Origin of the sequence: Bacteroides sp. MSK.18.37 (assembly GCF_019129155.2) — a bacterium.
Lineage (GTDB): Bacteria > Bacteroidota > Bacteroidia > Bacteroidales > Bacteroidaceae > Bacteroides > Bacteroides ovatus.
The window spans coordinates 5,940,163-6,170,848 of sequence record NZ_JAHOIB020000001.1 but is presented as its reverse complement, the minus strand read 5'-3'; the positions used below and the strand labels follow the sequence as shown (position 1 = coordinate 6,170,848).

Below are 230,686 nucleotides of genomic sequence, written 5' to 3'. Positions count from 1 at the left end.
CTGGCGTACAAATCGAACACAAGGTGGAAGAAGCTCCGGTAGCTACTACCAAAAGAGCTATCAGAAGAAAAACTGCTGAATAAGAAGAGCTGTGAAGTAAGTAAAGTTACTTTTTTGATATATAATAAGCCCTGCAGCAATGCAGGGCTTTTTTTGTTTTAACAAGTGCTCGTATAAAAAAGAATCGATAAACAAACTTACCCTTTAGTTGTTATCTTTTCATTTCATAAAAACCTGAACTGATATGAATATACGAGTGTGGGGCACATCGCTCCTTATGTTTCTTTCAACTGTGACCGCGGTTGGACAGACCGCAAACCGTTATTTGAAAGCTCCGCTTCCTCAAGATTGGGAAGAGAGCGGGGAAGTATTTCAACAGATACTTCCAGTGGATGACCATTGGTGGAAGTCATTCCAAGACACCAAACTGGACTCTTTGATAGCTCTGGCAGTAGATCGTAATTACTCCGTTGCCATGGCAATCAACCGTATAGCTGCCGCTCGTGCCAATCTTTGGATAGAACGCAGTAACTTTTTTCCTTCCATCGGATTGAATGCAGGATGGACCCGTCAGGAAACCAGTGGAAATACAAGTTCACTGCCCCAAACAACCGATCATTATTATGATGCTTCGCTAAGCATGAGCTGGGAGCTTGATATTTTTGGCAGTATCCGGAAACGGGTAAAAGCGCAGAAAGAGAATTTTGCCGCCAGCAAGGAAGAATACACAGGAGTCATGGTCTCATTAGCTGCAGAAGTAGCCTCGGCTTATATCAATCTAAGGGAGTTGCAACAAGAGCTTGAAGTGGTGAAGAAAAACAGTGCTTCGCAGGAAGAAGTCCTGAAAATCACGGAAGTACGCTATAATACCGGGCTGGTTGCTAAACTCGATGTGGCACAGGCCAAGTCTGTATTATATAGCACAAAAGCCTCCATTCCCCAGTTGGAAGCGGGTATCAATCAGTATATCACAACATTGGCTGTCTTATTGGGAATGTATCCCCAGGACATTCGTCCTGTTCTTGAATCCAGTGGCACATTGCCCGATTATATGGAACCTATCGGAGTGGGAATGCCTGTCGATTTATTACTGCGACGGCCTGATGTACGAAGTGCGGAATTGAGCGTAAATGCGCAGGCAGCATTGCTCGGAGCTTCGAAAGCGGATTGGTTGCCGAAAGTTTTCTTGAAAGGTTCATTTGGATATGCCGCCCGTGACCTGAAGGATCTCACCAAAAGTAAAAGTATGACTTATGAAATTGCTCCGTCATTGAACTGGACTATTTTCAATGGAGGACAGCTGGTGAATGCAACCCGGCTGGCAAAAGCGCAACTAGATGAAGCGATCAACCAGTTTAATCAAACGGTTTTAACTGCCGTACAGGAAACGGACAATGCTATGAATTCCTACCGGAATTCAATCAAACAGATTGTAGCCCTGCGGGAAGTACGCAATCAAGGAATTGAGACATTGAAACTTTCACTGGAACTTTATAAACAGGGACTTTCGCCTTTCCAAAACGTACTTGATGCACAACGTTCTCTGTTATCTTATGAGAATCAGCTGGTACAGGCACAAGGAAGTTCGCTTTTGCAACTGATAGCCCTCTACAAGGCTTTAGGGGGTGGTTGGAGAGAATAAAAATCAATCTATAAAATATATAACCTAACAGATATGAAAAAACTGATGTATATCTTTCTTGCACTGCCTATATTGACGGGTTGCAAGGAGAAGAAAAGTACAGGAGCAATGGGAGGTGTGCCAACTCCGGAAATTAGTGTGACCAAACCCATAGTGGAGAATATTACTTTGACGAAAGATTATCCGGGTTATCTGACAACAGAAAAGACGGTGAATCTTGTAGCCAGGGTGAACGGAACCTTGCAGTCTACCTCTTATGTCGCAGGTGGACGGGTGAAACAGGGGCAACTGTTGTTTGTCATCGAACCAACCTTATATAAAGATCAGGTGGAGCAAGCAGAAGCAGAACTGAAAACTGCCCAGGCGCAATTGGAATATGCTCGTAATAATTATAGCCGTATGAAAGAGGCTGTAAAGAGTGATGCGGTCAGTCAGATACAGGTACTTCAGGCTGAATCTTCTGTGAAAGAGGGTATTGCTGCTGTCAGCAACGCGGAAGCTGCTTTGAGCACCGCCTGTACAAACTTGGGATATTGTTATGTCCGTGCACCGTTTGACGGCACCATCAGTAAGGCGACTGTAGATATAGGAAGTTATGTAGGCGGTTCGTTGCAACCAGTCACATTGGCTACTATTTATAAGGATAATCAGATGTATGCTTACTTTAATGTTGCTGATAATCAATGGTTGGCAATGACGATGGATACCCAGCAGTTACCGACTGATCTTCCTAAAAAAATAATGGTTCAACTGGGAAAGGGGGGAACTGAAAGTTATCCGGCTACGCTCGATTATCTTTCACCAAATGTAGATGTGAATACAGGAACACTGATGGTTCGTGCCAATTTTGATAATCCGAAAGGGATATTGAAGAGCGGATTATATGTAAGCATAACTTTACCTTATGGAGAAGCTAAAAATGCCGTGTTGGTGAAAGAGGGTTCTATCGGAACTGACCAGTTAGGCAAATACTTATATGTTGTAAATGATTCAAATATAGTTCATTACCGGCATATTGAAATAGGGCAGTTGGTCGACGGCACTTTACGGCAGGTATTGGGTGGACTTTCCCCGCAGGAACAGTATGTCACAGAGGCTTTGATGAAAGTCAGAGACGGAATGAAAGTAAAGCCGCTTCCTGATTCCCTTCCCAAAAGAGGGAAATAAGGTCTTTTGGATAACTGATTGATTAACAAACGAAATCAATAAAGGTGATGTACTTAAAACCGATTAATTAACAAAAGTAACTTTCTGCTCCCTCTCCTTGGGAGAAGGTTGTGGAGAGACTGCTTTTAAACCTATACATTATGTTTTCTAAGTTTTTTATCAACCGACCGATATTTGCTACTGTCCTTGCCCTGCTTATTGTAGTAGCCGGTCTGGTCACACTCAATATATTACCTGTGGCGCAATTTCCGGAGATCACACCGCCAACGGTGCAGGTCTCTGCGGTTTATCCCGGGGCAAATGCTGAAACTGTTGCTCAAACAGTGGGTATTCCTATCGAACAGCAGGTGAATGGTGTAGACGGCATGCTTTATATGTCTTCCAATTCTTCATCTTCGGGAGCATATTCTCTGACTATTACATTCGCTGTTGGTACGAACATCGATATGGCAACTGTGCAGGTACAAAATAGGGTAAGTATCGCACAATCATCGCTGCCGGAACCGGTGGTGGTGCAAGGGGTCACTGTGCAGAAACAATCTTCAAACATTGTGATGTTTTTGACAATGACTTCGCAGGACTCTGTGTACAACAGCCTGTATCTGACTAATTATGCCAAATTGAATTTAGTGGACCAGCTGACACGTGTGCCCGGAGTGGGTGCTGTGAATGTGATGGGAGCAGGGGACTATTCGATGCGCATCTGGCTCGATCCGGAGGCTATGCGTATACGGAATATTTCACCGCAGCAAGTCTATCAATCGATCCAGTCGCAGAATGTGGAAGTATCTGCCGGATATATCGGTCAGCCTATCGGACAGGATAATAATAATGCTTTTCAGTATACGTTGAATGTTCAGGGACGATTGAAATCTCCGGAACAGTTCGGGAATATTATTATCCGCCGTGAGCAGGACGGGGCGATGCTTCGTCTGAAAGATATTGCACGCATTGATTTGGGGTCTGCTTCATACAGTGTAGTGTCGCGATTGAATGGAAAACCTACGGCTGCTATTGCTATTTACCAGCAACCGGGGTCCAATTCGCTGGATGTTTCAAAAGGAGTGAAAGCTAAGATGGAAGAACTTGCAGAAAGTTTCCCGTCAGGAGTGGCCTATAATGTCACTTTGGATACGACTGATGTTATCCATGCTTCCATTGATGAAGTGATGGTTACTTTCTTTGAAACAACTTTGTTGGTGATACTCGTTATTTTCTTGTTCCTGCAGAATTGGCGGGCAGTGATTATTCCTTGTATTACTATCCCGGTATCGTTGATCGGTACATTTGCCGTAATGGCGGTATTTGGTTTCTCTATCAACACATTAACATTGTTCGGACTGATTTTAGCAGTTGCTATTGTGGTGGATGATGCGATAGTGGTGGTGGAGAACGCTTCGAGATTATTGGAAACTGGGCAGTACTCACCTCGTGAAGCCGTGACAAAAGCGATGGGAGAGATCACGGGCCCGATTGTCGGGGTGGTTCTCGTATTGCTTGCCGTGTTTATTCCGACGATGATGATTAGTGGAATTTCCGGTCAGCTGTATAAGCAGTTTGCACTGACTATTGCCGCTTCTACCGTATTGAGCGGTTTTAATTCGTTGACATTGACTCCTGCACTTTGCGCACTGTTTCTTGAAAAGAGTAAGCCTTCTAACTTCTTTATATATAAAGGTTTCAATAAGGCTTATGACAAGACGCAAGGGGTATATGACAAAATTGTCAAATGGTTGCTTCAACGTCCGGGAATGGCTCTCGCTTCTTATGGCGCTTTGACTGTTATTGCTCTATTGCTTTTTATGCATTGGCCGTCAACTTTTATCCCGGACGAGGATGACGGATATTTTATTGCTGTTGTTCAACTTCCGCCTGCCGCCAGCCTTGAGCGTACGCAAGCAGTGGGAGAAAAGATAAACGGTATTCTGGATTCTTATCCGGAAGTAAAGAATTATATTGGTATTTCCGGCTTTTCTATCATGGGTGGTGGCGAACAGAGTAACTCGGCAACTTATTTTGTGGTACTGAAAAACTGGAGTGAGAGGAAAGGGAAAGAGCATACGGCTGCTGCCATAGTCAACCGTTTTAATGGTGAAGCGTATATGACTATTCAGGCTGCGGAAGTGTTTGCCATGGTTCCTCCGGCTATTCCGGGGTTGGGTGCATCCGGTGGTTTACAGCTTCAGTTGGAAGACCGGCGTAATCTGGGGCCGACGGAAATGCAGCAGGCCATCAATGCCTTGCTTGCTTCTTATCACTCGAAACCGGCTTTAGCATCTGTATCCAGTCAGTATCAGGCAAATGTTCCTCAATATTTCTTGAATATCGACCGTGACAAAGTCCAGTTCATGGGAATTGCCTTGAACGATGTTTTCTCTACATTGGGCTATTATATGGGAGCGGCTTATGTGAATGATTTTGTTGAATTCGGCCGTATTTACCAGGTGAAGATTGAGGCACGCGATCAAGCACAGCGGGTAATTGATGATGTCTTGAAGCTAAGCGTGCCGAATTCGGCAGGAGAGATGGTGCCTTTTTCTTCTTTCACCAAAGTGGAGGAACAGTTAGGCCAAGACCAGATTAACCGCTATAATATGTACTCGACTGCTTCTCTGACTTGTAATGTTGCTCCGGGAAGTAGTACCGGGCAGGCTATTCAAGAAGTGGAAGCATTGTTTAAGGAACAGCTGGGAGATGAGTTTGGGTATGAATGGACTTCCGTTGCCTATCAGGAAACCCAGGCTGGGAATACGACTACCATTGTTCTGATTATGGCGTTAATTGTTGCTTTTCTGGTACTTGCTGCACAGTATGAAAGTTGGACCAGCCCGGTAGCAGCCGTCATCGGATTGCCGGTAGCCTTATTAGGTGCCATGATTGGCTGTCTGATTATGGGAACTCCAGTCAGTATTTATACGCAAATCGGTATAATCCTGTTGGTTGCGCTTTCTGCAAAGAACGGAATTTTGATTGTGGAATTTGCCCGTGATTTCCGTGCCGAGGGTAATTCAATTAGGGAAGCTGCCTTTGAAGCGGGGCATGTCCGCTTGCGTCCGATCCTGATGACTTCTTTTGCTTTTGTATTAGGAGTGATGCCCTTGTTATTCGCCACCGGTGCAGGTGCACAAAGTCGTATAGCATTGGGTGCCGCTGTGGTATTTGGTATGGCCATGAACACTTTATTGGCTACCATTTATATTCCTAATTTCTACGAATTCATGCAGAAATTGCAAGAGCGATTCAGCAAAAAGAAAGGAAATGAGGATAGTGAGAAAGATGTTGCCGTATAGAAGTAAAAGGCTGTTTGAAGACTACCTGAAAGGGGAGTTGGTATAGTGACGCCATCTGTTTGGGATGGTGTCACCATAGTAAGCAAATAGCGTCACTATCTTGAACGGATAGTGACGCTATTTTATTCTTGCAGATAAGTATGTTTTTTAAGGCGAATGAAGCGGATCATTTTTATAAAGATTTGTAATCTGGAATATCCTGGAGGAACGTATAACTCTGGTTTTCATAATCCATCCGGCAGCAATAATGTTGCATTCCGTTGCTGACAATCAGATAATCTACTTTCAGTACCATATTATACCGGGTGATTTGGTCGAAAACAGCCTGTGTAATTTCGATATGTGGTGCTTTATATTCCACAATCATCCGGGCTGATAAATCCCTCCGATAAAGTACGGTGTCGCATCGTTTGGTAGTACCGTTTAACTTTACCATTACTTCATTGGCCAGAAGGGCAGTCGGATATCCTTTGTGTGCAATAAGAAAGTGAACAAAGTGTTGCCGTACCCATTCTTCAGGGGTAAGGGCGACATATCGTTTACGAATTACGTCGAAAATTACATTTTTTCCGTTTCGTACGTTTATTTTAGTGTCGAATACTGGTAGGTTTAACGATAACATTTATTATTTTTGTAAGTTAAATAATGGTTCCCATTATTGGGAGCACAAATTTAATAGATAATTATGAAAACAAAAGAAGAAATCGTAGCTAATTGGCTGCCCCGTTACACAAAACGTAACCTGGAGGATTTTGGAGAGTATATTCTGTTGACTAACTTCAACAAGTACGTCGAGATTTTCGCAAATCAGTTTAATGTTCCCATCTTAGGAAGGGATGCAAATATGATTTCTGCTTCTGCCGAAGGCATCACTATGATTAACTTTGGTATGGGAAGTCCTAACGCTGCCATCATCATGGACTTGCTGGGAGCTATTCAACCCAAGGCTTGTTTGTTTTTGGGAAAATGTGGTGGCATCGACAAGAAAAATCAGCTTGGCGATTTGATTCTCCCTATTGCAGCTATCCGTGGAGAGGGAACTTCTAACGATTATTTTCCTCCCGAAGTTCCTGCATTACCTGCATTTATGTTGCAGCGTGCCGTTTCTTCATCCATCCGTGACAAAGGCCGTGACTATTGGACTGGTACCGTATATACCACCAACCGCCGTATCTGGGAACATGATGATGTATTCAAAGAATATCTGAAAAAGACCCGGGCTATGGCAGTTGATATGGAAACTGCAACTTTGTTCAGTTGTGGCTTTGCCAATCATATTCCTACCGGCGCATTATTATTAGTGTCCGATCAGCCAATGACCCCCGACGGAGTAAAAACAGATAGAAGTGATAATTTGGTTACCAGAAATTATGTAGAAGAGCATGTTGAAATTGGTATTGCTTCTTTGCGCATGATTATTGATGAAAAGAAAACTGTTAAACACTTGAAATTCGACTGGTAATCCGGTCTTTCTGAAAATTATATATGGCAAGACAAGAACTGACCTGTGATGACATCCTCAAGGAATTGAGAGCAAAGCAGTATCGCCCTATCTATTACCTGATGGGAGAAGAGTCGTATTATATCGACTTGATTGCAGATTACATAACGGATAATGTGTTGAGTGAGACGGAAAAAGAATTCAACCTGACTGTTGTGTATGGGGCTGATGTGGATGTGGCAACGATTATAAATGCTGCAAAGCGTTATCCCATGATGTCGGAACACCAAGTAGTAGTAGTTAAGGAAGCACAGGCGGTACGTAATATGGAAGAGTTGTCGTATTATCTTCAAAAGCCTTTGCTTTCCACCATTTTAGTGATATGCCATAAGCATGGAACGTTGGATCGTAGAAAGAAGCTGGCTGCCGAGGTGGACAAAGTTGGTGTACTGTTTGAATCTAAAAAAATAAAGGATGCACAACTTCCCGGTTTTATAGCTTCATATATGAAACGGAAAGGAGTTGATATGGAACCTAAAGCAACTGTTATGCTTGCTGATTTTGTAGGTTCAGATTTGAGTCGTCTGACCGGAGAACTTGAAAAGTTGATTATCACTTTACCTGCCGGGCAAAAACGCGTAACTCCTGAACAGATAGAAAAAAACATAGGCATAAGCAAAGATTATAATAACTTTGAATTGCGCAGTGCTTTAGTGGAAAAGGATATATTGAAAGCAAATAAGATAATAAAATATTTTGAGGAAAATCCGAAAACTAACCCAATCCAAATGACGCTGTCTTTATTATTCAGCTTTTACTCCAATCTAATGTTGGCTTATTATGCACCGGATAAATCAGAGCAAGGGATCGCAAATATGCTAGGACTAAGAACTCCCTGGCAGGCCCGGGATTATATGGCAGCAATGCGAAAATATAGCGGAGTAAAGACGATGCAGATTGTTGGAGAAATACGATATGCTGATGCAAAATCCAAAGGAGTCCAAAATAGTTCTATGACAGATGGAGATATTCTTCGTGAATTAGTGTTCAAAATTTTGCATTAAGTAGGATTAAGAATTACCTATATAATCAGACATATACTTTTACCGTAGATAGAAACGGGAAGTATATGTCTTTTTTTGTATTCCCGCAATTACTTCCATTATAAAAAAGACTTTCACAATGCCAGTGATTATTTTACAAATAGATTTACTCCTTTTGTAGTTTTATAGAGTTACCCATTTAACGAACTACACAAAGTATATTTTTAGAATTTTGTATTGATCTATCTTCAAGGAAACTTTTTCTTTTAAATAGGAGCTTTAATTTTTAAACGAGAAAAGTTTACTTATTCTTGAGTTTATCAAAAAAGCATTTTGGATTTTAAAGGTATCGTTTTATAGTGAGAATGGAGATTTTTTCTTTTCTCTAAAATCATCCATTAGTGTCATTTTGATAATCCAGAGTATTTTTGATTACTATAAGCCTATTTTTTCTAGTTTAATAGAAAAATAGAATCTGAATTATAGGGGTAAGTATTTGTATTTCATTTGTTTATGCTAAAAATGAGCTTCCTAGAATTGAAAAAAAATAAATAAGTGGAATCGGTACGGAAATATTGCAAGGATTCTCTTTTTAGAGAAGATTGTAAAGGATGATTAGAAAAAAATAGCAATATACATTGGTAAAGTATGAGTTGATCCCTTCCTTTTATTGCTTTTGCAACTATCAATATTTACTTTTGTGTATTTATGTGGTTACAAATGTGTCGTATATTTATGTGAATGAATTCCAAATGTAATCAAAAGATGGTGTTTACAATAATATATTTATGCATTTACAAAAATAATACCCTATATACAAATGTAGTTTTTCAGGCATTAACAAATACTTTTATCTCTATTATCTTATTATAAATCAAGATTATACAGTTTATTATATCAATCAGTGCTATAAGAGCCTTCTATATGTGGTATGTATATTTGTGAATGTCTCTATTTGAGTTTCATTTGTGTTATATATATGGTTGTATATCTGTGTTTTATGATATATACTTAAACTAAATCTATATGCTTATAATAACTCGTTTTATTCTATATACAAGCGTAATATTCGATTTGTATAATATAATACACTTTTGTAATATTAATATTTTTATATTTGTAATTTGCTTTTGTGAATCTAATTATTTACCTTTGTATAATCAATGAGATAGTGCGTATTTTTGTGAAATAGGTACATAACACATACAATTGTAATAAAAAGAAGGTAGTATGGAAATAAAAGACAGAATCAGAATGATAATGGAAAGAGAAAAAGTTCCTCCTAGAGTTTTTGCTGAAACAATTGGAGTGCAACAATCTACTCTCTCTCATATTTTAAATGATCGGAATAAACCCAGCTTAGAGGTCGTTATGAAGGTTCATCAAAAGTATGACTATGTAAATCTTGAATGGTTGCTTTATGGTAAGGGCGAAATGATGGTGTCTGAAGAAGGAACTTCCTTTTCTTCTTCTAATCACGATTATCTGCCTTCTTTATTCGACGAGAATCCCGTAAATCCGTCCAAAGAACCGACTCTTCCGGAAAATCGCAAGGAAACGCCGTTAAGAAACGCCGAAAATGCCCCCAAAGAGATTGTAAAACAGGAGATTAGGTATATAGAAAAGCCTGCCAGGAAAATCACGGAAATAAGAATATTTTTCGATGATAATACCTATGAGACGTTTCGACCTGAAAAATGAAGAGTAAAATCGGTGGTTTGAGCAATTTCCTGTATCTTTGCACCCGGAATACGAATTTATACTTTTATATCCATACATGAAGAAATTTATTTTAGATCTGACAGTGACCGAGAATATCAGATTGAATGCAAACTATGTATTGCTAAAATTGACCTCTCAGTCATTACTGCCCGAAATGTTACCTGGGCAGTTTGCCGAACTCCGGGTGGACGGTTCGCCTACTACATTCTTACGGCGTCCCATTTCTATTAATTTTGTAGATAAACAGCGAAATGAGGTCTGGTTTCTGATCCAGCTGGTTGGTGATGGAACAAGACGTTTGGCAGAGGTTAATCCCGGTGAAACAATAAATGTAGTGCTTCCACTGGGAAATGCATATACAATGCCTCTGGAGGCTTCTGATAAGCTCTTATTAGTTGGTGGAGGTGTCGGAACAGCCCCTATGCTTTATTTAGGTGAGCAGTTGGCTAAAAAAGGCCATAAACCTACGTTCCTGTTAGGTGCCCGTAGCGACAAAGATCTGTTGCAGCTGGAAGAGTTTGCCAAATATGGAGAGGTATATACCACCACGGAAGATGGTAGCCATGGAGAAAAAGGATATGTTACCCAACATTCTATATTAAATAAGGTACGATTTGAGCAGATTTACACTTGTGGTCCCAAACCGATGATGGTGGCTGTGGCAAAATATGCCAAAAGTAATCAGATAGAATGTGAAGTATCTTTGGAAAATACAATGGCTTGTGGTATCGGAGCATGCTTATGTTGTGTGGAAAATACGACAGAAGGTCATTTGTGTGTATGTAAAGAAGGTCCTGTTTTTAATATAAATAAACTACTATGGCAGATTTAAGTGTAAACATTGGTGAATTACAAATGAAAAACCCGGTGATGACAGCATCTGGTACATTTGGATATGGTGAAGAGTTCTCCGACTTCATTGATATAGCGCGAATAGGTGGTATTATTGTAAAAGGAACTACTCTTCACAAACGTGAAGGAAACCCTTATCCGCGTATGGCAGAGACTCCTTCTGGGATGTTAAACGCTGTAGGACTGCAAAATAAGGGTGTTGATTACTTTGTGGAGCATATATATCTCCGTATAAAAGACATCCAAACGAATATGATTGTAAACGTTTCGGGATCTGCCATCGAAGATTATGTAAAAACAGCTGAAATCATTAATGAACTTGACAAAATTCCTGCTATAGAGCTAAACATCTCTTGCCCTAATGTAAAGCAAGGTGGTATGGCTTTTGGTGTGTCAGCAAAAGGGGCGTCAGAAGTAGTAAAAGCAGTGCGTTCAGCTTACAAAAAGACACTTATCGTAAAACTCTCCCCGAACGTTACGGACATCACTGAAATAGCTCGTGCAGCAGAAGAAAGTGGTGCGGATAGCGTGTCATTAATCAATACATTGCTGGGTATGGCGATTGATGCGGAACGTAAACGCCCTATTTTGTCAACTATAACAGGCGGAATGTCGGGAGCAGCCGTAAAACCTATCGCATTACGTATGGTATGGCAAGTTGCCAAGGCGGTAAATATTCCTGTCATTGGATTGGGAGGTATTATGGACTGGAAAGATGCTGTTGAATTCATGCTTGCAGGTGCGACGGCCATCCAAATTGGTACGGCAAATTTCATAGATCCTGCTGTGACTATTAAAGTGGAAGATGGTATAAATAATTACCTGGAAAGACACGGATGTAAGTCTGTAAAGGAAATAATTGGTGCGCTTGAGGTATAATTGAAAACATACAATAACCCTTCGCGTTAAGTCTGCAAGAAAAATGCTATTTCTCTTTTAAATAAAGAAAGGATAAACAGGCAGGTAGTGGCAGATGAAAAAGAAGTTCGTGTTTAGAGGAATTGTCTACGGACAGAATCTTTAGATTGAAGATAAAATAAAAACGACGGTGAGGATTTACGTAATCTTCATCGTCGTTTTTATTTACACTTTATTTTACTCCCCTAATAGGTCGGGACGAAGTTTTCTGGTGCGTTCCAGGGACTGTTGCAGTTCCCATTCTTTGATCTTTGCTTCATGCCCGGATAATAGAATATCGGGAACTTTCCAGCCTTTATAATCAGCAGGTCGTGTATATACAGGTGCTGCCAGCAAATTATCCTGGAAAGAATCGGAAAGTGCGGATTGTTCATCGGAGATGACTCCGGGAATGATACGTACGATAGCATCTGCCATCACTGCTGCTGCTAGTTCTCCTCCTGTTAATACATAATCGCCGATACTGATTTCTTTAGTAATCAGATGTTCGCGAATACGGTAATCGATGCCTTTAAAGTGTCCGCAAAGAATAATGAGATTCTGTGCCAGAGAGAGAGTGTTGGCCATCGGTTGGTTGAATTGTTCTCCGTCAGGGGTCGTGAAGATAACTTCATCGTAGTCACGTTCTGCCTTTAGAGCATTGATGCAGCGTTCGATAGGTTCTATTTTCATCACCATTCCGGCAAATCCTCCAAAAGGATAATCATCGACACGACGATATTTATCTTCGGTGTAATCACGTAAATTGTGAATGTGTATTTCTGCAAGTCCTTTATCTTGAGCTCGTTTCATGATAGAACAATTGAAGAAACCTTCAATCATTTCGGGTAAAACTGTTATAATATCAATGCGCATAATCTTTTAATTTTTCGCAAAAGTACAAATATTCAAAGATAAACATGTATTTTTGCCTTAAACAATCGAAGAAATATGGATATAAAAGAAAAAATAGAGGAATTGCGTGCCGAACTTCATCGGCATAATTATAATTATTATGTGTTGAATGCTCCTGAAATCTCGGATAAAGAGTTTGACGATAAGATGCGTGAACTTCAGGATTTGGAACAAGCACATCCGGAATATAAAGATGAAAATTCACCCACTATGCGCGTGGGGAGCGACTTGAACAAGAATTTTACGCAAGTGGCTCATAAATATCCTATGCTGTCATTGGCAAATACATATTCGGAGGCGGAAGTGACGGACTTCTACGATCGTGTCCGTAAAGCGCTAAATGAGGATTTCGAGATTTGTTGTGAAATGAAATATGACGGTACTTCTATTTCGTTGACCTATGAAAATGGGAAGTTGGTTCGTGCCGTCACCCGTGGAGATGGAGAAAAAGGCGATGATGTGACGGATAATGTGAAAACAATCCGTTCTATTCCGCTTGTATTACATGGTGATAATTATCCCGCTTCTTTTGAGATACGTGGGGAAATTCTTATGCCATGGGAAGTGTTTGAAGAGTTGAACCGGGAAAAAAAGGCGCGTGAAGAACCGCTTTTTGCCAATCCAAGAAATGCGGCGTCCGGTACATTGAAGTTGCAAAATTCTTCTATTGTAGCTTCTCGCAAGCTGGATGCTTATTTATATTATTTATTGGGAGATAATCTGCCTTGTGACGGACATTATGAAAATCTTCAGGAAGCGGCAAAATGGGGCTTTAAAATCTCTGATTTGACGCGTAAGTGCCAGACATTGGAGGAGGTCTTTGAATTTATCAACTATTGGGATGTAGAACGTAAAAATCTACCGGTTGCCACTGATGGGATTGTTTTGAAGGTGAACAGTTTGAGACAACAGAAAAATTTGGGTTTTACGGCTAAGTCTCCTCGATGGGCTATTGCCTATAAATTCCAGGCAGAACGTGCATTGACCCGATTGAATAAGGTGACCTATCAGGTAGGAAGAACCGGAGCAGTCACTCCGGTAGCTAATCTGGACCCTGTACAGCTTTCGGGAACTGTCGTAAAACGTGCATCCTTACATAATGCAGATATCATCGAAGGACTTGATTTGCATATCGGAGACATGGTTTATGTGGAAAAAGGTGGTGAAATTATTCCTAAGATTACGGGAGTAGATAAAGATGCACGTAGTTTTATGCTTGGGGAGAAGGTTCGATTCATCGTCAATTGTCCCGAATGTGGTAGTAAATTAGTCAGGTATGAAGGGGAAGCCGCTCATTATTGCCCCAATGAAACAGCGTGTCCTCCTCAAATCAAAGGCAAAATCGAGCATTTTATTAGTCGAAAGGCTATGAATATTGATGGATTGGGACCGGAAACCGTGGATATGTTCTATCGTTTGGGATTAATTAAAAATACGGCCGACTTATATAAACTCACAGCTGATGATATCAAAGGTTTGGATCGTATGGGAGAAAAATCGGCGGAGAACATTATAACGGGGATTGCACAAAGCAAAACCGTTCCTTTCGAGCGTGTTATTTTTGCTTTGGGAATTCGTTTTGTTGGTGAGACTGTGGCCAAAAAGATAGCAAAATCGTTTGAGAATATAGATGATCTGCAACAGGCAGATCTTGAAAAATTGGTAAGTATCGATGAAATCGGAGAAAAAATAGCCCAGAGTATACTTGCATATTTTGCGAATGAGTCTAATCGTGAGTTAGTTGCCAAGCTAAAAGAGGCCGGACTGCAGCTTTATCGCACCGAAGAAGATTTAAGCGGATATACGGATAAGTTAGCGGGCCAGTCTATCGTTATCAGCGGTGTGTTTGTTCATCATTCACGTGACGAATATAAAGAGCTTATCGAGAAAAACGGAGGGAAAAATGTAGGAAGCATTTCTGCGAAAACAAGTTTTATACTGGCTGGGGACAATATGGGACCTGCAAAGCTTGAAAAAGCAAAAAAACTTGGAATAACCATATTAAGCGAAGACGAATTTCTGAAACTTATATCGTAAGATAAGAAAAATATTCGTACTTTTGCGGCTAAATAAATTAGAGATTATAATTAAAACTCATGATACAGACTAAATTGAAAGGAATGGGGGTAGCACTGATTACTCCTTTCAAAGAGGATGAGAGCGTTGACTATGACGCGTTGATGCGTATGGTGGACTATCTATTACAGAATAATGCGGATTTCTTGTGTGTGCTGGGGACTACAGCTGAAACACCGACTCTGACCGAGGAAGAAAAGAAAACTATAAAAAAGATGGTAATTGACCGCGTTAACGGAAGAATTCCTATTCTGTTGGGTGTAGGTGGTAATAATACTCGTGCTATTGTAGAAACATTGAAAAATGATGATTTCACAGGAGTTGATGCCATATTGTCTGTTGTGCCGTATTATAATAAACCTTCTCAAGAAGGTATTTATCAGCATTATAAAGCGATTGCGGAAGCTACGGAGCTCCCCATCGTATTGTATAATGTTCCGGGACGTACGGGGGTAAATATGACTGCTGAAACTACTTTGCGGATTGCCCGCGATTTTAAGAATGTAGTTGCTATTAAAGAAGCATCCGGCAATATTACGCAAATGGATGATATTATTAAAAATAAACCGGAAAATTTCAATGTAATCTCCGGAGATGATGGTATAACCTTTCCGCTTATTACATTGGGAGCCGTTGGTGTGATTTCAGTAATCGGTAATGCTTTTCCTCGTGAATTTAGCCGTATGACGCGCCTGGCGCTTCAAGGAGACTTTGCCAATGCATTAACCATTCACCATCGATTCACGGAATTATTCAATTTATTGTTTGTTGATGGAAATCCGGCAGGAGTAAAATCAATGTTGAATGCCATGGGTATGATCGAGAATAAACTTCGGTTGCCACTAGTTCCTACTCGCATTACCACATTTGAGGCAATACGCAAGGTTTTGAATGAGTTGAATATTAAATGTTGATGCCTTCTTCAGCGAGGAATTCATAATAAACATCTAAGTGTTTAAAATAAATATCCCAATGATTGAATTCAGTCATTGGGATATTTATTTTAAACCAGCCAATGATTTATTTTAAGACAGCCGCTGTCTATTGTGAAAGGGTTATATTTCTTATTAATTACGTTTTTCGATACAGGTTTTTCACCTTCCTAAAGCATAGCTTTAGGGAACGGATAGCTATGCTTTAGCCTATCTAAAGCATAGCTATTTGAGGGCTTGATAAGAAATTCTAATAGCCATTGTGACATATTTCATTTCCAAACAGGTGAAAAAGGCTGTGTAAGAGTTGCCCTTCACCCGTAAACGACTTATTTATAGGGAGCCCGGAAGAAAGGTGAAGGTGAAGAGGGAATTGAAAATAAAAGATATGAGGGGATGTATCGCTTGTTTATAATGACTGACTTTTGAATCTTTTTAGTTTAGTTATAGCTAATTTCTTCGATGAAATGGGAGAAAATAAAAATCCTCCGCATCAAATGCAGAGGATTTCGTGATCGCGACAGGATTCAAACCTGTAACCGGCTGATCCGTAGTCAGCTACTCTATTCAGTTGAGCTACGCGACCTCAAATAATATAACTTGTAAATTTTTCAGTGACCGCGACAGGATTCAAACCTGTAACCGGCTGATCCGTAGTCAGCTACTCTATTCAGTTGAGCTACGCGGCCATTCTGTTAATTCAAAAAAGTGATCGCGACAGGATTCAAACCTGTAACCGGCTGATCCGTAGTCAGCTACTCTATTCAGTTGAGCTACGCGACCGTTATTTTGTTTTAACGGGTGCAAAGATACGGACTTTTCCCGAATTAGCAAGCTTTTCACCGACTTTTTTTGTAGAAAATTATTCTATGAACCGATAATTGAATAGTTGTAAACCTATACTTAGTCCGACATTCCACTCCCTTTTCGGTGAGCTATAATGATTTATATATGCAGAGATATCTCCAAAAGGCAATTGACATACAACAGAAATTTCTCCTAAATATTCAAACTTGGAGAAAGCTTTTCCGTAATATGCTTTATTCAACGAGTTTTTTTCGATTGGATAAATAGGCATAAAACCATAAAATTCTCCCCGAAGATGGAACATCTGGCTTAAACGGTAAATAGGCCGAATGCCGGCTCCGACAAATTGATTGGCACGAAAGGCTTCGTTGTAAGTCAATTTGCTATGTAATGTAGGAGAAAACTCTCCAGCTTGCATCATTGTGGCCGTATAGTTCTCGGAGAAGTTTTTGGAGGCATACAGGGCTTTCAAATACCATCCTAAAACCCAATGTTCACTCATATTATGATATTTCTCTTTCATATAAGATAATTGCAGCCAGGAGTGATGATCTTTGTTGTTACTGGTCGTACTTCCTTCGCCCGGATAGAATCGTTCTTTTCCAACGAAAATCTGGGCTACAAGGGCTTCTCTGTATCCACGTGTAGGATATTGTTTGGAATTAAGAGTACTTCCATTAAAACTAATTGATCCACCAAATAAATCATAGCGGCTTTTATCAAATTTGTCATTTCCGAAGTCAATGACACTTTTTTGAAAATATTTATCCTCTATTCTTGCAATTCCTACTCCAAACTCTGCTCGCTTGCTCGAAAGGAAAGGTAATCCAACCTGTAATTTCAAGAAACGTTCGTCTTTCTGGTTAAAGGCCGGTTTGTTATTTCGCGAAAAAAGTTTGTCCTTCTTAAAATAGTCGAAAGTACTGATCGAACCTATAAGACGATACGAGGTAGGAATGGCAGTGGCAAAGTCTATTTTTGCCATAAATTGCACGTTGTTATATACCTTTCCAAGTTGCCCGTCAAGAATAAACTCTTTGGCATAGTAGTTTAAGTCCTGATAACTAAGTCCCAGGTAGATCTGATTCGAATTGGAGGTGGATATGTTACCTCCCAGCCGTACAGCAAAGTTGTTTTCCAGTTTGACTTTTAAATGCAGATCATAGGTGTCATCTTCCGGATTATAAATTGCATGCGGTATGATTTCTGAAATCATTTTATCTGATAGCAATCGAAAATAACCTTGCTTTAAATCTTCATAGGTGAATTCTTTGTTATCCGACTTATGAAATTCTTTCTTCATATATGCCTGTTGTTGTGGATTAGCTCCATCAATGATGATATTTTTAAAACGTAGTTCCGGGAAATTACTACGGTATACCATTCTCCTTAAACGAATATTGTCCAGATTCACACGCCGATGGATACGGCTTTTGATAGAATCCATCATGCTGATGGTTCGATTATATCCTATATCATGTAATTCGTCGATGCGTTGAAAATCCATCAGATTGACGTTGTCATATTTGAACGTCATTAAAATCCCCATAGAGTCCGGAATAGAATAGTCGGTTTTCTGCATCACCATATTCTCAATTTGACTCATGAGGTCATTTTCCTTGGGTTTAGTGGGATTGGTGGATACAACGCTTCCTATAATGACATCCGGATGAAAATCATCTCTCATGACGTCCGTGGGAAAGTTATTATAGATACCTCCATCGTAGGCCAGTACATTGTCTATTTCAATGGGTTTAAACATGAAAGGGAAGCTCATGGAAGCTCTGACGGCATCTCCTAAATCTCCTTCCTTCATGACTAACTGTTTTTTATTGTACACATCGGACGCAATGCAACGGAAAGGAACAAAAAGTTTATCAAAATCTCCCTTACAAGCGGCCGTAGCACGTGCATATAGGTCAACAAACACGAGATTCATTTGAATCGGGTTGACAACACTGGTAGGCAGGAATTGAGGTTTTAAACTCTTCAGTGAATCTTTGAATGAAAAACGAATATTGAAAAATTCGGGAGTGGGAAGATTCTTTTTGAAATGATATACGTATTTCTCTTCCACTTCTCCGGAATACCATCGTTTAAAGTCCTCCGATTTGAGCAGTTCTACCATGTCGTCAGGAGAGTATCCCATGGCATACAAGGAGCCGATAATGGCTCCCATGGAAGTACCAGCAATGTAGTCAATAGGGATGTTGTTTTCTTCCAATGCGCGAATGATGCCGATGTGCGTCATTCCTTTGGCGCCACCACCGCTTAATACAAGTCCTACTTTTTGGGCATGGATAGCCGGGATAATCAGCCATAAAGTAATGAACACTAAAAAAATCTTTCTCATAACCCAAATCAAACAATTGAATTTTTTGTCTATTAAGTGTTCAAATATATACAATACTTTTCAATTAATCGATATTTTGCCGATCGTTTTAAATTGAAAAAGAGCATTACAACGTGTATTTAACGTTGAATGCTCTTTCTTGAAGTATGTGTAATGTTTAAAGGGGCGATATTAAATCAGCTCAATGCTACGTTTTACGAAGTTATTCAAAGCTTCACCTCTTAACATATTGTTTTGAAGTAAGGCCAGATCGATAAGCTGGCGGATAACTTTGTTATTGCTTGCATAGCCGATAAAGATAGCTTCTTTCTTGCTTTTCAGATCATCCCACTTCTTGTCGAGATCGTTTAATTCATCTTTTTCAGCTGTTGGGATGTCTTCTTCCTTTTTATCCTTCTGTTTGTCTTTCAACTCATTACGTTGTTTGTTGACGTTATCCATTTCGGAGAGTATCGGAGCTACTTCTGCTTGACAGGCATTCTCTTCTTCATTCAATACTTGTTTTATCAACTTGTGGTCTGAATTCAGGATCAGATTGAACATGTCAGGCATTTCGCCGTAGAAGCTCATTCCGGCTTGAATATTTGCCATTTCTTTCATACGACGCATATATTCGCTTTGAGTAATCATGACCGGAGCCGAATTTTCTCCCAACGCTTGCGTCATCACATTGAATTCAACCTTATCCATTTTAGGCAATTGGCTCTTGAAGGCTGTTGTGATTGCATCTTGTTTGCTGGCTTCCAGAGTTTCACCTTTCTTGTCTTCTTTTACAATCAGATTGTCAACAACATCACTGTCTACACGGGTGAAACGGGATTTCTCAAGCTTTTGCTCCAACATACTTACCATAGCTACATCTAACTGGCCATCCATGAGCAAGACATTATAGCCTTTATTGGTTGCAGCCTCAATATAGCTGTATTGTTCGTCCTTGTTATTTGCATACAGATAGATTAGATTTCCATCTTTGTCTGTCTGGTTATCTTTAATAAGGGTCTGATATTCCTCGAATGTGTAATGTTTGTCATTTATATCGGTGAAAAGGGCGAATTTTTGCGCTTTATCATAGAAATCCTCTTGTGTGAGCATTCCATAATTGATAAATATTTTCAAGTCGTTCCACTTTTCTTCAAACTGCTTACGATCATTCTTGAATATAGACTGTAAACGGTCGGAAACTTTCTTGGTGATATAAGTTGAAATCTTCTTCACGTTTGAGTCGCTTTGCAAGTATGAACGGGAAACGTTCAACGGAATATCCGGAGAATCTATTACTCCATGTAACAAAGTCAGGAAGTCCGGCACAATGCCTTCAACAGAGTCTGTTACATATACTTGATTGCAATATAACTGAATCTTGTTCTTATTTAATTCAATATTGCTCTTTACCTTCGGGAAGTAGAGGATACCAGTCAGATGGAATGGATAATCCACATTCAGGTGAATCCAGAAGAGTGGTTCATCAGACATCGGATATAGCTTGCTATAGAATGATTTGTAATCTTCATCCGAAAGTTCGCTAGGTTTGCGTGTCCACAAAGGAGTGGTGTCATTGATTATATTATCTTCAGCCGTTTCTACCTGTTTGCCGTCTTTCCATTCTTTCTTTTTTCCAAATGCAATAGGAACAGGAAGGAAGCTGCAATATTTCTTCAGAAGTTCGGAGATACGTGCTTCTTCGAGGAATTCTTTGCAGTCGTCATCAATGTATAAGATGATATCTGATCCACGGTCGGCTTTTTCTATTTCTTCAATAGTGAATTCAGGGCTGCCATCACAAGTCCATTTTACGGCTTTTGCATCGTCTCTGTATGATTTAGTGATAATCTCCACTTTCTTTGCAACCATAAAGGCAGAGTAGAAGCCAAGTCCGAAATGTCCGATAATGGCATTTGCATCGTTCTTATACTTCTCCAGGAAGTCATTAGCTCCAGAGAAAGCTATTTGATTGATGTACTTCTCTATTTCTTCTGCAGTCAAACCGATACCACGGTCAGAAATGGTAATAGTATCTTTGCCTAATTCAACGTGAACAGTTAAGTCACCCAGTTCACCTTTGAATTCGCCAATAGAAGCAAGCGTATTCAGCTTCTGAGTGGCATCTACCGCATTGGATACTAACTCGCGCAGAAAAATCTCATGGTCACTGTACAAAAACTTTTTAATGATAGGGAAAATGTTTTCTGTTGTAACCCCAATATTACCTTTTTGCATAATACGTATATTTTTTTAGTTTATCTATTGATTAATTTTAATTGATATTTGTCCATACAGAGACAAAAAAAATGCCAGACCCGAAGGTCTGACATTATGGCATATTAAATTATTTTCTTATTCAGGAAATAACTCTATTCCGGAGAAACAACTTTCATCTCCAATTCGCCTTTTTCTTCATTAAGGGTTACTTGAATAGTATCTCCCTCTTTTAAAGACGAGGAAATGATGAGCTCGGATAAACCATCCTCCAGATAGGTTTGAATTGCGCGCTTCAAAGGACGGGCGCCATATTGTATGTCATATCCCTTGCTAGCGATGAATTCTTTCGCCTTATCTTCAATAACAAGCTTGTAACCAATAGATTCTATTCTATCGTACAATCCTTTTAGCTCTATGTCTATAATCTTTGTTATCGCTTCCAGAGAAAGTTGATCAAACGTGATAATCTCATCTACACGATTGATGAATTCAGGCGCGAATGATTTATTTAGAGCTTTTTGTATAACACTTCGCGAGAATTCTTTATCATCCAGGCGGCTTTGTGTCGCAAAACCAACACCACGTCCAAATTCTTTCAGCTGGCGGGTTCCGATATTGGAAGTCATGATAATAACGGTATTTTTGAAATCTACCATTCTGCCATAACTGTCAGTCAGACGACCCTCATCCATTACCTGAAGCAGGATATTGAATACATCCGGATGTGCTTTTTCTATTTCATCAAGCAATACAATAGAGTATGGTTTACGGCGCACTTTTTCTGTCAGCTGGCCACCTTCTTCATATCCTACGTATCCCGGAGGTGCCCCAACCAAGCGTGAAACAGTGAACTTTTCCATATATTCACTCATATCGATACGAATCAGTGCATCGGCAGAACCGAACATATACTTGGCCAACTCTTTTGCTAGGTGAGTTTTACCAACTCCTGTCGGACCTAAGAACATAAACGTGCCAATGGGCTTATTAGGATCTTTGAGTCCTACACGGCTTCGCAAAATGGCTTTGACCAGCTTTTCTATCGCTGTGTCTTGTGCGATGACTTTAGCTTGCAAATCTTCTTTCATACCTGCTAGCTTGATGCCTTCGGCCTGTGCCATTCGTTGTACTGGAATGCCTGACATCATTGAGATAACATTGGCAATTTCTTCTGCATCAACAGTTTGCCTGTTTTCTTTTAGATTGGCTTCCCATTCTTTTTTCATCTCATCCAATTGGATAGAAAGTTCTTTCTCCTTATCACGGAAGCTGGCTGCAAGTTCAAAATTCTGCGATTTTACGGCTTCATTTTTCTTGTTTTTAGCTTCTTCGATCAGCTTTTCCTGTTCTTCTATCTCTTTGGGTACATTGACATTAGTAAGATGTACACGTGAGCCGGCTTCATCTAAAGCATCAATGGCTTTATCAGGGAAATTACGATCTGTGATATAGCGGTCTGTCAGCTTGACACATGCTTCCAATGCTTCATCTGTATAATACACATTGTGATGATCTTCATACTTATCCTTGATATTACGCAAAATCTGCAGAGTTTCGGCAGCAGTAGTCGGTTCTACGATTACTTTTTGGAAACGACGTTCCAATGCGCCATCTTTCTCAATATTCTTACGATATTCATCAAGAGTGGTGGCACCGATACATTGTATTTCTCCTCTTGCCAATGCTGGCTTTAGCATATTGGCGGCATCCATAGAGCCTGCTGCAGAGCCTGCGCCTACAATCGTGTGAATTTCATCAATGAATAATATAACATTCGGATTCTTCTGCAATTCATTGAGAATGGAACGGATACGTTCTTCAAATTGTCCACGGTACTTTGTTCCTGCCACAACAGCAGTCATGTCAAGAGCAACGACTCGTTTATCAAACAGGATACGCGAAACCTTTTTCTGAATGATTCTCAATGCAAGACCTTCAACAATCGCTGATTTTCCTACACCGGGTTCACCAATCAGAATTGGGTTATTCTTTTTGCGTCGACTTAATATCTGCGCTAAACGTTCGATTTCTCTTTCTCTGCCCACAACAGGATCCAACCGTCCTTCTTCTGCCGCTTTTGTCATGTCAGTACCGAAATTGTCAAGTACCGGCGTATCATTAGACGGCTTCTTGGAAGCGGTTTGTGCCTGTTGGCGTTCATCCGAACCACCTCTGCCGGAACGAGGAGAAGACATTTCTTCGTCATCCTCATCGTCTTCCGAAAAGCCCATGCCGGAATTGACATCCGGCTGCAATGTAGCTTGCTCCAGTACTTTCACGTAGTTTATATCGTTTGCTTCAAGTACGGAAGCCGCCATATTGTTTTTTTCTCTTAAAATAGCCAATAATACATGTTCTGTATCAGCGATGTTACTTTTCATTCCACGAGCTTCTAAAATACACATTTTTAATATCTTTGCCGCATCATTAGATAACGGCACCTCTGCATCAGGCAATAACATTTCATCAGCTTCTGCCTTCAGCTGAGCTTCAATCTGTTGCTTTATAGCAGCCAGATTGGTGTTGAGTTTAGACAATATCTCGATAGCTTTTCCTTCACCGTCACGGAGTATTCCCAGAAGCAGGTGTTCGGGACCTATATACCTACTTCTCAACCGGTTCGCTTCTTCCTTACTATAGACGATAATGTCGGAAACTCTTTGTGAGAATTGATTATTCATACTTTTTTCCTTTTCTTCTAAGGGTTATTCACTGGCAAATATACGCATTTAATCAAGTTTGTATTGCAATATTTGCTTTATTTCTTATATCTACAAATGGCGTGCCATAAAAACAGTGTATTTGTATTATATATATAAGGTATAACAAATAATAGGCTCTTTTTTACCGATGTTATTTATCTTTCCATATTATATTTATCGTTTTTATCTTTTTATTTTTGTATTTTAAAGTTTGGCGGGTTATCGTCTCGGTCATGATAAAACTTTCTTTCTAAAAACTTTCGTATATCGGGGAAAAGTAGTACTTTAGCGTGGTTTTTCACAAACCGTAGAATGTATAATTAATAATCATTTTAAATGCTTGAACAAGACAGAATTATAAAGATTAACATCGAGGAGGAAATGAAGTCATCGTACATTGACTACTCCATGTCGGTCATCGTTTCGCGTGCCCTTCCGGATGTTAGAGATGGATTTAAGCCTGTTCACCGTAGAATTTTATACGGAATGATGGAATTAGGCAATACTTCAGACAAACCTTATAAAAAGTCAGCGAGAATCGTGGGTGAGGTACTTGGTAAGTATCATCCTCATGGGGATTCTTCTGTTTATTTTGCAATGGTACGTATGGCGCAGGAATGGGCAATGCGTTATCCTTTGGTAGATGGACAGGGAAACTTTGGTTCTGTGGATGGTGATAGCCCTGCTGCTATGCGTTATACAGAAGCTCGTCTCAATAAGTTGGGTGAAGCAATGATGGATGACCTGTATAAGGAAACCGTTGATTTTGAGCCAAACTTTGATAATACGCTGGTGGAACCTAAGGTGATGCCGACGCGTATCCCGAACCTTCTGGTGAACGGAGCATCCGGTATTGCTGTTGGTATGGCTACCAATATGCCTCCTCATAATCTTTCGGAAGTGATTGAAGCATGTGATGCATATATTGATAATCCGGAAATTACGGTAGAGGAACTGATGGAATTTGTTAAAGCACCGGATTTCCCTACTGGCGGATATATATATGGTGTGAGTGGTGTACGCGAAGCATATTTGACAGGTCGCGGACGTGTAATTATGCGTGCGAAAGCTGAAATTGAAAGCGGACAAACACATGACAAGATCGTAATAACAGAGATTCCTTATAATGTAAATAAGGCCGAACTGATTAAATATATTGCTGATCTTGTAAATGATAAGAAGATAGAAGGTATCTCAAATGCCAACGATGAGTCTGACCGTGATGGTATGCGTATTGTTATTGACATAAAACGTGATGCAAATGCAAGTGTAGTGTTGAATAAACTCTATAAAATGACAGCTTTGCAGACCTCTTTTGGTGTTAACAATGTGGCTTTGGTTCATGGACGTCCAAAAACGTTGAATCTAAGAGATTTAATTAAATATTTCATAGAGCATAGACACGAAGTTGTTATTCGTCGTACTCAGTTCGATCTTCGTAAGGCGAAAGAGCGTGCGCACATTCTTGAAGGTTTGATTATTGCTTCAGATAATATTGATGAAGTAATTCGTATCATTCGTGCTGCAAAAACTCCGAATGACGCAATAACAGGCTTGATTGAGCGATTTAACCTGACAGAAATTCAGGCTCGTGCAATTGTAGAAATGCGTTTGCGTCAGTTAACCGGTCTGATGCAGGATCAGCTTCATGCGGAATACGAAGAAATAATGAAGCAGATAGCTTATTTGGAAAGTATTCTGGCTGATGATGAAGTATGTCGTCGGGTAATGAAAGAGGAATTGTTAGAAGTCAAAGCGAAATATGGAGATGTACGTCGCTCTGAAATTGTTTATTCTTCAGAAGAATTTAATCCGGAAGACTTCTATGCAGATGATCAGATGATTATTACAATTTCTCATATGGGTTATATTAAACGTACACCGTTGACCGAATTCCGTGCACAAAATCGTGGTGGAGTAGGTTCGAAAGGTACGGAAACCCGTGATGAAGACTTTGTAGAGCATATTTATCCTGCTACCATGCACAATACCATGATGTTCTTTACACAAAAGGGTAAGTGTTATTGGCTGAAAGTATATGAAATACCTGAAGGAACGAAGAATTCTAAGGGCCGTGCTATTCAGAACTTGTTGAATATTGATTCGGATGATAATGTAACTGCATACTTGCGTGTGAAGAGTTTAGAGGATTCCGAGTTTATCAATAGCCACTATGTATTATTCTGTACTAAGAAAGGTGTAATAAAGAAGACATTGCTTGAACAGTATTCTCGTCCTCGTCAGAATGGTGTAAATGCTATAACTATCCGCGAAGATGATAGCGTAATTGAAGTTCGTATGACGAATGGAAATAATGAAATCATCATTGCAAACCGCAATGGTCGTGCAATTCGTTTCCATGAGGCAGCAGTTCGTGTAATGGGACGTACAGCAACAGGTGTACGTGGTATTACGTTGGATAATGATGGTCAGGATGAAGTAGTAGGAATGATTTGTATCAAAGATTTGGAAACAGAATCTGTAATGGTAGTTTCCGAACAAGGATATGGTAAACGTTCTGAAATTGAAGACTATCGTAAAACGAACCGTGGAGGTAAGGGTGTGAAGACCATGAATATTACCGAAAAGACAGGTAAGTTGGTAACAATCAAGTCGGTAACCGATGAAAATGACTTGATGATTATCAATAAGTCTGGTATCACTATTCGTTTGAAGGTAGCGGATGTTCGTATAATGGGCCGTGCTACTCAAGGCGTTCGTCTGATAAATCTTGAAAAACGTAACGACCAGATTGGTTCGGTATGTAAGGTTATGACAGAAAGTCTTGAAGATGAAATTCCGGCAGAAGAGGCAGAGGGTACAATCGTGAGTGATCCGAATGCTGATGTTCCTGATATTGATGATGCAGCGGACGTAAATGAAAACGAAAGCAATAACGAAATTGAGGAATAGACATAATATTAATAATTAATCAAACAACAATCATGAAAAGAGTATTATTTTCTATGGTTTTATTGATGGCTGTTAGCTTCTCATTCGCTCAGATGAAGAATGTGAAAGAAGCAAAGAGTATGGCTAATGACGTAAAACCTAATTTTAAGCAGGCTGAACAGCTTATTAAGGAGGCTATGAAGAATCCTGAAACGAAGGATCTTGCTGACACATGGGACGTTGCTGGATTTATTCAGAGACGTATCAACGAGGAGCAAATGAAAAATGCTTTTTTGAAGAAACCGTATGATACATTGAAAGTATACAATAGTATTCTGAAAATGTATGAGTACTATAATAAGTGTGATGAATTAGCGGAAATACCTAATGAAAAGGGAAAAGTTAAAAACAAATATCGGAAGGCTAATGCTTCCAGTATGTTGGCTGAACGTCCTAATTTGATTAATGGTGGTATTCAGTATTTCAACCTGGACAAGAATAAAGAGGCTTTGAAGTTCTTTGCAACCTATGTAGAGTCAGCTTCTTATCCGATGTTAGCTGATAAAGAATTGGCTAAAAACGATACTCTTCTTCCGCAAATTGCTTATTATGCAACATTAGCTGCTGATAGAGTAGGCGATAAAGATGCGATCATTAAATATGCTCCTATGGCTTTATCCGATAAAGATGGAGGTAAATTTGCAATGCAATTGATGGCTGATGCTTATAAAGCTAAAGGTGATACTGCTGCATGGATTAAGTCTTTGGAAGAGGGTATCCTTAAGTTCCCTGGAAATGATTATTTCTTCGCTAATTTGGTTGATTATTATAATAGCTCTAATCAAGCTTCTAAAGCTATGGAGTTTGCTGATAGAATGTTAGCTAATGATCCGAATAACAAGTTGTATTTGTATGTAAAAGCATATCTTTATCATAATATGAAAGAATATGATAATGCAATCGAATACTACAAAAAAGCTATTGCTGCTGATCCGGAATATGCAGAAGCATACTCTAATGTAGGTTTGGTATATTTGATGAAAGCACAGGATTATGCTGATAAAGCAACAACAGATATCAATGATCCTAAGTACGCTGAAGCACAAGCTGTGGTTAAGAAATTCTACGAAGAAGCTAAACCATTCTATGAAAAAGCCAGAGCTTTAAAACCCGATCAACAAGATTTATGGTTGCAAGGTCTTTACAGAGTTTACTATAACTTGAATATGGGACCTGAATTCGAAGAAATCGATAAGATGATGAAGTAAGATCGTTTTCTGAAAAAATATAAGAAGGCTATTAGAAATAGTAGTCTTCTTTTTTTTATTCAATAGTTTAAAGTAGTAATTGAAAAATCTTATATTTGATATGGACTTGAGTGGAACAGGTAAATTTCTTCATTTAAATAAAAATAGAAAAAGGAGTAAGGTCATTATATTACTCCTTTTTCTATTAAACATAATACTTATTATTCCCTAATCTTGGATGCTCATTTTTTGCCTGATTTGATCAGCTGTTAATAACAAGCAATGGTGTATCTGAATGGAAAATCATTTTTCTGGCAATACTTGGATTAAATAATCGAGCAAATATATTCCTTTTGTAAGAAGTCAAAGTGATTATATCTATATGATTATCTTTGATATACTGATCAAGTCCTTTTAATAAATTATCATTCATCACTACGTCATAATGAATTTCAAGCCCCGGATATTGCTTGTGAAAATATTCTTTTATACCTGCTAGTTTTATTTCATTCCAGGTATCTTTAGAATCTGTAAGGTGTATCAAAGATACAGAAAAATGGAATGATTTCCAAGTATTAAAGAATGCCTCGAAAGCAATTAGATCTCTTTGATCAAAATTGGTAATAAAGGCAATCCGTTTTGCTTCACTAAACTGTTTAAATGGTGTATTTTCCGGAATAGCCAATACAGCCGTGCGACTCCTGTCAATAACTTCAGCGGTTACACTGCCAATTAAATCAATGTCTTTCTGATTTTTGCCTCGGGTACCCATAATGATGACCATAGGACGCTGTTCTTTAGCATATCTTAAGATTTCCTCCTCTGGAATACCTTCACGTAAGATGCAGCTATATTTAACGTTGGGAAATTCGCCTGATGTAACTTTTTCTTTTATCTTCTCTGATAAAGCATTGAGATCAGAATGGACTTTTTGGATAATCGTTTTTACAGATTCTTCATCTCCAATCTGGTAATTGAAAACATCCCCATAAGGCAACGACGATGCATAAATAGGCGTGAAATAGACATGCAACAGGATGACTTCTGCATTTTCTGTTTTTGCCAGGTTGAATGCAAATTCACATGCTTTCATCGAATAATTAGAGAAGTCGACGGGAATTAAAATCTTATTTGATTTATCTTTTACTTTGGGCTCCTTCTCTCCCACTATACTTTCAGACAGCCATGTAGAACTTTCTGTTATTTTCAAAGCACGTGGCAGATCGCTTTCTTTAATTCGTAAACGCACTCCTGATGAAACAACCGGTTGTATTTGATTAACGTTATGAATGTAGGTTTCTATACCTTCATTTTCCAAGACATTCTTTAAGATCTGCGCTTTGGTGTATGTCAGAATGGCCAGGGTTACTAATTTGTCTTCCATAAATGTACATTTTATAAGGTGAAAACAAATAAGAAATCCCAATTGTTTGATTCAATTGGGATTCAGTTTGTTATATTTTAAACTTTCACAGATTCGGTAGCCTGTTCTTTTTGCATACTCATATTCAATTCATCTAGGATTTTTAAAGCCCGATCAAGAACGGTCGTGTCATCCAACATTACAAGCCCACCATCTGGACCGGGCTCGAGATGTATTCCGACGCTTTTTCCCTCCTTGAAATTGTGTCCTCCGAAGAAGTTTCGCACTGTATCTACGTGCAAACCAAGTTCGTCTGCTATTCTATGCATGCTACCGCTAGGCAATGAATCTTTAATTTTACGAAGTTCATTAAACGTTATTGTTCTCATGTCTCATAAATTTAATGGTTAATACTATGTGATTTTTTTATCACGCTATAAACTTAAGCAAAAAAAAAGATAAAACAAATTATTTGCTTATCTTTTTTTCTTGAATATATAAAATCTATTAATGACCTTTATATCACCTCGATAGCAGAAGCAGGTACCCACCCGACTTTTCCATCTTCCAGTCGAATTTCTTTCCATTCTTTCATAGAGTTGTCTTTGACACTTACCTTTCTCCCTTCATGGAGAATAAACAAGCTAGTCCCACTCTCACTTGGAGTACTTCGTACTGTTACACTCGGATTCATTACTATCGCCTCACTTCGATTAACCAAATGCTCTTTTTGTTGCGAAGCAAAAAGATTAGAGCAAACAGTGACAATCAGCAAAATGATTCCTGATATGAATCCTATTTTCTTTAACATAATCTGTTTGGAGAATATAAAGAAATAGAAAGCGATAATCAATAGAATAAAGGAGACAATACCCCATGTGGCCCATGCATCTACACTCATACTATTTGTCAGAGATTTGATCCATGAAACAAAGAATACTTCAGGAACAGGTTCAACCTTGTCTATTGTTTTTGCACGTGCCACTTCAAGATTAGCACGGATGTCACCATTTCCTGGTTGTAATAGCAGAGCACGCTCATAATTTAAAACAGCTTTCGCTATCTCCCCTATTTTATAATAACTATTTCCCAGATTGTAATAGACGTCGGCAGCTTCTCCATTTTTCAGTAATGCTTCATATATCTGAATAGCTGCTGCATAATCTTCTTTTATATATGCGGAATCTCCTTCAGCTTTTGTTGCATCTTCCAGTGTATTACTGGAAAATGTGGTATGCGAAGCGTGGATAGAATCAACTCCATTCGTTTGTCTAGTATCAATGCTTAACGAATCTTGTCCGAAACAAGTAAGCGACATTGATAATAATATAAAAAATAATATCTTTTTCATGACATAATCTCTTCTGGGTTAATGTTTTATTGAATTCTCCATTTTGCTTATTACTTCTATTGAAGAAGAATAAACTTTATCCATAGCTTGATTCTCATCACCTGGAGCAAACCGTGCAAATTCACAATCATTCAATGCATTCAGGAATTCTTTGATTAGTTCCTCATTTACTCCGTGATTTCTTAGTTTCTCTTCAATATTATCTTTAGATAAACGAGATACCGGAATATTCAGTTTGTCACTTATATATCCCCACAATGCCTTTAATACCTCATCGTAGAAAGCATCTTTTTTATTTTCGGAGAGTAATTTTCCTGCAAGCTTCATACGCTTCGTTGCCACTTTATTTGCTTTCTTCGTACGCATTTTAGCAACATTTGCATTTTCAGCAGCTTGCTTACGATAAATAATAAAGAAAATAATAAAGGCAAGAGCCGGAATGATATAGAATAACCAATATGTCATTGAACCATAGAAGAAACTTCCTTTAGGTTGGAGAGTAACTTCATTCTGTTTGATATAACGGATGTCTTCACCTAATACTTTCAAGTCCTCTTTATTCGTGAAGTTAGCAATTACTTGATCCGCATTACCTGCACCTTTCTCAACATTTACTACATAATCTTCTGTTTTCAGTGTTTTGTAAGACTTGGAGCGAATATCAAAATAGCTGAAAGATACTCCCGGAATCTTATATGTTCCGGCATGTCTCGGAATTGCCAAATATTCAATAACTTTATTGCCTGTGAGTCCTTCCCGGGTTAATCTGACTTGATTGTCTACTTTGGGATCATATACTTCAAAATCATCCGGGAATTTAATTTCCGGATTAGAAATCAATTTCAGGTTACCTGTACCGGATATTACCAGTTTAATAGTAATAGCATCATTGGTTTTCAGTTCCTTACTGTTGATAGAAGAAGATATATTGAACTCTCCCACTCCACCTGAAAAATCTGCAGGTTTACCCGTAGGAAGCGGATTGACATTTATTGCTATCTTAGGAGTGGAAATATTTTTTTTAATTTCAATGACATTACTTCCTCCATTGAAGAAGGCATCAAAAGGATCATCTGATTGCACAGGTTTTCCGATAGTCATCTGGAACTGTGCCGGATCAATATATAGCTTTCCTGATTGTTGCGGGAAGAGAACAAACTGGCGATAAACCGTTGTATAGTAATTACGTCCCTGATAATGTTCGGGAGTCCATCTTGCATTGGTTGTCATTTCTATTTCTTGAGAATGGAAACCTTTAAAGTCGGGCAATTTCGCATTATTAAGTTGTAAGTTGGATTCTCTGGTGTATATTTTATAGGTCAGGACAAAAGCCTCCTGTTCATACACATTTGTTTTACTGGCACTTGCCATAATAAAAAGGTCCTGATTAGAGACACTTGTACCAGATGAGGAATGTATAGAACCACTACTACTATTATTTTGTCCGCTATTGCCACCTTGATCTTGTGGCAATACTTTAATCTTTACTGAGTTTGACACCATTTGGTCACCATCGGCAATAATGGAGGCACCGGGTATTGTGTATTCTCCGGCATTATTAGCCATTAATATGTATGTAAATGTAATACTGCTAGTAGATGTAACATTACCATTCACTATTTGAGTACTACTTTGTTGTGAACGGCTTGGACCCATCAATACATCAAAACCTTTGATTGATGGTGCCCGAAAATCTTTCACTTTTTGTGTAGTTACAATATACGACAGCCTGAATTGTTCGCCTACTACCACTGCATCAGGAGCAGAAGCAGTAAAAGACACCTTATCAGCAAACACATGAGTGCTATATGCTATCAATGCCATCAATATAATAATCAGTTTTTTCATTGCTTATGAAATTTATATCATCAACTTTATATTACCAATCTTTTTCCAAGCGACCGCCTTGCATAACTTTTTGTTGCTTCTTCACTTTATCCTGCACATCTTTTTCGTCCTGCATGACAGAGTTCAGTAATTGTTCAGCATTCTCCTTTGACATCTGATTGTCTTGTTTCTTTTCAGATTTCGGTGGTTGCTGCTGATCTTTCTTTTCATCTTGTTTCTGATCCTTCTGTTTGTCTTTATTCTGGTCCTGTTTCTGATCTTGCTTTTGCTGATCTTTGTTTTGGTCCTGATTTTGATCTTGATTCTGCTGATTTTGTTGGTCTTTCAGCATTTTCTGTGCGAGAGCCAAATTGTACCGGGTTTCATGATCGGTAGGATTATTACGCAGTGACATTTTATATGCATCTACAGCTTTGGCATAGTCTTTACCAGCCTGGAAAATTACTCCCATATTGTGATAAATATGGGCGAGTTTCATTTTATCTTTTTCTATTTTGCTGGCCGATACATATTGTTCCATGGCATCCTGAAACTTTTGCTGTTGCGAAAGGGTATTTCCCAGATTATACATGGATACCGTAGACTTGGGATTAGCTTCCAAGGCCTTCCGATAGTTCACCTCTGCATCAACAAATACGCTATCATTAAACAGACGGTTTCCCTTACGGATATAGTCGCGTTCTGCTTTCTGAGCCGATACACCAGCTGCCGCTAACAGAAATACAGCGAATAGAATATATTTACTTTTTAACATACGTATAACTATTTCTTATTAGAAAACAGGTGAATGTTCTTAAATAAAGGATTTTTGCGATCCAGAATTAAGATTTCTGCCAATAACAATAGTAGAATAACCCATGCAATAGCCTGGAATTGTTCGTTAAACTCCGTATATACTTTCGACTCTACATCAGATTTCGCCATTTTATTCACTTCTTGATTGATGGCCTTTTGGGCTGAATTAGAATTATCTACTCGTACATATATACCTTTTCCTTCTTTTGCAATTTCCTGACACATAGCTTCATTCAAACGGGTAACAATCACATTACCTTCCCGGTCGCGGCGGTAATCATTCGTTCCTTCCACCGGTATTGGAGCGCCATCAGGCATACCTACTCCCAATACACTTACCTGAATACCCTTTTCTGCCGCAGCTTTGGCAGCTTCCACTGCACCACCTTCATGATTTTCACCATCAGTAATAACAATAATGGCGCGTCCTACCCCTTCTTGCGGAGTGAAACTACGAGCTGCCAGATTGATTGCTTCCCCAATAGCTGTACCCTGTTTAGAAATCAACGAAGGACTAATGGATTCTAAGAACATCTTAGCGGAAATATAGTCACTTGTAATTGGCAGCTGTGTAAAAGCGTCACCGGCAAATACAATCATACCTACCTTATCATTATCAAGCTCATCTACTAATCTGGATATTAATCTTTTTGCTTTTTCTAAACGGCTAGGCTGTACATCCTGCGCTAACATAGAGTTTGAAATGTCCAAAGCAATAATTACCTCTACTCCCTTGCGTTTAACCGTTTCCAGTTTTGAACCGAATTGAGGGCGTGCCAGTAATACGGAGAACAAACCAATAGCAACAAAAATAATCCAGAATTTTACATCCGGACGATATTTGGATACGTCAGGCATTAACTGAGCCAACAAAGTCGGATCTCCGAAACGTCGGATATTCTTTCTCCTCTTGTAATTGGAATACAAGTAGAAAGCTGCTAAAAAAGGTAATAGCAACAATAAATATAAATATGTAGGTTCTCCAAATCGAAACATCTTCTTACTATTTTATGATTGGCAAATAACGATTGACAAACATCCTTATGGAATTTTCTTGAGTACCGAATTACGTAATAGTACTTCCAACAAGACACAGAGGAAAGCTGCTAAAGCAAACCAATGATATTCTTCGTCCCGCTTACTATACTCTTTTACATTCAGTTTCGTCTTTTCCAGTTTATCAATTTCTTCATATACTTCTTTAAGCTTCGAGTTGCTCGTAGCCCGGAAATAGTTACCATCTGTCGTTCCGGCAATCTCTGTCAATGTCTTTTCATCAATTTCTACCGGCATACTTACATATTGCACCGTATTTCCGACTGGATAAGGATAAGGAGCCATTCCATTGGTACCTACTCCGATGGTATATACACGAATACCAAAGCTTTTTGCTATTTCTGCCGCTGTCATAGGCGAAATATCTCCCTTGTTATTTGTACCATCCGTCAATAGGATAATAACTTTGGATTTCGCTTTGCTATCTTTTAAGCGGGTTACAGCATTTGCAATACCCATACCGACAGCAGTACCGTCAGTGATAAGACCACATTTGATATTATGTATCATATCCAATAATACAGCATGGTCTACAGTCAACGGACATTGGGTGAAAGTTTCTCCTGCAAATAATGTAATACCGATATTATCATTGGGACGTCCATTGATAAACTCTGCAGCTACGTCTTTAGCAGCTTCCAGTCTGTTCGGCTTCAAGTCTTCAGCCAGCATACTGGTAGAAACGTCGATAGCCAGCATAATATCAATTCCTTCTATCTCACTGTTCTGCCACTTATTAGTAGTTTGCGGGCGTGCAAGAACCAAAATAACCAGTACTAAAGCAAGGCAGCGTAATAGAAATGGAACATGCAACAAATAATTCTTATAACTTTTAGGTGTATGCGCATATACCCGGGCATCTGAAATTTGAAGAGTTGCTTCACTTTTCTTTTGCTTCAGGATATACCATACAATATACGGTATAAGCAATAATAGCAAAAACAGATATTCAATATTGGCAAAAACCATTTTATTTATGATTTAACAGTTTACTATTTAGTATTAAGCTATACATCCTTTATACAAAAAGATTGTATAACTGTAGACCTATATATATAAAGGTACCGATCAATGCTGCTGATAACAATGCAATTCCACAAATCAGCATAGCTTTAACACGTAAAGAACGTTTCTCAATAATAGTGATTTCCGTTGGTTGCGGTTTCTGATTTTCCTCTTCCAGTTGTTTGGTCTCATTGATAAAATCAATGGCGTTAATCAAATTGGCATCGTTTTCATTCATCTGAGGATTATGCTTGGCGAACTTCACTAAATCAGCAGTCTGGAACAATAGTTTTAGGTCTGATATGGCCTCTTTATCATTCATTTCCAGTAACTGATCAATTATTTCAGAAGAAGTCATTTCCAATGCATTAAATCCGAAACGATCCTTAATATATGTACGAATAGCATCGGTAAGTTCGGTATAGTACTCCTTCGATTGCCCTTTCTGCCACACCTTCTCTGTCTTGATACGTTCTATCTCTTTCATTGCAGCCTGATGTGGCGGCAATTTAGGTTCAACTTTAATTTTACGGATAATCGGTTTATTATCACGTATGCGAACAATCAGATAGATCAGCAAACCAAGCAAAGGTAAAGCCAAGAATGAACAAGCGATCAATCCATACCAGTCTTCCCATGCAAAAGGAGCTTTCATCACAGATTTTTGTCCGAAGAACTGGTCCGGATGTAAGGTGTCAACCGGCATTGAATATACTTTTAATGCGAGAGCTTTGGAGTTGTACACTTTCCCATCTACGGTAACTGGCATTGGCGGGAGATAATATAGAGCAGAGTCAAAAGAAGTGATAATGTACTCCTGCGTAATCACCATCCGCTGACGATCATTCAGGAATTGGGTATCTGGTTTGACTGTTTCTATAATTTCCACACCTCTTACCAGTGTATCAGTGTAAGCAGGAAAAATAGCACGCTGTTTGGCATCCATGGCTACTTGCAGTTGCACTTTCGCCTGTTCGCCGATCAGTATCTGCAGTGAATCAATTTTTGCTTCTACTGTAACAGACTGTGCTACTGCTTTACTGACAAACAATAGACCTAATAATGCTATCAGAATAATATTTCTATTCATCTTTGATTCCATTAATTTCGTTTGGCAAATAAATTCAACAATGCCTTTACGTAATCCTGATCGGTTCTGACGGATACAGCATCTACGTTACTTTTGGTAAAAGTATCGTTCAGTTCAGTCTGCTTTTGTATCCACCAGTCGCGATGTGCCCGGCGTACAGCTTTGGAAGAAGTGTCAATCCATTGTTCATGCCCAGTTTCTGCATCTTTGATTCGCATCAGTCCTACTGGAGGAAGATCACTGACTCTCCTGTCGTATACTTGCAATGCTACTACATCATGTTTCCTGTTAGCAATGGTCAGCGCATTCTTAAAGCTTTCCTGGTCAATAAAATCTGATAAGATAAATGCAGTGCAACGCCTTTTCATTACGTTTGTCAAATATTCCAAGGCAAGACGAATATTTGTGCGACGGCTTTCCGGTTGGAAATCAATTAATTCACGGATAATATACAAGATATGTTTACGTCCTTTCTTGGGAGGAATAAACTTCTCTATCCGGTCTGAAAAGAAAATCACACCTATTTTATCATTATTCTGGATGGCAGAGAAAGCAAGAGTAGCAGCGATTTCCGTCACCATATCTTTCTTTAACTGCTTGATCGTACCAAATTCCAAACTTCCGGAAACATCAACCATTAACATAACTGTCAGTTCACGTTCTTCTTCAAACACTTTCACATAAGGTTTATTGAAGCGCGCAGTCACATTCCAATCTATGTCACGTATATCATCACCGAATTGATATTCACGGACTTCCGAAAATGACATACCCCTACCTTTGAAAGCCGAATGATACTGGCCTGCAAAGATATTGTTAGACAATCCTCGTGTCTTTATTTCAATTTGGCGAACTTTTTTTAGTATTTCACTTGTTTCCATTTATACAGTAGTTAATTAGTAGGTAGTTAAGTAGTCATGCATAGATATTTATGACTACTTATTGACTGTATTATAACTACAAATTAGGGTACTTCAACCTTATTCAGAATCTTACTGATGATTTCGTCCGAAGTCATGTTGTTAGCTTCAGCTTCGTATGTCAATCCGATACGGTGACGAAGAACATCATGTGCTACAGCACGTACATCTTCCGGAATAACGTAGCCGCGACGTTTGATGAATGCATACGTACGAGCAGCTAAAGCCAGATTGATAGACGCACGAGGTGAACCTCCGAATCCGATCATATCTTTCAGTTCCTTGAGGTCATATTTTTCTGGGAAACGAGTTGCAAATACGATATCTACAATATAACGCTCGATCTTCTCATCCAGATAGACTTGACGAACAACCTTACGTGCTTCAATAATTTCATCCGCTCTTAGAATAGGTTTCACATTGAACTTCTCACCATTGATATTCTGACGAATAATCAATTTTTCTTCTTCCAACTTCGGATAATCAATGACTACTTTCAGCATGAAACGGTCAACCTGTGCTTCAGGAAGCGGATAAGTACCTTCCTGTTCGATAGGGTTCTGAGTTGCCAATACAAGGAAAGGTTCCGGTAACATGAATGTTTCTTTACCAATAGTAACCTGACGTTCTTGCATTGCTTCCAGCAAAGCACTTTGTACTTTTGCAGGAGCACGGTTAATTTCATCAGCTAATACAAAGTTTGCGAAAATAGGTCCGCGCTGCACTTTAAAAGATTCATCTTTCTGACTGTAAACCATTGTACCGATAACGTCTGCAGGCAATAAGTCCGGCGTAAACTGGATACGGCTATATTTCGCATCAATCAGAGAAGCGAGTGTCTTAATAGCCAAAGTTTTCGCCAAACCAGGCACACCTTCCAAGAGGACGTGTCCATCGGAAAGTAATCCGATAAGCAGTGATTCAACCAAATGTTTCTGACCAACAATGATTTGGTCCATACCTGTCGTAAGATTGGTAACGAAAGCACTTTGTCTTTCAATCCGCTCATTTAGCTCGCGGATATCAATTGATTCAGCCATAAATACTTAATATTTTATTATTTAAATCCCATTAATTTTATGTAAGCCTTGCCTGTGTCATAAGGCTTTTTATTTTGCCCCAAAAGTACGCCATATAATTAACGATTGCAACTAATTTTTATTAAAAAACAATGCGAAATCTTTAGATTAAGGTACTTTCATACGCTTTTGTATATCCATAACACTTCACCCGACCAATACAGGATTTGCATGGTCGGGTGAATGGATTATAACTACTTATTCTTTTGTAAGTTCTGGTATTTCAATAGTTGTGCCATACGGTACATTGTTGGGGTTCTTAATAACCTTCGGATTGTGTTTCACAATGTATGGCCACATTGCCTTTGTACCATAAAAACGCAAGGAAACCCTAGTCAAAGTTTCTCCTTCTTTGATTGTATATTTTGTCTTGGTTCCCGTAATCTTATAAGATGCTGAATCCAGATAGGCAGAAGTAGCAGGTTGTTGTGTAACCGTTTGAGGTTCTGCTTTGACAGGAATAGCTTCTTCTTTTTTGGCAACCGGTTGTGTCGTGGTAGCGACTTTGGATACATCAGGCGTTATTACCTTTGTAGTATCCTTATGTGCAATCGTATCAGAAAGCTGCGCTTCCGGTTGAACGGGTTGAGTGGTCACAGGCGGCATATCCAGTGCATTCTTGTCAGATGAAGAAGAGAATAAATCCGGATAATAAATAAAAAGAATGACACCTCCGCATAATAACAAAACGACTACAATAACAGCTATTAAATAAGGTACAGGAGATTTTTCCTTCACCGGGGCTGTCTTTTTAGAAACCGGTTGGGATACTTGTTCCGGTTGGACCGGCTTTATCGTTTCTTTTTCAGCAGGAGGCACTATAGGAGTCACAGGTTGCAGATTTGCTTTTAGAAGCTCTTGCTCTATAATCTTTTCGGCAGTGATCTTTTCTTTTTCTTCTTCTATAGATGCTGGTTGCTGCTCATCGATCGTCACTTCCTCCTCCGGAACCTCTTCATCTTCCAACTGTTCTACCTTTTCTTCGATATTAGTCTCTGTAATGATCTCTTCAGACTCTTTAGGAGATGTCTGTTCTGTCAATTCCTGTGCTATTGCAGATTCCTCAGTAATAGCAGGTTCTTCAATGGACTCTTCCACAAGTGGCTGACTGGCTATTTGCTCTTCCTGAATCGGCTCTTCTTCCGAAAGACCATCATCAGTACCTTCATTTTCTTCTATCACAGTAGTTTCAGAGTCATCCCCCATCTCATTCAAGACTGCCTGTGCTGATGCTTCCTCTCCTGTTTCTTCTTCCTCAGTCTCTTCTATCGGAGTATCTTCCAGAATTGTATTTTCATTCAATACAACAGTCTCAAAGTGTGCAAAAGGTTTATTTATCGTATCCCTTAGATTTGCATCCGGAGAAAATGAGACTTTTGTATGTCCTTTTATCTGGAAACGCTCGCCTGTGTTGACATTGACACTTTCCCGGCTATCTACATCAATAAGTTTGAAAGTTCCCAATCCTTTGATTTTTACAGTCTTTTCGTTCTCCAAGGCTTGTTCTATCAAGAGGAAAAACTCTTTAACAAACGCTTCGGCGTCTTTCTTGGTCATGCTATGTTTGGCTGCCAATAAGTCAGTAAGGTCTTGAATTGTTAGTCTTTCATTCATAACGGGAAATATTTATTTAAACTTATCTTTCAATGTATTGCTAGGTCTATACGATAATACCAATTTAGGTGGAACCAGCATGCGTTGTTTGCTTGCCGGGTTGATTGAAATCCGTTCCGCTTTCTTTTTCACTTCAAAAGAACCGAATCCTTGAATTGCAATCACATTACCTTCTTCCAATTCTTGTGTCATACTGGACAACAAAGAATTCATCAATTCGGAAGTATCCTTGATTGTGTATCCCAATCTTTCCGCTAGTTCGGATGTAAATTCCTTATTATTCATAGTCATTTATAATCTTTGCATATAAATCAAAATCGTCCGCATTCACCACTTCTACCTGATAAAACTGTCCGATCTTAAGTTCTCTCTCTGAACGATCAATCAATACTTCCGGATCTACTTCCGGTGAATCAAATTCTGTCCGTCCGATATAATAATCTCCTTCCAGACGATCGATGATCACTTTCATCTGTTTACCGATCTTTTCTGCACTTAACTCTGCCGAAATACCTTGCTGGATATCCATCAATTCATCAAGTCGGGCTTGTTTAACCTCTTGTGGAATAGAATCTTCGTATGTTTCTGCAGCATAAGTCCCTTCTTCTTCGGAATATGCGAAAGCACCCATTCGATCAAAACGTACTTTACGTACAAATTCTTTGAGATCCTCGAAGTCTTCCTCGGTTTCTCCGGGATGTCCTACCATTAAAGTCGTCCTCAGGTGAATGCCCGGCACTTCTCTGCGGAATTGTTCGATCAATTGGTAAGTATCCTCTTTGCTCACTTGTCGGCGCATTAACTTCAACATATTGTCACTGATGTGCTGAAGGGCAATGTCCATGTATTTACATACATTGTCACGTTCGCGCATAACCCGGAATAAATCTGTTGGGAAATGTGCTGGATAGGCATAATGCAAGCGAATCCATTCCACCCCGGGTATATCAGAAATACGCTCAATCAATTCCGGAAGCATTTGTTTCTTATACCGGTCTATGCCGTAATAAGTCAATTCCTGTGCGATCACCTGAAATTCTTTCACGCCTTGCGATACCAGGTATCGTACTTCGTCCAGAATTTCTTCTATTGGTTTGGAAATATGGTGTCCTGTAATAATAGGGATAGCACAATAAGAACATTTACGATCACATCCTTCTGAAATTTTCAGGTAAGCATAATGCTGGGGAGTTGTCAATGTCCGTTCGATATATAATTCATCGTGATAGACCTTTCCCAAGTCCTGTAAAAGCTCCTTCCAATTAAACTTCCCATAAAACTTATCTACCTGTGGTATCTCAACAGCTAATTCCTTGAGATAGCGTTCGGAAAGACAACCCATCACGAAAAGTTTCTTTAAATCCCCTTCTTCCTTTCTTTCAGCGAACTCCAGAATCATATTTATGGATTCTTCTTTGGCATCACCAATGAAACCACATGTATTGATTACCGCAATTTCTCCTTGCGGATTTTCAGTGTCATGAGTTACGCTGTATCCGACTTCCTCCAATTGGCGCATTAGCTGCTCGGAGTCAACCAGATTTTTAGAACATCCTAAAGTAATAATATCTATTGTTTTTCTTTTCATGCATTTTCTCCAAACAAGGAATCAACGAATTCATTTTTACGGAATACCTGCAGGTCTTCCATGCCTTCGCCTAGTCCGATATACTTAACAGGAATCTTGAATTGATCGGAAATACCAATCACAACACCACCTTTAGCGGTTCCATCAAGCTTAGTGATGGCCATAGCGGTAACTTCCGTCGCCAAAGTAAATTGTTTGGCTTGCTCAAATGCATTTTGTCCGGTGGAACCGTCCAGTACCAATAAAACTTCATCCGGTGCATCAGGCACTACCTTTTTCATCACATTCTTAATTTTGGTCAACTCGTTCATTAAGCCTACCTTATTGTGCAGACGACCGGCTGTATCAATAATAACCACATCTGCGTTATTGGCAACGGCCGAACTAAGAGTGTCATAAGCCACAGATGCGGGATCTGCTCCCATTTTCTGTTTAACTACGGGAACTCCTACCCGTTCTCCCCAAATCATTAGCTGTTCCACAGCTGCAGCGCGGAAAGTGTCAGCGGCTCCCAAGTAAACGGATTTACCTGCTTTCTTGAATTGATAAGCCAGTTTACCAATGGTTGTAGTTTTACCTACCCCATTTACTCCCACAACCATAATGACATAAGGTTTTCTTGCGATGGGTACGTCGAAATCAGCTACATCACCCGAATTATTTTCAGTAAGCAGAGCTGCTATTTCGTCACGTAATATAAGATTCAGTTCCTGAGTATTTACATACTTATCTGCAGCAGCACGTTTTTCGATGCGCTTGATAATATTTAAAGTTGTTTCTACGCCGACGTCAGATGTAATCAGCACTTCTTCCAGATTATCTAATACTTCATCGTCTACTTTTGACTTGCCAGCCACAGCACGAGCTATTTTACTGAATACGCTCTCTTTGGTTTTAGATAATCCTTTATCTAAAGTTTCCTTCTTCTCCTTTGAAAAAAAACTAAAAAATCCCATATTTACACTTGTTTGTATAATACATTTGCTACAAAGATATAACAAAGGATTGGAAAAGTAAAAAAAGAAGCAATAAAAAATCCCCTCATTGTTCGCCAATGAGAGGATTTTGCAGTTATAGCGTATATGCTATTTCGATTATTTTTTGAAAAAGTCTTGTACTTTTTCGTTCGGAACCATTTGTTCATCAAAAACGTATGCTCCAGTTTTCGGAGATTTTACCATTTTGATAACCTTGGTATAAGCACGACCTTCTTTAGAACCTTCGTGCAAACTTGCTACTGTTTTCTTTGCCATGGGTTATACTACTTTATTATTTAATTTCCTTGTGTACTGTTACTCTCTTCAGAATCGGGTTGTATTTTTTCAACTCAAGTCTTTCTGTAGTATTCTTTCTGTTCTTAGTTGTGATATAACGAGATGTTCCCGGCATTCCACTGTCTTTGTGTTCTGTACATTCCAGAATCACTTGTACTCTGTTACCTTTTGCTTTCTTTGCCATTGTAAGTTTTCTCCTCTACGTTTAGCCGATTACTTTAATGCTTTTCCAATCACAATAACCTTTAGCCACTGCTTCAGTCAGCGCAGCATCCAGTCCTTTTTTGTTGATAATACGCAACCCGTTAGCACAAATGCTAAGGCTGATCCAACAATCTTGTTCTACATAATAGAACTTTTTGTTAAACAAGTTCAAATCAAAGGTTCTTTTAGTTCTTCTCTTTGAGTGTGAAACATTGTTGCCAATCATGGCTTTCTTTCCGGTAATTTGACAAATCTTCGACATTTCTATCTTATTTTTATAGTTTTATATCTATACTTCTTTCAAACAGGACGCAAAGTAAGCACTTTTATCCGTATAAAACAAGAATTTCCTAAAATAATTCACTTCCAGGCACCTATTTTTCTTTATTTGAGTAAATCACGGAGCATTAATAGTGCATTATTGCCTGCTCTTTCGATATTCATGCTTCTTCCGCGGTTCGTTTCCTGTTTGTAAGTACGAATTTCGTTTTTATAACCAGCGGCTATCCAAACAGTTCCCACCGGCTTCTCGGGAGTACCCCCTCCAGGACCTGCTATCCCTGAAGTAGCAACGGCGCAATCGGTTTTTAGTGCTTTCATCGCACCTTTTACCATTTCAATCACAGTTTCTTCGCTGACGGCCCCATGTTGCTCCAATGTTTCGGAGGAAACGTGTAAAAGTCCCATTTTTACTTCATTAGAATAGGCTACTACGCTTCCGTTAAAATATTCAGAACTACCGGCAATGGAGGTCAAACGTGCGGCAATACTGCCTCCGGTACAACTTTCTGCGGTGGAAACGGTCAATTTCTTCTTTTTTAAAAGTTCACCGACTATAACTTCCAATGGCGTATCTTCTTCACCGAAAATGTCTTCACCAAGTATTTTCTCTAATTTTACCTTTTCACGTTCAAGAAGAACTTTTACTTCTTCCCTGTTTTGTCCGCGTCCTGTCAGTCTAAGACGAATAATCCCCAGCTTAGGCAAATATGCCAATTTGATACATTCTGGCAGAGCACTCTCCCACGGTTCCAGTTTTTCTGCCAATACGGATTCCGGATAGTGTTGTACAAGAAATGTTTGATGCATAATCACATCCGTTTGAAACCTCTCGTGCAGTTTAGGTAATACACTTTCTGTCATTACGGCAGTCATCTCTTGCGGAACGCCCGGCATGGAAACAAGTACCTTTCCATCTCTTTCGAACCAGCTGACAGAAGCACTTCCTACAGGATTATTTATCACTGTACAATCTTTCGGAACCATTGCCTGGCTTTTGTTGAGTGCATTCATTGGTATTTTCCCTGCCAGTACCCGTTTTACATTTTCGAATACTTCTTCGCTGAAAACCAGTTCTGTATGAAAGTATTTGCATAAAGTTTGTTTGGTGATATCGTCTTTGGTAGGTCCGAGTCCTCCGGTTACTAAAACAATATTCACCCTTTCCATCGCATTATCAATCGCTTCCAAGATTTCCTTTTCCCGGTCACGGATTGAAACAATACGAAGAACCTCAATGCCTATTTTATTTAATTCCTGCCCCATCCAGGCTGAATTAGTGTCGACAATCTGTCCTATCAACAGTTCGTCGCCAATAGTTATTATTTCGGCAAACATACTTCTTAGTTTTTATCTTATATATAATTAAGGTATACCTTATTATAACGTCACACGAGAATAAGCCGGAAGATCAATAGAACAAAAGTCCTTATCCAGATATTTGAAATATCCGGTAATGGCGATCATGGCTGCATTATCAGTCGTATAACTGAATTTAGGGATAAAAATGTTCCAGCCATATTTCTCGGCATGTTCCCGGAAAGCATTACGCAATCCATTATTTGCAGAAACTCCTCCGGCCACAGCTATTTCATTAATCTTATATTCTTTGGCGGCTTTTCGTAATTTATCCATCAGAATATCCACTACAGTAGCCTCCAATGATGCTGCAAGATCTACTTTATGGTGTTCTATGAAATCAGGATCTTCCTTTAACCAGTCGCGTAATGAATATAAAAAGGAAGTTTTCAATCCGCTGAAGCTGTAATCTAAACCAGGAATATGCGGTTTGCTGAATGTAAAAGCTTTCGGATTTCCCTGACGAGCCAGTTTATCAATGATCGGTCCGCCGGGATAACCAAGTCCCATCACTTTAGAGCATTTATCAATAGCTTCACCTGCGGCATCGTCAATAGTCTGTCCAAGAATCTCCATATCATTATAGGCTTTGACCAGTATGATTTGTGAATTTCCTCCAGATACCAGCAAACAGAGAAATGGGTAAACAGGTTGTCTCTCTTCTTCTCCTTCCGCTTTAATAAAATGAGCTAAAACATGTCCGGTCAAATGATTAACATCAATCATTGGGATGTTTAAAGAACGAGCGAATCCTTTTGCAAAGGAGGCTCCAACAAGCAAAGACCCCATCAATCCCGGTCCGCGAGTGAAAGCTACCGCGCTCAACTCTTCTTTGGTGACGCCGGCACGTTTTAATGCTTCATGTACTACCGGTACGATGTTTTGTTGGTGTGCCCGTGAAGCCAACTCGGGTACTACTCCACCGTATGCTTCATGTACGGCTTGACTTGATACCACATTTGACAGCAAATAACCATCCTTGATTACGGCTGCCGACGTATCGTCACAGGAGGATTCAATTCCTAAAATTATTGCACTCATAAGTATTTAAACTATTAAACGGTGCAAAAGTAATCATAAAACTACGATTCGTAACGAACTATTTTATATTTTTGTTCGCAAAATAAAAGTTATCGCATATCAGAACGCTGAAAAAGACTGTACGCTGGGTAGTAGGTATTGTACTGGGAGTATATATCGGGACTATTGTTTTGCTGAATATACCAAACATTCAGCAAGCAATGAGTGTATTTGTAGCTGAAGAACTTTCTGAAGTTTTAAATACAAAGGTAGTGATTGGTAGAATTAATATGGGTCTATTGAACCGTATTATTATTGATGATGTATTGCTTGACGATCAGAGTGGTCAGGAAATGCTCAAAGTCACACGTTTGTCTGCCAAGTTCGATATTATGCCCTTTTTTAAAGGAAAGATATCCATTAGCAGTGTCCAGCTTTTCGGATTTAATATCAATCTCCGGAAAGAGACTCCGGATTCCCCTCCTAATTTTAAGTTTGTTTTGGATGCTTTTGCTTCCAAAGATACCGTGAAGAAAGAAAACTCCCTTGATTTGCGTATTAATTCCATCCTGATTCGTCGTGGAAGGATGTCTTATCATGTGTTGTCGGAAGAAGAAACACCGGGGAAATTTAACGCTAAGCATATTCAGCTTCAAAATATCATCGCTAATATATCGCTGAAGGCATTAAGTAAGGACTCTTTGAATTTAGGGATCAAGCGATTGAGCCTTGATGAAAAAGCATCCGGCTTCTCTTTGAAAAAAATGAGTTTGAAACTGGTTGCCAATAACAAGCAGACAAACATTGATAATTTTACAATAGAATTGCCCGAAACCTCTCTCAAGCTTGATACCATTCATTTGGAGTATGATAGTTTGAAAGCTTTTGACCGTTTTACAGAACAGGTGCATTTCTCTTTCCGTACTTTGCCATCGCAAGTTACTTTAAAAGATATTTCTCCTTTTGTCCCTATCCTCTCGCATTTCAAGGAACCGGTGACGTTGGATATGGAGGTGAAGGGAACTGTGGATCAGTTGACTTGTTCGCATCTGGAGATTACAGCCGATGACCGTCAGTTCCGTCTGCGAGGAGATGTATCGCTTCAGGACTTATCGCGTCCACAAGATGCGTATGTATATGGAACCCTTTCCGAACTTTCGGCCAATACGCGCGGAGTCGGTTTTTTAGTGCGTAATTTGAGTCCTAATTATAATGGAGTTCCTCCTCTTCTCGAACGTTTGGGCAACGTGAGTTTCCAGGGAGAAATTTCGGGATACTTCACGGACTTAGTTACTTATGGACAATTACAAACGAGTCTTGGAAATGTAAAGACCGACTTAAAATTGAGTTCTGATAAGACAAAAGGATTGTTTGCGTATTCCGGAGCTGTCAAAACAGAGGATTTTCAACTAGGTAAATTATTGGATAATGAGGAATTGGGAGAAATTACTTTCAATCTGGATGTACATGGCCGGCATATTGCTGACCACTTGCCTGCCGTAGAATTGAAAGGACTGATTGCTTCGATAGATTATAGCAGATATAGATATGAAAATATCACACTGGACGGAGAATACAAACAAGGCGGATTTAATGGAAAGATTGCGTTGGATGATCCTAATGGCTCTATTTATCTGAATGGAGACGTAAATGTTGCATCCAAAGTTCCTACTTTTAATTTTCTTGCAGTAGTCAATAAAGTACGCCCACATGATTTGAATCTTACGACCAAATATCCTGATGCAGAGTTCTCTTTAAAACTGAAAGCCAATTTTACAGGTGGATCAGTGGATGAGATGATTGGAGAAATCAATGTGGATAGCTTGGAATTTACAGCTCCGGATAAAGCATATTTCATGCAGAATATGAATATCCGGGCAACCAAACAAAATGGAGAAAATCAGCTTAGATTGACTTCCGAATTCCTGAAAGCAAGCATAGAGGGAAAATTCCAATATCACACATTGCCTGCCAGTATTCTGAATATTATGCGGAAATATGTGCCGTCTTTGATATTACCTCCCAAGAAGCCGATTGAAACCCATAATAACTTTTTGTTTGATATACATATATATAATACGGACATTTTATCTACGATATTTGATATACCGTTAACGGTATATACTCATTCTACGTTGAAGGGATATTTTAATGATGCTTTACAACGCTTGCGTATAGAGGGATATTTTCCCCGTCTGCAATATAAGAACAACTATATTGAGTCAGGTATGATTCTGTGCGAGAATCCGGCAGATCATATTCGTGCACGGGTTCGTCTGACTAATTTGAAAAAGAAAGGGGCAGTCAATCTATCTCTGGATGCACAAGCTAAAGATGACAATGTCAGTACGACTTTGGATTGGGGAAATAATGCTGCAGCAACATATAGCGGGAAATTAGCAGCTGTTGCCAAATTTCTACGTACAAGCGGAGAAAAGTCATTGTTGAAAGCGATGGTGGATGTGAATCCTACTGATGTTATTTTAAATGATACTCTCTGGAAGATACATCCTTCGCAGGTGGTGGTCGATTCCGGACGAGTGGATGTGAATAATTTCTATTTTAGTCATCAGGATAGGTATGTACGTATTAACGGCCGGCTTTCCGAGAATCCTAAAGATACTGTAAAGGTTGATCTAAAGGATATAAATATGGGATATGTATTTGATATTGCAAGTATATCCGACGATGTAAATTTTGAGGGCGATGCAACAGGAACGGCTTATGCAAGCGGAGTGTTTAAAAAGCCTATCATGAATACCCGTTTATTTATAAAGAATTTCTCACTCAATCACGGTCGTTTGGGTGAACTGGATATATATGGTGAGTGGGATAATGAAAACAGAGGTATCCGGTTGGATGCATCCATTCAGGATATATCTCCTTCTCCGTCGCGTGTCACGGGTATTATTTATCCATTAAAACCCGAGAGCGGACTTGATTTAAATATTGAAGCAAATGAATTGAATCTGAAATTCCTCGAACATTATATGAAGTCTATTGCCAATGATATTAAAGGGCGAGGAACAGGAAAAGTACATTTCTATGGAAAATTTAAAGGATTGAACCTGGATGGTGCGGTTATGACAGATGCATCCATGAATTTTGATATTTTAAACACACATTTTGCGGTAAAAGATACTATTCATTTGGCTCCTACCGGATTGACATTCAATAATATACATATCTCTGATATGGAAGGGCATTCGGGGAGAATGAATGGATATTTGCATTTCCAGCATTTTAAGAACCTAAACTATCGTTTCGAGATACAGGCAAATAATATGCTTGTGATGAACACAAAAGAATCGACAGATATGCCTTTCTATGGTACGGTATATGGTACCGGGAATGTATTGCTCTCTGGAAACGCCATACAGGGGCTCGACGTAAATGTGGCTATGACTACAAATCGAAATACTACCTTTACATATATTAATGGTAGTGTAGCATCGGCTACTAGCAATCAGTTTATCAAATTCGTGGATAAAACACCTCGTCGTACTATCCGGGATTCTGTTCAAGTAATCTCATATTACGAACAAATACAGCAAAAACGTCAGGAGGAGGAAGAGCAGAAAACAGATATCCGTTTGAATATTCTCGTGGATGCAACTCCCGATGCCACCATGCGAATCATTATGGACCCTATTGCCGGAGATTATATCAGCGGAAAAGGTACGGGAAATATCCGGACGGAATTTTATAATAAGGGCGATGTGAAAATGTTTGGTAATTACCGGATCAATCAAGGAGTATATAAATTTAGTTTGCAGGAAGTGATTCGTAAAGACTTTATTATCAAAGATGGAAGTACAATAACGTTCAATGGTGCACCTTTGGATGCTAACATGGACATACAAGCTTCATATACAGTGAACTCTGCCTCTTTGAATGATTTGATACCGGATGCTTCGGCTATTATACAACAACCCAATGTGCGTGTAAATTGTATCATGAATCTAAGTGGTATGCTGGTACGACCGACTATCAAACTGGGTATTGAGCTTCCGAATGAAAGAGATGAAATACAAACATTGGTACGTAATTATATCAGTACGGAAGAGCAAATGAATATGCAGATTCTTTATTTGCTGGGTATTGGCAAGTTCTATACGGAAGATGCCCGTAATAATAATCAGAATTCGAATGTGATGTCATCGGTGCTCTCATCTACTCTCTCCGGCCAGTTGAACAATGCACTTTCACAGGTCTTTGAAACGAATAACTGGAATATCGGTACGAATTTGAGTACGGGTGATAAGGGTTGGACAGACATGGAAGTAGAAGGTATTTTGTCGGGACAATTATTGAATAACCGTTTATTGATAAACGGAAACTTCGGTTATCGGGATAATCCGATGGCTAATACTAACTTTGTAGGAGACTTTGAAGCAGAATGGCTGATTACCCGTTCGGGAGATATTCGTTTGAAGGCTTATAATGAGACAAATGACCGTTATTACACAAAAACAAACTTGACTACACAAGGTGTAGGTATCATGTATAAAAAGGATTTCAATAAATGGAGTGATCTATATTTCTGGAATAAATGGCGGTTACGCAATAAGCGGAAACGGGAAGAAGCTGAAAAGGTGAAACCGCAACAAACGGACAGCATCACTGATAAAACTGATAAATCGGCAGTGAAAAGAAAACGTGTACAGGAGCAGTAAAAAATAATAAACGATGACATATCCACCAGGAATTATGTCATCGTTTGTTGTTTGTGAGAATTATGTTTCAGAATTATGCACTTTGACCTATGAAAGGACAGTACCGTTCTCGCCTATGTTTACTACTTTATCTACATCCCCCTTCTCAAGTTCAATTCGATAATATATGCTACCATCTGCTTTTTCAATATACTCCGCTTCGTCAAAACGATATTCTCCATATTGATTATTGAGAGTATTGTTTACTGCTTCAGGCAATTCATTCTGACGTATTTCCCATGAAGTAGAATACCAATTTCCAGTCTGGTTGAACAATACATCTTTTGAGATTCCATTATGAATGATATCTACCTCTGTAAATCCAAAATCCCAATCATTTCTATCATCTTCAACGTCTACTTCCATGATTCTTGCATTCGGATACTTTTCATTGATGAAGTTTTTCATAGCTTCAGTCAATTGTACAGGAAGATGTTCGCTGTTATCATCATCAGTGTCTACAATGCTTTTAATCAGAGTTCCATCAGCAGAATAATACAAATCGACCTCCTGATTCTGCTTTTCGACTTCAATTACGAAAACAGTTTCAACGCCTGTCCGTTCCAGTTTGTCTATATCATCCCGCTTCCATGAGGCATATTCGCTGTTCTCAAAAGACATTTTTACTGCTTGTGGTAATGCATTGTAAGGAATGTCCGTTTCTGTCATTTGCCATTTACCATCTTGGGTGAACCATGCAGATGCTTCATATCCGTCATAGAAATCTGCTACATAATATCCAGACTTAGTTTCCCACTTCACATTTGCAGCATTAGGGAATTTGGATGAAAATGCACTTTGAAGTTCGGCAGGAACAGCTATTGAACCATCGTCATCGTTGTCACAACTTTGCAGACTCCATGTGACGCTTAGTGCCAGTAAAAGTGTATAAATCTTTAGTTTCATCTTTGTTCAATTTAAATAGGTTTAGAAATCAATATCAATCAAATTAAATTTCAGGTCAAACTTCAGTTCCGTACGGTTGGACAGTTTTACTTCATAATCTTTCTTATCTCTCTCAATTTTTAGAATTTTAGCATCAGGGTAATTGGTCGTTACGTATTTCTGAATAGCTGCCGGAATAATTGCTGTAGGTACAGAACTATATTTGCAGTTCACTTCTTCCCAGTTGCCTTTGTTGTCAAACTCCACTTTATCGCCATTCGTGAAAATCACTTCATAACTTTTATAAAAGAAATCACTCTCCATTTTGGCTAATGCTACTTTGCTGTCGGCAAAATGCTGTTTGATAAACTGCTGTGCCGGTTGTGGCATTTGAGTTACCTGGATTGGTTTGTCGTCATCTGCACGAGCTACTGTTTGCAAAGTGAAAAGACACACTAATAAGAATACTAACTTTTTCATAATCGTTGTTTTTTAATATTGGTTTTTACTATTATTATTAATTTGATAATGCAAAGATGAGAGGAGAATCTGAAAAGATTTGGGAATTTTGAGAATTTCCGAAAAAAAATCGAAAAAATATAGTGACGCTATCCGGTTAACATAGCGTCACTATATATAAAGGATACCGTCACCATCCTATAGGGATAGTGTCACTATAATTTCTTCCTGAAATTAGATTCTTTAGGATTCTTTTAAAACTACTAATAGATACATCGTTTATTTTTGCACACACAAATTTGACAATATTCATATTAAACAACCATAAGAACTTTTGTATGACTATGAGAACAAATTATTTTTTATTATTAGCTATTCTATTGGGGATTATCCCTATGAGTTACACGCACGCCAATGATTCAATACCTAAGAGCGTGATTCTGTACACACCTTACACAAAAATCTCCGTATCTCCCGGAGCGTCAATTGACTACAGTATTGATCTTATCAACAACACGGACCAGTTGATGAATGCGAATCTTTCTGTCAGCGGATTGTCCGCCAGTTGGAAACACGAAATGAAATCCGGTGGCTGGAGCCTTAGCCAACTATCGGTACTTCCCAAAGAGAAAAAGACTTTCAATTTAAAAGTCGAAGTCCCATTAAAAGTGAATAAAGGTAATTATCACTTTGTAGTATATGCCGGAAACGCCAAACTTCCATTGGATGTGGTGGTTGCTCAAAAAGGAACATACCAGACTGAATTTACTACCGACCAACCCAACATGCAGGGAAATTCTAAATCAACCTTCACTTTCAGCGCCACTTTAAAGAATCAGACTGCCGACCAGCAGCTATATGCTTTGATGGCTAATGCACCCAGAGGTTGGAATGTAGTTTTTAAACCTAATTATAAGCAAGCCACTTCTGCACAAGTGGAAGCCAACAGTACCCAAAATGTAAGTATAGATATTACTCCTCCTGCCAATGTAGAAGCCGGCAGTTACAAAATTCCGGTACGCGCTGCTACAGGTACCACTTCCGCTGAATTGGAACTGGAAGTGGTTGTTACCGGCTCTTATCAAATGGAACTGACTACTCCCCGTGGGTTATTGAGCACAGATGTCACAGCAGGTGATATAAAGAAAATAGAACTGGAAGTCAGAAATACAGGTTCTTCATTACTGAAAGATATTCAGCTGTCTGCTAATAAACCAGCTGACTGGGAAGTAACTTTCGAACCTTCAAAAATCGATGCACTAAAAGCCGGAGAGACATCAACGGTTATGGCTACTTTGAAAGCTTCTAAAAAAGCATTGCCAGGCGACTATGTGACTACCATCATGGCAAAAACTCCTGAAGTAAATGCCGATGCGCAGTTCAGAGTTGCAGTAAAAACTCCGATGATATGGGGATGGGTAGGCGTTCTTATCATTATTGCCACCATCGGCGTGGTTTACTATCTGTTCCGTAAATATGGAAGGAGGTAAATTATGGGCGAACAAGTGATCGTACTTACCGATTTGACCAAACAATACGGTAATTTCACTGCTGTAGATCATATTCGCCTGAATATCCGGAAAGGAGAAATCTTCGGATTACTGGGACCGAATGGTGCTGGAAAATCAACTACTATCTTAATGATGTTGGGATTGACAGAGCCTACTTCGGGAACAGTTGAAATTTGTGGAATCAATTCTACTACACACCCCATTGAAGTAAAAAGGAAAATTGGGTATTTGCCAGAAGATGTAGGATTCTATGATGATATGACAGGACCGGAGAATTTGATCTATACAGCGCGATTAAATGGTATTTCTGATAAAGAGGCAAAAACCAAGGCTATGGAACTGATGAAGCGGGTAGGCCTTGAAGATCAGTTAGCCAAAAAGACAGGGAAATACTCTCGTGGTATGAGACAGCGGTTGGGATTGGCTGATGTACTTATTAAAAATCCGGAGATTATTATTCTCGATGAGCCGACTTCAGGGATTGACCCTGCAGGTGTTCAGGAATTTATCGAACTGATTCGCTGGTTGAGTAAAGAAGAAGGACTGACAGTGCTTTTCTCTTCCCATCATCTGGATCAGGTACAGAAAGTGTGCGACCGGGTAGGTTTGTTCAGTAATGGCCAATTACTTGCTTTGATCGATATGGCAGAATTGAAAGATAAGAAGCAGGAATTGTCTGATATTTATAACCATTATTTTGAGGAAGGAGGAGAAAGACATGAATAAAGTCAATCATCCTTTTTGGGTTATCGTCAACAAGGAAATTTCCGATCATGTCAAAAGTTGGCGTTTTATTATACTAATAGGTATTATAGCACTTACCTGTATGGGGTCGCTATATACAGCACTCACCAATATTAGTGAAGCCATCAAACCTAATGATCCGGACGGTTCGTTTCTTTTCTTGAAGTTGTTTACGGTTTCAGATGGGACTCTCCCCTCTTTTGTGCTGTTTATTAACTTCTTAGGTCCCCTATTGGGAATCGCTTTGGGATTTGATGCAGTCAATTCCGAACAAAATAAAGGAACATTGAGCCGTATGCTGTCCCAGCCTATTCATCGCGATTGCATTATCAATGCGAAGTTTGTGGCTGCTTTGATTGTGATAGGTATCATGTTGTTTGTATTGGGCTTTCTGGTGATGGGATGTGGGCTGATTGCTATTGGTATTCCTCCTACGGCAGAAGAGTTTTGGAGAATTGTTTTCTTCATCATTACCAGTATCTTTTATGTAGCATTCTGGTTGAATCTGGCTATTCTGTTCTCACTCCGTTTCCGTCAGGCAGCGACTTCTGCCTTAGCATCTGTGGCTGTTTGGCTGTTTTTTAGTGTATTCTATACCATGATTGTTAATTTGGTGGCAAAAGGGTTGAGTCCGTCACAGATGGCATCACCTTATCAGATTATCAGTTATCAGAAGTTTATTCTAGGGTTGATGCGTTTGGCACCGAGTGAACTGTTTAATGAAGCTACCACCACACTATTGATGCCTTCTGTCAGAAGTTTGGGGCCATTGACTATGGAACAGGTACAGGGAGCTATCCCTAGTCCGCTCCCATTGGGACAAAGTCTTTTAGTTGTATGGCCACAGTTGACCGGATTGATTGCGGCAACGGTTATTTGCTTCGCTATTTCTTATATCATGTTTATGAGGAGAGAAATACGATCCCGATAACCTGCTCACTATAAAAGACGCAGAGGACACGGAGAAACAGGTGGATGGATATACCTGACAAATTGGTTTTATGATAACCGACAGGTCGTTCACTTAAAATCCGTGTCCTCTGTGTTTTTCAGATGAATCTTATGATTGGGAAATCTCGAAGCAATGTTCATTCTGCTCGAAGTAATATTTTATATTCAGATGTTGCAAACGACAGATGGAATCGGCTATAGCTAATCCCAGCCCTGTAGATCCTTCTTTTTTGCTACCCTGATAGAAACGTTCGAAGATATGTTCCTTGTTCAGCGGATGTTCCACTCCCGAATTTCGGAAAGTAATACCGTTCTTAGTAACGGTGATTCGGATATGTCCTCCATCAATATTATGTACAAATGCATTTTTCAGGAGGTTAGTGAGCAAAGCAACAGCCAGGGATTCGTTCATTGTCACCTTGAAAACGCCTTGTTCATCTATCGTGACTTCTATGTTGCGATAATCATAAACTTCTTCGTAATCTTGCAGATATTGTTTGAGAAGTACATTGAGTTCCAATTCTTTGGTATCCGTAAACTGACCATTATCAATCTTGGAAAGCAATAATAGGGATTTGTTTAATTTAGTAATGTATTCTAAAGTCTGATGCGTTTTCATCAGTTCTTCCAGTTGTTTTTCTGATAGCGAATCATCTTCCATCAACATTTCCAATCGATTACGGCAGATAGCAAGTGGAGTTTGTATCTCGTGTGAAGCATTTCCGATAAACTGTTTTTGTTGTTCGAACATCTGCTCCGTACGTTCCACATAACGAATGGCAGCCTCATTTAATTTCCGGAATTCCGTGATTTGAGTATCGTTACTCAAAGGTTTATTTCTTTTTCCTGTTTGATAACCGTCCAGCCAGTGTAGAAGTACATAGAGCGGTCGCATATTCCGGTAAAATACCCATACGGAAATGATAATAATGCAGAATAATAAAGCTACATATAAAAATATAATCCACACCTGGATGGCATCTCTCAAATCGTCTTTTTCAATGCTGGGAGTTGATACTGTCAGCTCGTGGTATCGTCCTTCATCATCTTTAAAGATAGTAGTAAGAATACGTGCCGGCTCGGTCTCTCCTTTTTCTTCAATGTATACCATAGAGTCTTTATACTGAATATCCTCCCGGCTTTCCGCATACTCTTTGCTTACTTCCATCATATAATATTGATTGTTGGAGCCATTGGTTTTAGAAGGTAGCTCCTCTCCTGCCAATGCCCGGATAATGATGGTTTCCGAATAATCTTCCAAAGCATCATCCACTTCATCGTTGACTTCATCGATCATCGTAACATAAAAGAAGATAGCCCAGACCGTCAGTATAAGGGTCAGAGCAAGAGTAATACGAAGAATGATGTAATATATTAATTTCATGGACAATAATTTCTTTCTTTTTTATTCTACTATCATTTTATACCCAAATCCATAGACTGCTTTAATTTCAATAGTTGCACCGGAATCTTTGAGCTTTTTGCGAAGATTCTTGATTTGTGCATATATGAAGTCAAAATTATCGACCTGATCGATATGGTCTCCCCACACTGATTCGGCCAAAGTGTTTTTATTGATTAATCTCCCAGGGCGATTGATAAAATATAACAGGATATCATATTCTTTTCTATTTAGTTCCACTTCCTGCTCGTTGACAAATACACGATATTTATCCGGTTCTATCCGTACGTTGCCTTGGCGGATATCAATCTCTCCATCATGCTGATGGCGACGAATCACGCTTTTAATTCGTGCATTTAGTTCAACCAAATGAAATGGCTTTGGCAAATAATCGTCCGCTCCCAGTTCTAATCCCAAAACTTTGTCTTCCAGAGAGTCTTTCGCGGAAATAATAATCACGTTCTCCCGCTTATGGAGAGCTTTCAGTCGTTCAAGAAGATCAAGTCCGCTTCCGTCCGGTAGCATGATGTCCAATAAGATACAATCATAGTCGTAATCTTCAATTTTGCGTAGAGCAGAATTGAAGTCACTGGCTGTTTCTACAACGTAACGTTCTTTTTCAAGTGAACATTGAATCAGTTCTCTCAAAGAGGGTTCGTCTTCTACAATCAATATCTTCATAATTTTGTCTCCTTTCTTTTTTACATACTACAAAGAAAAGGGATATTTCTGAAATAAAACTGAAATGGATTGAAAAAAGAGTTTGAAATAACTATTGAATGTCTAATGAACTGTTAGGATAGGCCATAAATAATATAATATGGAAGGAAAAAAAGAAAAGGATGAAAGCGATTGAGCCGTTTCCATCCTTTTTATAATTATGTGCGAATTTTGTTTAATAAGAACGTGCAAATATCACGCGGCAAGCAGATGGTTTACCTGTTACCATACATTTACCAGGTTCTTTGTCTCCCGGAACAAATGACTCGAACGGAATACAACGAATGGTTGCTTTAGTTTCTTCCTTAATTTTTTCTTCGGTTTCAGTAGTTCCATCCCAATGAGCCAGAATAAATCCGCCTTCTTCGATTTTTTCTTTAAATTCGTCATAGGTGTCTACTGTTGTAATCTTGGAGTTACGGTAGTCCAATGCTTTTTTGTAGATATTAGCCTGCATTTCTTCAAGCAGGTTCTGAACGTATGTTTCAATGCCTTCACAGGTAACTGTTTCTTTTTCCAGTGTATCACGGCGCATCACTTCCATCGTGTTGTTTTCAAGATCGCGACCACCCATAACCAAACGAACAGGTACACCCTTCAATTCATAATCAGCGAATTTGAAGCCCGGCCGTTTGTTATCTGCATTATCATATTTCACAGAGATACCCAATGCTTTCAACTTAGCTACAATGCCTTCTACTTTAGCGTCAATTTGTTTCAGTTGTTCGTCATTCTTATAGATAGGAACGATTACTACCTGAATCGGAGCCAAATGTGGAGGTAATACCAATCCGTTGTCATCCGAGTGAGTCATAATCAATGCACCCATCAAACGAGTAGAAACACCCCATGAAGTAGCCCAAACATACTCCATCTTGTTTTCCTTGTTAACGAACTGAACATCGAATGCCTTTGCAAAGTTTTGTCCCAGAAAGTGGGAAGTACCACTTTGCAATGCTTTTCCGTCCTGCATCATGGCTTCTATTGTGTAAGTGTCAAGTGCACCTGCAAAACGTTCATTGGCTGATTTCACTCCCTTTACAACGGGAACAGCCATATATTTTTCTGCAAATTCACCATATACATTCAACATTCTGATTGCTTCTTCCTCTGCTTCTTCACGGGTAGCATGAGCGGTATGTCCCTCTTGCCACAGGAATTCGGCAGTACGCAGGAAAAGACGGGTACGCATTTCCCAACGGAAAACATTCGCCCATTGGTTACAGAGAATAGGCAGGTCACGGTATGACTGAATCCAGTTCTTATAAGTATTCCAGATGATTGTTTCTGATGTCGGACGGATAATTAATTCCTCTTCCAATTTAGCTGCAGGATCTACTACGACTCCTGAACCGTCTTCTGCATTCTTCAAGCGATAATGTGTTACTACGGCACACTCTTTCGCAAACCCTTCTACGTGTTCTGCTTCGCGGCTTAAGAATGATTTCGGGATTAATAGCGGGAAATATGCATTTACGTGTCCTGTTTCCTTGAACATGTCGTCCAATTGACGTTGCATTTTCTCCCAGATAGCGTATCCGTAAGGCTTAATCACCATACATCCGCGCACGGCAGATTGTTCTGCCAAATCAGCTTTTACCACCAAATCGTTATACCACTGTGAGTAGTTTTCACTACGTTTGGTAAGGTCTTTCAGTTCTTTTGCCATTATATTTTTCTATTTAAAGTTTTCTTGAGTGTTAAAACAGGGTGCAAAAATACGAAAAATGCATGAACTGCCCTATTCTTCATGCATTAATTTTCTAAAGTCATTTGCTTCTATATTACATATCTCATTTTTCATATTCGTTATATCGTTGCATCCGCGACTATGCTTGTTCAGCATAGCGCCTTTTTGAGAACTAAAGGCACTATGACCCGATGAAAAGGTTTTATACAAAAGAAATAAGCCTTTCCTACCCAATTATGGTATTTTACTAATGTGGTAACCTCAATCATTTGTTTTCCTGTTTCCAATGGTGTAATGAAAATATCGACATAAAACAATAAATGTTTATCGTCTTTTCTCATAATTGCTTCTTGCTTGTCTTCCTCTATAATAAGTTCTTCACTTTCAATAGCTTTAGTTTCTATACCGAAAGGTTTGACTAAACAGGCCCTTATTGCATACAACATTCGGAGCCAAGCGGGGTTATGAGCAAAGACTTTTAAAATAATATCTTTAGGAGACAAACGATTTTCTGTAACTTCTATGGAAAAACTGTCACTGTAATCTACGGGGAGATATTTCTCTATTTTCTTAGCCATATTGGTTATTCAATTAGGGTTATTCTACAATAGTTTAGTTTAGGTTTCCTCCGATAATAGATAAAACCATAGAAAAGGGGGCTTGAAAAATAAAAAATCAGGCAGTTTATTTAAGATAACCACCTGATTTTCAAAAGAGCGGTAAACGAGGCTCGAACTCGCGACCTGCGGCTTGGGAAGCCGCCGCTCTACCAACTGAGCTATTACCGCATATTTACTGCATTTCTCGACTCAAAAGCCTTATGAAATGGTGATGCAAAGGTAAACATAATTTTTATATCTCAAATAAAATCGCAGAAATTTTAATGCAAGAAAAAAGAGAAATCAAAGCATCTTCAATTCTTTTGTTTTGATGAAAAACAACCGGATATAAAAAAACGCATATTAGTAGCCCGTATAATTAAAAATATACAGATTGACGATAGTCGCTATAGAAAAAACTCCAGGATTTCCGGTTAATAAGATTCAGATATAAACTATTTTAGTGAATAATCTATCACTAGGTTCTAAATAGAGAATGAATATTGAATATGTGAGAATAAAGTTGCTTATATTATTTCAAATTGACAGATTTAGTTTCTAGCAAAATAAATAAGATTTAGAAACAAACAGGTACTTTATGGGCTATTTGGTAGCTTCCTTTTAAAGGGAGAACACGCTTCTCACCGACCAACGGTTGGTTCCATTTAAAGGAACAGAGCTTTTCCTTTAAAGAAACAACTCCAATATGCATTTATATTTTGTATAATCAAGTAGTTTATATCCATTAATAACACGCTTATTGCATATACTTGCATTATTTTATGCATCATTTTTTCTATCTGATAGAAATGATACAAACGTGATTCAAAGAGAAGATGAAAAATAGAACATCTTATAAAAAAGCGTTGAAACCTTCTTTTGTTGTATTGCTATATTCTTTCTGATGAACAAACCTCTCTTTTCATCTGTTAGAATATCTCAAATTCAGATATAACCTAACCAGTATGAAAAAAAATAAGCGACTTTTTATACTATTGACTTTGTATTTTTCCATCGGTCAGATAGATGCACAGATACCATTAAGTTTCGAAGAATCACTGCATCTGTTGAATCAAGGAAATCAGAGTCTGAAAATAGCAGATAAGAGTATTGAGATTGCGAAGGCTGAACGTGATAAGTTGAATGCTTTTTGGTATCCTAGTCTTCAATCTACAGGTGCGTTTGTACACATGTCGGAGAAGATCGAAGTCAAACAGCCTTTATCGCAGTTTACCGATCCGGCTAAAGACTTTGTACATTCCATTATTCCGGATGACCAAATCATTTCGTCTATACTGGATCAAATTGGGGCAAATACCCTTATATTTCCTTTGACTCCAAGAAATCTGACAACTGTTGATTTATCAGCCGAGTGGGTACTCTTTTCCGGTGGTAAACGCTTCCGTGCCACCAACATCGGAAGAACGATGGTCGACTTGGCACGGGAAAGTCGGGCACAGGTATCGGCCAATCAGCAAAATCTATTAGTTGAAAGTTATTATGGGCTTCGACTGGCACAACAAATTGTGACGGTTCGTGAAGAAACCTACAACGGATTAAAGAAACATTATGAAAATGCCTTGAAGTTAGAGGCAGCAGGAATGATTGACAAAGCAGGAAGGCTTTTTGCCCAGGTAAATATGGATGAAGCCAAACGTGCATTGGAAGCTGCGCGAAAAGAAGAAACAGTAGTGCAAAGTGCCTTAAAGGTTTTGCTGAATAAAAAGGATGCAGATGCCAATATCATTCCTACCTCTCCCCTTTTTATGAATGATTCATTGCCACCTAAAATGCTATTTGATCTTTCAGTAAACAGTGGGAACTATACACTCAACCAATTACAGCTGCAGCAGCATATTGCCAAACAAGAAGTGCGGATTGCCCAAAGCGGCTATTTGCCGAATATAGCCCTTTTCGGAAAACAGACCTTGTATTCGCATGGCATTCAGAGTAATTTATTACCGCGTACCATGGTAGGCATTGGTTTTACATGGAACCTCTTTGACGGACTGGATCGTGAAAAAAGAGTGCGGCAATCGAAATTAACGGAACAAACTCTGGCTTTAGGCCAGATGAAGGCTCGTGATGATCTGGCTGTTGGGGTAGATAAGCTTTACACGCAGCTGGAAAAGGCACAGGATAATGTAAAAGCTTTAAATGCAACGATTGCCTTAAGTGAAGAATTGGTACGCATCCGAAAGAAATCATTTACAGAAGGGATGGCAACTTCTACCGAAGTTATTGATGCTGAAACCATGCTTGCCAGTGTAAAAGTGGCTCGCCTGGCAGCATATTATGAATATGATGTGGCACTAATGAATCTACTCTCGCTTTGTGGCACACCGGAACAATTTGCAAACTATCAACCTAAACCGTAACAAACAATGAAACCAACTAGTAAAACCCTATCATGGGCTTTTGTCATCATTCTTCTGGCTGTCGGTATTTTCACCGGCTTGGGAGTTATATTAATGCATAAACAGCCGCTGGTCTTGCAAGGACAAGCTGAAGCAACAGAAATCCGTATCAGTGGGAAACTTCCCGGCCGTATCGACACTTTCTTCGTTCAGGAGGGAGACTGGGTACACCGGGGAGATACTCTTGTCGTCATTAATAGCCCTGAAGTACATGCCAAGTATCAACAAGTGAATGCCTTGGAACAGGTGGCAGTACAACAGAACAAGAAAATAGATGCCGGAACCCGTCGTCAGATCGTGGCTACTGCACTGCAATTATGGAATAAAACGAAGAGCGATCTTACTCTCGCCCAGACAACTTACAACCGTATTCTTACTTTATATAAGGACAGTGTCATTACTTCTCAAAGAAAGGATGAAGTAGAAGCTATGTATAAAGCGGCTGTAGCAGCCGAACGTGCTGCCTATGAACAGTATCAGATGGCTGTAGATGGTGCACAAAAAGAAGATAAAGCGTCTGCTGCCAGCATGGTGGATGCTGCTCGAAGCACAGTGGATGAAGTCTCGGCTTTGCTGGTCGATGCTCGGTTGACCGCTCCGGAAAACGGTCAGATAGCAACAATCTTCCCTAAACGTGGAGAGTTGGTTGCACCGGGAACTCCCATTATGAATTTGGTGGTGATGGATGATATACATGTTGTTCTTAACGTGCGGGAAGATCTGATGCCGCAATTTAAAATGGACGAAACATTTGTTGCGGATGTGCCCGCTATCGGTAAAAAAAATATTGAATTCAAAATCTATTATATTAGTCCGCTAGGCAGTTTTGCTACCTGGAAATCAACCAAGCAAACCGGAAGTTATGACTTACGTACCTTTGAGATTCATGCCCGTCCAACCCAAAAGGTGGATGACTTGCGTCCCGGCATGTCCGTGTTATTGACTTTAGATTAATCGACATCAAATAAACCAGAGAATGGATGAATCACAAACATATTCCCCTTTTCGTTCCGTACTGCTCAGAGAGTGGCGGCGAATGACTTCACGGCGCCTTTATTTTGGTGTCTGCATTGTCTTGCCATTGTTCACCCTTTTCTTTATGGCTACGATCTTTGGTAACGGACAGATGGAAAACATTCCTATTGGTATTGTCGATCAGGATAATACTGCTACTTCCCGGACGATAGTCAGGAATATTTCTGCCGTACCAACTTTTAAAGTGACAAAGCATTTTGTAAATGAAGCAGCTGCCCGTGAATCTGTGCAAAAGAAAGAGATTTATGGATATCTTTCCATACCTCCCCAATTTGAACAGAATGCGATTACCGGAAAGAATGCAACACTCTCCTACTATTATCATTATGCATTAATGTCGGTAGGTGGTGAGTTGATGGCGGCATTCGAAACTTCCTTAGCTCCGGTGGCTCTTTCTCCTGTGGTGATGCAAGCGATGGCACTCGGAGTAGAACAGGATCAGATTACCACCTTTTTATTACCCGTACAGGCTAATAACCATCCGATATATAACCCTAGTCTGGATTATTCGGTATATTTAAGTCAGCCCTTTTTCTTTGTGCTGTTTCAGGTTTTGATTCTGTTGATTACCGTGTATGCGGTTGGCATTGAAATCAAGTTCCGCACAGCAGATGATTGGCTGGCGACTGCAAAAGGCAATATAGTGACAGCTGTTTTAGGTAAATTATTACCTTATACCATTATATATATACTGATAGGATGGTTGGCTAATTACGTCATGTTTGGTATTTTGCATATTCCTTTTCAGGGGAGTTGGTGGTTAATGAATATCATGACTGTGCTTTTCATCATTGCAACACAGGCTTTAGGGCTGTTTTTATTCTCGCTGTTTCCGGCAATATCGTTGGTTATAAGTGTAGTTTCTATGGTAGGTTCTCTGGGGGCTACTTTGTCCGGAGTAACCTTTCCGGTTCCCAATATGTATCCGTTGGTGAGGGATGCTTCCAATTTGTTCCCTGTCCGTCATTTTACGGAAATGATGCAAACCATGCTCTATGGAGGCGGTGGGTTTATCCATCTTTGGCCGTCGGCTGTGATACTCTGTATCTTCCCGTTGCTGGCCCTGTCGCTGCTTCCTCATTTAAAACGAGCTATAGAAAGTCATAAGTATGAAAACATTAAGTAAGTTACAACAGTTGTCATTCATCATTCGTCGTGAATTTCTAGCTATCAGTACCAGTTATGCGGTTTTACTGGTGTTGATGGGAGGAATCTTCGTTTACGGGTTGCTCTACAATTATATGTATGCACCGAATATTGTAACCGATGTACCTGTTGCCGTAGTCGACAATTCGCACAGTGAATTGAGCCGTGATTTTATCCGTTGGCTGGATGCTACTCCCCAAGCAGAGATTTTTAGTCAGGCTATGGACTATCACGAAGCAAAAGAATGGATGAAAGAAGGCAAAGTACAGGGAATACTCTACCTGCCTCATGATTTTGAGGAACGGGTGTTCCGGGGAGATGAAGCCGTATTTTCCCTTTATGCAACTACTGATGCCTTCTTGTATTTCGAAGCTTTGCAAGGTGCTTCTTCACGTGTCATGCTGGCTATTAATGATAAATACCGGCCAGATGAAGCAGTGTTTCTTCCACCACAAGGATTGCTCGCCGTAGCTATGGCGAAACCGATCAATGTGGAAGGCACTGCACTCTACAATTATACCGAAGGATATGGTTCCTATCTTATTCCGGCAGTCATGATGATTATAATTTTCCAGACCTTGCTGATGGTTATTGGTATGGTGACCGGAGAAGAATACAGTAGTAAAGGAATCCGTGCATATACTCCTTTGGGGTATGGCTGGGGAGTTGCTATTCGTATAGTGGCAGGAAAAACGTCCGTGTACTGTACTCTTTATGCCATCTTTGCCTTTTTTCTATTAGGCTTGCTCCCTCACTTTTTCAGCATCCCCAATATTGGAAACGGATTGTACATCGTACTATTATTGATTCCATATTTGATGGCAACTTCTTTCTTGGGATTGGCTGCATCCAGGTATTTTACGGATTCTGAAGCTCCCCTACTCATGATCGCCTTCTTCTCCGTAGGATTAATCTTTCTTTCCGGCGTTTCCTATCCAATGGAACTAATGCCCTGGTATTGGAAAGTAGTCCATTACATTTTCCCAGCTGCACCAGGCACACTCGCTTTTGTGAAACTGAATTCTATGGGAGCCAGTATGGCTGATATCAGACCGGAATATATAACTCTCTGGATACAGGCACTTATTTATTTTACAATAAGTATATGGGTCTATAAGAAGAAACTGGAATCAAATCTGATTAGTTAAATTAACAAAAACAAAACATGCGCTAATTATAACATATAGCAAAAGAACACTTTCAGATAAATCAACTTCGCAAAGTAAATAATCAACTTTGGAAATAAAAATGTTTCTAAATAGATGTTTTCTTGTAGAATCTCTCCTATTTCTTTGCATTTGTCATTGTTTTTGTCTAGTTTCGTTAACTGTTATGTTTATATGATCGTTAGAAGTAGTTTAAAAAACAACTATTTATATGAAATACATTGTATATATTCTTCTCTTTTTTCCTGTTTGGGTTACAGCACAAACATACAAATATATAGGAATAGAAGATGGCTTGAGCAATCGCCGGATATTCAATATTCAGAAAGATGCTCAGGGCTATATGTGGTTTCTTACAAATGAAGGGATGGACCGATACAACGGTAAAGATATAAAACACTATAAATTAAATAAAGAAGGCACTATTTTGGATGCTCCCATACGTTTGGGATGGTTATATACAGAACCACATATCGGTATATGGGTGGTTGGCAAACAAGGACGAGTCTTTCAATACGAAGCCGACAGAGACGATTTCAAAATGGTATATAAATTACCGGATACCTCTGAAGCAATAAGTTGTGGTTATCTGGATCGCAATGATAATATCTGGATATGTCGTAAAGATACTGTATTGCTGTATAATATTAAAGATGCTCATATAGTTCGATTTCCCAATGTATTGCATAGTAGTATTACGGCAATAGAACAAGTAGATGAGCACCATTTCTTTATAGCAACGGAGACGGGCGTACGATATGTCAAACTGGAGAATGGTATTTTAGAGACCATGCCTGTTGAAACACTGGACTATTTTCATGCACAGGTGAGTGAACTGTATTTTCATCGGCAATTAAAAAGATTGTTCATTGGTTCATTTGAAAGAGGAGTTTTTGTGTACGATATGAATACACAGGAAATTATACGTCCGGACGCTGATCTTAGTGATGTAAACATAGCTCGTATCAGCCCATTGAATGAAACAGAGTTACTGATTGCAACGGAAGGAATAGGGGTGTATAAAGTTAACGTAAATACCTGTGAACTGGAAGATTACATTATTGCTAATTATCAGAGTTATAATGAAATGAATGGAAATAATATCAATGATGTTTTTGTAGATGAAGAAAAGCGGATATGGCTTGCTAATTATCCAACAGGAATTACAGTGATTGATAATCGCTATGAAAATTATCATTGGATGAAACATGCTATGGGTAATGCACAGTCATTAATCAATGATCAGGTACAAGCGGTTATCGAAGATCATGAAGGTGATCTGTGGTTTGGAACTAGTAATGGTATTAGTCTTTATAATTCAAAAACAGGTCAGTGGCATTCATTTCTAAGCTCTTTTAATCATCAACTAAAGGACAAGAATCATATATTTATTACTTTATGTGAAGTGGCTCCTGGCATTATATGGGCAGGAGGATATACTTCCGGCATTTATAAAATAAATAAAGAAACGCTATCAGTTGAATACTTCTCTCCTTACCTTCTTTCTCACGTCAATATGCGTCCGGATAAATATATTCGTGATATAGTTAAAGATTCAAGAGGACATATCTGGTCGGGAGGCTATTATAATCTAAAATGTTTTGATTTGGAGACTAACAGTGCACGTCTATATCCGGGACTGAATTCCATAACATCAATTGTTGAAAAAGACAAACTGAATATGTGGATCGGAACTGCTGCTGGCTTGTATTTATTGAATCGAAATACTGGTGAATATCAGTATATTGAAATGGAGATAGGAATCACTTATATTAATACGCTTTATCAGGCAGATAATGGGTTGTTATATATCGGGACAAATGGTATGGGAGTATTTATCTATAATCCTCAAGATAAGACTTTCGAACATTATTTTTCTGATAATTCTGCTTTAGTTTCAAATAGAATATTTACAATATTGCCGGAAGTAGATGGACGTATAATGATGAGTACAGAGAACGGAATAACCTGTTTTCATACTAAAGAAAAGATATTTCGTAATTGGACTAGAGGAGAAGGCTTGTTGCCTGCATACTTTAACGCAGCGGCAGGAACGGTGCGTAAAAATAAAAACTTTGTATTCGGTAGTACGGATGGAGCAATTGAACTTCCGATGAATGTGAAATTCCCGGATTATAAGTTCTCCAGATTGGTATTTAGCGACTTTCATCTGTCTTATCAACCTGTTTATCCGGGTGTCAAGGATTCTCCTTTACAGAAAAGTATCGATGAGACAGATGTATTAGAGCTGGCTTATGATGAGAATACGTTTTCATTTGAAGTTTCTACAATCAATTATGATTCTCCCGGAAATGCACTATATTCGTGGAAATTAGAAGGCTTTTATGAGAAATGGACTCAACCGGGAGCAAATAATTTGATTCGTTTTACCAATTTGCCTCCAGGTAGATATATTCTTCATGTACGTGCTATATCCAGAGAAGAACATGACATTGTTTTTCAGGAACGTGCTATGAAAATTATCATCACGCAACCTTTTTGGTCGAGTTGGTGGGCTATCTTGTGTTATATTCTGTTGGTAATAGGGGGATTTTATTTTGTTCTACGTGTGATAAATCTAAGAAAACAAAAGAATATATCTGATGAAAAAACGCAGTTCTTCATCAATACGGCCCATGATATACGTACTCCATTAACTTTAATAAAAGCACCTTTGGAGGAATTATTGGAAGAAGAGACGCTTACCGACAATGGAATAACTCGTACGAACATTGCATTGAGGAATGTGGAAGTTCTTTTACGACTGGTCAGCAATCTGATTAATTTTGAGCGAACGGATGTATATTCCTCTAAAATGAGTGTTTCCGAGTATGAGTTGAATACCTATATGAATGAAATATATAATTCATTCTCTTCTTATGCTGCCATTAGGCGTATTGAATATACATACGAGAGTACTTTCAGCTATATGAATGTATCGTTTGATAAGGAGAAGATGGATTCTATTTTGAAGAATATAATATCGAACTCGCTAAAATATACTCCGGAAAATGGAAAGGTCAGCATTTCCGTGTCCGATACGAATGATTCATGGAAAGTGATAATCAAGGATACAGGTATAGGTATTCCTGCCAGTGAACAAAGTAAGTTGTTCAAGCTTCATTTCCGTGCCAGCAATGCTATTAACTCTAAAGTGACGGGTAGTGGTATCGGATTAATGTTGGTAGGAAAACTGGTGAGCCTTCATGGAGGTAAAATTAGTGTAGATAGTGTCGAACATCAAGGTACGACAATCAAAATTGTTTTTCCGAAAAAGAATAAGACTTCTCAAAGTATCAGTGACGAAGCATCTTCTAAATTTGAGGCGTTGGCTCCTGTACTGCCCGCTCCGAATGTACCGGCAAAGACAACCGCTACGATAGATGATCCAAATTTACGACGGATTCTTGTTGTAGAAGACAATGATGAGCTACGCTCCTATCTGGTCAGTTCATTGTCTTCTATATATAATGTACAAGCTTGCGCTAACGGAAAGGAAGCATTGATTATTATCAAAGAATATTGGCCGGAACTGGTTCTTTCTGATATCATGATGCCAGAGATGCGGGGAGATGAATTGTGTGTGGCTATCAAAAGTGATATTGAAATTTCACATATTCCTGTGTTGTTGCTCACTGCTTTGGGAGAAGAAAATAATATTCTGGATGGACTGTCGATTGGTGCGGACGAATATCTCATCAAACCTTTCAGCGTGAAAATATTACGGGCGAATATCGCTAATCTGTTGGCAAACCGGGAACTGTTGCGCATGAGATATGCCAATCTGGATATAGAAGCGAAATCAATGGTTCCATCTGCAAACGGTACTAACAGCCTCGATTGGAAGTTTATATCAAATGTAAAGAAAATCGTGGATGAGAATATAAACAACCCTGAATTTTCCGTTAATGTGCTCTGTGAATCAAGTGGCATGAGCCGTACCAGTTTCTATTGTAAATTGAAAGCATTGACGGGACAGTCTCCGACAGAGTTTATTCGGGGGATGCGTTTGAAACGTGCTACCGAGTTATTGAAAGAGGGTGAATATGCTATTAATGAGATTTCAGACATGGTTGGATTCTCTGAAACTAAATATTTTCGGGAAGTATTCAAAAAATACTATAAGATGAGTCCGAGCAGGTATGCTAAAGAAGGAGGCAATCCCTCTGCTGAACTGGAAGATGACGAAGAAGATTGATAAATAAAAAGCGAATAGATACGTTGTATTTAAAAAAGTTCTCCTCTGTTATGGGTATCTATAACAGAGGAGAACTTTCTTTTTCAAGGCTTATAACTCTTTTCAGGGAAAAGCGGTTATTGATAAGGAAGTTATTTGCGAATCAAATATCTAATGAATAAATAACCTCCGAATACTTGCAGGCACATTCCGGGAATTCCAATGCGGAAATCCTGAATGGCATTGTAGAAATTTCCTATATACATCCACTCTCCCAATGTCCCTACAACTTGATAGGTAAGTACTACGCCAACCAATACCGGGATGGAGATACGTCCGAAACGTTGTGCGGCCCAACCGGCAGCAATGGCGAGCAATACGGACTTTAATAAAATAGCAGGCAGCACCACCGGCATCGGCATACCAAAAAGTGAGGAGTTGATAATAGGGGAAAGAACAGCAGTCAGCAGACCGACTTTCCATCCGTACTTATAAGCTCCGATCAGTGTGAAGAAATAGATAGGCAGCCAGGTTATTCCTCCTTGCGGTATGAGATGAAAAAATTGGGGAAAAAGGATGTTGCCAACGATGAATAACGAGGCTGCCAGATAAGTTCTCACATTGCCGTAATTCAGCGAATAGAGTTTTACAGTAGTTGATTCCATATCATTTTATTATTTAAAAGTTCAAATTAATACCACCCATAAACGTAGCTTTGGGCATGGGATAACCTGCATTTATTTCATAACGCTGTGCCAGCAGGTTCTCTCCTTTTATGAAGAGGTTAGCGAAACGGCAGACACGATAATTCCCACGAAGATTCCATAAAACAAAATGATCCTGTTGCTCGCTACCCTTTACAACAGAAGTATAAAGTCCTTTCACATATTGTACTCCAGTCGATATACTCCAACGTCCGGAAGTATAGTCCGCCCCTGCATACAATTTATGTTCGGGGGCAGCAAGAACGGGATTCTCCATGTGCAACCAGCTATAATTGGCGTTCACATTCCAGTGTGAATTGATGTGGTAGCCTATATTCGTTTCAACTCCCCAATTCTCTATCTCTCCGGAATTGATATTCAATGGAGGAAAGAGTCCGTTTGACATAATCAGATTGTCGCCATTGATATAGTAAAGGCTGATTCCATAGGACAATACCCCTTCCAGCAGACGTTGTGAATAGGAAAGTTCATAGTTGATTAGTTTTTCCGGTTTCAATTCCGGGTTGGCAGGAGGAAACATATACATCTCACGAATGGTTGGATTACGGTATCCTTTGCTGACCATTGCTTTAAGTTCTGCATTCTTGGGTAAATGAAAAGCCAGTCCGCCTTGTGGAATCCATTCTGTACCTACGTGTGAATGGTGGTCTACACGAATACCTGCGTCCAGTGAGAACCAACTGCTGATATCCTGACGGAAATCAACGTATCCGGCAAACTCATCCATTTGCTTGTCTACTCCCGGAGTATGTTCACCCGTAGCCAGTACTTTGTTCCATGATTCACCTCCGAAGTGTTGATAATCAAATCCTACGGTCAAACGATTACCGGTAAAGAAAGTGGCACTCTGATACCATGATACACCCAGCATTTTGTCTTTAGAGTTGAAATGTGATTTTTGCGGTTCTTTTCCTATCTGATAGCCATCATTGATTTTATGCCGTCCCCAGTTATAGAAAAAGCTCAAACCTCCTGAAGTCTTTTCATAATGATTTTCCAAAGCGAACGATGTCATTCCACGAGTGATACGAGAATCGTTGTCAATCAGTGGTACTTGGATAGTCCCCGGATTGGAAGCATTAAAATGGGTTACATTCACATCTCCCCATACTTTCCAGAAAGAACTGATATCATAACCTAACTTTGCGTATCCACCATATTGCTCGAATCCCATATCGGGACGATGTCCATCTGTACGATTATATGATCCGGTTACGACGCTACTGAAACGTCCCTTCTTGACACGGTTGGAAAATTCAGTCTGCAACGTGTTATATGAACCGTACCCAACTTGCATATTCGTCTTCACACCTTCTTCCTGTTGCCGACGGGTAACAATATTAATCACACCACCCATGGCATTCGAACCATAAAGTACAGATGCAGGACCACGTAAAACTTCCACTTTCTCTGCCATCATAGATTGATAAGCATCCGCTATCGGATGTCCCATCAACCCCATGTACTGGGGATGACCGTCAATCAGTACCAATAATCCCGCTGTCGGACTACCACCGATACCACGCAAGCTCATGCCACCTGCAGCTCCGGTAGATACGCCATATCCCATGATGCCACGACTGGTAGTGAATAATCCCGGTACCTGCTCCGTTAACAACGGCAAAAGAGAAGGCTCATATCTTTTCTCAATTTGTTGCCTGCCGACTACGGAAATGGTCATCGGAAGATGACGCACATCGGTTTCATTACGTGTTCCGGTGACTACGACTTCATCAATCATATAATTTCTTCCGGCCTGTATGCTATCCTTTTTAGTCTGTGCCATTCCCGAGATGGAAAGCAAGCTACCGAACAGGAATAAACAGGCTGTATTTCTTTTCATACTTTATTTCGTGTTTCAAGTTTCTTCTTTTTACTTCTTATTTCTGATCTTTTCCAGAAAATCGCGGATCAGTGGTAATATTTCTTCTGCTGATTCCACTTCGCTACACATGGTTTCTACTGGACATCCTCCTGTACGGTCGCGGTTCCAGATAAAAGCAACTTCCTGCGCAAAATCGACTTTCACATCTGATTTCCGGAATAGCTCCAAAGCCTTGGTACTGATAATATCCGTATATAATTCTTTTATACCACCCAGAATCATCAGGGCGGCAGCTCCCTTGCCAACCACTTTATCAGCAATCAAAGCTCCTTTAAGAAACTCCGGTTCCTGTGTTAGCAAATCATAGAGATCGGCTACGCCACGTTGAGTGAAAGTGCGGATTTTTCCTCCGTTGGCAATGGTACAGGAGTATCCTCCCGTATGTAATAGATTGATTAATTTTTCCATCGTTTCTTTTATAAAGTACCTTGTTTCAATTGTTCTACAAACTGGTCGATCCGGTGCAGTTCTTTCGGAATATCAATATTTTGCGGGCAATGAGCCACACACTGATTACAACCGATGCAATGGCTTGCCTGTCGAAGTTTGGGCACGCTACGGTCATATCCGACAAGAAAAGCGCGCCGGGCTTTCGCATAATTTTCATCCTGTCCGCTTCTGGCGACATTACCTTCATTGACACAACGGTTGTAATGTAACAATACAGCAGGTATATCCAGTCCATACGGACATGGCATACAGTATTTGCAGTCGTTGCAAGGGATGGTAGGATATTTCAGCATTAATTGTGCCGTTTCTTCGAGGAATTCTTTTTCTTCATCTGTCAATGGCTCCAAAGGAGAATAAGTGCGAAGATTATCCTGCAGATGCTCCATATAAGTCATGCCGCTTAATACAGTCAGAATATCCGGGAATGAACCGGCAAAACGGAAAGCCCAGGAAGCGACACTGCTTTCCGGACGACGTTGTTTGAGCCGTGCCACCAGATTATCGTTCAATTTGGATAGACGTCCTCCCAAAAGTGGTTCCATAATGATGGCAGGAATCCCCCGTTTGGCCAGTTCGCCATAGAGATATTCCGCATCCGTATTTCGAGTATTGGTCTCTTTGGCATGTTTCCAGTCTACATAATTGAGCTGTATTTGTACAAAATCCCATTTAAATTCATCGTGTCGTGAGAGCAGATAATCATATACTTCAATGTCACCATGGTAAGAAAATCCGAGATTCCGGATGCGTCCGGCTTCACGCTCTTTAACCAGAAAATCAAGTATTCCGTTATCCAGGTAGCGTCCTTTAAGGGCTTCCATTCCTCCCATGCCGATGCCGTGGAGCAACATATAATCAATGTAGTCGACTTGTAGCTCCGTGAATGATTTGTGGTACATTTTGAGTGAGGCTTCGCGAGACCACGTATCAGGAGAGAAATTAGACAATTTGGTAGCGATGTAATATTTATCACGGGGATGGCGACTCAATGCAATACCTGTTGCCTTTTCGGAAAAGCCTTGTACATATGCCGGAGATGTATCGAAATAGTTCACTCCATGAGCGATTGCATAATCTACCAATCCGTTTACGGCATCCTGGTCGATAACTTCACCATTACCATCGGGAGCAGGTTTGAGCGGCCAACGCATACAACCATATCCCAAAAGTGAAACACGGTCACCGGTGGTTGGAGATGTGCGGTAAGTCATTTTATCGGTGGGCACCTCTCCTTCTCCTGTTGCGCTACTTGCAGAAGTAGTCCCCTTTGAAGAGCATCCGTATAACAGACCTGTCGATGTGGCTGCACTGATACCTACAATCTTAATAAAATCTCTTCTATTTATATCTTTCTTATTTTTATCTTCCATAATCTTATACTGATTTAGATCAAATAATTCTATGCATCTGATGTCCTGTCACATAAATGGCGCTGAAAGGACGGGACGGACAAAGGTTCTCACACGCCCCACAACCGATACATTTTTCTACATTTACTACCGGAATCTTTGGAGAATCTGTTTTTTCAGGATCGGAAGCTACCATCTGTATGGCACCTGTCGGACAATGGCGGGCACAGTTGCCACATTCCATTCCATCTGTCAAAGGTACACAGTTCTCTTTAATCCATACGGCATGTCCGATCTGAATAGCTGATTTCTCGGCAAGACTGGTGAGATGAATAGCACCGGCAGGACAAACTTCCGAACATTTAGTACATTCGGGACGGCAATATCCACGTTCGTATGATATTTCCGGTTGCATCAATGTCAATAGGTTGTCCGATGGGCGCAATACCTGGTTGGGACAAACAGAGACACATAATTGGCAGGCTGTGCAATGTTGAGTGAAATTGCGTGCGCTTAAAGCACCGGGAGGATAGATAGGGTTTTCTCTTTGGGGAATCTTTTTATCTTCGATAGTAGCCAATCCTCCGTCTACTTTTTTCTCTTGTGCTTTCAGTACAGAAGTTGTTGCAAAAATGGCCGATGCTGAAAGGAAGCTACGACGGGCATTGTCTACCTGTTCAGTAGTGACAGACTTTGCTTTCGTATCTTCGCTCGTAGCTATTTCGTTCTTAGGTTTCCGTCTTGTGTATGTAATGGCTCCATGCTTACACTTTCCGATGCAATCCATACAAGTCACACAACGGCTATAATCTATTTCATGAGCTTTCGGATTAATACACGATGCTTTGCAATTGCGGGCACACAAACCGCAACTATTGCATTTGGAAGTATCAATTACCGGTTTGAATATCGCATATTTGGATATAAACCCTAATACAGTACCTACGGGGCAGATCGTATTACAATAGGTTCGTCCGTTGCGCCACGCCAGAATGAAAAGAACAACAAGGGTAACAATGGCAATCAGCATCGTCGAAAGACTCTTTATCCATACATCTACCTCATAAAAAGCATAACTATCCATTCGTTCGGCGAAGTACGCCAACAGGTTGTTTCCCCATTGCCAGACCGGTGCAAAAAGACTGGAAGCTATCCGGCCATAAGCACTATACGGTGCCAGCAAGATAGCCAAAGAGTTCAATCCTGCAACCATCATAATAATGAATACTCCTAAAACGCCATACCGCAACCATTTCATTGCTGGTGAATAACGGAACCGGTTTTTCTTTTGTTTGCCGGATACCCACGAAACAATGTCCTGAAACACTCCCAACGGACAAATAACAGAGCAGTAGATACGTCCGAACAGGAATGTAAGTACAACTAAAAACAATACGACACCTATGTTCAAGGCTAATAAAGCCGGCAGAAATTGAATTTTCGCCAACCATCCGAACCATGTGTGCAATGTACCCGTGAAGTCGAGAAAGAGCAGGGTAATAAGTGTAAAGCACACAATGGCGGTTGTAAGTCTGATAGTACGTAGCATAAACTAATTAATTTTCAATTTATAGTAGTTATATCTAAATGTCTAAAACTGTCAGGATTGAACCATCTATATTTCAACTTTGCAAAGTTAATCAGGGAAATTTGTTTTTCAACTATACAAATTACAGAATGTTTTACCAATTTCACTGATAACAGACGGGAAAACCTTTAGCCGATTGGGTAAAGCACTATTTTTCTAATGCCACGACCTCTCCAATCTCCGGAATCAATACATTCAGAGAATCTTTATTCTTCATCTCTTCTGCATTTTTGAGAGGTTCATCCCAACGATGTTTGGCCAACGCATATTTAGAATGATGTACGGTCAGAACTCTTTTCGCTTTTAAATCTCTGGCCGTCTGTGCCATATATTGGGGCATCAGATGAATTAAGCTCCACTCTTCGTTGTATTGCCCGTTTTCAAGAATTGCGAGGTCGATGCCGGGGAACCGATTGCCTATTTCTGCATAATGCGTATCATATCCTCCGTCTCCGCCAATGTATATCTTTTGTGAAGGAGCTTCTAGCAGGAAAGAAGCCCAAAGTGACTGGTTGGCAGTAAGTCTGCGACCGGAGAAATGACGGGCAGGCAAACAATGTATCATAAAGCCCGGAGCGAGGTTTGCGTCTTCATTCCAGTCAAGTTCTATCAGACGCTCTTTATCAAATCCCCAATATTCGAAATGTTCGCCAACACCCAACGGACAAATCACTGCTCCAATCCGGTCTTTTAATTTTTTGACTGTGTTGTAATCCAAATGATCCCAATGATCGTGACTAATCACGAGATAATCAATGTCCGGCATATCATCCGGTGTATAAAGTTCCGTACCTTTGAATGGCTTGTTGACAAAAGATACGGGAGAAGCCATACAAAATACCGGGTCAACCAATATTCGCTTTCCTCCCGTTTGAATCAGGTAAGATGAATGTCCGAACCATACCAATATTTCTTCATTACGGCCAATCTTGCGTAAATCCGTTTTTATTGCTTTGACAGCCTGTTCGGGGCGCAAACCGTCTATCTTTCTGAAAATGAACTCCCAGATTCCGCTAAAACGTCCCCTGTCGGAAGTCATCAATAGAGTTTCATGCTGATTTTTAAATTCTCCGTTTCTGTAATTAGGAGATTTCATGACTCTTTCCAGCCGTTCCCCACGGGGAGTTCTGCCGAAACTGGCTTGATTGATAAAAACAATGACTGACACCGCCAGCAATGCTATTACAGCTAATATACATCCTACAATCATACGTGCTTTGAATTTCTTGAATATGATACGCATATAATTCATAACTAAATTATTTCACGCAGCAAATATACAGGTATTCAGAGAGCTTGTTAGTATATATATTACAGATTGTTATACCATAATTACTGAAAGCAGTTGCCTGTTGGGTGTCAGTCTATTGTGTGAACAAACCCTTTTCTTGTTCAGTTATTTAGAAATAAATTTTGTAGCTGATGTTCGGAATCAGACCCGCTCCGTCTTTTTCTTCTACTACACTCGTTCTTTCATTGTATTGATAGAAATGCATTCCGGTGCGCATACCCACATTCAGTATTTTCAGAGAAAACTCGTGGGATACTCTTTTCTTATTGATCCGGAAGCTGATCGAAACATCACCGTTTATAGATGGATTGAATCGTTTAGTATATGCTTTGCTCTCGTCAAAAACGATGTCTTTTTCTTCCTGACTTTTTTCTTCATCCACAGGTGTATAGCGTCCTCCTCCCTGAAAGAACAGACGGCCGTTTACACTTAATACATTCTGTTTGAGTCTGCCAACCATCCATTCTTTTCCGGCGAGCAGGTTCACTAAAAAACTTTTATCCAGTCTCGTATTTCGCCAGATACGGTCTCCTCCCCTATATTTCGATTTGAATAATGAAGCTGTAATCATATAGTAGAAGCCGTTTTTCATGTATTGTTCCAGTGTTATATCTATTCCATAGTTTTTGGCTATTCCGGTGTTTGTCAATATGCGGTCTAAATAGAATTCTTCATAATTGATAATCGAAAAGGAGGAGTTTTCCTCAACCGGTATGTGGAACAAGTATTGATAATAGGGTTCTATTTTCAGATGTAGGCTCTGATTGATATTCCAGTCATAAGTGAATCCGAAATGATGTGCCTTTGAGAAGTCCAGGTACCGGTTTGATTCCTTTTTACCATTGATTATCTGTTCAACAAAGTAATAGTCGAGCCTTTCCCGGCGGCTATGCAAGCCGTAAGCTGCTGCTAAAGAATGTGCAGGATTTATTTTCCATTTAAGGGCAACTCTCGGTTCTATCGACCAGTTCTTGTTTAAAGTAAAATATTGTCCGGTAACCCCTAAACTGGTTGTCAGATTGTTGCTCAAGTTTATTACGGAACTACTATATGCCGAGAAGACTGTACTTTCTCCACTGCCTTTCGATATTTGTTCCATAGGTTTGTTTAATCCCAAATAAGGGCTGACTTTGTAATCAAGATCATATTTAAGTTCCGTAATGGTAATCCCTGTTCTGTTGGTATGCCTCGGACTGAATTTCTTATTCAGATATGAATTGAATACTAAATTCCATCTGCTATTCTGAATATCTGCTACATTAATAATAGCGTCATCGGTATGTAAGTCCGCCAATGAACGGTCTTTGGAATAGGTAGCGGATAGAGAAGAACGGATATAAGTATTTTCATCCAGTACATATTTGTGCGCTAAGCCACCTGCCAGTTTATCCAGTTTATTATATCCCGACGACCGGTCTCCCATCGTTTCCCATTCGGAACGTTCCAAAGCATCCACTTTATTCCTGTCGGCCAATCCTAATCCCCAAATTGAAAAGGTACCGGCTTTACGTGTGGGAAAGTTCAGTTTAAAAGCTAGATCCTGATATTTCAGGTTGATGTCATTGCCCGATGCCAGTGAAGTAGTGGGAAAGCGATAATTCACCAGATAAGAGCTTCCCCTTTTTTTGCTGATAGGACCTTCCGAAGCTAAATCTACTCCCATGAGTCCGACCTGAAAAGCATGTTCGTACTTCTGATTATTACCATTTCGTAGATGCATATCGAAAACACCTGATAGGGCATTACTGTATTCCGCCGGGAAAGCTCCGTTGTAGAAATCGGAGTTGCCGATAACCTGCGTACTCAAAGCAGACAGGAATCCTCCTCCCAAGCCTGATAGATCGGCAAAGTGGGTAGGATTAGGTATTTCAATCCCCTCCAATCTCCATTGTGTAAATTATGGGGTATTTCCCCGGATAGCAACCGCATTGGTGCCGACATCTCCCGCTACTCCTGCGAATGCAGAACTTAACCGTGCAGGATCGTCAAAGCCATTGGCAAATCGTGACGCTTCTTCGATACTAATCATACGTCCTCCTGTGATGGCCATCGGGTTGACGGTCCGGTCTTTCTTTATTTCCGGTTTGACAAGTACTTCAGCCAAATCCTGCACATTTTCATCCATAGGAATTTCTACAAACACTTCTTTAGATGAAGTGACAGATACTTCGCTGATGATACTTGGACGATATCCCATAAAAGATGCCTGAATATTATAACGACCTACCGGGACATTATTAATCCGAAAGTTTCCCCGTCCATCCGTCGAACCTCCCCGTGAGGGATCTTCTGCTATACAGACGGAGGCATATTCTATGGGCGTATTGGTTTTGGAGTCAACAACGATTCCTCTTATGGTTTGAGTCAGTTTTTGTGTATCATTGTTGGCGGGCTTTTGCTTGTTATCTTGCGAAGAAATAATAATATGATATCCTTTTATCTTATATACATATCCGGTTTCCTTCAATAGTTGAGTCATAGCTTTGTCGATGGCTACATTTTTAAGAGATAAAGATTGTTTCTTTTCTATATCCAGATTTGACTGTTCATAAGCAATGCTATATCCCGTTTGTACTTCTATTTGTGCAAAAGCCTCTTTTAGTGAGATACTTTTATTTTGTATGGTAATTTTTTTTTCTTTATTCTGTGCAACAGTTGTGAGAGAGAGAAAAGTAAAAAATAAAAAAATGGCAAGCTTAGCCGCCTGTTTATTCGTATTTATTCGATTCATTATTCTATATTTGTATGTTGATACTTCATTTTACGTCACTTGTTGAATGAGGGTAGACATTTCAGAACTGGGAAGAGGGTCTCAAGCTGCTTCCCGGTTCTTTTTATTCATAGGCTGTTTCTTTTTATTATTGGGTTAATACTATTTTCTTTTCATATTGCTGATAATCAAAGCCGATGATATCTTTCAATATATTCAGTATTTCATTCAGACTTTCATCTTTCAGAAACTTAACCGTATATCGTTTGGATGCGGGGATAATTGCTGTATTATCAATAGTGGTGTTATAGTGCCTTTCCAAGGTTCGGAATATTTCTCCGGCGCTGGCATTGGTAAATACTAGTTTTCCCGCCATCCAACAATTTGTATCATTCGTATCTATCACTGATATGTGAATATCTGATGATTTTTTGTCGTATGTAAGCTGCTCATCGGGCTTTAGTATATGGGGAGGTTGAGACCGGACACTCACTTCCACCTTACCGCTAGTCAATGTAGTCGTTATTTTCTCATCATTAGGATAGGCTTTCACATTGAACCTGGTTCCAAGAACTTTCACAGAGAGTTGGGAGGTTTCTACAATAAAAGGACTTACAGTATCTTTTTTGACAGAGAAATAAGCTTCACCGTCAAGCATGACCAAGCGTTTATCTTTGGCAAAAGTTTCCGGGTATAAAATGCTACTTCCCGCGTTCAACCATACTTCCGAACTATCCGGCAAGATTAAGCGCTTCTGTTCTCCGTAGGCAACGGATATTTCTATCATTTCGTTGTGAGGAGAAAGATAGTAGAACATCCCTCCCGCAAATAGAAATAAAGGAACAATAACGGCGGCGACACGGGCAAACTTCTGGTAAGAAGCTATGTTGGTCAGATGCTCCTTATTATATCCTGTTCTTAAATTCACCCGTTCCAATGAAGCATAAGTGCTTGAATCGGCTTCTATGTCCAATTCATTCCAATAATCCAATGAGGCTTTAGCTTTCGCCTGCTGATTTTCATCTTTGATGATCCATTTCTGCACTTTCTCTTCCGTTTCAGATGGAAAGCGGGCGGAGAGGAACATTTTGATGATTTTACTGATATTACTTTTCTTCATTTTTGCTGCACTTTACTATATATACAGTTTAGTGGCAAAAAGCTCAATAAGAAAGTGGAAGTTTTTTTTATAAAGCAGAATGAAAAAAAATATAATGCTATAATAGTGATACCAGGAAACATGAAATAACCTTCCGTATTTCTTTCAAAGCAAGACTTAGCTGGCTTTCAACATTTCTTTTGGTAGTATTCAGGCGTTCGGCAATTTCGGCATTGGATAATCCTTCGTTACGACTCAATGTATAAATCATTCTCCGTTGTTCGGGCATTCCTCCGACAAGTTCGTCAATCAGCATTTCCAATTCCTTGGCAATAAGGTCTTCTTCGGAAGTAGAGCTATATCCTGTTTCTTGATTATTGTTCAGATAGGCATCACACACATATTTATGTTTCAGAAAGTTGATTGCTGCATTTCTTGCAATGGTGTGCAAATAAGAATTGAATGATCTGGACGTATCAATCGAATGACGGTTGATCCAAAGATTGACAAATAAATCCTCTGTCAGCTCTTCCGCATCAGGTTCTGATTTTATATATCCGTCAATGAATGTTTTGGTTTTGTTGTAGTATGCTATAAAAATAGTCTCAAAGGCCTTGTGATTCCCATCCTGAAAGGCCTCCAGCGTTTTTATATCAATGTTGTTATTCATACTATCTCCCAATTTTCATTTCATTAGGACAAAAGAAGCAATAATTTATTTTAGATAGATGGTCTTTTTTGAAATATTAATGATATTAGAAAGATTTATTCTATTTTCAAGATTCTCTTCATCTCCGGACGAAAGCTATCACCCCAGATTTCCAGTTGCTCAATCAGAGGAATCAGCGTCTTTCCCAATTCGGTGATAGCATATTCCGAATGGGGAGGAAGCTCCATGAATATCTTTTTGCTGATAATGCCGTGCATCTCCAATTCTTTCAGTTGTTGATTGATGACCCGGGGACTTGCCTCGGTAAATAAACGATGCAGCTCGCTGGGACGTTTCGGACCAGTGCATAATTCCTGAATGATGCAACTTTTCCATTTTCCCCCGATCACTTCCATCGTAATCTTTATCCCACAATCAATATCAAAAGGAATTTTCTTCTTATACATAGTTTTCTGCTTTTCTGCAAAAATAAGGATATCACTACAAAAACAAAAATAATAATCCCCAAATGTAGTATAGGGCTAAATTTATCAGTATATGAATAATTCGTCCCTACTTGCCGATGTTTCAGGTATTCCCTACTTTTGCTTCAAAAAGATGAGAAAGTATTTATTATCACTTGCATTAGTCGTTGGAGTCGTTTCAATGAATGCACAAGAAAAAGTAACAAACAATGTAAATATGGAAAATAAAAAATCAACTCTTCGTTTTATCTATCCTCAATGGCAAGGAGGAATTGTAGATCATTGGATGCCTGATATTCCGGCGGAAGATTCATCCAGAGGCTACTATCTGGGAGCACAGTTATTGAACTATTTAGCCCCACAGACCGGTCAGAATACGGTCGAAGTTCCGGTTTCACTGGATATAAATGACAGAGCGACGGAAAAAGGTATCAGTGCACGCAGTGTCATACTGAAACAAACTAAAGCTGCGCTTGATCTGCTTAAAGAGAATCATCCGGATCGGATTGTCACTTTAGGAGGAGAATGTTCCGTTAGTGTTGTTCCGTTTACTTATTTAATCAATAGATACCCGGATGATGTAGCTATCGTCTGGATAGACGCACATCCCGACATCAATCTGCCTTATGATGAATATAAGGGTTATCATGCAATGGCACTAACAGCTTGTTTGGGAATGGGAGATGAAGAAATAATGGAATTACTTCCGGGAAAAACGGATGCTTCCAAAGCCCTGATTGTCGGACTCCGCTCATGGGATGAGGGTATGCAGGAACGACAAAGAAAGCTGGGAATTAAAGGATTATCTCCACAGGAAGTTGCCAATGATCGTACAAAGATTATGGAATGGCTGAAAAGTACCGGGGTTTCGAAGGTGGTTATACATTTCGATATGGATGTATTGGACCCGGCAGAGATAATCGCTGCCGTAGGCGTTGAGCCTAACGGCATGAAGATTGAAGAAGTAGTTCGTATCATTAATGATATATCCTCCGAATATGATCTGGTAGGACTTACAGTTGCCGAACCTATGCCACGAGTGGCAATCAAACTTAGAAATATGCTCAATCAGTTACCTCTATTGAAAGATTAAATCCCCTTTGACGAGGACGGTAAAGAATACCGAATACATTCAGTAGATACCCCAATAAACACAATAATGGGGCAATACGTATGCGTGTTCCACTAAATATATCGGGATTATAGGTGGCAAGGGTACTCCCCTCACCGCTCATTAATATATATCCTATGATAATCAATATAGAGCCGATAATTAAGATGACGTAATTTCTTTTGCCCAATACTGTTTTTATTTCTTCTTCTCTTATTCTTTTCGATCTCATATTCTTTGAGTTTAGTTGTGATAATTCATTAGTTGAGTAAAGCGCATATATTTCTTTTCAAATTGCTGATTACTCTGTTCATATCTCTCTTTATCCATATTCTTCAGTAATTCATTACACTGATTCCATTGCCAGAACCTATACAAACAATCCTGTTGAACCATCCCTATCCGGTTATCTCCCAATGAGAAAGCCCAGTCGATATAATTTTCCGATTCTGCTATCAGATGATTCAATAGATCGGTCGCTTTCTGCGTTTCTCCTATGGAAGCATAAGCGGTGGCTATATCATACGAACCGCTCTCGTATACTTCAGGAACATTATATGCCGGAATAGCTTGCCCAGCATATTCCAATACTTTTCTGGCACGGATGTCGTCTCCTTGTTTCACCAATTCTTTAGCCAGTTGCGCAAAAAGCCTTCGATGAGAATAACAGATGCGCAGGGTTGTTTCGTCCAGATAAAGTCCGGGAGTATCCAATCCTCCGTATTTATATCTGTTCATCACATTCTCGTAGAGCTTCTCCGTATCTATGGCATATCCATTGCCTTCTTCCACGTCTCCCCATTCTTTATAGTTGAAAGGAGTAAACCGGAATGCTAACCCTTCCTGAACAAAGTAGTCATCAAACTTCAGTTTACTGGAGTTGCCTACCGAGATAGCCATGTACAGGGGACGTTCCCAGTTACAGTTAGCCAGGATCTCGAGCATGAGTAAGTCCACTTTAGTCAACAGACGTATATTTTTTAGAGAAATAGACAGTTTATCCGGTATTGCATCTCTTAGTTCTTCCCCTTTTAAATGACGAATGGCTTCAGGCAACATCATTCCAGAACGGAGTACTGCATCCTTATCAATATAAATATTTATTGTATCGGTAGGTATCACATGGAATTCCTGTTTCTCTGCGAACACCCAATATTTCAGGATATTCTTTATTTCATACGGATCATTTCCAAAACTATCACGGGCTTCTTCGGGATGTTTCTGATACAATGCTTCTATCTGTTTCTTCAATTCCGGACGAACAGCCACATATTCGTTTTTCCCTTCCTGGTATTGATTTTGATCCCAACTGATCGGCAGTCCGGGAGCATCGTACAGAGGACATTGTTGCTGATAAATGTACCAGTCGGTCTGCGCATAACTTAAATTGCAGATACGTACATCTCTGCGTACTTCTTCCGTATCCTGATTATACCACAAGGGGAACGTATCATTATCCCCGTTACAGAATATGATCGGATTTCCTTTGTCGGGAAGTGTCATCAGATAATTAGCACCAAAGTCACGACAGGTATACCGGTTGCTTCGATCGTGGTCATCCCAAGTCTGGCTTGCCATTTGTATGGGGACAAACAGGCAAAGCAGCATAAGTAAGCCGACTGGGAGGATTTTTGCCTGTTTCCTGCGAAGCATGTCACAGCATCCGGCGGCTCCCATTCCAATCCAGATAGCGAACGCATAAAACGAACCTGCATACGCATAATCCCGTTCACGGGGTTGTCCGGGAGTCTGATTCAGATAGAGCACAATAGCCAATCCCGTCATAAAGAAAAGGAAAAATAAGACACAGAATTGCTGCTTGCCTTTTTTTCCACGTGTCCATTGCCAATAAATACCGAGTAATCCTAATAATAATGGTAAGCCATAGAACACATTGTGACCTTTGTTCTCACGCAAAGATTCCGGCAAAAGTTTTTGATCCCCCAGTCGCAGATTATCAAGCCAGGAAATTCCTGTAATCCAGTTACCATGTTCCGGTTCACCGCTTCCTTGAATATCATTCTGTCGTCCGACAAAATTCCATAGGAAATAGCGCCAGTACATGTAATTGAGTTGGTATGTGATAAAATAAGTCAGGTTCTCTTTTTGTGTAGGAGCCTCATTCGCACCTCCACCGGACCATCCTTTGTAAGAAGCGGCCGAACGATCATTCCACATTCGCGGAAACAACATATTTTGAGTGTAGCACACGTCTTCCTTATAGCGAATAATTTTATACTTGCCTTCTTTCTTATCCGGTCGATAGATGGCACTACCTTTTTCTGTCTTTACCTTGTAATAGTCTCCTTCGGGCACATACTCCGGTTCGGACGCATAGGTTCTCCCATAAAGTAAAGGAGCACTTTCATACTGTTCGCGATTCAGGTAGCTTTTGAGTGTGAAAATAGTATCCGGTGCATTCTCATTGAGCGGCGTATTAGCATTGGCACGAATGAGTATGACCGCATAGGTGGTATATCCTATGGTGAGCATGAGTAAACACCACAAACCGGTATTCACGATGCGTTTTCTGAACCGATAAATGGCTCCTATCAGTAAAAACAGGACCAAACCCAGAAAGACGATCAATCCTGACTGGAAGGGTAATCCCATCACATTGACAAAGAATAATTCGAACCATCCTCCTACATCAGCCATTCCGGGTATATAAACAAAAAGAATCAATACAATAAGAATACCGGATAATGCAATGGCCCCGATAACTCCCTTGAGTGATAGAGTCTGATATTTTTGGTAATAGAACACTAATACAATGGCAGGAATACAAAGCAGATTAAGCAAATGCACTCCGATTGAAAGCCCTATAATATAGGCTATCAGGATAATCCAGCGGTCACCGGACACAGAATCTGCTTCATCCTGCCAGCGAAGAATCATCCAAAATACCAAGGCTGTGAGGAAAGAAGAGAAGGCATATACCTCCCCCTCTACCGCACTAAACCAGAATGTATCACTGAAAGTATAAGCTAAAGCTCCTACAAAACCTGCTCCCAGAATGATAATAACATCCATAACAGATAATTTCCGTTCATCGCCCACAAGCAAGGCTCTCACTAATCGGGTAATACTCCAGAAAAGAAACAAGATACAACCGGCACTCAATAGTGCATTTAAAAAGTTGACCATTCCCGACACTTGCGAAGCATCGGAAGCAAACTGGGTAAACAGGTTGCCGACAAGCATATAGAAAGGTGCTCCCGGCGGATGCCCTACCTGTAATTTTTCAGCACAAGAAATAAATTCGGGACAATCCCAGAAACTTGCGGTTGGTTCGATGGTCATCCCATACACAAATGCTGCTATCAGAAAGACCAGCCACCCACCGAAATCATTCCATCTTTTAAATAATAAGTTGCTCATTGTTCTGTACTTTTTTATTTGCAAAGTTACAGGACATACTGCTAAAACAGGCATTTTTTACCGGACGGATACGGACGGTCGTCAATGATAATATGTTGATAATCAATAATAATAAAAGTGAAGAGATAGACAAAAACAGACAGAGGATAAATTAGGTACAAATTAATAATGGCATAGTAAAGTAAATGGCATAAAAATGACAATGTATCAAATATGAAAAAACTATTGGGATATTAGGAAAAACAAGTGCCACTCTTGTTTTTTGCTATTTAATTTCGTATCTTTAATGACTTTCATTCTTCTAAAGACAGATAATCATATTACAGAATGACAAATATCACCTTATAAAGTGACATTTGTCACCCTATAGGATGCCCATCGTCCCGTTATAACGGGACAACTACCCGACTGCATAAAAGATTACTAATTTCTGTACCAAAAAACATTAATCTCTGCAACGAAAAGCCTTAAATGTAGTAAGGAGATAATGAATCATTACCAGATAATAATTAATTTCTTGCACAAAATGAAAGATCCCCCAATGATTTCACAATATCTTCCAGTGACTCTTTAGAATTTGCCAACATCAGTTTCTCCGTTTTTATTCTGGAGATTCTCCGGGTCAGCGTCTCTGTAGTCAGTTTCATTAAATCAGCAAAGCAAGCAGGTTGGACTCCCTCCCGCAGAAAAGCACATACCCTTAAATCCTCTTCTGTGAGCTTCGGACCTATTTCTTTCAATTTAGATACAAGTCCATAGACGTTTTCCTGAAGTCGCAGTAACTCTGTCCAGTCTTTCTCGGAGAAAGAAGGGGTTTTAGAAGACAAAACATTCCGTTCTTTAAACTGTCGTACTTTTGAGACAACGGGGGAACTTTCATAGATATGTAGTTGAAGAGACTGATACTTCTCTTCGAGATGGTTACATTGCAAAATCAGCTTATCCGATTCAACATCTTTTTTCAGTATTTCTTCTTTGAAAAGATCCAATTGGGAAAGTGCGTGCCGATTTTTCTTCCAGAGTAGCCCAAGTAACAAAGACATCACACCAAACATTCCTAAAGCAGAAGAAAGAATTACTGAAGAATCGCTTTTACCGTCATTCAACATCAACTGACTGGCGTATGCCTTTCTCTCCATTTCCAGTGCTTCATCAAAGTTACCGTATTTCTGATAATAAAGACTACATCGTTTGCAGATTTTTGCCAGATGATCGTATTCCTCTGTTTCCTTGGCAAGCTTGATTGCCTTCTTAAAGTGGATTTCTGCCTCCTCTTTCTGTTCCAGATCACTTTCCACACAGGCAAGATAATAATATGCTTTGGATTTTTGATATTCATTGCCATTTTTCTCATAATAAGATGCCGCCTGCCTAATCTGCTTATCAGAGGAATGAGGAATGTTTTTATCCTCGTTGAGCTGGGTACACAATAAATTATACTCTGCCAGTTGAGCCTCATTCATTTGGCTTGACTGAATAGTCTCAAGAATAATGGATGCTGTATCAGGGTCCTGTGCCATGAGTTGTGCGGCTTTGCCTAACCCTTGCTTCACACTCGTTCCTTCCGGATGACATGCAGCCAATGAAAGGAGCATCATATACAATAAAATTCGAAGGTTATTCATAACTCTATTTTTGTCTTTACAAAGGATTGATTGGATTTGCAAATATAAAAAATAATCGGTATTTATCCTTCCCTAAGTCATACAAAAAGTATAGTGACGCTATCCTCTCCTTATAGCTACGCTATCCGGGTGTGATAGTGACACTATTTGGCAAGGATAGCGTCACTATGTTTTTTTGACAAATATCAAGCCGTTGTGCACTGCTAATTAAGAAGATAAGCCGTATCTTTGTAGCAAACAAGAAAATTATATATCATGATTAAAAACATTGTATTTGATTTTGGAGGAGTGATTGTAGATATTGATCGTGACAAAGCGGTTCAGGCATTTATCAAACTGGGACTGGCAGATGCTGATACCCGGCTGGATAAATATCACCAGACCGGCATCTTTCAAGAACTGGAAGAAGGAAAGCTAAGTGCGGATGAGTTTCGGAAACAACTGGGAGATTTATGTGGCCGTCCATTGACGATGGAGGAAACCAAACAGGCATGGCTGGGCTTTTTCAATGAAGTGAATCTAAATAAACTCGATTATATATTGGAATTGAGAAAGTCCTATCATGTGTATATTTTAAGTAATACCAATCCTTTTGTTATGTCGTGGGCATGCAGCTCTGATTTCTCATCGAAGAAAAAGCCGCTGAATGATTATTGTGACAAACTATATTTGTCTTATGAGGTCGGTCATACGAAACCTGCGCCCGAAATTTTCGAATTTATGGTAAATGATTGCAATATCATTCCTTCCGAAACTTTATTTGTAGATGACGGTGCTTCGAATATCCATATAGGCAAGGAACTCGGATTTGAAACGTTCCAACCGAAGAATGGTGAAGATTGGCGGGAAGAAATGACTGCTATCTTGCAGAAATGATAATTGAGCAGTTAGTACCATACCGCAAATAAAAAATATGCAACCACAAGTCATACTTATCACCGGAGCGTCTTCCGGATTCGGTAAGATTACCGCCCAAATGTTATCGGAACAAGGGCACATCGTTTATGGAACAAGCCGGAAACCTTCTGAAGACATGAATCATGTAAAAATGCTTGTTGTCGATGTCACCAATTCCTTTTCCGTTTGTCAGGCCGTAGAGCGGATTCTATCGGAGCAGGGACGGATTGATGTATTGATTAATAATGCTGGAATAGGTATCGGCGGCGCATTGGAACTTGCCACTGAAGAAGAAGTGAATATACAAATGAATACAAACTTCTTCGGTGTAGTGAATATGTGTAAAGCTGTTTTGCCATCTATGAGAAAGGCGCGAAAGGGCAAGATTATCAATATCAACTCTATCGGTGGTGTAATGGGAATCCCCTATCAGGGATTTTATTCTGCTTCGAAATTTGCAGTCGAGGGATATAGCGAAGCATTGGCTTTAGAGGTTCATCCGTTCCATATAAAGGTTTGTGTAGTAGAACCGGGAGACTTTAACACCGGATTTACTGATAACCGGAATATCTCCGAACAGACAAGACTGGATGCCGATTACGGAGAAAGTTTTCTGAAATCATTAGAGATTATAGAAAAAGAAGAACGTAATGGATGCCATCCGCGGAAGTTGGGTGCTGCCATCTGTAAGATAGTGGAACGTACCAATCCTCCTTTTCGGACGAAAGTAGGTCCCTGGATACAGGTATTGTTTGCGAAGAGTAAAAAATGGTTGCCTGATGCAGTGATGCAATATGCCTTACGGATATTCTACGCAATTAAGTAAACGATACGATATATAAAAGAAACTGTTCTCAAAGTTCCTAAAAGAAAAATCGTCCTTACTACGATAGGTTGTAGTAAGGACGATTTTATAAGATCAAGGCTTTTTTGAACGGCCTCTTTTTTTGATTTGAATATCTTCTATGTTTCCGGATTAACCCTTCGGAACCAATTCCAAAAACATGGTAGTAGTCAGCAACACGGCCAGTCCGACGCAAACGCTTATCAACAGCCAATTGATATATTTGGCTTTCGGCTTGGTGTCGGCATGCAGATTATTCAGGAAATACTCCCTGAAGAAAAGATACAGGCCGGGGATCGTGGCACTTGCCAACAAGAAATCTTCCGGAATCTGAAAGAAATAAGTTTTGGATAATCCGATCAGCGACCAGTGGCAAAGGAACAATACCAAAAACATATTGACCTTTTGCGCAAACAGCAATAACAATCCGATGGTAAACACCACTACCGAACAAGGCATGACCGGAGAAGTCATTTCCGGGAATGAGAGACCGCGTGCCAATGAAACCAAAGGGTATATAAAAGGCATTGCCAACAGGACATAAGACAGCAAATCATATTTGTGGGTACGTTCGAAGGTAGTATATCCCGTAATCGCATCCCATATCCAAATGATAGCCATCACACCCCAAAACATAGCCATTACTCCATTATAACTACGCTCTTCACAGTAGATATAATAGTAGACCAGAGAAATCCACGTATACAGACCTATCATATAGAACTTCATCGCCATTTTCACCCACGGACGTGGCCGGCCGATAAGCAATCCGGTCAATGCAATACCAATCAGAATAATAACTATCTGTAAAAGCCAGGTAGCTGAATTATAATATGCAATTGTTCTCCAAAAAATCTCCATAAAAGTTCGTTTTAATGTCTTGTTAATGAAAAGGCTCTATGTGGGAACAGGAACATCGGGAACGTAGCTCCTACCGCCAACATGAAAATCACTGTGCTTGCTATCAGAGTATTAGAGAAGAACATCGACATGAACTTGTCCAGCTTATCCAGATCATTTACATTTTGCAGACACATGATAAGTGAAAATACCATGTTGTATGCAAACTTTCCCGGAATCATGGGAAGTAATGCCGGAATGTACAATACCGTCATCGGGCAATATACTTTTTTCCCTAACCACAAACTGCCGAAGCCGATGACTAATCCGGCAAACAACGAACCTGTGGCAATGTCCATGCCTAAATAGGTCATCAAACAAAAACGACAGGCGTGTCCCAATGCTGCCAGTATGGCAATCATCTTGAATGCACGCAAAGGAGGATCGGAAATCGCACCAAATCCTATACCTGCTACTGCTGCAAAAAATCCATCAGTAAGAATGTCAAGTGCTATCATATCAAATTAAACTGTTTTTTACCATTAATAATGTGAAGGAAAGTCCGATAGCGATGCTGACAATCAACAAAGAAGCCTCTGTCAGACGGGCAAATCCTGTTAAAACGTATCCTTCTACTACATCAATCACGCCATTAATCAAGGGAACCCCAGGCACAAGATAAAGCACGCTGGTTGCCATGGCAATCTCCGAAGTTGTGTCGAAAATCAGCGCGGTGGAAGCACACAGGGAAGCAACAAAAGCCGAAACAATAAATACAACATAATGATTGATCTTTTTCGCCTGCATTTGTTGTTTCAGGTAGAATCCTGTAATGGTAGCCGAGAACACAATTCCCATCGAAATTAAATCACCGCCGAACAATTTGCAGAAAGACGCATTGGCAAATCCTACCAGTAGTAAAACGAAAAGCGGATGTATCCGCGGAGCAGAAATAATCTTCTTGTATTTGTCTTTCAATTCTTCCAATGACAAATGATTGTCTACTGCTTCCCAGCTTAATGCGCTTAACTCTGAATTATGTTCAAAACTGATCGGGTGTGCAGGAATGTCTATGACCTCGTTACAAGCCTCGTTTGTTTCTTTGTCTATAATAGTCAGAATGATGTTTCTATGAAATACGCTTAATTTGACATCTAGTCCGAAAGCCTCTCCAATACGCTTTGTGTTACGTACTACCCGCGAGGTGTGTACTCCGGCTCCCATTAAATGGGCTGAATATTCTGCAATAAATTTACCTATGGATAATAAAGATTCGCCTGTCTTCATGAATATGATATTTTTAAATCGGGCGCAAAAGTACAAAAAAAATAGATACCTTTGCCGCGATTAAAAATAAAAAATGCATGAATAACCAATTTACGCATCCAAAAGAGAGAATACGTTTTGCCATATTGACTTTTTTCTTTGCCCAAGGACTTTGTATGGCAAGTTGGGCTAGCCGAATCCCTGATTTTAAAGACGTTTTTGCTGCAAATTATGCTTTCTACTGGGGACTGATTTTATTTATGATCCCTGTCGGAAAATTTGTCGCGATCCCCTTGGCTGGCTATCTTGTTTCGAAGTTAGGAAGCCGGAGCATGGTACAGGTCAGTATCCTGGGATACGCTTCATCCCTGCTTTGTGTCGGACTGGCTCATGAAGTCTATCTTTTAGGCTTTCTGCTCTTTTGCTTCGGGGTGTTCTGGAATTTATGTGATATATCATTCAATACACAAGGCATTGAAGTGGAACGTTTGTATGGTAAAACCATTATGGCCACTTTTCATGGAGGATGGAGTCTGGGGGCATGTGCAGGAGCACTTATCGGCTTCGTAATGATTTTGGCAGGAGTCTCCCCTATCTGGCATTACACACTGATATTTATCATCATCCTTATAATTGCACTTTCCGGGCGGAAATATTTGCAGGAGAGCGCACCGCAGGAAGCGGAAGTTTCTGATACGAAGACGCAGGAAAGAAATACGGCCAAAGCTCCCAATGGTTTTCGCCTGTTATTTCAAAAACCGGAAATGTTGCTTTTGCAGTTAGGCCTTGTCGGACTGTTCGCGCTGATTGTAGAAAGCGCGATGTTCGACTGGAGTGCCGTTTATTTCGAATCAGTGGTTCACGTACCTAAATCATTGCAAATCGGTTTTCTTGTATTTATGATTATGATGGCAACGGGCCGTTTCCTGACTAACTACGCTTATCAGCTTTGGGGAAAGAAGAAAGTCCTGCAACTGGCGGGCAGCTTTATCTGTATCGGCTTTTTTGTTTCTGCCCTGTTAGGAGGAGTTTTCGAATCTATGGCCATGAAAGTAATCATCAATTCTTTAGGTTTTATGCTGGTCGGCTTGGGTATTTCCTGCATTGTGCCTACTTTGTACAGCTTCGTGGGAGCAAAATCAAAAACACCGATCAGTATTGCACTTACCATTCTGTCAAGCATCAGTTTTATAGGCTCGCTGATTGCTCCCCTGCTTATCGGTGCCATCTCGCAGGCGTTCGATATCCGTATCGCTTATATGATTATCGGCATATTGGGTGGATGTATCGTATTAATAGTCAGTTTCAGTAGTGCTTTCAATATTCAGGAATCTGGCGATAAACCTGAATAGGACAAATAAAAAACGCAGTCTTTCACTGTGTTTAAAACTAAACCTCCTGTGAAAGACTGCGTCAATCTTTTAATGCCTTAACTAACCTAACTACTTTATCTTAACTATACTAACCTATCTACAAAATACCCGAAAAATCTTTTATACTACTAATAATCCTATCTTTCAATTCGTTGTTTTCAACTATTGAGAAGCCACAGTCTACATTTGCCGGAGCCAATAATACAGCTTTAGCTTCTTCTGCATCTGCCGTCTCTTCCGGGTGCTCTCTGAAATAAGTTTCCCATTGGGAAGCTGATTGCGGAGTTACACCCAGCACATAGTTGATAAAATCATCATCCGTCAAAAAATCCATTACCTTTGAGCACATATCGCATCCTTTTTAAGCGTTTACATAAGTAGGACGGCGTTATCCTGTCTATGTACTCAACCCATTTACCTTTTTACTAAAATTAACTCGCCAGACTACGCAATTTTGTCAATCCGCGATGCATCAGGTTGCGTACAGACTGATAATTCATATTCATAATCTCGCAGATATCCTCGTATTTCTTTTCTTCTATATAATATAATGTAAGCGCTTCACGTTGGCGGGGAGATAATTGATCCAGCAGACGTCTAACCAATGAAAATTCATTCTTGCGTTGCTCTTCTTCCATATAATCATCTTCTACATCTGTAGGAGTGGATATGCTAACTTCTTCTACTGCCGTATCAGACATATACATACGTCTGCGAAGTTCATCACACAACTTATTCTTTAAGGAGATGAATAAATAAGATCTCAAATTATCGATTGTTCCTAATTCATCTTTCTTTGTATAGAGTTTCACGAAGATGTCATGAATACAATCTTTCAGTAACTCTTTATCAATGGTCAACTTCAATCCGTAATTAAAAAGGACGTTGATGTGCAAGTTATACAGCTGTGAAAAAGCTGCCATGTTTCCCGCTTGAAAAGAAGCGAGTAAAGTGTCGGTTGAATGATTAGTCTGTTCCATCATAGCATTAATTCGATTGATTTGATGTTGCAAAACTAAGCAGTATCGACCGCAACGTTAGGTAAAATCTGGTTTGTGGATTGAAAAAACAAGTATCATGTTTTATAACACTCTTTTACTAGAAATTACCAATAAAAAGCAAAAATCCCGCTGAATGGTCTTCAACGGGATTCTCTGCTTTATAACTTATGGAACCAATAAATACCTTCTTTCTTATCTGGTACCTTTAGATTATATAAGCTATTTATTTTCAGTGACTTATTTATTGTTTCAATCTTTCCGGAAGCAGGGTGAATGTACTTTAATACATACTTTCCGGACGATAATTGAACAGGAATTTCTGTTCCGGACTTGGAATAAATGATACTTCCAATATCAGATTTTACCATTTTCTTGTACTCATCCGTATTTGTTTCTTCCACTTCCATGGCTGCTGCATCTTTCAGGAATACTTTATCTGTACACGGAATTACAGGACATGAACCTCCTGCCATGAATACAGCCCATCCCATAGCCGGATAATTCTGTGCGTAGAATGTCACTGCCTTTTGAGGAAATTTCTGACGATACTCATTGACAGCTTTATATGCTTCTGTGAAAGTCACCTTTCCCACCTTCATCTTACGCATGTGCTGACGTGGCGCCATATTTTTTCCGCCTTCCGGCGCAAAGATTCCATCTGTTTTATAATGCCAGTACCGGATATCAATAATATCTACTACGGCAGCGCGTTTAGGATCTGCAAGGATTGCATCCTGTACGTCTTTCGTTGTACTCAATGCCACTTTCGCTTTCTTCCCGGTTTCAGCTTCCCATTCAGCTATCACGTCCAACCAAAATTGTACGAAGTGCAACGGGCCTGTAAATTCGGCGCTTGTCAACTGAATAACATTCGAATTGTCTGCGAAGTTATTCAGGCACTGACGGATATATTGTCTGTGCAGTTCACGACGAACAGGATGACTGATATCATAGAACATATCCGCCACAAAGATTCGTTTGTCTCCGGCAAATGGAGCAGGTTCAGGAAATCCGGTCTGATTGATGTTATTGCTGCTTCTCCATGGAGAATCTACCCAATGCGCACCGGCTTCCAATATATTGTGCTGGAAATAGTTTTCATGGAACAACAACAGTCCGTCCTTATTTCCTTTTTCTGCAAATTCTTTTAAGCGGCTCCAGTACCATGCATTAGGGCGTTTCAAATCATATTTGCTCAACCCTTCCCATGCTGTCCCCTGACCGCTACGACCGAATGGCTGTTCATAGAAAGGTCCCCATACATCACCATCCCGACGGCGAATCCGTTCGTGGTCATCCCGGCGACGATCGTACCAAAGACCATAATTCTGATCGAAAACAAGAATGTTTTTCTGTTTCATAAAGTCGACTACAGAATCAATGCGGTCGGTTAATCCCAATCCCTCGCGTCCCGGCACAAAGCGGGTGATGGCCGGACTTGCCTTTTTCAGATAATTGGTTTTGAGCTTTCCGTTCCACCAAGGGGTGGTATGACTGCCTCCAACCAATAGAGCACCGTTCATCTGAATACGTCCATTGGTTACAGTTACTTCCGGTTGGGTTAATAATTTAGCAGCAGCAGCAGCAGAAGAAGAAGAAGAAGAAGAATTTGCAAGCGCAGCGCTCTTTTTCTCTTTAATATCATCGATTGATTTTACTCCGGTTGATGCCACCGAAGGAGCAAACTTATTATCACCGATCCAATGTTCCAACGTCAACCGTGGTTTATATGCTTCTTTAGCGAGTTCCATAGCTACTTCCACTGTGGGACTACTGGTTGCACTTGTATTTCTGGGCAGAATACGTGCACGTTCTGCACATTCTTTGTTCAACCGTTCTTCCAATTGAGCATAAAAAATACTGCGAGGTTGTACATGATTGTTGGATTGTGCCCATTCACCGTCACCGGAGAATTGTGCCCAACAACCGTATGCACGGTTCATCGCATCTTTTGCCGGGGCATAACATTCGATTTCCGCTGCGGTACATTGCCAAAACAAGCTGTTTGCCGTATTCCAACCGGCTCCGTTTTTATCTTGTCCCAAATTCTTGAAAGTCAGGTTATGACCATCGATATTTACTACGTCAAACAGCAGTCCGCACGCCCAAGCATCAATAGAACCGCTGAATCCCAAAGATTCATACGAATCACATTGTACAAAAGCATTGGGACCGGCTGCGCAATATCCAGCAGCAAAGTCATGAATACCCTGTTCTGAATAGCAGCGTTGAAATAAAGTTTGTTGTCCCAGCGTATGGAAAGTGCAACGACGCATCCCTCCGATTTCTGAAACGGGTTCTTTCGAGATACAGTCTTCAACGGTAATTTTGGAACCTGTACGCTGAACAATTACAGCACTTCCTGCAAAATGCTTGAAATTAACCAGTCTCACCCAACAGTTTTCCGCATCTTCAATGGAGATACCTGTCCAGCAATGATCCTCGTCTTTAGAATAACGCTTGTCGTAATCAGAAATCAGTGTCATATTTTCTACGCCACAATCATGAATACGTCCGTTCCATTGATAAGTCAACAGGGAAGAAGTTCCATAGTTAGCATCCAAAGCTACGGTCAGCGGAGCATCCAGTGTTACCTGGTTGCCGTTTACTTCGCAGACTGTTCTGTCCCAAGTCAGATCCATGTCACCTTCTTTCCATCCCAAAGCACTGATACCTCCTCCAAAGATATCACAACCCAAAGAGGCAATCCATTCTTTGCCGGAAGGACGGGTAACCATGACGCGATCTCCTTTTTTCAGAGAAACACCCGAAGCAACTTCCAATGTTCTCGCGTTTACCGGAACATAGTGGGAAAGCACCTTCAATCTGTCTTGTACATTCAGGTCGTCCATTCCTTCCATGTAGATAAGCGCACCTCTGTCTACGCCTTTTTTCAGCAGTATTGTTTTTTCTTTATCCGTTCCCCGCAATACAATTCCGGATGCGGAGATACGAATACTGCCGGACAGGGAAAATTCTCCCTGATCGAGTAATACGGCTCCCCGAAAACCGGAAGCGTCAGGAGTCAGCGAAGCTACATAATCAATGGCACGTTGAATACGTGCAGTATTATCTCCGGCTTTCCAGGGTACAAACACCACATTACGAACAGAAGGAATATCCTGTTCGGAGGATTTATATCCGCATGTAGAGAAATCGAGAATCCGGTTTCCCCGATCATCATTCAGGTAAGTGATCTGGTCATTCTTAACCTGTAAAGCAAAGGTTTGCGCATAACTTTGCACAAACCCAATGCTCAATAATCCTAAAAGGATCGTTCTTACTTGTATATTCATTACAATAAACTTTAATCTCTTTTCATCCGGTTACAACAGACTTTTCCGTTTAGACAATGTATCGTAATTGTTCTTCAAGTCTGTCCAGTCTACCTTCTTCTTGGTGTCTATGCCATTGATGTATTTTTCAATATTGGTATATCCGTCACCGTTGCAGTCCATGTTTGCGTCAGCCGGGTCGTTCGGATTCAATCCGTTGGCAATTTCCCAAGCATCCGGCATACCGTCGCCGTCCGAGTCTACTGCTGCTTCACCTTTATATTCGGGCAGTCCGCCTACCTGACGAATATCTGTGATGATACCTTGTTTGTAAGAATCAGCCGGTAACCGTCTCTTCACGTAAGGAGAGACAAACTCCGGTGCATCTTTCGCATAAATGGCCTTTCCTGTTTGTACGGTCTTAATGACACGTGCATCTACTGCGTCACGTTTCGGAAAATTAGCTCCTACATTATCTAATACAAAGGTATAAGCTTTTTTGGTATCCATTACAGTTACCGGTGGCATTTTGAAAGCCTCGTCCGATTTAATTAGCGGCAGAAACTTTGCGACGTCCACCTCTTCTTTCAGTTGTACGCCTCCGTCCCAGTTATCTTTTGTAACTTTGGCATTGCCATGGATAATATTTCCATTTACGTATGCTTTTCCGAATGAAAGCGGTCTATTTTTGTCACGTCCTGCTTCCGGTTTGAGAATACGATAAGAAATCGGTTTACCTATCGGAGTGATCGGACCGGGTTTGAAGTAGTTGTTTATCATATTGTAGAAACTGTTGTGATCGCCTCCGTCTACGGAACGGTTCCACCAGTTGAAAACAACATTATTGACGAAGTTAAAGTCGCCGTCCATACCTACCGAACTGTTCCGGCTGATGTTGGAAGCAAAGAGATTACGGCAGAACATACTGTTATGCCCACCGATGGTTGCACCGAAAGCATGATTGTAGGTATCCAATGCTTCAGAGAAAATAGAATTCTGGATGGTAATGTTTACCGTCGGAAGTTTCAGCCCGTGTCCGTCTGCCCCTCTGTTGTATACATGACGGTAGATAGACATGTTTTCATCCAATCCCCAACTGGCGGAGCAATGGTCAATCATAATATTCCCAACCGCATTCCCTCCTACTGCATCATCACGGAAAGCTACGTCCTGCGCACCGCGACGGAAGCGCATGTGGCGAATCACAACATCGTGTGTATCGATCAGGAAAGATTGTCCGGTGACGCAGATACCATCTCCGGGAGCTGTTTGTCCGGCAATCGTTACATAAGGGGCACGTACGCTAATCGGGCTTTTCAAACGAATCACTCCCGCTACATTGAATACAATAATACGTGCACCTCCCGTTTCGCAGGCTTCGCGTAATGTTCCGGGGCCGGAATCTTCCAGCGAAGTGACTACGATCACTTTACCTCCACGACCACCGGGAGTATACATACCTCCGCCTTCCGCGCCGGGGAAAGCCGGGATATTACTTTTTATCAAATCTTCGGGTTTGGAGGCCCAAGGCTTATAGGGACGACCTTTCTTTGCTTCTTCTAACACTGTCGGCAAAGCTTTTTCCCATGCCGCATCCGATTTCCGTTCAAACTCCGCTTCTTGTTTTGCTCCTCTTGCTTTTACCGAGTCCGGAATTACAGGATACTGGGCTGCCACAGGTAGTACACAGGCAACCAGCATCCACGCTGATAATACTTTCTTAATGTTGTTCATTCTTTCGAATCTTAATTAGGTTTCTAAAAGGACGATTAAGAAAGCATTTTGTAATCGGTTATCTCTCTCCTTTCCGCCATTCATTCATATATTCGCGAGGGGACTGATTATATTTTTTCCGGAAACACTTACTATAATATCCCGAATCCTTGAATCCGACAGCAAAAGCAATTTCGGAAACACTTAAATCCGTATTTTTAATCAGCTCGATAGATTTATTCAAACGAATCTCTTTTACCAAGTCAACGGGTGCCAGGCCGGTAAGACTCTTCAGTTTCTTGAAGAATGCCGAACGGCTCAATCCGATACCGGATGCTATGGTGTCAATGTTAAAGTCACTGTCGTCCATATTTTCTTCAATGACCTGATGTATCTTTTCGAGGAACTGTACGTCTTTCTTTACCAAAAATTGTTCGTAGCTGTCTTCTTCGGTCGTTGTCTGGTTTTCCATTTGCTGACGGATTCGTTCACGAAACAGTTTCCGTTCGGCAAGCAACTGGTCGATACGTGCCAACAGATATTCCTTACTGAAAGGTTTGGTAATGTAGGCGTTCGCCCCTAAAGTAATCGCTTTGGTCTTGGCGCCTTCATCATTCTTCGCTGTCAGGATAATGACAGGGATATGACTGATTTGGAAATCTTTGCGGATGGATTGCAACATTTCAAGCCCATCCATTTCGGGCATCATCTGATCGGTCACTACAATATCCGGATGATACAGATGTACTTTCTTCAAACCTTCCACTCCGTTATTGGCAATATGGATATTGAACTTGTCTTCCAGCTGAAGCTTTATCAACTGGCAAAGGTCTTTGTTATCTTCCACCAACAGAAGGGTCGGTAATGAAGCGTCGATTTCCGGTTCTTCTTCCGTACCGTCTTCGGATATGGCATTTGCAACAGGATCTTGTTCTACCGAAACAGGGGCTGTCTCCGTATCTCCCACATAGAAGTCTACTTCCGACGGGCGGTAATGTTCCTTATCCATCAGAAGTTCCACAATAAACACCGCCCCTTGTCCTTCGGGACTTTCGGCACGAATCTGTCCATGATGCAGATTGACGATCTCTTTTGAAAGTGCCAATCCGATACCTGTGCCCTGATAATAGGAGTTTTTCGCGTTCTCTCCTTGTGAGAAGCGTTCGAAAATCTCGGTCAGTTTATTTTGTGGAATACCTACTCCGTTATCTTCCACCCGTACATAACAACGTTTACCGTCGTCTGTCAATCCGGTAGTTATATAAATACTTCCTCCGGAATGAGTGAATTTGAACGCGTTGGATATGATGTTGCGGATAACAATGCTCATTTTTTCCTTGTCCGCCCATACCATAATCGGTTCATCCGGCAACTGGAAAGTAAAACTGATTTCGTTTTCTTCGGAAAGTACCCGGAATTCTTTCTGGAAAGAAGCTATCATCTCATTAAAATCAATTAATGACACATGCAAACGCATCTTGCCGTTCTGAATCTTCCGGAAATCAAGGATCTGATTCACTAATTGCAGCATTTGATTGGTATTCTTCTCCATCAGATCCACATATTGCAATCCTTTCGGAGAGAGTTTTTCGCGTTCTCTTAGTTCCTGTATCGGACCTTTTATCAATGTCAAAGGAGTGCGCAATTCATGGGAGATATTGGTAAAGAACTTGATTTTCATCTCTGATACCTTCTGCTCAATATAAATATCATTCTTCATTTTGAGCATGAAGAAAGCCAGGCGCAGGCTGAAATAGAGAGCTGCCAAACCTAGAATTACATAAATAAGGGTTGCCCACCAGCTCAACCACCACGGCGGAAGGATAGTAATAGCCAATGTACAGTTGGAAACCAGCTCCGGATTGGCTTCATCTACGGTTTCTACACGGAATGTATAGTCTCCGGGAGGTACGTTGGTATAAGAAGCGATACGGTTCTTTCCGTTATAATGCCATTCTTTTTCATATCCTTCGAGTATATATCGGTAAGATACCCGGTTCTGATTATAGAAATTCAATGCGGCAAATTCAATCGTGAACATGGATTGATTGTAGTTCAGTTCGATTGCTTTGGCGTATGTGATGGATTCTTTCAGGATCGGACATTCGCGGAAACTACGCAGATCGCGGTTGGAAACTTTAAAGTCAACAATACGTGTATCGTAGTTCGTATGCAATGTTTCCAGTTTGTCGGGAGAGAATGTCAGGATTCCCTGCCGGGTACCAATCCACAAATCTCCATTCAAGGTACGGAGGGCACTACCCTCTTCCAACTCCACATTCAGGAAACCGTCGTATTTGTCGTAGTTACGAAACTGTTCGGTAGCTTTATTGAAGCAAGACAAGCCAATTTCCGTTGTAAACCACAAGTTACCGTTTTTATCTTCTACGATGGATTTGACTACATCGTTATTCATTCCTTCGCGTATGCCGTATGATTTGAAGATCGGTTCACGCTTTTCTTTATCATAGCGGACTAATTTATTCAAACCGCCTCCGAATACACTTACCCAGATTTGCGAATCAGTATCTTTGTAGAGTACATAAATATCGTTATCCGCTACGTTTGAATTTTCGCTGACCTGTCGGTACGTTTCAAACTGGATCTGTTCGGGAGCAGTGAAATGTCCGTCGAAAGACATCAGGCCATCCATTGTTCCTACCCAAATACGTCCGTCTTCATCTTCCGTCATGGTACGTACCTCCATATAAAGACCGTATGCAGGATATTGTTTCAAGCCATTGTATTTATGTATAAAGGTAATTGCTCCGTTCTCTTCGGAAATTAGATTCAGACCTCCTCCCAGTAATCCTACCCAAATGCGCCCCTGGCTGTCCTGATAAGTAAAGTACACATCGTTGTTACTGATAGAATTCGGATTCTTGGGGTCATTGATATAACGGGTAAAACGCAACCCGTGCGGTGAATTCATGTCCGGTTCGGCTTTGACAAGCCCGTTTCCTTTGGTAGAAAACCAAAGATTACCGTCTTTGTCTTCCATAATATGATATACGGCTCCCAATAGATAGTTCTTATCCGAGAAGATTTGTTTCACTTGTCCGTTACGATCCAGGCGATACAGAGCTTGCCAGCGGGTTCCTACCCAAATATCCCCATTTTGCGCCTGGAAGAGAGCACGTATTCCCTGGTTCCAGGAAGTCGATCTCTCGGGCACTACCGGAGATGGAGAAACTTCTGTCAGCAGTTGGAATTGCTTCTTGGGGAAATTAAGCCTGTATACTCCGCTGCTCGTAGATGCCAGCCAAAGGATGCCATCTTTATCCAGCAGAAGATGGAAGAAAAGCTGATTGGGAAGATCGTCGGAGAAAGGCTTCAATTGGTTGATACGGGTCATTTCCAGTTTCTCCCTGTCGAATAGAAGAATTTCTCCTCCCGGAGTCATAAAGAACATGCCTTGTTCGCCGGCATCCTGCATTTCAAAATTGCCGATTGCATTCTGATTGGGGAATGTAAAGCGGTGGTGGCTCCTGTTCAGGGGATCATAATAGGTCAATGCTTGGTTGCCTTCCTGAAACCATACCTTATCGTATTTATCATAGAATATAATTCCATTGTCCTTTTCGGGGATGGTAAAGGGGAGCTTGGTCAACTGCTTGTAGCCGATATTGTACTCGTATGCTCCTTCATTGGTGGTAATGTACATCAGACCGGATTCCGTTACCAGCAGATTAGAAACCGGCTGTTTGATTTCCGGTATCTCGTAACGGTTGACAACTCCGTTTTGCGGATCAATGCTATAAATGTGGCCTTTCTTGTCTCCCAACCATAAGAATTTAGAATTATAAGAGGCACAAGTAAACTGATCCGGGTTGGCAGATACCTTTTTCTGTATAAAGTCGGCAGGTTTGTCTTTCAGCGCTTCCCCTTTCCGTAGGGACAGAATCTGATAATCCATACCGATCCAATTGATAAATTCGGCTGTTTCGCAGAATATGTTGTGTTTCAAACGCATGTCGTACACGTTCACGTTAGGACGCGAATCATGCAATTGTTTCATCGTTATTTTACCTTCCTTGTCGGTGTACGCACGCAAAAGGCTTTTATCTTTTGTCAGCAACAATACGTCGCCGTCTTCGGTCGTCTGAATCTTGATAATCTGAATGTTCTCGGAATATTCTTTCACATCATCGTAGACGGCATGAAAGCTCTCATGCCGTTTATCGAACAGATAGAGTTTACGGTCGATAGTCTTAATCCACAGAAAACCATTCTTATCTTCTACGATACGCTGAATTTTACGCGGCGGAATGTCTGTGGAATAAAAGCCGTCATGGTTATCGTAGGAACGGAATTTACTTCCGTCAAAGCTGCATAGTCCATACCAGGTACCAAACCAGATAAATCCGTCTTGTCCTTTTAATGTACAGTTTACGATATTATTAGGCAAACCACGTTCAGCCGTGTAGTGTTCTACAATCATATTTGGATAGGCAAAAGCATACATGCCTATCATGGATAGTAATAGTATTAGAATATTCCGTTTTCTCATTGATAGCTATAATTGGAATTAAATGTACTCAAAGATAGTCTTTTTTTTTGAATAGTGCTTTAGTAACATATAAAAAACAAGTTGGCAGATCACCCTGCTAATCACTTATCACTAACCTGCTAATCACTTTTATCGTACTATTTTTCAGTTCCAAATTCAGTCTGTTGACGTTCTACTTCATCCAACACCCGTTGGCGTTCTTCCTCTGTCAGTTGCACTTTTCCTTCAGATGATTCTTTGCCCGGGTTTACATTGAGAGTGGACGGTGTTGTCCTTTGTATTTCATAAGTCTGTTCCTCATAGCAGAAAGGAAGTTCTGCAGGAACGCTTTCCAGTTCAATTTCAGTAGCTGTCGGAGCTTGAGTGCCCTCAAACTGTACGCGGGCTTTCACCTTTATTTTTCCGGCTTTCCGGGTAGAACGAATCAACACCGGAGCAGAGCCGAACTCCACCGCACGGGGATTAGCGCCAATAGTAGCATCTCCGATGATTTCTCCTTCACCTTCTACCGTGAAAACGATATTCTCTTTTGCCAGACGGCGCACATTTCCACTATCATCGGTTACTTCAGCAACTACGACGATAAAGTCAGAGCCGTCAGCTACCAGGTTCACTTTTGGGGTATCTATGTAAAGGCGTAGTTTGGTGGAACGTCGGGAAGGCATTTTCTTTTGAGTGCATACTACTTTTCCGTCGATGATTCCTTCGGCAACCATGTTTACTTTTTGCCAGTTCTTTTGAGTATAGCTATATCCGCGTGCTTCCCAAAAGTCCCAGACATTCTCGAATATAACGGGAGTATTCGGCATGTGCCCTTTGGCATGAACTACCGGTTTCGTCCAGGTTTTCGTTCCATCATAAATAGAAAGACGGACTGAATCACAGTTTGTAAATACAACTACGTCCTTATCGGAGAATTGTGACATTTCATGAGCAATGAATATCATCGGGCCACATTCTGCCAATGGGTGTTGGAGACTGGCCGGCGACTGGCTGCGAAATACTTCATACGCATATTTTTTCTGACGGAAAGCATCATAAATGCCGCCCCAATAAGGGTCCGGATGATAGCCACGCTGATGGTCGAACGGATGCCATTGGGCACCACCGATAAACAAACCGGTTGTGCGGTACATCTCGTCATAGCTCTTTGCTAAAGACATAGCCTGTACCAGTAACGGACGTTCTCCCCAACTGCGGCTGGCACGGTTATTATTGTTGTGAGCATACCAGTCGTCTACATTCTCCCCGAATTCACGGGTAAAGATACATTGCTCCGGCTTGTCTTCTTTTTCATCATCACCCGGCCAGCCATAAACAACGTCATAATGCTCTTTCACTCCGGCAGAATGGACATCGGCAGCAGCTACCGGACGTCCCGGATAGGGATATTCTTCTTTGGTAATCTCAAGAGCTTTCAAGGCAAAATCGAGCGGATAGCGGGTTTCATTCAAGATGGGTTCCCACATCAATACGGAAGGGTGATTACGGTCACGACGAATCATTTCGCGGGTATTCTGATGAACCAACTCCCCGAATTTCGGGTCTTTGTTCCAGTACTGCCATCCCGGAGTAGCGACAATCACAAACAGGCCGAGCTCGTCACAGGCATCCATAAAGGCAGGGTCTTGGGGATAGTGGGCTACACGAATAATGGTGCATCCGGCATCACGCAGACGTTTGGCGTCACGCCATTGCTGTGAGTTCGGCAAAGCATTGCCTACGTATGCAAAATCCTGATGGCGATTGGCTCCTACCAGTTGTCCGAAAGGTTTGCCATTCAGCCAGAATCCGTCTTTACCACGGAATTCTGCCAGACGAATACCGACACGGGTAATGCCTCCGTCAATGGATTTATTTCCTTTTTTAATGCGTGATTGTACTCTATATAAATAAGGAGTGTCCGGAGACCAAAGAGTAGGATTCTTTACTTCCATCTGTTGACGGATGGATTTCTTCTCTCCCGGCTTTAAAGAAAGTTTTCCTGAACTGCGTTTGATTACTTTTCCATCCGCGTCTGTCAAAGTCGTTTCTACAGTGACTGACTCGAAACGGGCGTCGTCATTCTGAACTTCGGTGTTTACATATACCTGCGCACTCTTTTCACTGATCTTATCAAAATGAACGAATACACCTCCACCGCCAACGGTTTGTGAATCGATAGCGTCAGTAATAGCTACCGGAGATTTGGCAATCATCCATACATCACGATAAATGCCACCATGATAAGCAAAGTCTAATGTGTATTGACGTTTTCCAGGAGGATAGGATTTGTCATCACTGTTGTCCGTGAAAACAGCGAGCAGACAGGAGTCTCCAGCCTGTACACCATTGGCAGTCAAGTCTAAAGTAAAAGGTAGATAACCTCCCAGATGTTCCTGGATGCGTTTACCATTCAGATAAAGGATCTGTTTGCCCATAGCTGCTTCAAAATGAAGCACTACCCGTTGCCCTTTTGTTTCAGCGGGGAGGACAAAGTGCTTACGATACCAGGCCGGTCCCTGATAATTGCGGCATCCGCTTCCTTCGGCCGGCATCAACTCTACAGTATGAGGGGTGGAAACGACATTCCAGGAACGGTCATCAAAGTTTACCGCTTCTGCTCCCCGGACATCGCCTCTGAAAAAACGCCATCCCGGATTGAAATTATAGACTTGTCGCCCGCTACCGGGAAGCTGAATGAATCCGGCAACCGATGTCTCGGGACGGTAAGTTTCTGCAGCCTGCCCTTTTTCTATCAAAGAGAACAGCAATAGAAAAGCTGATAAGATGATAAATGGTCTTTTATTCATAATTCTTTATTTATATATTTCATTCGTTAAATGGGAATTTATCGGTTAAATGGGAATTTTGCAGTTAGGCTGAAAGCCTTACAATTATATATTTATTGGGATGCCCTTTCTGGGCGCAAATTCAGATTGTCGCTTTTACGTAGGGCGTTGCCCTACGCTATATAATTAAGCCCTTTCAGGGCACTCCGCAAAATTATCATTTTTCCTTTTCAATCATTATAACAATATCCTTTTCTCTACTTTCCGGTAAAACTTTCAAGTCCGTCACTTTTCCGTTTTTCAGAGTGGCTTCTACTGTTGTTTCGCCCGGAGCATGAAGTTTGAAATGTACGTTCCATTCTTTCGGCCATGCCGGGAAAAGGAGTATTTGTTCTCCATTTGTTTGCAATAGCATTTCCTGAAGTCCTATCATGCCGCTACCTCCCCAGTTGTGATCGGGTGTCCAGTCATATCCCGGTCCCCAAAATGCGGGGAAACGATGCGGTCCATTCGATAATTTGGCTAAAGATAGTTTCTTTGCTTCTTCGGTCAGGCCTAAACAGGCAGCCCATATATTATCTTGTTTCCATCCGGTATGCGAACGGAACTTGATGGCATCCGGGTCATAAAAGTAGGTATTACGGGCTATATCCAGATCCTCCTTTCCTACTCCATAAATACGCCATGGAAACACTGGATAAAGTTGTGGCGTTTCAACATTATTAATTCGTTCCCAACTTACAGCGGGCGAAATTGTTTGCTTCAAGACCGGAGCAATAGTCGGATTCAACGTATCTTTTATTTCTATGTACCGCAATGGAATCGGAGGGATTGTCTTTAGCATCTCTTCCTTCTTTCCATAAGTTTCCAATACTGTTTTTAGAGCAGCGATGGTGCTACTGGCATTATTAGTCATCTTATATGTCTCACAAGCAGAGCCCGGGAAAAGAATCAGATGTCCGTTGCCATCCAACGCTTTCCGTCCCCGGCGGGAAGCTAGTTGCCGGTAATGTTCGTCGAAGAATGTCAGCGAACTCTCGATCAGAGGTAAATAAGGGGTAATATCAGCATTTGCATAGTTCTTTGTTTCCAATATCATTTGGCAGAACTCAAGAACCGTATCCCATTCATATTCCAGCCAGGCATTATATTCCAATCCTTTGTCAAACCAGTCCGGTCGTTTGAAACCATATTCTGCGGGGTTCGGCAAACCGAAATTTTCGATCTGCTCGCTAAAGCAGGCTCCATCATGTTGCCAATATACACGGCTTCGCAGTTCTGCATTTTTCAACATGTGGTTATAAAAATCAAACTGGGAAGGCATCATATCAAAGTCTCCGCTTTTCAGCATCGGCCAGTATACTAAACGTTGATTCTGTGCAGTCATCGTACCACCTCCCCATTTCCGGTAGTCAGGGGTAAAAGATTGTTTTTCATCGACATGGCAAGGATCAAAGGTAAATAGTCCACCATTGAATTTAGTCGGTACGCTGCCATAAGCATTACATCCCAGCATATAACGGAAAAGGGTGTAGTTTCTAGTTATTTCTTTGGCTTCACCATCTGCTTCGATAAAACTGCGTTGCCAAAAGGAATTCCACCACGAACGGGTCTGTTTTTTATCCTGTATGATAGTCTTCGATGAAACTTTGCCTTTGGGGGCTATTCTATGCAAAGCTATTTGTATTCCCTGCTCCCACTCTTCTATTGTCTCTGTCTGGTCTGTATGTAACACAATGCAGAAATGTTCTTTCCGAGCTGCTTTGGAAGAACGGAACTTCCAGGCACGATAGTCTGTTCCGGCATATACATCATCCGCAGTGCCTGCAAATTCTAAGTTTTCACCAAAAAGAGTTCCTCCGAAAGTTAAGTTTTTCAGAGGATTCATCATTTGAGATTTTACTTCGTTCATTCCTTGTTGAGCGACAACTACATCAAAAACGGTCTGTTCGGGATTGCGATGATAGAACAGAAGTTGATTTGTATTTACGGAAACACAGTCGGACTCCGTCACAGTACCTTTCGGGGGAGCCCATTTGTAGGAACACTGTTGCCCCTCTCCTTTTCTGACAGGCCGTTCCTGATAGCGCCAATTTTCATAAAAGACTTCAGTCTGCAACGGTTGTGCATTTGTTACCTCTACATGTATAATCGGATGAAAAACATCTACCCAAAATTGTATCTGCGTGTTTCCCGCCGCGATTTCTACATATCCGTCTTTCAGCTTCAACTCCTGACGAAAATCTTTAGCGTCTTTGAAAGGATTGGGCGACAGGCGGAGACGTACACGCCCTTGCTTTAACTGGCAGTTGTTTTCGTCGAATGTACCGCTACGGCTCACATAGAACATAACATCACCGTCTTCTACCCATATATTCATCCCAATATCTCCACCGCCACAGGGCATAGATTCAGAAGAATTACGACTGGGAGTATTCCAAATGACATTGGCATGCTGACTCCAAAGAGCCGACACGCCAACAAACAGTATGGTTATAATCAGATAAAATCTCTTCATATATTTTTCATATTTTACCTTGTCTATTTGCTATTACCAATCATCCGAACGAAAAGACCCTAAAGGCAATCCGTCGCAATATACATCTCCTTCCACATAGTTTTCAAAACAATATCGAACAGCTACCGGGTGCGGTACTTTATCGCTTTTCACCAGCATCTTACTACGTTCTATCCATGCTTTGGCCGGATAAAAAACTTTATCTTCGCCGGCTACCTGAAAGTTTTTCGATTCGAAACAGTTCTTGCCGCTGATCCACATATTGGCACGTTCGAAGCTGACAACTACGGTGTCGTTCTTTATTTCAATGCTTTTATAATAAGGACTTTCGCCATTTACACCTTCCACTCCATACGTTTTAGTTAAAGCCAGAAGAGCCAGACGTTCGCCTGCAATCTGTTTCTTTGCGGGATGAATACCTTTTTCCATTCCTGCATCCAGTAATACAGCCATACCGCTGTTAGCTACACGATGTTCAACTTTTGCCTGTGCCTCCCGGAGATATGCCGAATTTATCACTTCCTTTCCTTTTTCGGTAATAATCCCGTAATCATACGGAGCTATCTGGCAATAATAAAAGGGAAAATCACCCTGTTTCCATTCGGCACGCCAACCGTTAATCAATCGGGTAAACATATCAGCATACGTATGGGCACGATTCCAGTTATCTTCGCCCTGATACCAAATCACTCCTTTCATTGTCATACCGATTAACGGATGCAACATACCGTTATAAAGCACGGTCGGAGTACGGTTTTTAGATTTTATGTCGGCTTCCGTTTGAGGAATCTTCGCTTCCGGGAAGGCTTTCAGCCAGTCCGCTGTCATCCATGCTTCACAGGCGGAACCACCCCAGGCTGCTACAACCAACCCAACCGGAACATCTAATATTTCATTTACCAGTCTCCCGAAATAATAGGCTGTTGCGCTGAAATCACGGACACTGGCCGGGGTTGCTTCTTTCCACGAACCGATAACGTCATTCTGCGGAGTGAATGTAGAAGTACGTTTCACCGTAAACAGACGGATTTGCGGATTCTTGCTGTGAAGAATGTCCATATTGGCATTTTCTACCGGTTGGTTTTTGAAGCCTTTCATCGGCATTTCCATATTACTTTGTCCAGAACAAAGCCAAAGCTCGCCTATCAGAATATTATTCAGTGTCTTTTGGGTTCCATCATCAAAAGTCACAGTATAAGGGCCTCCCGCTTCGGGAGTAGCTACTGTCAGTTTCCATGCCCCATTTTTATCTGCTGTTGCTGCATATTGTTTTCCATTCCAACTAGTAGTCACTGTTACTTTTTTATGAGGAGTCGCCGTCCCCCAAAGGTTTGCATTGGTCTGTTGCTGCATCATCATGCCATCAGAAAAAATAGCCGGTAGCTTTACTTCTGCGTGTGTTGACAGGCAGGCAGCAAGCAGAAAACCTGCCAACATTGTACCTGTTTTAATAATTGAACTTTTCATACTTTAGCTATATTATAATGAATTGGGCACGGATTACATGGATTGCGCTGTTACTTTATGTAATACGATTCTCATAAACCGTGTAATCCGCGTAATCCGTGCCTTAAAAATCTATTTTATTCTGTGATAGAAAAACTCAAAGGTCCGAGTAATCCTGCCGGAAGCAACGTTTTCTCTGCCCTGCGATATTTTGCATTAGTCCAAATGCCATCAAACGGCGCTTTTCCTTCATCAACTCCTGTCAGTGCATTCGCCCAAGTATTTGTAACCTCTATTTCAAGCTCATTAGTTCCTTTTTTCAGGGCACCTGTAATATTTGCACGATAAGGAGCAGTCCAGATTGTGCCACAATCTACGCCATTCACACGAACAGTTGCCAAATTATAAACTGTTCCCAGATTCAGATAAATCTGTTGGTCTTTATTCGGTTTATTTTTCCAGCGGAAAGTGGTCTTATAAGTCGCTGTCCCCGAATAGTAACGTATCTGTTCGTCCGATTCTTGGCTCCAGTCGAAGAGTTCTTGTCGTGTGAGCGTTTTTCTGTTAGCTGCAAAAGTTATAGTATATTCCTTTGCTTCCAAAGCTATGTTTAAAGAGGCTCTGGCGATATCTTTTTTCTCCTTTTGCAGTTGGAGAGAGGACTCTCCATAGCCTTCATGTACTCCCTCCGCAGGATATACGATGAATACGGACTCATTAGGAGCCAATGTGAGAGTAACTTCTGTCCGGTTTCCGTTGATACGATAGGAAGGATGAATATTCATCTCACCCGTCACCGGATTCCAACATTCCGGTTTCTTACCGTTAATACGCATACTTGCAGTAAACGTGCGTGTTTCGTCCTTTTGGTTGGCTACGAAATAGAGTTCGCCAAGTTCGCCACGACGATGCGTCCAGGCAATATCTTCCGGCACGATCATGTCACGTTCCAAGCCATACACGGAAAAATCTTCTTCTGTATAAGGTAAAGAAGGTACAAAAATGCCAGCTTCTTTTAGTTCATTGATTTTCTTCTGCACTTCCGATGACAATACAGGTTCGGGATTCATTGGACGCGCAAGAGGCAGTATCAACACTTTATAACTTGCTCCACCCGGCAACGTTATTCGTCCGTTTTCGGCTTTCGCCAAACGAAGTAATGCATCTTTATTAAAACTATCGTATGCATATCCACGAAGCGGATTCACCCATTTCTCCGGATCAGCCATGTTAGCTGAATGAGTAACACCTACCGGACGTACACGTAAAGGCTGTCCCTCATTAGCCAGACGGATGCGTTCACTTTCCACTCGTTCTGCACCGAAGATTCCCGGTAGAGAGGGAACCAATCGTTCCGGTAATATCGAACGCCTCGGCACTTCTTCGCCTGTAAAGACTGCGATGTCTGTTACCGGATGCCCATATTGCAATAACGACTGGCAACGGGTAGCATATTCGGAAAAGGCTTTTGCGCCTTTATCCCACCAGGTCTGATCCCGTTGGAAGAATAGTCCGATGCCATCCAATGTCATGCCGGGCTTGCGGTCCAGCCAGGGATTATGTACATATACATGGTAGAAAAGACGATTGATTCCTAATGCGTAATTACGATCCAACAAGGCTTTCAACATTCCGGGGTATTCATCCCACGTGCCACGCACTTCCGTGAACCCTTCAGCCTGAATAATATTCTTTCCGTAGATATGTGCTCCGCTAATAGCGTCGAGCATATCATTCGGTTTGTCATGTGTAGGACTGTTCAACCAAAATTCACCCATCGGAAGATCTACTTTTTGATAATGTAATAGACCATCGCTTACCATCGTCGGAGCTACACATTCTGCCGAAAACTGGCAATCATATTCTCTCGCACAGTCCGCCAATACCTGATAAAACACATCTACGACGAGTTCTGATATGGTAGTACGTACGTCTCGCAGAATCTTTTCACTTTGTTCGACACTTTCCATCGGAATACCTGCCAATAGAGGTAGATAAGGCATCAAATCGTAGCCACGACGTTTCTGAAATTCAATAGCGAAACGTTTATTCCAGTTTTGGCTGCCACATTCCCAACTGTCGACATGCATATATTTCAGTACGCGACGAGCTACTTCGGGATTGGTCTTTGCAAATGCCTGCGCAAACCAGTTATCGAATTGCTTCTGTACCGTTTTTGGGTTAAACTTATCACATTCCAATCCTTTTCCGCCTCCCGCTGTGGCATTGGTATGTCCGGTAGCTGTATGTCCCATGCGGAGTAATTTCCATTTTCCTTTGGGGAGAGTGGCGGTCAATGTTTTTCCATTCGAATGACTAGTATATTGCTCTGTCAGATTGATGACTTGTGAAAGTGAATAGCAGTCCTGTTTCCCAACTTCCTCTTCTTTGGTAGCTTGAGCAACACGCCATACCAGTCCGGCTTTTCCTTCCCACTGGTTCAGACGGGCTTCCCGATGCAGGCGTAATTCTTTTATTTTCAGATTGGGCTTCCATTTGGCAGCATCCATATCTTCACTTCCCGGTTCGCTTCCTTCAGGAGTCCAGTAGAAACGGAAGAAACGGGCGGTAGTCGGAGGAATACTATGAGTTGAATTCTCATCCGTATTCTGCCATCCCTGACGGGCAGGAACCAACTGCTTAACCAAACGATAATTCACTCCGTCATCACTGGCCATTACTTTCAAGCGGTGTGCCTGATAATTATTACCATTTAAAACGATTTCAATATTCCGACAAGTGAAGGGTTGTTCGTATTCATACTGGATATAACAAGGATACGAAGAACGGATCACTCCTGCCGCATCCATATTCACTGTTTGAGCAGCTTTTACATTTCCTGTTGTGGCTAGATTGACACAGGTAATTTTTGCCTGCATTTCGTCCGCTGCGCCTTCTACCGGCAAAGCGAATAATGCGATGTCTTCATAGTAGTTTTCATAAGCCTCCGGTTGTGGCAAGCGGATAGCCATCAGCTTGCCTCCGTTTACAATCGTATCGCTCCAAACCACTTTCTGCATAGATTCTTCGGGAGTAATCCAGGGACCTCCCGCCAATGCGAAACCATCACAAATGTGCATTCCCAATTTCAGCCCCAAACGATCTGATTCTTCCATACTGAAACGTACCATCTCCCACCATTCGGGAGTTAGCTGCTGCGCCTTGCCATCGTATTGGGCGCCTTCGTGGATACCTTTAATCGGCATCAGGTAAGTACCTCCCAATCCGGCATGTTTCATTGCCTCCAAATCGGCTGTAATGCCTTCTTTAGACACGGCACCATACATCCAATACCAAAAGGTCCAGGGTTTTGCTTCATCGGAAGGGTTTAGAAATTGATCGCGAAGTGAGCGTGTTTGCTGTGCATCGGCAGGGCATACGGCTGTCCATGCTAATAGAGAAAGTGCAAATATTCGTTGTTTCAGTCGATTTTTCATTCCAATCTATATTTTTACAATAAAAAAGACGAAAATCACTCTGTTTTGTACTCACTATTAGCTTATGAGATCAGGAATATAACAACTTTAATCAAAAAAAGGTGCACCTCCTTTCCTACTCTCGGAAGAAGGTGCACCACACAAACAAAACAAACAATAGACGACCTTCACAGGCAGTATTTCGTATATTACTTAACTAACTATAAATCATGATCCATCTATCTGAATAAAAATTCTTTCTCTATAATCAGACGGTGTCATGCCGGTATGTTCGCGAAAGAACCTTGTCATAACGGAATTCGACTGGAAGTTTGTACGTGATGCCACTTCTTTTATTTCAAGGTCCGAATCCCGTAGAAGAGCCTTTATCTCAAGAATGGAATATTCTATAATCCAGTCTTTTGCCGAACGGCCGCTCATATCCGTAATTACCATTGTAAGGTGTTTAGCGGACACGCACATCTTTTGTGCATAAAACGCAACATCCCGGCTTACGGTATGAAATTCGATCACCAAACAAAAGAAGTCGAATAAAAGTTTTTCCTTACGGGTATATTTTACTAATTCGGCAGCTTTCGGATTTCTTTTATAAGCCACATAGATATCCCAATAGAAAACACGTAAAAGTTGCATAATAGACTCCCGTCTGAATAAGTTCCGAGGCAAGTTGATACGATAAATCAGTATATGACAAAAGTGAATGAAGCGTTGACATTCTTCATTGCATAGCGGAGTGCTGAAATTTTTCCGCATATAAAAGAAAAAATCAAGAGTAGGTATACATACTCCGCTTATCGTATCCATAAACAAGTTTTTGGATACTTTGAGAAAAGTCATTGAAAAGTCATCGCTAATCTCTGTGACAGCAGCCAACTGGAAAGGAAAAATAACAACCAGATCATTGGGAACAATCCGTCGTTTATTACCAAAAACATTGAAAAGCGCACTGCCTCCCGTACATATCCCGTTTATCCCTTCTTCAAGATACGCAGGAGTTTCATTAAGCGGTAAATCGTCTATTTTAGTATAGACATTAAACTCTTCTGTTTCTGATATATTATCAAATACTTTATTTTGCCTATATGGCTTATTATCTTTCATTGACTGCAATTTATGCTATTATGCTGTTTGTCTTTATTTCTTGCTTCTATATATACATATGTTAATCGTGACATTTTGATTAAGTAAATTGTACAATCAAAGATATGGGAAAGATATATAAGAAACTTTCTTTATCTTTCATCAGAATCATCAGTGCCAGAAAATATTCACCTTCATCAATATCAGGAATGGTTGTATACACTTTATCGTCCGAATATTTATGAATATCACCACATTCTATCAACATTCTGTCATTTACTGAAGACACAAGGTATAGATTGGCGCTATCCCATGTTAACATATCCAAGTGATGTCCAGTGATGACAATGGGGGCTTGTGGTGTAATCCTCCCATTACATTTTTTACTTGAAGGATCATATACTTTTTCAATGGCAGGGAATGGTGCTCCTTCAATCATTAATATTTCGGCTTTTATCGTTTTCATTTTGTATGATAATAAGTGTGTATATAAACTGATGATGATTTTGTTCGTAACTCATTTTAATGGAATATCCCGGATACAGCGGAGATAATAAGACTTCTTCTGTTTATCGTAATAGCCTGTATTTAGCCCATATCCTGTTATTTGATTATCAGGATAGAATCGCATTGACCATACATCTTTTGAATCTCCTCCTTTCTCTGTTGCAGACCAATAATAAGTGGCCCCTATTGTGGAAAGAGCGAATGGCTGAAAACCGGTTGTTGCCTTAGTCTCCTCCATTTTTTTATAAAAAAGTAAAATCAATGCACACTCCCCACGCGTAGGTACCCGCCAGGTTCCCGGTTCATCCAGCCCCTCTTTCCCACGATATGCGGCACATCCCTTGGCAACTGCAAAACTAGGAGTCGAATAAATATTGGTATTGGCAGCAGTAAGATATCCGTTTGCCGTAGCCCAATCCATTGTTTGTGCACCTGCCTCTCCTTCGCTATTTACAATATCAGGCGAAACGATAAAATAACCGGATACCTTCCAGTCACATCCTCCTTCTGTTTGCCTCTCTGTATGCCGTGTCGTTCGGTATACATAGACATCATTGCCGCTTTCATCTTTTTCAGCTTCGGTCAGACTACCCGAAATGTATTTATACAACTGAATATAGCTACGAAAGTTGGTGTTTTTGCTCCGGTCCTCCATCTTGTATTTCACCATTCCTTCATAATTGATTGCCGCATATTTATTCCCTTTTGAATCCGCATATATCTCTGTCGATTGAGAATATACTTTTAGTGGAATAAAAAATAATATATAAAATTTTATGACTGTTAATCTAAATATATTCATACTTCTTTTCAATTTATATTGTTAAATTCTTATGTTCAATATGGAACATAAGAAGGAAGAGACACATTCCTGACACATCTATCTGATCCGGTAGTTCTGTCTGAATTCCCAAACTTACCATCGGAAGCACTTATGAAATAATAATAATTATAGGGTGGTAGTGATATATACTCTGTTGTCGAGCCTCCACCTCCAAGTCCCGGTAGAGCAGCTACACAAAGCCCTAATAACTGGTTTGACGCAGGAAGATACCATTTGAATTCTTTTTCATCAATTATCCCGTTCCCGTTTTCGTCTCTGTTTCTGTCATAACACGCCCTTGCGCTAAAAGTACTGGCAGGGTATTGATATTGATATAATAACACATGTTCGGACGCATCTTTCTGTGGAATCGGGACATAGGCGTCAACCCAATTTTGATTGTAAGTATTTTCCGCTAAATGCCGGGTTGCCGTTTTACCATTATCCATATTGTCTGTTGCATAGGATAGTTCTGCCGTTTTGATATTCGCATAGCCAGTTCTCGTCGTTCCCGGCTTTACATCTGCCAATAAACTAGATGTAGTTCGTAAAGACATTCTAGTGTATACTAACCCCATAGTGTAGTTTCCATCCCCGTCTTTCTCTCCTCCTAAACGTCCAAGGTAAATTGCCGCCCGCTGGTCTAAACGGAATGTATGTGAAGTTTGTAGTGCTTCTCCCGCATCGCCATTAGTTGTAGTAGTTATTTTAATATATAGGGATCGTTTTCCTCCCGTAGCATCTGCACCGGGATCAAGCAAGTTCCCCTTCCCGTCATCAATATATTCATCATTATATAGATAAAACTTCAATTGAGTAGGAAGTATGGTGCTGGCCTTGATATATGTATCCAGAGGTTCTTTAGTATTATTATACGCATCTGTGTAATTGGAAGAAGAAGACAGGCGGAGCCAACTCTGTGTGGGATGTTGGGTACAGCTTTCATCAGTATATACACCCACTTCCACCATCCGTCCTTGAGTCTGGATAACTATCGGCCGGACCTCATAAGCTGCATCCAGATCATATTTTTCACTAGAAGCATTGTATTTAGTATCGAATTTGCCTCCAATGACGCTTACGTTCTTACTGGCGTGAAACTCCACATACTGGCTAGCAGAGTATGTCCTGATTCGTTCGTCGTTTTTCGCCGAATTTATGTCTGTATTAATAGTTGTGCGCAAATTATAAAAATGGTTGGGTTCCACATCGAAGTTATTAGTATTATTACTACCAATATACATTTGGTAAATCGCATATTTGCCTGTTGCCGATGTTGAGGTAGAATACGCCCATGCCTCTATCTGCATACCCAGTACCGGTGCACTACCCGATGATACCCCATTGACCACTTTGTAGTAGCGTTGGTTTTCACTTGCTATGCTTGCTACCGTCCCTTGACAATTCTGCGCAATATACCACGTTACCGAATAGAAGCCATTGGGATCGGGGTCACCAAATTTATCTATCTCAAGCGTGACATAAGTATCCGTATCGGTATTCTTTTCGGGATTGGTAAGCCGCACTGTACTATTGACATTCAGCAATTTCAGACCCTGCAATTTGTAATTTTCCACTTCGAGTTTATAGCGGAATGTAATACGTGCCATTAGCTTCCTGATTTCAATGCCTCCCACAAAGCCGGCAGGTTTGTTATATTCTACCAAACCACGGTTACCTCCGTCGATGTTTACAACAGTAACACCAGACACTTCCCCGGCAAAAGGCACTTCATCTTCAGCGGTAATAAGTGACTCCGTATGTCCTTCTACATTAGTCAGATATTCAAAGCCCCAATTTTTAAGGTCATTAAGAGTTTTCACTCCACTCATGTCATAATCAAATTTAGGTCCCAGTACCAACAGAAATAAAGTCTGCTTCTCTGCTACTACAAGGGGGACATCTATTGTCACCATATCATTAATAGCCGTTGCCGTATCGCTCAACTTATGGGGATTTCCATTAATGGAACCATTCTCATTGAACTGGAAAAGCCAGAGATTGTGCAACTTTGTTGTGCCATCGGATACTCTGGTCGCTGCCGTACGTTGTTCTTGTTCCAATACGACCGTGAAGGATGAATCAGAGTTATTTTCATTTTTAAAGAACGGCTTTACAGTAGGATATCTACCTGTTGGTGTTGTTTCTTCAATAGGCGGAAGACTGACATTCAAACTGACCATAACCACTTTTCCCGTAGCATTTCCCGGACCGAACTCATTCAGGTCGTCTTTTGTACAACCTGTAAATGCCAGTGAAAACAAAGCAATGCAAACTGTCCTGATACACTTTTTATAATTGGTTTTTATTCTCATATCATATCTGTTTATCATCATATTATTCATCCTTGTTCTTATTTGGTACCATTCTGATTAATAGACAGACTACTAAGAGTAATATCTGCTCCGGCATTTCTCATTAAAATGATATAAGCCGTGAGGCCGATGAGACTCGGACTTTCGTTTGCTGGGATTGTTATTGAGATAGGATAGCTATACGTATTCGATACAGTCTCCACTTTATCACTGATACTTATTTGTCCACCGTTGTAAACAACTTGTACATATAATTTTCCCGCAGGTATGGGGACGTCCGTAGGGCTAAGATTGATATTTAGATCATAAGTGCCTCCCTTTTGAGGTAAAACGCCCATAGTACTTAATTCAGAACTGGCACGTAATTGATACCCGGCTTGCGCAATTGTGAGTAGTGTACTCTTTGTCTGTCCGTCCAGTCCGGTACCTTCCACCCTTACCCTAAACGAACGGGATGAAGTACTTTCTTTACGTTTGACGTATACATGAATATTTTGGGTATTGCTACCGTGTGTCGTATGTACGGTATTGTCCCCAGGCTCAAATGAGAAATCTTCGGGAGTTGCCGTTCCCATATCCGATCCTGATGTCACAAGTGTAGCCGTCCAATAAGGAATATTCGAACTAATACCAAAATAAGAGTTTCCACTGGCTTCGGTCCCCTGATATGAGGGAGAAACAATAATTCCTACTCCTATCCGACTTTCCGGTATCTCGTTGCGGACGCAACGAACCATATATCCGTTTTGTCTGTCCTTACCGGATTGAAGGCTTGCAGTCACCATCGGAGTACCTGAAAAATCAAATATAGAGGCATTATTAGCCCAGTAGCATCCGGTAGTACCGTTTCCACACGACACACCGGATTCGTCTCTGTATCGGTTGTGAGGCAATAGCAGCCAGTGGTACGAAAAGTATCCGTATGAACTTGTTTCATTATTTGATGCCGCTATTATATGATTGTATTCTTCAGGGGTAGCCATGTGCCACTGCCCGTTGTCTATGATTCCCATATCTCTGATTTGAGTTTCGGAAAGACCGGCAAGTTTGCATGGATCTCCCAAGCCCTGTTTAACCTGTTCAGAGGTGTTATCTGTGGATATTTCACCGTCCGTCAGGTAAGGGACATCACTCCATCTTTTGATAATTAAGGGATTGTATAAACTGGGATACCAGAGTATATCGTTCAATGTTTCGGCATCGGCAGGTGGAGCGAAATTTGCGCCATCTTCAGTAGTCGGAGCACTGTGTACAGCTATCAGACTGCCGTATTTAAACAATACATCCTTGTATCCCGTTTCAGAATGATATGCTTTCAGTATCCCTGAATAAACACTAAAGTCATTCCATATATTCACATTTCTGGACGTATCGGCTACGGCGTCATAGTCTGCAGCCTTGTCACTTACAATAACCAGTCCGTCAATAGGTTTCCAGTTGATAGTGATGTCATGTTCCTCCATTGCCACTATTTCCGCATAAAGTCCCATTGCTCCCATGCCGGTAATGGTGGCGTATATCCGATAATGGTTGTTTCGTGTCAGGTTATGATTTTTAGGAGGCTCTTGACCGATATTCAGCAGATAGATGCAGTTCAGCACCTGTGTGCTGCCGTTTTTAAGAACGCATTGTGCATCTATTTTAAGATAGGTTGCTTGTGAAGCATTTTGAGGGTCGGACAATATGTGTTCGGGAATATAAGTAGTAGGAATCGTTATGAAATCTATGTTATCAGGAATGGTGTAGTTATTTCCATTTATCGTATACGTACCGTTATTATCGAGCTCGCCTGTTCCTGATATAGTAAGATCATCCGACCATACATTTTCCGAATATGCCTGCCCCTCTCCTATAGTAGTGGCAACCGGCATTCGACACACTTTTACATTCAGTCTGGTTACTTTAAAATCTTCATCCTCATTGGTGATATTTTTAATTGCCGTAAAGCTGATGCGGGACACCATACGGTTTACCTCAATCGGCAGTTCCGTTGTCGTAACATTATTGATGGTAACTGTGGCATTTGTTCCGTCGCTACGAGACTCCACATAGGCACGTGACACATTTCCATACATAGGTGGCGGAGCAACAATACCTATAGCAGAGAATGTCACTTTTTCTATTTCATTTTCCAATGTAATGGCGGCGAGCTTTTCCGTAAGCTCCGGTGTTTCGTTACAGATGATGTAAATGTTGTTATATCCCCGTGCCGCTCTTATGGGAGCGATATATATGTTATCTACGTTTATGGAAGCATCAGAAACGTCGTTGTATACCAATTCGTTTTTGTCGTTAAACACAATTGCGCGTACGGATTTTATGACTTCATCATCGTCAGCAGTAGTATTGCGTGTCCCCATTTTAATACTCATTGGTATCTTTTCTCCTTCGTAAATACGTGCGCCTGTTGTTTCGTTCTCCTTTGTACAAGAGTAAGCAAACAAAGCAAATATTGTCAAAAGCAGGACATTTGCCGAAAATTGTATGTTGATAGTTATATTCATCCTTAATTGTGCCATAATTTCGTTTCAAAAAACGGCTTACATATCTGTTGGTTGGAACCAGTAGGTCCAGTTGTTAATAGTGATACTTAATGCTACATAACCGTTCTCTTCCTTATCTCCGATGCGGATGTTAATGTCCCACTGATATCTGCGGTCGAGATATTCCTGGTCACCCATCGCTTCCGGTTTACTTTTCAGCAAGTAGTCAATAAGATTTATGGTTGTTTCTCCTCCAATGTCTATTGCTTTTCCTGATGTTTGCTCCGTAATGGAAAAAGGCATAGCGACATCTTTGACGAATCTAAGCGTGTGGAGCCGGGTCTGAAGAGATAGTTTGTTGTCTTCCTCATCCGCACAAGGGTGGTAAATTATGTTCTTGTTTCCATCTCCAAAATTATTTTTATAGTCATAAATACTGTTTGCCGCTATCAATTGTATATCGTATTTTGAAAGATCGACCGGATTGCTGCCTCGTGTAATGCCTATCGTTATATCATTAGTATTACGTATCAGGTTGACAGTTTCTGTATTGCTTATGTTCTCCGGAGAAAACATTTGCAGCGGACCGCTATACCATAATGCATCAAGATGATTGTTGCTCATGTCATTATCGGGCTCGTATTTTAAGGCTAGTTTGTCTATCGGATCACCTGCGGTCATTGATGATAGCCGGTAAAACTCATCTGTTTTTCCGGCCCATACAACAGCCGTACAGCCTTTCAGTCGATAAGGGATCAGCATACGATAGTCCGTATTTTTCAGCGGATTACCTTTTTCGATGAATGTCTGAAGATATTTCCCTTCTGCATCGAACACATAGACTTTTACTTCCTCCACCTGATCGGCAAACCAGTCTTCATTTACCATGTTATAGTCATACCTGAATTCAAGAAAAAGGTCACACTGGTCGAGATCGTCATGAAAGACGTCGCAACCGGTAATCCCTGCCGCCATAAAAGCGGCAAGGATTATTATGTATTTCTTTATGTGTCTCTTGATTTTCATCTATTAATGCAAATCAACACCTTGTGTCCAGTAAGTCCATGGATTGATAGTGATTTTTACAGAAATGTATGCGTCTGCTTCATCATCATCGGTACCCGGAGGTGTAGGATTAGTAGGATCAGGATCAGACGGGTCGGGAATCCACGGTGTTCCGGGACCGCTCACGCTCTGAAGTTCCAGGTGATACCAGTTGTTACGTACCACACCGTATCTACCTAAAGCCATTTTGGTTGTTACATTTTGGTCGTGACGAATCAGGACATCGTAATAGCATACAGATTCATGATAATAACGTACGGCACAGAAGCGTCCGATGATACCGGTTTTCGCAGTAAATTTGCCTGCGGTAAGCTCTGCAATCGCCTTATCTATGTCCGAAACACCCTCTGCCACGACACCCGCTTTTTTTAAGAATATAGGTAAGTCTGTTTTCAGTCCGCCACTAGCAGTGTTATTATATTCATCTTTAAGCTGGTCTAATGTATAATAGTTCCCTTTCCAAGAGAAATAACTGCTATTTTCGGTCAAACCATTGGGAGTATATGTAGCTTTTACCACTACCTTGGTGGTGAATCCTAATTGCTGTGCCTTAGCTTCCATTGTATTTTCAAGACAATACAGACTTGTTCCCTTACTCTGTGCAACAGCAGGTATCTCCTCACTTTCGCTATCTATATTTTTTAGATAATTGAAAGCTGCATCCATATTCGTTTCCATAGTACTCGCATTTGATACATCAGGTTGTTCGTCAGACAAGTAGTTTTTATCCTGACGATAAACCGCTCCAGTCGTGGCATTATCGTAAGTGATAAGTTCACTATACAGTTTCACACTCTTATTGGTAACGCTTAATTCCCAACCGCCGAAAGTAAATTTAGCACCATCAGGTTTGGTAGTAAAAGACTCCTTAACCACAAGCTCTACTTTTGCACTCAATCGATCTACAGAGATTTTTGCAGGATGGTCTTTTGCTTCTTTTTTTGCCGCATCTATTTTGTCTTGGGTATATCCATCCGGCTTATACACCGTTACTCCCATCAATGCTCCTTCTATGCCAGCTCCTTCGCCTACACTCGCCATCATGAAATTATCATTGGTAGCGATGTTGGCAATAACTGCCTCAATGGCAGTGTTAATTGCAGACCAAGGTTTACCTTTTACAGCATCCGCAGTTAAATTCCACCCTTTATTCCCGTCGGTGTAAGGATTGATAACCACAAATACTTTTTTAGTCTTCTCCGGTACTAATTGAGCTTCACTAGCTGCAGCTTCCGGGGTCCCTGTCCCCTCTGTGCTTGTTCCTCCGCTATTCCCAACGGTCAAACCATCAAAATTAACCACATCAAGGCACACATCTTCCTCGTCAAATAATAGAACTCTGACTGTCCCTGCTTTACTTTCCCCTGAACTTCCCGGTTTTTCTACTACATTCGCAGCTCTTGTAGTGGATGTGTGACTTTGCAGGGAAAGCGACAGATACGCCTTTCCATTCAGCTCACCGCTCGGAATATTCCCTTCCCGAGCATCTTCACTACTACAGCCGGCAAATATAAAAACTGCCAATGTAGATAATAGAAAACTTCTTGTTTTCATCATTGTTAAATGTTTAAATGTTGTAAATAAAAAGATAATTATAATATATAAAAAATCAATAATCTAGTTTACTCATCAATTCGATATTCTCTTCTTTTTTGGCTAATTCCTCCAGATTGAGATTTGCTTGTTTCAATCCGGATTCAGCAGCCTTATTTAGATGTAACTTTGCTTGTTCATAGTCACCTCTTAGCAGATGTAATACTCCCACGGCATTTTCGTATTCCGGTGTGGAAGTCTCTGCTCTCTTTAAGTATTTTTCTGCCAAAAGAGTGTCTTTACGTGAAAGTGCAGCCGAAGCGGCATTCAGATTGGCAATCTTATCATCAGGAAAGACGCTAACGGCTGTTTCAAATAATTCGATAAACTCCGGTGAACCATTTTTGTAAGTTAGAGCGACCAAATAAATTTCATTCAGGCTCAAATTTTGTGGCCGACTATGAATCAGCACTTTTGCCTGTTCTATATTAAAATTCTGAACATCGTACTCTATTTTACAGATCGCTTTACGCAGATGTGGGTAATACTCACGCAACATAAACCGATAAGGATTGCCCTGTTTATATAGCATCAACGATTTCTTGCGACTGGTATTCGTTCGGTAGTTTATTTCAACTGGTATGTGATCTATAATATGAAGAATTCCATCCTTTTCTGCCATGTCAGACTCTGCAACCATTTTACGTAGTCCTTCCCAGTTTTCGCCACCATATTCCACCTTGTATAATTCTTTAGAGAAAGGGAAACGAGGGAGAAGGTAATTAACAAGTGCCTTTGCACGTCCTTCGGAAAGCTGTTTGTTAAAAAGGACAGAACCCTCCGGTGAAGCATAACCAATGACTGATATTCCACGAATGGTAATAGTTGTATCATTTCTCACTTCGGCAAGCATAGAGGATATTTTTTCCAGTTCGACCGGGTTGTTCATGTAATCCGGCCTTATGATGGTCTTTGATACAACAAAATCCAGGAACGCTTCACATGACATCTCACGTTTTTTTACAGGTTCAACTTGGGGGCGGACATAACTGATATGCGGGACGATGTGATATGGAACAGGCGGTTGCTCCAAAGTGACGGTACCGAAAAGCGGAAACGTCGATAATAACTTGCCCGGTTTGCAACAGCCCATTACTTCCTTTTTTATATCCAAACGTGCATCTTTCATCCACGATTCGAATGGAATGACCAAGGAATATCGAATTTGTTTTTCTTCGGTTATTCCATATCCTTTCACAACATAGTACGGAGCTTCCGACTGGTAAAAATCACGTTCCTGTGTATTCATTAAGGCCAGTTTACGTTTCAGGTTTTGGAAATTACTATGCCCTTTGACAGAAATCTCCGGTAACTCCAGTTGGTGGTTTGCAGCAATCAATACCGGTATCAGTTCTATCGAATGATTGGAACTGACTTTTATTTTATCAAGGTCATAAAGCACTTGAATATGTAGGGAATCCCCCACTTGTTGCAATTCGATGGCTGTTGCTTGTATCGTTCCTTTATACCATTTGTCCGGCAGGTTTTCTCCATATAGTAATGGAGAAACGAGCAGTGACAGAGGCAACAGCCATAGGATAGATTTTAGATTTATCATGTTTTTGTTATTTTATAAGAAATATAAGTGAAACTGCTGCTTTAGTAGGTCCGAAATAGTTGCGATTTTCTGTTCCGGTCTTTTCACCACAAGTCTCGCATCGGAACTTGTCATAATGTAGTCTGACATACCCTATACCTATATTTGCTTCGAGACTCCAACGATTGCCTAAAAGAAAATGGTAGCCGTACGAAATGCCTCCGCCTATTCCCCATCCTTCATAGCGATAGTGACCGGAATCATCTCCAAATAGAAGCGGCAAATGATGACCGGCTATGTTGTACTGTCCGCCTAGTATATGTATTCCCCAAAAATGTCCGCTGAATCTTTCACACGTCCAATAACGATATTCTACCGAGCCAAGCCAATGCACCAGTTTATTGTTTGAGGATGAATGAGCGGATGTAAACCAGTTGAAGCCAGCACCCAGATCTACTGTACCTCGCGGTGAAATCCCGAATTCGGTTTCCAGATTAGGTGAACTGGCGTATGTACCGTAGAGTAGGTTTGTTTTTACCGCTATCTTTTGAGCCGCACATTGTGAAATGCTTCCCCAAAATATAAAAAAAAGAATTGCTATGTCATGTATCTTCATTAAAATGCGTATATTTATTGCTTATTCGCTTATGTTTATTTAAATATTATATGCTGCAAATTTACAAAAGAAATATATATTAAAATAAAACGTTCTGAAATTGCACACAGATTCCGAAATTTCACTCAAAATAGCCACATAATCATCTAAGAAGCGAGTTTTAACACTCTCAAAAAAGGTTTATCCGGTAAACATTGTTAAATTATTATCCATTCTATTCAATTAACTTTCATGACATACCGGTTGTTTATACACGCGTAAAATAAACGATGTATAAAAATGATTATTTATATTTACACGTATTGTTTAATGCTTCAATCATCCATCTTGAAATATCGGAATATTACAACTAGTTTTGTTCCCGGATTTTAAGGAGTCATCCGTTTCTTTAAAAGGAACAAGGCGTTCCTCGGTGAGAAACAGGTCGTTCCTTTAAAAGGAACGGTTCCTTGGTTTTAAACCAAAAAACAGTATCTGTAATACACTGTATATCAATTTATTATAAAAAGAAGAATTCCGTCCCGATAACCATGGGAATATTCTCAATAAACCAAACGGAATTCACAGTCCAAAGGGCTGTATATACATACTTTTTTATTACAAACTTTAAAAATTTTCCCATGGTTACAGTTACAATTAATATCAAGCCATATTTGGCTGGATATATGTATGTCCGATATCGACAAAGTTTAGAACCCGATCCAGAGAACCAGTCTCATTCCTCCTCTCCTTCTTCTTCTTCCAAACGACTTATCCCTATCCATCTCTCCCACATTACTCCAGTTTATCACTTCCTTCATCAACTATCTGTCCCTCATCCGCAAAATACTTCATGGAAAGAAATTGGGAATATTTGCTTTGTACTGCCCAAACCGCGTAATGGGAAGAATCCGGAAGTCTATAACTATATCGGAAACGATAGTGCATTGATTATAGAAAAGGAAATAGAAACGGAGATGAAAGCGGAATTATACTCCTTTCTATTGGATAATAAGTTTAATAAAGGAGTGATGTTTAAAAAGTCAATAGAACAATTCGTAGAGCACTACGAAATGGTAGGACTGGTACAGGAAGAAACGCTGATGAGGGCATTTCAAAGATGGAGGAAGTTGGTGAAAGAAGAAAAAGCTATAAAGCTATAATGAAAGTATATTGATTTTGATTTAATCCATAATGAAACGTGATATACTATACTAATCGCACCTCTTACTATCGTGCTGATATAGGATGGAATATTTTTTCTTTATAAGCGGGAATGTATGTTATTAGACATAAAATAATATAATTCACCTAATACATCTGCTTATATCATAAAATAAACAGTATATTTGTGATAAAATCTCGAATAAAGCAATTAAAATATGATTATTCAATTTACAATAGGAAATTTTCTATCTTTCAAAGAACAATCTACATTGTCGTTAGTAGCATCAGCTTTGAAAGAAATACAGGTTCCGGCTGAAGATATAATCTTTAATGTAGGGACTTCCGGATTATCATTAATGAAGAGCGCGGTAGTCTATGGTGCTAATGCATCAGGCAAATCTAATTTTATAAAAGCATTGGAATTTTTTAAGTGGTATGTGATAAATTCATCGAAGGATATTCAAGCAGGCGAACGTGTTAATATAGAAAGTTTCCGGTTAAACTCACTTACTGCGAACGAACCAAGTTATTTTGAAGCAATATTCTGTGATGAAGATAACCAATATCGTTATGGATTTGAAGCTGATAATTCATTGGTACATTCGGAATGGCTTTATCAAAAAGCCAATAAAAAGAGAGCTAAGGAAATTGAATTATTCTATCGGGAAAAAGATAATTTTGATATTCATACTAAGTTTGTCGTTGGTAAAGAACTTGCAGGTAAACGAATGGTGAGGGCAAATGCGTTATTGCTTTCTGTTGCGGCACAATTCAATGATCCGACAGCAGTAGAGATAATGAAGTGGTTGAATGATACCACTATTATTTCAGGTTCTAACGATGAAAAAATATGGAATACAGCAACTATCCAACTGGATGATATCAAAATGAAACAGAGAATTGTAGAGTTTTCCCGTTATGCTGATTTAGGTATTGAAAATATTGAAAAAATTGATAATGCTATTGTGAGTACACATACACAATATGACGAGGAAGGTCATGAAGTCAAAACTATTACTTTCCCATTCAGGAAAAATGAATCGGAAGGTACAATAAAGTATTTTTCCCTGGCATACCCTATCATTGATGCTTTGGATAATGGAAAGCGTCTTATAATAGATGAATTTGACTCTAAAATGCATCCTCTTCTTACATGTAGAATTATTGCCTTGTTTAATTCAAAAGAAACAAATCCCCAAAATGCTCAACTAATTTTCACTACTCACGATACAAATTTGTTGAGTGCTAATATATTCCGGCGGGATCAGGTTTGGTTTACACAAAAAGACCGCTATGGTGCAACCGAACTTTATTCATTGGCAGAGTATAAAGTACGTAATGATGCTTCGTTTGAAAAAGATTATTTATCAGGAAAGTATGGAGCAATTCCAATTGTTGGAGATTTAACCCGTTTGTTTAATACCCAAGAAAATTAAACCATGACGGCTACAAAAAGGAAAAATATAAATCCGCGTATCGAAAGAAAGATAACCCGTATCAGTAGTGTACGTGAGGTGAAACAAACATTTCTGATTATTTGCGAAGGAGTTAATACCGAACCTGATTATTTCAACGCTTTTCGTTTGACTTCTGCCAATGTGAAGGCACTTGGTCAAGGTATGGGAACATTGGCATTAGTACACAAGGCTATCCATATAAAAGAGCAGGAAAAGCTAAAGGGACGAACATATAATCAGCATTGGGTGGTCTTTGATAAAGATGATTTTCCTGAAAATGATTTTAACTCTGCAATCCTGTTGGCACAACAAAACGGTTTTGAAGTGGCTTATAGTAACCAAGCTTTTGAATTTTGGTTTTTACTGCATTTTAATCTATACCAAGGAGCGTTGCATCGTTCCAGATATGAAAAAATGTTGAGCGCTTTGCTCGGATTTGCTTATACAAAGAAATCGGGTGTAAGTTCTAAAATGTTTAATACTTTGTTTTCTAAACAAGAACAAGCCATTAATCACGCTAAAACTATCATGAGACAATTTGATGGAAATAATCCAGCACAACAAGAATCTTCTACTACTGTTCATTTGTTGGTAAAAGAGTTGAATAAATTCCTATAATATAAATCGGAAACATTTGATATTTTTTGTGTGGGTTGCTTAACCTTTTCTTATTTGTCTTATTTCTCTCACAACATTATTTGCTGTCCTTTACAGCTTCCTCAATTCGAGATACAAATTGCGGATTGCTGGGACGTGCTGTAGTTCCGAAATCTACAATTTGCCCTTTTCTATTAATCAACAGATAATAGGGCATTCTATCTATTTTCCATTGTTTGCGAATTTTCTGTAAGTTATCTTTTCCAAAATAATCAGATGCATAAATACATTCAATTCCCCGGTTCTTCAATGAATACTCATTCAGACATTCTTCCCATTCTTCCTTGGGTTCACTTACACATATGGAATATATGACCAGGTCTTTGGTGGAATACTTACTCCGCAATTGTTTCAAAGGTTCCATTTCTGCCAGGCATGGTGGACACCACCTAGCCCAAAAATCAAAATAGATCACTTTTCCGTGATTCTTCTCAAGTATATTATAGACGGGTTCCATGTAAGGCATAGATGTTTTTAGCTTTGAGTTTTCGTGAAACTCACCATATAATAAATTATTGGAAACTGGTTGCGGATTTTCCAGGTAAGATTTAGTTTGATTATATATCTGCATCACTTGTGCACGCAAATGCGGCATTTTTACGATCGAATCAAACTGCGTGTGCCTCGTTGTTAAAGCAAGTGTATCATTCGCATTCAAAGAGCCAACTGTCATTTTAGTATATATATACTGGTTCAGTTCATTCTCTCCTACTGCCGACATAATCTCTTCTACAGATGGATTTTTTTTATCTTTGTATGTTATCCCATAAGCTATATAGCGTTCTACCTCATCAGCAATATCATATAAACGTGCCGAAAGAATCCCTTTATTATAAAGCTTATTGATTGCAGGCAGAAGTTTATGATATCGGTCCATTTCTTTTTTCGTTTTAAACTGGCATTGGTTACCATAGGATAACAAAGCGTAATAATAGTCCTGTTTCAGTAACTCTTCAGTAAATAACGTAACATCGTCCATTGGCTTATACTTCGTCAGATACTCGTTTCTCCGCTCCAAACGAAAGTCATATTCCTTCTTTAATTCAGTCTCAAAATCCTTAATATTCAAATTCGGGTTTATACTATAATTCTGTATGTAATAGTAGGCGCTTTCTGTAAATGCCAGTATTTCTTGATTCAACTTCTCTGCATCACCTGTTACTTTGGGATGAAAAAGCTCTTTGAAGTCTATTTCCACGTGTATGCTATCTCCCGGGTGGATATACAAATGTTCCGCATAATTGCGAATGGAAACTTCTCTTAATTTTGCATAAACCGGAAAGCGGAATGAAAATGAACCATCTTCTTGTATGGGGGTACGATATTGATTTTCCATTTTCCAAAAAAATGGAATGATGAGAGTTAATTCCTTTTCTTGAGGATAAAAATCCCGGTTCAACACTTTTCCTGTGATAACAGCTTCTTTAATATATTCTTTTGCTAACGAATAACTTTCTTCTGTCTGTACAGATGATTCGAATTGAGATTTTGCCCGGTCTTTTTGCCCGCATCCGGCTAATAACAAAGAGGTTATTATCAGAAAGGAATAATAGTGTTTCATCGTGCCTGAATATTAGAAAGTTTGCAAATCTAAATAAATAAGAGTTCTTGCTCCTAAATATATGAAATTAATTTTAGGGGCAAAAACTCTTGACAGACAATTCGTCTCAATTTTAAATCTTTTACAATATATACATTTAATTTGCGAGATAAACAGACAAAGCTATAACCAGCGCACAAACTTCCTGATATACCAATTCTTCACGATCTGCGTCAAAATGCAATAAGAGAGCAAAATCCCAACCAGCCAGGGGAAATAGCTCAAAGGAAGAGCTGTCAATCCGATGGAACGCCCGAAAGCGGTGAAAGGAATAAGAATACCTATTGCCATGATTAAGAAGGTCAGTCCCATCACAGGCCATGTGGCACGGCTTTGTATGAACGGTATCTTGCGGGTACGTATCATGTGGACAATCAATGTCTGTGATAACAAACCTTCCACAAACCATCCGGTCTGAAACAGTGTCTGATGTTCGGGGCTGTTGCAGCTAAATACGTACCACATAACCAGATACGTTATAATATCAAAGATAGAACTGATGGGACCTACATAAATCATAAAACGACTTAGATCGGACGCATCCCATTTACGGGGTTTCTTCAGGAACTCCGGGTCCATACGGTCAAAAGGAATGGTGGTCTGCGATATGTCATATAACAAGTTCTGGATCAATAGATGTATCGGCATCATGGGCAGAAACGGCAGGAATGCACTGGCAAACATCACACTGAACATATTACCAAAATTGGAACTGGCAGTCATCTTTATGTACTTATTGATATTGCCGAATGTCTTTCTTCCTTCGAGCACTCCGTCTTCCAATACCATCAAATCTTTTTCCAACAAGATAATATCTGCGCTTTCTTTGGCTATATCCACAGCAGAATCGACTGATATACCAATGTCCGACTGACGTAATGCACCTGCATCATTGATTCCATCTCCCAGGAATCCCACCGTATTCCCTTGTTCCTGCAACAGAGAGATGATTTGCGTCTTTTGTAATGGAGTCAGTTTTGAAAATAAAGTGGTATCCTTTACCGCTTCTTTCAATGCTGTTTCGTCCATATTTTCTATTTCTATCCCCGTAAGAAAATGACTGGTGTCAATTCCTACCTGTCGTGCAATAGCTTTCACTACAATATCATTGTCTCCCGATAGAATTTTAACTGCTACTCCATGCGCATATAATTGTTCGATGGCTTCGGCAGCAGAAGGTTTCGGAGGATCAAGAAAAGCAAGATACCCGATCAATACCATTTCTTTTTCATCTTCGATGGCGAAATTACAATCTTTCTCGATAAAACTTTTCTGGGAAACTGCCAATACTCTCATCCCCTGCTGATTCATTTCTTCACTAATCATCTGTGCTTTGATTTTCAAGGCATCAGTCAAGGGATGAATCTGCCCGTTGAACTCGGCATAGGAACAGACATCGAGAACCTCTTCTACTGCTCCTTTGGTGATGATTTGCCGCTTTCCCTGCCTGTCTTCTATTACAACAGACATTCTTCTGCGCGTAAAGTCGAAAGGTATTTCGTCCACTTTAGTGTAGTCATCCTTCAAATGTTCCAGACTCAAATCTCTTACATGAGAAAGAATCGCTTTATCCATCAGGTTCCTTAAACCGGTTTGGAAATAACTGTTAAAGTAAGCATGACGAAGAATACGTTTACTGTTATCGTCACTGCCATCTGCATTGATATATTTCTCCAATACGATTTTATCGCAGGTCAATGTACCGGTTTTGTCAGTGCAGAGTATGTCCATCGCTCCAAAATTCTGAATGGCATTGAGATTCTTTACGATTGTTTTCTTTTTAGACATGGCTATCGCTCCTTTAGAAAGGTTGGCAGTCACAATCATCGGTAACATTTCTGGAGTAAGGCCAACCGCAACGGATATGGCGAATATGAAAGCTTCAAACCAATCCCCTTTCGTAAAGCCATTTACGAAAAACACAAATGGAACCATAACCAGCATGAAACGAATCAATAAGAAGCTAACCTTGCTAATGCCTTTGTCAAAAGCTGTAGTGGCACGATGCCCGACCAGGCTCTTTGCAATAGTACCCAGATAGGTTTTGTTCCCCGTTTCAAAAACGATTCCTTTTGCCGCACCACTTATCACATTGGAACCCATATAGCAAATATTGTCCAATTCGATGACACTTCCTTTCCGAAACTGTTGTCCCCGTACCTCCGGAAACTTTTCTATCGGTTCGGACTCTCCTGTCAATGAAGCCTGACTGATGAACAGGTCTTTCGAATCGATGATCCGAATATCAGCAGGAACCATGTCCCCGGCTGCCAAATACACGATATCTCCCGGAACGAGTTCCGTAATTTCGATCTCTTCTTCATGCTCTCCCGCACGTTTGGCAAGACATGTGTTTTTTACCATTTTCATTAAAGAATCCGTAGCCTCACTTGCTCGCCATTCCTGCCAAAAACGCAGGATAGCACTGAACAGCACCATGGATGAGATGATGATGACTCCCGTCCATTCCTGCTCTCCGGGATCGGCCATCAATACATCCAAAAATAAGGATATAATGGCGAGCCCGGTCAGAACGCCAATGAAAGGATTGATAAACGTTTTGATAAACAGGATAAACGGATTCTTTTTCTGTTCATGCACCACTTCGTTTCTTCCATAAACGGATTGTCGCTCCTGCACTTCTCCCAACGTTAATCCAAGCTTTGTTGTCTGTAAGTATGAATAGATTGACTTACCGGGTTGTGTGGCAACCAAAAATACTTTCTCTGAATTGAATATGTACTGTGATGAACGCAGTTTTTTCTTCCATACCATACTCTCTAATTTTTTTTAAGTTACTAACTGCATTTGTTAATTCGATGCAAAAGTAAGGAAGACTTCACCGGGAAGCTGTTAGAGAATGATTAGAGTGGTATTAGAAAGCTATTAGAATTTCTTAAATATGCGGAAGTTTCACCACAAAAGTAGTGCCCTCATCCTTATGGGAAGATACGGTCAGTTCGCCTTTGTGAAGGTGGATAATCTTCTGTGTCAAGGCCATGCCTATACCATTTCCGGGAGCAATATTCTTGTTCTCTCCACGATAAAACAGTTTAAACAGGTTTTCTTTATCCGTATCAGACATACCTACACCGTTATCAGACAAACGAATGATTGCCCATTGCTCCCAATAGGCGATCAGGACTGATGAAGCCCGGTTGGAAGAGTACTTGCAGTTATTTTCTATCAGATTCACAAAAGCGGTGGTCAGTAAATAGCTGTTTCCGATTATTGTCAGCACATTATCTTCTTCGGCTTCCTGCTCAAATACTAATTCGATGTGATAATCCGGATGAGCTTTTAGTACCAGCTCTCTGGCGTCCAGCAACAGTTCGTCCAGACGGACTTCTTCCATAGTTATCTGTTCCGACTGATAGTCAGCTTTTGCCAGATTCAATAATCCGTCGATCAGATTAACAATCCGATGTGAATCTTGCAGTGCATTGCCGATAGCCATCTGATATTGTTCGGAGCTCCGTTCTTTTAATAAAGCTAAATCCAATTCGGCTGTAAGAGCTGCCATGGGGGTACGCAATTCATGAGATACATTACTGACGAACATCTTTTGTGAATTGAAAGACTTTTCCAGGCGTTCCAACAATGCATTGAATGTCGTACTCAATTCTCCCAGTTCATCCTGTTCATTTTTTACGGGTAATCTTTTATCAATATGCGATGCTGTGATTTTCTCCGCTTCTTTCACTATATTACGTATCGGTTTTAAAGTGCTTCGAGAAAGGATATACCCCACAACCACCAATACGCTCAATCCACCGATAAATAGGAGAATGAGCATGTTTCTTAGCGCATCCCGGTTGGCGTATCCATAACCGTCGTAGGCTGCGGCAGTAACCACATAGTCTTTGCCCTCAAACGAATACACCAGTCCTATAGCCTGATATTCATCTACATAGAAATTGATGTTCTTCCGCTGTAAAATACGCTTTATCATCTCCGGTGTTTCTTTGACAATATCGTTTTGCAAAGCATCATGATATAATATTTTAAAATCTGTTGTATAGACGGCAACCTCTACTTCATCAATAAACTTCTGATTATTCAGGTATATGGACTGCATGGTTTTGGCATCTACTTGATTTTTAAGGAATAAATGCGCTTTGGTTATAGCTTCACTTTGAAGATTACGAAAGAAAGCATTACTACGCGAGTGTTCACTTACATAGTAGACAGCCATCACAAAAACAAAGAATACCGCAGCTGTAAGCCCTGCATATTGTAGAGTCAACGTTGTCCTGATCTTCATAATTTATCAGTCAGTATGAAACCCATTCCAGCTTTGGTATGAATAAGTTTCGGTTCAAAATCCCGGTCTATCTTTTTGCGAAGATAGTTGATATATACATCTATGAAATTCGTTCCTGTATCAAAATGGGTGTTCCATACTTTCTCCGCTATTTCAACCCTGCTTAATACTCTTTCGGCATTTTCTACCATATATAACAGTAAGTTGTATTCTTTAGGAGAAAGTTTAATGGATATGCTGTTTCGTTCTACGTCTTTACGTTGAAGGTCAATACGCAAATCTGCATAGACAAGTTCCTGCGGTAATTCCTGAGCATTACCCGCCACACGTTTCAATAGCACTTTGATTCTGGCATTTAACTCTCTGAAATCAAAAGGTTTCACCATGTAATCGTCTGCACCGGCATCGAAGCCGTCCAGTTTATCATTCGTCGATCCTAATGCCGTCAACATCAATATAGGAATATTGGGATTGGTTTTGCGAATTTCTTTCGCCAGTTCAAATCCGTCCATCTTAGGCAAAACGATGTCAGATATAACCAGATCGAATGTGTGCGTCTGGAAAAGCCGTAACCCCATTAGTCCGTCATAAGCCACCATTGTCTGATAGCCATTTTCCTCCAGTCCGTTCATCAGCAAACTTGCAACCCGGGGTTCATCTTCTATAATTAGTATTGTGTACATAGGAAAGAATTCATTAATCTGAATGTATAAAACGAAACAAAAATAATGATTATTCCCCACTTATAGCCTTTTTCCTTGAAAAATCGGTGAGAAGGCCAAATAAAAAAGGTACCTAACGCAATGTGGATACCTTTATATGATTCATTTACATAAACCGGAAAATGACTCGTCCGGTTTGTGGACCATTTACCCATTTCGGTTGTGAAGAGGGACCACACAAATCGGTGGAGTTTACTTTATTACGTACCGGAGGAATCACGTTCAGGACAGAGATTCCGCTTTCGGGAAGAGTATAAAGCAAACGGTCGCGGCCATCACGAGGCTGATATACTCCTATATACGTGTCGGGAGTTTCGTTTGTCAGACTGATAGTGCCTTCTTTCGTTTGGATATTCATCCAGGAAACATCACCAAAGTATCCTTTAAATTCGGGATATGTGAAGGTCTCACCCGGAATAGGATCGTTATAGTCGTTTTCCCATACATCGTATTGCGTTCCGTGAATACGGTTTTGCCATACACGGTAAGGTCCGACACCCAGCCAGCGTTTGCTGATTACCTGATCTTCAGGATAGTCGAAACGAATACCCATCAAGTCTACGACACCGGAGAAATTGTAGGTGTAATCCAAAGCCAAATCCCCACTCGGGTTGATTGTCCATTGGGCTTTATCCAGATTGCCCAGTTTATAATTGGCGGTAACAACCAGATCACCTCCATCTTGTTTTACGTCCAGTTTCGTAAATACGGCAGCATCAGGGAATTCGCTATATGTACGGTCTTTTTCTTTTGCTTTCTCATCATCATGGTTATAGAACTGATCCAATGAGCGGTCTGCACGACGGGCTCCAATGAAACGGGGGCCATTGGCGAAACTAATCTTACGGTTATCTACAGATACCCCTTTCAGTTGTCCGTCTTTCTTTGAGAAGATGAATGTACGCTTATTCGCTTTCACAGTAAGATCATTTTCTGTCTCTGTATAAGTAGGACGACTGGACAAGGGAGAAAGCTGTTCTGTCTGCTGATTCAGTTTGTTGACCGGGAAAGTCCAGCGCCAAAGTTCATGGCCGTATGGATCGATTGCTGTCAGGAAGAGGGCGTCTGCATTGGGGAGGATATTTGTTTTTATATCCAAAATGCCTGCCGAGTGAGCAACCACGTCACTGCCTTGCACTTCACCTTCTTTCAGTACTTGAACAGCGGCATTGGAAGCATCTGTTGCCAACGGGAATTTTACTTGCTTCCAAAGGAAACGGCAAGTATTCAGATTCAGATAATCGTAACGGTTTTCTACGGAGAATTTGCCATCAAATTGCTTGTCGATAGAAGTATTCATGATTTGCACCGGACTCCATAACTGCTTGATAGTGTAGTAGCTACCCTCCTTTTCGTGATGTGGTCCTACAATTCCGTCTGCTCCAAAGTTTCCCTGGTTATCGATGAATCCGTCCATATCTACACGCTTCACACCTTCGTCTGCCAATACCCAAAGGAATCCACCGATACAACGGGGATGCTTGCGCATCATTTCCCAATAATCGTATAATCCGGCACCATGGCCGCCATCGTATAAACCATGCAAGAATTCCGTAGGCATAAAGATTTCCGGTAAGCGCATGTAGTTCTGGCTTTCTCCGTAAGAGCGGTAATGCATGGTTTCAAAACCGGAGAAGTTACCTTGCGGGTGAATAACCGGACGTTTCTGCGGATCGTATTTATGAAACTCTCCATCCAGTTCGGTATTCCATCCTTTTTCATTACCATTACTCCACCAAATAATAGACGGATGATTCACGTCACGTTCTATCATGCCTTCAATCAGACGTACTCCGGTGGGGGTATCATACTTGCCATGCCAGCCTCCCAACTCATCCATCACATAAAGTCCGAGAGAATCACAGGCTTCCAAAAATTCCGGGTCAGCCGGATAATGGCTCAAACGGACGGAATTCATATTCATGCTTTTCATCAAAAGAACGTCTTCGATATTCTTCGCTTTACTTAATGTACGGCCACTTTCAGGACGGAAACTATGACGATTGACACCACGTACATTGATACGTACTCCGTTTATATAAAGTCCGTCGCTTTCACGTACTTCAATGGTACGGAAACCAAAGTTTTCCGTTTCACTATGCAGCACTTTACCGTCCTTATCCAACAGGGAGAATTGAGCTTTATAAAGATTCGGAGTTTCCGCAGTCCATAGTGCAGGGTTAGAGACATTCAGTTGCAAAGAAGTCCAGTCGCCACCCGCTTTTACAGGTACAGTGCCTTCCGCTAACTTCTTTCCTTTTTTATCTAAAATCTGTGTACGGATGCTCATTCCGTCATTAGAGATATTTGTGTAACAGTTGGCACGGAAAGTTCCATCCATCTTTGCGTCAATGGCAATGTGCCGCAGGTTTACGGCTGGTTTCACCTCCAGGAACACCGGACGGAAGATACCGCCAAAATTCCAATAATCAGCACGACGTTCGGCAAGGTTCACACTGGCATTTTCACTCTCTTTGGCAACAGTGACTTCCAGTAAATTCTTTTTGCCATATTTCAGGAAATCCGTGACGTTGTATGAAAAACGATAGAAGGCTCCCTGATGTTTGGAACCCACTTTGCGTCCGTTCACTTTTACTTCCGTATCTGTCATTGAAGCTTCGAATACAAGATTGACCTGTTTACCGCGAAACTTTTCCGGAACTTCAAACTCGTACTTATACATACCTTTTTCATCGGCAACGCCTTCAGGAAATGGCTTTCCATAGAAAGTGATTCCATACTGATAAGTGCCGAAGCCTTGCAATTCCCAACAGGAAGGTACGCCGATTTTCGTCCATTTGCCGGAATTGCGTCCGTCGGTACAAAAGAAGTCCCATTCAACCATATCGTCGCATCCGTGACCGGAGAGATATTGCCTTTCCGTTTGTGGAAGGTTTTGAGCAGCCAGGGTAGTTGCCAACGCCAAGGTTGATAATAAAGTGGTTACTTTTTTCATTGTTACTTTTATAATTGTGTTAGTTATTTATTGCTATTATTGTTTACTACTGATGCGGATATGCAACGTATGTTCTTTTTTCTCTATGGCATATTTCTTCAATACACCCGGTCCGCAACTACTGTTTCCTAATCCGAGTACGGCAGCATCCATATTAAGAATGACTTCCGCACGTGGTTTTAAATTACAATCGTGAGTTTCTTCATAGATGTCCTGTACGGTGTAATGCAGGGCAGATGCAGAAAATACGTTTTCTACCGCGTCAACACGAATACCTTTATTCTGTTTGTCGGTCAGGGTCAGATAATGCACTTCCTCTTTGTTCCCACTATCCTGCGGACGTGGATAATGTACGTACTGTTCTGCAACGCTTCCTTTCCAAAGCCCTATCATAGCAGATGTTTTGCGGTCAGGATAGTTATCCTGTGGCCCTCTGCCATACCAGGTAAATGTATCATAAGCAGGCGCCAGACAGAATGCGATACCTAAACGGGGAATTTCAGGAAGAACTCCTTGTGGCAAGAAAGTTGTTTTCAGATCAATCGTTCCATCTGAAAAGACTGTATAGACAGAAGTAGTCACCACTTTTCCTTCTTTATATAAATTACTAGTTTGAATCCGGACAATGACCGCCCCGTCTGCACGTTTTTCATGGTGGAAAGATTCCAGATTTATCTGCGGATGATCCATTCCATGCAATTTCCAGTCTTTAGCCAACCAGTTTCCGAAGCTCTTGTCATTATCTGTCGGAGCACGGAAAACTTGAGTGACAGGCTGAACCGGAAAATCATCGGAGTGAGCCAGCATTTCTTTGTTCTTATATATAAGGGAGGTCATACTTCCGTTCACTTTCTTTTCCCACTGAACAGAAAAACCGCGTCCGCTAATCAATAAAGATTTATCATCCTCTTCCACTTGAAGCGTTCCTTTATTAATCAGATCGGTAGAGGCTAAATCTCCTTTCTGCAAACAGAATTGTTCCCAGGCCACTTCATGTCCTGCCTTTGCCCAAAGAGCATCCGATTTCAAAACAATGCTTACTTTCAGTTGGTAATCGGAAAGAGGATTCAATGAACGGAAAGTCGGCAAATCTATTGTTCCACTTTCTCCTGGAGCTATTTCCGGCAATGTAATTTCTCCTTGTTCTTTCTGTTTTCCATCCACAGACAATGTCCATAAGCAGCGATAAGATGATAAATCGATATGATGGTTCCGGTTCGTCACTTTCAGCTTCCCATTTTCCATTTTCAGTTCAACTGGTGCATATACCTTCTTTACCTCCCAATATTTAGGCGTAGTTTCACGGTCACTCATCAGCAATCCATTAAAGCAGAAAGCTTTTAAATTCGGCTTATCGCCAAAGTCACCACCATAAGCCACCATGGTACGACCGTCGGGTAATGTCTTGTAGATTCCCTGATCTACCCAATCCCATATAAAACCACCCAGCATACGGGGATTACTATATATCTCATCCCAATATTCCTTGAAATTTCCTAATGCATTCCCCATGGAATGTGCATATTCACTCGTCATCACCGGACGGTCGTCATTGGTACGCTCCGCAATCTCCAGCAACCGTTCCCAACGTGCATTTTCAGCGCGTTCTTTATCCTCTCCTTCTGCAATACCGGGATTTAAATATTCCTGTTTCACCCGGGTATAAAAGCGGCTGATAACATCTACCGTCTTCGGGTCAGGATTTCCGTCCACTCCCTGTGCCCCCTCATAGTGTACAGGGCGAGTGGGATCGAAATCATGCAGCCATGCCGAAATAGCAGCGAAGTTCGGTCCGTAACCGCTTTCGTTTCCCATGCTCCACATTACAATACATGGATAATTCTTATCACGTTCCGCCATACGGACCGCACGGTCCATAAATGCCGCATGCCAGTCGGGAGTACTTGCGAGTGTGCCACGCAATCCGTGTTCTTCTATATCCGCTTCGTCCATCACGTACAATCCCAAGCTGTCGCATAGCTCGTACCAACGGCTGACATTGGGGTAATGGCTGGTGCGTACGGCATTTATATTCGCCTGTTTCATTAAAAGAATATCCTGAAGCATCCGTTCTTCGCTCATGACACGTGCCGTCCGTGGATCATGTTCGTGACGGTTCACTCCACGAAAACGAACCGGATTACCATTCACTAACAGTTGTCCTTTTTTGATTTCTACAGAGCGGAAGCCCACGGCCTGTTCTATCTGTTCTACGACTCTTCTTTCTTCATTTTGGAGAGTTAAGTGTAATTTATAGAGATAGGGCGTTTCTGCCGTCCATCTTTCCGGTGATTTTATAATAGCTGACAAACGTCCCATCTTACGCGGGCCACGCTGCGGATACCATTCATTCATCCGGCTTGCTTTATGTTCCAAATCAAGCATATCTTCCACATCACCTTTCAATGTGGCAACTTCTTTACCTGAAGCATCCTTCAGTACTCCCTGTAAAATATACCCTTTTCCGGTCATCCCTCGATATACACTAAATTGCGGATCAATCTGCAAAATAAAGTCTTTATAATTACCAACAGATGCGGGAAGAGTACGTACCGCATAATCACGGACATGAATATCCGGTGTATGTATCAGATGAATACTACGATGAATACCACCAAAACGCCAGAAATCCTGATCTTCCAGATAAGAACCGTCACTATATCGGTAGACTTCCAGTGAAATCTGATTTTCTCCGGATTTCAGATACTTCGTGACATTAAATTCGCTCGGTTCCATACTGCCTTGGCTATACCCTACCCGCTCACCGTTGATCCAAACATAAAAGGCGCTCATTACGCCCTCAAACCGTAGAAAAGTCTGTCCATCCGCTTCCCATCCGGCCGGCAAAACAAAGGTGCGGCGATATTGCCCTACCGGGTTCCGTTCTTTATACGTGGTATAGTCAGTTTTCGGTTCTCCCATCACCCGTGGAGGATCTATTTTAAACGGATAGCCTGCTGAAACATAGATAGGCGTGCCATATCCGTTCACTTCCCAATTGGCGGGAACAGGAAAATCCGTCCAATCTTTATCATCAAAATTTATCTGATAGAAGTTCACGACTCTTTCATTGGGAACGGGAGTCCAACGGAATTTCCAGGTTCCGTCTAAAGAGATTGAGCCGTCTCCTTTCTGTACAGAGAAAGGGGTAAAAGCGGCTCTTGCCGGTTCACGATTGATCTGGAGAACATGATGATTCTCCCAATCATGCATTGTTTGTGCCTGTGTAGGACTTACAAACAATGCGCCAAGCAGTAAAGTATATATTTTCATTCGTTCTTTTTTCTTCATATCAAGTAGACGGACGAAAGGGCATTTTGTACCCTTTTCTTTTACAGAAATATTAAAGAACAATAAAAGGAGTAACACTCTATAAAGAAAAGCTTTACCTTGTGGCGTATAATTACTTCTAATATTATGATGATGAAAAAACTACTATTTAGCAGCCTCTTTTTATTTGGCAGTCTCGTTTCACAAGCACAGCACGAGTATACGATTGAAGGTAAAGTGGAAGGTGTAAAGGATGGAACTCTTGTTTCTCTTTTTCTACTTGACGGAAATGTAGGAAGTACAGTAGCCATGGATACCATACAAAACGGTACTTTCTTCTTCAAACGAAATGCCGGAGAAGATGGTTTAGACAAATTATCTCTAATGTGTACCCGTAATGATGATTTTCCTTCCATGTCGCTGGAGATTTATGCGACTCCTAATGCAAGAATCAAAGTAACCGGAACGAATACCTTGATACATACGTGGACAGTAGACAGCCCTGTAAAGGAACAAATAGAATATAATAGGTTTATTGAAGATTCACACGATTTATGGGATGAGTATCAACGTTTGTCTATCAAAGCAAGAAGCCTGCGTTCTGCCCCGGAAGCCGAACAGAAGGCTCTACGTGTGAAAGAAGACAGTATTTCAGCTTTAATCAGCAAACGTGAAATGAAACTGATGCAGGAACTTCCTGTATCAAACATTTGGATGGACAGGCTATATAAATTGAGCATGTCAGTGAAGTACAATCCAAATTTCTCTTATAAAGATGAAACACTGGCTTTGTATAATAGAATGAATGAAGCACAAAAAACTTCTATAACAGGACAGGAAATTGCAGTTAATCTTTTCCCGCCTACAGTTGTGAAAGAGGGAGATAAAATGGCAGATACCGAACTTTTCGATTTGGATGGAAAGATTCATCATCTGACTGATTTCAATGGAAAATATATATTGCTTGATTTCTGGAGCAGCGGTTGCGGTCCTTGCATTATGGCTTTACCAGAGATGAAAGAGATTCAAGAACAATATAAAGAGCGTCTTACTATCATTAGTCTAAGCTCCGATACGAAAAGCAGGTGGAAGGCAGCTTCGGCAAAACATGAAATGACCTGGCAGAATTTAAATGACTTAAAACAAACAGCCGGATTATACGCTAAATATGGAGTTCGAGGTATTCCCAACTATGTCCTTATCTCTCCCGAAGGTAAAATCATGAAAATATGGTCGGGTTATGGCAAAGGCAGTTTGAAACTAAAAATGCGCAGGTATCTGGATGCTGTCAAACATGAAATGAGTATTACATGGCAAGGAAATACAAAAGTCGTTAACTATCCGGTGTCGGAATCAACCAATACCGATATTCTTGAAGTCAAGCAAGTGGTACTGACAGACACCGCTACCACCGTACATTTCAACGCTTATTATATTCCCAAATACTGGATACGAGTCAGCCCGAATTGTAGATTGGTAGATGAGAAAGGTGAAATGTATACCTTAAAGAAAGCAGATGGGATTAAACCCGGTGAGCACTTTTATTTGCCTGAAAGCGGCGAAGCAGAATTTTCACTCACATTCGAACCGTTGTCTTCTTCTGTGCAATCATTCAATTTCACTGAAGGAACAGAAAAAAATGACTGGCAAATAAACGGAGTGAGGCTTAATAAATGAGTATCGAATCTTAAAAAAGGAATATCGTATTAACATTCAATGTGTTGCAAATTAAAATAGCTGTATAAACAGGTACAAAAGGTTTGTTGAAATAATGTTTTCTTCAGTAAAATGGCTTTCTTTGTTATGAATTTAATTATTATCTTGTACATTGAACGAAAAATAACAAAATATGGAAGCGAACGGACAAACACTCTACAATGATGATTTGCTTAATATCCTGCCTGACGGAGTTATCATATTGGATATAAATAGAGAAGTCATACAACTGAATCAGCAAGCTCTTACGGAACTTCATGTACATTCGTCAGTCAATGCGATGATGCCTCTTCCGACCAACAAGATATTCAAGCTGTTAAATAAGAAAGAAGATATACTCTCGACCATTTTGGAAGAAATCCGTCAGGGCAAAAAAGTATACTCGCTGCCTGAACATACATTTATGCAGGAACAAGTTGACTATACACAATTCCCGATAAGAGGAGAATTTGCTACAATGGAAAATGAAGAGGGCGAAAAAAACATCTTATTCTTTTTCCGCAATATTACAGTAGAACTTACACAGGAATATATTCTGAATACTGCTTTGCAAAGAACCAGAATCTATCCATGGTATTATGATATAAGCCGGAGTGAATTTACTCTTGACGATCGTTATTTTGAACATTTAGGTATTCCAGCCGGAGAGAATAATACTTTGACAATGGAGGAATATGTGAATATGATTCATCCGGACGATCGGCAAACTATGGCTGACGCCTTTGTTGTACAACTTAGTGGTAATACAACTTTTGACAAAACAGTTCCATTCCGTTTGCGCCGGGGGGATGGTACTTGGGAATGGTTTGAAGGGCAGTCAACTTATATTGCAAACATATCCGGTCATCCCTATCGGTTAGTGGGAATCTGCTTGAGTATTCAGGAATATAAAGACATAGAAAACACCTTAATCGAGGCACGTAAAAAAGCAGAAGAAAGCGATCGTCTTAAAATGGCATTTTTAGCCAATATGAGTCATGAAATCCGTACGCCGCTGAATGCAATAGTCGGCTTTTCTGATGTTATAGGTTCTACTTATGATGAGTTAAGTGAAGAGGAACGTGCCGATTTCGTGCGACTAATCAGCATCAATAGCGAACATTTAGTACGATTGATTGACGATATACTTGATTTGTCCAAGATTGAATCAAACACTATCAAGTTTACTTATTCCAATTATTCCCTCAAATCCATAATGAAGGATATAGAGAAAGAGCAGGTCGTGAAAAATGTGCCGGAAATCGAAATAAAAGCAATCTTGCCGGATGATGATATTTACATAACTACTGACGCTACACGCTTGAAACAAGTAATATGCAATTTCATAAATAATGCCCGGAAATTTACAGAAGAAGGATATATTCATTTCGGTTTTATGGTTAATCCGGAAAATGACGATTCAGTTTGTCTGTTTGTGGAGGACACGGGGGAAGGTATTCCCCAAGAATGCCAGAAAGAAATATTCGACCGTTTCTATAAAGTCAATACTTTCAAGCAGGGTACGGGGTTGGGACTCTCTATCTGCAAAACGATTGTAGAACATCTGCAAGGGAGTATTTCTGTTGTATCAGAAGTAGGAAGAGGCAGCCGTTTTACCGTTACATTACCACTCGAAAAACAGCCGGTGGAAGCTTAATGTCCTCTGTATTCCTGTGGGGTAACACCCGTATGTTGCTTAAAAAACTTATTGAAGAAAGAGATATTATTAAATCCCAAAGATAAGGCAATATTCTTCACCGGTTCATTGGTTGACTTCAGCCGGGATTTGGCATCCATCAGAATGATGGAAGCTATGACTTCCAAAGGAGTGTTTCCTGCAACCTTTTTTATTGTTGAACAGAAATGCGGCAAGCTAAGTCCTAGATGTTCGGCATAAAAAGAGGTTCCGTGATGAATAGTATAATATTTCATGACCAATTGCAAAAAATCCTGATAAATCTCGTACTTTCTTGACTGGGAAGATAAATACAAGTTATTTTGCATTTTATAAATTTCAGTGGCTCCCTGAAGGAACATGGTAAGAACCGCCTTTACTATTTCCTTGTTTGCCAATGTTTTTGGAGAAGCATACGAAAGAATTGACGATTCATAGAACATTTTATAACTGCAAGCCTGCAATGGAGATAATCTTATTATCGGATTTTCCATAATTATAGGGAGAAGATGTTCTGTAGACTTCATTAGATTTATACCCTCTATGAATTCGGATGAGAACCCGGCATAATAGATATGAATATCCGGTGAAAAATCAAGAATTTCCATAAAATATCCGGGCGGTAAGGTTATCAAATCATTTTCACCAATATTTTGAAGATTCCCATTGATTGTCGTTTGCATTATCCCTTTTACACAAAGAATGAAAAAACCGGCTTTTACCCTGCAAGGAAAGTTTTTATACCTTTTTAATAAATTTATCCCATACCCTTCTCCAACAATATAATCAGATGGCAAATCAAAATTAGGTAAATCGCTCTCCATTGTGTTATTTTGTTTTTGATTTCAAATATAGGGATTATTTGAAGTTTCTCCCTCGAATAATTAAAATCAGAACATCGAATCTTAAAAAAATAACATCTATATTTTATTTATAAGAAAGTATCAGAATATGAAAAGCAGGACACCGGAAGTATATTCAAACTTCTTAATGTCCCGCTTCTATTTTTCTGTTTATATGTGTGTTTTTCTAAAAAACTTATTGAACATCCAATGCATCGAATGCCAGACCGTCCATATTTTCTGCCGAAAGTAATACTTTGTAATGTCCGGCATTGATAAAGGTTCCGGTAGTGGTGCTCATCATCTTCCATTTATCCGGTGTTTCCGGGAAGTTCAATACGTCCTCTTTCAATACTACTCCTTTTGAATCAATGAATTTCATCAAGACAGGTATTGGCTTTCCGGTAGTATTCATATATTTAAAGCGAAGGGCGTACACTTGTGCCAATCCGGTAGAAACATTCCATTCAATGCTGTTGCCTTTTCCTTTACCAAAAAACACTCCGATCTGTTTGCGATGTTCTTTCTTTTGGAATTTGCCTTTCAGTACAGCCATTTCCGCTTCGTATGATATACTGACACGAGCATTTTTGTCTTCCGGAAGCAACTCTTTCGGAGTCTTTTCCATCACTTCTTTATCCGCCTTTTCCCAGCTCCAACCGGATGCAGGGAATACCGTCGGTTTCAGTTCCTGATCTATGCTGGCAATAGCAATGCCTGAAATCAAGGCTTGTCCTGCTTTCACTTCCGGGAAATGAATTTTCAACATTCCACCTTTCACTGTGGCATATACCACTTTCTTACAAACTCCATCGTGACCGCTTTCAGCCCAAATATCCAAGTCGTCTAATACAACAGAATCATTCACGGCAACATCAAATATGCGCAGTCCTTCACAGTCGGTAGAAGCGCTTCCGCCCGTACCATGCCAAGGCTCTGTGAAATACAGTTCAATACGATATGTTCCGTCTGCCACAGGGAAACGATATTCCAGTTGGTGACGTCCGAAGCGGAAATGTTGGAATAACGTCCAGTCACGAGTGCCATGAATCGGATCATTGGTGGTACGTTGACTGGCAAGATAAGGATTCAGATCCTTGAAATTCTCCGCCCATGAACGGGAATAATTCGTATTGTCCTGCAACCAGAGCTGTCCGAAACTATCTGTATAATCATCCCCTCCACAGTTGAGACGATACAGATAATTATATCCTGTCTCTCCTTTCAATATCTTTTTATCATCCTGATAAAGAAGTTCGAAGTTAGGGGCTTGCTCCAGACCATTCAATAGGATCAGGTCTTCTGCTACCGGTTTACCTTTATAATATCCTACAGCACGAAGCACGTTATAACGAATATCCCGGTTTTCCCACATAAAATGAGTGCCTGTTCCGTTGTTCTTTTTACGTCCGAGGAAGGTTGCTTTTTCATTTGTCAGATCATTATATAGCAATACAGAATCACAATTGCTGTAAGCCTCGATAGTGGCACGGCGACGTCCTTTTTCAAAACGGTTGGCCCATGTATGTGATACCAGGTAAACCATCGGATCTTTTGCAGCCGGAACATAGTTGGCACGATACATATAATATACATCCAACGGTTCTTCCCATGGAGTAACCAATCCTTTATAATTGAACGGACCTACTTTATCTATCTTGCGATACGCTTCATCCGGTTGACGACGTCCGGGATTATCATGACTGCTGTATATCCACTGGAATTGTCCGCAAACACTATCTTTTGCCTTTTCTGCCAAACGAATTTTAGTTTCCATCAACTGACACATGCGGTCTTCACTCCACACTCCGTTCACTTGAAAATCCCCTGGTTCCGTATGCAGACCGATGCTTCTCCACGCTCCATATTCCCCATTCAATAATTGATTCGCTTGAGAGAGTTCACGGCCGTATTTCGTCACATCTCCTCCATACGTACCACTCCAATTTTGAATCACATTCCAGTCTGTACCCTCGCCACCATTACAGGTTGTTATGACACGCATTGTCTTGGCAGTCGGATCCATCTCCCGAATAATATCACTGCACTCCTGTGTGAACTCACGAGGCAAAGTGCTTTCATTCTGCAATCCCCACATCACCACTGACGGAGAATTACGACGTTCTTTCACCCATTGACGAAGCAATTTTTTAAAGTTCTCACGAAACTCCGGAGTGTCATACCACACGTGGGCAGAAAACTGTGTCCAAAACAAGATTCCCTCTTCATCCCAATACTTCTGATAATCGAGATGATGGGGCTGATGGGCATCCCGGAATGCATTGAAACCGGCTGCGCGTATCTGTTTTACCCTTGCAGCGACCTGTTCATTGCTGAACGCATGACTTTGTCCGAACTGATGTTCATACTCGCATACTCCATTGATAAACACCGGCTTTCCATTCAGGTAAAAACGTCCGTCTCCATCGTTTCGTTTTACCGGCCAGCTAATGGTACGAATACCGAAGGGTGTCGAAATTTCATCTGTCGTCTTCGTATCACGCTTAATCATGCTGGCTAATTTATAGAGATATGGATTTTCCGTATTCCACAAGACAGGATTCTCAACAGGAGCCTGTTGGCGGATCACTTTCATTTCTCCCGGAGCTAAAGTAACTTTCTCAACCAAACGGAAAACTTGTTTTCCATCAGCATTGCTTAGTTTATTGACTAACTCTACCGTTTCTGTTGCTTTACTATAATTTTTTATCTCTGTTTCAACAAATACGTTAGCAGCTTTTTCGTCATTCCAAATATGTACACCAAAAGGTTCTATGCGAATCTCATCTGTTACTTCCAATACCACAGGACGGAAGATTCCTAACGGCTGGGAACCCTCACTGAATCCCCATTCCGACGAACATCCCCCGCATACCCAAGGCATATCGGCGATCATTTCAGGATGCTCGGCTTTCACTTCCAAGCGATTTACTCCCTGTTTTAATTCATCTGTGACATCCAAAGTCAATGTGGTGCGCCCTATGGGGTGGCGTCCGAAGTCCTTTCCGTTCACTGTAATGGTGGCGTATGTACCCACCCCTTCAAAACGAAGGAAATATCGTTTTCCGGATTTTATCTCTGCCGTGAAATCTTTCACATACATAGCAGTTCCATGCATGTTTCCATGCGTCAACTGGCGGTATCCATAATAATCATCCCAGTTATGAGGAATATTCACCGTTTTGGCAGGCATCATAAAATTACCTTTCAAATGAGTTGCCTCTGTAATCCAGGTTTTCCAACCCTCATTCAATGTAGTGATTTGCCGGCGATTCTTACTCTCCGGAACCGGGAAACGGACAGCCGAACGTCCCATTGGCTTACTGGTAGCAATGGCAATGCCACGTTGCTCTGCGTTGTTTACTGCACAATAGAAATGATAAACCACTCCGTCATGTTTCACCACATAGCTCTTATGAGCAAACAGTTCATCGTAGTTCTTGGAGGGGATAATCAGGTCGGCCCCTTTCCAATCAGTCCAGTTCACCAAATCATAGCTGGCGGCAAATGTATTGAATGCTTTATATTTACGCGAAGGTTCAAAAGCAGAGAAATAGAACATCACATACACATCTCCCATCTTTTGGATATGCGCATCTCCTGTAATGGTTCCATCTGCTTCGTGCGCGAAGACCGGATTGCCGGAGTAGCGTTTCCATGTTTTCATATCTTTGGAAAGCGCAATGCCGACACGTTCGCCTTTTAAATCCGTTTCCGGATGACGCCCGCCCGCATTGTAATACATCACAAACGGAGCTCCCAATGTTTTATCTTTATCCCAATAAACGGTACTCTTATATTGAGTCAGTTTTTCCCACCATTGGGCATCTTTATCATGGATGCTCAAAATCGGTTTGTCCAGAGATTCCCATTCATGTGCCGTAGAAATATCTCCTTTCGTCCATGCCAGTCCGACATAAAGCGGAGCTTTTACAGCTTCGTAGCCCGTTCCTTCACCACCGATATAAGTCATCCAATGGCGACCTTTATAAGTCTGAAGCTCATAGCTTCCACCCCATTCCATATCCGGCAATGCAGGAAATCCGCCACGCTGATTGCAGTCCCATTTTTCATCCCGATAAGAAAGAATCCGTCCCAAAGTGCGCCATTCGAGCAAATTATCACTTTCTGCTATCCACGTTTCGTAACCACGACCATCGGTTCCACCTTTGCCGTTGTAAACCACATAAGTCATCAGCCACTTGTCTCCCTGGCGAAAAACGGTAGGACAATCAATCTTATGATAATTGTCTGCCGGGGCAACTGCGAGCCCGTACTTGTATGGTGTCTTTACTTCCTCGTAAATCTGCTCCATTCGTCCTTGCGGAACTTCCCGTTGCGCATATAGAGAGAAAGTGGTGGCTATACTAAAAACTGCCAGCAATAACTTCTTCATGATACTTTTTCTAATCGTTTAATACTTAAATAGTGCATAACCACTAAATGATAATTTTGCGGAGTGCCCTGAAAGGGCTTAATTATATAGCGTAGGGCAACGCCCTACGTAAAAACGACAATCTGAATTTGCGCCCTGAAAGGGCATAATTGTATACAGTTCCGCCCTTTCAGGGCTTGTGACTGGTGTGTTTTTTTCGTAGGGCGTTGCCCTACGCTATATAATTAAGCCCTTTCAGGGCACCCCAATAAATATATAATTGTAAGGCTTTCAGCCTAACTGCTAAATTCCCATTAGTAAAACAACCAATCCATTGTCTCTTCATCCCCGGCAAGCCCTGCATTACGCACTTTCGTTTCCGCAGCCGTGAATCCCAACACTTGCAGATAGCCTTTGGGTAACATCAACGTATGCTTTCCAGCCGGAAAACTATATGCATGCACATTTGCCAAAGGCATTCCATTGATACGGACAGCATTCGTCAATACAGGTTCCGCCTGACCGTAATCATTGGCTGACGCATCGATTTCCAGTTTCGGAGCTTTTGCATACTTTTTCTGGTCGTCTTTGAAATAGGCTACTAATAATTTCACCGGAGCATCCGTTTCGAAAGTGATGCTTGTGCCTTTCTCTCTCTGCTCATTTCCATTAAAGCGGAGCGCCTTCATTCCTTTCAATTCCGGAGCTACTGCTTCTATCTTACCTGGAACATCCACAAATAAAGAAATACCCTCATCCACTTTCACTGTCGGATAATTAGAAATCAGTTTCACGTTTGCAGGAGTCCAGGCAGCAATCTCGACAGTTTCAGTCACCGCATTTCCATTCTGTTTTTCTTTCAACAAAGCGAGGTTGGCTTTGAAATTTTCCAATTCCTTCTCATAGTGTACCAGCAATTCTTTCCAAGTCTTATTCTTTCCATCATCTCCACCGATAGGAATACGACGTTGGGCAGTCTGCATACTGTTGGCATACAAGTAATGTTCGTCCGTCAGTTCCACCAATTTGCGATAGTGTTCCAAGCTTTGTTCCATCAAAGGAATAGCTTCTTCAAGATTCTTAATCTCTTTTCCCCATTGATAATCCAATACCAGTTTGGCAGCTTTCACTTTCAGGTTGAACGCATACGCAAATTCACGATAACAATGCATATCATTCTGCAAACGTGCAAATTCATCCTTATTTGAAGAGACGGAACCTGCTGCTTTATCAATAGCCGCTACTGCTTTATCTCCATGTTCTATTACTTGAGCAACAATATCCAAAGGCATTTCACCTACATGAGGTTGCTTTTTCCATTCTTTTTCTACATACTCTATCAGCTTCTCTCCTTCCGGTCCGCAACTTTCATAGAATCCCGGATAGATCGTATATTTGTACGGATTGACAAGCTGACTCATAAACATACCCAGTAATAACGTTTGGCGATTTCCCTCTGTAATACCGAAACGACGTAACAACTTCGGAGCAATCTCTCCGCTTTCTTCGTATGCTACACGGATATTACTTGCATTTTCGTCAGAGGTTCCGTAGAACTTGCCCAACTGATGGTCCCAGTAACCCATTTCATCTGTACGGTCGCGATGGCAGTTCCACGCATAGCGTCCCCAGGTCTGATACCAGATCCAATCGCGATCCAATTGGAATTCACGTTCATTGTTTGGTAATTTGTCCGCCGTATAAGGCCAGTCCCAATATGAGGCCTGCGGATAAAGGTGCAACGCATTGGCACCGTGTACATTGTGCATGGCAGTGACCGCCTTTTGTACGAAATCCGGAGAACCCCAGCGGAACGGTTCCAAATTTGCCAGGATATGTACGTTACTGATATGAATGGAACCCAACGAACTCAAATCCGTATGAATTTTCGACCAAGGCCCACGAGGTTCGTAGGTAGTCAACGATTCACCATTGTACTTATGCATCGTATAAAGATTCTTATAGAGCGGCAAGGCAGCGTCCATCACCAGTTTGCAGTCCGTGTCGTGCGCACGCAACAAAAGAGGCGGTTCATCCGTACGTCCCAATGCCTGTAATCCGTCTTTCACTCCCGGAATTATTGTTTTGGTAAACCATTCCACATCGTCCTCCACTGTACACATCGCTTCACCCAGACAAACCAGTAATCCTACATTGGGATATTTTTCAATGAAAGCGGCAATACTCTTGCGTGTATAATCGGCAATCAGAGGAGTAATAGGACGGTTACGATCCTGTGTTTTCAGTCCGTAATGTTCAGCAAAGGGTTTGGAAAGAATGATATTATAAAACATCTGTATGACAAAGATACCGCGCTTGTCTGCTTCTTCCGTGAGGAAAGAGAACATTTCTTCGTTCATTTTGAAGGTTTCTTCATCTACTTCCAGTGCAAACGGATAATCTTCCAGTTTCACCAATGAGGCAAACGGATGTCCATTCCAAAGGTACAGTGAATTCATGCGGTTGGCAACCAGCATATCCAAGTATTTAATCCATTGTTCTTTATCATAAAACCAGGGGAAACTTTCCGGAGTATATGGATATTCGTATACGCCATGTCCTGGCAGGTAGGTCATCTTCTGTAACCCTACACATGCACCGCGTAATACCATTTCAGGACCGTCTTTCAGTTCCTCCGGGAAGTTCAACTTACCATCCGAATCATTCACACGGTCAATCAGTTCACGGCATCCGTAAATGACACCACTCCCATCCCTGCCGGACACTCTGGTCAGATTGCCCGTCGTCGAAATATGAAAGCCTTCTTTCTTGAGCGTCGTGTCATTTACTTCCGTCAAGAGAATCGTTTTGATTTCGGGATCGGAGAATGTCGTGTCTCCCTGTTGCATCATTACCTGATAACCGGCTTTATCCAAGGTAGTCTGTAACTGCTCCGCACCAAACAGAACACGATTTGACGCATCCGGCGGAGTCATAATCTTCACGGTTTGCCTGCCACACGCTGCCAAAAAAAGTGTGCATGCCGCAAACATGAATAATCTGGTATTTTTCATTCTTCTGATATATATTATAGATTATATAATTCATTTCTTCACTAAGAGAAAGACGAAATAATCCCCTGTTTGTACTCATTCATCTCTTTTTCCACTTTTCAGCACCAAATTTCCACTTTCATCCTGCTGTGATATGCAAATGCCTCATTATTTAAAAGTTATGCTTATCTTTGTAGGCTAGTGTCTTATAATATAAAAACAGAAAACAAGAGCAAACAATATGAAAGAACAAACAAATTATGACTATGAAAAATACGTTCAGATAGCACAGATGGCCAAAATGGGATGGTGGGAGTCAGATTTGAAGAATAAAGAATATATCTGCTCTGACTTTATTGTTGACTTACTCGGCCTTGAAAGTAACCGCATCAGTTTCACCGAATTCCACCAAAGAATACGTGAAGACCACCGACTGCGTCTTAAAAATGAATATATGTCTCTTTCTTATCTGGAGACATACGAACAAATGTTCCCAATCCGGGCAAAAGACGGGGGAAATATGGGTGTACTCCAAGATTAATTTCCAAAAGCCCGATGAAGAGGGATATAGGAACATGACGGGCCTTCTGCAATATATTGACAGACCGATCGATACTACGAATGGAAACATTGATTTCTTTCAAGTGAGCAATTTGCTTTATCAACAAACTAATATTTCATATTCATTGCTTGCTTTTCTGCAATGTGATGATGTTACTCAAGTGGTTAACAAGACGTTAGGAGATCTCCTTCACCAATTTTTGGGTGATCGTATCTATATATTCGAAATAAACAGAAAAGAACAACGCCAGGATTGCACTTATGAGGTTACCGCCGAAGGAATATCCAAGGAACAGGAGTTCTTGAGTAATATTCCCTGGGACCCTTCTACCTGGTGGAACCATCAGATAGCCGAAAGAAGGGCTATCATACTGAACACGCTGGACGACATGCCCGAAGAAGCTGCGGAATATCGTCAGACGTTGGAGATGCAGGATATCAAGTCGCTGATGGTAGTTCCGCTAATCTCTAAAGAAGAGGTATGGGGCTATATGGGAATTGATATGGTAAGAACGCAGCGTAGCTGGAGCAATGTGGATTATCAATGCTTTTCCTCTCTTGCTAATATTATCAGTATTTGCATCGAATTGCGAAAGTCGGAGTTACAAGCCAAAGAAGATCGTCTTGCTTTGGACAACAGCGAGAAGATATTGAGAAACATCTATAAGAATCTTCCGGCAGGCGTCGAACTTTACGACAAAGACGGTTATTTGGTAGACATTAATGATAAAGAGCTTGAAATATTCGGCTTGTCTGACAAGCATGAGGCATTGGGAGTTAATCTGTTCGACAATCCCAATATTCCTTTAGAGGTTAAAGAGAGATTGAGAGCGAAAGAAGATGTAAACTTCTCCATCAATTATGATTTCTCAAAAATAAATCAATATGTAGATAGTCGGAGAAATGGGATTATTAATCTTACCACTAAAGTTACTGCTCTCTATGATTCTCAAAATCGATTTATCAACTATCTGTTTATCAATATAGATACGACGGAAACGACCAATGCATACACCAAGATACAGGAGTTTGAGAATCTGTTTCTTCTAATCGGTGATTATGCCAAGGTAGGATTTGCTCATTTCAATGTATTGACAAGAGACGGGTATGCCCAAGATACATGGTACAGGAATTTGGGAGAAAAAGAAGGGATTCCCATGCCACAGGTTATTGGGGTATACGCTCATGTGGTCCCTGAAGATCAAGCTGTCCTGAAAAATTTTGTGCGCGAAGTGAAAGAAGGAAAAGCGAGCAGTTTACGTAAAGAAGTTCGCGTCTGTAGGGAGAATGGTAAATATACATGGACCAGTATTAACGTAATGGTCAGAGATTATCGTCCGCAAGATGGCATTATTGACATGCTGTGTATCAATTATGACATCACGCCTTTAAAAGAAACTGAACAGAAATTGATTATAGCCCGCGATAAAGCAGAAGAACTGGACCGTCTGAAGTCGGCTTTCTTAGCCAATATGAGTCATGAAATTCGTACTCCTCTTAATGCTATTGTCGGTTTCTCCAGTCTTCTGGCAGAAACGGACAGCAGAAGCGAACGGCAGGAATACATTAAGATTGTGCAAGAGAATAATGAACTTCTTTTGCAACTGATCTCGGACATTCTCGATCTTTCGAAAATTGAAGCGGGAACATTCAATTTTGTATATACCAATGTAGATGTTAATGAGACTTGTTCTGAAATTATCAAATCAATGGGTATGAAAGTGAGTAAAGGTGTTGAACTGATTTTTGGGGAATTATTCCCGGAATGTTATATCTACATGGATAAAAACAGATTCACCCAAGTAATCAGTAACTTTATAAATAACGCGTTAAAGTTCACCCAACAAGGCAGTATCACCCTGGGATATGAACAAGTATCCCATCAGAAAATAAAATTCTATGTGCGCGACACCGGAATGGGAATACCGGAAGAAAAGCAAAAGAGCGTATTTGAACGTTTTGTGAAGCTGAATACTTTTGTTCAGGGTACAGGACTCGGACTTTCTATCTGCAAGAGCATTGTTTCCCAAATGGGAGGAGAAATAGGCGTGGATTCGACCGAAGGAGTAGGTTCCTGCTTCTGGTTTACACATCCGTACCACGCTGCTGACTAGACTGATTATATGTGGAAGGGGATATTCGATGAATGATGGTTAATACTTATAATAACGAATAACTTCCAATAAGGAAAAAAGAATTGTACCTTTGCATTCTATTATTATCATAGTTATGCAAAAGTATATAGAAACACCCCGTCTGATTCTCCGAGACTGGAGAGAAGAAGACATCCCGTTTTTTGCCCGTATGAATGCCGATCCGAATGTGATGGAGTTTTTTCTTAATTCATTGTCATCGGAAGAATCATTTGCCTTTTATCAGCGTATTCAAAATGAATTCCAAACTTGTGGCTTTGGTTTGTATGCCGTAGAACGAAAAGAAGATCATACTTATATGGGCTATACCGGACTACATCAGATTACATTTGATGTAGACTTTGCTCCAGGCATAGAAATAGGCTGGCGGTTAGCATACGAATATTGGGGACAGGGTTATGCTCCTGAAGCTGCAAATGCATGTTTGGAGTATACGCGCAATAAAACAGATATAAAAGAACTCTTTTCTTTTACTTCCCTTCTCAACCAACGGTCAGAACGTGTAATGCAGAAAATAGGAATGGAACGAATGAGGGAATTCGATCATCCGCTTGTCCCTGGTGAACATCCGTTGTGCAGACATGTATTGTATCACATCAAATTTTAAAAAGCTATTGACTTTCCTCTTTTAATTTCGTATATTTGCAATATACCAATTAGCTGACAACAGATATGATATATACAAAAATAAAGACATAAAGAGATTTTTCAGAAACATAAATATGTTTCTGAAAGAATAGAAACGGGGTGAAATCTGCATAGATTTCACCCCGTTTTGTTTAATATATTCGCGTTTTATTAGTGAATTACCCAAAATATCGTTTATTATAAATGTAAGACCCGTTTATAATAAACTGTTCCCCATTTTATTATAAACGTCTCATGAGTTTATTAATGTCTTGTATAAGAAAAAGAAAATAACGTAAAGGTAGTAATGGTATCAACGAGACAAACACAAATATATCTACACATTTATAGTAATGAACGACCTTTACAATTTGATTCTTTTTTATAGTTTATTCCTTTGGATATCGAGCGTAAAAGAACCGATCTTAATGGGAATTATTTAGTTAATGAACGAATACATTCCACTTCTTCTGCCGAATAAGGGGTCCCATCACTACGGAATATATCGTGGAACCACAATAGAGGTTCAGAAACATCAAGTAATGGAGTGTCCCATGCATAGATCGTATTTGTTTTTCCGGCTACAAGTCCCCAGTTTATTGCACCGATATTCTCTTTCTTCAGCATTGGCATAATATCTTGGAAAGTGCTATTTTGGGTACGCGCCATATATTCCGTACAAATCATCGGACGACCGTATTGCTTCAATGTATCAATGAGTTACTGATGCGAATCCAAACCTTCATACGTGTGATATGTTATCACATCCGAATTTTCCAATTGGAATTTATTCAGATTAGTCAGGCTCATATCCCAAACTCCGGCCGACAGAGGTTGTGACGAAATCCTTCTTTATCTGTTTCCCAAATCAGGTGATGCAAATATACGCGCATACAGTTCATACCTATTTCTTCCGCCCAACCCAGTTCACGATCAATAGTAACCGGATCAAAAGTATCTGCCTGCTACATCTCCATTTGGTTGATTGCCGTGCTCGGAATAAAATCACACCCACGAAGCCATCCCCATTGCTTATACCACTCATTAGCCTGCTCTTTTGTCCAAACTTCACGAACAGAAACAGTTTTCTGACTACAGGCAATCAACATAATACCAATAAAAAATGAGAGTAATATCTTTTTCATATAATCGTTTTACTTTATCAAATTAAAAATCTTTTTTATTTTCTCCAATACAATTACAAGGAGTCAATCATATCACTTCACCGGCTTTTTCATTTGCACGATATTTTGAAAATAGCAACGCACCTTTGACAAGGTTATCTTGTAATCTCAAAAGGTACCCGAACTGAAACACCCGTTTTCATTAGTTCAGTGATATTAGGAAGAACGCGTTTCTTAAAGGATTCCCAACCACGATTGTCCATTTGTGTCCAACCTGCTTCTGCCAGTGCAAAAGCACGTGGATATGTCATGTATGTAGCACGATTTATATCGATAATGGCTTCCCCCCATAATGGTCCCATTACTCCCCAAATATGCTTCTGTGCCTCCAAAGGACGACCATATCCAGGATCTAATTTATATGCACGTTCTAATGTGGTAATAGGCATCCCCCAATTATTATATTCCGGTAATTCTCCCTTATATTGTGGATAATCAAAATATGTATATTCGCTAGGGGCCATAATTACATTGTGTCCTTTCTTGGCAGAAAAATCCAGCCCTGTTGGAGTCATACCTTCACGCCAATTGACTAACGTTACATCTTGAGGATATGGGAATAGATAATCGTCAGCAGGCGGATACACATTGTTCAATTCAAGCCACAATATTGGTTTCTTTCCATATTTGCGAACAGATCCTAAAATATTTTCAAAAAAAGGAATCATCAACTGAGAAGGCTTGGTATATTTTCTCTTTTCCATCAAAGTACGACACAAATCACACTGTGCCCAATTCTTAGGTATATCAGCCTCATCACCTCCTAAATGAATTAACGGAGATTTAAACATCTTAGCAACTTCTCCAATTATATCATCCATCACAGCATAAACCTCCTCGTTACCGGCACAAAGCATCATGTGACCTGTCTTACCTATAATTTTTTCAGTTTGACGCTGATGAATACAAGCCAAATTTGGATATTTTGACAATAAAAAAACCGTATGTCCCGGCATATCTACTTCTGGAATCACTTGTACATGACGCATAGCTGCATAATCTACCAATTCCTGAATATCCTTTTTGGTATAGAATCTTGCACCTGCCAGACTAGGATGACTTTCAATCCAAATACTCCAACCGTGATCATCTGTCAGATGAAGTTGTAATACATTAAATTTGTATTTAACCATTTGGTCAATATAGAATTTAATATCATCAATAGGTAAAAAGTTACGTGCCGGGTCAAGCATCAATGCACGATAATCAAACCTCGGACAATCATCAATTTCAACAGATGCTATTGTTTTTTGTTTTGTAGCACAAATATCACCCGCCAAAATCTGATCCAAAGTCATCAATCCATAAAATACAGCAGCAGAAGTAGCTCCTTTAATTACCAATCTCTTTTCATTTACACTCAATTGATAATGCTCTTTTGTTTTTAAAGATTTATCAATCAATAGCTGTACTACTGATTTTGAGCTCTCTGTAGAACGTTTCACATTGATTCCGAATCTCTTATTAAAAATAGAAGAAAGCGTATTCAACTCAAACTCCAAACTATCAGTCTCAATATAACAATTGACTTGATTCTCTAACACCAACACCATGTCTGAATCTGATGTGACCTTATTGGGCATCGGAATCAATGCAGAAAGATTATCTTGTGCATAGATACAACAAGGTATCATCAAAAGCAGAAATAAAGCCACATTCAGAAACTTATTTTTCATAATACTTAATAAATATTTTTCCATTTATTCGTTGTTGTAAATTCTTTTTTAATTATCAGAAAAAGACGACAAATTTTATTGGGTGTATTATCTTTCTCTTATTTCAATAGTCCTTCCACCATTACAGGAAAATGATCTGAAGAGTACTTATTATACTTTATATCATCATCAATGGTGTGATAAGAAAGTATTTTTATTTTTGGAGTCACAAAAATAAAATCTATGCGCTTAGCTGTTTTTCCAGTTTTGTCATAGGCATAAAAACTACCGGACGGTCCTTTAGGAGGCGTCAGAGTACATTCATACGAATCCTGTAATAAACTATCTTTCAGGAGAAGTTGTATCGGTTCTTCGTCCGGAGTGGCATTAAAATCACCGGTGCAAAAGGTTGGTCTACCTTTTGCGATTTTCCTTACCTGTTCCAACAACATGAACGAAGATTGTCGTCTTGCTTCTGTTGCTTCATGATCCGTATGCGAATTAAACACATAGAATTTCTTCCCAGTCCGGAGGTCTTTAAAATATCCCCAAGTGCAAATCCGACGACAGCGTGCTCCCCAACCATAAGAAGGTATATCCGGAGTTTCCGAATACCAGAAATCACCATGTTTCAACACCTTAAAGCGATCTTTTTTATAGTAAATGGCACAATGTTCTCCTTTATTATCCCCGTCACGGTCACGACCGATATAAGAATATTCGTTCAGAATCATCATATCCTTTAATTGAGAGATACGCCCTTCCTGTATGGCAAACATATCGAATTTATTCCGTCGCACAACATCTACCAATGCGTTCAGACGGACTTCCCAAGCCTTATCCCCCTTGTCTCCTTTGGTACGGATGTTATAAGATGCAAGGCGAATAATATCTTCTGGTTTCGTTTTGTCTAAGTTGAAAGATTTTGCCGGAAGACCTCCGGCAAAAAATAAAATCAAAAGTAGAAAATAATATTTCTTATTTATAGAACACTTCATATTACAAATCATTAAATATCAATTTATTTACTCCATTTAAATACCGGATAGCCGTTGCCTCCTTCTTTCCAAAGAGAAGAATCCCAGTTTGTGACAGTGTTTTTCAGCTCGTTAGCAGATTTAGCTACTCCCTGAAAACTACTACCGGACGGTGATGTCTCATCTGATACGGTAAATATAGTTTCTCCTGCTTTCAGAATCATACCGTCATAAGCATAGCAGTTTTCAGCAGTAACATTATTGTTATGTCCTCCCACTATACGTCCTATTTTTGCCTGGTTTGAATTGTTTAACAAGGTATTACTCCATGCCACACAATTCTTGATATTTAGTGTTCCGCTATCCATATTACCGACTATACCTCCAACCCAGCCGCCTTTAGTAGCACTGATGTCACCACTTACATAACAATTTTCAATATATGAAGTCGTGTTGCCAGCATGGAACCTTCCGATAATTCCACCTGCTTTGCCGTTATCAGCATTTATCTGATCAATAATAGTAGCAGTGGTATAGCAGTTCTCAATACGTCCATTACCGCCGAAGATACCACCAATTCCGCCTGCTGCTCCCGACCCTTTCAGTATTCCGGTAGTATAACAGTTAATGATTTTACCTGTGAATCCTACCGCACCGCTATTTAATCCTACATAACCGGCTATAATACCGATACCTTGGTTAGTAGATGAGATATTTGCATCGACAAATCCTACATTCTTACATTCTCCACACAATACGCCAAAGAAACTGGGATAAGAACCGGAGTCACAAGTCAGATTTCTAATTACATGATTGCGTCCATCAAAAATTATCCATTTCTCGTACGGACCATCTCCATTTAAAGGCGTCCACTTGATCCCCTGCATATCAATATCCGCACTCAAAACAAAGTAGGTCGTTTGTTTTCCAATAAGGACTTTGCTCATGTTCTGAATATGGGTGGTATTAGCAATCACATAAGGATTATTTTGAGTCCCGTCTCCACTAGCAAAATCACCTTCTGGTTCATTGTCATGTCCTCCATAACTAGCATAATCTCCTCTATCCAGTTGCCACTCCAAAATAGGGAATCCCATATCTATATTCCCAACATTATGCCATGGAGTCCCCCAATTGGCAATTCTATTCTGCAAAGTCAGGACACTTTCGCCTACTCCATCATATTTTCCTGCCGAAACGGAACCTGCATTATCCTCCGGAGCAAATCCTGTACAAATCATATCCTCCCATGCATAACATTCAGATGCGACAGGATCCGCCTGATGCCCACTTTCACCTTGAGACAAAACTCCACTAATACGTCCTGATTTGGCAGCGGGTCCCGTTATTTTCCAGTTCCAGGCAACACAGGCAGTTATTTTTGCTCCTTCGGAAGGAAGGGCAGCAATACCACCCACTGAATTGGCACCAATTAATACACCTGTAGAGTAGCAATACGACACTTCGCTGTTTTCATACATAGAACCTACAATACCTCCACATTCATCTCCTGTAGATATAACCTCTGCTGTAGAATAACAGTTTTTGATATAACAAATCTGTCCTCCATACGGTCTACCCATACGGGAAGCTATTCCACCAGCATACTTTCCTTTCACTTTTCCGGAGACGTAACAGTTTTCCACCTGCCCTGTCTTCTCTACAGCGTTCGGAGCTTTCACTCCGATATAACCGCCGATAACCCCTGCCCCACTATTAGTAGCTGCTTCTACATGGGCATTATAGAAACCGACATTTTTACAAGTCCCGGCCAAAATACCAAAAAAACTAGCATACGCTTTGTCTGTACAGGTGAAATTCTTTATAATATGGTTATTTCCATCAAAATAGATATAATAGTCACCGTTTGAGTTCAATGGTTCCCAATTAGATACAGACTTCATATCAATATCAGCCCCCAACTGAAAGTAAATCATCTTTCCTTTCACCAAGGCTTCACTCATATTCTGAATCTGTATCACATCCATAACGAGGTAGGGTTTGTTCATTGTTCCATAACCTTTTTCAAAAAGCCCGCCTGCTCCGTCACCCTCATCTCCGTCATCTATGTCTGTGTTTCTATCCGGCGGAATACGGCTATAGGAATCCATCGGATTAAAATCAGAGCATGAGAAAGATAAAACAGCCATCCATAAAATGGTCCAATATCTCATTACCGAATATGTACTTATATGATAAAATTTGTTTTTCATAATCTTCATTTTTATTTTAGATTTCTACTACAATCACCATAGGATAATGATCGGATAAAGAACTGACAATAGTGCGGGTAGAAAGCACCGTAGCATGTTTCACAAAAATAAAATCAATTCTGGTCTTTTTAGAAGGAAATGTAAAAAGAGCACCATGCTGAATGGTTGCTTCCCGATACGCATCTTTCAATATACCACTTTGGCAAATCGTAGTGGCTATTTCGGGAGCATCAGGAGTCGCATTAAAGTCGCCGGTACAAAATGCGGGAGTATTGTCTTTTGCTTTATCGGAAACTGCATCCACCAGCATTTGACATGCATGTTTTCTGGCATTATCAGCCAAAGGCATGTGAGTTTCAAAAAGATAAAATTCTTTTTGAGTCTTGCTATCCTTGAATTTTCCCCATACACAGAAACGTTTGAAATTTGTTTCATCCCATCCGTTGGAAGGAATTTCCGGAGTTTCGGAAAACCAGAAACGTCCGGCATCCAGTAATGTGTAGCGGCTCTTCTTATATAAAATGCCACTCATCTCTCCTGCCTTATTATCGTCATTTCCAGTGTCACGACCATAAGCGAGAATCTGATAATCACTCGCAAGTTGAGTTCCTAAGTAGGAACGTTGTTCCCAACTGGCTTCTTCGAATCCACAAATCTCAAAATCGTAGTCTCTGATTAATTGTGCCACACGTTCCCGTCGGTTAGTCCATCCTGTACCAGTCTCCACCTGTAAGTTATAAGTTGCTACACGCATGGACGTTTCAGTCACGGGGTCTTCGTCTTCCTCGCCATCTCCTGTATCCCACGTGAAATCAGGATAGTACAATGAATTGTCTTTATTATCTTCACAACTGCTGGCGAAAACAGAGAATATGAAGGTAATCAATGTGTATATTACTATTTTTTTCATAAATCTATTATTTATATCTTTTATACTTGTTATTCATTCCATCCCGGATTCTGGGTTACGACACCATTAGATAAGGTTATTTCCTGTCTTGGTATCGGATATAGATAATCACGGTTCTCATTCCAGGTACGGTCGATCCAACTGTAACACAATAAATTGCCATAATTACCTTCTGTCAATGAGGTGCCGCTTCCATCGGAAGCCAATTTTACATACGTCACACTTCCAACATTGGGTTGCGAAGATGTGGTGTAGAAACAGACATCATTTGTTCCGTCTCCATCGATATCATACGCTTTATTGATAGCTGTAGCAGGAAGATAAAATCCTTTAAAGGATTGGGCCATACATTGCCCCTCTTTCCAGCGCATCAAATCATAATAACGGAAGCCTTCCATGACCAACTCTATCGCACGTTCCCGGCGGATTTCCAGAATCACCCCTTTATTATCTCCTGTGATATTCACATAACCGGTTTCCGGAGCACACATATAAGGGTCCGGAGAAAGGTTTGCTGCGTTCATATTCAGTTTTCCCGTAACTCCTGCACGTGTCCGCAATTTGTTTACCGTATTGTCGATATCAGTTTGCGTCAGTGTGCCTAATTCTGCCTTTGCTTCGGCATAGTTCAAATAAACTTCTGCCAATCTGAACAGAGGAAGGTCATTGCTTGAATCACCTGTATAGCTCATATTATCATTTGCATATTTCAGCAAGTGGTATCCGGTCATCGTGACATTCATATTTATATTTGAAGTACGGATTGTTTGCGCTAAACGCGGATCACGATTGACTATTTCATCCTTGAACTCCATTGTTGCATAATTGGGTTGGTCGGTGAAACGGTTGCCATTCTTCATTAAATAATAATTGACCAGTTTTTTCGAAAGTCCGGGACGGCCTAATGTCGGAGAATTCTCAAATGCCTGTACTTTATGAACCAGACTCAAATCATTATTATAATCCCTTGCCAATATGATTTCCGCATCAATCGCATTCTCTGATTTAAAGAGATTACGATAGGACTGTGAGCCGGATTGATACAATGAATATCCTCCGGAAGCAGTCATAATTTCATTAGAGGCACTTACACAGTCATTCAAGTATTTCTCATAATCACCCAATCCATGATATTTACGATAAGTACCTTCAAATAATCCTACACGTGACTTCAATGCCTGGGCAGTCCACCAGGTTACACGATAAAGTTCTTTTGTCCGGTTGGTTTCTTTAAAAACCTCTATGGCAAAATTAAGATCTTCCATTATCTTTCCCATCACAAATTCGCGTGAATCCCTGGCTTTGTATAAATCGGCATCATCCGAGCCGAGTACTTTATCGTACCAAGGTACATCTCCAAAACGTTTCACCTTTTCAAAATAGAAATAAGCGCGGAAGAAGCGTGCCAGGGCTTCATATTTGTCGCGCACTTTCTGGTCTTTACAGTTTCCCAGATTATCCAATAAAAAATTAATTGATCGCAGTGCACTCCAACTCCATCCTCCACCCGTTTCCGGAATGACACGTTGTCCACTCACTTCATCGTCCAAAGGTGATACGATCAACACATCAGCATTATCCTTGTAAATATCGCCATCACCCGGGAAGTTATTCGAATAGAATTGATTACTGTATAATTGTAATTGCTCTTCATTCGTAAAATAATCCTTAGTCGTCAAGCGATCTTTCGGATTTATATCCAATATGCTTTCACAAGAAGCAAATAACAACGACAGACCAACAGTCGCCCACAATGTATATTTCATTATTTTCATACTATATTCCTTTATATTCGTTATTATCAGAATGTTATATCTACACCAAAAGAGTATGTCTTTGCCCAGGGATAAATATTCGCGTCACTTTTACTTGTTTTCCAGCTGTTACTTGCCGATGCTTGTTCCGGATCAATATAATCGGAATGTAGCTTAGTGAATGTCAGCAAGTTCTCACCACTAAAGTAAACACGTATTTTCTCGAAACCTATTTTAGAAAGCCATTTATCCGGCAATGTGTAGCCAATAGAAAGATTCTTCAATCGGCAATAAGCCAAGTTCTGCAAATATTTAGTATTAACCACTGCTAATTCACGATTACTACCGAGAGCCACATATCCTCTGGGACGTGGGAAATAAGCATCTGTATTTTCTTCACTCCATACCTGACTCATAAAGTCGGAAGGAATAAAACTAGCGTATGGTCGGGAATAAGGTCCCCAAAACATGGACGTTTCAGCACCAGGATACCAGTTTTGTTTGCCAATGCCTTGAAAAAGAACTGAAAAATCAATCCCATACCAGTCTGCGGAGATTCCGAAATTATAATTATAGCGCGGCAATGAGTTACCGATCACTTTCATGTCTTTTCGGTCATTAGCCGATGTTGTCTGCTCAATCTTGTTGTTACCATCCAAATCGACAAATTTGAGGTCACCGGCATGAAGTCCATTATCCAAAGCGCTTGCATTAATCATTTGGTTAACGAACGATTGGTCCACTTTATAATTCCTTGCTTCTTCATCCGTTTTAAAATAACCGTCTACTACGTATCCCCATATTTCGCCCAACTGCTGTCCTTCGTAAGGATCAGTCAGCGTCCGGTTGGGATTATCATATTTTGTCACTTTGGAGGTGTTATCTCCGATACCAGCCATTATCCGGTAGTTGAAAGGCTTGCTTGCCAAAGTAAAACTATCTCCCCAAGTAATAGATGCTTCCCACCCTTTCGTACGCAAGTCTGCCACATTCATTCTGGGAGAAGAGGCACCATATACGCCAGGCAAAGTCTTTCCTGCCATCAACATATCTTTGGTATCACGAATATATGCATCAAAAGATACATTCAAACGGTTATTAAGAAAACCCAAGTCCAAACCTATATTTTTTGTGATTACAGTTTCCCAGGTCAAATCGGTAGAGTTCGGAGCTGACTCATAGGCATAATCGCCTTTCGTAGTATCTCCGAAAGCATAGTTCATTACCGCTCCGGTATTAATCAGTTGCAGATAGTCATAATAACCTACTGTTTTCTGATTTCCCAATGATCCGTAAGACAGTCTTAGTTTTAGATTGCTTACATAGTTTTTGGCTTGTGTAAAGAAGGCTTCTTCACTGACACGCCATCCGGCAGAGAATGACGGGAAGAAACCGAAACGATGTCCTCGACGGAAACGGGAACTACCGTCATAACGTCCGCTGGCTTCAAATAGATAGCGGTCTTTATATCCGTAATTCAAACGATAGAAAAAACCAAGAATAGCATATTCCTCTTGTCCTCCGGTTATGGATATATCATCACCTTTTGCCAGGTTAAAATCATCGAGAGATTCAGAGAGTAACCCGTTACGTTTCATTCCCAGTTTCTTGAAATACTTATAATCATAGTTACCTCCCACAATGACCTTTACAGAATGTGCATTTGCGAAGGTATTGTCATACGTCCCGTATAAGTTGAAAGTCTGGCGTATCTGGTTGTTTTGTATTTCCGATAAATAATTTCCTCTGGTACGTCCGTTATCCATTGTGATTGTTTCTCCCGGATTTCTGGAGTATAACACATCTACGGAACGATTCAAATTCTGCTGGTTGTAATGCGCCCAGCTGTAATTTGCACGAACCTCAAAATGTTTGATGGGTTTCAATACGGCCTCGAACGTAGTTACAAACTCATATTCACGATCCCGGTTATGGTGGCCGCCATTCAATAATACGGCACTAACACCATCTGCCACTTCTCCTGTGTCTGTCAGACCTGTTCTGTAAACCAGGGTTCCATCCGGATGCATCGGCACAATACTTGCCAAAGCATGCCGCCCGGCTCTGCTGAAAACATCATTTACTCCCGATAGCCCCGGATAAGTATATTCAGAATGATAATAAGAGGTATTGTTACTTAATTCAAACCAGGAAGTGATATTAGCGATGATTTTTGAACGAAAAGTATATTTCTTAAAGCGGTCTGAATCTATTCTGATAATTCCTTTCTGATTGTAGTAGTTACCTGATAGCATGTACTTTACTTTTTCGGTTCCTCCCGAAACCGTCAAGTTATGTTCCCAAGTGGGGCGGGTATTATCAAACAAACAATTATACCAGTCAAAGTTGCCGTAATATTTATATTCTCCATTTTTTTCTACCACCCATGGACGGGAAGGATCTTCCACTTTATCATTACGGCGAATCCATAATTCATGGTAATCTTCTTGGGTATAATGTGTATAAGGGACGCCCTGGTATGTTTTGTAGAACATATCATTAATACCGGCCGAATAATAACCACGTGTCTCAAAGTCCGTAGAAGTTGTTGTATCACCAAAACTGAAACGACCGTTATAGCTGACATTGGTCTTTCCTATCTTTCCATTCTTGGTTGTAACCAAAATAACTCCATAAGCAGCACGGGCACCATATACGGCAGCAGCCGAAGCATCCTTTAAAACACTGATGGATTCTACGTCATTGGGGTTTACCTTATTTATATCTCCCTCGATTCCATCAATAATAGTCAGAGGTGCTGCATCCGCACTAATGGAGTTGACTCCACGGATATTGAAGCTTCCCCCTTGTCCGGGACGTCCCGAACTAAAGTTTACGTTCATATTCGGTACAGAACCTTGCAGAAGCTGTGATAAGTTAGCAGCAGAACGGGTCGTCAGTTCATCACCCGAAACGATAGCAACGGCACCAGTCAGGTTTACTTTCTTTTGCGTACCATATCCCACCACTACCACTTCTTCCAGTGTCTTACTATCTTCGCGGAGAACTACTTGGGACAGATTTCTGCTGGTAGCAGCGTAATTAACCGTAATATATCCGATGTATGATACTGTAATCGTACTGTTTTCGGGAACATTAGCCAAAGTATAACGTCCGTCTACATTCGTTATTGTACCCAAAGAGCTGCCTTGTACCATCACACTGGCGCCAATAATCGGCTCTCCTTTTTCATCGACTACCCGACCGGATATATTTCTTTTGTTCGCATTACTGGTTTGTTGTTCAGAATCCGTAACTTTCTCCTTCAAATAAATTTTTGTTTTTCCGATCTCATAGTTTACGTTAGTACCGAGAAACAAATCATTCAGAACTTTAGATAGTTCCTGATTCTTTGCTTCTACCGTCACTATTCGATCCGGATTGACGATCGTACGGCTATAAGCCACCGTAAGACCAGTTTGCTGTGTAATAGCAGAGAATACTTTCTCCAGCTTTACTTGTTTAAGATTCATTGTCACCTTTTGGGCAGAAGCGGAAACGCTTATGATTATTCCCAGCAACAATACGAGCAGAACTTTGTGTTTCATACTACTTGCTTTGATTAAAGTTAAACTTAGATTTAAAATCTCATTTATGCTTAGTAGACACACAAGTCAAAAAAGCGGGTGAGAGAAAAAAGAGTTTTTTTGCATAAGCCTAATTTATTTCATAACATTCTTATTCTAAAACAGTAAAGGCTGCGTATATACACAGCCTGTCCTCATTCTATTATCCTATCCAGTATATTTTACTTCTTTCCGTCCTGTTTCATTCGGACTGTCACTTCTTTCCGGACTTCATCATATTCAAATTTTACCGGCGCAATCTTTTCCAAATCCTGAAGCACTTTCTCCAGTATCGTATTATCCGAGGTCAACGTATATACATATTTCGATGCCTGCTCATCCTCTATCTTAAAGTTTACATTATACCAGCGGTTCAAAACCTTGACTACTTCTGTCAGCGGAGTATCTTTAAAAGAAATCACATTATCTTTCCACATTGAGACTTGTTTTGAATGATCGTTTTTGATTATCCGGCACTGGTCACTTTCTTTATTATATATCAGTTTCTCGCCCGGCAGTAACGGGTATTCTTTTGCAGAGGAGAGAGTCAGGTTTACATGTCCTTCATCCAGACAGATCACAATGTCTTTATTCTCCGGGTAGGCTTGTACATCAAAAGAAGTACCCAGTACATGAACGGAAGGTCCGTTCAGATTAACAATAAACGGACGTTTTTTATTCTTGGCTACCACGAAATAGGCTTCTCCCACCAGGAAAATTTCCCGCTTACTCAATCCGAACTTTTTAGGATACTTCAACCAGGAATCTGAATTGATATAAACTCGTGTCCCGTCTTGAAACATCATCTGTATCCGCTCTCCTTTGGCAACACGAATTTCCTCATACTCCGTAGTGCCGAATAAATCCACTCGGGAATTGATCTGTAAATAAAGACCTATCAGGAAAATAACGGGAATCAAGATTGCAGCCACACGGAAGCAGATACGTTTGATCTGTTTGCGTGATATGTTCTTTTGAATCTGATGGTACATCTTTTCTGAAAGTATAGTATGGTCCACATATATTTCTGCCGTTTCGGCTTTTAAATATTCTGCCTCCCGAGTCATCACAGCATCCAGGTAAGTGTTCCCTTCTTCTGTGGCAAACCATTCCGCCACAAATTTTGCATCCTCCGGTGTAGCAACTCCGGCAAGCACTTCTTCTATTAGTTTATCAGTGGGTCGATTCATTCTCTTTTTATCTTAAATAGTGGACACTTAAATATGTCATTAGTGTGACAAAAGTAACAATTATTAGCATTTTACTTAAATGAATACGTAGCATTTTCAATGCTTCCGTATAATGCGTTTTGACTGTATTAACAGACAGATTCATCCGTTCGGCTATTTCCTGATTCGTTAGTTCCTCTTTCACTTTCATCAAACAAATACTGCGTTTCTGTGGCGGAAGCATATCTACCGCTTTATAAAAAGAGGCCATCAATTCTTTCTTCTCCAGATTTTCTATCAGATTATCTTCGTAGACAGGCGTCGATTGGGCTATCTCATAGTTCTTGCTGATTGCACTATTCTCATTACGAATCAGATTTAAGACATGATTTTTCGTCATAGTGAACAGATAGTTTTTAAGGCTGATTCCTACATGTAGTTCCGACCTAAATTCCCATAAACGGGCAAAGACATGTTGCACTACATCTTCTGCCATGTCTGCATTCATTAAATAACGGTAAGCTAATACATATAGCAGCTTATGATATCTGTCATAAGCCTGTGTAAAAGCTCCTTTATCTCCTTTTTCTATGAAGGAAAAGAGCTTCTCGTCATCCGTATTAGTGTATTGAGCTGATTTATCTAACATTCCTTGGACTTTGTTTAATCGTTTTTCCAAAAGAACAAAAGACATATTACAATTATGTGTCTTTCACAAAACAAAAGTAGTAAAATTTAGAAAAGGCAATGCATATTCCTATAAAAAAAGTCCCTGATTAACAATCTCCACTATAAAAGAGGATCGTTAATCAAGGACTACTCCACTAACTAATTAACAAATGAATTATAAATGATAGGTAACAATTCTTTCTTCGGGTGAATCGATCCAGAGCCGCCATACTCCTTCCGACACTTTCTCCGGTGTTCCGATATTTGCTTTGGGGGAACGACGGCTTTTGATTGTCAGATAGCCTTTCCCTTCTGTTGCTTTCACTTTCATCGTTTTGCTGTTCATATAGACATGGATATTGCCATTCGGTGTGGGTACAGTGCCTTCCATCCATTTCAATCCTCCCAATACAGGAGCAATAGCAAACTCTTTATATCCTTCTTTTACAGGTTTCACTCCCAGATAATATTTGCCCAACAGGTAGATAGGACTCGCTCCCCAGGCATGGCACAAACTCTTTCCGTATGGACGGCCATACATGGCAAGATGTTGCGTTCCGGTTTCTTCCGGGTTATATTTTTCCCAGAAGGAGGTAGCTCCTTCCTTCAACATTCCTCCCCAATAGGCTTTCATTTCTTTCATTACAGCATCTTGTTCGCCAAGAGCACAAAGGGCTTCCAGTTCGTAAAAACGCATATAGGGAGTTGTTATTTTCAGAATACTGTCATTCAGAAGAACAGAGTTCTTGATGGCTTGCTGCTTGTCTGCATTCAAATATTGAAAGAATACAGAAAACATATTTGCATAGCGGGTGACTGCATCACTTTGCTGACCGTTGACGCAGTTATGTACAAATGCCTGTTTCTCGTTATTCCAGAAGGCAGGTTCTAACTTTGCTTTCAAAGCAGCAGCCAGTTTCTCGTATTTCTGTTTGCCATTGGCATCTCCAACCAGTTCCGCACACAAAGCCATTGTTTCCAGACTTCTGCAAAATAAAACTTGCTCAAAAGAAAGTTCCCCTTTTTTATCCAGATAGCCGTCCGCCCAGTCCACAAATACCCAGTCACCGGTCATACCTTCTACCATGCCATTCTTATTGGTACGTCCCAACACATAATCCATCATTGTTTGCATACGTGGATATAGTTGGTTGACAAAATGGCGGTCGCCACTATACATATAATAGTCATATACACTAAGAAACCAATAGAAAGTATAGTCCATGATTGTATTACTGTGGCTGGTTACAGGATCCTTGCCACGAAGCAACCAGATTGTACGTTTGACGGATTCGTTATCAAAGAAAAGATAATAATTCATCAAATAACTTTGGATAGCATCGCCACTCCATACCCAACGGTCACGTTTGATACCATCAATGAAGAATTCGCGGGTAGTGAGATGCATGGTGTATGCGCCAACTTCCCAAATACGATTCAGTTCTTCATCATTGCAACGGAAATTTCCGCGGTATTCTTCAGGAAGATATTCATATTGCATGGAGACTTCTCCAATCTGTACACCCGGCTCGTGAGTTACATAGACATAGCGGAAGGCTTTACTGTTCTCCAATGTATATTCGTTTTCAGAATTACTCAAGGGAGAAGTGCTGCGGATAGCAAGGTCGGTCACTTGTCCCGGTTCGAGCAAGAGTTTGTCCAATGTTTCGCAATATGCTTTATCTTTTGCTTCTTCCGGGCTTTCACCATAATAAATTTCTATTTTTCCTTTTCCGGAAAGATTCTTCAATGTGATGAATCCGAATGTTTCTTTTCCAAAATCATAAAGAATACCTCCTTCGAACTGTTCTGACTTCGTAACAGGTTGCTGCGGTTCACGCATCAGACTGAATTGGGAAGGACGTTGGGCAGCTCCGTCAAAGTTCCAGCATCCGGCATCCATATAGATAGTGGCAGATGTGTCACTGGCTTTTCCGCTCTCGTCAATCCATTCTTTATCTTCGTAAGTCACACGCCAGGAAGAGTCTGAATTCACTGTTTTTCCCTTCACATAAATAGTGGGAGGAGTTGCCTGATTCCAGACTTTAATGTTCAGATTATGTTTTCCGGCCGGAAGCAACATGGTTTCCGGCATACCGAACTGGAGCTTTCCATCCAGTTTGACGTTGTACTTTCCTTCGGCAGCAATAAAGATTTCTTCCGGCTCGGAAAGATTCAGTTGCTTGCTGAATTCTACGACAACATAATGACTATCCGTTTTCCAAAAAGGAGGAAAAAATGCACCTCGTTCCGTACGACGGTTATTCATTTGATTTCCCAGCCAGATTTCGTAGTCTCCCGGATACCATATCCAGGTCTGGGCAAATGTGCTGCTTGCCAAAGACAAGGCACTAAGCAATATCATATATTTCTTTTTCATTTTTCTTTCTATTACTAACAAACTGAATCGTAAGAAATAATTCGTTCCACAGTGGTTGACGTTTAGTTCCACATCTGTTTCCCTTTAGTTCTACAATTGTTTTCCTTTAGTTCCATATCTGTGGAACGAATCACGTATTACAGTTAAATGACTTGTCAATACCTACTGGATATTTAGTAAATCCTTATATCCTGCTTCCAGTCCCGCACGTTCATGAACATCATTATCCACCTTCGGGCCATTGTTCTCCCATACATTTCCCGGGCCATTGGCATTTTGCAGATACTTCTCTCCTTCTGTCCAATTATCACGTACAGTAATAAAGGAAGAACCTTCATCCGTATAAAGATAGAACCAGTGATTAGGATCGTGTACATACCCCGGTTTATAAATACTATGCACGCAATTCTCCGTTACATAACTTTTCGGCTGCGAACCGAGTGTGTAAATACCTGCCACATCATACATGTGTTTCGCATAATGATGAATCAGATTGGCATGTACTCTGTTATTACGCATACAATTCACAGTTTGCGTCCATCCCCAACCAAGACTGATGCCACTATAAGGCACTTCACTGATTTCATTATGTTCGATATTGACGTCCCCTACATATCCCGCAGCAATGGCAAGGCATCCCCAATCTTCATTGCCTATTTCCGTGAAATAGCAATTATTGATTTGTTGCTGTGTGCATACTTCCCGACGATCAGCAGGGTCGTATGGCAAATGCGTTTCATGGGCAGCCGGAGAAAAACTGCCGACTAACAGACCATTTCCGGCAATATCGCGGAAGAGACAGCCACGAACAACACCGCCTTGCACCGCTTCTTCATAATCCAATCCGGTCGAGCCTAAATGCTCGAACCGGCAACGCTCGAAATCAATCTGCCTTGCAGCAACCACACGAACAGCAGCTGCGGGACGTCCCAACCATCCTTGGTTATCCAACAGATGATTCAAGTAGTTCCGTTGCATTTTCGGATCAATCCGGTAACCATCTGTCAGATACATACCTGCCTGAAGAGGTACATGTCCTTTTTCTGACGGACGCATCCACGTAGTATAGGAAAAAGTAATTTTCTCAAAACGAATATGACACACAGGACGATCTAAAGTTCCTTCCACCCGTACTAATGTCTCAACGGCAGGCACGATCACTTCCGCCTCCTGCATCTTCTCTCCTTCCCGTGGATAATAATATACTTTACGGGCATCTATATCATGATACCATTCTCCGGGTACATCCTGCAATTCGCGGGCATTTGTCAGATAGAAAGCAGAATTATGTCCGTCCGTCGTCACCATCGGACGCGGCCAGGGATGCTCAAACTGAATCCGGCTTTCCGGTTGATGAAAACGTATTGCCGCACTATCTCCCTGCACTTCAACTGAACGAATCCGAAGATTGGCAACACACCACATCTGATGTAATACCATCTCGGCATATTTAGCTTTCAAATTCCCTTTATTATCAATAAGTCTGCGAATGGAAACTGCAGGTACATAAAGAATTTCATTCTTCTCATCCACACTGCAAATGCGATTCATCTTTTCGAAATCTTCCACATCACGGGCACGAACTGCCTTTTTTCCATTCACCCACAACTGGCGGAAATCCAATGGACGTCCATTAAATGCCGGGACATCTGCTACCCAAACTTTCCCTTGCTTCTTCCAGCCATTTATGCTGATTCCTCCACTCAATATCACCTTTTCATCGCCTACCGAACGAATGATTGTGGGCGATTCTTTGGTTCCGCTATCTTCCGGACGGATAAAAACCGGTTCATGGAAGGCATACGTTCCACCTTCCACATAGATTGTGATTCCACCTTGAATACGGTTATCCTCTGTCCTGCGCCATTCTCGTGCTTGTCGCAAGGCAGAAGTCAGCGTGGCTTTAGGAGATTGACGAGTTCCGTCGTTGAAGTCACTGCCCTTGGGAGAAATCCATATCTCACCGGCCAATAGCCAGTGGCTGCACAAGATACATATAGCCGTTACAAATAACTTTTTCATGATTTTTTTCATTTCTGTATACTAAACAATCCGGACTATCTGGCAAGAGGCATCCATACAGTCATTTCTCCCTTTCCTCTGTTTCCCCAGGCATAATAAGGAATCAAGCGGATATTTACTGTCTTTTCAGCCTGAACAACCGGCCGGTAAAGCACTCCTTCCCACGAAGTTGCAGATGCCAGACGTGCCATTCCTTCAAGTGCAACAATCGGACTGCCTTCAATTGTGATTTTCTTCGGAGTTAGTTTTATATCAGCGGGAATCAATACGTTATCAATCTTTTCCCCGTTTGCAATATCCATACTTTCCAGACAGTAAACCAACGGCCCGCGCTTCACGACCACCTGATTACGAATCTCCTCTGCTAACGGATGGGCTTCGAGCAAACGGACAGGCATATCCATCACCAGCTCCACTACATCCCCCTTCTTCCATGTACGATTTACTTCCGCATACGAATTTGCCTTTGCATTGGTTTGCAGCGGCTGTCCATTCACCGTGAGCGTAGCCTTTTCGCACCATTCAGGAATACGCAAGAAGAGCGAGAAAGCACCCGCCTTACGAGGAACTCTATCCAACGTTACGCGTACCTTTCCTTCCCAGGGATAATCCGTCTCTTGTGTTAATGCCAGCTCTCCTTTGTCTTTCCAAGTCGTAGTCAGCGTATTTGCACCATACAAGTTACAGTAAATGCCTTCCGGACTCAATGTGTAGGCGTAATTCTGTGCCTGACACAATGTACGCAATGTATTCGGCGGGCAGCAGAAACAACTGATATATTCCGTCCGTTCCTTCGGCCAACGAAGCGTGTAAGGAAGATCCGCACTGATACGAAGCGGATTGGTATAGAAATATTTCTTTCCGTCCAGACTGATACCGCTCAATACACTATTATAAAGACAAGTCTCTACAAGGTCAGCATATTTCGCATCCCCTGTCACTTCCAGCATACGCCAGTTGAAAAGCATATTTCCGATATTGGCACATGTTTCATTGTGCGCTGTACTATTCGGCAACTGATAAGGACGTCCGTAGCTCTGATGTACCTTCTGAATACTATCCGGCTCATAGCAAGTCCCGTCCGGTGACGTTCCATCATAAAGAGCACCGCAAGCTCCGGTCACGTACATCTTCCGGGTGACAATATCATTCCAGATACTAGTCAGATTTTTCATCAATTGTTGTTCGCCTGTCTCGGCATATACATCCGCTACTCCTGCATACAGATAATTTGCACGTACGGCATGCCCCATTGCACGATATTGGTCGCGGAAAGGAATACGATCCTGATTATCATCCGTTCCGTTTTCCACCATACCGCGAATATCAATCAGGTTCTTCGAAAGTTCCAGATAACGGGGATTTCCTGTGGCACGATACATTTCGACCACTCCCATATAATGTGAAGGGCAAATGGCATTACGAGCCAGTTCGGCAGAAGCCGTTTCGTAAAAGTGGCAAAGAAAATCCGTTGCTTTTACGGCAGCATCAAAAAGAGTAGTCTTTCCGGTGGCACGACGATGCACAATACCCGCCATCATCAGGTGTCCCAAGTTATATGTCTCAAAGTTCAGCCGATTGGCAAAAGCTCCTTTTTCATTCTCGTCACCTACTTTCGTTCCAATGACCGTTTGTTTATGCTGATCCTCCAATGCATGAGAGTCAATCCCTTTATTCAGTTCTTCGATAACAACAGGCGTATGTATATAACCATCTGCACGTTGGGCTTTTACGACACAAGCAATAAAGTTATCCATCAACTTATCCAGTTCCGGATCTTTGTTGACAGCATAGACAGAAGCCACTCCTTCCATCCACTTATACATATCTCCGTCATGGAACGGAGGTCCCCAATGTTCACCCTTGCACACACCGGCAGCAATCTCAAAATTACGGAAACCGTGAGAGATCTCCGGCGTGTTCCAAGTGTTCCACATACTTTGCAGGGAAGTCCGGCTAAATACCTGAAAGCGATCTCCCCAGAATCCATCTGTCCAATGTACGGCACTGATTCCGGTATTCGCCATCTTCGCAAAACGGCTCTGACTCATATCCGTCAATCCATTGCTTTGCGCAAGTGCTCCCGTAACGGAGGCGGAAGCTAAAAGAAGTAACAGTTTTATCTGTTTCATTAATATGGATAATTTAAAATTTACACAATATCTTTATAAAAAGACGTGATTATCCGTATTTTGTACTCAATAAAACGAAAGCGAAGATTGCTAAGCAACCCTCGCTTTCAGTAAAAAAAGATCTGTATTAATCTTTATTTCTTATTTATCAGGTGTATAATTCAACTCCGCCTTTCTCGCCTGCGAATGTTGAAATTGTCGTGCAACCTTATACTCATGTCCGTCTTTTAATAAATAACTCCCTGTCTGCTTAAACCAAAAACCTACATTCGCATCTATACATTGCTGCCGGATATCCAATACCCACTCGTAGTCACATACTCGGACTTCTTTGCCTGACTCTCCTCCTGCAACTACCTGTTCCACCCACTCTCCCAGCTCACCTCTGAAATCAATCCGACTAAGAAGCGGCTCGCAGATAATGATTTTATGTTTAATAGAGATTTCTTTATAAATAGGTAAACGATAATCCACTCTATCTTGGTTCTCCATCGTGCAGCAGATGGTCACATTGTCATAGCCATCTCCCCAATCGGGAGGCAGACACTGTTGCAACCGGTCTATCCGCTTAGTGATAAAGAGGAAACGAAGATCCTGCCGTATCCGCATCATCTCCCACGCTTCGGCACGCCATTCATCCGCATCTTCAATGAGAAAATCTGAAGTAAAACAGGTATATACCAAATTCCCCGAAGGTATCTTATACGTACCATTCTTTTTACGCTGCAAGGGTAAATCGAATTTTTCTGTCTTTGTCACCACCGAACTGTCTTTTCCATATTTACCATCCGTCCGATATACATAGCAATGACGGCAGCCCTCACTCAATTTGTGACAGCCGTGCCAAAGATTCCACATTGAAGCTTTTTCACCCATCTCCTTTTTTCTTCAAAAATATATTTAATATTACATATACATAATTATAAAAAGAGTGCACCTTATTCTTTATCAGAAAAAAGGTGCACCAAAACACAAACAAAACAAACAATAGAGCGACCTTCACAGGCAGCCGATCCACGAGGGATCTTTATCTTAATCTGCCCATCTTGACAAGGGCAACATTCACATTTTCAGATCATGTAATTCAGAGCATCACAGCAGAAATTTTCGCCCTCATGCTGCTTATATGTCATATACAAATATTATTATACAATTTGCTCTATTAAACCCGATGTCACTTTACAAAGATAACACTATTCTATGTATTTCTATGAAAATGCCCAAAAAGAATTATTCTTTTTCTCATTCCAAACTTTAGCTATAAGCCAAAACATACAAGCTGAATGTCTAATATCCATCATTTCACATATCGCTCCAGCCCTTCCTGCAGGAACTCCATATATTTTGGAATATCTTCATTATATGCATACGACTTATTCAACGGATTACCATCATTATCCAGCAATACATAAAAAGGTTGGGCATTTGCTCCAAACTTCACCCGTTGCAGATAGCTCCATTTATCGCCTACTGTTCGTAAAGTGCGTTCCGTTCCATTCTCCACAACATTTATAGGCTCATTCAATGGAGTTTTATCATCCACATACAAAGAGATAAGTACATACTCATCATTGATGATACCACCCACTTTACTATCTGTCCATACAGCCGTCTCCATCTTACGACAATTCACACAACCATATCCGGTAAAATCGATCATCACAGGCATTCCCTGTTGTCGTGCATACTCCATACCTATTTCATAATCCTTGAATTTGGGGTGGACCTCATTCGAATATAAATTAAAGTCCTGTGTCATCACAGGAGGAGCAAATGCACTGACAGCTTTCAAAGGTGCCCCCCAAAGTCCGGGAATCATATATACAGCAAATGCTAAAGAAACAAGCGCAAGAAAGAAGCGCCCCACGCCTACCCTGTTTTCATCACCGTCATGCGGAAACTTGATCTTTTCCAACAGATATAACCCCATTAGTCCGAAAATCACAATCCATAACGCAAGGAAGGTTTCCCTATCCAAGATTCTCCAACCATAGGCTAAGTCCGCAACCGACAAAAATTTCAAAGCAAAAGCCAGTTCCAGAAAGCCCAATGTCACTTTAATTACATTCATCCACCCTCCTGACTTAGGCATTGATTTCAGCCACGAAGGAAAAAGAGCAAACAGTGTGAATGGTAAAGCCAAAGCGATGGCAAAGCCTAACATTCCGATAGCAGGAGCAATCACGCTACCTGTCGTAGAAACCTGTACGAGCAGAAAGCCGATAATCGGCCCTGTGCAAGAGAAAGACACCAGAGATAACGTAAACGCCATCAAAAAAATACTTAATAGGCCACTCGTCGCTTCCGCTTTGCTGTCCACTGCATTGCTCCATTTAGAAGGTAAAGTAAGTTCAAATGCCCCAAAGAAAGAAGCTGCAAAAACAACCAACATCAGGAAGAAAAGGATGTTGAATACGGCATTTGTTGATAAAGCGTTCAATGCACTGGCACCAAATATTAAAGTAATTGCTAATCCCAGTGTTACATAAATCACGACAATTGAAGCACCATAAGTCCATGCATCCCGAATCCCTTTCTTCTTATCCTTGTTTCTTTTCAGGAAAAAACTCACAGTCATAGGAATAATCGGCCATACGCAGGGAGTGAACAAAGCCAATAATCCGCCAAGAAATCCAGTGACAAAGACATACAACCAAGATTTATCCTCTTGAGAATGTTCTTCACCTAACACTTGCAATTCATTGATTACCGGTTTCCAAAGATCACTTTCCGATTGCTTCTCTACCACATTTACCGGAGCCTCTTCTTTCCCTTTTGCAACTATTAAATCTGCTTCTGCTTTTTTCCCATATTTAAAAGGAATTTGAGTCGGAGGTAAACAGCTCTCATCGTTACAAGCTCCAAACTCCAGAAACCCATCCATAAAGTAATCATTTCCTGTAAATTTCACTTTTTGGATAAACTGTACCGTATCTTCAAAATAGCGCACATTCATCTCGAACATCTTATCATAGATGCTGATTTCTTTTCCAACAGGTTGCAATTTACCCATTGTTTCTACATGATTACTCGCATTGATGTTGAAAGTAGCGGAAATAGGCCCATCATCCCCTAGCCCGGTCGAATACACATGCCATCCTTTCTCTATCGAAGCAGTAAACACGATTTCCGCTTCCGTTTCAGATGTCATTTTCAACTCATTTTTGAACTTTACAGGCTCTTTGATTTGTGCTTGTATATTCCCGATTGTGTACCAACTCAATAATAAAAATAAAATAATTCTCATTTTTCTAAGTTCTAAATTATAATCTATTATACAACAAATTTATTTCACTGTTCATATTCTATTGTGGTCGTTGGTCCCTTATATCTTTCAGCATCTCTATATATTCTGGAGAAGGATTCTTATTAGAAGTATCTGCATTTGATGGCGGGGGTATCACTTTGATGAATAAGAAGATACAGAATATTACCCAAATAAGATTTATTGCTAAAAAAATCCAAACTTGTTTCATACGTTGTCGTTGTTTTTCTTTAGTTTCATTACGATATTTATCAGCAATAGACAAATATCGTCCATCGCTAACAAATAATCTATGAGCAGCAAAAGTGAATATAACAGCCAAAAGTATACCTAACTCTTCATTGTTTTGTACTTCCAATGAATGTAATACTCCAACTATTGGGCCAACAAAAACAAAAGTAAACAATGAGGTCGGTAGTAATAACCCTGCTACTTCTGGCGACCGCTTTTCTCCCCACAATCTAAGCTGCCATATATATGTTCGATAAAACAGATATTCATATATCTCATATATTTGTTTAAGTATATTCATTCTCAATACATTTATGAAGCAAAATGGGGATGCTCTCACTAACACCTTATCGAGAAGCATCCCCTTTAACTTAAGAGAAAATTTATTTCACAAGAGATTTAGTCTTACTAATATAAGTTTTCTACTTCCGGCTTGTTGTAAATGAGCGAGCCAAAAGTTCCCGCAGGGCGTTTCAAAGGTACAGATGGTACTCTGATGATTTCATCTTTTGAAGAACGTGTCAAACCTGCTCTTCCACTACGTTTAACAGGTTCTCCTGTAGTCGGATCCACCCCTTGAACATCGCATAGTGCCCAATACAATGGATAATTAAAATCAAAATTGTCCCAATCTCCGAAAGCATAAGGGAATACATTATCAATATCATCTTCATAGCTTGAGTTTTGATTATTCAACATGACATCCGGGTCAATACCGTCAGCATAATCTCCCCAGTCTTTTGCATTGAAAGAACGGAAAGTAATTGGAGCAAATTCATAATATTTATTTCCATATTTATATTCTTGCACTTCCATTCCTACGTTCTTTCCTTCCGTACGGCTACCAAATAATTTCACAGGAAAATCTATGCCTCTTAATCCGCTAATTATCAATTCACTAGCGGAAGCCGTTTCTTCCGAACAGATGATTCTTACAGATTTAAGATTTAGATCATCACCATCTCCAAAACGGATATATTCATCTGCACCGGAATTACGTTGCATTCTCATAAATACATCCGAACGATGTGATGTACCAGCGATAGAAGCGGCTAAATAACGAGCTAATTCAACAGAACCTCCATTGTTAAAACGTAAATCCAAAATCAAATCTGTGATGCCTTCAGCCTTGAACTGTTGAATTACATATTTCAAGTCTTCCTCAAAATTCAAATCAAAACCTAGATAAACTAAATAACCGATATTGAATTTATTCTCTTTTTTGTCTTTGATAAACATTGAGTTCAAGATAGGACTATTATTATAACTACCAGTGGTTAATGTAGTAGTTCCATCCACCAAATCATAGTCGCCCCGGTTTTCATCAAAGATTTTACGCCTATAGCCGATCTTAAAAGTTTCACCTCCACCTGCATAAAACAAAGTGCTCATATATTGCTGGTAATTACTCTTATTCAAAGTCGTACCATTTACAGCAACAATTACATCCCCCCGTCTCAATCCGGCTTTTTGAGCAGGAGATTCTAGATATACATATCCAATGGCTAATCCAATAGTTGTTTTATCCGGCATGTAAGAAGAGAAAAACGTTCCAAGTCCCGATCCTACAACACTTGTTGCACGAGTATTTGCACGAGTTCTACTGGAACCTGTTTCCATAATATAAGAATAGATATAACGCTTGCCTGCATTGACTGAAAATGCACGATAAGTTCCGCCATCCTCTTTATTGGTTTTCATTGGTAAAAGATAAGTTGACAGAAAATTATCATAAGAAACCGATGCATAATCTACATCTAATGTATTATATTCTTCTTTAAAGAGATAATGTTCCTTCAAATATTTATCCATATACTCATTAAGAGCTAGGTCTACTGCCGCTCCGGATCCTCCTCCTTGTGTGATAGTACATACTGTAACAGGAGCTTTATATCCTTCCACTTGTACAACCACAGTCAATATTCGTTCTTTTCCGGATTCGTTTTTATTAATTTTCACCTTTAATCCCCCTTTACCGGCAGCAGAATTACCACTGGTATTAGTTATAGTAGCCCAATCTGCTCCTGTAGAATATTGTAGAGAAGGAGTCCATTTTCCAGAAGCCGTAAACGAAATTTCAACAGTCTCTCCATAAATAGAAACCGTCTTTTCCGTTTCAGTACCAATCGCAGTGATTCCATTATCAGTATCACCGATATCTCCCCCGTCGTCGCTATCCGAACAATTACTGAAAGCAATCAGACACAAGGCAAGCAATACTATACTATAAAAGCTATTAAATAAGTTTTTCATCTATCATTATTATTAAATTAGAAAAATTAAAAAGATTATTGTGCCGGAGCTTCTACTACGGTTTTAGAAACCTCATAAAAACGTCCTTCTTCGTCCATCCAGGTTACATTGATATTAGTAGGTAATGTTCCATAAACACTTCCTGAATAAGTAGTTGTTTGTTTTACTCCGTTTTTCATTACATACCTGATTTGTTCATCATACATACCAGTCAGATAATCTGCCGGTCCGGCAAATACATAAAATACTTTGCAGGCAGCCTTAGGTTTCACAGTGTAAGAAACGGTATAGAACTTATCCTTTTCTATCTTGTCAATCGTCACTTCCGGCACACTGGCATTCCATAAATCCGGGTCTCTGTCTTTTCGCACGTAAGTAGGCTTCGCACTGGTGTATTCCTTCTTTGTTATGGTTGAAGAAGGGTTACCATCAGTATCAACTGCTATCATGAACAATACATATTCCGAATTAAATGCTATGTCCTCGATCACCAGTTGATGATTTTTCAGTTCAGCAGCAACAATTTCAGTAACATTATCATTCATAATTAATGCTTGTTTTACCATTTCTTCATTTCCCCAATACGGATAGCTTTTGAAATCACTCAATTTCATGTGAACATAACGGAACTTTTCCGGATTTCCAGTCGGGGTCAACGTTAAAGTCGTAGACACAGTTCCTGCCTCTATTGACACATCTACCGAAATTGATGAATTATAAGATATTTCTTTGGAATCAGCCTGTACTTTGACTAATGACCCGAGCTGCCCTTTCTCATTTAATGCTACTGCAATAAAAAAGCCTTTTGTTCCCGGTTCTAAAGAGGCTCTTTCAAAGTTTTCTACCTCTTTGGAAGAATCTCCATTTTTAATAAGATAGGAAATAACTTCCTTGTCGGTACCATAATTTGCCAGAGTTTGCTCCTTCATATAAGAATAATAGAACTTATAACAGTCAGTTCCGGGAGTAATAGTTGCACTTACACTTGAAACCGTAGTAACAACACTACTAATATTTATCGTCGCTGTCCCATCATACGTCAACGCAGGCACAGGAATCTCCACAGCTACCAGTTCTTCTGTTTTATACCCTTTTTCTTCTTTATAAGGAATAGCCCAAAGTACATACGTTGTTCCAGGTATTACCTTTGGAAGAAAATCTAACACCTTACCTTCCAACGGTCCGTTATAATCCGAATATTGTTTGGTTCCTCCCCCATAAGCCAGATCTTCAATCACTCTTTCAGGTGAATAATTCGGCTTATCTAAAATCCCTGTATAATAAACGTCGCAACCCTTTCTGATTGCAGAAACCGTTGCACCTTCAAACGTTATATCCGAAACCTTCAGTTCTACTGTTGCAGCAGTCTTAATCACGCTGGCAATCACGTCATCAGGCAAATATTCACTACCAGCTTCAGATGGAGGTACTGCCCAAATCATATATGTCTTTCCGGCTTCAGGATCCTTACCTATCAGTTCTGCCAATGGAACTTTATCAAGAGCTGCTGTCTTCATGTACATACGGGCAGCATATCCGTTCACTAATTCAGCTACGGCCTCTGCACTATATTCATTAATTTCCAGCACTCCCAAATAATACATTTCTACACCATTCGTCAAAGTAGTAGAAATCGTTTGACCTTCAACAGATATAGTAACAGGAGCCTCACCTATTATCACCGGAATCTCCGAGATTATGCTTTGCCCATTAGACGCAACAGCCATTATTGCCACTTTGCCCCCCGTTTCTGCATACTGATTCTCTGCAACAGGAGCAATAATAGTCAATCCCTTTCCTGTCAATGAAGCTTTCCAACCGTCAGGCTTTGTTACGGTATACTTAGAAATACCACTCATTTCAACCGAAATCAGTTTCTCCTCACCGTTTGCAAAATATTGTTTTCCCGATAATATTTCACATTTCAATTCCTTAGATTTCGACAACTTTAATATTGTGCCATCTTTCAGAGTGAAATATGCATAATCATCATCCTGACTTACTCCACTGAAAAGAGAGGTATCCCCCGTCCCTTCGCCGGATGCATACACACCCGTAGGTTCCCAAGTCTTTCCACCGTCTGTCGAAATCTCCCACTCTTTTGTATTCGTATTAATGCGAATTTTAGGAGCAGCAGCCGTCACGGGCATCATATTCCCTTCTCCATCTTTCAGGAATGTCTTCTTGCCGTCTGTACTGGTTATTCCCCAATAATAAACGCCATCTTCTTCGTTTTTTATCACAGTTATTTGCGGAGCATCTTCTCCGTTTTCACCATTACGGATAGTTACTTCTGTCTGATCTGAAAACTTAATTGTATAACTTCCGTCTTCATTCTCCAATACAGAAGCGATTGATTTATTTTGAGATAAAGCATCAGTCAGCGTCTTCAATGTCGAAATATCAGTTTGCACACTTTGCAAAGAAGCTTCTAACTTATCCATGCGATCTTCCAAACCGGAAATCGAATTCTTCAAATCATCGTCATTATAGCATGACGAAAATGTCATAACACATACAACTAGGAAACACATACATTTTCCTATGCCACCTAAAAATTGATTTCTTCTCATACCCATAAAAAGTTTAATGATTAGAGAAAAACCGCACGATAGATTTACACACTATCGTGCGGTAAATTAGTTTTGCCGATGTTTATTTGGAGTGAGGATGTTTACCTAATTTCTTCAAATCAAGATAAATAACACTTTCACTTCTCATGACTCCCGGAGTATTCACTTTCACTTGTTCATTAACAATCAATTTTGCAGGAACCCGGTTATCTTTCTTCACTACTTGAGGTTTCGCTATTCCCTTTATTCCTTTTTTCAATTTCGGAGCATCGGGGAATAATACGGAAGGATCAGTAATAATACCTTTTTCTTTATCATAGAATACTGTATAAAGGTCGCCAATTACTTCATTTCCATCAGCATCGGCACCAATAGGCACACATAAAGCAACCAGTCGTTTGGCTTCACTTGTCTTATCATACGATTGAGTAGTTGAGTTGACACCTGATAAACCATAATCCAGACAACGCTCTTTCCATACATCCATACATTCCTGATAAGTATAATCACCACTTGCGGAATAGTTATCTTCTGTAATGGTATAATATAGTTTGGCAACATCCTTCACAATAGAATACTGAACTGTAAAGTTGCCCAAATCACTCATGTAGGCATTCAGTTGCATCGTTGGATTCGGACCTGCTATAATAGCTTCAGTCGTCGCTTTCACAATCTTCACATCTGTCAATACGCCATCCCAGTCTTCTGCCATATAAGCGAATGTATATTCCGTTCCTGGATCCAAACCGGTCCATTTAAAATTTTCTACTCCTCCATTCGCATTCGCAGCCCATATATTTGAATTTTCTGACATCAGATATTTAATCAGTTCAGCCTTATTACCTTCTTCAAGTAAATCCGGTGTCATAATGTATTGGTGATAATATACTGCCGCTTCCTGATTATAAGTATAGGTTAATTTCAGGCTTGTCCGTCCCGGATCGGAAATGGTAATATCTATCGTAGCTTTAGATGCTCCCGGATTATCCATTACTCGTGCTTTGGTAGAAAAAGTTTCCGTCTTCACTTCTGATAATTGTCCATATCCATTACGCCCCACATAAGCAACAACATAAGAACCATTCGGATCAAGAGCATGTTGGTAATCTGTAGTTGCATACGATCCTTTCTGGCTGAAGTTTATATTCTTAATCCCCCATCCTTCTTGATCTAAAGCTTGTGCAAGTGCCGTCATTGTTGCTTCATCGGCATTTTCATAAGGTGCCCAGTCAGCAGCGCTGAATATACGATAAAACATGGCATAACAAGTTTCTTTCATTTCCACATCCATGTTAACAATAGAAGCACCCGTCTTCGTGATCTTCAGATCGCATTTCGCTTCTTTGGCACCATCAGGAATTTCTTTCAATTGGAAATCCTGTCGTACATAATCTCCTTTATTCTTATTCTCATCCAGTCCGATAGTAGTAGCTGTAAATTTTCTTTCCGAATCGGCATTATACCCAAAATCAACTATATATAATAATTCTTCTTCAGGTACCTGTGCATCTTCTGATGTCTGTGTCCAGTGTCTCATAAAATCGATATACATATTTTGTCCATAGGCTTCGATAAACGCATTGATAGGTTCGGAGTCTCCACAGAACTGATAGAAATACTTGCAATCCTCATTGGGGACATATTGAATGGCAGCAGCCTGATAACTTGCTGTAACATCTATTTCAACACGAGGATGGCCTGTCACATCTCCTGAAGGAGTTTTAAGATAACAGATTTTCATATCAGCCGGATTTTGTCCGCCTTCATCATTACACCCTACCGTTATAATCAGATATTCTGCTCCCGGCACAATCTCTGATTGAGCATATTTGGAATTTACCCAGTCAAATTCTGTATTCGGGTAACTATCTCCTAATGTTTTCCTATTGAAAGTATAAGCACCGGCACCCTCCGAATTATAGAGAGCTTCCAAAATCAAATCTTCGATTTCTTCTTCACTTGCACCTGAACCGCCACTTTCAAATAAGTAGTTATACATACGACATAAAGGATAAACATCCAAACGATAAGATTGCACTTTATCTCCCGGGGTACATTCAAACACAAAGTTGTTGGTAGTTTTGCTGGTCACTTTGATGCCTACCCCACGTTCACCACCATCCACTTCGTTTTCCACCCATCTGATAGGAGTCGGTACAGGAGGAAGCGGAACATCGGGGTTCACCGGCACGTCAGGTTCCTCAACCGGTTCATCCTTATCCGAACACGATAGCACCATAGAGCTTATAACCAACACCAGCCCTAACAAAAGTAATAAGTTTAATAATTTCTTCTTCATAATTCTAAGTGATAAATGTGATTAATCATTTACATATTCATAATCGGCATTGCCGTTTATTGCTTCGCAAACAGCCAAATTGTTTACATAACCGTTTTCATCCATTACTAATGCATAAAAAGAAAGATTCTCTGCTTTCCATGTATCGTCTAATGCCACAGTATACTCCTTAACTTCTTCCTTATCTTCTGCAATTTGTCCCAGTTTGTCACCTTCTACAGAAGCAGAAAGTAATTTGCGGACTACATGATTATGTGTATAGTCCCGATAGTTGCCTCCGTCATTCTGCTGATACTTCAATCCATTTTCAACAACATACAATACCAGGCGGTAATCAGCCGTTTTCTCCGAAGTCACTTTCACAGTAACTTTAGCTTCGGAATCAACCTCATTATAAACAGAACTGATAGCTACTCCGCAATGAGCAGGGTATTTCTCCAAAGACTCATTAAATATAGCCCGCATGACACTATAGTTTTCAGATAGCCCCATTGTCCCACGCATATCAACCACACATGAAGGATAACCGGAGATAGCAAACTTTCTGGAAAGAATCGATGACTGTTCAATTGTCATTGGATCGGCACTTGTCCCATCAACATGAAATGACATCAGATAAACAATTCCCTCGTAACTCGAACTTATCAGATAATTCAGGCGGGTCATTCCTGCCGGACACATGGCGCACCATGTTCCGGTGAACTCCATTGCGCAGATGCGTCTCACAAAATTGGATACTGTACCTGATGTACTTTTTGCAACTACTGTTATCAATTTGGATACATATTTGCCATAAGATGCTTCAAAAGCGTAGGTTCCGGCTTTAGAAGTAGAAAAGGTATTTCCATCCAAAGTTTGTCCGTCCATCACGGAACGGATGATTGCATCAGCAGTTACATCTATTCCCGCATGCATTACCGTAAAGGTTATAATATCCTTTCCGTCCGCAGTCAACGTATTTTTATCGACGCTCAAAATCACTTCCGTCTGCTCCGAATCATCGGAATTGCCTGAACAGGAAATCCAGCATATTCCCACACAGCACATACAGACCAGCAATATTATTTTATAGACATTTATACACATAACTCTTCTTTATTCGTTATACAAGTAATCTGCTGATTCTCCAAGTTTACACTCATTTACATTGTTACACGTATAAGTCTTTCCTCCATCCAAAGTTGTCAGCATCGACACTATCACACGCATATTATCCACATTCCATCCTGGTTCCAATTGATAAGATCGTTTCATGGTAGATTCCACTCCCGCATTTACTTCCCCATTAAAACGGTCGCCGTTCAACGATGTGGACACCACTGCACGTACCACATTATTATGCGTATAATCATTCGCGCCATTCGTTTGAAAGTATTTGATTCCATCCTCTACCAGATAAATCAAACAACGATAAGTGTTTGTTACGTTGGAAGTTAATTTGCCAGTAATCTTCACTGTACGGTCATAAGCATTATACACAGACTCAACAGCTACCCCACAAGAAGCCGGATAGTTACTTAATTCTTTCTGAAGCTCTTCTTCAATCTGGCTCTTGATACTGATCATTTCTTTAGTACCCTTACGCAGATTGTAAAAGAAACGAGGCAGTCCCGAGAAATTACCGAGAATATTAGTCCGGTAATTATTGGTAGCTGCTGTACTCATGGGATCCGTCATTCCTCCGAAATCCATGTGGAAAGAAGCGATAGCCAATCGCCCCGGTTGTTCAGTCTGAATTGCTTTCAATGTAGTGCTAAGCGCCGGACAGGCCTGGCACCCGATAGAAGTAAACTGCATCCCCAGTAATTTATGATAATAGCTGGTTCCTCCTGATACGGGAGCAACCTGAACGGTCACTTCATTTTCACTGACCATTGCTTTTCCTTCATAATAGCGGGCTTTAAAGACATACGTACCCGGCACTGAAGTGCTGAAAGCACGAACACCATAATCCAGGTTTTCCTCTCCCGATTCCTTTACCAAAATCAGGTTCATTGTGCTTTCTTCACTTACATCTTTTGTACCCAGTTTGACCGTGAAGGTCACTTTTTCTACTCCATCTGCCTGTATAGCCGTCTTATCAGCTGTAATACGCAAAATGCCGTCATCCGTCCCTCCATTCTCCGTTTCGTCCGAATTGCCGGAACAGGATGACAGCATTGCTAAACAAAGGATCATTACAATTGGTAGAATTGTCGAGTATATTTTTTTCATAAGCCTCAATCATTATAGAGATAGTCTATGCTACCATTGATAGAACATTCGGTTATATTATCCACCATATACGCGTCATCCACTTTACGCAATGCATAAACCACTACACGCGATGTGGCAGGATTCAGGTTCTTTGCATTAGAAATGCTGAAAGTTGCGGCAGTGTGCTCCTCGTTTGCACTCACAGTAAACCGTCCGTCGGTTGACATCGACAGGTAATTGTTGGAAATAGCTCTTACTGTATAATCGTACGAGGTCTCATTTCCTCCGGATGCTGTTAAGCCATCAGTCACCAAGACATAAACAAGGTCATATTCTCCTCCCAAGCTCGACTTCAGTGCGGCATCCACCGTAATCTCACCCATAGAAGAATTATAAGATGTATTTACCTTAATTCCACAGGTTGCCGGATATTGTCGGATTTGACTTTGTAAAGTCTGTTTGATAGCACTCACGTTCCTGTCTATCGACATGACTTTCAAATCATAGATACAGGTAGGAAAACCGGACGCTCCAAAACGGCCCATGATTGTGCTTGTCTGTGACAAATGGAACGGGTCAGTGGCGGAACTGCTGGAAGAATGAAAAGCCATTTTTACCATACGTCCCGGCATCAGTTCTTCCACTTTCTTTAATGCCGAAGTCATGGCCGGACAATAAGTACACCAAGTTCCCGTCATTTTGAAGACACCTACTTTACGATAGAAAAGTTCATAATTCTTACGATTCTGTGCGGTTACGGAAACTTCATCCGACTCCCAGTCCAGGTAATATGCCTTAAACTTATGTGTCCCGTTCTCTACTGCCGAGAACGTATTGGTCCGTCTCTCCAAATAATCACCGGTAGTTACATCTTCAAAATATACATTCTTCATATATTCGGAAGTCGTCAGTACTTTTCCATTGGCATCAGTCACCGTAAAAGTCGCCACATCTGTTCCATTGGCTTCAATCTTGGCTTTATCCACAGTCAAAGTAATAGGTCCTGTCACTTCGCCGTTATCCGGCTCTTCACCATTGTCGTCAGAATTACCGCTGCACGCTGTAAAACATCCGCACAAGCATATCAGACTTGACATAAAAAACATTGTAAATTTTCTCATATTCTATATTCTAATTAATAAATGTTTCGATGAACTCAAAATGAAGTAGTTATAGTCAGGTTAGCACCTGTATATTTAGGAATCGTCCGGCAAACTCCACCAGAGCAGACGTACCCTTCCTTGTTACGACCATAACTCAAGGCTATACGCGTACGTGACTTGGCATAACTGGCTCCCACATTGTAATAATGGATTTTATCCTTGCCGTGATTATACATATCACTTCCGTAAATGCTCCATGCCGGAGCAAAATTTATCTCCAACAGAGCTGCCATCCAGTCCTTCTGATCTTCTTTTGTAGTTAGGTATTGCAACTCCATGCGAGTTGAAAAAGAAGGCGTGAACTTATATTGTAAATCTGCTACAAAAATATTCGACAGATTAGTCGTTTTATTCGCTCCGTACGAAGGGCTATATTCTTGCATAGAATAAAGCAAGTTCATTTTGAATGACTTTGTCCATTGCTTTTCCACATCAACACTAAAGTCACGAAATGCCAAGTTACCTATCTGGGCTGTTCCTTCTTTTTCTAAAGCATAATAGGTAGAAAAGTTAGCATGTAATTTCAAACCGCGTTTACCTCCAATGACCGTTCCTCTTTTGAAATGATAAAAGACATCCAATTGTCCGCCCATCTCACCGCTAACTGCATTTGTCACATCTCCTATTTGTGGAGTATGAGGATGCAAGTTGGTCAACATATAGGTATATTGCGTACTCATAGCCGGGACATAATTCAACAGATTCGAAGTCGAACCATTACCGGCAATAATCTCACTATTCATCCATTCCAAACGGCGCCCGGTCAGATTTACCCCCAACCCATTGCCGCTATATCCCAGCTCCAGCAATTGCGCATTGGCACGTTTCCTCGCATAAAGTTTGTCATCATGGATGAAATTATAATATTTATTGCCACCGTCCACATATTCACCTTTCGCTGTAAATCCGGAGCGTTCAAAATTTACCCGTCCCGAGAAGCCATTCGAATAAGGTTTTCCCCCTTCTTCTTCGAGGTCGATATTGATTTTCTCATACCGGTTCAATGCCCCTCCTTCGATACTCAAGGATGTATTTTGCCAACTAAGCATTTCAGATAAGGAGAAGCTTACATCTACGCCACGTACTTGTGTGTCGGAAAAGTCCATTCCAAAACGTGGAGTTCCCCAAATGGCCTTCAACCTTACAATATTCTTGTAATTGTAGGTAAAACGTGCTCCCATCACCGCATTATTCAAACCAAGCATACGGTCCTCCCAACTACGGAATAGCAGTCCACTCCCAAACTGCTCATAAAATGTACCCGCTGTTACGGAAAAATCCTTGTCGGCCCAAGATACGTAATAGTTGGTTAGTTTTGCTTTCTCCAATTCTGTCGGGTATCCCACCAGTACCGGTTCATAGGCTTCCAACTGTACACCTACGGCAAACTTACCTTGATAGTAATCCAGTTTCAGATAATTGTTCGAACCGAAATGATCTTCCGGAGATTCTGCTTTTGTCTTACTATCATCCTTGTAGTAAATCGTATTCGTTTCAAAGCTCCCTGTCAGATAACCTTTTTTGTTATCTTGCTGCGCATAGGTTAGAGTAGACGATAACGCTACTAAAGCCAACACCTGAATTCTTATTCTAGTCATGTCATTGCGTTTATCTATGAATAATAACAGTTTCTATTTCTGTAGTTTTTTTATCGCTTTCAGTAGTTCCAGCTCACTTCCCGGCGCGTACCCGGTGTGTGAATAGACAATCTTCCCATCGGCATCCACTACATATACCTGTGGAGTCAGGCTTACATTCATAGCTCGCATGAATTCCTGATTTTTATCGTACAACATGATAAAATCATCCCATCCATGTCCCTCTGCCAATGCACGCGCTTTAGCAGTAGAACGGCTGTCATCTGTCGAAACAGCTACTACACGGAAATTGGCTTCTTCCAACCAATCGGGCAATTGTTCATTTATAGCGTCCAATTCACGAATACATGGTTTACAGGTTGTTGCCCAAAAAGAAATAATCATAGGTGTTTTGTGATTAACCAGGGAGGAGGTATTTACCTGTGCTCCTTTCGTATTTTCAACCTTGACTGATGGTATTTGTGCCATGGTACAAGTTAGAAAAGCGAACAACAGCGTAATGCAGACAATTAATGCTCTCATAAGTTCTTTTATTTGTTATGTTAATAATCTTGTTTTATCTGATGTGTTCCATCTTACAGCCAAATAGCCTGAATTTCTGTATTTGTATCAAGCCGTCCTTATACATATCGCCTATCAAATTGGCATTCTCGAAAGTGACAGTTTTAGTTTCAACATCATATTCTCCGCGATATACGTCAGAAGTACTTCCGTCCAAAGCCAGTCTCCTGAAACGAATAGTATACGGGCCATAAGAAGCGACATCTTCACCCGGCACAATGGACAGGTAGGTTTTCTGCGCCTCCGAATCATATTCATAATACAACCGCCAACTAAATTCCCATTCAATATCATTATCCGGATCAAATCCATTCTTATTCGAACAGACCAGATAGTGTTCGTATGCCTCCGTGCCTTCTTCCGCTGTATTTATTCTAACGGAGAATCCCACTGGCACATTGGAAACATTGGTGGCAGAAGCCGTTCCGGTAAATATCCAAGTTCCTGAAAGCGTTTCATAAAAGCTTGAATCATTGTCTTTGATAGTCACTGTCAGTCGCTTGTTCTCACCAATAGACGCCCCTTTCACATCAGCAATTTCAACATCAAAAGAACGGTCGTCATTAACAAGCTTGTCATCAACGGTCTTAAACTCAAAATTCATTGTTTCCTGCCCGGCAGGAATAAGTAACGTTTTGGTTGTGACAATATAGTTTTCATCCTCTTTGGCATTATGATCTTTTAATTCGAACGTCACACGGATAGTTCCGGTATGTTCGCCCGTCACAACAACAGGCACAGTACACAAACCGGCAGATTCTTTCACCGTCATTGCAGTTTCCTGCAAGTTTACCGTAGCCGCTCCGGAATTAAACTGTTCCTCATCGTCCGAACAGGCGGCGATCAGAACGGCACATAGAAGAAGGGTGTATATTTTCAGATAGTTCATTTTACTCAAGTGTTTGATAATTTACGTTATTCATTGATTAATATCCCGGATTTTGCTGACCTGCCAATTGAGGGTTGGCATCCATTTCTGTTTTAGGAATAGGCCAAAGCATCCGCTGGTCATCCATAAGTTTATCCAGTCCGTCAGTACTTGCTTGTCCCGGGAAAAGCACCAGTCCTTTGCTTTGCGGTTTTCCACGCTTCACACCTTTCCCCCAACGCTTCAGGTCCATCAACCGGTATCCCTCACCTACAAGCTCACGTTCCCGTTCGTTCATGATTTCATTTAATAAAGCTTCCTGATCGTAGGTTGCATCAGTCCATCCCTCGATTCGCGCTTTTTTTAATGCATTCAAAGCGTCATTACCCTTTTTCACTGCAGCTGCCGTTCCAATCTTTGCATTAGCTTCAGTGGCAATCAGATACATTTCAGCAATTCGGAATGGTTTCGGCTGATTCAAATAGCGTGTTTCGCTTCCTAATGCATTGTAATATTCATTGCCCGGATATTTATTAAAGAAATAGATGTCTGCCGCATTACCTGACGATACGGTTAAGTGATATTTTCCGAAATAAGTCTTTAGCCGGATATCTTTTTCATTGTATAAGTCAATCAGTGTTTGTGTAGGAATATAATCCTTCTTTGTAGTCGGATAACCAATGAAAATAGTCCCCAGAGGTACACCGGCATCGTCGGCACTAGTCATGGCAATCTGCCAGATGGTTTCCGTTCCCTTGTCATTCTTCCATACGCTTTCAAAATCTGTTGCTGTGTTCGATAATGGATATCTGTTCGAATTAACCAGGTCACCTGCATATTTGGCTGCATTTTCATAGTCGTCCATTTGCAGGGCAACACGCGCTTTCAAGGCAGTCACTACATCTACCGTGATATAATTCCCACAATTCTTGGGAGCCGTGTTGACTGTCACGTATGCACCATTAATATACCTGTCATAATCAGCAATGCCATTTTTTGCAGTCTCTATACGTTCTTCGGCTTCTTCGAGGTCCTCCAATATCTGTTTGTAAGTATCTTCCAATGAAGATCGTCCCGGATATTGGGTAGCAGAAAGTTTAGGCTCATATTTTACCTGAAGCGGCAGTCCCGGAGTACTTGCTGCGGTAGCTACATCGTAATCGCGGCAAAATAAAGTAGCTAGATAAAAGTAGCAGTATGCTCTTGTAAAATACGCTTCCCCCTCATACACATTGATCTGTTGTCTCTGGGTTTCAGTCAATTCGATTTCCGGATTCTCATCGATCTTACCGACCCCGTCAATAAAGAAGTTGACACGTCCGATAGCGGCATAGTAGTTCGACCAGATTGTTTCTACGGTAGAGTTGGTGCTCTCGAAAGTCCAACGGTGCAACTCACCATATTTATTAGAGAAATCCGCCACTGCATTAAAGGCATCTGCCTGAACTTCCGGAGCTAATACATAGCTTCCTCCTGTCAGTCCTAAATATACGGAATAGATACCGGCACGTGCTTCTTCAAAACCGACTATGGTCGTTAACGCTTCTTCTGTAGGAACAGCATCGTATGGCATTTTATCCATATCACAAGAAGTCACCCCAAGTGTCAGTATAGTCAATGCTATCATAGATATTTTCTTCATATTCACCATTCTTTATGTTTTTAGAAAGTTAGTTCGACTCCGAAAGAATATTGTTTCGTATTGGGATAGTTACCCAATTGGATATTACTGTCTACTTCCGGGTCATATCCTTTATATTTAGTCACTGTGAGTAAATTACGTCCTACAAAGTAGATTCTGGCGTTACTGATTACTCCTGTTTTCTGAATCAGTTTGGCCGGAAGGGTGTACCCGACAGTCAGGTTTTTCATACGCATAAATGAAGCATTTTCCAGTAAATGCGTATCAAACTGCATCGGGGAGTCGGGAGTGGCAATTCTGGTTATATCTCCCGGCTTCTGCCACATGGTAAGCATTTCTACAGTTTGATTGTCCGAACCTGCAAAAGTGGGATTCTCTGTAAAAAAGCGCTCATTATTCAACATATACTGGCCTAGCATAAAAGAGAAGTCGGCACTAACAGAAATCCCTTTCCATCCGAACTGGGTGCCAAAGCCACCGGACCATGGTGCATAGCGTTGTTTGCCGACAAAAACTGCATCTTCTTCGGAGTAACTCTTCGTCAGATTTCCATTTTTGTCGTACCACATATTATATCCGTCACGCGGATCGACTCCTGCCCATTTCACATAGTAATATTCTCCCCAAGGTTTGCCGACCTTCATTTTTAAACCAGTATCGGGCAAGGTATATTCATCCAATCCGTTAAACAGTTTAGTTATTTCATTCTTATTATAATTCAGGTTTCCGGAGACACTCCATGAGAAATCTCTCGTTTTCAGAATATCCACTCCCAGAGTAATATCGAAACCTCGATTACGCATACTTGCTACATTTTCCACACTGCTTCCGTGTCCGGTAGTGTATGACAATGGATAACCCATCAACATATCGTCCGTCTGACGGTTATAAAATTCCAGTTCTATAGAAAAGCGGTCAAACACTCTTGTACTGATGCCTACATTCAGTGTTTTCATGCTTTCCCATGTCAGGTTATCATTTCCGACGGTAGAAGGAGCAATACCCGGTTGTCCGTTATACAGCAAACCGGAGCCGACCAATGCCAACGCATTATAGGCGCTGATACCGGAATTACCAGTTGTTCCATAGCTCACTTTCAACTGTAAACTGTTCAACCATGAAACGCTCTGCAGGAAATTCTCTTTTCTCATATCCCACATGGCTCCCAAAGAATAAAAGTTTGCCCACTGGTTGTTTTTGGCAAACAGAGAAGAACCGTCCCGCCGTGCTGCCAAATCGACATAATAGCGATCAGCGAAACTATAACTGATTGTGCCGAAATAAGAATTGAAAACCTTGTCATACATCGAATGTATCGGCACTTCTGACTCTGCTCCAGCTGCCATCAGCATCATTCGTGAGTCTACCATTTTTTTAGAAGTTGCCGAGAAATTCTCATTCTTTGTGATAATGGACTCCTGACCGGCCAACACGGTAAAAAGATGCTTGTCTGACAGACTGAACTTATATTCCGCTGTATTGGTGAAAGTAAATGAATAATAACGTTCGAAAGACTCGGACGCCACCCCTGCCCCTTCAAAGGGGCCTTCCGGATAGGCTTTATGGGAGTTACGATAATCAAAGGCATCTACTGCCTGCGAGGTACGTATATTCAATCCTTTTATTGGGTTTATATTAAAGAAGGTATTGCCATTGATACGTACCGTACTCCGGTCATTCGGTTGAAGTTCTGCCAAGTAATACGGATTATAATATCCCATATCGTCAAAATAGTCCAATCGTTTTCCATAGCCTGTAAAGTTGCCTTCTTCGTCTGTCAATATCTCGTTTATTGTTTGGTCAGGACGATAAATACGGGCAGCATACGCTTTATTATAAACGCTATTAGCTTCCGTTCCGAAAGTTGTCGTGTTATATTTCTGATAGGAAAGGTTCACGTTAATCCCGGCTTTCAGCCAGTCGGTCACCTTTACTTCCACATTACTGCGCAAAGTCTCACGGCGCAATGAAGAATCGTCCATAATTCCCTCTGTATCATAATGTCCAAATGAAATATAATAGTTGATACCTTCGGAACCACCGACCACATTTACATCATATTGTTGTGTAGGAGCTGCATCTCCGAAGAAAATATCTGCCCAATCTGTAGATATACCATTATCTATATAGAACTTTTTCCGTTTTTGAAATGTAGTATCGTATGCTTTTCCCGGGTCCAGCATTTCCTGCAGGTTAAGCCATTGTTCGGTATTCATCATCTCTATGTTATCCCCAGTCATTCTCGACCAGCCATATTGCGCATTGATACTAACACGGGCTTTCTGTCCCATTTTTCCTTTCTTGCTAGTCATTATTACTACCCCGTTAGCAGCACGAGAACCATATATAGCTGTTGAGGAAGCATCTTTCAATACAGTCATGCTTTCGATGTCGTTCGGATTTAATGCTGTAAATGCTCCGGATGATATAGGTGAACCGTCGAGAATAAAGAGAGGTTCTGTATTTGAATTGATCGAGCTGACTCCACGCAATCGCATTACAACACTTCCACTTGGTTCTCCACTGGGAGTAAATACTTGTAAACCGGCAACTTGTCCTTGTAATGCATCTCCGGCATTAGCAACCGGTCTATTGGCTATCTTGCTATTATTTACCGTTGTTACCGAACCGACTACTGACCCTAGTTTCTTTGCTGATCCGTAACCTACCACAACAACTTCATCCATCAGTTGTGTATCAGACTTTAAGATAACTCTAACAGTCGGCTGAACAGAAACCGACTCCGTTTTCATACCGATATAAGAGATTTGCAATATTTTTGCTGAATTTGGCACATTCAATAATGTGAAATGCCCGTCTATGTCTGTTATTGTACCTAAGTTAGTGCCTTTTACAACAATTGAAGCCCCTACAACAGGTTGTTTGTCATCATCGGAAATCACTGTCCCCGTGACTTTCTGCGTTTGAGCTGTTATCAGCCCGATACCTATAAAAAGGTATCCAAATAGCAGCGCTAATTTTTTCTTCATAAATCTCTTTTTAAATTATTAAATAGCCCTAAAACATTTAAACTCACTTTTTACACTTAGATAAGTTCTATCAGAACTTAATTATAATCCATTGTTTTTGTAGTGTTTTTACATCAAATATGTAATTCTGGAAAGAAATGTTGCTTGATTTTACTTTTTCAATCAATTTAGATGACTATTCCATAAAAAAAATATGTCTTTTCGTTGTTTTTTGCAAAAAGAATATATACTTTTGTTCCATTATATAATACCAAACCGGAACTGTTAATAAATACAATCCGAAAAAGAGATATAATTTGTATTTTAAGAACTATATATTTATTTTAATAAGAATAGAATATAAAAAAGCACTAAGTTCTGATAGAACTTAGTGCTTTTTCGTTTTATGGAGCTACTATTAGCCATTTTACTTGGATTTCCTTCCTATTCTACTTTTCAGTTACATTATAATTATATTTTAAATCTCCCTCAAACATAAAATAAAATCAGAAATATAAAAGAGGCTCATTTAAACTATGTTAAATAGACTTCATCTAAAATTTCTTCATATATGACACTCTGTATATTTCTTTATATAGATAAAAACAAGTAAATATACAACAGTACTATTTATTTACATCAAAAACAAACAAGTTATTTTATGATTTCAAAATTTCGAGAGATTTATTCTAGCTTTATCTCTTGATTTTAAGGAGCACCTCGTTGCATTAAAACCAACGAGGTGTTTCTCGGTGTGCAACGGGTCGTTCCTTTAAAAGGAACGACCCGTTGGTTTAAAACCAAAACCCACTTATGTAACTATCTGAAAAGCAAATCATTACAAAAGCGTTCTCCCGGCCTTTCTTTTTAAGTAAAATTTTCAACAAAAGAAAACGGATACCAATATCAAACACGGTACTCCACTGATAAATATTTTACAAATCAAATCTAAAAACAATGGTTACAGTTACTTTTCAGATCAAGCCCTATCTAGCGGCTTACATGTACATGCGCTACAAAAATCACCTCGACGTACCTCCAGACCGCTCTTCTTCCTCACTTTCCGCGATCCATCTTCTCGACACCCAGCCCATCTACCACTTTCTCCACCAGCTATCCATTCCCCACCCTCCCAACGCCTCATGGCACGAAACCGGAAATATTACCTTCACCCTCCCCCATCCCAGAAACGGTAAAAATCCAAATGTATATAATTATATAGGTCATAACAGTGCACTTATCATTGAAAAAGCAATGGAAGTAGAAATGAGGGCCGAACTTTATGAATTTCTACTGGAAAATAAATACTGCCACGGCATCATGTTCAAAAAATCAATGGAAACTTTTGTCGAACATTATAATATGGTAGGGTTAGTGGAAGAAGAAAGTTTAATGAGGGCGTTTCAGAGGTGGAGGAAGATGATGAAGGAGGAGAAAAATAGGTGATTCTTTTATAGGGTGTCACATAAAATGAGACACCTTTTATGTAGCTATTGAAAATGCTTCAACAATTGGATACACAAACGAAATACTATCCCGCAATGAGTCTATTTGATTATCAATATTCACACTATATTGCGATTTTACAGCAAAAATATATTTTCCCAAAGCAGAAAGCCTAAATCACATTTTATTATGATTTTAAATATTGTATCATAGTATTAGATACGGGTAAAATTATAATCAATATGATTAATGCTATAACAATACGTATAATAGAAGAAAGTAGTGAAGAATGAAATAGTAATATCAAAAGAATTCTTACCTTTACAGCAATAAACAATTCAAAATAAAATTATGGCACTTTACAAATATAATACTTCAGGCGTCTTTTCTGAAATAAAGGAAAAACCTTTTAAATTGGAAAGAGACATTCAACGTATGTTTGAAACTAATATGTCCGAAATCATGGGACTTGAAATGATAAAGTCCGAATTTACGATTAAAGACCGCCGTATTGATACGCTTGCCTTTGATCCTCAATCGAAGGCCTTTGTTATCATTGAATATAAAAGGGAAAGAAACTCTAGTGTCATAGATCAAGGGTTTACTTACCTAAGCCTAATGCTGCAAAATCAGGCTGATTTTATTCTGGAATATAATGAAACACAAGCAGGGAACTTGAAACGGAATGATGTGGACTGGTCGCAGACAAAAGTCGTTTTTGTTTCACAAGGATTCACGCCTAACCAACGAGAAGCCGTCAACTTCAAAGATTTATCCATTGAGTTATGGGAAGTGAAGCGCTATGAGAATGATAGTGTATTCATCACCCCTATTCGTAAAAGTCACGCATCGGCAAGTATTAAAACTGTGATGCAGAATAGTCCGGAATTTAAAGAAGTGACAGAGAAAATTAAAGAGTATTCGGAGGAAAATTTATTAAAAGGAAAATCTGACGATGTAGTAGAATTATACGAGAGTTATAAGAATGCAATTCTTAATTTGAATACAGAAATTGAAGTTAAACCACAAAAGTGGTATATTTCATTCAAAAAAGCCAACAGCCACATTTGTGCACTTGAAATCCAGAAAAATGGAATAAAGCTTACTATAAATGTAGCTAAAGGACATTTAGAAGATAGTAAGCAATTAACAAGGGATATTTCAACTGTCGGACATTTTGGTAATGGAGATTATGAACTCAAAATCTCGGATACTAAATATTTAGAATATATCATGAGTCTTGTGAAACAAGCGATTAAATAAATATGGCTAATTATTGTAACATAGACCAATACTTATATAATTATCTGAAAGGTTGTTGGGTAGATAAAAAATTCCATGGAGTATTTCCTTCAAGAACCTGGCAATATAACAGATATATCCAAATCTCAACTCCAGTAAATGACTCTTCTATTCATTATGAATATCGTATAGATAATGAATGGAATGGACTAGTTGAACTTCATATAGAAGGACGCTATACTCAAACTGACTATATGCGTTTTTTACGTTATTTACAGAAGCAGACAGAGACCAATCCTGATTTATCATGGCATCAATGGGGAAAATGTAAAGGACGATGCAGTATTAAAATTACAATCAATAATTGGGAGGACATAAAGAATGCATTCCAAAAACTGATAACGTTTTTCGATCCGTTGCTGACAGATTGTATTGATAAATTCAATCTTCACAAAAAAAATGAGATTTCCAGCCCATATACACGGGAATTAGAGTTTAAAGAACTTACCAATTCTCAAGAAAAGGTCGTTTTGGAAACAAAAAATTTGCAAGATTTATTTTCTTCCAATTTGGTTATTCCCGATTATCAGCGAACCTATTGCTGGGAAGATAAAAATGTTACAGACCTTTGGGATAATTTACTTGAAATGCCTCACAACAGTGACTATCATTTAGGTTCTATCATATTACAAAGAAGAACTGTGAATGATTGCACTCTTTACAACATAATTGATGGACAACAACGCCTTGTCACTTTAACGCTTATTATGCGCGAATTAGGATATACAGGGCAGATGCCTTTGCTTAAACAAAAATTCATATCAAAAGATGCGCGCCTCCATGTAGCCAATAACAAAGCACTGATTAGAATTCTCAATCAGAGGAATACAGACATAGCCATGTTGGAACGTCTGTCCCATCACTTGATTTTCTCTGTACTTATTCTTAATGACAGCAATCTTGATCTGGCATATACATTCTTCTCAAATCAGAATTCAAAGGGTGTATCGCTTTCAGACTATGATTTGCTAAAAGCGCACCATCTACGCTATCTAAACATTGAGGATCAGGCAGAACACCTTGCTATGCGGTGGAATGATCTCTCATTAGAATATGACAACAATGGAGATTCTTATCTTACCCATACTTTGGGAGTACATCTTTTCAGATTAAGAAAATGGATGCGAAAACATAATGTGGAGGAATTTCAGCCACGAAAGGTAAAGGAAGAGTTTTCGGCTGCCCGCGTTATGTCCAGTATTCCTGCTTTTGGAGAGAAATTCTATTTCTATGAGAAAATCCAAGGTGGTTCACATTTCTTCGCATACACTTCTATTTTTGTAGATAAATACAAGGAGTTTATCCGTACCAAACAAATACAGCTACTAAGGAATCATCTTCAATGGGAGTCTCATTGGAAATATGCTGATATTATAGAAAGCCTCATGTTCGGTTATTTTATAAAATTCGGACATCAATATTTATCTGAAGCGTTGTTCTGTATTGCCGGAATCATGGCGCAGCATAGATATAGTGCCACGCGCGCTATCTTTTATAAGATTCGTGAATTCGCAAAAGATTCAGAAATTATAATGATGATAGATCAGGCATCTTCGCCTACATTTTTTCTTGCCGAGGCCATTCCTTATATCAGGATTAGTGGATTGGAGCAAGAAGGTGACATCAAAGAGCGATTCTATAGGTGTTTAAGACGTATCTTCTGTGAGCTAAATGATTTTTCGGATAAAACAATAATCGAAAAGAAAAACAATGAATATGGAGAATAAATATACGCCGGAACTTATTGCTACAAGCCAGTTTAAGTTTTCGATCCCGCTTTACCAACGTTTATTTGCGTGGAAAAAGAAAGAGGTTACCAAACTTCTTTTTGATCTTAAGGAGCATTTTGCAAAGATGCCTGCCGATGAGCCATATTATCTCGGTATGCTAACTTGCATTGACATGAAAAATCATTATGACTTAATTGACGGTCAGCAACGATTTACTGTCATGACTCTTTTTGCCATCATTTTTAAGGAATATGATGATAAATGGTCCGGTTTCTTAATGGATGGTAATCGCCTTAATTTCATAGCGAGAAGCGATGATAAGGCATATATAAAGAGCAAGATCAATGGTTATCCGACTAAAACGTATGTCAATAAGAATATGGAAGAGGGACTCGCCGCTATAACTGGTTTCTTAGAATCCAATTTTAATACTCAGGAGGAACGGATTGAGTTTGTGCAACAAGTTTTCACACGATTGACATTTTTCTTTTCTTACTTGCCATCAAGCTATCTTGCAGATACCACTTCGCTGAATAAATATTTTGAAGCAATGAATGCACAAGGAAAAGGACTAGAACAGCATGAGATTCTTAAAGTGCAACTGATGCGGGGAGAAAAAGAACAGGATTACTTGACGCATATTTGGAATCTGACCTCCATGATGGATCATCCTATCATTGCAAAGGAAGAAGACCAGGACGAGGCTTGTTATCGTCAATTTTATGAAGAAGCTATAAGTCTCTGCCGTCAGAAACGGTTTCATGAAGCTTTAGAAAAGTGCAGATATACGTCTCTCGATGACGAGGAGGAGTATTCTATAGATGTGATCCAACCTGAAAAAATAGAATTTAAGCAGAATAGCTATGAAGATGGTGAAAACAGTATTATATCATTTCCGGAGTTTCTTCTTTTGGTACTTGATGTATGTACTGGCGGTGAGCAACCAGCCAGTCATTATCAGCCGGATAAACTGATAGAGAAGTTTGATGCTCTGAAAACATACTTCACTGCAGGGGAATTTTACGAGAAAATGCTTTATTACCGGCTACTGCTTGATTATTATACGATTAGAAGAGATATCAAGGATGGGCAAGGTAATTACAGTTTAATCCTGAAAGGTCCAAAGGATGATAGTGATAAATTAAAGCAATACCAATCGATGCTTTACGTTTCAACGGAGGCTTTCTACAATTGGCTCAAACCTTATTTGAGAAAATTAGAGCAAGATGAACTCCACTCCTGTGCAGAGATGCTCGCATTCCTTAAAAAAGGAGATAATGAACGTCACAGCATATTACCTGCCAGAAAAGATCTTTCATATAAAGCATCCGGTAACATTAGGTACTGGTTTTGGCGTTTAGACTATTACCTTTGGGAACAACGCAGCACTTTCTTCAATGAAGAAGAACAGAAGATTGTAGAGCACTATGTGTTTCGGAGAAATCGTTCTATTGAACATCTGCATCCTCAAGACGAATCGCACAATGAAGAATGGGAGGAAGAAGCTGTACATTCATTTGGCAATCTTGCCATGATTTCTCAAAGTTTCAATTCACAACAAAGTAATGACCATATACAAATAAAGTTTGCCCGAATCCATGAGCAAATCAGCAACAAATCACTGCAAAGCATTAAGATGTTTTTAATGTGTAAACTCGCTGACTTTAACTATCAAAATTGGACAATGAAATTGGCTAAAGAACACGAAAATGAAATGATTGAATTTTTAGAACGGTCTTTCTATATATCAGATTGAATCGTATATTGTTATATAACACATTATTTTAGTCTAAGTTCAAATACTTGATAGGTTTCCTTTAATTAGCAAAGTTCACTTAATCGCACACAATTGTATTAGAAATTAACAGAGCTATATGTTCTTCTCTATCTAATATTTACAATGAATATAGTACATATTTTAGTTTATATCATTTAAACTGAAAATATGTACTATATATTCTTTTACCCTATAATACTTTTAATGTAATCCGTAGGACATACATGATAGAAGTCTTTGAACTTCTTTCCAAAATATTTAGCATCACAATATCCCAGCATTCCTGCAATTTCCGAAACAGTGTACTGTTGGGAGGCTAGCAGTTTAAGTGCCCTGTCCATTTTGAACGAATAGATATAATTTTCCGGAGGATTCCCGGTTATCTCTCGTATCCTGCTATAAAAAGCAGTACGGCTCATTCCTATATCGATACTTAATTTATCTATTGTATATTTATCAGTAGAGATGTTCTTTTCCAGGATTTTATTGACTTTATCCATAAATATCTGATCCGTATTTTCTGTTTCCATTTCTTCTTTGGTGGGGACCATTGGAAAAACAGCATCTGACAAAAACAATTTGACCCGTTCACGCAAAACCATGCGGTTTTCTACAAGCATACGTATGTTTGCCCTTAGCCTGCAAATGCTTTCTGTTCGTAATTCCAGACGATCCGCCCCACTTCCTAAATGAGACAAATAACTTTCGTTATCAAAGGCCCTTATCAAAAGGACAACCGGTATATACCCTATCATTTTATCTGTTTTGATCCGGAAACTAAGTGTATCTCCATTTGTTCCGTTTACATTATCGTCAATAATTATAGCATCAGGATTTTGGCGGACTACTGTATCCTTCAGCAAATCAGGATCCTCCAAAGCTGAAATCTGAAAATACCGCGATAAGGCTTTTTTTAAATAATTCCTGAATGCCCCGTCCGCCATTACCAATAAGATATGGGATGTATCTTTTGTTTTAGCATTCGGGGTATCATCTTTATCACTTTCAGAAGATTTTTTAGCCTTATTCTTCGTATTTGTTGAAGAATGTTTGATAGCCGAACATTCCTGATTCCGGCAATGACAATCTGTTGGAATGACAATTTGGAAAGCAAATGATTTGCCATGTCTATATCCGTTTATTTTTCCACCATGCAGGCGAATGATTTTTCTTACAGTCCACAAATCACTATACCCATATATAGGAAATATGACCGGAATAAAAGGAAACATTTTCCCTACTCTTTTGTCTGCTATCTCACAATTAGTAATCTGCAACTGCCAGGAATCTGTTGTATGTGTTATATTGATTGATATGCAACAACCTAAATCGGAACCCAAAATTAGTTTGCTTATAAGATGCTGAAGCGCTGCCGTCATAATGTTTTCATTGATTCTGCAACTGACGCAATCCGAACATTCGCTGACAGTCAGTTGTATACGGCGCGAATCAGCATAAGGTCGACATTGATTGACAATAGAAGTAATATAAGAAGAGAGTTCCAAATTTGCCGTTGATGTCTTAGGAAGTATTTTTTTGTTTACCTTATTGAGGGTTACAATATTCTGATTGCAATATATGATGTATTCGGTATATCCCAATGCCTCTTCTACTTGTTGGGAAAGCGATTCGGGAAGATTACCGGTTTTAAGTTCTTCCAATTGATTTCGTAACAATATCAACGGGGTATACGTAGTATGGAGCATGTTCATAGCTATCTTAAGTTTTTCATGTGACAACAACTGAACATTATACTCTACCGCAAGATACGCAAACAAAACAATAAATAGCCCAATGCCGAAACTCTCTACAGGAACTGCATAACCAAGCAATGACAAATCAGGCAAAATTACGCCAATAGCTTGTTTACTGTTTACTAAATTGGCTCCACTATCTATAGAAAGTAAAGCGCGAAAGTTTAATAATAAACTCAGGTAACAATCATTCATACTTATATAGGATTTGATTAATACTTACATTTTCAGCAAAACACGTTTGATGACCTTTTAACGTGTCTAAATCCGGCACAAGTATAAACTTTTCAACATCCACATATGAGGTGGATTCTAACAAAAGCAATGGGTGTTTTCTATCAAAAGTGGTAACAATATCGTTTGTTACCGAAATATTAAGGGATAGATTCTAAAATCATCATTTTATTTGGCAAAACGTAGTGATTGTCAAATATTTTATCATACAATAACACAGCCATACGATCATATAGTTCCACTTAATCATTAGAATAATGAAATAAGTAGAATTATCAAGCCGCGTATATAATTTGAAAATAATAGACTTCTGATAAGTACTGTCAGATCATAGTTTACAGGAATACCTCATCATAAGACGGAATAATCTTTGCATCGTAAACGTGAGTGGCCGCAAATACATCGTCTTTCTTTATCAACAACCAGTCTTTATCCTGATCATCCATATTGGTATGTATAAGGACAAATAGCCCTTTGAGTTTATGCCCGTGTAACTTGAATTCAAGTATTCCATTTTTAATAGCAGCGGAAATGTTACGATTATTACCAACGTAAGCATAGGTTCCACTATCCCATATTTCCACCGTACCTGCTCCATAGTTACCTTCCGGTATAACTCCTTCAAAGTGCGCATAACTCAAGGGGTGGTCTTCTACTTCTATGGCCAACCTCTTATCTTTTGGATTCATGGAAGGTCCTTTAGGCACCACCCAACTTTTTAATACTCCATCTACTTCCAAACGAAAATCGAAATGAAAATGGCTGGCATCATGCTTCTGAACAACAAAAACAGGCATTCGATTGGGAGTTTCCACCGTCTCCGCCATCGGTTCCGGTGTTTTACCGAATTGCCTTTTTGCCCGGTACTCTTTGAGGTTGATCATAGAGGCTTCAACCGCCTGCTTTTCTACCATTTTGATGTTTTTTCCTTCATCGGGAGAATTCTTTGCCATAATCTGTATTTTTTAGGTGAATAAAAAAACGAATGATTCAATGTGACAACAATCAGTATATCTGTTTGTTTGTCGAAATTCATCTATTTTAATGGCTTTATAACTGCATTTAAGTTTGCTAACTTATTTTTATTCTTCTCCCTTTCTTACTGCCTGCATAGTGGGTACAAAAATCCCTTTCAATCGTCCTTTTATAAAAGAATAAAAGCAATTGGAAGGAAATGAATAAAAAGAGATTAATCGGATATCTGTTCGTCACGATGTCTGTTGGTTGTATTCAGGCGCAGGAACAGAAGTCTTCTGTACCCGAATACAAGCTATGGTACGACTGTCCCGCACAGGTATGGACCGAGGCATTACCCCTTGGGAATGGTCGTTTGGGGGCCATGGTATATGGAACACCAGGCACAGAACAAATACAACTAAACGAAGAAAGCATTTGGGCGGGACGTCCCAATAATAACGCCAATCCGAATGCACTGGAATATATTCCGAAAGTGCGTGAGCTGGTCTTTGCCGGAAAATATCTTGAAGCACAGACACTGGCCACAGAAAAGGTGATGGCAAAGACTAATTCAGGAATGCCATACCAAAGTTTTGGTGACCTGCGAATCGCTTTTCCAGGTCATACACGTTATTCCAATTATTACAGGGAATTAAGTCTGGATTCCGCACGTGCAATCGTACGTTATGAAGTAGACGGAGTGCAGTATCAACGCGAAACGATTACTTCATTTACCGATCAGGTAGTAATGGTACGACTGACCGCCAATCGTCCCGGACAAATTACTTTCAATGCACAACTCACTTCCCCTCACCAGGATGTTATGATCGCTTCTGAAGAGGGAAACTGTGTGACACTCTCGGGAGTCTCTTCCTTGCATGAAGGATTAAAAGGGAAAGTAGAATTTCAAGGCAGATTGACTGCTAAAAATAAAGGTGGGAAAATAGCTTGTGCTGATGGAATACTTTCTGTTGAGAAAGCCGACGAAGCGGTTATCTATGTATCCATTGCAACTAATTTCAACAACTATCAAGATATCACCGGTAATCAGACAGAGCGGGCAAAGAACTATTTGGCGAAAGCAATGGTTCATCCGTTCATTGAATCGAAGAAGAATCATGTTGATTTTTACCGACAATATCTGACACGCGTTTCTCTTGATTTGGGACGAGACCAATATGCGAATGTAACCACCGATAAGCGTGTGGAGAATTTCAAAAACACCAATGACACACATCTGGTTGCCACCTATTTTCAATTCGGACGTTATTTGTTGATCTGTTCTTCCCAACCGGGAGGACAACCCGCCAATTTACAAGGAATTTGGAATGACAAATTATTCCCTTCCTGGGATAGCAAATATACTTGTAACATCAATTTGGAAATGAATTACTGGCCTTCGGAAGTAACGAATCTAAGTGAACTGAATGAACCGTTATTCCGTCTGATAAAAGAAGTGAGTGACACAGGTAAAGAGACGGCTAAGATTATGTATGGAGCCAACGGATGGGTGTTGCATCATAACACGGATATATGGCGTATTACAGGAGCAGTTGACAAAGCTCCTTCGGGTATGTGGCCCAGTGGTGGCGCATGGCTTTGCCGACATCTTTGGGAGCGTTATCTATACACCGGAGATGTGGAATTCCTGCGTTCTGTCTATCCGATACTGAAAGAGTCCGGACGTTTCTTTGATGAAATTATGGTGAAAGAACCCGTACACAACTGGCTGGTAGTCTGCCCCAGTAATTCACCGGAGAATGTACATTCGGGAAGTAATGGGAAAGCTACTACAGCTGCCGGATGCACCATGGACAACCAATTGATTTTCGATCTTTGGACAGCAATTATATCTGCTTCTCAAATACTGGATACAGATCAGGAGTTTGCCTCTCATCTGACACAACGTCTCAAAGAAATGGCTCCCATGCAGGTGGGACATTGGGGGCAATTACAAGAGTGGATGTTCGACTGGGATGATCCGAAGGACGTACACCGTCACATTTCTCATTTGTACGGACTCTTCCCCAGCAATCAGATTTCCCCTTACCGTACTCCTGAATTATTTGATGCAGCACGTACTTCTCTGATTCACCGTGGCGACCCGTCGACCGGGTGGAGCATGGGATGGAAAGTTTGCCTTTGGGCACGCCTGCTTGATGGTGACCACGCCTACAAGCTGATAACTGACCAGCTGACTCTCGTACGCAATGAAAAGAAAAAAGGAAGCACCTACCCTAACCTGTTCGATGCGCACCCACCATTTCAGATTGATGGAAACTTTGGTTGTGCCGCAGGCATTGCAGAGATGTTGATGCAAAGCTACGACGGTTTTATATATTTGCTTCCCGCACTGCCTACCGTTTGGACAGAAGGTTCTATCAAAGGAATTATTGCCCGTGGAGGTTTCGAACTTGATTTGAGTTGGAAAAACGGGAAAGTCAGCCGACTGGTTGTCAAATCTCATAAGGGAGGAAATTGTCGTTTACGTTCGCTCAACCCATTAACCGGGAATGGCTTGAAGCGTGCCAAAGGTGAAAATCCGAACCCTCTTTATGCAGTCCCCACCATTCCGGAGCCATTGATTAACGAAAAGGCCAACTTGAACAAAGTGGAAATTGCAGAGACATACCTCTATGACCTACCTACCAAAGCAGGAAAAGAATATGTATTGATTGGAAAATAATAACTCGACCGATATGAACAAAAACTTATTGAAACTGATTGTCGCCTGTGGAACTGCTTGTTTCCTGGCTTGCGCAGCACCTCAAAAAACAGAAACGGAAAAATGGAGTGAACGCATGGCACGCTCCGAAATGAAACGTTTCCCCGAACCCTGGATGATTGAAAAAGCTAAAAAACCACGCTGGGGATATACCCACGGATTAGTAGTAAAATCCATGTTGGAAGAATGGAAACATACCGGGGACAGCGTATATTATGAGTATGCCAAGATATATGCAGATAGTCTGATCGATGCTGACGGACATATCAAAACCATGAAATATCTTTCATTCAATATTGATAATGTCAACGGTGGAAAGATTCTTTTCGATCTTTACGCACAGACCGGAGACGAACGTTACAAAATAGCCATGGATACTTTGCGCAAGCAAATGGCAGAGCAACCCCGTACCAGTGAGGGAGGATTCTGGCATAAATTGAGATATCCTCATCAAATGTGGCTGGACGGAATTTTTATGGCTTCTCCTTATCTGGTTCAATATGGTGCTACTTTTAATGAGCCCGCTTTATTTGACGAAGCAACAAAACAGATTCTTTTGATAAATAGCAAGACTTATGATCCTGCAACAGGGCTTTTTTATCACGGATGGGATGAAAGTCGCGAACAGAAATGGTCAAATCCTGAAACAGGTTGTTCTCCTAATTTTTGGAGTCGCAGTATCGGATGGTATGGAGCTGCTATTGTAGATGTACTGGACTTCCTGCCACAGGAAACAGCCGGACGCGACAGCATTATACAAATTCTGCAGGGATTGACAAAAGCGATTGTGAAATACCAAGATCCTTCATCCGGAACCTGGTATCAGGTAACCGATCAGGGAGCACGTGAAGGTAATTATTTGGAATCATCTGCCACTGCCCTGTTTATCTATACGCTTGCCAAAGCTATCAATAAAGGATATATTGGCAACGAATATATCGAACCGACACAAAAAGCCTTTGACGGAATGGTAAAGACATTTACCCGTTTGGAAGAGGATGGCAGCTATACAATTACCAATTGCTGTGCTGTTGCAGGATTGGGCGGAGATTCAAAAAGATATCGTGACGGCTCATTTGAATATTATATCAGTGAACCGATTATAGAAAATGATCCGAAATCGGTAGGTTCATTCATCTTGGCTGCTATTGAGTATGAGAAAATGACTAAAAAATAAACTAAAAACGATAAAATACAATGAGAAAATTCAAGATTATTCCCCTTTTGTTGCTGCTATTGACAATGGCAACTTCGGCTGCAGCACAGAAGAAAACACAAAAGACGTATATCCCCTGGGACAACGGCAAACTCGTAGTTTCCGAAGAGGGACGTTACCTGAAACACGAAAACGGTGCTCCTTTCTTTTGGTTAGGAGAAACCGGTTGGCTATTGCCCGAACGCTTGAACCGGGATGAAGCCGAATATTACCTGGAACAATGCAAACGTCGCGGATACAACGTGATTCAGGTTCAAACGTTGAACAATGTTCCGTCTATGAATATCTACGGACAATATTCGATGATTGACGGATACAACTTCAAAAACATCAATCAAAAAGGCGTATACGGTTATTGGGATCACATGGATTACATCATCCGTACAGCAGCAAAGAAGGGACAATATATCGGCATGGTCTGCATTTGGGGAAGCCCGGTGAACCGGGGCGAGATGACTGTAGAACAGGCAAAAGCATACGGCAAGTTTTTGGCAGAGCGTTATAAGGACGAACCGAATATTATCTGGTTTATTGGTGGAGATATCCGTGGCGACGTGAAAACTGCTGAATGGGAAGCTTTGGCAACCTCTATCAAAGCTATCGACAAAAACCACCTGATGACATTCCATCCACGTGGAAGAACAACTTCCGCGACTTGGTTCAATAACGCTCCCTGGTTGGATTTCAACATGTTTCAAAGCGGACATCGTCGCTATGGACAACGTTTCGGAGATGGTGACTACCCTATCGAAGAAAATACAGAAGAGGATAACTGGCGTTTTGTAGAACGCAGCCTGGCCATGAAACCCATGAAACCTGTGATTGACGGTGAACCGATCTATGAAGAAATACCTCATGGTCTGCACGATGAAAACGAACTGTTGTGGAAGGATTATGACGTACGTCGTTATGCTTATTGGTCTGTATTTGCAGGTTCTTTCGGACATACTTACGGTCATAATTCCATCATGCAATTTATCAAACCGGGTGTAGGTGGTGCTTATGGTGCAAAGAAGCCTTGGTATGATGCTTTGAATGATCCGGGCTACAATCAGATGAAGTATCTGAAAAACCTGATGTTGACTTTCCCGTTCTTTGAACGCATACCCGATCAGTCTATCATCACAGGACAGAATGGAGAACGTTATGACCGCGCTATCGCTACACGTGGAAATAATTATCTGATGGTATACAACTATACCGGACGTCCGATGGAAGTTGATTTCAGCAAGATTAGCGGCGCGAAAAAGAATGCTTGGTGGTACACCACGAAAGATGGTAAACTGGAATACATCGGAGAATTTGATAACGGAGTGCACAAATTCCAGCACGACAGTGGTTATTGCAGTGGAAACGACCATATCCTGATTGTAGTGGACAGTAGTAAGAACTATATAGGGAAAGACTGGACAGAGTTACCGGACGCACAACAAAAATGGAATAAATAATCTTATATAAACGAATGATGAAAACATACTTATGAATAAAAGAATAGTATCATTTTTCTTTCTTCTGCTCTTTGCAGGTTCACTATACGCAGCCATAGGTATAATTGACCTGCGAACGGAGCAGTTGAAAAATCCGGCAGGTATCGATGTGCGCCAACCCCGATTGAGCTGGCGCATCGAATCGGATGAACAGAATGTGATACAAACTGCGTATCACATTCTTGTCGCATCTTCCCCGGAGCTATTGGAACAAGGAAAAGGAGATATTTGGGATTCAGGAAAGATTGAATCTGACGCTTCTCAATGGATCACTTATCAGGGAAAAACATTAAAATGTAATGCCCCCTACTATTGGAAAGTGAAAATAGACACCAACAAAGGTGCAACAAATTGGAGTGCTCTGGCTTTCTGGACCACCGGACTATTTAATGAAGCAGATTGGCAAGGGCAATGGATCGGCTTGGACAGGGCCGCTCTCGGAGACAGCGAAACACAATGGAGCCGTTTGGCAGCCCGTTATCTCCGTAAAGAGTTTGCAGTAAAGAAAAGTGTGAAACGTGCCACAGTACATATCGCCGGAATGGGATTGTACGAGTTGTTTATCAACGGACAACGCATCGGCAATCAAGTACTGGCACCTGCTCCTACCGACTACCGGAAAACAATTCTGTACAACACATACGATGTTACTTCACTGCTTCAAACAGAAAATGCTATTGGAGTAACTCTTGGAAATGGTCGCTTCTATACGATGCGTCAGAACTATAAACCGTATAAGATACCGACTTTCGGTTATCCTAAACTCCGGTTGAATCTGATTGTGGAATATGCAGACGGCAGCAAAGAAACGATTGCTACAAACACTTCATGGAAATTGACTACTGAAGGTCCTATCCGTAGCAATAATGAATATGATGGCGAAGAATACGATGCCCGTAAAGAGTTAGGAGCCTGGAGTCAAACCGGATATGATGACAAAAACTGGATGCCGGCCCAACGTGTCAGTATTCCTTCAGGAACATTGCGTGCACAAATGATGCCGGGCATGAAAGTCACAGAAACCTTAAAGCCTGTTTCTATTAAAAAGCTCGGTAACAAATATATCCTGGATATCGGTCAGAATATGGCGGGCTGGGTACGTTTCCGGATAAAAGGACAGGCTGGCGATAGCATCCGTCTCCGTTTTGCAGAAAGTCTGCAAGACAATGGCGAACTTTATACAAGAAACTTCAGGGATGCCCGTTCTACAGATGTATATGTTGTCAGCGGACGCGAAACAAAAGATGCTACCTGGGCACCTCGTTTTATTTATCATGGGTTCCGTTATGTAGAAGTCAGCGGTTATCTGAATGCGAAGGCAGAAGATTTCGTTGCCGAAGTAGTAGAAGATGAAATGGAGCATATCGGTACTTTCAACTGTTCTGACGAAACTCTGAATAAGATTATCCGCAATGCATTTTGGGGAATCCGGAGCAACTATAAAGGGATGCCGGTTGACTGTCCGCAACGGAATGAACGCCAACCATGGTTGGGTGACCGTACTATGGGCTGTTGGGGAGAAAGCATGCTTTTCGATAATTACGCCATGTATACCAAATGGACGCGTGACATCCGCGAAGCACAACGGGAAGACGGCTGTATTCCTGATGTAGCCCCGGCATACTGGAACTACTACTCGGACAATGTGACCTGGCCTGCCGCTTTACCAATGGCCTGCGACATGCTTTTCACAAACTTTGGAGATAAACGTCCGATCGAAGAGAATTATCCGGCTATCAAGAAGTGGGTATCTCATATCCGGGAATACTATATGACAGAAGATTTTATCATCACCAAAGATAAATATGGTGACTGGTGCGTTCCGCCCGAATCACTGGAGTTAATTCATAGTAAGGACCCTTCCCGCAAGACTGACGGAGCTTTGATCGCAACGGCTTATTATCTGAAGGTATTACAACTGATGCACCGCTTTGCAAGCTTGCAAGGGCTGAAAGCTGACGCAGAAGAATGGGAAGATTTGGAACATCGCATGAAAGACGCATTCAATGCCCGTTTTCTTCACGTAAAGGAAGGTACCTCTCCCGTACCGGGACATACCTTATATCCGGATAGTATTTTCTATGGTAACAACACAGTTACTGCCAATATCTTGCCACTTGCTTTTGGTCTAGTGCCAAAGAACTACATCAATGAAGTAGCTAAAAATGCCGTAACTTCCATTATTACAACCAACAAGGGACATATAAGTACCGGAGTGATCGGCGTACAATGGTTATTGCGTGAATTGAGCCGTCGCGGCCATGCCAATGTAGCTTATCTACTGGCTACCAATAAAACATATCCTTCCTGGGGATATATGGTTGAAAAAGGTGCTACCACTATTTGGGAGTTATGGAACGGTGATACGGCAAATCCTGAAATGAATAGCGGTAATCATGTGATGCTTTTAGGTGATTTATTGCCTTGGTGCTTCAATAACCTGGCAGGTATCCGTGCGGACCGCTGGAAGTCCGGTTACAAGCATATCGTCTTCCAGCCGGCTTTTGAAATTCAGGAGTTGAGTAACGTGGATGCATCGTACATGAGTATCTACGGAAAAATAACCAGCCGATGGACAAAGACTCCCACACATTTGGAATGGGATATCGAACTTCCCGCCAATACGACGGGGGAAGTACATCTTCCGGATGGACGGAAAGAAAAAATCGGATCAGGAAAATATCATTTCAGTGTAGACATTCCCACCCGGAATACGGCTATTCTGACTGATGAATTCCTGTACGAAAACGCTTCTTTCCCCGAATGTCACGGAGCTACGATAGTAGAGCTGAAAAATGGTGATCTCGTAGCCTCTTTCTTCGGAGGAACCAAAGAGCGCAATCCGGATTGTTGCATCTGGGTATGTCGTAAACCTAAAGGCTCTAAAGAATGGACCACCCCCAAACTTGCTGCCGATGGTGTGTTTTCACTCAAAGACCCACAAGCAGTATTAGCCGGAATCGATTCAACCTGTACCCCGGTGAAAGATGCAAAAGGAACACTTATTGCCCGCAGAAAAGCTTGCTGGAACCCGGTTCTTTTCCAGATTCCCGGAGGTGACCTGATTCTGTTTTATAAAATAGGTTTGAAAGTGAGCGACTGGACAGGATGGCTTGTCCGTTCACGCGACGGAGGAAAAACCTGGAGCAAACGCGAAGCGCTTCCGAAAGGTTTTCTTGGACCTATTAAGAATAAACCGGAATATATCAATGGGCGTATCATCTGCCCTTCCAGTACGGAAGGAAGTAACGGATGGCGTGTCCATTTCGAGATTTCCGATGATAAAGGCAAGACCTGGAAGATGGTCGGACCACTGGATGCCGAGTTATCTGTCCCCACCCAAAATCGTAAAAAGGGAGGTGTGAATGTGGATGACCAAGAAGGCGGAGAAGCGATCAAAGGAGAAGGAGCCAAACCTGTTTATGCAATACAACCCAGTATTCTGAAGCATAAGGACGGAAGATTACAGATACTCTGTCGTACACGTAACGCACAGGTAGCAACTGCGTGGAGCAGTGATAATGGTGACACATGGAGTAAAGTAACGCTGCTGAATGTCCCGAATAATAATTCCGGTACGGATGCCGTGACAATGAAAGACGGTAGACATATCCTTATCTACAATAATTTCTCTACATTGCCCGGAACTCCGAAAGGTCCGCGTACTCCGCTCTGTGTGGCCGTTTCAGAAGATGGTATCAATTGGCAACCTGTTCTTACATTAGAAGATAGTCCAATCAGCCAATACTCTTACCCTAGCATTATTCAGGGGAAAGACGGGAAGTTGCATGCCATTTACACATGGCGCCGTCAACGAATTAAATATGCAGAGATAGATCCGACGAAGTTTTAAATATTGAACGATCATCCGAATGAAATCGACCGCTCCTTTGCCCGCAAAAGAGCGGTCGATTCTTGTATTTATCCATTTTATACTTTACATTTGCCAATAAATAAAAAATAACGATGGCAGATAATTATATAGAGAGACAACAGGAACAATACGAAGCCCGAAAAGCTGCTTGGAAACAAGCACAAAAATATGGTAAGAAGAAACTAACAGCAGTACGTCCGGCTGAATCGAAGTCTCACACTTCAACGGTTTCAAAACCGGAAGACTCAAAAAGAAGAGTATTTATAACAGGCGGAGCGGAAGGAATAGGCAAAGCAATAGTAGAAGCTTTTTGCCTAGCTGGAAATCAAGTTGCCTTTTGTGATATAAACGAAACATCGGGACAGGAGACTGCGAAGGCAACCGGGGCTACATTCCATAAGGTCGACGTAAGTGATAAAAACGCACTTGAAAGTTGTATGCAAACCATTCTTGCCGAATGGAACGATATTGATATTATTGTCAACAACGTCGGTATCAGCAAATTTTCTTCTATCACAGAGACAAGTGTAGAAGATTTCGACAAAATTCTTTCTATTAACCTGCGTCCTGTATTCATCACTTCCCGGCTGCTTGCCATCCATCGTAAAAAGCAGCCCTCTCCCAACCCATACGGCCGAATTGTAAATATCTGCTCTACACGTTATCTGATGAGTGAACCGGGAAGTGAAGGTTATGCAGCATCGAAAGGTGGTATCTATTCTTTGACTCATGCATTGGCTTTGTCTTTATCCGAATGGAATATCACAGTAAATTCCATTGCTCCGGGATGGATACAGACTCATGATTATGCTCAACTCCAACCGGAAGACCATTCACAGCATCCTTCACGCCGGGTAGGTAAACCGGAAGATATTGCCCGCATGTGTCTGTTTCTCTGCGAGGAAAACAATGATTTCATCAATGGAGAAAACATCACTATTGACGGGGGAATGACGAAAAAGATGATTTATATTGAATAGTTTGAAGTAAAGTCATCACCAAGAGAATCTTTCAACACGTTTCGAGTAACTTCCACTCCTGTCTTCACAATCAAAGCTTCGTGAAAGTGATAGCAGTGTTTTTTGAGAGCTAAAGCATAGTTTTAGATATGATAAAGCTATGCTTTGTCAGTTGCAAAGCATAGCTCTATTATATTCTTCTATTATCCCGGAGATTTTCCGGTTATGTAGGAGGTTAAGGGTTTACCCTCATTTATTTCTTTCCTTGAGCCTTCTTTTCTGCGTTTCGCTTATTCACGTAATCTTTGAACATCTGCCGCCAGTTGCGACCATGCTCATTGAAATACTGTTCGCATTTGGTTTTATAAATTTCGAAGATAGCAGAAATCTGCTTCATATTCTTGTAGTCAATAGCCTGTTCACGAGCCAATTTCAACTGTTCCAGAACGAAAGCCGTTTCCTCTTCCGTCATATTGGGTACAATGGCCTGATAACCTTTCAAGGTAAAAGCAACTTTACCTACCGTGTATTTATCCAGGATTTGTTCAATCTGTTCTTCCGTCAATACTCTGCGCAGATCTTTCATTAGCCTTTCATGCACTTCTTTCGGCATAGCAGAATCTGCAATCATTTCACGGTCGAGCTTGGAAAGCGGTTTGCCTGTCAGAGGATTGATACCCTCGGGGATTGTTGTATAAGGGTGCTCATTGTGCCAGTCACGCACTTTACGAAGATGATTATAAATGGCAGTTACTGCAAAACCTGCTTTTTTATCATCGTTCAACTCTAAAGAAGCTACCCAGTCAATGGCTTTCTTTTCGAGAGAAGCATCTGATTTTAAATTAGCAAAAGCCTTCTTGTCAAAATAAGCAGCTACCTTGTCAAAAGAACGGATGGCGCCTTCAGGAAGCAAAGCTCCTTTTTCACCAAAACTATACATAGCGGATTCCGGTTCAATGGTGACCTTGCTTTCATCCAACATCTTTTTATCCAATTTGAATACTTCTGCGAAGAAGTCATAAACAGCATTCCGCTTATTCGGGCCAAAGTCATGTTTCTCTTTGGGAAGATGTACATTCGTTACTTTATCTTTTGCCTGGTAGAATCCGTAGATTCGTTGCAGATAAGGAAATTCAAGAGTAGGAACACTGGCCGTCCAGTCGCCGCCATCCGATACGATCAGTTGTGGACGAGGAGCAAAAGTAGCGGCTAATTCCGCATTACAGGTTCCTCCTGCAGATAGTTGAATAGGCATTCCGCTTTCGCAGGGACAGCCACCGTCGAAGTGAGAAGCTAGGCTCACTACCGGAGCTGAAGCGGTGAAACGATCATCTAATACGCTCAACAATACAGTATGGGTACCTCCACCCGAACCGCCATTCGTACCGATACGGCTGGTATCAATGTCCTTACGGGAAGCAAGCATGTAGTCAAGAATCAGTAAGCCGTTCATTGCCTGAATAGTGTGCGCCGCACTACTACGGTGTGCCGCACTGCCCACTTGCAAAGCCGACTCTCCCCATCCGAACAAATCATAGTCTACACAAACAGCTCCCATGCGTGCTAAAGTTCCCATACGTTGTTGTTGGTCTTCCCGATAACGTCCGCCACCAAAATGTCCGTTAGGGCAGATTATCAACGCATGTTTTCCTTTCGATTGGGGCGTATAGATAGAACCGCAAATGTATAATCCGGGAAGTGTTTCAAGTGCGAAATTCTGCACGGTATAGCCATCAAACTTACGTATCTTTGAAAGAATAGGTTTGGTTTTGACACATTGAGCCAACAAAGTATCAATACCTAAACGCTGACGTACCTCTTTTTTCAGAGAATCGGCACGAAGTTGAAAGGACTGTTGGTCTGTATAGAGTGTATTCAGATAAGCCAGCATCTTCTCTCCGTCTGCATCTGTACGACGTGGATACTCGTATGCTTTCAGCTTATACATATTTCCTTTCTGCTTAACAAATTTATAATCGAAAGGTGCCAATACATTCGTCAAGGATTCTTCCACGGAATAAGGACGAATACGGAAATCGGCATAAGACAGCACTTTTCCCACCGTATCAATGTCATATTTCAAACGGACTCCGAAACGGTTCTGTATATCCGTCAGTACTTCATTCAAGGGACGGGCAAATTCCGTCTCGTATGTTTGCGTCTGGGCTTCGGCCGAAAGAGATGCGGCAAGAAGCATAGTAAAAAGGATTCGTTTCATTTATTTTTAATTTATGTAAGTTGTTTTTTCACCACAGATTACACAGATTTTCACAGATTTATTATTCTTATAATTTAGTCGAATTAAAAATCTGTGTTAATCTGTAGTATTTGTGGTGCTTTTAATTACTTCACCATTGACGATTACGTCATCCATCGTGATACGTTCACAATTTTCGAAGATACATTTCTGTTTCCCTTCTTGAATGTGAATATCACGCAAAACGATGTCAGATATCGGCGCTTCTTCCAAGCCCACTATTTTGATCGGAGTCTTTACGTTTGTCACAGTCATTCCGCTGATATGTACGTTACGGAATATCGGAGTGCGTTCACTCTTAGGTTCGACAGGCATTTTACTGTATTTCAAATTCAATACGACAGCTTCCTGTTTAATGTTGCTCATTACGACGTTGCTGACACGAATATCTTCAACGACTCCTCCCCTTCCACGGGTCGACTTAATACGGATTCCACGATCTGTTCCGTCAAACACGCAATTAGAAATAGTAACTTTACGCACACTCCCACTCATCTCGCTGCCGATAACAACGCCTCCGTGACCGGAAAGCATGGTGCAGTTGGTGATAGTGATATTCTCGCAAGGTACTCCCAAACGACGGGCCTGCGCATCTCTTCCCGACTTGATTGTGATGCAATCGTCTCCTACTGATATATGGCAGTCGCTGATATGTACGTTGCGGCAGGATTCCGGATTCACTCCGTCCGTATTTGGTGAGGGCGCATTATCTATGGTGATCCCCTTTATAGTTACATTGTCGCAAAACTCCGGATTGACCGTCCAGAAGGGAGAATTTATGATTTTCACTCCTTCAATCTTTACTTTCTTACAACGAACGGGCTGAATGAACGGAGGACGGAAAAAGCGACGTTGCAATGTATTTACATAATCCTTGTTCGTTTCAGCATAAATTGCTGTCGTATCATTTGCTGCATCCCACATGGACTGATATTTATTCACATCACGCATGCCATTGTCTTTCAAATCAATCATGACACGAAAGAACTCCATCCACCATTTCTTTCCTTGTCCGTCCAAAGTTCCTTCTCCTTTGATCGTAATATTCTCGGCATCTACCGCATAAATCAAAGGCTGGAAACTTTTCATCATCACTCCTTCATGACGAACCTCGACAAAAGGAAGATAGTCATCAAAGTTATCGGAAAAGAGCAAGGTAGCTCCGGCTTCCAACTCCAGTGTAATATTACTTTTCAGATGGATACTCCCCGTCAGGTAAGTTCCGGCAGGAAAGAAAAGAGTACCTCCGCCGCCACGGTTCAGACGGTCAATCGTTGAATTGATTAGCTTTGTATTAAGAGTCTTGCCATTTGCTTTTGCACCGGCCTTCAGCATATCTACACGCTCGGCACGAAGAACTGTGGTTGCACAGAAGCAAAGAAAGACAAAAAGAGTTGTTCGTAAATTCATAATCGATATTATTAAAGTATATTTCATCGTTTCCTTCTAAAAAATCATGCTAATAGAATCTTTTTTTCTTCCCAATGTTTGAAGACAATCATTGAGATGTTTTTTTCAAACATGCTACATGATTAAAATAAAGATGCTGCATGATTTTTTATACGAATACATTGTTTTTTAATTCTACAAATATATACAAAAAGGTTCTTTTATTTTGCACAAACCAATTGATATGTTCCGCTCTGTATTTCTTTCGGTTCTTTTCCGCCCGGGAGATAAACAACAGCGGTAGTATTCACCGGAACAGACACGTTTAAAGTGAAAGTCCCATTCTCACAAGTCCAGTCCACATTAATGGTACCGTATAAAGTTTCATACGACGCTTTGACATATTTCAAATCTCCCACAGGTTGGGGAGCGATGATGAACTTCTGATAACCTTGTTTTGGAGTGGTAGAAGGACGAATACCGACCAGTGAATTAAAGAACCATTCATCAATCTGTCCCATCATAAAGTGATTCCAGGAAGAACCTTGACGGGGGTCCCATTGCTCGGTCAAAGTTGTAGCGCCGAATTTTAACTGGAAACCATATCCGGGAGCTTCTTCATGATTGAACATTTTATAAATAAGTTCATGTTCTCCATTACGCGCCAATGTCTGAATCAGATAACGGTTTCCCACATCACCGGTAGTCAAACGGTTGCCATGTGCTTCCACATCTTTTATCAGATTCGCGAATACTTTCTCATTCAAATCTGCATCCGGTCGGTAGTTACCTTGTTTATCTGCATCCTGCGTCATTTGGAGGAACAACGGAAGCGCATTACTGCATTGGCTTCCTGTACCATATTGTGCCGTATCTTTATGAAGAAAACATTTATTAAATGCAACCATTATATCCTGTGCCAACGAAGTGTAATAATGAATGTCAAAGTCATTACCTACCATTTTCGCAGCTTGTACCAAATACATGACTGTCATGTAATAATGCGCAGTAGCCACCAAAGGAACGGGTGTATTCCGTGAGAATCCCGCACGAAAATCTCCGTAATCATACCAGTCTCCCAATCCGAAAGAAAGAATACCTTTATCTGCACGAGTCTTGAGATAATCCACGTAACGACGCATATTCGGATAATATTTCTTAATCAATGAATCGTCTCCATAAGTCTCATAGTACATAAAAGGGAAAATAACCAAAGAACCACCCCACTCCGGAGATTCGGCAAAAGCATCCATACCCGGACCTTCAAAAATCACGTATTCCGGAGCAGTTGTCGGCATGGCCCCGTTGGAATGTTGTGCATCTGCCATATTCTGCATAATCTGCGGAGCGTATGCTGTCAAATCATAGTTATACAACAAACCCGGACCATTCAGATGTACCTGTTCCAGCCACCCAAGTTTCTCACGATGCGGACAATCCGTAAACACAGACTGCATATTGCTGCGAACCGCTTTCTCGATTAATCGATGGGCAGCATTAAATATCCGGTTGGATGATTCGAAAGTGGAAACTTTCTTGGCTGAATTATATACGAAACAGGATTGAATATTTTTCAATACAGGCAATTTCTGCGGATTCTTCTGTCCTTTTAAGACAGCACCCTCTACCTGAATATATCTAAAACCGTAATAAGAGAAACGAGGGTGCCAGGTTTCATCGCCTTCCCCTTTCAGAATGTATTCGTAATAGTGTTGACGCCCTGTCTGACACTGATTGCAAGCACCTTCCTCTGTCAATGCTTCGGCTACAATCAAAGTTACTTTCTGACCACGTTTGCCACGTACTTTTATTTCCGGAAAGCCAGCCAAATTCTGTCCCATATCCAACACAAAAGCAGAAGGATCGACTGTTCTCTTAGTTGATACAGAAGCTGATGCAACTTGGTCCGCATTTAGTTTGGTTACCTTTTGAATATCATACCGTTCCATGATTTTCACTGGAGCCGCCATCTGTGGACGAAGTATTCCTTTAGGAGCTTCCTGTATGACTACCGGACGCCAATGACTGTCATCAAAGCCAATCTGATTCCATCCTTTCTGTTCACGACGCGCATCATAATCTTCCCCTCCATATATACAATTGAAGATTACCGGACTGAAATCATATTTCCATTCATTATCAGAATGAACCGTTGTACATGTTCCATCTTCGTAGTTAATAACCAGCTCAAATAAAAGTGTGGGAGGACCAAAGCTGATCTGTAATTTGCGATAACGCCCCCCCTGCACATTATAGAATCCATTCCCCAATAAGATTCCTACGACATTTTCACCACGCCGCAATTGTTCCGTCACATCGTATGTGTTATAGTAAACAGTTTTATCATAATCACTCCACAATGGAGCAAACTCACTGTTACCTACTTTTTGACCATTCAAAGAAAACTCATAGAATCCCAGACCACAAACGTATGCCGTTGCCTCCACTATTTTCTTGCCCGGTTTACGGTTTGTACCCCCTTCTGTCGCATCTCCTACTTGGAATGTTCTTCTCAAACAAATACTTTTCTTTGCCAAAGTGTCCACTGCTTCCCAAGCTGCTTTCACTTCCGGTTTCTTCAACTCTCCACCGTGGAACTTACGCCCTTCCGGTAAATGAGCATTTTGTCGGGTAATAGCTCCAATCCACTGCCCCGACGAAGATAACCTTTCGGGTACTGCCCGGAATTTCGCTTCACTGCTCCACTCGGAAGGTGTATCTGTCTCATCCCAAACACGAACGCGCCAACTATAATTAAATGAGTTATCAGGACGTATATCTGCCCCCTTTGTAGAAACTAACTGGCTCTGCGAAGAATAAACCTTCCCACTATTCCAAACGGAACGCCCTGTAAAAGCTTCCCGAATATCAATCTCATAGGCAGATTGTCGTGTCCCATTCTCCGGCGATTCCATCACCCAGCCCAAACGGGGTGAACCTTCGACCACTACCAGTCCCTCCTGCATCTCACAGGTAAGACGACTGATGGTTATATTCTTTGCCTGTACAAAACAAGACAAACAAATTAGCAATGAAAGAAGAATCTTTTTGAATTTCATTTTTCAAGTATCTTTTATTTGTTCGATAAATGGGAATCTAAATCAGACAGAAGAACATAAGAACAAAAAATAAAATAGCAGTTCAATAAGCAATAGAAATAATTTCAAAGCGCAGCATTTATGTTCTTTTGTTCTTATGTCTAAAAATAAAGATTATTTGAGTACATTTTCACAAACGATTTTTGTCAATGTATCTGTATGTCCTACTTCCTTACCATCTACAAAAATGCGCAATCCTTTTCCGCAATGATAGCGATCACCATTCTTATCCCAAAGAATCGTCAGATTATGACCATGATATAATACATTATCCAGGCAGAACCAATCCCACTTGTCGGCAGGAATTAAGGGGTTCACTTCAATCGTATTATCCAAACGTGGACGAAGTCCGATCAATCCTGTAATTATCAGGTCGTTGAAAGTGGAATGATTATAATAACGGCTACGTTCCTGATCTCCTTTCAGCCAATAACCGGTCACCTCATCCAAATATTCACCAATATAGGGACGACCACGATGATACTGTGATTCCACATACAATTCCATCTGACGGAAATATACACTGTCAGACAATACAGTCTGCGGATAATTATTCATAAAGTTAGCCATTGCTGTCAATGTCTGTGCGGAAGCAAACGGCCAGATAGCACCGTCCCACTCACACTTGCCTACTCCACGTGTACGGAACTCCGGATGACGACGTTCTGCAGTTGTCAATCCATAAGGAGCAGAGAAGCCTTTTTCATCCATAATTTCTTTCCAGGCAATTTCATACTTTTGGGTGGTATCCGGCAGGTTGAAATACCAAGGAATATATCCGATTGCTTCACGCACATTCGCGGAAGAGTCCGTACGCATCGTCTCAAAAAACTGATGACGTGTATTCCACAATTCATTTTCTACCAGATTTTTCAAAGTATCTGCTCTCATGCCATATTTCATAGCCATCCCCTCATCACCGGAAAGAATTCCTATACATGAAAGTGCTTTAGCATTGCCATACATATAACTATTGATTGTCGGCCGGGCATATTTCTTCCTCCGTCCGCCACTGATTGATTCTTCCATACCATCCTGTACGTCACCCTGCCAATACAATCCGTTCTTCAAACGGTTCGTACGTTCCCAACGCTGGTATTCGGTTTCCAGATCTTTCTTCATATCCAGCAGATAGTCCTTATCACCATCTACCATGTAACGAGCCAAAACAGCATCTGCGTTCCATGAGCTGAACTTATCCATTTTCTTCATCGGACCGCCATCATTGCCACGATACCATGTATGAATAATCTGATCCAAATATTTCGGATCACGCAACCAACGGCTTTCATAAATATGATGTCCAATTGCACAAGCAATCAAATTATATTTATCTGAATAAGAACGCTGAACGAGAAACTCGGTCATGCCATAGCCAACAGGAGTCTCCTTGATATGCTTACGCAATGACCACCAACGATAATAATACATTTCTTCAAAGTTATGTTGCGGACACTCGAACAAAGGAATATTTTCCTCCATCCATTCTGAAGCCTTTTCATTGGGAATTGCCTGAACAATATTTTCGTCTTCCATACCGTTGAAATAGTCTGCATAATGACTGAAGTCAGCATACTTTAAAAAAGCAGAAGACGCATCCTTATCTGTAGAAGATGTTTTTACATTGGCAATGCCATATTCAGCCAATGGATCTTGCGCACCTGCATTCGGCAGATCATAAGTCTGGTCGGCAGGAGTATCTACGGTTGGGAATGTACGAGGTACGCCAGTACGGAATACAATTCGTTCCACAGCAGCCACGGGCGCATAGAACATACGCAACCCTACTCTCTTGCCATCTACATACACTTGAATATTACGATCAACAGTAGAAAGGACTGCTTCTACATGATAAATCTTTCCTGCTTCATATTTCATTATATTTGCAAACCGGGAGCCGCCTTTCAATCGAAAAATGCCATCATCAGTAAGTTCTATACGGGAACAGGCTATTCCATTCTCATCCAGAAATTCAATGTGGAGTGTACCTTTATTATTCTGGCCGGCTTTCAAATCAAATGATACTTTTAATTCTTTAGAGGCCGGAATTTTACGTTCCACTTTGGCATAATCAAACGGATCTTTATCCTGCAACTTCAACCATTGATCCTCCAAAGAAACAGGGGCCCAAACCGGAGAATAAATATTCCAGTCAGTCAGTTCCGCAATTGATTTATTTTTTGAGAAATCATCATCCGCATGTGCTGAAGCATTTATTTCCACCGGAACAGGAATACGGGAAATCCACATATCTTCCTTGTTCACACTGTAAGAAACCCACAAATCACCATCGGCAGGCACCCCATTGCCTTCCTGAATACCACGCGGATATTGAGGACCGTATGATTTATAATTTCCTCCATAACGCATGGGAGTGATTTCACCATGCACCAGATTCAATGTTGTATATTCCAATCCATCTTTACTCAAAGATATAGCCAGCGGCCAACGAAATTCCGACGGATTATACACGGTAGCGTATGTACCATCACTTAAACGCTGCCCCCAAATTTTCGCGTTGCTATTGACGAAACCTTTTGCACGAAGCACAGGCTCTGCCCAAGTATGTCCGCCATCCTCGCTGATAGAGGTAAGCGCATGTTTCCAAAGACTGGCAATACGTCCATCCGGCAATGTATAACAATTGAATGCTTTGTATCCTTTCTTCAACGGAAGAATAGGATCTTCACGGTCGGCTTCTTCCACCCACTGCATCATATACAGCGGATTGTCGAGAATTTCCTGGCAAGCCTTCACAAACTCACGATCCTTGCTTTTCTTAAAATACGGAAAATCAGTATTCTTTTCATTAAATCCATGATTATAATAAATGAAATAGATCGGTCCGTAAGAACCGTCTTTCTTTATTTCACGAACCACCCGGCCAATACCGTTTCCATCATTGGGATCATCTTTTTTATCCAAAGCAACTCCATAATTTCCCATTGTAATCAGCTTGCCGGATTTAGAAACATAGAATCCGACACGCTGGTGCATAATGGCAATCAGATCTTTGGCCTGCACACCCGGACGAGACTCTTTGGTGTATCCATCAGGAACTTGATAAGGAGGAAACACAATTTCCGGATTTGTCCAGCGATATCCATCCTTCGATGTCATCAGAAAAGTCTGTGAAGGCGGTACGTGTTCGTCAGAAGGATCTGCCAGGTATTGATAGAAAAACTGTCCATTCCAATAAGCCAGCATCGGCTGATGATTATACGTCCATCCATTGCCGTTCGAAGCATCGGGATGTTCACGATTGGCACGCACCAACTGAATGTTATGTACTCCGACTACCGGAGACAGTTGTCCGTCGTGACAAGCAGGGTTCGATAATTCTTTTCCTGTATAATGAATTCTATCTTGTGCAAAGGCTGTAGTAGTCAACCAACCGGCAGCCAGTACAAAAAGAATTTTAGCAGAGTTGTTCATGATTTATTTCTGATTTAAAATTGTTTCCGGATTTATTTCTTTTCTTCCAATAATGCTTTTACGACTGATTCCGGAGCCGTAAATATGGTTCCATGCTTATGCCCTACAGGGATGCTTACCTCTTCTGTTACATCTGTAAAGTTCCGGAAATCCTTCGTACGCATAGCGCCATATATTTTTTTCTTATATACATCAAAGTAGATTAGATAATCGTCTCCCACTTTCTCTACAGACGGTCCTTCTACAAAGGATTCTGTGAAAGGCTGGGATGCGGGCGAATAAGGACCGGTCATAGAATCGGAAAAAGCGATTTTCAGATTACGTTCCGGACGGGTGTTATCCTTGAGTACCATTACATAGTCATTCTTTGCCCGTTTCACGATAACGGCATCAATGGTACTGAATCCTGGATCATACAAAAGTTTTGCTTTCGAAACGGTTTTAAAATCTTTTGTAGTGATATAGTATAAACGATGATTATTATTCTCTTCTTCTATTCCCTTTTCGAAACGCCCGGGGACACAGGAAGCCCATACTACCATAAACTGATCATTCTCGTCGTCATAGAAAATTTCCGGAGCCCATACATTAATGGTAGTCGGTTCGTCTGCCATTACAGGAATCATCTGTTGTTCCGACCAATGAATCAGATCCTTGGAATGTGCATAGCCAAATCCTAAATCACCTTTCCAACTTGTAGTCCAAACCAAATGGTAGGTACCATCCGGAGTACGTACCATCGAGGGGTCCCGCATAAGCTGGTGCTGTCCCAGTTCCGGCTTTAGCCAAACTCCCGGAATACTGTCCCAGTGAATTCCGTCCTCACTGTATAAGTATCTCAACCCCTCATCAGCCGGTTCATGAAACGAAGTGAACATGTAGTAGTCTTTGTTCCCCCCACAAGAAGCCAGAAACAGAAGACTTATTGCGGCTAATGTATTTCTTAACTTTTTCATTTGTATATTCTATATTTGTATCTTTTATACAGAGGAGACGATAGAAAGCGTCATTTGTACTCAAATATACTAGAAGAATCAATAGATTCAAAATTTATATACGATAAAAGGGCGACTCTCCGAGCCACCCTTTCCACCATCAAACAAACTAACCATTTACAATGGGAAAGAATTTCACTTCTTTTTATAGTATCTTATTTTTTAATTATATAGAACCTCCACGGGCTTTTATACGTTTATACCATTCCTCTCGTTCTTTCTTCAGGTCATATCCACGTTTAGCCAGATAGTTGTTGATACGTCCTTTGTATTTTCCGAAAGCAGCGTGTTTCTTATTCGAATTTTCTGCATCCAACGCAAATTCACGGGCCTCTATCAACCAAGCATAAATTTGAGCTTTTTCTTCTTCTTTCAAAGTAGGAATCATGTCCAGATGTGAGTCATAAGTCACTTTTACTACTCCATAAGTCATGCCATCTTTAACAGCTTCTATTTGCTTTTCATCAAGAAAGAGAGATAAATTGGCAGGAAAAGCGAAATGTGAACGATATAGTGCCGCATCTTTTTCATTTTCCGCAGCTTTCAAAGCTTCATTTTTAGCCTCACCAGTCAACCCGGATTCTTTTACTTTCTTGACTTTCGCATCCCGTACCTCATAAATATCATTTAATTCGAAGTAACGATTGGCTATGACATTGCGAACATCTTCGGCTATTTTCGCATCTGTAAGTCCGAGTTTATCAACGATCTTTTGTGATCGGCCGACAATAGACTTTACATATTCAGGATCACGATTCTCTTTATTTAAGTCGACTGCCTGCGCAGACATCCAACCGGAAATAAAAAGCAATGATAGTATCAGTATCTTTTTCATAATTACATTAATTTTCCTTTTTCAGCCAATGTATCGTAGTTGTTCTTCATATCTCTCCAATCTACTTTATGCTTTGT

The 230,686-nt window shown here is 40.5% G+C and carries 147 protein-coding genes, 4 tRNA genes and 3 pseudogenes (2 of these 154 running past the window's edge); 42 read left to right on the top strand and 112 right to left on the bottom strand.

Annotated elements, in window-relative coordinates; all coding sequences use genetic code 11:
* The 4 genes from KSX81_RS23755 to KSX81_RS23740 all read left to right on the top strand — a co-directional run.
* Positions 1–83: the final stretch of a zinc ribbon domain-containing protein gene (locus tag KSX81_RS23755; protein WP_004295942.1), read on the top strand. 748 nt of this gene lie to the left of the window's left edge; the window shows 83 of its 831 coding nt (coding positions 749–831); its start codon lies beyond the left edge, outside the window; its stop codon occupies positions 81–83.
* A gap of 161 nt (positions 84–244) precedes the next feature.
* Entirely contained in the window at positions 245–1,642 is a 1,398-nt protein-coding gene (locus KSX81_RS23750; protein ID WP_004295943.1) for an efflux transporter outer membrane subunit, read from the top strand.
* A 33-nt stretch (positions 1,643–1,675) separates the two neighbouring features.
* The gene (locus KSX81_RS23745; protein WP_004295944.1) at positions 1,676–2,809 is read left to right on the top strand and encodes an efflux RND transporter periplasmic adaptor subunit; all 1,134 of its coding nucleotides are present in this window, start codon (positions 1,676–1,678) and stop codon (positions 2,807–2,809) included.
* Positions 2,810–2,949: 140 nt separating this feature from the next.
* Positions 2,950–6,099, top strand: coding sequence for an efflux RND transporter permease subunit (locus KSX81_RS23740; RefSeq protein WP_004295945.1), 3,150 nt, complete (start codon positions 2,950–2,952; stop codon positions 6,097–6,099).
* Positions 6,100–6,271: 172 nt separating this feature from the next.
* Here KSX81_RS23740 and KSX81_RS23735 read toward each other — a convergent pair whose 3' ends face one another.
* Positions 6,272–6,721 (bottom strand): type I restriction enzyme HsdR N-terminal domain-containing protein, encoded by a 450-nt coding sequence (locus KSX81_RS23735; RefSeq protein ID WP_004295946.1) that lies wholly within the window; start codon positions 6,719–6,721, stop codon positions 6,272–6,274.
* A 63-nt stretch (positions 6,722–6,784) separates the two neighbouring features.
* Here KSX81_RS23735 and KSX81_RS23730 point away from each other — a divergent pair, with 63 nt between their 5' ends.
* The 5 genes from KSX81_RS23730 to KSX81_RS23710 all read left to right on the top strand — a co-directional run bounded on the left by KSX81_RS23730 (position 6,785) and on the right by KSX81_RS23710 (position 12,036).
* Positions 6,785–7,561 carry an AMP nucleosidase gene (locus tag KSX81_RS23730; protein ID WP_004303046.1) on the top strand — a complete coding sequence of 259 codons (777 nt, stop codon included), beginning with the start codon at positions 6,785–6,787 and terminating at the stop codon, positions 7,559–7,561.
* Positions 7,562–7,584: 23 nt separating this feature from the next.
* Complete coding sequence (gene holA, locus KSX81_RS23725; protein WP_217725919.1) at positions 7,585–8,604, top strand: DNA polymerase III subunit delta; 1,020 nt, start codon at positions 7,585–7,587, stop codon at positions 8,602–8,604.
* A gap of 1,209 nt (positions 8,605–9,813) precedes the next feature.
* Positions 9,814–10,284: a helix-turn-helix domain-containing protein gene (locus KSX81_RS23720; protein WP_004295950.1), complete on the top strand. Its 471-nt coding sequence runs from the start codon at positions 9,814–9,816 to the stop codon at positions 10,282–10,284.
* 76 nt (positions 10,285–10,360) lie between these two features.
* Positions 10,361–11,137 carry a dihydroorotate dehydrogenase electron transfer subunit gene (locus KSX81_RS23715; protein ID WP_004295951.1) on the top strand — a complete coding sequence of 259 codons (777 nt, stop codon included), beginning with the start codon at positions 10,361–10,363 and terminating at the stop codon, positions 11,135–11,137.
* Positions 11,125–12,036 carry a dihydroorotate dehydrogenase gene (locus tag KSX81_RS23710; RefSeq protein WP_217726162.1) on the top strand — a complete coding sequence of 304 codons (912 nt, stop codon included), beginning with the start codon at positions 11,125–11,127 and terminating at the stop codon, positions 12,034–12,036. Before KSX81_RS23715 ends, KSX81_RS23710 begins: the two co-directional genes overlap by 13 nt.
* 216 nt (positions 12,037–12,252) lie before the next feature.
* Here KSX81_RS23710 and trmD read toward each other — a convergent pair whose 3' ends face one another.
* Positions 12,253–12,930 carry a tRNA (guanosine(37)-N1)-methyltransferase TrmD gene (gene trmD, locus KSX81_RS23705; RefSeq protein ID WP_004295953.1) on the bottom strand — a complete coding sequence of 226 codons (678 nt, stop codon included), beginning with the start codon at positions 12,928–12,930 and terminating at the stop codon, positions 12,253–12,255.
* 75 nt (positions 12,931–13,005) lie between these two features.
* On the opposite strand from trmD, the gene ligA reads away from it, so the two are divergent.
* Positions 13,006–15,006 carry an NAD-dependent DNA ligase LigA gene (ligA, locus tag KSX81_RS23700; RefSeq protein WP_217726163.1) on the top strand — a complete coding sequence of 667 codons (2,001 nt, stop codon included), beginning with the start codon at positions 13,006–13,008 and terminating at the stop codon, positions 15,004–15,006.
* Positions 15,007–15,065: 59 nt separating this feature from the next.
* Positions 15,066–15,959 (top strand): 4-hydroxy-tetrahydrodipicolinate synthase, encoded by an 894-nt coding sequence (gene dapA / locus KSX81_RS23695; RefSeq protein WP_004303039.1) that lies wholly within the window; start codon positions 15,066–15,068, stop codon positions 15,957–15,959.
* A 530-nt stretch (positions 15,960–16,489) separates the two neighbouring features.
* On the opposite strand, the gene KSX81_RS23690 is transcribed toward dapA, so the two are convergent.
* The 6 genes from KSX81_RS23690 to KSX81_RS23665 form a co-directional block, all read right to left on the bottom strand.
* Positions 16,490–16,563, bottom strand: a tRNA-Arg gene (locus KSX81_RS23690).
* Between the two features lie 29 nt (positions 16,564–16,592).
* Positions 16,593–16,666, bottom strand: a tRNA-Arg gene (locus tag KSX81_RS23685).
* A 20-nt stretch (positions 16,667–16,686) separates the two neighbouring features.
* A tRNA-Arg gene (locus KSX81_RS23680) sits at positions 16,687–16,760 on the bottom strand.
* Between the two features lie 79 nt (positions 16,761–16,839).
* The gene (locus tag KSX81_RS23675) at positions 16,840–19,137 is read right to left on the bottom strand and encodes a patatin-like phospholipase family protein (protein WP_004306064.1); all 2,298 of its coding nucleotides are present in this window, start codon (positions 19,135–19,137) and stop codon (positions 16,840–16,842) included.
* 171 nt (positions 19,138–19,308) lie between these two features.
* Positions 19,309–21,354 carry a molecular chaperone HtpG gene (htpG, locus tag KSX81_RS23670; protein ID WP_004295963.1) on the bottom strand — a complete coding sequence of 682 codons (2,046 nt, stop codon included), beginning with the start codon at positions 21,352–21,354 and terminating at the stop codon, positions 19,309–19,311.
* Between the two features lie 134 nt (positions 21,355–21,488).
* Entirely contained in the window at positions 21,489–24,017 is a 2,529-nt protein-coding gene (locus KSX81_RS23665) for an ATP-dependent Clp protease ATP-binding subunit (protein WP_004295964.1), read from the bottom strand.
* A gap of 357 nt (positions 24,018–24,374) precedes the next feature.
* On the opposite strand from KSX81_RS23665, the gene gyrA reads away from it, so the two are divergent.
* Together gyrA and KSX81_RS23655 are read left to right on the top strand one after the other, a co-directional pair.
* Positions 24,375–26,951 (top strand): DNA gyrase subunit A, encoded by a 2,577-nt coding sequence (gene gyrA / locus KSX81_RS23660; RefSeq protein ID WP_004295965.1) that lies wholly within the window; start codon positions 24,375–24,377, stop codon positions 26,949–26,951.
* A 32-nt stretch (positions 26,952–26,983) separates the two neighbouring features.
* Positions 26,984–28,198 (top strand): tetratricopeptide repeat protein, encoded by a 1,215-nt coding sequence (locus tag KSX81_RS23655; protein ID WP_004295966.1) that lies wholly within the window; start codon positions 26,984–26,986, stop codon positions 28,196–28,198.
* Positions 28,199–28,439: 241 nt separating this feature from the next.
* On the opposite strand, the gene KSX81_RS23650 is transcribed toward KSX81_RS23655, so the two are convergent.
* The 19 genes from KSX81_RS23650 to tsaD form a co-directional block, all read right to left on the bottom strand.
* Positions 28,440–29,561, bottom strand: coding sequence for a universal stress protein (locus KSX81_RS23650; RefSeq protein WP_004295968.1), 1,122 nt, complete (start codon positions 29,559–29,561; stop codon positions 28,440–28,442).
* Between the two features lie 77 nt (positions 29,562–29,638).
* On the bottom strand, positions 29,639–29,929 hold the full coding sequence (locus tag KSX81_RS23645) for a DNA-binding protein (RefSeq protein WP_217725726.1): 291 nt from the start codon (positions 29,927–29,929) through the stop codon (positions 29,639–29,641).
* Positions 29,930–30,057: 128 nt separating this feature from the next.
* Complete coding sequence (locus tag KSX81_RS23640) at positions 30,058–30,891, bottom strand: tetratricopeptide repeat protein (protein ID WP_004295970.1); 834 nt, start codon at positions 30,889–30,891, stop codon at positions 30,058–30,060.
* An 18-nt stretch (positions 30,892–30,909) separates the two neighbouring features.
* Positions 30,910–32,739 carry a BatD family protein gene (locus tag KSX81_RS23635; RefSeq protein ID WP_004295971.1) on the bottom strand — a complete coding sequence of 610 codons (1,830 nt, stop codon included), beginning with the start codon at positions 32,737–32,739 and terminating at the stop codon, positions 30,910–30,912.
* Positions 32,740–32,770: 31 nt separating this feature from the next.
* Positions 32,771–33,493, bottom strand: a complete 723-nt coding sequence (locus KSX81_RS23630; protein WP_004295972.1) for a tetratricopeptide repeat protein — start codon at positions 33,491–33,493, stop codon at positions 32,771–32,773.
* A gap of 8 nt (positions 33,494–33,501) precedes the next feature.
* Positions 33,502–34,530, bottom strand: a complete 1,029-nt coding sequence (locus KSX81_RS23625) for a VWA domain-containing protein (protein WP_004295973.1) — start codon at positions 34,528–34,530, stop codon at positions 33,502–33,504.
* Between the two features lie 45 nt (positions 34,531–34,575).
* Entirely contained in the window at positions 34,576–35,559 is a 984-nt protein-coding gene (locus KSX81_RS23620) for a vWA domain-containing protein (RefSeq protein ID WP_004295974.1), read from the bottom strand.
* A gap of 49 nt (positions 35,560–35,608) precedes the next feature.
* The gene (locus KSX81_RS23615) at positions 35,609–36,697 is read right to left on the bottom strand and encodes a hypothetical protein (RefSeq protein ID WP_004295975.1); all 1,089 of its coding nucleotides are present in this window, start codon (positions 36,695–36,697) and stop codon (positions 35,609–35,611) included.
* On the bottom strand, positions 36,697–37,566 hold the full coding sequence (locus KSX81_RS23610) for a DUF58 domain-containing protein (RefSeq protein WP_004295976.1): 870 nt from the start codon (positions 37,564–37,566) through the stop codon (positions 36,697–36,699). Before KSX81_RS23610 ends, KSX81_RS23615 begins: the two co-directional genes overlap by 1 nt.
* Before the next feature lie 83 nt (positions 37,567–37,649).
* Positions 37,650–38,645: an AAA family ATPase gene (locus tag KSX81_RS23605; protein ID WP_004295977.1), complete on the bottom strand. Its 996-nt coding sequence runs from the start codon at positions 38,643–38,645 to the stop codon at positions 37,650–37,652.
* A gap of 237 nt (positions 38,646–38,882) precedes the next feature.
* Entirely contained in the window at positions 38,883–40,298 is a 1,416-nt protein-coding gene (locus KSX81_RS23600; protein ID WP_004295978.1) for an HU family DNA-binding protein, read from the bottom strand.
* A gap of 12 nt (positions 40,299–40,310) precedes the next feature.
* Positions 40,311–40,583 carry an HU family DNA-binding protein gene (locus KSX81_RS23595; protein WP_004306073.1) on the bottom strand — a complete coding sequence of 91 codons (273 nt, stop codon included), beginning with the start codon at positions 40,581–40,583 and terminating at the stop codon, positions 40,311–40,313.
* Positions 40,576–41,886: a 30S ribosomal protein S12 methylthiotransferase RimO gene (gene rimO, locus KSX81_RS23590; RefSeq protein WP_004295980.1), complete on the bottom strand. Its 1,311-nt coding sequence runs from the start codon at positions 41,884–41,886 to the stop codon at positions 40,576–40,578. Before rimO ends, KSX81_RS23595 begins: the two co-directional genes overlap by 8 nt.
* Positions 41,883–42,842, bottom strand: a complete 960-nt coding sequence (gene ftsY / locus KSX81_RS23585) for a signal recognition particle-docking protein FtsY (protein ID WP_004295981.1) — start codon at positions 42,840–42,842, stop codon at positions 41,883–41,885. Before ftsY ends, rimO begins: the two co-directional genes overlap by 4 nt.
* Positions 42,843–42,980: 138 nt before the next feature.
* Entirely contained in the window at positions 42,981–43,139 is a 159-nt protein-coding gene (locus tag KSX81_RS23580) for a DUF4295 domain-containing protein (RefSeq protein ID WP_004295982.1), read from the bottom strand.
* Positions 43,140–43,155: 16 nt separating this feature from the next.
* Positions 43,156–43,344 (bottom strand): 50S ribosomal protein L33, encoded by a 189-nt coding sequence (rpmG, locus tag KSX81_RS23575; protein ID WP_002560155.1) that lies wholly within the window; start codon positions 43,342–43,344, stop codon positions 43,156–43,158.
* A 21-nt stretch (positions 43,345–43,365) separates the two neighbouring features.
* A complete protein-coding gene (rpmB, locus tag KSX81_RS23570) occupies positions 43,366–43,626 on the bottom strand; it encodes a 50S ribosomal protein L28 (RefSeq protein ID WP_004295983.1) in 261 nt (86 codons plus the stop codon).
* 122 nt (positions 43,627–43,748) lie between these two features.
* The gene (locus tag KSX81_RS23565) at positions 43,749–44,981 is read right to left on the bottom strand and encodes a competence/damage-inducible protein A (protein ID WP_004295984.1); all 1,233 of its coding nucleotides are present in this window, start codon (positions 44,979–44,981) and stop codon (positions 43,749–43,751) included.
* A 42-nt stretch (positions 44,982–45,023) separates the two neighbouring features.
* Positions 45,024–46,043 (bottom strand): tRNA (adenosine(37)-N6)-threonylcarbamoyltransferase complex transferase subunit TsaD, encoded by a 1,020-nt coding sequence (gene tsaD / locus KSX81_RS23560; protein WP_004295985.1) that lies wholly within the window; start codon positions 46,041–46,043, stop codon positions 45,024–45,026.
* Positions 46,044–46,243: 200 nt separating this feature from the next.
* Here tsaD and KSX81_RS23555 point away from each other — a divergent pair, with 200 nt between their 5' ends.
* Positions 46,244–50,698 carry a translocation/assembly module TamB gene (locus KSX81_RS23555; protein ID WP_217725727.1) on the top strand — a complete coding sequence of 1,485 codons (4,455 nt, stop codon included), beginning with the start codon at positions 46,244–46,246 and terminating at the stop codon, positions 50,696–50,698.
* Positions 50,699–50,785: 87 nt separating this feature from the next.
* Here the strand turns inward: KSX81_RS23555 and KSX81_RS23550 are convergent, their stop codons facing one another.
* Both KSX81_RS23550 and KSX81_RS23545 read right to left on the bottom strand, forming a co-directional pair.
* The gene (locus tag KSX81_RS23550; protein WP_004318250.1) at positions 50,786–51,643 is read right to left on the bottom strand and encodes a PepSY-like domain-containing protein; all 858 of its coding nucleotides are present in this window, start codon (positions 51,641–51,643) and stop codon (positions 50,786–50,788) included.
* Between the two features lie 21 nt (positions 51,644–51,664).
* Positions 51,665–52,102, bottom strand: a complete 438-nt coding sequence (locus KSX81_RS23545) for a PepSY-like domain-containing protein (protein WP_004306079.1) — start codon at positions 52,100–52,102, stop codon at positions 51,665–51,667.
* Between the two features lie 317 nt (positions 52,103–52,419).
* On the opposite strand from KSX81_RS23545, the gene KSX81_RS23540 reads away from it, so the two are divergent.
* From KSX81_RS23540 to KSX81_RS23530, 3 genes are read left to right on the top strand one after another with little or no spacing between them, the layout of a single operon-like run.
* The gene (locus KSX81_RS23540; RefSeq protein WP_004295989.1) at positions 52,420–53,571 is read left to right on the top strand and encodes an NEW3 domain-containing protein; all 1,152 of its coding nucleotides are present in this window, start codon (positions 52,420–52,422) and stop codon (positions 53,569–53,571) included.
* Between the two features lie 3 nt (positions 53,572–53,574).
* Positions 53,575–54,318 (top strand): ABC transporter ATP-binding protein, encoded by a 744-nt coding sequence (locus KSX81_RS23535; RefSeq protein ID WP_004295990.1) that lies wholly within the window; start codon positions 53,575–53,577, stop codon positions 54,316–54,318.
* Positions 54,311–55,267: an ABC transporter permease gene (locus tag KSX81_RS23530; RefSeq protein ID WP_004295992.1), complete on the top strand. Its 957-nt coding sequence runs from the start codon at positions 54,311–54,313 to the stop codon at positions 55,265–55,267. Before KSX81_RS23535 ends, KSX81_RS23530 begins: the two co-directional genes overlap by 8 nt.
* A gap of 129 nt (positions 55,268–55,396) precedes the next feature.
* Here KSX81_RS23530 and KSX81_RS23525 read toward each other — a convergent pair whose 3' ends face one another.
* The 5 genes from KSX81_RS23525 to KSX81_RS23505 all read right to left on the bottom strand — a co-directional run bounded on the left by KSX81_RS23525 (position 55,397) and on the right by KSX81_RS23505 (position 59,887).
* Positions 55,397–56,671, bottom strand: coding sequence for a sensor histidine kinase (locus KSX81_RS23525; protein WP_004295993.1), 1,275 nt, complete (start codon positions 56,669–56,671; stop codon positions 55,397–55,399).
* Between the two features lie 21 nt (positions 56,672–56,692).
* A complete protein-coding gene (locus tag KSX81_RS23520; RefSeq protein WP_004295994.1) occupies positions 56,693–57,370 on the bottom strand; it encodes a response regulator transcription factor in 678 nt (225 codons plus the stop codon).
* 214 nt (positions 57,371–57,584) lie between these two features.
* Positions 57,585–59,078: a proline--tRNA ligase gene (proS, locus tag KSX81_RS23515; protein WP_004318252.1), complete on the bottom strand. Its 1,494-nt coding sequence runs from the start codon at positions 59,076–59,078 to the stop codon at positions 57,585–57,587.
* Positions 59,079–59,248: 170 nt separating this feature from the next.
* Positions 59,249–59,677 (bottom strand): DUF2867 domain-containing protein, encoded by a 429-nt coding sequence (locus KSX81_RS23510; protein WP_004295997.1) that lies wholly within the window; start codon positions 59,675–59,677, stop codon positions 59,249–59,251.
* Positions 59,678–59,814: 137 nt separating this feature from the next.
* A tRNA-Gly gene (locus KSX81_RS23505) sits at positions 59,815–59,887 on the bottom strand.
* 776 nt (positions 59,888–60,663) lie between these two features.
* On the opposite strand from KSX81_RS23505, the gene KSX81_RS23500 reads away from it, so the two are divergent.
* From KSX81_RS23500 to KSX81_RS23480, 5 genes are all read left to right on the top strand, one after another.
* The gene (locus KSX81_RS23500) at positions 60,664–62,076 is read left to right on the top strand and encodes a TolC family protein (protein WP_004295999.1); all 1,413 of its coding nucleotides are present in this window, start codon (positions 60,664–60,666) and stop codon (positions 62,074–62,076) included.
* A gap of 6 nt (positions 62,077–62,082) precedes the next feature.
* Positions 62,083–63,069, top strand: a complete 987-nt coding sequence (locus KSX81_RS23495) for an HlyD family secretion protein (RefSeq protein ID WP_004296000.1) — start codon at positions 62,083–62,085, stop codon at positions 63,067–63,069.
* 22 nt (positions 63,070–63,091) lie between these two features.
* Complete coding sequence (locus KSX81_RS23490; RefSeq protein WP_004306085.1) at positions 63,092–64,276, top strand: ABC transporter permease; 1,185 nt, start codon at positions 63,092–63,094, stop codon at positions 64,274–64,276.
* Positions 64,260–65,444, top strand: a complete 1,185-nt coding sequence (locus tag KSX81_RS23485) for an ABC transporter permease (RefSeq protein ID WP_004296002.1) — start codon at positions 64,260–64,262, stop codon at positions 65,442–65,444. Before KSX81_RS23490 ends, KSX81_RS23485 begins: the two co-directional genes overlap by 17 nt.
* Before the next feature lie 229 nt (positions 65,445–65,673).
* Positions 65,674–69,660 (top strand): two-component regulator propeller domain-containing protein, encoded by a 3,987-nt coding sequence (locus KSX81_RS23480; protein WP_217725728.1) that lies wholly within the window; start codon positions 65,674–65,676, stop codon positions 69,658–69,660.
* Positions 69,661–69,791: 131 nt separating this feature from the next.
* On the opposite strand, the gene KSX81_RS23475 is transcribed toward KSX81_RS23480, so the two are convergent.
* The 10 genes and pseudogenes from KSX81_RS23475 to KSX81_RS23430 all read right to left on the bottom strand — a co-directional run bounded on the left by KSX81_RS23475 (position 69,792) and on the right by KSX81_RS23430 (position 81,852).
* Complete coding sequence (locus KSX81_RS23475; protein WP_004296005.1) at positions 69,792–70,304, bottom strand: hypothetical protein; 513 nt, start codon at positions 70,302–70,304, stop codon at positions 69,792–69,794.
* Positions 70,305–70,317: 13 nt separating this feature from the next.
* Positions 70,318–72,207 carry a TonB-dependent receptor gene (locus tag KSX81_RS23470; RefSeq protein WP_217725729.1) on the bottom strand — a complete coding sequence of 630 codons (1,890 nt, stop codon included), beginning with the start codon at positions 72,205–72,207 and terminating at the stop codon, positions 70,318–70,320.
* Positions 72,208–72,237: 30 nt separating this feature from the next.
* On the bottom strand, positions 72,238–72,657 hold the full coding sequence (locus tag KSX81_RS23465) for a DUF1893 domain-containing protein (protein WP_115484638.1): 420 nt from the start codon (positions 72,655–72,657) through the stop codon (positions 72,238–72,240).
* An 8-nt stretch (positions 72,658–72,665) separates the two neighbouring features.
* The gene (locus KSX81_RS23460) at positions 72,666–74,069 is read right to left on the bottom strand and encodes an aldo/keto reductase (protein WP_004296008.1); all 1,404 of its coding nucleotides are present in this window, start codon (positions 74,067–74,069) and stop codon (positions 72,666–72,668) included.
* 19 nt (positions 74,070–74,088) lie between these two features.
* Positions 74,089–75,597 (bottom strand): 4Fe-4S binding protein, encoded by a 1,509-nt coding sequence (locus KSX81_RS23455; protein ID WP_004325936.1) that lies wholly within the window; start codon positions 75,595–75,597, stop codon positions 74,089–74,091.
* 187 nt (positions 75,598–75,784) lie between these two features.
* Positions 75,785–76,888: an MBL fold metallo-hydrolase gene (locus tag KSX81_RS23450; RefSeq protein WP_004318262.1), complete on the bottom strand. Its 1,104-nt coding sequence runs from the start codon at positions 76,886–76,888 to the stop codon at positions 75,785–75,787.
* Positions 76,889–77,036: 148 nt separating this feature from the next.
* Positions 77,037–79,658, bottom strand: a pseudogene (locus KSX81_RS23445) (carboxypeptidase-like regulatory domain-containing protein).
* Between the two features lie 127 nt (positions 79,659–79,785).
* Complete coding sequence (locus KSX81_RS23440; protein WP_217725730.1) at positions 79,786–80,757, bottom strand: FecR family protein; 972 nt, start codon at positions 80,755–80,757, stop codon at positions 79,786–79,788.
* Positions 80,758–80,854: 97 nt separating this feature from the next.
* Positions 80,855–81,406, bottom strand: a complete 552-nt coding sequence (locus KSX81_RS23435; protein WP_004296013.1) for an RNA polymerase sigma-70 factor — start codon at positions 81,404–81,406, stop codon at positions 80,855–80,857.
* A gap of 95 nt (positions 81,407–81,501) precedes the next feature.
* A complete protein-coding gene (locus tag KSX81_RS23430) occupies positions 81,502–81,852 on the bottom strand; it encodes a winged helix-turn-helix transcriptional regulator (protein ID WP_004296014.1) in 351 nt (116 codons plus the stop codon).
* 91 nt (positions 81,853–81,943) lie between these two features.
* On the opposite strand from KSX81_RS23430, the gene KSX81_RS23425 reads away from it, so the two are divergent.
* Positions 81,944–82,963: an arginase family protein gene (locus KSX81_RS23425; protein WP_004296015.1), complete on the top strand. Its 1,020-nt coding sequence runs from the start codon at positions 81,944–81,946 to the stop codon at positions 82,961–82,963.
* Here the strand turns inward: KSX81_RS23425 and KSX81_RS23420 are convergent.
* The 3 genes from KSX81_RS23420 to KSX81_RS23410 form a co-directional block, all read right to left on the bottom strand.
* Entirely contained in the window at positions 82,935–83,213 is a 279-nt protein-coding gene (locus KSX81_RS23420) for a DUF3098 domain-containing protein (RefSeq protein ID WP_217725731.1), read from the bottom strand. The two genes, KSX81_RS23425 and KSX81_RS23420, sit on opposite strands and share 29 nt — an antisense overlap.
* 11 nt (positions 83,214–83,224) lie before the next feature.
* Positions 83,225–86,362 (bottom strand): DUF2723 domain-containing protein, encoded by a 3,138-nt coding sequence (locus KSX81_RS23415; RefSeq protein ID WP_149963752.1) that lies wholly within the window; start codon positions 86,360–86,362, stop codon positions 83,225–83,227.
* 509 nt (positions 86,363–86,871) lie between these two features.
* Positions 86,872–87,987, bottom strand: coding sequence for a tetratricopeptide repeat protein (locus KSX81_RS23410; RefSeq protein ID WP_217725732.1), 1,116 nt, complete (start codon positions 87,985–87,987; stop codon positions 86,872–86,874).
* A 255-nt stretch (positions 87,988–88,242) separates the two neighbouring features.
* On the opposite strand from KSX81_RS23410, the gene KSX81_RS23405 reads away from it, so the two are divergent.
* Together KSX81_RS23405 and KSX81_RS23400 are read left to right on the top strand one after the other, a co-directional pair.
* Positions 88,243–88,863: an HAD family hydrolase gene (locus KSX81_RS23405; RefSeq protein WP_004296019.1), complete on the top strand. Its 621-nt coding sequence runs from the start codon at positions 88,243–88,245 to the stop codon at positions 88,861–88,863.
* A gap of 37 nt (positions 88,864–88,900) precedes the next feature.
* Entirely contained in the window at positions 88,901–89,710 is an 810-nt protein-coding gene (locus KSX81_RS23400; RefSeq protein ID WP_004296020.1) for an SDR family oxidoreductase, read from the top strand.
* A gap of 150 nt (positions 89,711–89,860) precedes the next feature.
* On the opposite strand, the gene KSX81_RS23395 is transcribed toward KSX81_RS23400, so the two are convergent.
* The 3 genes from KSX81_RS23395 to KSX81_RS23385 are packed head-to-tail and all read right to left on the bottom strand — an operon-like array spanning position 89,861 to position 91,855.
* A complete protein-coding gene (locus tag KSX81_RS23395; RefSeq protein ID WP_004296021.1) occupies positions 89,861–90,589 on the bottom strand; it encodes a DUF6064 family protein in 729 nt (242 codons plus the stop codon).
* A gap of 11 nt (positions 90,590–90,600) precedes the next feature.
* Positions 90,601–91,086 carry a threonine/serine exporter family protein gene (locus KSX81_RS23390; RefSeq protein WP_004296022.1) on the bottom strand — a complete coding sequence of 162 codons (486 nt, stop codon included), beginning with the start codon at positions 91,084–91,086 and terminating at the stop codon, positions 90,601–90,603.
* A gap of 1 nt (position 91,087) precedes the next feature.
* The gene (locus KSX81_RS23385) at positions 91,088–91,855 is read right to left on the bottom strand and encodes a threonine/serine exporter family protein (protein ID WP_004296023.1); all 768 of its coding nucleotides are present in this window, start codon (positions 91,853–91,855) and stop codon (positions 91,088–91,090) included.
* Between the two features lie 77 nt (positions 91,856–91,932).
* On the opposite strand from KSX81_RS23385, the gene KSX81_RS23380 reads away from it, so the two are divergent.
* Positions 91,933–93,186 carry an MFS transporter gene (locus KSX81_RS23380; protein WP_004296024.1) on the top strand — a complete coding sequence of 418 codons (1,254 nt, stop codon included), beginning with the start codon at positions 91,933–91,935 and terminating at the stop codon, positions 93,184–93,186.
* A gap of 118 nt (positions 93,187–93,304) precedes the next feature.
* On the opposite strand, the gene KSX81_RS23375 is transcribed toward KSX81_RS23380, so the two are convergent.
* From KSX81_RS23375 to KSX81_RS23290, 18 genes are all read right to left on the bottom strand, one after another.
* Positions 93,305–93,556: a hypothetical protein gene (locus KSX81_RS23375; protein ID WP_052587804.1), complete on the bottom strand. Its 252-nt coding sequence runs from the start codon at positions 93,554–93,556 to the stop codon at positions 93,305–93,307.
* 82 nt (positions 93,557–93,638) lie between these two features.
* On the bottom strand, positions 93,639–94,190 hold the full coding sequence (locus KSX81_RS23370; protein WP_004296026.1) for an RNA polymerase sigma factor: 552 nt from the start codon (positions 94,188–94,190) through the stop codon (positions 93,639–93,641).
* A gap of 176 nt (positions 94,191–94,366) precedes the next feature.
* Positions 94,367–97,504 carry a DUF6298 domain-containing protein gene (locus tag KSX81_RS23365; RefSeq protein WP_217725733.1) on the bottom strand — a complete coding sequence of 1,046 codons (3,138 nt, stop codon included), beginning with the start codon at positions 97,502–97,504 and terminating at the stop codon, positions 94,367–94,369.
* 30 nt (positions 97,505–97,534) lie between these two features.
* Positions 97,535–99,217 carry a polysaccharide lyase gene (locus KSX81_RS23360; RefSeq protein WP_008640305.1) on the bottom strand — a complete coding sequence of 561 codons (1,683 nt, stop codon included), beginning with the start codon at positions 99,215–99,217 and terminating at the stop codon, positions 97,535–97,537.
* Positions 99,218–99,275: 58 nt separating this feature from the next.
* The gene (locus tag KSX81_RS23355) at positions 99,276–103,706 is read right to left on the bottom strand and encodes a two-component regulator propeller domain-containing protein (RefSeq protein WP_083852324.1); all 4,431 of its coding nucleotides are present in this window, start codon (positions 103,704–103,706) and stop codon (positions 99,276–99,278) included.
* A 137-nt stretch (positions 103,707–103,843) separates the two neighbouring features.
* Positions 103,844–106,498 (bottom strand): glycoside hydrolase family 2 protein, encoded by a 2,655-nt coding sequence (locus KSX81_RS23350; protein WP_217725734.1) that lies wholly within the window; start codon positions 106,496–106,498, stop codon positions 103,844–103,846.
* Positions 106,499–106,694: 196 nt separating this feature from the next.
* Positions 106,695–108,995: a DUF5703 domain-containing protein gene (locus KSX81_RS23345; protein WP_004318297.1), complete on the bottom strand. Its 2,301-nt coding sequence runs from the start codon at positions 108,993–108,995 to the stop codon at positions 106,695–106,697.
* 33 nt (positions 108,996–109,028) lie between these two features.
* Complete coding sequence (locus tag KSX81_RS23340) at positions 109,029–110,462, bottom strand: sialate O-acetylesterase (protein WP_004318299.1); 1,434 nt, start codon at positions 110,460–110,462, stop codon at positions 109,029–109,031.
* Between the two features lie 116 nt (positions 110,463–110,578).
* Positions 110,579–113,878, bottom strand: a complete 3,300-nt coding sequence (locus KSX81_RS23335; RefSeq protein WP_004318301.1) for a glycosyl hydrolase — start codon at positions 113,876–113,878, stop codon at positions 110,579–110,581.
* A gap of 207 nt (positions 113,879–114,085) precedes the next feature.
* Positions 114,086–114,979 (bottom strand): helix-turn-helix domain-containing protein, encoded by an 894-nt coding sequence (locus KSX81_RS23330; RefSeq protein ID WP_004318302.1) that lies wholly within the window; start codon positions 114,977–114,979, stop codon positions 114,086–114,088.
* A 79-nt stretch (positions 114,980–115,058) separates the two neighbouring features.
* A complete protein-coding gene (locus tag KSX81_RS23325) occupies positions 115,059–115,424 on the bottom strand; it encodes a DUF4469 domain-containing protein (RefSeq protein ID WP_004296035.1) in 366 nt (121 codons plus the stop codon).
* A 51-nt stretch (positions 115,425–115,475) separates the two neighbouring features.
* A complete protein-coding gene (locus KSX81_RS23320; RefSeq protein ID WP_004318306.1) occupies positions 115,476–116,267 on the bottom strand; it encodes a DUF1566 domain-containing protein in 792 nt (263 codons plus the stop codon).
* Between the two features lie 35 nt (positions 116,268–116,302).
* A complete protein-coding gene (locus tag KSX81_RS23315) occupies positions 116,303–118,603 on the bottom strand; it encodes a DUF4906 domain-containing protein (RefSeq protein WP_004318308.1) in 2,301 nt (766 codons plus the stop codon).
* Positions 118,604–118,641: 38 nt separating this feature from the next.
* Complete coding sequence (locus KSX81_RS23310) at positions 118,642–121,122, bottom strand: fimbrial protein (RefSeq protein WP_217725735.1); 2,481 nt, start codon at positions 121,120–121,122, stop codon at positions 118,642–118,644.
* A 21-nt stretch (positions 121,123–121,143) separates the two neighbouring features.
* Positions 121,144–122,112, bottom strand: a complete 969-nt coding sequence (locus KSX81_RS23305; protein WP_044917534.1) for a FimB/Mfa2 family fimbrial subunit — start codon at positions 122,110–122,112, stop codon at positions 121,144–121,146.
* 3 nt (positions 122,113–122,115) lie between these two features.
* A complete protein-coding gene (locus KSX81_RS23300) occupies positions 122,116–123,705 on the bottom strand; it encodes an Mfa1 family fimbria major subunit (protein ID WP_004318315.1) in 1,590 nt (529 codons plus the stop codon).
* 55 nt (positions 123,706–123,760) lie between these two features.
* The gene (locus KSX81_RS23295; RefSeq protein WP_004318316.1) at positions 123,761–125,302 is read right to left on the bottom strand and encodes a DUF3868 domain-containing protein; all 1,542 of its coding nucleotides are present in this window, start codon (positions 125,300–125,302) and stop codon (positions 123,761–123,763) included.
* Between the two features lie 7 nt (positions 125,303–125,309).
* A complete protein-coding gene (locus KSX81_RS23290; protein WP_217725736.1) occupies positions 125,310–125,897 on the bottom strand; it encodes a DUF3575 domain-containing protein in 588 nt (195 codons plus the stop codon).
* A gap of 620 nt (positions 125,898–126,517) precedes the next feature.
* On the opposite strand from KSX81_RS23290, the gene KSX81_RS23285 reads away from it, so the two are divergent.
* The 3 genes from KSX81_RS23285 to KSX81_RS23275 all read left to right on the top strand — a co-directional run bounded on the left by KSX81_RS23285 (position 126,518) and on the right by KSX81_RS23275 (position 129,118).
* Positions 126,518–127,039 carry a hypothetical protein gene (locus KSX81_RS23285; protein WP_151939900.1) on the top strand — a complete coding sequence of 174 codons (522 nt, stop codon included), beginning with the start codon at positions 126,518–126,520 and terminating at the stop codon, positions 127,037–127,039.
* 219 nt (positions 127,040–127,258) lie between these two features.
* A complete protein-coding gene (locus KSX81_RS23280; RefSeq protein ID WP_015531081.1) occupies positions 127,259–128,479 on the top strand; it encodes an AAA family ATPase in 1,221 nt (406 codons plus the stop codon).
* Between the two features lie 3 nt (positions 128,480–128,482).
* Positions 128,483–129,118, top strand: coding sequence for an RloB family protein (locus tag KSX81_RS23275; protein ID WP_004318325.1), 636 nt, complete (start codon positions 128,483–128,485; stop codon positions 129,116–129,118).
* A 76-nt stretch (positions 129,119–129,194) separates the two neighbouring features.
* Here KSX81_RS23275 and KSX81_RS23270 read toward each other — a convergent pair whose 3' ends face one another.
* The 6 genes from KSX81_RS23270 to KSX81_RS23245 all read right to left on the bottom strand — a co-directional run bounded on the left by KSX81_RS23270 (position 129,195) and on the right by KSX81_RS23245 (position 141,990).
* The gene (locus KSX81_RS23270; RefSeq protein ID WP_217726012.1) at positions 129,195–130,718 is read right to left on the bottom strand and encodes a TlpA family protein disulfide reductase; all 1,524 of its coding nucleotides are present in this window, start codon (positions 130,716–130,718) and stop codon (positions 129,195–129,197) included.
* A 162-nt stretch (positions 130,719–130,880) separates the two neighbouring features.
* Positions 130,881–133,532, bottom strand: a complete 2,652-nt coding sequence (gene mgtA, locus KSX81_RS23265) for a magnesium-translocating P-type ATPase (protein WP_217726013.1) — start codon at positions 133,530–133,532, stop codon at positions 130,881–130,883.
* 121 nt (positions 133,533–133,653) lie between these two features.
* Positions 133,654–135,021 (bottom strand): sensor histidine kinase, encoded by a 1,368-nt coding sequence (locus KSX81_RS23260; RefSeq protein WP_008640325.1) that lies wholly within the window; start codon positions 135,019–135,021, stop codon positions 133,654–133,656.
* Positions 135,018–135,704, bottom strand: a complete 687-nt coding sequence (locus KSX81_RS23255; protein ID WP_008640327.1) for a response regulator transcription factor — start codon at positions 135,702–135,704, stop codon at positions 135,018–135,020. The genes KSX81_RS23260 and KSX81_RS23255 overlap by 4 nt, the downstream gene beginning before the upstream one ends.
* 145 nt (positions 135,705–135,849) lie before the next feature.
* The gene (locus KSX81_RS23250) at positions 135,850–138,699 is read right to left on the bottom strand and encodes a glycoside hydrolase family 2 protein (protein ID WP_217726014.1); all 2,850 of its coding nucleotides are present in this window, start codon (positions 138,697–138,699) and stop codon (positions 135,850–135,852) included.
* Between the two features lie 36 nt (positions 138,700–138,735).
* Positions 138,736–141,990, bottom strand: a complete 3,255-nt coding sequence (locus tag KSX81_RS23245; protein WP_254884252.1) for a glycoside hydrolase family 2 TIM barrel-domain containing protein — start codon at positions 141,988–141,990, stop codon at positions 138,736–138,738.
* A 126-nt stretch (positions 141,991–142,116) separates the two neighbouring features.
* On the opposite strand from KSX81_RS23245, the gene KSX81_RS23240 reads away from it, so the two are divergent.
* Complete coding sequence (locus tag KSX81_RS23240; RefSeq protein WP_195647449.1) at positions 142,117–143,646, top strand: TlpA disulfide reductase family protein; 1,530 nt, start codon at positions 142,117–142,119, stop codon at positions 143,644–143,646.
* A gap of 172 nt (positions 143,647–143,818) precedes the next feature.
* A complete protein-coding gene (locus tag KSX81_RS23235) occupies positions 143,819–145,321 on the top strand; it encodes an ATP-binding protein (protein ID WP_004318339.1) in 1,503 nt (500 codons plus the stop codon).
* Here the strand turns inward: KSX81_RS23235 and KSX81_RS23230 are convergent.
* The 3 genes from KSX81_RS23230 to KSX81_RS23220 form a co-directional block, all read right to left on the bottom strand.
* A complete protein-coding gene (locus KSX81_RS23230) occupies positions 145,318–146,163 on the bottom strand; it encodes a helix-turn-helix domain-containing protein (RefSeq protein ID WP_217724421.1) in 846 nt (281 codons plus the stop codon). The genes KSX81_RS23235 and KSX81_RS23230 overlap by 4 nt on opposite strands.
* 214 nt (positions 146,164–146,377) lie before the next feature.
* A complete protein-coding gene (locus KSX81_RS23225; RefSeq protein ID WP_217726016.1) occupies positions 146,378–150,577 on the bottom strand; it encodes a malectin domain-containing carbohydrate-binding protein in 4,200 nt (1,399 codons plus the stop codon).
* 293 nt (positions 150,578–150,870) lie between these two features.
* Positions 150,871–153,570, bottom strand: a complete 2,700-nt coding sequence (locus KSX81_RS23220; protein WP_004318345.1) for a hypothetical protein — start codon at positions 153,568–153,570, stop codon at positions 150,871–150,873.
* A 220-nt stretch (positions 153,571–153,790) separates the two neighbouring features.
* Between KSX81_RS23220 and KSX81_RS23215 the strand changes: the two are divergent.
* Positions 153,791–156,224 (top strand): annotated as a pseudogene (locus KSX81_RS23215) (ATP-binding protein).
* Positions 156,225–156,339: 115 nt separating this feature from the next.
* Positions 156,340–156,870 (top strand): GNAT family N-acetyltransferase, encoded by a 531-nt coding sequence (locus KSX81_RS23210; RefSeq protein ID WP_044918095.1) that lies wholly within the window; start codon positions 156,340–156,342, stop codon positions 156,868–156,870.
* 455 nt (positions 156,871–157,325) lie between these two features.
* On the opposite strand, the pseudogene KSX81_RS23205 reads toward KSX81_RS23210, so the two are convergent.
* From KSX81_RS23205 to KSX81_RS23080, 26 genes and pseudogenes are all read right to left on the bottom strand, one after another.
* A pseudogene (locus KSX81_RS23205) lies at positions 157,326–158,035 on the bottom strand (hypothetical protein).
* A gap of 134 nt (positions 158,036–158,169) precedes the next feature.
* Positions 158,170–159,750, bottom strand: coding sequence for a beta-N-acetylhexosaminidase (locus KSX81_RS23200; RefSeq protein ID WP_004318359.1), 1,581 nt, complete (start codon positions 159,748–159,750; stop codon positions 158,170–158,172).
* 98 nt (positions 159,751–159,848) lie between these two features.
* Positions 159,849–160,739, bottom strand: a complete 891-nt coding sequence (locus KSX81_RS23195; RefSeq protein ID WP_217725978.1) for an endonuclease/exonuclease/phosphatase family protein — start codon at positions 160,737–160,739, stop codon at positions 159,849–159,851.
* A gap of 11 nt (positions 160,740–160,750) precedes the next feature.
* Positions 160,751–162,919 carry a hypothetical protein gene (locus tag KSX81_RS23190; protein ID WP_004318363.1) on the bottom strand — a complete coding sequence of 723 codons (2,169 nt, stop codon included), beginning with the start codon at positions 162,917–162,919 and terminating at the stop codon, positions 160,751–160,753.
* 16 nt (positions 162,920–162,935) lie between these two features.
* Positions 162,936–163,829: an endonuclease/exonuclease/phosphatase family protein gene (locus KSX81_RS23185; RefSeq protein WP_004318366.1), complete on the bottom strand. Its 894-nt coding sequence runs from the start codon at positions 163,827–163,829 to the stop codon at positions 162,936–162,938.
* A 29-nt stretch (positions 163,830–163,858) separates the two neighbouring features.
* On the bottom strand, positions 163,859–165,604 hold the full coding sequence (locus KSX81_RS23180) for a RagB/SusD family nutrient uptake outer membrane protein (RefSeq protein ID WP_004318370.1): 1,746 nt from the start codon (positions 165,602–165,604) through the stop codon (positions 163,859–163,861).
* Between the two features lie 26 nt (positions 165,605–165,630).
* Complete coding sequence (locus KSX81_RS23175; RefSeq protein ID WP_004318373.1) at positions 165,631–169,131, bottom strand: TonB-dependent receptor; 3,501 nt, start codon at positions 169,129–169,131, stop codon at positions 165,631–165,633.
* Positions 169,132–169,331: 200 nt separating this feature from the next.
* The gene (locus KSX81_RS23170) at positions 169,332–170,339 is read right to left on the bottom strand and encodes a FecR family protein (protein ID WP_004318374.1); all 1,008 of its coding nucleotides are present in this window, start codon (positions 170,337–170,339) and stop codon (positions 169,332–169,334) included.
* A gap of 7 nt (positions 170,340–170,346) precedes the next feature.
* Positions 170,347–170,967 carry an RNA polymerase sigma factor gene (locus tag KSX81_RS23165; protein ID WP_004310318.1) on the bottom strand — a complete coding sequence of 207 codons (621 nt, stop codon included), beginning with the start codon at positions 170,965–170,967 and terminating at the stop codon, positions 170,347–170,349.
* Positions 170,968–171,162: 195 nt separating this feature from the next.
* Positions 171,163–173,367 (bottom strand): alpha-L-rhamnosidase C-terminal domain-containing protein, encoded by a 2,205-nt coding sequence (locus KSX81_RS23160; RefSeq protein ID WP_004318379.1) that lies wholly within the window; start codon positions 173,365–173,367, stop codon positions 171,163–171,165.
* A gap of 162 nt (positions 173,368–173,529) precedes the next feature.
* Complete coding sequence (locus KSX81_RS23155) at positions 173,530–175,389, bottom strand: right-handed parallel beta-helix repeat-containing protein (RefSeq protein ID WP_004318381.1); 1,860 nt, start codon at positions 175,387–175,389, stop codon at positions 173,530–173,532.
* Between the two features lie 35 nt (positions 175,390–175,424).
* Positions 175,425–177,521: a glycoside hydrolase family 127 protein gene (locus KSX81_RS23150; protein WP_008640451.1), complete on the bottom strand. Its 2,097-nt coding sequence runs from the start codon at positions 177,519–177,521 to the stop codon at positions 175,425–175,427.
* 141 nt (positions 177,522–177,662) lie between these two features.
* On the bottom strand, positions 177,663–178,397 hold the full coding sequence (locus tag KSX81_RS23145; protein WP_008640452.1) for a DUF5131 family protein: 735 nt from the start codon (positions 178,395–178,397) through the stop codon (positions 177,663–177,665).
* 421 nt (positions 178,398–178,818) lie between these two features.
* Complete coding sequence (locus KSX81_RS23140) at positions 178,819–180,768, bottom strand: protein-disulfide reductase DsbD family protein (RefSeq protein ID WP_060451193.1); 1,950 nt, start codon at positions 180,766–180,768, stop codon at positions 178,819–178,821.
* Positions 180,769–180,826: 58 nt separating this feature from the next.
* Complete coding sequence (locus KSX81_RS23135) at positions 180,827–181,318, bottom strand: hypothetical protein (protein WP_008640454.1); 492 nt, start codon at positions 181,316–181,318, stop codon at positions 180,827–180,829.
* 107 nt (positions 181,319–181,425) lie between these two features.
* Positions 181,426–183,270 (bottom strand): S41 family peptidase, encoded by a 1,845-nt coding sequence (locus tag KSX81_RS23130; RefSeq protein ID WP_149939230.1) that lies wholly within the window; start codon positions 183,268–183,270, stop codon positions 181,426–181,428.
* Positions 183,271–183,305: 35 nt separating this feature from the next.
* Positions 183,306–185,849, bottom strand: a complete 2,544-nt coding sequence (locus tag KSX81_RS23125) for a PL29 family lyase N-terminal domain-containing protein (RefSeq protein ID WP_394801444.1) — start codon at positions 185,847–185,849, stop codon at positions 183,306–183,308.
* A 76-nt stretch (positions 185,850–185,925) separates the two neighbouring features.
* Positions 185,926–188,142 (bottom strand): hypothetical protein, encoded by a 2,217-nt coding sequence (locus KSX81_RS23120; RefSeq protein WP_149939234.1) that lies wholly within the window; start codon positions 188,140–188,142, stop codon positions 185,926–185,928.
* Between the two features lie 21 nt (positions 188,143–188,163).
* Positions 188,164–189,228, bottom strand: a complete 1,065-nt coding sequence (locus tag KSX81_RS23115) for an Omp28-related outer membrane protein (RefSeq protein ID WP_149939236.1) — start codon at positions 189,226–189,228, stop codon at positions 188,164–188,166.
* Between the two features lie 9 nt (positions 189,229–189,237).
* Positions 189,238–190,356, bottom strand: a complete 1,119-nt coding sequence (locus KSX81_RS23110; protein ID WP_118220074.1) for an Omp28-related outer membrane protein — start codon at positions 190,354–190,356, stop codon at positions 189,238–189,240.
* Positions 190,357–190,361: 5 nt separating this feature from the next.
* Positions 190,362–191,459 carry an Omp28-related outer membrane protein gene (locus KSX81_RS23105; protein ID WP_118220073.1) on the bottom strand — a complete coding sequence of 366 codons (1,098 nt, stop codon included), beginning with the start codon at positions 191,457–191,459 and terminating at the stop codon, positions 190,362–190,364.
* A gap of 35 nt (positions 191,460–191,494) precedes the next feature.
* A complete protein-coding gene (locus tag KSX81_RS23100) occupies positions 191,495–193,099 on the bottom strand; it encodes a DUF6029 family protein (RefSeq protein ID WP_008640463.1) in 1,605 nt (534 codons plus the stop codon).
* A 33-nt stretch (positions 193,100–193,132) separates the two neighbouring features.
* Entirely contained in the window at positions 193,133–193,621 is a 489-nt protein-coding gene (locus KSX81_RS23095; RefSeq protein ID WP_055235047.1) for a peroxiredoxin family protein, read from the bottom strand.
* A 34-nt stretch (positions 193,622–193,655) separates the two neighbouring features.
* A complete protein-coding gene (locus tag KSX81_RS23090; RefSeq protein WP_008775753.1) occupies positions 193,656–194,549 on the bottom strand; it encodes a Calx-beta domain-containing protein in 894 nt (297 codons plus the stop codon).
* A 37-nt stretch (positions 194,550–194,586) separates the two neighbouring features.
* Positions 194,587–196,170 carry a RagB/SusD family nutrient uptake outer membrane protein gene (locus KSX81_RS23085; protein ID WP_225472586.1) on the bottom strand — a complete coding sequence of 528 codons (1,584 nt, stop codon included), beginning with the start codon at positions 196,168–196,170 and terminating at the stop codon, positions 194,587–194,589.
* Positions 196,171–196,190: 20 nt separating this feature from the next.
* On the bottom strand, positions 196,191–199,160 hold the full coding sequence (locus KSX81_RS23080; RefSeq protein WP_149939238.1) for a SusC/RagA family TonB-linked outer membrane protein: 2,970 nt from the start codon (positions 199,158–199,160) through the stop codon (positions 196,191–196,193).
* A gap of 936 nt (positions 199,161–200,096) precedes the next feature.
* On the opposite strand from KSX81_RS23080, the gene KSX81_RS23075 reads away from it, so the two are divergent.
* The 4 genes from KSX81_RS23075 to KSX81_RS23060 all read left to right on the top strand — a co-directional run bounded on the left by KSX81_RS23075 (position 200,097) and on the right by KSX81_RS23060 (position 205,373).
* Positions 200,097–200,585: a hypothetical protein gene (locus KSX81_RS23075; RefSeq protein ID WP_008775756.1), complete on the top strand. Its 489-nt coding sequence runs from the start codon at positions 200,097–200,099 to the stop codon at positions 200,583–200,585.
* Positions 200,586–200,936: 351 nt separating this feature from the next.
* A complete protein-coding gene (locus KSX81_RS23070) occupies positions 200,937–201,848 on the top strand; it encodes a DUF5655 domain-containing protein (protein WP_008775757.1) in 912 nt (303 codons plus the stop codon).
* A 2-nt stretch (positions 201,849–201,850) separates the two neighbouring features.
* On the top strand, positions 201,851–203,614 hold the full coding sequence (locus KSX81_RS23065; RefSeq protein ID WP_195402211.1) for a DUF262 domain-containing protein: 1,764 nt from the start codon (positions 201,851–201,853) through the stop codon (positions 203,612–203,614).
* Positions 203,598–205,373 (top strand): DUF262 domain-containing protein, encoded by a 1,776-nt coding sequence (locus tag KSX81_RS23060; RefSeq protein ID WP_004296105.1) that lies wholly within the window; start codon positions 203,598–203,600, stop codon positions 205,371–205,373. The genes KSX81_RS23065 and KSX81_RS23060 overlap by 17 nt, the downstream gene beginning before the upstream one ends.
* A gap of 206 nt (positions 205,374–205,579) precedes the next feature.
* Here the strand turns inward: KSX81_RS23060 and KSX81_RS23055 are convergent, their stop codons facing one another.
* Both KSX81_RS23055 and KSX81_RS23050 read right to left on the bottom strand, forming a co-directional pair.
* Entirely contained in the window at positions 205,580–207,343 is a 1,764-nt protein-coding gene (locus tag KSX81_RS23055) for a helix-turn-helix domain-containing protein (protein WP_004300495.1), read from the bottom strand.
* 374 nt (positions 207,344–207,717) lie between these two features.
* Positions 207,718–208,335: a DNA polymerase ligase N-terminal domain-containing protein gene (locus tag KSX81_RS23050; protein WP_004300494.1), complete on the bottom strand. Its 618-nt coding sequence runs from the start codon at positions 208,333–208,335 to the stop codon at positions 207,718–207,720.
* Between the two features lie 221 nt (positions 208,336–208,556).
* Here KSX81_RS23050 and KSX81_RS23045 point away from each other — a divergent pair, with 221 nt between their 5' ends.
* The 5 genes from KSX81_RS23045 to KSX81_RS23025 all read left to right on the top strand — a co-directional run bounded on the left by KSX81_RS23045 (position 208,557) and on the right by KSX81_RS23025 (position 218,621).
* Positions 208,557–211,025 carry a glycosyl hydrolase family 95 catalytic domain-containing protein gene (locus KSX81_RS23045; protein WP_004300492.1) on the top strand — a complete coding sequence of 823 codons (2,469 nt, stop codon included), beginning with the start codon at positions 208,557–208,559 and terminating at the stop codon, positions 211,023–211,025.
* Positions 211,026–211,038: 13 nt separating this feature from the next.
* A complete protein-coding gene (locus KSX81_RS23040; protein WP_004300491.1) occupies positions 211,039–212,241 on the top strand; it encodes a glycoside hydrolase family 105 protein in 1,203 nt (400 codons plus the stop codon).
* A 20-nt stretch (positions 212,242–212,261) separates the two neighbouring features.
* Positions 212,262–213,728 carry a glycoside hydrolase family 140 protein gene (locus tag KSX81_RS23035; RefSeq protein ID WP_217725864.1) on the top strand — a complete coding sequence of 489 codons (1,467 nt, stop codon included), beginning with the start codon at positions 212,262–212,264 and terminating at the stop codon, positions 213,726–213,728.
* Positions 213,729–213,759: 31 nt separating this feature from the next.
* Entirely contained in the window at positions 213,760–217,620 is a 3,861-nt protein-coding gene (locus KSX81_RS23030; protein WP_004300489.1) for a family 78 glycoside hydrolase catalytic domain, read from the top strand.
* 113 nt (positions 217,621–217,733) lie between these two features.
* Positions 217,734–218,621 carry an SDR family NAD(P)-dependent oxidoreductase gene (locus KSX81_RS23025; RefSeq protein ID WP_004300487.1) on the top strand — a complete coding sequence of 296 codons (888 nt, stop codon included), beginning with the start codon at positions 217,734–217,736 and terminating at the stop codon, positions 218,619–218,621.
* Positions 218,622–218,853: 232 nt separating this feature from the next.
* On the opposite strand, the gene KSX81_RS23020 is transcribed toward KSX81_RS23025, so the two are convergent.
* From KSX81_RS23020 to KSX81_RS22990, 7 genes are all read right to left on the bottom strand, one after another.
* A complete protein-coding gene (locus KSX81_RS23020; RefSeq protein WP_004300486.1) occupies positions 218,854–220,818 on the bottom strand; it encodes a DUF3826 domain-containing protein in 1,965 nt (654 codons plus the stop codon).
* A 96-nt stretch (positions 220,819–220,914) separates the two neighbouring features.
* Positions 220,915–222,267: a glycoside hydrolase family 28 protein gene (locus KSX81_RS23015; protein WP_004306223.1), complete on the bottom strand. Its 1,353-nt coding sequence runs from the start codon at positions 222,265–222,267 to the stop codon at positions 220,915–220,917.
* 200 nt (positions 222,268–222,467) lie between these two features.
* Entirely contained in the window at positions 222,468–225,305 is a 2,838-nt protein-coding gene (locus tag KSX81_RS23010) for a glycoside hydrolase family 78 protein (RefSeq protein WP_217731657.1), read from the bottom strand.
* 153 nt (positions 225,306–225,458) lie between these two features.
* Positions 225,459–228,779, bottom strand: coding sequence for an MGH1-like glycoside hydrolase domain-containing protein (locus tag KSX81_RS23005; RefSeq protein WP_217725862.1), 3,321 nt, complete (start codon positions 228,777–228,779; stop codon positions 225,459–225,461).
* Positions 228,780–228,811: 32 nt separating this feature from the next.
* Positions 228,812–229,735 (bottom strand): glycoside hydrolase family 43 protein, encoded by a 924-nt coding sequence (locus KSX81_RS23000; protein ID WP_004300482.1) that lies wholly within the window; start codon positions 229,733–229,735, stop codon positions 228,812–228,814.
* A gap of 205 nt (positions 229,736–229,940) precedes the next feature.
* Positions 229,941–230,609 (bottom strand): DUF3826 domain-containing protein, encoded by a 669-nt coding sequence (locus tag KSX81_RS22995; RefSeq protein WP_004300481.1) that lies wholly within the window; start codon positions 230,607–230,609, stop codon positions 229,941–229,943.
* A 2-nt stretch (positions 230,610–230,611) separates the two neighbouring features.
* Positions 230,612–230,686 carry the final stretch of a thrombospondin type 3 repeat-containing protein gene (locus KSX81_RS22990; protein WP_004300480.1) on the bottom strand. It continues 1,665 nt past the right edge of the window, so only the last 75 of its 1,740 coding nucleotides appear in the window; the start codon falls outside the window, past its right edge; it ends in the stop codon at positions 230,612–230,614.

Excerpts from the sequence above, each read along its gene's own strand:
- KSX81_RS23110 (WP_118220074.1), bottom strand. The coding sequence starts at position 190,356 with ATGAAAAAAATATACTCGACAATTCTACCAATTGTAATGATCCTTTGT.
- KSX81_RS23125 (WP_394801444.1), bottom strand. The coding sequence starts at position 185,849 with ATGGGTATGAGAAGAAATCAATTTTTAGGTGGCATAGGAAAATGTATG.
- KSX81_RS23230 (WP_217724421.1), bottom strand. The coding sequence starts at position 146,163 with ATGGAGAGCGATTTACCTAATTTTGATTTGCCATCTGATTATATTGTT.
- htpG (WP_004295963.1), bottom strand. The coding sequence starts at position 21,354 with ATGCAAAAAGGTAATATTGGGGTTACAACAGAAAACATTTTCCCTATC.
- KSX81_RS23370 (WP_004296026.1), bottom strand. The coding sequence starts at position 94,190 with ATGATGGAACAGACTAATCATTCAACCGACACTTTACTCGCTTCTTTT.
- KSX81_RS23540 (WP_004295989.1), top strand. The coding sequence starts at position 52,420 with ATGACTATGAGAACAAATTATTTTTTATTATTAGCTATTCTATTGGGG.
- KSX81_RS23105 (WP_118220073.1), bottom strand. The coding sequence starts at position 191,459 with ATGAGAAAATTTACAATGTTTTTTATGTCAAGTCTGATATGCTTGTGC.
- KSX81_RS23425 (WP_004296015.1), top strand. The coding sequence starts at position 81,944 with ATGAATAATTCGTCCCTACTTGCCGATGTTTCAGGTATTCCCTACTTT.
- KSX81_RS23290 (WP_217725736.1), bottom strand. The coding sequence starts at position 125,897 with ATGAAGATACATGACATAGCAATTCTTTTTTTTATATTTTGGGGAAGC.
- KSX81_RS23675 (WP_004306064.1), bottom strand. The coding sequence starts at position 19,137 with ATGAGAAAGATTTTTTTAGTGTTCATTACTTTATGGCTGATTATCCCG.
- KSX81_RS23475 (WP_004296005.1), bottom strand. The coding sequence starts at position 70,304 with ATGGAATCAACTACTGTAAAACTCTATTCGCTGAATTACGGCAATGTG.
- KSX81_RS23535 (WP_004295990.1), top strand. The coding sequence starts at position 53,575 with ATGGGCGAACAAGTGATCGTACTTACCGATTTGACCAAACAATACGGT.
- KSX81_RS23070 (WP_008775757.1), top strand. The coding sequence starts at position 200,937 with ATGGCACTTTACAAATATAATACTTCAGGCGTCTTTTCTGAAATAAAG.
- KSX81_RS23185 (WP_004318366.1), bottom strand. The coding sequence starts at position 163,829 with ATGAAAAAAATAGTAATATACACATTGATTACCTTCATATTCTCTGTT.
- KSX81_RS23240 (WP_195647449.1), top strand. The coding sequence starts at position 142,117 with ATGATGATGAAAAAACTACTATTTAGCAGCCTCTTTTTATTTGGCAGT.
- KSX81_RS23385 (WP_004296023.1), bottom strand. The coding sequence starts at position 91,855 with ATGAAGACAGGCGAATCTTTATTATCCATAGGTAAATTTATTGCAGAA.
- KSX81_RS23740 (WP_004295945.1), top strand. The coding sequence starts at position 2,950 with ATGTTTTCTAAGTTTTTTATCAACCGACCGATATTTGCTACTGTCCTT.
- KSX81_RS23115 (WP_149939236.1), bottom strand. The coding sequence starts at position 189,228 with ATGTGTATAAATGTCTATAAAATAATATTGCTGGTCTGTATGTGCTGT.
- KSX81_RS23525 (WP_004295993.1), bottom strand. The coding sequence starts at position 56,671 with ATGAAATTAATATATTACATCATTCTTCGTATTACTCTTGCTCTGACC.
- KSX81_RS23580 (WP_004295982.1), bottom strand. The coding sequence starts at position 43,139 with ATGGCAAAGAAAACAGTAGCAAGTTTGCACGAAGGTTCTAAAGAAGGT.
- KSX81_RS23200 (WP_004318359.1), bottom strand. The coding sequence starts at position 159,750 with ATGAAAAATAAGTTTCTGAATGTGGCTTTATTTCTGCTTTTGATGATA.
- KSX81_RS23270 (WP_217726012.1), bottom strand. The coding sequence starts at position 130,718 with ATGAAACACTATTATTCCTTTCTGATAATAACCTCTTTGTTATTAGCC.
- KSX81_RS23415 (WP_149963752.1), bottom strand. The coding sequence starts at position 86,362 with ATGAGCAACTTATTATTTAAAAGATGGAATGATTTCGGTGGGTGGCTG.
- ftsY (WP_004295981.1), bottom strand. The coding sequence starts at position 42,842 with ATGGGATTTTTTAGTTTTTTTTCAAAGGAGAAGAAGGAAACTTTAGAT.
- KSX81_RS23235 (WP_004318339.1), top strand. The coding sequence starts at position 143,819 with ATGGAAGCGAACGGACAAACACTCTACAATGATGATTTGCTTAATATC.
- KSX81_RS23625 (WP_004295973.1), bottom strand. The coding sequence starts at position 34,530 with ATGTTTCGATTTGGAGAACCTACATATTTATATTTATTGTTGCTATTA.
- KSX81_RS23295 (WP_004318316.1), bottom strand. The coding sequence starts at position 125,302 with ATGATAAATCTAAAATCTATCCTATGGCTGTTGCCTCTGTCACTGCTC.
- mgtA (WP_217726013.1), bottom strand. The coding sequence starts at position 133,532 with ATGGTATGGAAGAAAAAACTGCGTTCATCACAGTACATATTCAATTCA.
- KSX81_RS23325 (WP_004296035.1), bottom strand. The coding sequence starts at position 115,424 with ATGAAAACGATAAAAGCCGAAATATTAATGATTGAAGGAGCACCATTC.
- KSX81_RS23460 (WP_004296008.1), bottom strand. The coding sequence starts at position 74,069 with ATGGAAGATAAAAATAAGAAAGATATAAATAGAAGAGATTTTATTAAG.
- KSX81_RS23595 (WP_004306073.1), bottom strand. The coding sequence starts at position 40,583 with ATGAATAATAAGGAATTTACATCCGAACTAGCGGAAAGATTGGGATAC.
- KSX81_RS23605 (WP_004295977.1), bottom strand. The coding sequence starts at position 38,645 with ATGGCTGAATCAATTGATATCCGCGAGCTAAATGAGCGGATTGAAAGA.
- KSX81_RS23390 (WP_004296022.1), bottom strand. The coding sequence starts at position 91,086 with ATGATAGCACTTGACATTCTTACTGATGGATTTTTTGCAGCAGTAGCA.
- KSX81_RS23000 (WP_004300482.1), bottom strand. The coding sequence starts at position 229,735 with ATGAAAAAGTTAAGAAATACATTAGCCGCAATAAGTCTTCTGTTTCTG.
- KSX81_RS23620 (WP_004295974.1), bottom strand. The coding sequence starts at position 35,559 with ATGGTTTTTGCCAATATTGAATATCTGTTTTTGCTATTATTGCTTATA.
- KSX81_RS23635 (WP_004295971.1), bottom strand. The coding sequence starts at position 32,739 with ATGAAAAAACTGATTATTATATTGATGGCATTGATAGCATATAGCACT.
- KSX81_RS23320 (WP_004318306.1), bottom strand. The coding sequence starts at position 116,267 with ATGAATATATTTAGATTAACAGTCATAAAATTTTATATATTATTTTTT.
- KSX81_RS23285 (WP_151939900.1), top strand. The coding sequence starts at position 126,518 with ATGGTTACAGTTACAATTAATATCAAGCCATATTTGGCTGGATATATG.
- KSX81_RS23510 (WP_004295997.1), bottom strand. The coding sequence starts at position 59,677 with ATGGCTAAGAAAATAGAGAAATATCTCCCCGTAGATTACAGTGACAGT.
- KSX81_RS23640 (WP_004295970.1), bottom strand. The coding sequence starts at position 30,891 with ATGAAAAAGATATTATTTTTTATATTATTATCAATGTCGCTTACTTGT.
- KSX81_RS23170 (WP_004318374.1), bottom strand. The coding sequence starts at position 170,339 with ATGAATCGACCCACTGATAAACTAATAGAAGAAGTGCTTGCCGGAGTT.
- KSX81_RS23055 (WP_004300495.1), bottom strand. The coding sequence starts at position 207,343 with ATGAATGATTGTTACCTGAGTTTATTATTAAACTTTCGCGCTTTACTT.
- KSX81_RS23565 (WP_004295984.1), bottom strand. The coding sequence starts at position 44,981 with ATGTTTGCCGAAATAATAACTATTGGCGACGAACTGTTGATAGGACAG.
- KSX81_RS23130 (WP_149939230.1), bottom strand. The coding sequence starts at position 183,270 with ATGAAAAACTTATTTAATAGCTTTTATAGTATAGTATTGCTTGCCTTG.
- KSX81_RS23100 (WP_008640463.1), bottom strand. The coding sequence starts at position 193,099 with ATGACTAGAATAAGAATTCAGGTGTTGGCTTTAGTAGCGTTATCGTCT.
- KSX81_RS23225 (WP_217726016.1), bottom strand. The coding sequence starts at position 150,577 with ATGAAGAAGTTATTGCTGGCAGTTTTTAGTATAGCCACCACTTTCTCT.
- KSX81_RS23090 (WP_008775753.1), bottom strand. The coding sequence starts at position 194,549 with ATGAACTATCTGAAAATATACACCCTTCTTCTATGTGCCGTTCTGATC.
- KSX81_RS23730 (WP_004303046.1), top strand. The coding sequence starts at position 6,785 with ATGAAAACAAAAGAAGAAATCGTAGCTAATTGGCTGCCCCGTTACACA.
- KSX81_RS23140 (WP_060451193.1), bottom strand. The coding sequence starts at position 180,768 with ATGAGAATTATTTTATTTTTATTATTGAGTTGGTACACAATCGGGAAT.
- rimO (WP_004295980.1), bottom strand. The coding sequence starts at position 41,886 with ATGAAAAGAAAAACAATAGATATTATTACTTTAGGATGTTCTAAAAAT.
- rpmG (WP_002560155.1), bottom strand. The coding sequence starts at position 43,344 with ATGGCAAAGAAAGCAAAAGGTAACAGAGTACAAGTGATTCTGGAATGT.
- KSX81_RS23245 (WP_254884252.1), bottom strand. The coding sequence starts at position 141,990 with ATGAAGAAAAAAGAACGAATGAAAATATATACTTTACTGCTTGGCGCA.
- KSX81_RS23145 (WP_008640452.1), bottom strand. The coding sequence starts at position 178,397 with ATGGGTGAAAAAGCTTCAATGTGGAATCTTTGGCACGGCTGTCACAAA.
- KSX81_RS23720 (WP_004295950.1), top strand. The coding sequence starts at position 9,814 with ATGGAAATAAAAGACAGAATCAGAATGATAATGGAAAGAGAAAAAGTT.
- KSX81_RS23745 (WP_004295944.1), top strand. The coding sequence starts at position 1,676 with ATGAAAAAACTGATGTATATCTTTCTTGCACTGCCTATATTGACGGGT.
- KSX81_RS23035 (WP_217725864.1), top strand. The coding sequence starts at position 212,262 with ATGAGAAAATTCAAGATTATTCCCCTTTTGTTGCTGCTATTGACAATG.
- KSX81_RS23330 (WP_004318302.1), bottom strand. The coding sequence starts at position 114,979 with ATGAAAGATAATAAGCCATATAGGCAAAATAAAGTATTTGATAATATA.
- KSX81_RS23715 (WP_004295951.1), top strand. The coding sequence starts at position 10,361 with ATGAAGAAATTTATTTTAGATCTGACAGTGACCGAGAATATCAGATTG.
- KSX81_RS23455 (WP_004325936.1), bottom strand. The coding sequence starts at position 75,597 with ATGCTACGTACTATCAGACTTACAACCGCCATTGTGTGCTTTACACTT.
- KSX81_RS23650 (WP_004295968.1), bottom strand. The coding sequence starts at position 29,561 with ATGGAAGACAAATTAGTAACCCTGGCCATTCTGACATACACCAAAGCG.
- KSX81_RS23530 (WP_004295992.1), top strand. The coding sequence starts at position 54,311 with ATGAATAAAGTCAATCATCCTTTTTGGGTTATCGTCAACAAGGAAATT.
- KSX81_RS23395 (WP_004296021.1), bottom strand. The coding sequence starts at position 90,589 with ATGGAGATTTTTTGGAGAACAATTGCATATTATAATTCAGCTACCTGG.
- KSX81_RS23040 (WP_004300491.1), top strand. The coding sequence starts at position 211,039 with ATGAACAAAAACTTATTGAAACTGATTGTCGCCTGTGGAACTGCTTGT.
- KSX81_RS23450 (WP_004318262.1), bottom strand. The coding sequence starts at position 76,888 with ATGAATTATATGCGTATCATATTCAAGAAATTCAAAGCACGTATGATT.
- KSX81_RS23015 (WP_004306223.1), bottom strand. The coding sequence starts at position 222,267 with ATGAATTTACGAACAACTCTTTTTGTCTTTCTTTGCTTCTGTGCAACC.
- KSX81_RS23400 (WP_004296020.1), top strand. The coding sequence starts at position 88,901 with ATGCAACCACAAGTCATACTTATCACCGGAGCGTCTTCCGGATTCGGT.
- KSX81_RS23735 (WP_004295946.1), bottom strand. The coding sequence starts at position 6,721 with ATGTTATCGTTAAACCTACCAGTATTCGACACTAAAATAAACGTACGA.
- KSX81_RS23520 (WP_004295994.1), bottom strand. The coding sequence starts at position 57,370 with ATGAAGATATTGATTGTAGAAGACGAACCCTCTTTGAGAGAACTGATT.
- KSX81_RS23545 (WP_004306079.1), bottom strand. The coding sequence starts at position 52,102 with ATGAAAAAGTTAGTATTCTTATTAGTGTGTCTTTTCACTTTGCAAACA.
- holA (WP_217725919.1), top strand. The coding sequence starts at position 7,585 with ATGGCAAGACAAGAACTGACCTGTGATGACATCCTCAAGGAATTGAGA.
- KSX81_RS23365 (WP_217725733.1), bottom strand. The coding sequence starts at position 97,504 with ATGAATATACAAGTAAGAACGATCCTTTTAGGATTATTGAGCATTGGG.
- KSX81_RS23255 (WP_008640327.1), bottom strand. The coding sequence starts at position 135,704 with ATGTACACAATACTAATTATAGAAGATGAACCCCGGGTTGCAAGTTTG.
- KSX81_RS23335 (WP_004318301.1), bottom strand. The coding sequence starts at position 113,878 with ATGAAAAATCGACTGAAACAACGAATATTTGCACTTTCTCTATTAGCA.
- KSX81_RS23050 (WP_004300494.1), bottom strand. The coding sequence starts at position 208,335 with ATGGCAAAGAATTCTCCCGATGAAGGAAAAAACATCAAAATGGTAGAA.
- KSX81_RS23020 (WP_004300486.1), bottom strand. The coding sequence starts at position 220,818 with ATGAAACGAATCCTTTTTACTATGCTTCTTGCCGCATCTCTTTCGGCC.
- KSX81_RS23300 (WP_004318315.1), bottom strand. The coding sequence starts at position 123,705 with ATGAAAACAAGAAGTTTTCTATTATCTACATTGGCAGTTTTTATATTT.
- KSX81_RS23280 (WP_015531081.1), top strand. The coding sequence starts at position 127,259 with ATGATTATTCAATTTACAATAGGAAATTTTCTATCTTTCAAAGAACAA.
- rpmB (WP_004295983.1), bottom strand. The coding sequence starts at position 43,626 with ATGTCGAAGATTTGTCAAATTACCGGAAAGAAAGCCATGATTGGCAAC.
- KSX81_RS23030 (WP_004300489.1), top strand. The coding sequence starts at position 213,760 with ATGAATAAAAGAATAGTATCATTTTTCTTTCTTCTGCTCTTTGCAGGT.
- KSX81_RS23190 (WP_004318363.1), bottom strand. The coding sequence starts at position 162,919 with ATGAAAAACAAATTTTATCATATAAGTACATATTCGGTAATGAGATAT.
- tsaD (WP_004295985.1), bottom strand. The coding sequence starts at position 46,043 with ATGAGTGCAATAATTTTAGGAATTGAATCCTCCTGTGACGATACGTCG.
- KSX81_RS23355 (WP_083852324.1), bottom strand. The coding sequence starts at position 103,706 with ATGAGAAAACGGAATATTCTAATACTATTACTATCCATGATAGGCATG.
- gyrA (WP_004295965.1), top strand. The coding sequence starts at position 24,375 with ATGCTTGAACAAGACAGAATTATAAAGATTAACATCGAGGAGGAAATG.
- KSX81_RS23495 (WP_004296000.1), top strand. The coding sequence starts at position 62,083 with ATGAAACCAACTAGTAAAACCCTATCATGGGCTTTTGTCATCATTCTT.
- dapA (WP_004303039.1), top strand. The coding sequence starts at position 15,066 with ATGATACAGACTAAATTGAAAGGAATGGGGGTAGCACTGATTACTCCT.
- KSX81_RS23655 (WP_004295966.1), top strand. The coding sequence starts at position 26,984 with ATGAAAAGAGTATTATTTTCTATGGTTTTATTGATGGCTGTTAGCTTC.
- KSX81_RS23210 (WP_044918095.1), top strand. The coding sequence starts at position 156,340 with ATGCAAAAGTATATAGAAACACCCCGTCTGATTCTCCGAGACTGGAGA.
- proS (WP_004318252.1), bottom strand. The coding sequence starts at position 59,078 with ATGGCAAAAGAACTGAAAGACCTTACCAAACGTAGTGAAAACTACTCA.
- KSX81_RS23710 (WP_217726162.1), top strand. The coding sequence starts at position 11,125 with ATGGCAGATTTAAGTGTAAACATTGGTGAATTACAAATGAAAAACCCG.
- KSX81_RS23160 (WP_004318379.1), bottom strand. The coding sequence starts at position 173,367 with ATGAAAAAGAAATATATGATATTGCTTAGTGCCTTGTCTTTGGCAAGC.
- KSX81_RS23260 (WP_008640325.1), bottom strand. The coding sequence starts at position 135,021 with ATGAAGATCAGGACAACGTTGACTCTACAATATGCAGGGCTTACAGCT.
- ligA (WP_217726163.1), top strand. The coding sequence starts at position 13,006 with ATGGATATAAAAGAAAAAATAGAGGAATTGCGTGCCGAACTTCATCGG.
- KSX81_RS23435 (WP_004296013.1), bottom strand. The coding sequence starts at position 81,406 with ATGAATAACAACATTGATATAAAAACGCTGGAGGCCTTTCAGGATGGG.
- KSX81_RS23250 (WP_217726014.1), bottom strand. The coding sequence starts at position 138,699 with ATGAAAAAAGTAACCACTTTATTATCAACCTTGGCGTTGGCAACTACC.
- KSX81_RS23430 (WP_004296014.1), bottom strand. The coding sequence starts at position 81,852 with ATGTATAAGAAGAAAATTCCTTTTGATATTGATTGTGGGATAAAGATT.
- KSX81_RS23665 (WP_004295964.1), bottom strand. The coding sequence starts at position 24,017 with ATGAATAATCAATTCTCACAAAGAGTTTCCGACATTATCGTCTATAGT.
- KSX81_RS23490 (WP_004306085.1), top strand. The coding sequence starts at position 63,092 with ATGGATGAATCACAAACATATTCCCCTTTTCGTTCCGTACTGCTCAGA.
- KSX81_RS23345 (WP_004318297.1), bottom strand. The coding sequence starts at position 108,995 with ATGAAGAGATTTTATCTGATTATAACCATACTGTTTGTTGGCGTGTCG.
- KSX81_RS23060 (WP_004296105.1), top strand. The coding sequence starts at position 203,598 with ATGAATATGGAGAATAAATATACGCCGGAACTTATTGCTACAAGCCAG.
- KSX81_RS23480 (WP_217725728.1), top strand. The coding sequence starts at position 65,674 with ATGAAATACATTGTATATATTCTTCTCTTTTTTCCTGTTTGGGTTACA.
- KSX81_RS23360 (WP_008640305.1), bottom strand. The coding sequence starts at position 99,217 with ATGAACAACATTAAGAAAGTATTATCAGCGTGGATGCTGGTTGCCTGT.
- KSX81_RS23180 (WP_004318370.1), bottom strand. The coding sequence starts at position 165,604 with ATGAAAATAATGAAATATACATTGTGGGCGACTGTTGGTCTGTCGTTG.
- KSX81_RS23045 (WP_004300492.1), top strand. The coding sequence starts at position 208,557 with ATGAATAAAAAGAGATTAATCGGATATCTGTTCGTCACGATGTCTGTT.
- KSX81_RS23220 (WP_004318345.1), bottom strand. The coding sequence starts at position 153,570 with ATGAAAAATACCAGATTATTCATGTTTGCGGCATGCACACTTTTTTTG.
- KSX81_RS23375 (WP_052587804.1), bottom strand. The coding sequence starts at position 93,556 with ATGTGCTCAAAGGTAATGGATTTTTTGACGGATGATGATTTTATCAAC.
- KSX81_RS23310 (WP_217725735.1), bottom strand. The coding sequence starts at position 121,122 with ATGGCACAATTAAGGATGAATATAACTATCAACATACAATTTTCGGCA.
- KSX81_RS23350 (WP_217725734.1), bottom strand. The coding sequence starts at position 106,498 with ATGAATAAAAGACCATTTATCATCTTATCAGCTTTTCTATTGCTGTTC.
- KSX81_RS23275 (WP_004318325.1), top strand. The coding sequence starts at position 128,483 with ATGACGGCTACAAAAAGGAAAAATATAAATCCGCGTATCGAAAGAAAG.
- KSX81_RS23165 (WP_004310318.1), bottom strand. The coding sequence starts at position 170,967 with ATGTTAGATAAATCAGCTCAATACACTAATACGGATGACGAGAAGCTC.
- KSX81_RS23120 (WP_149939234.1), bottom strand. The coding sequence starts at position 188,142 with ATGAAGAAGAAATTATTAAACTTATTACTTTTGTTAGGGCTGGTGTTG.
- KSX81_RS23470 (WP_217725729.1), bottom strand. The coding sequence starts at position 72,207 with ATGAAAAGAAATACAGCCTGTTTATTCCTGTTCGGTAGCTTGCTTTCC.
- KSX81_RS22995 (WP_004300481.1), bottom strand. The coding sequence starts at position 230,609 with ATGAAAAAGATACTGATACTATCATTGCTTTTTATTTCCGGTTGGATG.
- KSX81_RS23315 (WP_004318308.1), bottom strand. The coding sequence starts at position 118,603 with ATGAGAATAAAAACCAATTATAAAAAGTGTATCAGGACAGTTTGCATT.
- KSX81_RS23080 (WP_149939238.1), bottom strand. The coding sequence starts at position 199,160 with ATGAAGAAAAAATTAGCGCTGCTATTTGGATACCTTTTTATAGGTATC.
- KSX81_RS23420 (WP_217725731.1), bottom strand. The coding sequence starts at position 83,213 with ATGAGATCGAAAAGAATAAGAGAAGAAGAAATAAAAACAGTATTGGGC.
- KSX81_RS23405 (WP_004296019.1), top strand. The coding sequence starts at position 88,243 with ATGATTAAAAACATTGTATTTGATTTTGGAGGAGTGATTGTAGATATT.
- KSX81_RS23550 (WP_004318250.1), bottom strand. The coding sequence starts at position 51,643 with ATGAAACTAAAGATTTATACACTTTTACTGGCACTAAGCGTCACATGG.
- KSX81_RS23615 (WP_004295975.1), bottom strand. The coding sequence starts at position 36,697 with ATGGAATCAAAGATGAATAGAAATATTATTCTGATAGCATTATTAGGT.
- KSX81_RS23410 (WP_217725732.1), bottom strand. The coding sequence starts at position 87,987 with ATGAATAACCTTCGAATTTTATTGTATATGATGCTCCTTTCATTGGCT.
- KSX81_RS23380 (WP_004296024.1), top strand. The coding sequence starts at position 91,933 with ATGAATAACCAATTTACGCATCCAAAAGAGAGAATACGTTTTGCCATA.
- KSX81_RS23065 (WP_195402211.1), top strand. The coding sequence starts at position 201,851 with ATGGCTAATTATTGTAACATAGACCAATACTTATATAATTATCTGAAA.
- KSX81_RS23085 (WP_225472586.1), bottom strand. The coding sequence starts at position 196,170 with ATGAAGAAAATATCTATGATAGCATTGACTATACTGACACTTGGGGTG.
- KSX81_RS23175 (WP_004318373.1), bottom strand. The coding sequence starts at position 169,131 with ATGAAACACAAAGTTCTGCTCGTATTGTTGCTGGGAATAATCATAAGC.
- KSX81_RS23075 (WP_008775756.1), top strand. The coding sequence starts at position 200,097 with ATGGTTACAGTTACTTTTCAGATCAAGCCCTATCTAGCGGCTTACATG.
- KSX81_RS23150 (WP_008640451.1), bottom strand. The coding sequence starts at position 177,521 with ATGAAACAGATAAAACTGTTACTTCTTTTAGCTTCCGCCTCCGTTACG.
- KSX81_RS23555 (WP_217725727.1), top strand. The coding sequence starts at position 46,244 with ATGAGTGTATTTGTAGCTGAAGAACTTTCTGAAGTTTTAAATACAAAG.
- KSX81_RS23750 (WP_004295943.1), top strand. The coding sequence starts at position 245 with ATGAATATACGAGTGTGGGGCACATCGCTCCTTATGTTTCTTTCAACT.
- KSX81_RS23025 (WP_004300487.1), top strand. The coding sequence starts at position 217,734 with ATGGCAGATAATTATATAGAGAGACAACAGGAACAATACGAAGCCCGA.
- KSX81_RS23195 (WP_217725978.1), bottom strand. The coding sequence starts at position 160,739 with ATGATTTGTAATATGAAGTGTTCTATAAATAAGAAATATTATTTTCTA.
- KSX81_RS23095 (WP_055235047.1), bottom strand. The coding sequence starts at position 193,621 with ATGAGAGCATTAATTGTCTGCATTACGCTGTTGTTCGCTTTTCTAACT.
- KSX81_RS23465 (WP_115484638.1), bottom strand. The coding sequence starts at position 72,657 with ATGGAAAAATTAATCAATCTATTACATACGGGAGGATACTCCTGTACC.
- KSX81_RS23340 (WP_004318299.1), bottom strand. The coding sequence starts at position 110,462 with ATGAAAAGTTCAATTATTAAAACAGGTACAATGTTGGCAGGTTTTCTG.
- KSX81_RS23630 (WP_004295972.1), bottom strand. The coding sequence starts at position 33,493 with ATGTTAAAAAGTAAATATATTCTATTCGCTGTATTTCTGTTAGCGGCA.
- KSX81_RS23135 (WP_008640454.1), bottom strand. The coding sequence starts at position 181,318 with ATGAATATACTTAAACAAATATATGAGATATATGAATATCTGTTTTAT.
- KSX81_RS23440 (WP_217725730.1), bottom strand. The coding sequence starts at position 80,757 with ATGAAGAAAAGTAATATCAGTAAAATCATCAAAATGTTCCTCTCCGCC.
- KSX81_RS23645 (WP_217725726.1), bottom strand. The coding sequence starts at position 29,929 with ATGAGAACAATAACGTTTAATGAACTTCGTAAAATTAAAGATTCATTG.
- trmD (WP_004295953.1), bottom strand. The coding sequence starts at position 12,930 with ATGCGCATTGATATTATAACAGTTTTACCCGAAATGATTGAAGGTTTC.
- KSX81_RS23500 (WP_004295999.1), top strand. The coding sequence starts at position 60,664 with ATGAAAAAAAATAAGCGACTTTTTATACTATTGACTTTGTATTTTTCC.
- KSX81_RS23010 (WP_217731657.1), bottom strand. The coding sequence starts at position 225,305 with ATGAAATTCAAAAAGATTCTTCTTTCATTGCTAATTTGTTTGTCTTGT.
- KSX81_RS23005 (WP_217725862.1), bottom strand. The coding sequence starts at position 228,779 with ATGAACAACTCTGCTAAAATTCTTTTTGTACTGGCTGCCGGTTGGTTG.
- KSX81_RS23155 (WP_004318381.1), bottom strand. The coding sequence starts at position 175,389 with ATGAAAAAGTTATTTGTAACGGCTATATGTATCTTGTGCAGCCACTGG.
- KSX81_RS23610 (WP_004295976.1), bottom strand. The coding sequence starts at position 37,566 with ATGGAAACAAGTGAAATACTAAAAAAAGTTCGCCAAATTGAAATAAAG.
- KSX81_RS23485 (WP_004296002.1), top strand. The coding sequence starts at position 64,260 with ATGAAAACATTAAGTAAGTTACAACAGTTGTCATTCATCATTCGTCGT.
- KSX81_RS23600 (WP_004295978.1), bottom strand. The coding sequence starts at position 40,298 with ATGAATGAAAGACTAACAATTCAAGACCTTACTGACTTATTGGCAGCC.
- KSX81_RS23305 (WP_044917534.1), bottom strand. The coding sequence starts at position 122,112 with ATGAAAATCAAGAGACACATAAAGAAATACATAATAATCCTTGCCGCT.